We start from the raw sequence: 230,686 nt of genomic DNA, 5'->3' as shown, positions 1-230,686 counted from the left end.
GTGGTTTTCGTAGACGTGCGCGTCGCCGATGAAATAGGTGAACCAACGCGGGGTATAGCCGGTCAGGCGGCCGATCAGGCTCAGCAGCGCGGCGCCCTCGGTGAGGTTGAACGGCGTGCCCAGCCCCAGGTCGTTGGAGCGGATGTAGAGGGTCAGGGAGATTTCCTTGGTCTCTACGTTCGGGTGGAACTGATAGAGCAGATGGCACGGCGGCAGGGCCATCTCATCGAGCTGGGCGCAGTTCCAGCCGTGGAACAGAATGCGCCGGCTGCCCGGGTCCTTGATGATGGTGTCGACGCACTGGCGGACCTGGTCGATGGCTTTGTACAGCACCACGTAGGCCTGGCCGTTCTCTTCGCCTTCGGCGATCTGCCGGTAGCCCTGGGCCAGGGTCTGCTCGATGGCCGCCCGGTTGGTCACCGGGATCTGCTTGTAGGCCGGCCACTTGCGCCATTGCACGCCATAGATCTCGCCCAGGTCGTCTTCGCCCTGGCGGAATGGGTTGGCCAGCCATTGGGCGTTTTCATTGGCGTTCTGGTCCCAGACCTTGCAGCCCAACGCCCGGAATTCGGCAGCATTGTTGACGCCGCGCAGGAACCCGCACATCTCGCCGATGGCCGACTTGAACGCCATCTTGCGAGTGGTGATGGCCGGGAAACCGTCCTTGAGGTCATAGCGCAGCATCGCACCGGGGAAACTGATGGTGTTCACGCCCGTGCGGTTGGCTTGCTTGGTGCCGTTCTTGATGACGTGGGCCACCAGATCGAGATATTGCTTCATGGGTTACCTGTGTCCTTGAACCCGAGGCCGGGCCCCGGGGTTCGAATTTTTTAAGCCTTGGCCGCCGCAGCCGGCGCACGATGATAAGCCAGCCAGATCAGCACCAGGCCACCGACGATCATCGGCAGGCACAGCACCTGGCCCATGGTCAGCCAGTTCCACGCCAGGTAGCCGAGCTGGGCGTCCGGTACACGGACGAACTCGACGATGAAGCGGAAGATCCCGTAGAACAGCGCGAACATGCCCGACACGGCCATGGTCGGCCGCGGCTTGCGCGAGAACAGCCAGAGAATCAGGAACAGCGCCACGCCTTCGAGGGCGAACTGGTACAACTGCGACGGGTGGCGCGGCAACTGCGCCGGGTCGCTGAACGGCGGGAAGACCATCGCCCACGGCACGTCGGTCGGCTTGCCCCACAATTCGGCGTTGATGAAGTTGCCGATGCGCCCGGCGCCCAGGCCGATCGGCACCATCGGCGCGACGAAGTCCATCAGCTCGAAAAACGACTTGTTGTTGCGCTTGCCGAACCACACCGCCGCGAGCATCACGCCGATGAAGCCACCGTGGAACGACATGCCGCCCTTCCAGACCTCGAAGATCAGCGTCGGGTTGGCCAGGTAGGCGCTCAGGTCGTAGAACAGCACGTAGCCCAGGCGCCCGCCGACAATCACCCCCATGGACAGCCAGAACACCAGGTCGGAGAGTTTTTCCTTGTTCCAGGTCGGGTCGAAGCGGTTGAGCCGGCGCGACGCCAACAGCCAGGCGCCGCCGATGCCGACCAGGTACATCAGGCCGTACCAGTGGATTTTCAGCGGGCCGATGGCCAGGGCCACCGGATCGATCTGCGGGTAAGGCAGCATTGATATTCCTCGTAAACGTCAAAAATACCCGGGCGACGCTGCCACCTCGGGATTAAGCCAGGATTGCGTCAGAGCAGGAAACTTGCGCCCACGCAGAACAGCAAAGCGGCGAACAGCCGTTTGAGCAAGCGCGGCGACAGGCGATGGGCCAGTCGCGCGCCGAAGCGGGCGAAGACCATGCTGGTCAGGGCGATGCCCAACAACGCCGGCAAATACACAAAACCGAGACTATGGGCTGGGAGCAGCGGATCGTGCCAGCCCAAAATCATGAAACTTAAAGCACTGGCCAGGGCAATCGGCAGGCCACAGGCCGATGACGTCGCCACCGCCTGCTGCATCGGCACGCTGCGCCAGGTCAGGAACGGTACGGTCAGCGAACCGCCGCCGATGCCGAAAATCGCCGACGCCCAGCCGATCACCGTGCCGGCCAGGGTCAGGCCGGCCTTGCCCGGCACCGTGCGGCTGGCCTTGGGCTTGAAGTCCAGGGCCAGTTGCAGCGCGACGACCATGGCGAACACGCCGATGATCTTTTGCAGGTTCGGGCCGGAAATCGCCTCGGCGGTGACCGCTCCGACGCCAGCCCCGACCAGGATCCCGACGGTCATCCAGGCGAAGATCGGCCAGCGCACCGCGCCCTTGCGCTGGTGCTCGCGCACGGCATTGACCGAGGTGAAGATGATCGACGCCAGGGAGGTGCCCACGGCCAGGTGGGTCAGGACCTGCGGGTCGAAACCCTGCAAGGTGAAACTGAACACCAGGACGGGAACGATGATCATCCCGCCGCCCACGCCGAACAGCCCGGCCAGCACACCGGCGCAGGCGCCGAGCAGCAGATAGAGCACAAATTCCACCAGCGTCTCCCCAGCCATCCCCGAAACAAGAGCGGCATGGTAACGGATCCATGGCCCCGGGCTCCACTGAAGGCGATGGATGCGAGGGCGATGTGTGGGTAGAGTGGGTTCGAACACCGATCGCTTTTGTGGCGAGGGAGCTTGCTCCCGTTGGGCTACGCAGTAGCCCAAAAATCGCCGGGGAGTGCTGCGCCCTCCAGCGGGAGCAAGCTCCCTCGCCACGGGTCTTCGCTAAATCCGTCTAACTGGCTGGGGACTACCTGATGTGCCTGATCGTATTTGCCTGGCGACCTGGCCACGCTTGGCCGTTGATCGTGGCGGCCAACCGCGATGAATTCTACGCCCGGCCGACCTTGCCCCTGGCTCAGTGGCCGGATGCACCCCATGTCCATGCCGGTCGTGATCTGGAGGCCGGTGGCACCTGGCTGGGCATCGGCGCCGACGGTCGCTTCGCCGCCCTGACCAACATCCGCGACCCGGGCCAGGGCCCGGCCTTCAAGTCGCGGGGAGAGCTGGTGGCGCGCTTTTTGGGCGGGAGCCTGTCGATTGCCGATTATTTCAGCGAAGTCGTGCCCCGTGCCGGCGAGTATGGCGGGTTCAACCTGTTGCTTGGCGACGGCGCTGAGCTCTGGCACTTCAACGCTCGCGACGCCCGTCCGCAATGCCTGGCGGAGGGCCTTTACGGGGTGTCGAACGCCGGGCTGAACACGCCCTGGCCCAAGCTTCTCAAGGCCCGGGCCGCGCTCGCCGAGGTGCTGGATGACCCGCATCCCCAGGCCTTGCTGGCACTGCTCAACGACCCGGAGCCGGCCCCGGTGGCCGATTTGCCGGACACCGGCGTGGGCCTGGCGACCGAGCGGCTGTTGTCGAGTGTCTTCATTGCCAGCCCCGCCTACGGGACGCGAGCGAGCACGGCGTTGATCGTCCATGCCGATGGGACACGGCACCTGGTCGAACGCAGCTTCGGGCCCCATGGGGGGCATTTGGGGGAGGTGGAGGTGGAGGTGCGAGCCTGAAGGGGTAGCGTCAACCCGTGGCGAGGGAGCTTGCTCCCGCTGGAGTGCAAGGCACTCCCGATTGCGGGGATATCGATAAGAACAGTGTCAGGGGGAGCTTGCGACTGCTTCGCAGCCGAGCGGGAGCAAGCTCCCTCGCCACAGATGCGGCGACTAGGCTCTGCCCGAAAAGCCTTGATACTCGGTGATGCTGCGTTAAAAACCGCCTCACTTCGTCTCAAGACTTTCAAACAGAACCTAGAGCGTCTTGTTCGAAGCCGGATTGATCATCCGCGCCAACCCGAGGTTCTTCAGCGCCAGTTGCAGGGAGCTGTGGATCACTTGCGGGTTGTCGATGGTCATGACTTCCGCCAGCAGTTCCTGGGCCTTGCTGAGGTTGATCTGGCGCAGCATCCACTTCACTTTCGGCAAGTTGGTGGCGTTCATCGACAGGCTGTCAAAACCCATCGCCATCAACAGGACGGCGGCTGCCGGGTCGCCGGCCATTTCGCCGCAGATGCTCACCGGCTTGCCTTCGGCATGGGCGTCGCGCACCACGGTCTGCAACGCTTGCAGCACGGCGGGGTGCAGATAGTCGTACAGGTCGGCCACCCGTGGGTTGTTGCGGTCCACGGCCAGCAGGTATTGCGTCAGGTCGTTGGAGCCCACCGACAGGAAGTCCACCTGGCGCGCCAGTTCCTTGGTCTGGTACACCGCTGCCGGGATCTCGATCATCACGCCCACCGGCGGCATCGGTACGTCGGTGCCTTCGTCGCGTACTTCGCCCCAGGCCCGGTGAATCAGGTGCAGGGCTTCTTCCAGCTCGTGGGTGCCGGAGATCATCGGCAACAGGATGCGCAGGTTGTTCAGGCCTTCGCTGGCCTTGAGCATGGCGCGTGCCTGGACCAGGAAGATTTCCGGGTGGTCGAGGGTCACGCGGATGCCGCGCCAGCCGAGGAACGGGTTGTCTTCCTTGATCGGGAAGTAAGACAGGGATTTGTCGCCGCCAATGTCCAGGCTGCGCATGGTCACCGGCTGCGGATGGAAGGCGGCCAGTTGTTCACGGTAGATCGCCAGCTGTTCCTTCTCGCTGGGGAAGCGCTGGTTGATCATGAATGGCACTTCGGTGCGGTACAGGCCTACGCCCTCGGCGCCGCGCTTCTGCGCCCGGGCCACGTCGGCCAGCAGGCCGGTGTTGACCCACAGCGGCATGCGATGGCCGTCCAGCGTCACGCAAGGCAGGTCCCGCAGCGCATCCAGGCCCAGGGCCAGTTGTTTTTCTTCTTCCACCACATCGGCGAACTGCTTGCGCAGCACGTCGCTGGGGTTGGTGTAGACCTCGCCGTGGTAGCCGTCGACGATCATCTGGATGCCGTCGACCTTGGAGTACGGCAGGTCCACCAGGCCCATCACCGTCGGGATGCCCATGGCCCGGGCCAGGATCGCCACGTGGGAGTTGCCCGAACCCAGCACCGACACCAGCCCCGCCAGCTTGCCTTCGGGCACTTCGCCGAGCATGGCCGGGGTCAGCTCCTCGCTGACCAGGATGGTGTTGTCGGGGTAGACCAGGGTCTGCTGGCGTTCCTGCTGCAGGTAGGCCAGCAGCCGGCGGCCGAGGTCCTTGACGTCGGAGGCGCGCTCGCGCAGGTAGGCGTCGTCCATCAGTTCGAAACGGTTGACGTGGTCGGTCACCACCTGGCGCAACGCGCCCTGGGCCCACTGGCCAGTCTTGATGACCGTGGTCACTTCGCTGCCCAGGGAGGCGTCGTCGAGCATCATCAGGTAGACGTCGAACAGCGCGCGCTCTTCGGGGCGCAGTTGCGTCGCCAGTTTGGCCGAGAGGGCGCGCATGTCGGCGCGCACGCCTTCGATGGCGGTCTTGAACAGCCCCAGCTCGGCGTCGATGTCGGTGATGGTCTTGTCCGGCACCACGTCGAGGTCGGCCGGCGGCAGCATGACCACCGCGGTACCCACGGCCGCTCCCGGTGAACCCGGCACGCCGACGAACTTGGCTTCCTGGATGCCCTTGCCCTGGCGACCCAGGCCGCTGATCGAGCCGGTGGCCTCGGCGTGGGCGATGACCCCGGCCAGTTGCGCGCTCATCGTCACGAGGAAGGCTTCTTCACCTTCGTCGAACTGGCGGCGCTCCTTTTGCTGGATGACCAGCACGCCGACGACGCGGCGGTGGTGAATGATCGGTGCGCCGAGGAACGAGGCGTAACGCTCTTCGCCGGTTTCGGCGAAGTAGCGGTAGCGCGGGTGGTCCGCGGCGTTCTCGAGGTTCAGGGGTTCTTCGCGCGTGCCGACCAGGCCGACCAGACCTTCATTGGGCGCCATGCTGACCTTGCCGATCGAGCGCTTGTTCAAGCCCTCGGTGGCCATCAGCACGAAACGGTTGGTCTCGGGGTCCAGCAGGTAGACCGAGCAGACCTGGCTGCCCATGGCCTCTTTGACGCGCAATACAATAATCCCCAACGCCGCCTTGAGATCCTTGGCGGAGTTAACTTCCTGGACGATCTTGCGCAGCGTATTGAGCATGGCTCGGGGTCGAACTCCGTCGTCAGTCGCGCGTCAGCAGGCGCGGGGCAAGCTCTTTGAGAGCGCGTCGATACACCTCGCGCTTGAATGTCACCACCTGGCCCAACGGATACCAATAGCTGACCCAGCGCCAGCCATCGAACTCCGGTTTACCGGTCAAATCCATCCGCACCCGCTGCTCGTTGGAGATCAGGCGCAGGAGAAACCATTTCTGTTTCTGGCCGATGCACAGCGGTTGGCTGTGCGTGCGGACCAGGCGTTGCGGCAAACGATAGCGCAACCAGCCGCGGGTGCAGGCGAGTATTTCGACATCTTCTCGCTCAAGCCCCACTTCTTCGTTCAACTCGCGGTACAAGGCCTCTTCCGGCGTCTCCTGGGGGTTGATCCCGCCCTGGGGAAACTGCCAGGCGTCTTGATTGATACGGCGAGCCCATAGCACCTGCCCTGCATCATTCGTCAGAATGATCCCCACATTGGGGCGGAAACCATCGGGGTCGATCACGGCAACAACCTCGCAAACGCATGTCGCCGCATTGTTCCACAAAGGTTGTGAAAGCAGCAACGCGCCGGCCTACCTTATGTGCACTCTTGTGAAAAGTCCGTATTCTGGACGCCTTTCTTCAGATTTTTCAGCGAGTAACTGCAATGCGGCTGGCTTTATTCGACTTGGACAACACCTTGCTGGGCGGCGACAGCGACCACGCGTGGGGCGATTACCTGTGTGAGCGCGGCTTTCTCGACGCCGTCTCCTACAAGGCGCGCAACGACGCGTTCTACCAGGATTACCTGGCCGGCAAGCTGGACAACGCCGAGTACCTGAATTTTTGCCTGGAAATCCTCGGCCGTACCGAGATGGACGTGCTGGCCCAGTGGCATCTGGACTACATGCGCGATTGCATCGAGCCGATCGTGTTGCCCCAGGCCCTCGACCTGTTGAAAAAACACCGCGATGCCGGCGACAAGCTGGTGATCATCACCGCCACCAACCGTTTCGTCACCGCCCCGATTGCCGAGCGCCTGGGGGTCGAGACCCTGATCGCCACCGAATGCGAGATGGTCGACGGGCGCTACAGCGGCCGCAGCACCGACATCCCGTGCTTTCGCGAAGGCAAGGTGACCCGGCTGAACCGCTGGCTGGAAGAAACCGGGCATTCGCTTGAGGACAGCTATTTCTACAGCGACTCGATGAATGACTTGCCGTTGCTGGAGGCGGTGACGCACCCGGTGGCCGTGGACCCGGACCCGAACTTGCGGGCCGAGGCGCAGAAGCGGGGCTGGCCGGTAATCAGCCTGCGCGGCTGAAACCGCTATCGCGAGCAAGCTCGCTCCCACAGAGGTTGTGTGATCGACGCAACCCCCTGTGGGAGCGAGCTTGCTCGCGATGAAGCCAATCCGGTCCCAGATATTAAACCGGCTTGGCCCCCATCAACCCCGCAATGGCGATAAAGCAGACAACACTGAACAGCGCCAAGGCAAAGGTAAACTTCCCGCTACCTCCCGGCGCCTTGCGCATTTTGTTCAGCCGCACCACCAACCAGAACCCCGCCAGCGCCGCCAGGGTGTAGAGCACGCTGGAAGCCAGCAGCCAGGTCTGCCCCAGTGGCCAGCCGACCTGATGCACCATCCACCAGCCGGTAAACGGCAGGCTCGCCAGGGACAGGCCCATCACCAGCCAGACAAACAGTCGAGGGCGTTGCAGCGTGCGCGCCGCAGCCGTGGCATCGCCGTTACGGCGTGTCCGCCAGACCCAGATAGCCAGGCCCAGGACGCCTGCCAGCAGCAGTACCGTGGCAATGACGTGAGCGACTTTCAGGATGGTCAAGGTTTCCATGGTTCGATTTCCTTATGACTTGTCCAGCACAGCTTAGACCCCTCTGTGGCGAGGGAGCTTGCTCCCGCTGGGTCGCGAAGCGGCCCCAAAAAAGCAGTGAGCGCTTCGCACTCAAGCGGGAGCAAGCTCCCTCGCCACAGGTCCACCCAGTCCCCAGTCCAAACCGCGGGATTCACCCCAGAAACAGTTGATACGCCGGGTTATCGCTTTCATCCCAGTACGGGTAACCGATTTCCTCCAGCGCCGCCGGCACCAGATGGCGTTCATCGTGTGGCACCTGTAGCCCCGCGACCACCCGGCCGTCCGCCGCGCCGTGGTTGCGGTAGTGGAACATCGAGATATTCCAGCGCCCGCCCAGCTTGTTGAGGAAGTTGAACAGCGCGCCCGGGCGCTCCGGGAACTCGAAGCGCAGCACCACTTCGTCGATGACATGGGCCGCGTGGCCACCCACCATGTGGCGGATGTGCAACTTGGCCAGTTCGTTGTCGGTCAGGTCCAGCACCGGGAAGCCTTGCGCGGTCAGGCTGGCGATCAGCGCCGTGCGCGGGTCGTTCTCCGGGTGGGTCTGCACGCCAACGAAGATGTGGGCTTCGCTGCCGGTGTTGTAGCGGTAGTTGAATTCGGTGATCTGGCGCTTGCCGATGGCTTCGCAGAAGGCCTTGAAGCTGCCCGGTTTCTCGGGGATGGTCACCGCGATGATCGCTTCGCGACCTTCGCCCAGTTCGGCGCGCTCGGCCACGTGGCGCAAGCGGTCGAAGTTGACGTTGGCGCCGGAGTCGATGGCTACGAGGGTCTGGCCGCTGGTGGCGCGCGTTTCGACGTACTTCTTGATCCCGGCCACGCCCAAGGCGCCGGCAGGTTCGGTGATCGAGCGGGTATCGTCGTAGATATCCTTGATCGCGGCGCAGATCTCGTCGGTGCTGACGGTGATCACCTCATCCACGTAGTGCTTGCAGATATCGAAGGTGTGCTGGCCGATCTGCGCCACGGCGACGCCGTCGGCAAACAGCCCCACCGTTGGCAGCACCACGCGCTCGCCCGCCGCCAGGGCCGCTTGCAGGCAATTGGAGTCGTCCGGCTCGACGCCGATGACCTTGATGTCCGGGCGCAGGTATTTCACGTAGGCGGCGATCCCGGCGATCAGCCCGCCACCGCCCACCGGGACAAATATCGCATCCAGGCGCCCCGGGTGCTGGCGCAGGATTTCCATCGCCACCGTGCCCTGCCCGGCAATGGTATGGGGATCGTCATACGGGTGGATGTAGACGTAGCCCTTTTCGTCGACCAGTTTCAGCGAGTAGGCCAGGGCTTCAGGGAACGAGTCGCCGTGCAGCACCACCTTGCCGCCACGCGAGCGCACGCCCTCGACCTTGATTTCCGGGGTGGTCTTGGGCATCACGATGGTGGCCTTCACGCCCAGCACCTTGGCCGCCAGGGCGAGGCCCTGGGCGTGGTTGCCTGCCGACGCCGTGACCACGCCGCGGGCGCGTTCTTCGTCGCTGAGTTGGGTCAGCTTGTTGTAGGCCCCGCGAATCTTGAACGAGAACACCGGCTGCAAGTCTTCGCGCTTGAGCCAGATGTCGTTGCCCAGCCGTTCGGACAGCTGGCGAGCGGTCTGCAGTGGGGTTTCTACGGCAACGTCGTAAACGCGCGAGGTGAGGATCTTTTTGACGTACTGTTCAAGCATCGGAAAGCATCACTGGGCGGGTTGGGCAGGGCCAAGGAGTCTAACCCGGCTTTTGGCCGGGCGACCATACGAATTAAAGGGTTTCAAGGTACAAGGCCCCCTGTGGCGAGGGCGCTTGCTGTGGCGAGGGAGCTTGCTCCCGCTGGACTGCGAAGCAGGCCCAAGATTCTGCGACGGCTGCGCCATCGAGCGGGAGCAAGCTCCCTCGCCACGGTTTCTACGCCTATAATGCCGGCCTTTCGTTCACTCTCGGCACCTTCGGAGCCCGCATGACCCAGGATCAACTCAAACAGGCCGTGGCCCAGGCCGCCGTCGACCTCATCCTTGCGAAACTGGATGACAAGAGCATCGTCGGGGTCGGCACCGGCTCCACGGCCAATTGCTTCATCGACGCGTTGGCAAAACACAAGGGCGCCTTCGACGGCGCGGTTGCCAGTTCCGAAGCCACCGCTGCGCGGCTCAAGGGGCATGGGATTCCGGTCTACGAGCTCAACACCGTGAGCGACCTGGAGTTCTACATCGACGGCGCCGACGAAAGTGATGCGCACCTGAACCTGATCAAGGGCGGCGGCGCGGCCCTGACGCGCGAGAAAATCGTCGCCGCCGTGGCCAAGACATTCATCTGCATCGCCGATGCCAGCAAACTGGTGCCGGTGCTCGGCGCTTTCCCGCTGCCGGTGGAAGTCATCCCGATGGCTCGCAGCCACGTCGCCCGCCAGTTGGTCAAGCTGGGCGGCGACCCGGTGTACCGCGAAGGCGTGCTGACCGACAACGGCAACATCATCCTGGACGTGCACAACCTGCAGATCACCCACCCGGTAGAGCTGGAACGCCAGATCAACGCCATCGTCGGCGTGGTCACCAATGGCCTGTTCGCGGCGCGTCCGGCGGACGTGCTGTTGCTCGGGACGGCTGAAGGGGTGAAGACCCTCAAGGCTTGATCCGATGTGGTGACTGGCACTCTTGCGGCGAGGGGATTTATCCCCGTTGGGCTGCGAAGCAGCCCTAAAACCTGAGTTGATCGGTGTGCCAGATAGATTGAGTTCGTTGCTTTTGGGGGCTGCTACGCAGCCCAGCGGGGATAAATCCCCTCGCCACAGGATTTTTGATTCTTATCAATCGGGCTGCGGCTTCTTGAACACGTAGAACAGATTCGGCTCACTCACCAGGTAAAGGGTGCCGTCGTCGTCCATGGCGAGGCCTTCGGCCTGGGGTACGGTCTGCTGCAAGCCCTGGCTGCCCTTGCTCAAGGACAGCGTGCTCAGCGGCCGGCCATTGATGTCCAGTTCGATGATCAACCGCGATTCCTCGGACAGCGCCAGCAGATGGCCGCTGCGTTCATCGTATTGCAGGCTCGAAAGGTCGCGCACGAACAGCCCGGCATCACGCTTGGGGTTGTTGATGACATGGACCGCGTAGGACTTTTCTGGATTCTGATGGGGAAACCCATGCACTTCATAAATCAGCATCGGGTCGCGTTCCTTGGCCACGAATAGCCGTTTGCCTACCGAGTCGTAGGCGAGCCCTTCGAACCCCTTGTTGCTGCTCATGTGCACGCCAAGCGTCATCTGCTCGGCGTCGGCGGCGTCGAGGAACCGGGTGTCCTGGTCCAGATGGATCTTGATCAGTCGCTGCTGGCGCTCGTCGGTGATGACGTAAGTGTCTTCGCTGATGAATTCCACCGCTTCCGGGTCGCCGAAGCCCACCAGGGCGATGCGCCGCAGGATCCTGCCTTCGAGTGACAGCTCGACCAGCTCCGGATTCTGGTTGGTGACGGTGAACAGGCTCTTGCGTATCGGATCGAAGGTCAGCGCCGAGACATCGTCGGCCAGGCCATCGATCACCTGCGCTTCGACCGTGACCCGGTACTGGTCCAGCGCAATGGCCTGCTCGTGGGCGGGATTCCAGAAGCTGTTGACGTTGAACCAGGCGCGCTCGAACAGGCGCAGGCGCTGTCCCATTGCGATCGAAGCGATCAGGGCGATGGCCAGCAACATCAGGATCAGAGGTTTGGGACGGGCGAGTCGACGCATGTTGGGGGTGGGCTCGGATAAGAACAGGTGGCTGAAATATCACGACTACCTGAACTGAAGCTTAATGGCCGTGTGCCACACCCTACAGCGAAGGAGGAATAATCCTACAAGGTCAGCGTTGTTTTTCGAAACGATAGAACAGATTCGGTTCGCTGACCATGTACAGGTTGCCGGCCTCGTCGACGGTAACGCCCTCGGCACGCGGTATCGTGTCCTTCAGGCCGTTGAAGCCGCCCAGCAGGGTCATGAAGCTGACCTGCTCGCCTTTTTCGTCCAGCTCCAGCAGCAAGTGGGAGTCGGCCGAAAGCACCAGCATGTGACCGGTACGAGGGTCGACGGCCAACGCCGAGAGGTTGCGCAGGTCCAGCTCATTGCTGACATGGATCTGCTTGTCGCCCTTGAGCAGCTGGCTGCCGTCGCTTTTCCAGGTGTACAGCGCCGGCGGGCGTTCTTCACCCAGCACCAGCTGTTGGTTGCGCGGATCCCAGACGATGCCTTCGAAACCCTTGTTCTGGTTTTTCGATGCGCCAAGGTCATAACGAGGGAAGGCGGCGCTGTTCAGCTCGCGGGTGTTGGCATCCACCTGGATGATCGACAGGCTGTGATCGCGTTCATCGGTAATCGCCAGCAGGCCGTTTTCCATGTAGGTCACGCCCTCCGGATTGCTCCAGCCCACCAGCGGCATCTTGCGCAGCACCTCGCCCTGCAGGGTCAGCTCCACCAGGAACGGGTTTTTGCCCATGACGGCGAACAAGGTTTTGGTCTGCGGGTTGTAGGTCACATCGGAGGCTTCGTCCTTCTCCATGCCCGGCAGCGGCTTGGCGTCGATCACGGCATGGTAGTCCGGCAGCCAGACACTCTCCTGGCGCTGGGCCGGGCTTTGGAAGCGTTCCGATAGCCAGAGCAGACCGCGGTCGTCCCAGTGCATCGCGAACGCCAGGCCATAAGCGGCGGCCACGGCCAGCAGTGACCAGGCATACCAGGGCAGGGCAAAGCGAGAGCGGCGGGCGGACTTGGCAGGGGACAGCGCGTGGGGTTTGGCCATGGGGAGAATGCGTTCCAGGAAATTCGGCTAAGGGAATGGCTGGCTCAGATGCCGCATTCGCCGGAATTATCCGGATGGCATGTGAAAAAAACGATAAATCACGGGATGGACTGCTCCCAAATCCTCTGTAGGAGCGAGCTTGCTCGCTCCTACAGAGGATGATGGCAGCTTTTAGCGAACGCTGCTTTCGAAGCGGCTCGCGCCCGGCAATTCCAGGACCAGTTCATCGCCGGCATTCAGCGGCCCGACGCCGGCCGGGGTGCCAGTGAGGATGACGTCGCCGGCCTGCAGCGAGAAGCAGCCGGCCATGTACTGGATCATCGGCACGATGGGGTTGAGCATCAGGCGGCTGTTGCCGTCCTGGCGCACCTCACCGTTGATGGTCAGGCGCACCGGGATGTCGGCCAGGTCGGTAAACGTGCTGCCTGGCACGAACGGGGCGATGACGGCCGCGCCGTCGAACGACTTGGCCACTTCCCATGGCAGGCCCTTGGCCTTGAGCTCGGCCTGCTTGTCCCGAAGGGTCAGGTCCAGGGCCGGGGCGAAGCCGGAGATGGCGTCCAGGATTTCCTCGGCGCTGGGCCGGGTCGACAGCGGCTTGCCGATCAGCACGGCGATCTCCGCCTCGTAGTGCACCGAGCCGCGCTCGACCGGAATGCTGAACCCGCCCTCCAGCGGCACCACGCAACTGCCCGGCTTGATGAACAACAGCGGTTCGGTGGGCACCGGGTTGTCCAGTTCCTTGGCATGTTCGGCGTAGTTGCGGCCAATGCACACCACTTTGCCCACCGGGAAGTGGATGCGTGTACCGTCGACATACTGGTGCTGATAGCTCATTACCGACTCCTGTTCTGGGATTGGGGTGATTAAAGGGTTCAAACCGCGAAGATCTTGCCCGGGTTCATGATGCCGTTCGGGTCGAAGACCGCCTTCACGGCCTTCATGTATTCGATTTCCACTGGCGAACGACTATAGGCCAGGTAGTCGCGCTTGGTCATGCCCACGCCATGTTCGGCCGATATCGAGCCGTTGTACTTCTCGACGATCTCGAACACCCATTTGTTCACCGTGGCGCACTTGGCGAAGAACTCGTCCTTGCTCAGGTTTTGCGGCTTGAGAATGTTCAGGTGCAGGTTGCCATCGCCGATGTGGCCGTACCAGACGACTTCGAAGTCGGGATAGTGTTTGCCGACGATCGCGTCTATTTCCCTGAGGAAGTCCGGGACTTTGGAGACCGTCACCGAAATGTCGTTCTTGTACGGCGTCCAGTGGGAGATGGTTTCGGAAATGTACTCGCGCAGTTTCCACAGGTTCTGCAACTGGGTTTGATTCTGGCTCATCACGCCGTCCAGCACCCAGCCCTGTTCCACGCAGTGCTCGAAGGTTTCCAGCGCCTGGTTGGCCACGTCTTCGGTGGTGGCTTCGAATTCCAGCAGGGCATAGAACGGGCAATCGGTCTCGAACGGCGCCGGCACGTCACCGCGCCCGAGGATCTTGGCCAGGGCCTTGTCGGAGAAAAATTCGAACGCGGTCAGGTCGAGCTTGCCCTGGAACGCATGCAGCACGGGCATGATCGAGGCGAAGTCCGGCGTGCCGAGCACCATCGCCGTAAGGTTTTTCGGCGCACGGTCCAGGCGCATCGTGGCCTCGACCACGAAGCCGAGCGTGCCTTCGGCGCCGATGAACAACTGGCGCAAATCGTAGCCGGTGGCGTTCTTGATCAGGTCCTTGTTCAGCTCCAGCAGGTCGCCCTTGCCGGTGACGACCTTCATGCCCGCCACCCAGTTGCGGGTCATTCCGTAGCGAATGACCTTGATCCCGCCGGCATTAGTGCCGATGTTGCCACCAATCTGGCTGGAACCGGCCGATGCGAAGTCCACCGGGTAGTACAGCCCGTGTTCCTCGGCCTTGTTCTGCAATTGTTCGGTGATCACGCCCGGCTGGCACACGGCGGTGCGGTCGGTGAGGTTCACGTCGAGGATCTGGTTCATGTAGTCGAACGACACCACCACCTCGCCATGGGCGGCCACGGCGGCGGCGGAAAGCCCGGTGCGCCCGCCCGACGGCACCAGCGCGACCTTGCGGGTATTGGCCCAACGCACGATGGCCTGCACCTGCTCAATGCTCTTGGGAAAGACGATGGCGCTTGGCGCGGGGGCGAAATGACGGGTCCAGTCCTTGCCGTAAGCGTCCAGGGAGTCGGCATCGGTCAGGACCTTGCCCGGCTCGACCAGGGTCTTCAACTCAGCGATCAGTTCAGCAGTAGTCATCGACAGAACTCTCGAACAATTCATGGTCACCCTGAAGACGCTTCACGTCGCAGAATGAGTGTTTGAAGGTCGCATATGCTAGCATACGCCCCCCGCAGAGGCGTTCTAACAGGCCACGCTGCGGGCCGGCGACTACGCCGTGTGGGCAGCCTGACGTTGCCCATTTCCCTGCCATTTTTCTCCGGGACACAGGTTACGCAGATGAGCAAGACTTCTCTCGATAAGAGCAAGATCAAGTTCCTTCTTCTCGAAGGCGTCCACCAATCGGCTGTCGACGTCCTCAAGTCGGCGGGCTACACCAGCATTGAGTACATCACCAGTTCTCTGCCGGAAGCCCAGCTCAAGGAAAAGATCGCCGATGCTCACTTCATCGGCATTCGCTCCCGTACCCAATTGACCGAAGAGATCTTCGACCACGCCAAGAAACTGGTCGCGGTCGGCTGCTTCTGCATCGGCACCAACCAGGTCGACCTCGACGCGGCGCGCGAGCGCGGCATCGCGGTGTTCAACGCACCGTACTCCAACACCCGTTCCGTTGCCGAACTGGTGCTGGCCGAAGCGATCCTGCTGTTGCGCGGTATCCCCGAGAAGAACGCATCCTGCCACCGTGGCGGCTGGATCAAGAGTGCGGCCAACTCCTTTGAAATCCGCGGCAAGAAGCTGGGGATCGTCGGCTACGGCTCGATCGGCACCCAACTGTCGGTCCTGGCCGAGGGCCTGGGCATGCAGGTCTACTTCTACGACACCGTGACCAAGCTGCCACTGGGCAACGCCACCCAGGTCAATGACCTGCACGAGCTGCTGGGCATGTCCGATATCGTGACCCTGCACGTGCCGGAAACCGCTGCCACCCAGTGGATGATCGGCGAGAAGGAAATCCGCGCCATCAAGAAGGGCGGGATCCTGATCAACGCCGCCCGTGGCACCGTGGTCAGGCTCGAAGCCCTGGCCGAAGCGATCAAGGACAAGCACCTGATCGGCGCCGCCATCGACGTTTTCCCGGTGGAGCCGCGCTCCAACGACGACATCTTCGAAAGCCCGCTGCGTGGCCTGGACAACGTGATCCTGACCCCGCACATCGGTGGCTCCACCGCTGAAGCCCAAGCCAACATCGGCCTGGAAGTGGCGGAAAAACTGGTCAAGTACAGCGACAACGGTACTTCGGTATCGTCCGTGAATTTCCCGGAAGTGGCCCTGCCGGCTCACCCTGGCAAGCACCGCCTGTTGCACATCCACGAGAACATCCCGGGTGTGATGAGCGAGATCAACAAGGTCTTCGCCGAAAACGGCATCAACATTTCCGGTCAGTTCCTGCAGACCAACGAGAAGGTCGGCTACGTCGTGATCGACGTCGACGCCGAATACTCGGACCTGGCGCAAGAGAAGCTGCAGCACATCAAGGGCACCATTCGGTCCCGCGTGCTGTTCTAAGCCGCGAGGCTGGCTGGCAATGAAAAACGGGAGCCCGAAAAGGCTCCCGTTTTTTGTGCCTGACATGCTGCTGCACCTGTGGGAGCGGGCTTGCTCCCACAAGGGCCTATGTTCCGTCACCCCAGGCGGTGTTATTTCACGTTTACCGTGATTTTCTTGGAGACAATCGGCGGATCGAACGGCATGTGGCCACTGTCGCCCAGTTCCAGCTGCAAGGTGTGCTTGCCCGGGGCCAGCTTGATGGTGGCCTCGGTCTGCGCCTTGCCGAAGTGCATGTGGTTGGCGTCGGTCGGGATCGGTGCGCCCGCGGCAGGCAATTGGTCGACATCGATCAGCAGATGGTGATGTCCGGTATTCTTGGTCACGTCACCCGCCGGGGCCAGGGCGATACCCTTGACGCCGAACTGGACCTTGAATTCCTGGGCGACAGTGGCTCCGTCGGCCGGGGAAACGATGAATGCTTCTGCGCCCTTGGGTGCAGGGGTTGCGGCGGTTGCCAGCATCGAAGTGCCGAGCAACAGGCCGGCCAACGCGGCACGAGACATAACGCTTTTCATTTTTTTCTCCAGTTTTTTCATGAAATCCGCCCGGTCATGACAACTTCATGACCAATCGTTGTCGAAGCCTGCAACAACCATAGCAAAGCGAGCCTGAAACGAGCGTCGCTTGTATCGATACCAAGGAGTGACCATGCGTTTCCTGCCTGGCCTGATCTGCCTGCTACCCCTTTTGAGCCCTTTGGCCCATGCCGAATTGATCGATGACATCAACGACCGTGGTGAGCTGCGCATCGCCCTGGAGGCCAATACCGCGCCGTTCAACTTCAAGGAAGACGGCAAGCTCACCGGGTTCGAAGTGGAGCTGGGCCAGATGCTCGCCAGTGAACTCGATGTACGCGCCGACTTCGTGGTCACCGATGCTGCGGACCTGCTGACCGGTGTGGAGAGCGGCAAGTACGACGTTGCCATCAACCACATAGCAATGACCCCGGAACTGGCCGAACGTTTCGACACCAGTGCCGCTTACAGTCAACCGGATGCGCAATTGTTGGCGAAAAAGGATGAAACCCAGCAGCGCCCGCTGATGATGGCGCAGTCTTTCCAGCCGGAAGAAAAGAGCGGCCCGGCGCCGCACCTGGTGATCCCCTTCCAGAAAGGCAACCCGGCGTTCAAGGCCAGCCTGGACAACGCCCTGACGCGGATCAAGGATGACGGGCGGCTGGAGCAGTTGTCCCAGAAGTGGTTGGGCAAGCAGCAATAGCGAGGTGGGCGCAGCTTTTGTGGTGAGGATTGCTGGGCTTCAAATCTTGCGCCAGACACTCGCCAACCACGGCTGCTGCTCGCGCGGCCGTCCCGCCGGTCGGTAGTAATGCTCCAGCTCCACGAAGCCGGCGTCGGTGAGCAACGCGCGCCAGGCCGCCAGGTCGTGGTAGGCGCCGAAACGCTGGCCGTTCCAGCCCTCCTGATTCTCGCCCCGGGGGTTGGAGCTGAACAACACGCCGTCAGCCTTGAGGGTGGCGTGCAGTTGCCTGAGCACCCGCGGCAACTCCTGTCGCGGAACGTGAAACAGCACGGCGTTGGCGAAGATCCCGTCGAAGCGTTGCGCCGGCAGGTCGAGTTCCAGGAAGTCCTGTTGCCACACCTCGCAGCCGCTGTCCTGGCGTGCCATGCGGACGAACTCGGCTGAGCCGTCCAGGCCGATCGCGACGTGGCCCAAGGCGGTGAACGCGCGCAAGTCCCGGCCCGGGCCGCAACCCAGGTCCAGGATGTGCAGCGGTGCGCTGGTCCGGATATGGCGCAGCAATGCGTCGATGTTCTGGCTCACATCATGGTCGCGGGTGCCTTCGCGAAAGTCTTCGGCGACGGCGTTGTAGTTGCCCAGGGTGGTGGCGGTGATGGCTTGCAAGTCTTCGGGGGAGTGTTTCATGGTCGTGGGCTTGGGTAGGGAGCGTGGGCGGACTATAGCGCACATCCCCAGCCTGGCCGTTCACTTAAGGACGACACGTGATAAACCTCAAGTGAACAGCATTACCGCAAGGGCCGGCCTGTCAGCGTTTGTTCAGCCCCCGCGCCAGGCGGTCACCGCCGAGCTGAATCACCGCCACTAGCGCCACCAGCAGAACGATCACCGTGAGCATGATCTGGCTGTCGAAACGCTGGTAGCCGTAACGGTAGGCGATGTCGCCCAGGCCACCGGCACCGATGGCCCCGGCCATCGCCGAGGAGTTGATCATGGTCACCAGAGTGATGGTGAAACCGCCGACGATGCCCGGCAGTGCTTCGGGCAGCAGCACGTGCCAGACAATGTGCCAGCGCCGGCAACCCATGGCCTGGGCCGCCTCGATCAACCCATGGTCGACCTCCCGCAGGCTGACCTCGGCGATGCGGGCGAAGAACGGCGTGGCGGCGATGGTCAACGGCACCACCGCCGCCCAGACACCGTACGTGGTGCCGACGATCAGCCGGGTGAACGGGATCAGCGCCACCATCAGGATCAGGAATGGGATCGAGCGGAACAGGTTCACGAACGCGCCCAGGGCCTTGTTCAAGACGGGCGCCTCAAAGATGCCACCCTTGCCGCTGGTCACCAGGATCACCGCCAGCGGTATGCCCGCCAGCAATGCGATCAACGACGACACCCCCACCATCAGGAAGGTGTCGATAAAGCCCTGCAATAACCGATCAAACCACATAGCCCAGCACCTCCACCTGTTGTGCCCAATCGCCCGCCCGTTGCCGCAGTTCCTCGGCGCCCCACGACGAGCCGCTTACCGCCAACAATAATTGCCCCAGCCCGTGGCCCTGGATCCGTTCGATGCCGCCATGGAGCAGCCGCACCCGTCCGCCGAGGGCGCTGAACAAGGCGGCGAGGTCGGGTTCGTCCTGCCCCGTGCCGGTGAACTGCAAGCGCAACACAGTGGCGGCCTCGGCTGAGGCCGGTTGCGCCTGCAAACGGCTCTTCAGTTCGTCGGGCAACGCGTGCTGCAACGGCGCGAGCAGGGTTCGGCTCACCGCGTGTTGCGGGTTGCCGAACACTTCCCAGACCGGTCCCTGCTCGACGATCCGTCCTTGTTCGAGCACCACTACCCGGTCGCAGACTTCGCGAATCACTGCCATTTCGTGGGTGATCAGGACGATGGTCAGGCCCAGGCGCTGGTTGATCTCGCGTAGCAGCCCGAGGATCGACTGGGTCGTCTCCGGGTCCAGGGCCGAGGTGGCTTCGTCGCACAGCAGTATCTGGGGATCATGGACCAGGGCCCGGGCGATCCCGACGCGTTGCTTTTGCCCGCCCGAGAGCTGCGCCGGATAGGCCTGGTGCTTGCCTTGCAGGCCGACCAGCTCAAGCAGCTCACGAACCTTTTGCTCGCGCTGCGCCTTGGGCACGCCGGCCACTTTCAGCGGCAGTTCGACGTTCTGCCACACAGTCTTGGCCGACATCAGGTTGAAGTGCTGGAAGATCATGCCGATCCGTCGGCGCAGCTGCACCAACTGGTCTTCATCGAATGGGCCGATGTCCACCTGGTCGATCAGCACTCGCCCGCTGGTGGGCTGCTCAAGGCGATTGATGGTGCGGATCAGCGACGACTTGCCCGCGCCACTGCGGCCGATGATGCCGAACACCTCGCCGCGCTGGATCGCCAGGTCGATGCCTTGCAGGGCGGCCACCGGGCCTTGGGCGCCAGTGTAGGTCTTGCCCAGGCCGATGAAACGCACGTGTGCGCGGTTCAGGTCCGGGTGCAGTTCGGTCGGGTCGGCGCCCTGGGGCGCGGCGGCTTCCTGTCGGAGCCTGGCGTTGACGGCGTTCATGATCAACCTTCCCAACCGGCCTGGTAGAGCTTGCCGTGGGCCTTGTCGAGGGCGGCACGGACGACGGGCGAATGCTGGTAGATGTCGACGAACTTGATCAGCCGTGGGTCATGCTGGCTCTTGGGCTGGATCACGAACTGAATCACGTATTCCTTGTGGTCCAGGCCGTCGAACAGCAGGGCCGAGCCGGCGTCGAAGGTCTTGGCCAGGCGGATGTAGGCGGGGTAGCCCTGCACCAGGTCGGCGTCATCGTAGGCGCGCACCAGTTGCACGGCCTCGACCTGGAGGATCTTCAGTTTCTTCGGGTTGGCCACGATGTCGTCTTCGGTGGCCTTGTAGCCCACCCCTGGCTTGAGGCTGATCAGCCCGGCCTTGGCCAGCAGTTGCAGGCCGCGACCGCTGTTGATCGGGTCGTTGGCGATGGCGACGCTCGCCCCTTCGGGCAACTCATCGAAGCTTTTGTACTTTTTCGAGTAGAGGCCGACGTTGTTGATGATGCCCGGCGCAAACGGCACCAGGTCAAACCCGGCGGCGGCCTTGGCGTTTTCCAGGAACGGGATGTGCTGGAAGTAGTTCACGTCGATGTCACCGGAGGCCAGGCTGACATTCGGTGCGATCCAGTCGCTGAACTCCACCAGCTCGACCTTCAGGCCTTGCTTGCCAGCCTCTTCGACGGCGGCTTCCAGGGGTATGGCGAAGGCGGCCGTGGTGCCGATCTTCAAGGGAGCATCGGCGGCGAACAGGGCCGAGCTGAACAGGCCGAGGGTCAGGGCCAGGGCTTTGACTGGCGAGGAAAGGGAGTATTTGGTCATAAAGTTCTTCCAGTCATTCATGGTCGGGTGCGTGTTTTTGTGGCGAGGGGATTTATCCCCGCTGGGCTGCGTAGCAGCCCCAAAGCAGTCAACTCCATCAGCCCGGGTGTACCGCGGCGTCAGATTCAAGGACCGCTGCGCGGCCCAACGGGGATAAATCCCCTCGCCACAGGGGTCAGTGTCGGTAGGTCGAACCAGTGTGTTGTTCGGGTAAATGAGCCGCTGCGCGAAACAGCTTTTCGCGCAGGGTGCCCTGGTCGTATTCGGTCTTGTACGCGCCGCGCTTCTGCAGTTCGGGAATCACCAGGTCGATGAAGTCCGCGTAGCTCTGGGGTGTCACGATGCGCGTCAGGTTGAAGCCATCGAGGCCGGTTTCGGCGATCCACGACTCCAACTCGTCGGCCACCTGCTCGGGCGAGCCGACCACGGTGATGTAGCGCCCGCCCAAAGCGTGTTGCTCGAGCAATTTGCGGCGCGTCCAGTCGTTATTCTGCAGGGTCTTGGTCGCAGACTGGATGGCGTTGCTTTTCACGTACTGGATCGGCTCGTCCAAGTCGTACTCGGAAAAATCGATTCCTGTGGACGCGGAAAAGTGCGCCACCCCGGCCTCGGCGCTGGCGTAGCTCAGATACTCGGCATGCTTGGCCCAGGCGGCGGCTTCGGTTTCGCCGACGATCACGTTCAGGCCCATGAACACCTTGATGTCGCCTGGGTTGCGTCCGGCCTCGACAGCGCTGGCGCGGACCTTGTCCACCTGGCGCTTGGTCGCCGGTTTGTTCTGGCCGCTGATGAACACGCATTCGGCATGCCGTCCGGCAAACTGCAGGCCACGCTCCGAACTGCCGGCCTGGAACAGCACCGGTGTGCGCTGGGGCGAAGGTTCGCAGAGGTGATAACCCTCGACCTGGTAGAACTCGCCATGGTGTCGGACCTTGTGCACCTTCTCAGGTTGCGCGTAGATCCGCTGCTCGCGGTCGTTGAGCACTGCATCGTCTTCCCAACTGCCCTCCCACAGTTTGTAGAGCACTTGCAGGTATTCGTCGGCCTGGTCGTAGCGCCGGTCATGTTCGACTTGCGCGCTCAAGCCCATGGCCTTGGCGGCGCTGTCCAGGTAGCCGGTGACGATGTTCCACCCCACCCGGCCGCGACTCAGGTGGTCGAGGGTGCTCATGCGCCGGGCGAACAGGTACGGTGGTTCGTAGGTCAGGTTCGCGGTGAGGCCGAAGCCCAGGTGCCGGGTGACGGCGGCCATCGCCGAGACCAGCAGCAGCGGGTCGTTGACCGGCAACTGGATCGACTCTTTCAGCGTGACGTCCACCGACTGCTGGTAGACGTCATAGACGCCGACGATATCGGCGATGAACAACCCGTCGAAGAGCCCGCGCTCAAGCAACCGCGCCAGGTCGGTCCAGTATTCCAGGGTGTTGTACTGGGTCGAGGTGTCTTGGGGATGGGTCCACAGGCCATGGTTGATGTGCCCGATGCAGTTCATGTTGAACGCATTGAGCAGGATCTTTTTCTTGCCGGCCGCCATCAGATCGTCCCCCGCAATGGCGGCTTCTCGTCGTTGAGATAGAAGTTGCCCACCGCGTGGTACTTCCAGCGCACCGGGTCGTGCAGGGTATGCACGCGGGCATTGCGCCAGTGACGATCGAGGCCGTGTTCGGCGAGTGTCGCCTGGCTGCCGGCCAGTTCGAACAGGGTGCTGCCGGTGGCCAGGGAAATATCGGTGCTGATGGCGCGCGCTTCGGCCACGGCGATCGAGGCAGCGGCGACGGTGTCGGCGTCAGGGGCGGCCTGGGCCTGGTCGAGAAACTCGCCGGCCCGCTCCAGCAGGGCTTCGGCGGCGTGCAGGCGCACGCTCAATTGGCCGAAGCGCTTGAGGGTGAGCGGGTCTTCGGTGGCGACGTCGCTGGTGGCGTCGATCCAGGGCCGGGTCTTGCTGCGGACGAACTGCAGGGCGTCTTCATAGGCCGCGCGAGCAATGCCGGTGTCGATGGCGGCGTGGAGAATCTGCGCCAGCGGCCCCACCGGGGTCGGGCGCTCGAAGGCGCTCTGGAACGGTACGATGTCTTCGGCGCCGACGTAAACGTCTTCGAACACCACCGAGCCGCTGCCGGTGGTGCGCTGGCCGAAGCCGCTCCAGTCGTCGATCACCGTCAGACCCTTGCTGTCGCGAGGCACGAACGCCAGTTGCTGCACACCGTTTTCATCCACCACCGAGGTGGGAATGCGCTGGGCGTAGAGAGCCCCGGTGGCGTAGAACTTGCGGCCGTTGATGCGATACCCCGCGCCGTCACGGCGCAGTTGGGTGGTGCGGTCGTGGGCGGTCTTGGTGCCCAACTCGGCCAGCGCGTTGCCAAAGCGCTGGCCGGCCAGCACCTCGGCGTACAACCGTTGTTTCTGCGCCTCGCTGCCGTTTACCCGCAGCACTTCCAAGGCGTAGTAATGGTTTTGCGGAATCTGTCCGAGAGAGCCGTCGGCCTGGGCGATCAGCGCAATGACCTTGGCCAGGGTGACATTGGAAACCCCGGCGCCGCCGTAGGCCTTCGGTACGCTGATGCCCCACAGGCCGGAACGGGAGAAGGCGTCCAGCTCCGGGTGCGGCAGGCGGCGCTCACGGTCGCGCAGGGCGCTGTCGCGCTTGAAGTCATCGGCCAGGTCGCTGGCCACGATCAGGGCTTGTTCATCGCTGGTGATCACCGCGACGTGTTGGGAAAGCGTCATGTGCTGCTCCAGAAAATCGGCGGGTCAGATCCAGGAATGCCGGGCCGGCAGGGTGCCGTTCAACCGGTAGGCGCCGATGGCGTGGTACTTCCAGCGCACCGGATCGTGCAGGGTATGGACGCGTGCGTTGCGCCAGTGGCGGTCGAGGTTGAACTCGGCCAGGGTGGCGCGGCTGCCGGCCAGTTCGAAGAGTTTTTCGCTGGCTTGCAGGGCGATCTCGGTGGTCAAGGCCTTGGCCTCGGCCACGACGATCGAGGCGTGGGCGGCCGATTGCGCGGTGATGGGGGCGGCCGTGACCTGGTCCAGTACCCGTCCGGCCTTGCGCAGCAGTGCTTCGGCCGCGTGCAATTCGATCTTCAGTTTGCCGATGTCGGCGATCACGTAGAGGTCGTCGCTGGCGCGCTCGACCTTGGCATCGATCCAGGGCCGGGCCCGCTCGCGAACGAAGGCGATGGCATCGTCGATGGCGCCCCGGGCGATTCCCGCATCGATCGCGGCCTGGATCAGCTGCGAAATCGCGCCCTGGACGTTCGGCACGTCGTTGATGCGCCAGTTGTCCAGGACGAGTTCGGCATCGACCCGCACATTGTTCAGCAGTACCGTGCCGCTGGCGGTCGTACGCTGGCCAAAGCCCGACCAGTCGTCGACGATGCGCAGGCCCGGTGTGCCGCGCCGTACGAACGCCAGCACCTGCCGGCCCTGGTCATTCAGCGCCTTGACCGCCACCCAATGGGCAAACAGCGCGCCGGTCGAATAGAACTTCTGGCCATTGATGACGTAGTCGTCGCCGTCGGCGGTGATCCGTGCCTTGAGTTCAAGGGTATTGCGAACGCCACGTTCCGGCCCGGCGTTACCGATGCGCGCGCCCTCGAGCACGCTTTGCAGCAATATCTGTTTTTGCCGTTCGGTGCCCGTGCCGAGAATCAGCTGGAGCACGCCGAACTGGTTTTGTGGAATCTGCCCCAAGGCCGGGTCCGCAGCGGAGATGATCGCGAACACATCGGCGAGGGTGACGAAGGATACCTGTGGGCCGCCGTATGCCCGGGGGATGGCGATGCTGCCCAGCCCACTGCGGGTGAACTGTTCGATTTCCGACCATGGCAGCTTGCGCTGCTGATCGCGGCGCGCGGCCTGCTGGCGGGCGACTTGCGCCAGTTCATGAGCGGCTTTGATCGCTTCGGCATCGTTGCGCAGCACTTGGGCGGGCAGCAACAGCGGGGCGATGTCCAGGTCGCTGTGGACGTTTGCCTGGGCCAGATCCGACATTACAGCCACTCCGTGGCTGCAGGCAGTGCCTTGGCGCACTGCGCTGGGGTGTTTGTGTTCCGTACCATACCCACCTCACCTGTGAAGAAAAAATCAGGAAATGTCCGGTGGTCCGGTGTATATACCCTAAACGCGTATAAATAATTTTCAAACTAACTTTTGGGAATATAAATAGAGAGATTTTTCCAGCGGGCTGTTGTGGCGAGGGGATTCATCCCCGATGGGGCACGGAGCGGCCCTGAAGTTTTGGGGCCGCTTCGCCCGAGACATCGGACCGTCCCAGCGGGAGCAAGCTCCCTCGCCACGGATAGATCCATTACCCGCGTATTTCTCAACGTATTTCGCGGCTGGGCTCGGCAGCCATGAGCGCCTCTCTCGGCGGGGTTTTCAGGTAGGGATTGGCGCAACCGATCTTCAGTGTCCGTGGTGGCGCCCATTGGGAGTTGTTGCCCACTCGGTCGAGGATGCAGTAGCTCACTTCCAGGCGCAGGTCCTCGCCGGCTTCCAGGATGAGCTGCGGCGGCACCCAGACATTGATCGGCTGGCCGACCTCGTTCGGCTTGATCCGCGGCAGGTCCATGCGTACGTCGCCCCAGCGCAGGGTGATCGCGTCGTCGGGGGCCATGTTCAGGTAGGGTTCGATCGTCAACGGCACGCCGCGTTTGATCTGGCTAGGGTTGACGCCCTTGCGGCGGATGGTCTCGGGGATACGCACCGGCGCCAGGCCCTGGTTTTCATCGCCGCTCAGGGCTGACGGCTGGCCGCCGGGGCAGTCGAGCTTCACCTGTATCCGGCGCGTGGCCGACAGCGCCGGCCCGCGCCCGACCTGCATCACCCGGTAGTGCAGGCACGCGGTGCCGTTGACGATGAAACTCTCCGGCACTCGCAGCGTGACGCTGCTTTGCACGTCCTCCGGCGACAGCAGGCGCGAGCCGACGTAGCAGTTGTCCCAGAACAGTTCGATCAGGTCGCCGGCGTCCATGCCGGGGTAGGGGGCTATGGCGACCTCCAGGCGGGCGGCGCTGGTGATATTGATGCCGGCGGGGTGGGCATTGGCCAGGGTCGGTGCGGCCAGCCCGGGAAGATTCGACGTACAGGTCATGGTGTTCTCCTTGATGCTTAAAACGAAGTCCGTTTCGGGAAGATCAAAGGCGCTTGTGTTCGCGACATACTTTTATGGGCGCTGTCATTGAAGTTAATGACGGTTAATCGCCGTGCAGAATTAAAAAAGTGTGCCTCGCCTGTGAGACAGGGCACTAGATAAGGGTTCATCAGTTTCAGTGTCAATAGAGGCACTTGCCTAATAAAACATTCAGTCAGGCTTCAGAATGTTCCTACGAACTGAAGTTAGGAATGCTCGACGGAAAATGCACTTTTCCTCGGTTTGTCGTGTTATGAGGCCTGAATGTCGGGGGCTGCGGGTTTCAATGATTGGCAACGGACCGAAAGGGAATATGTCACTGGGATGGGGCTGAGCGTCGCGGTGAATCCGCGTGAAAGTTGCAAGTTGTATCGGGTTAATACATTCAGAGACGGTGTGTAATTGTGCGGTTGTCACACTTCCTTCCCTGGAAGTGTGGAGAGGATGATTAACTTAGTGGCTGTCGTGTCCGGCGGAGAGGAACTTGCTGAGGAACTGCCGAGTGCGTTCTTCCCGGGGCGCTGCAAACAAGGCCTTGGCTTCGCCTTGCTCGACGATGACGCCCTTGTCGAAAAACACCACGCGGTTCGCTACGTCGCGGGCAAAACCCATTTCGTGGGTCACGATGACCATGGTGCGTTTTTCTTCGGCCAGGCCGCGAATGGTCGCCAGTACCTCACCCACCAGTTCCGGATCGAGGGCCGAGGTCGGCTCGTCGAACAGGATGACCGCAGGCTCCATCGCCAGCGCCCGGGCAATCGCCACGCGCTGCTGCTGGCCGCCAGACAGGCGCCGTGGGTAGGCGTCTTCCTTGCCGGCCAGGCCGACCTTGGCCAAAAGCTTGCGCCCCAGGGCCTCGGCGTCGGCCCGGGGTGTTTTCTTCACCACGATCGGACCTTCGGTGACGTTTTCCAGGGCGGTACGATGGGGGAAGAGGTTGAAGTTCTGGAACACGAAACCCACCTGCTGGCGCAAACGGCGCACCAGGCCCTGCTGCTGGTTCAGCGGGCGGCTGCCATCGATTTTGATGTCGCCGACCTTGATCTGGCCGCTGCTGGGCTCCTCGAGGAAGTTCAGGCAACGCAGGAAGGTGGTCTTGCCCGAGCCGCTGGGGCCGATGATCGCTACCACTTCGCCTTCTTCGATCTTCAGGTCGATGCCGTTGAGCACCACCTGACCCTTGAACTGCTTCGTCAGTTTTTCCACGACAATCATGGGTCAGGACTCCTGGTCATGCCGATTGACCCGGGCTTCCAGGACGTTCTGCAAGTGCGCGAGCACGCTCGCCAGAATCCAGTAGATCAGCGCGGCGGCAAGGTACATGGTGAAGATTTCGAAGGTTCGCGCGGTAATCAACTGCGCCTGGCGGAACAGCTCCGGCACCTGGATGGTCGCCGCCAGCGCGGTGTCCTTGACCAGGGAAATGAAGCTGTTGCCCAGCGGCGGCAGGGCCGTGCGCGCGGCTTGCGGCAGGATGGCCCGGCGCAGGGTCTGCGCGCGGGTCATGCCGATACTTGCCGCGGCTTCCCACTGGCCGCGCTCGATGGAGCTGATGGCGGCCCGCAGGATTTCACACGCATAGGCCGCCATGTTCAGCGAGAAGCCGATCAGGGCCGCCGGCAGTGGGTCCAGCTCGACGCCCAGTTGCGGCAATCCGTAATAGATCACGAACAACTGCACCAGCAACGGCGTGCCGCGAAAGAACGACACGTAGATGCGGGCGATCCAGCTCACCAGTTTGACGTGCGACAGGCGCATGAGCGCCAGGCCGAAGCCCAGCAGCAAACCGAAGAACATGCCGCCCAGGCTGAGGAAGATCGTGTAGTACGCACCCTTGAGCAGGAAGGGCGCGGAATCCAGTGCGAGTTGAAGAGCTGCTTCCATTATTGGGTAACGTCAGCGCTGAAGTATTTCTCCGAGAGCTTCTTCAGCGTACCGTCGGCGCGCAGTTTTTCGATGGCCTTGTTCACGGCCGCCAACAGCTCAGGCTCGCCTTTGCGCAGGGCAATGCCGGACTCCTGGCGCGAAAAGGCCTCGCTGGTGACGGTGGTGTCCTTGGCTTTCTTGGCGTATTCCAGCGCGGCCAGGCGGTCGATCAGGATGGTGTCGATACGGCCGACACGCAGGTCCTGAAACTTGGTGGGGTCGTCATCGTAGGTCTTGACCTGGGCGCCCGGCACCTCTGCCTTGACCCATTGCTCGTAGTTGGTGCCCAGGCCCACGCCGACTTTCTTGCCGTCCAGGTCCGCGGCCTTCTTGATGTTCAACTCGTCGGCTTTCTTGGTCAGTACCAGTGCCTGGATTCCGGAAACGGTGTACGGCTCGGAGAAGTCGTATTTTTTCTTGCGCTCCTCGGAGATGGTCACCTGGTTGACCACGGCGTCCAGACGCTTGGATTCCAGCGCCGCGAGGATACCGGCCCATGGGGTGGTCTGCAGCTTGACCTTCACACCCAGCTCCTTGGCCAGGGCTTCGGAGAACTCCACTTCGAAGCCGGTCAGCTTGCCGCTGTCATCGACGAAGCTGAACGGTGGGTAGGTGCCTTCCAGGCCAATCTTGATTTCACCGGCATCCTTGATTTTCTGCAGTTGCTCACCGGCAACCGCTTGCCCCAACAGGCCGGCGCTCAATGCCAGGCCCAGCGAACCTACCAACAGGTTGCGACGTAGTGCGGAAAAATTCATGACAAGCCCCTGTGTTTTCTTATGAAGACATCGATCTGGATGGGAAAGGCGTAGACGCGATCCGAAAAGATTGCCACATCCTGCCCTAAAAGCAGCCCGGACGTCTCGCGGCAAATACGCCTGCGGCGGGACTATAGGGCGGCCCTGTTAGATTGGAAAATAATATTAAATTAAACAAATATATCTATTTGGAATGAGCTCTTGTGGGAGCAAGCTTGCTCCCACAACGGATCTTCAGTAACCCTAAAATGCCCCGTCATAGGCAAACAACGCCGGGGCGCCGCCGGTGTGCAGGAACAGGATCGGACCTTCGTCGAAGCGGTCGCGACCGATGCCGTCGAGCAGGCCGGCCATGGCCTTGCCCGTGTAGACCGGATCCAGCAGCAGGCCTTCGAGACTCGCCAGCAACTTGACCGCCGCCAGTGTCCCGGCGTTGGGCTCGCCGTAGCGGGGGGCGAAGTACTCGTCCCACAGGTTAACCTTGAAAGCCTGCGCAAGCGCCACGCCCAGCAGTTCGGCGGTGCGCTCGGCCAGGCCCTGGACTTTCGGGAACTGGTCTTCTTCGCTGCGCGAAACCGTTACGCCAATGACCGGCAGCCGGGGCAGTGCCTCGCTCAACGCCAGCGCCAGGCCGCTGTGGGTGCCGGCACTGCCCGAGGCCAGTACGACGGCGGCGAAATCGAGCCCGGTGTCGTTGATCTGCCCGGCCAGCTCCAGGCCTGCACGGACATAGCCCAGCGCGCCCAAGGCGTTCGAACCGCCAATCGGCACCAGGTAAGGTTTTTTCCCGTTGCTGCGCAGGCGAGCGGCGAGGGCCTGCAGTTGCTCATCAGCGTTGTCCAGGTTGGCGACCAGCTCGACCTTGGCGTCGAACAATTCCAGCAACAGCCGGTTGCCGTTGCCCAGGTAATTGCTGTCCTCGGTGCCGATCGGGTTTTCCAGCAACGCCACGCAACCCAGGCCCAGTTTCGCGGCCAGGGCGGCGGTCTGGCGCACGTGGTTGGATTGGATCGCCCCGGCGGTGATCAGGGTGTCGGCGCCTTGGGCGATGGCATCGGCCGCCAGGTATTCGAGCTTGCGCAGTTTGTTGCCACCCAGTGCCAGGGGTGTCAGGTCGTCGCGCTTGATATAGACGTCGCGACCGAGCCAAGCGGAGAGACGCTCGAGTTTTTCCAGCGGTGTGGGGTGGCCGAGTAGTTCAAGGCGGTTAAAGCGGGCCAACTGTTGTTTGATCATTGCGCCGTACTGATTGCAGGAGATGCCTGGACTATAGGCATACCGATATTCAGGGGCAATCGCCAATCTGCCCGGTGTGTTGTTCGGGAGCGCTGAACGAATGTAGGTCAATCAGCGTCATACCCTCCCGTAGGCTAGTGTAGGAAACGTGCCGTCGGGCCGTGCGATTAGTCCTTAGCACCCTATTCATGTTTAACTTGAACGTTCATTCAAGTTAAACCGTCGGTTTGCTGCCCGCTCACAACAGGAGGCTTGCCTTTGCCGAGTCCGTTTTCGACCTTCGCTTTTTCGCCCTGCGGGACGCTCCGCCCATGAGCGCCTCGTCCCCTCCTTCCAGCGGCCTGGTCCGCGTGAACCCGCCGGTTTTTTACTTCGCCGCGACCGTCATCCTGCTGTTCGGCCTGGTGGTGATTACCCTGCCCGAGCAGGCCGGCGCCTGGTTGCTGGCGGCGCAGAACTGGGCGGCCAATACGGTCGGCTGGTACTACATGCTGGCGATGACCCTGTACCTGATCTTCGTGGTGGTGACGGCCTTGTCCGGCTACGGCAAGATCAAGCTCGGTGCCGATCACGACGAGCCGGAGTTCAGCTACCTGTCCTGGGCCGGCATGCTGTTCGCCGCCGGGATCAGCATCACGCTGTTTTTCTTCTGCGTCTCCGAGCCGCTGACCCATCTGGTACAACCGCCCCAAGGGGAGGCGGGCACCGCGGATGCGGCGCGCCAGGCCATGCAGATCCTCTTCCTGCACTGGGGCCTGCACGGCTGGGGCGTGTTCGCCTTCGTCGGCATGGCCCTGGCGTACTTCGCCTACCGACACAACTTGCCGCTGGCCCTGCGCTCAGCGCTGTACCCGCTGATCGGCAAACGCATCAACGGCCCCATCGGCTACGCCGTGGACGGCTTCGGCATCATCGCCACGGTGTTCGGCCTCGGCGCGGACATGGGCTTCGGCGTACTGCACCTCAACTCCGGTCTGGATTACCTGTTCGGCATTGCCCACACCCAGTGGATCCAGGTCGGCCTGATCGTGTTGATGATGGGCGCGGCGATCCTCGTGGCGGTGGCCGGCGTCGACAAGGGCGTGCGGGTCATGTCCGACATCAACATGCTGCTGGCCTGTGCGTTGCTGCTGTTCGTCCTGTTCGCCGGCCCGACCCAGCACCTGCTCAATACCCTCATCCAGAACCTGGGGGACTACCTCGGCGCCTTGCCGATGAAGAGTTTCGACCTCTATGCCTACAACAAACCCAGCGACTGGCTGGGCGGCTGGACGGTGTTCTATTGGGCCTGGTGGATCGCCTGGTCGCCGTTCGTGGGGTTGTTCATCGCGCGGATTTCCCGCGGCCGCACCATTCGCGAATTCGTGTTTGGCGTGCTGCTGATTCCCCTGGGCTTCACCCTGGCGTGGATGTCGATTTTCGGCAACAGCGCCATCGACCAGGTGTTGAACCACGGCATGAGTGCCTTGGGCATGTCTGCTCTGGAAAACCCGTCGATGAGCCTTTACCTGCTGCTGCAAACCTACCCCTGGAGCAAGACGGTGATCGCCGTCACCGTGTTCATCAGCTTCGTGTTCTTCGTCACGTCCGCCGACTCCGGCACCGTGGTGCTGTCGACCTTGTCGGCCAAGGGCGGCAGCCCCGACGAAGACGGGCCGAAATGGCTGCGGGTGTTCTGGGGCGCGATGACGGCGCTGGTGACCAGTGCGTTGCTGTTTTCCGGCAGCATCGATGCCCTGAAGTCGGCGGTGGTGCTCACGTCCTTGCCGTTCTCGATGATCCTGCTGTTGATGATGTGGGGGCTGCATAAGGCGTTCTACCTGGAGTCCCAGAAGCAGATCGCGCAGTTGTATTCCCTGGCGCCGGTGTCGGGTGCACGCCGGGGCAAGGGTGGTTGGCGCCAGCGCTTGAGCCAGGCGGTGCACTTCCCGTCCCGGGACGAGGTGTACCGCTTCCTCGACAGCACGGTGCGCCCGGCCGTCGAGGAAGTGAAGGCGGTGTTCGCCGAAAAAGGCCTGGCGGTCGTGACACAGCCAGACCCGGCCAACGACAGTGTCAGCCTGGAAATCGGCCATGGCGAGCAGCATCCGTTCATCTACCAGGTGCAGATGCGTGGCTACTTCACGCCGTCTTTTGCCCGCGGTGGCATGGGGTCCAAGGAGCTCAACAACCGTCGCTACTACCGCGCCGAGGTGCATTTGAGTGAAGGCAGTCAGGATTACGATCTGGTGGGCTACACCAAGGAGCAGGTGATCAACGACATCCTCGACCAGTACGAGCGGCACATGCAGTTTTTGCATTTGGTGCGTTGATCGTCTTCGTGGGTAGGGTGTATCGGGGGATTGCTGTTTTTGTGGGAGCGGGCTTGCCCGCGAAGGCGGCCTGACAGCCAACCTGACTCTCGCGGTAGCCCCCAAATCCAGCGGGTGATCGCGCCTGCCCGCGAAGGCGGCGGTTCAGACCAGCCCGCCGTTGGCCCGCAGGATCTGCCCATTCACCCAAGCGGCAGCCGGGCTCACCAGGAAGGCGATGATGTGGGCGATGTCCTCCGGCTGGCCGAGGCGTTCCAGGGGCGGCATCTTGGCGAAGTTCTGGATCTGTTCTTCGCTCTTGCCGTGCAGGAACAGTTCGGTCGCGACCGGGCCGGGGGCCACGGCATTGACTGTGATCTGGCGGCCGCGCAGTTCTTTGGCAAACACCTGGGTCAAGGATTCCACCGCAGCCTTGCTGGCGATGTACACCGAGTAGCCGGGCAGGTTCAGGCCCACGGTGCTGCTGGAGAAATTCACGATCCGCCCACCGTCGTTCAGGCGCGTCGCGGCTTCGCGCAGGGTGTTGAAGGTGCCACGGGTGTTGATGGCGAAGGTCTGCTCGAACAGCTCGTCGCTGTGCTCCACGAGGGGCATTACCTTGAGAATGCCGGCGTTGTTGATCAGCACATCGACCTTGCCCAACTGCGCTTCGGCTTCATCGAACATCCGACGCACATCGCTGGCCGAAGACACGTCGGCCTTGATCGCTATGGCTCGGTGACCGGCCTGGCGCAATTGCACCACCAGCTTCGAGGCTTCGGTGGCGCTGCTGGCGAAATTGATCGCCACGGCAAAGCCTTCGCGCGCCAACTGCTTGGCGATTTCGGCGCCGATGCCACGCGAGGCACCGGTGACAATGGCAACTTTGGAGGTTTGGGTCGTCATGGTGAGGTCCTTTGAAGTGGAGGTGCGTTAGGGTGACGCCAGACTCACATGTTTACTCCGGGTGATAAATATTCGAGAGTTGCCTTGGCTGTTCAATAATCACCAACAATCAGGGCGTGTGGAATGGACCAGGTCAAGGCAATGAAAGTGTTCGTGCGCATCTACGAACGCAGCAGCTTCACCCTGGCGGCCGAAGACTTGAACCTGCCGCGTGCAACGTTGACCCACACCCTCAATCAGTTCGAAGCCTGGCTCGGCGTGCGTTTGCTGGAGCGCAGCACCCGCAAGGTGCGGCCGACCCTCGATGGCGAAGCCTACTACCCGCGTTGCGTGCACTTGCTGGCGGAACTCGAAGAGGCCGAGCTGGCGTTTCGCAGCGTAGCGCCCAAGGGACGCCTGCGCGTCGACATGCACGGCACCCTGGCCCGGCACTTCGTGATCCCGGCATTGCCGCAGTTCATGGCGCGCTACCCGGACATCGAACTGTCCATCAGCGAGGCCGACCGCTACGTCGACCTGATCGCCGAGGGCGTCGATTGCGTGGTGCGCGCCGGCACGCTGGGGGACTCCTCGTTGATCGGCCGACGTGTCGCCACCCTGCGGCAGATCACCTGTGCCAGCCCCGCCTACCTGCGCCAGTACGGTGAACCGAAAACCCTCGCCGACCTGCGTCACCACCGGGCGGTGAACTACGTCTCGCGGACCACGGCCAAGCTGTACCCCTTTGAGTTCATGGTCGATGGCGAGCTCGAGGAAGTCGCTATCGAAGGCGCGCTCTCGGTATTTGGCGCCGAAATCTACGCCGCCTCGGCCATCGCCGGCCTTGGCCTGATCCAATGCCCACAGTACCGGATGCAGACGCAGATCCAGCAAGGCCTGATCCAGGAAGTCCTGCCCGCCACCCCACCACCGCCCATGCCGGTCTCGGTGCTCTACCCGCACAACCGCCACCTGTCGCCACGGGTTCGGGTGTTTGTGGATTGGTTGGCGCAGGTGTTCGAGGGCGCGCGTTGAAAGGACGGATGGATGAATGGGCGGATAAGATGTGCGCGAACTTTCCACCTGAACGGCGCGTCTGTGAAGTGTCAGCTTCGCCATCCGCACCCGCCGTTCGCACAAGAGAGCTTTCCATGACCTACACCGCTGCCGAAAACCGCTACGAGTCCATTCCCTACCGCCGCGTCGGTCGCAGCGGGTTGGTGCTGCCGGCGCTGTCGCTGGGGTTGTGGCACAACTTTGGCGACAGTACGCCGATCGACACCCAGCGCTCGCTGCTGCGCACGGCGTTCGACCTGGGCATCAACCACTTCGACCTGGCGAACAACTATGGCCCTCCTTACGGCAGTGCCGAGATCAACTTTGGCCGGTTGTTACGTGAAGACTTCAAGCACTATCGCGACGAGTTGATCATCTCCAGCAAGGCCGGCTGGGACATGTGGCCCGGCCCGTATGGCCAGGGCGGTGGGTCGCGCAAATATGTGCTGGCCAGCCTGGACCAGAGCCTGCAACGCCTGGGGCTGGACTACGTCGACATCTTTTATTCCCACCGTTTCGACGCCGATACGCCCCTGGAAGAGACCGCCAGCGCATTGGCCACCGCGGTGACGCAGGGCAAGGCGTTGTACGTCGGCATTTCTTCGTATTCCGGAGTGAAGACCCGGGAAATGGCGGCGTTGCTCAAGGAGTGGAAGGTGCCGTTGCTGATCCACCAACCGGCCTACAACCTGCTTAACCGCTGGGTGGAAAAAGACCTGCTGGACGCCACCGAGGCACTGGGGACGGGCGTGATCGCGTTTACGCCGCTGGCCCAGGGCCTGTTGACCGACAAGTACCTCAAGGGCATCCCGGCCGATGCGCGGGTCAACCGTCCCGGCGGCGGTTCGTTGCAGGCTTCGCACTTGTCGCCGCAGAACATCGCCCACGTGCGCGCCCTCAATGAGATCGCCCAGCAGCGGGGTCAGAGCCTGGCCCAGATGGCCTTGGCCTGGACCCTGCGTGATCCGCGGGTCACCTCCGCCCTGATCGGCGCCAGCCGTCCCGAGCAGATCATCGAGAACGTCGGAGCGTTGAAGAACCTGGCGTTCAGTGCCGAGGAACTGGCACAAATCGACCAGTTTGCCCTGGAGGGCGGGATCAATCTCTGGGAGAAACCGTCGACGGCGGAGTAACGCCTAGCGGTTACGCAATACCCGTGGCTAGGGCGCTGGCGCCCTAGTCACGGGTGACCTTACTTGAAGAACGGTACGTCCCCCAGCACCGTTGCCCGGTGCATCACCCGCCGCGCAGGGCGGTAGTCGTCTACGGCGAAATGCTGGGTCACGCGGTTGTCCCAGAACGCCACGTCATTGGCCTGCCAGCGCCAGCGCACGGTGAACTCGGGGCGGGTCGCGTGGGCGAACAGCAATTTCAGGATCACCTCGCTTTCGGTTTCCGACAGCTCGTTGATGCGGGTGGTGAAACCTTCATTGACGAACAGCGAGCGCCGCCCGCTCACCGGATGGGTGCGGATCACCGGATGAGACAGCGGCGGGTTTTTCCGGCGTGCCTGTTCCCAGCGCGCCAGGTCTTCGGCGGTGTTGCCGAAGCGCTCCAAGGGGAAGGAACGCGTGAAATCGTGGGTTGCGGTCAGGCCTTCCAGTAGGCGTTTGATGGGCGTCGACAAGGCCTCGTAAGCCGCGATGCCGCTGGCCCACAATGTGTCACCACCGAACGCCGGCAAGGACTTGGCGCTGAGCACCGCGCCCAGGGCCGGCGTTGGCAGGAAGGTCACGTCGGTGTGCCACACGGCGTTGTCGCGAACATCGGTGACGGCCGTGTCGAGCACCAGCACCTCGGGTTGCTCCGGCACGTTGGGGTAGATCGGATGAATATGCAGGTCGCCAAAATACGCGGCGAAACGCGCCTGTTGTTGCGGCTCGATCGGCTGGTCGCGGAAAAACAGCACCTGATGCTCCAGCAGGGCCTGCTCGATGAGCTCGCGGTGTTCCGGGGTCAATGGCTGGCTGATATCGATCCCGTCAATCTGCGCGCCGAGGGCGATGCTCAAGGGAGTAATGGTCGGACGGCTCATCGGTAGATTCTCGAATTCGGGCGCCGAAGGGTCGGCGTGGTCGTTGGTTTCAGCGGGCCTGGCCGTGCCATGGCACCAGTTTGCGTTGCAGGGCGCGCAGGCTCAGCTCCATGGCGAAGGCGATCAGGGCGATGACCAGGATCCCCAGCACCACGACGTCGGTCACCAGAAACTGGGCCGCCGACTGCACCATGAACCCCAGGCCGCTGGTGGCGGCGATCAGTTCGGCAGCCACCAGCGTCGACCAACCCACGCCCAGGCCGATACGAATACCGGTGAGGATGTCCGGCAGGGCACTGGGCACGATGACATGACGAATCAACTGGGCCCGCGTGGCCCCCAGCGACTGTGCGGCCCGCAGTTTGGCCGGGTCGACGGTGCGCACGCCGGTGGCCGTGGCGATGGCAATCGGGGCGAAGATGGCCAGGTAGATCAGCAGCACTTTCGACAACTCGCCGATGCCACACCAGATCACGATCAGCGGCAGATAGGCCAACGGCGGGATCGGCCGGTAGAACTCGATCAACGGGTCCAGCACGCCACGGGCAACGCGGTTGGCACCGATGGCAATGCCCACCGGCACGGCCGTCAACACCGCGAACAACAGGCCCAGGCCGATTCGTCCGAGGCTGGCGCCCAGGTGCTGCCAAAGGGTCGCGTCCATGTAGCCACTGGTTGCCAGCAGCCAGCCTTTTTGCAGCACTGCGGACGGCGAGGGCAGGAACAACGGCTCGATCAGGCCGCTGGCGGTAATGGCCCACCAGGCGGCGAGCAACACGACCAGGGTCAAGCCGCTGATCCATCGGATACTCAGGTTGAACTTAGGGGCGATCGCCGGGCGCCTGGCTTCAGGCGTACGGATCGCCGCCGGCACTTCATAACTGCTCATGGGCGCTCCTGTGTTCGAGTGGCGCTGCGCTGAGAGAACACCCTGGCAAGCACATGCTCGCGGGTTTCGATAAAACGCGGGTCGGACTTGATCGACCGTGCCGACTCCCCGGCCCCGTAGCGCCGGCCGAAGTCCAGGCTGAGGCGTTCGACGACCTGGCCGGGGTCGGGCGCCAACAGAATCAGGTCGGTGGCGAGGAACACCGCCTCCTCGATATCGTGGGTGATCAGGAACACGGGCTTGGCAGTGCGTTGCCAGACTTGCAGCAGCAGCTCCTGCATCTGTTCGCGGGTGAAGGCGTCCAGCGCACCGAAGGGTTCGTCCATCAGCAGTACGCGTGGATCGGCCGCCAGTGCCCGGGCCAGGCCGATACGCTGCTTCTGGCCACCGGAGAGCTGCCAGACGCGGCGTTTCTCGAAACCGGCCAGGTCCACCAGGGCCAGCATTTCCCGGGCACGGGCTTCGCGCTTGTCCTTGGGGACGCCCGCCAGTTCCAGGCCGAAGCCGACGTTCGCCAGCACATCCTGCCAGGGCAGCAGGGCGTCGTCCTGGAACACCACGCCGCGCTCGGCACCCGGCCCCAGGACCGGCACGCCGTCCAGGGTGATCTGCCCGGCACTGGGCTCGACGAACCCGGCGATCAGGTTAAGCAGCGAGGTCTTGCCGCTGCCGGACGGACCGAGGGCAACCAGCAATTGCCGTGGCCCCAGGGTCAGTGAAATATCCGCCAGCACGGGCGCCGGCGCGCCGGGGTACTGTGCGCTGATGCGCTCCAGCTGTAGCAAGGCCATCGCGGGGTCTCCCAAGGTTCTTCAGCGAGTGATGTACTCGGCGCTGACGTAAGGCGCGTAGTCCGGCAGCACGGCGTCGACCTTGCCTTGCTCCTTGAGGAACGCGGCGGTGTCGGTGATGGCTCGGGTGGTCGGCGCGCCGAGGCTCACGACCTGGTCGGCGGCCAGGGGAAAGACGTTGCCTTGCAGCAACAGCGGGATATCGCTGGCCTTGGCGCCGGAGAGTTTTACCAGCTTGTCGATGTTGGAGGCGTCGGCGATCCAGGCTTGTGGGTCCTTGCGGTACTGGGCGTAGGCATCTAGGGTGACCTTGGCGAAGGCCGTGACGATTTCAGGGTGCTTCTGGGCGAAATCCTTGCGCACGATCCAGGCGTCGAAGGTCGGCGCGCCGAACTGGGCGAGCTCCGCGGAGGTGATCAGCACCTTGCCGTTTTCCTTGGCCACGCCCAGGGCCGGGTCCCAGACGTAGGTGGCGTCGATGTCGCCGCGTTTCCAGGCGGCGATAATGGCTGGCGGCGCCAGGTTGAGTACGGTGACTTTCGACGGGTCGATGTTCCAGTGCTTCAACGCGGCCAACAGGCTGTAATGGCCGGTGGAAACGAACGGCACGGCGATTTTCTTGCCGATCAGGTCTTGTGGGGTCTTGATGCCGGAGCCGTCGCGGGCCACCAGCGCCTCGGCGGCACCGATCTGCGTGGCGATGAGGAACGTTTCCACCGGCACCTTGCGGGTGATGGCGGCGGTCAGCGGGCTGGAGCCGAGGTAACCGATCTGCACGTCGCCCGAGGCGATGGCGGTGATGACATCGGCGCCGTTGTCGAATTTGCGCCAGGCGATACTGGCCTGGGTGGCTTTTTCATAAGCGCCGTCAGCCTGGGCCACCTTGGCCGGATCGACAGTGGTCTGGTAGGCGACGGTCAGGTCGGCTGCCTGGGCAAACAGGCTGGTCGCGGCCAGCGTGGCGGCCGCGAGAAGGCGAAGGGAAACACGCAAAGTCATGGGAAAGCTCCTCAACAGGCCGCCGGATGTGTGGCGTGGGAGGAGACTAAATGATCTAAGAATTCAAAAATAAATAACTTTTTCGCATGAGCTTATCAGCGAAATTTTTTGCTCACTGGGTAGCTGGTGGCACCCTGCGCCTTGTGGCGAGGGGATTTCTCCCCGTTGGGTTGCGAAGCGACCCTAACAGATGACTGGCTGCGAAATCAGCTGAACAGGCACAGGGCTGCTTCGCAGCCCAACGGGGATAAATCCCCTCGCCACAACATCATTCCCAGATTAAGGGTGGGAATGATCAGGATGTGATCAGTTGCTGATCGCCAGAATACTCGCCTGATAGGCGCCCACGAACACGTCGAAATCCCCCACTTCGTTCTGCTCCAGATCGGCTTGCTGGACCAGGGACTCGCGCGCGGCCGTTTCGAAGGCGGCCTGTTCCTGGGCAGGCAAAGGCTCGGCACGGAAGTATTGAGCGTGAGCCTTGCTTTGGCGCAGGGAGAACTCGGCGAAGCTTTCCTGATGTTCGGCCATGGCGGCCAGCACCCGGGCTGAAGGGGTCAAGGATGGATCACGGACTTTCGCCCGTTGCGCGTCCAGTGCCTGGCGATGCGCGTCGCCTCCCTGGCTCTGGTCAAGCAGCGCGGCCAGTGGAGCGATTTTTTCCAGCAGCTCCATGGCCCAGGCCTGCATGTCCACCGATTGGCCCCGGCGCTGCAACTGCAGGCCTGGCTTGCGGCCTTCCTTGACCACGGTCAGGAAGTTGCTCGTGGCGTTGCCGCATTCGTTGTTTTCCAGTTGCGGGCTGTCATTGAGGCCGCAATACAGCAGGAATGCATCGAGGAACCGCGCTTCGGTGAGGTCGATGCCCATCGGCAGGAAGGGGTTGATGTCCAGGCAGCGCACTTCGATGTACTGGATACCCCGCGCCATCAATGCCTGGATCGGGCGCTCGCCGGTGTAGGTCACGCGTTTGGGGCGGATGTTGGAGTAGTACTCGTTTTCGATCTGCAGGATGTTGGTGTTGAGTTGCACCCATTCGCCGTTCTGGTGGGTGCCGACTTCGACGTAGGGCGCGTAGGGGGTCGCCACCGCTTTGCGCAGGCTGTCGGTATAGCTTGCCAGGTCGTTGTAACACGGCGTGAGGCCGGCCTGGGCGTTGCTCTGGTAACCCAGATCACTCATGCGCAGGCTGGTGGCGTAGGGCAGGTACAGGGTGTTCGGGTCCAGTTGTTCCAACTGATGCGGGCGGCCGCGCAGGAAGCCTGCGTCCAGGGCCGGCGAGGCGCCGAACAGGTACATCAGCAACCAACTGTAGCGGCGGAAGTTACGGATCAGCGCGATGTAGGCCGAGGACTGGAAGTCGCGGTCGCTCACGTCGGCGGCTTCGGTCTGCCGCAGCAGCGGCCAGAGTTTTTCCGGCAGGGAAAAGTTGTAATGGATCCCGGCAATGCATTGCATGGTCTTGCCGTAGCGCAGGGCCAGGCCCTTGCGGTAGACGTACTTGAGCCGACCGATATTCGAGGTGCCGTAGTAGGCGATCGGGATGTCCTCTTCCGCCGGCAACGGGCACGGCATCGAAGGGCTCCACAGGTACTCGTCGCCGAGCTTGCTGTAGGCGAACCGGTGGATCTTGTCGAGGCTGGCCAGGGTGTCGGCCGGGTTGGCCAATGCCGGGGTGATGAACTCCAGCAGCGACTCGGAATAGTCGGTGGTGATCTGTTCGTTGGTCAGCGCCGACCCCAACGCCTCGGGATGCGGGGTTTGGGCCAGGTGCCCGTTCTCCGTGACGCGCAGGCATTCACGCTCGATGCCATGCAGGCACTGTTCGAGCAGGGAGAGGTTGGCGCGCTCGCCGAGCAGGGCCAGGCGGCGGTTTAAAAGGTCGCTCAAGTTGAATTCCTTCACGCGTCAGTCGCCCCAATATGGGGGTGGGCAAGACGGTCTACAAGGGTGAAGTTAAAACTGGCGTTTTCGCCTGGTTTTTATGCTGTCATGGACTGATCACCGCAATGTCCTGTGGGAGCGAGCTTGCTCGCGATAGGGCAGTGTCAGTCAACACTCAGGTGACTGATCCGTCGCTATCGCGAGCAAGCTCGCTCCCACAAGGGGATTTCGTCGCCGCATTTGCAGCGCCGAAATTAACCCAAATCGATGACAGGGAGCTATAGCACAGCGAAGGTGCCTTGCGCTTTTGCGACCAACTTGTCGCCCTGGGTAACCTCGGCTTCGACCACCAGGGTGCGTCGCCCTGGATGGATGACCCGGGCGGTGCACATCACTTCGCCGTCGGAGACGGCGCGAATGTAGTTGATCTTGCACTCGATGGTCGCGCTCTGCTGGTCAAAGCCGTGAACACTGGAACAGGCCAGGCCCATGGCAATGTCCACCAGGCTGAACAGCGCGCCGCCGTGCAGTTTGCCGCCGCGATTGCGCAACGGCGGCTCAAGGTTCAGGGCGACCTGCGACACGCCGTCCCCGAGGCTGTGCAGACGGCAGCCGAGCAGTTTGAAAAACCCGCTTTCCACCAACCCGGCCGGCACGTCCATCAGCGTTTCTTCAATTGCTTGGCGTTGGCGAACAGCGAGGCCATGGCGTTGTTCGCCGGGGCGGCCGTGGCGGTTTCCTTGCGCGGTGCGGTGTTCTGCGACTGGCGCGGCGCCGAGCCCGGACGCGCGCCACGGGCCCCATCGATTTTCTCGCCCGGGGTGTCGCTCATGCGCATCGACAGGCCGACGCGTTTGCGCGGGATGTCGACTTCCATGACTTTTACTTTTACCACGTCACCGGCTTTCACGGCCTCGCGCGGGTCCTTGATGAACTTCTCGGACAGGGCCGAGATGTGCACCAGGCCGTCCTGGTGCACGCCGATGTCGACGAAGGCGCCGAAGTTGGTGACGTTGGTCACCACGCCTTCGAGGATCATGCCCGGTTGCAGGTCCTTGAGGTCTTCGACGCCTTCCTGGAACTCGGCGGTCTTGAATTCAGGACGTGGGTCGCGGCCGGGTTTCTCCAGTTCCTGGAGGATGTCGGTCACGGTGGGCAGGCCGAAGGTCTCGTCGGTGAACTTCTTTGGATCCAGGCGCTTGAGGAACGCGGCGTCGCCGATCAGCGAGCGGATGTCGCGGTCGGTCTGCGCGGCGATCCGCTGCACCAGTGGATAGGCCTCGGGGTGAACCGCGGACGAGTCCAGCGGATTGTCACCGTTCATGACGCGCAGGAAGCCGGCGGCCTGTTCGAAGGTTTTTTCACCCAGGCGTGGGACTTTCTTCAATGCCGCGCGGGTCTTGAAGGCGCCGTGCTCGTCGCGGTGGGTAACGATGTTCTGCGCCAGGGTCGCGTTGAGCCCCGAGATACGTGCCAACAGCGCCACCGACGCGGTGTTCACGTCCACGCCCACGGCGTTCACGCAGTCTTCCACCACGGCGTCCAGGCCGCGGGCCAGTTTCAGCTGGGACACGTCGTGCTGGTACTGGCCGACACCGATGGATTTCGGATCGATCTTCACCAGTTCCGCCAGCGGGTCCTGCAGGCGCCGGGCAATGGACACCGCGCCACGGATCGACACGTCCAGGTCGGGGAATTCCTTGGAGGCCAGCTCCGATGCCGAGTAAACCGATGCGCCAGCCTCGGAGACCATGACCTTGGTCATTTTCATCGCCGGGTACTTCTTGATCAGTTCGGCGGCCAGCTTGTCGGTCTCGCGGCTGGCGGTGCCGTTGCCGATGGCGATCAAGTCCACCGAATGCTTGGCACACAGCGCGGCCAGCACGGCCAGGGTCTGGTCCCACTTGTTGTGTGGCACGTGGGGGTAGACGGTGGTGTGGTCCAGCAGCTTGCCGGTGGAGTCCACCACGGCCACCTTGCAACCGGTGCGCAGGCCCGGGTCCAGGCCCAGGGTGGCGCGCGGGCCGGCCGGGGCGGCCAGCAGCAGGTCGTGCAGGTTGTGGGCGAATACGTTGATCGCCTCGGTTTCGGCGTTGTCGCGCAGTTCACCCAGCAGGTCGGTTTCCAGGTGGGTGTAGAGCTTGACCTTCCAGGTCCAGCGCACCACTTCGGCCAGCCATTTGTCGGCGGCGCGGTTCTGGTTCTGGATGCCGAACTGCTGGCCGATCATGCCTTCGCACGGGTGCATGGTGCCGGGCAGCTCATCGCTGACTTTCAGCGCGGAGCTGAGGATACCTTCGTTGCGGCCTCGGAAAATCGCCAGGGCACGGTGCGAAGGCACGCTCTTGAGAGGCTCGTCGTGTTCGAAGTAATCGCGGAACTTCGCGCCTTCCTCTTCCTTGCCGGCGATCACGCGGGCGCTGAGGATGGCTTCCTGCTTGAGGAAGTTGCGCAGTTTTTCCAGCAGGTTGGCGTCTTCGGCGAAGCGCTCCATGAGGATGTACTTCGCGCCTTCCAGCGCGGCCTTGACGTCGGCCACGCCTTTTTCGGCGTTGACGAAACGCGCCGCTTCGGTTTCCGGCGCCAGGGTCGGGTCGTTGAACAGGCCATCGGCCAGCTCGCCGAGGCCGGCTTCCAGGGCGATCTGGCCCTTGGTGCGGCGCTTCTGCTTGTAGGGCAGGTACAAGTCTTCGAGGCGGGTCTTGGTGTCGGCCAGCTTGATGTCGCGTTCGAGCTGCGGGGTCAGCTTGCCTTGTTCCTGGATGCTGGCCAGGATGCTGACGCGCCGCTCGTCGAGTTCGCGCAGGTAGCGCAGGCGCTCTTCCAGATGACGTAACTGGGTGTCATCGAGGCTGCCGGTGACTTCTTTTCGGTAACGGGCGATGAAAGGCACCGTGGAGCCCTCATCGAGTAGCGCGACGGCCGCTTCGACCTGTTGCGGGCGGACGCCGAGTTCCTCGGCGATGCGGCTGTTGATGCTGTCCATAAAACCACCTGACAAATGTGTGAAATCAGGCTCGCCACCACAGAGGTCGGGCTTGGCGAGACTGGTTGAGCGGGCGGGTGCGCGCCGCTGCCTGGGTCAAAAGGCTGCCTGTTGACCCGCGAAATTCAAAAAGTGCTGCCTGAGCCAGGGAAAAAATGAGTCGCCGGGGCCATGATCCGGCCTGTCCTGGCACAAAAGGGCCGCGCATTATAACCAGCGTTCCAGGCTTGGGGGTGCGTCATGGTCTGTAGGCTTGTTGCCCGAATTTCTGTAGGCAGAGGAAAAATCTGCTAACAATGCACACGGGTGCGTATAACGGCAGCTAGGCCATAATGCGCGCCGAGATCAAAGGAGCTTCCTATGAGCAGCACCGCACAAACTGCTGAAGGCGAAAAAATTCTGATTGTTGACGACGATCCCGGGCTGAGCAGCCTGCTGGAGCGCTTTTTCGTCAGCAAGGGCTACCGCGCCCGCACCGTACCCAACACCGAGCAGATGGACCGCCTGCTGGCCCGCGAAGTGTTCAACCTGGTGGTGCTGGACCTGATGCTGCCCGGCGAGGATGGCCTGACCGCTTGCCGCCGTCTGCGCAGCGCCAACAACCAGATCCCGATCATCATGCTCACCGCCAAGGGCGACGAGCTGAGCCGCATCAAGGGGCTCGAACTGGGTGCCGACGACTACCTGGCCAAGCCGTTCAACCCGGACGAGCTGATGGCCCGCGTCAAGGCCGTGCTGCGCCGCCAATCGGCGCCAGTGCCAGGCGCGCCGGGCAGCGAAGACGAGAGCGTGACCTTCGGGGACTACGAGCTGTCCCTGGCCACGCGCGAGCTCAAGCGCGGCGAAGAAGTCCACATGCTCACCACCGGCGAGTTCGCCGTGCTCAAGGCGCTGGTGATGAATGCCCGCCAACCGCTGACCCGCGACAAGCTGATGAACCTGGCCCGTGGCCGTGAATGGGACGCGCTGGAGCGTTCCATCGACGTGCAGATTTCCCGTCTGCGCCGGATGATCGAGCCCGACCCTTCCAAGCCGCGTTACATCCAGACCGTCTGGGGTGTGGGTTATGTCTTCGTGCCGGATGGTGCCGCCAGCAAGTGATCGGCGATTTGTAGGAGCGGGTGGCCTGGCGGGTTGAATGTATTCTTCCAGGCGACTCGCGGTCCGTCATTGTGCGAGCATCGCTCGCTCCTGCAAGTGTGTAGCGGTTATTCATGAAAACCCCCGTTTGGTTCCCCCAGAGTTTCTTTTCCCGCACCCTCTGGCTGGTGCTCATCGTCGTGCTCTTCTCCAAGGCGCTGACGCTGGTGTACCTGTTGATGAACGAAGACGTTCTGGTGGACCGGCAGTACAGTCACGGCGTGGCCTTGACCCTGCGGGCCTATTGGGCGGCGGACGAGACCAATCGAACCAAGATCGCTGAAGCGGCGACGCTGATCCGTGTCGTCGGTGCCGGTGTGCCGGAGGGCGAACAGCATTGGCCCTACAGCGAGATCTACCAGCGCCAGATGCAGGCTGAGCTGGGCGCCGATACCGAGGTCCGCTTGCGCATGCACTCGCCTCCGGCGCTGTGGGTGCGCGCTCCGAGCCTGGGGGATGGCTGGCTGAAAGTGCCGCTGTACCCGCATCCGCTACGCGGCCAGAAGATCTGGAACGTTCTTGGCTGGTTCCTGGCCATCGGCCTGCTGTCGACGGCCTCGGCCTGGATTTTCGTCAGCCAGCTCAACCAGCCGTTGAAGCGCCTGGTCTACGCGGCGCGCCAACTGGGCCAGGGTCGCAGCGTACGACTGCCCATCAGCGACACGCCCAGCGAAATGACCGAGGTCTACCGGGCGTTCAACCAGATGGCCGAGGATGTCGAGCAGGCCGGGCGCGAGCGCGAACTGATGCTCGCCGGCGTCTCCCACGACCTGCGCACGCCGTTGACCCGGCTGCGGCTGTCCCTGGAGCTGATGGGCGAGCACACCGACCTGACCGATGAAATGGTCCGCGACATCGAGGACATGGACGCGATTCTCGACCAGTTCCTGGCGTTCATTCGCGACGGTCGGGACGAGTCGGTGGAAGAGGTGGACCTGACCGAGCTGGTGCGCGAAGTCGCCGCTCCCTATAACCAGGCCGATGAGAAGGTGCATCTGCGCCTGGAGCCGATCCAGCCGTTCCCGCTGCGCCGGGTATCGATGAAGCGGCTGCTGAACAACCTGATCGGCAATGCCCTGAACCATGCCGGCACCGGCGTCGAAGTGGCGGCGTATGTCTCTGGCGACACCAATGCGCCTTACGTGGTGCTGAGCGTCATGGACCGTGGCGCCGGCATCGATCCGTCGGAGTTGGAAGCCATTTTCAACCCCTTCACCCGTGGTGACCGCGCCCGCGGTGGCAAGGGCACGGGCCTGGGCCTGGCCATCGTCAAGCGTATCGCCTCGATGCATGGCGGCAACGTCGAGCTGCGCAATCGCGCCGGCGGTGGGTTGGAAGCACGGGTGCGCTTGCCGTTGGGCTTGATGCTGCCTCGGGATGCGGTATAGCCATCTCTCTCAAGTAAGACAGATAGCTTGTGGGAGCGAGCTTGCTCGCGATGACGGTGTTTCAGTCAACATCAACGTGGCTGAGCCGACGCCATCGCGAGCAAGCTCGCTCCCACAGGGTTTTGTGTTGAGTTAACCCTTGCCCTTGGTGCGGGTCATGTTCGGCCCGCCATTCTTTTCCAGATGCTCGATGATGATGCCGGCCACGTTCTTGCCCGTGGTCGTCTCGATCCCTTCCAGGCCCGGCGAGGAATTGACCTCCATCACCAGCGGCCCGTGATTGGAGCGCAGGATGTCCACGCCCGCGACAGCCAGGCCCATGACCTTGGCGGCGCGCAGGGCGGTCATGCGTTCTTCCGGGGTGATCTTGATCAGGCTCGCGCTGCCGCCGCGATGCAGGTTGGAGCGGAACTCCCCGGGCCTGGCCTGGCGCTTCATCGAGGCGATCACCTTGTCGCCGACCACGAAGCAGCGGATGTCCGCGCCGCCGGCTTCCTTGATGTACTCCTGCACCATGATGTTCTGCTTCAGGCCCATGAATGCCTCGATCACCGACTCCGCCGCCGTCGCGGTTTCACACAGCACCACGCCGATGCCCTGGGTGCCTTCCAGCACCTTGATCACCAGCGGCGCACCGTTGACCATCGCGATCAGGTCGGGAATGTCATCGGGGGAGTGTGCAAAGCCGGTCACCGGCAAGCCGATACCGCGCCGCGACAGTAGTTGCAGCGAGCGCAATTTGTCCCGGGACCGGGCGATGGCCACCGATTCATTCAGGGGATACACCCCCATCATTTCGAACTGGCGCAACACCGCGCAGCCATAGAAGGTCACCGAGGCACCGATGCGCGGGATCACCGCATCGAAGCCTTCCAGCGGCTTGCCGCGGTAATGGATCTGCGGCTTGTGGCTGGCGATGTTCATGTAGGCGCGCAGGGTGTCGATCACCACCATTTCATGGCCACGTTCGGTGCCGGCTTCAACCAGGCGGCGAGTGGAATACAGACGCGGATTACGCGACAGCACAGCGATCTTCATGCAACACCTGTGGCAGAGGTAGTGGACACCGGGAATGCCGGCTTGTCTTGAACGTATTTGGTACCTGGATTGACCACCAACTGGCCGTCGATCAAGGCTTTGGAACCCAGCAGCAGGCGATAGCGCATGGATTTGCGGCAGGCCAGGGTGAACTCGACCCGCCAGACCCGATCACCCAGCGCCAACGTGGTGCTGATCACGTAGCGGACCTGGGCGTGGCCGTTGGAACTCTTGATGGTCTTGCGCGCCACCAGCGGGGCTTCGCAGCGGCGATGGCGCAACTGCACCACCGTGCCGAGGTGTGCGGTGAAACGCACCCACTTCTCGCCATCGCGCTCGAACGGTTCGATGTCCGTGGCGTGCAGGCTGGAGGTGCTGGCACCGGTGTCGATTTTTGCCCGAAGGCCCGCGACTCCCAGATCCGGGAGCGCGACCCACTCGCGCAGACCGACGACGGTCAAATGGTCAAAAGTCTTCAATAAAACAACCTGCGGTCAGTACATCGAATCGTGGACTCCGCGAATCGCGGTATTCACGCAGAATAATCACAAAATGGCGACAGTTATCTACCCGCCTGCGCGCTCACCGATTTATACATCCCGTCCGATGGAGCGGTCTGGCAGCATTCTATCCGTCGGGCCGGATTCGTGCGCCCGTCAAAAACGGTAGTACAGTTCTGACCATTGGCAGTGGAGAGGAATTGCAGTGGCACAAAAAAAGGAAGAGGACGACAAGGTCCGTCTCGATAAATGGTTGTGGGCGGCGCGTTTCTACAAGACGCGCGCGCTCGCCAAGGCCGCCATCGAAAGCGGAAAGGTCCATCACCGCGGGGAGCGTTGCAAGCCGGGCAAGGAACCGCGTGTCGGCGATGAATTTGTCATCCGCACCGGGTTCGATGAGAAAACCGTGGTGGTCGAAGCCCTGTCGATCGTGCGTCGCGGGGCACCGGAGGCCCAGGCGCTGTATCACGAAACCGAAGCGAGCATCGCCAAGCGCGAAGCCGCGGCTGCGCAACGCAAGGCGGGGGCCCTGGGTGTCAGCACCGATGGCAAGCCAAGCAAGAAGCAGCGTCGGGACCTGTTCAAGTTTCGGGGCGACAATAGCGAGTAAGCACTGGTGGGGTGCCAATCAGTGATGCGAATGGAGTGCAGATTGTGGCGAGGGGATTTATCCCCGTTGGACTGCGCAGCAGTCCGTTACATTTTTCGTCTGTTTGCCTGTTTGCGCTTGTTCCATTTTTGGGGCTGCTACGCAGCCCAGCGGGGATAAATCCCCTCGCCACAGGAGCGGGAGCAAGCTTCCTCGCCACGATGCTTATCAGCGATTGCGCCGACCTCTTCCCGTCAGCCAGGTCCTCACCTTGCTTGGAACCCACCCTGATTGCCCATAAAATGCCTGTCATCCATTGTCATCACCTCAGATACCAGACTCTATGACTGATTTACCGGACACCGATTACACCCAACGTTTCATCTTCGATGACAGCGACGCCCGCGGCGAGCTGGTGGCGTTGGAGCGTAGCTACGCCGAAGTCCTTGCCAAGCACCCCTATCCAGAGCCGGTCGCGCAACTGCTCGGCGAACTGATGGCAGCGGCGGCGTTGCTGGTCGGCACCCTGAAGTTCGATGGCCTGCTGATTCTCCAGGCCCGTTCCGAAGGCCCTGTGCCGCTGCTGATGATCGAGTGTTCCAGTGAACGCGAGATCCGCGGCCTGGCGCGCTATGACGCCGAGCAGATCGCGCCCGACGCGACCCTGGCCGACCTGATGCCCAATGGCGTGCTGGCCCTCACGGTCGATCCGACCCAGGGCAAGCGCTACCAAGGTATTGTCGATCTCGACGGCGCGACCCTGGCCGAATGCTTCACCAACTACTTCGTCATGTCCCAGCAGACCAACACCCGTTTCTGGTTGTACGCCGACGGGCGGCGTGCCCGCGGCCTGCTGCTGCAACAATTGCCTGCCGACCGCATTCGTGACCCCGAGGAACGCGACGCCAGCTGGCAGCACATCACCGCGCTGGCCAGCACCTTGAGCGCCGATGAACTGCTCGGCCTGGACAACGAAACCGTGCTTCATCGCCTTTACCACGAAGAGGCCGTGCGCCTGTTCGACGGCCAGCCGTTGCGCTTCCAATGCAGTTGCTCCCGTGAACGTTCCGGCAATGCGCTGGTCAGTCTGGGTCTGGAAGATGCGCAGCAGTTGGTGATCGAGCACGGTGGCGCCATCGAAATCGATTGCCAGTTCTGCAACGAGCGCTACCTGTTCGACGCGGCGGACATTGCTCAATTGTTCGCCGGTGCGGGTGTCGACACACCGTCAGATACTCGTCACTAAAACGGTTCAGCGCAGGTAAATCTCCTGGCAAACGCCGGATTTACGCCGTACTGACGGGAGGGCCCTACTCTTTTTGGGCATTTCTGGCATAATCCGGCCCACTTTTTTCGGGTAGTAGTGCGCGACTTCCTACTACAAAACGTTTGGAGCACTCGGCCACGGGCCGACGGGGAATCTCATGACGCAAGCCAATAACGCCGTGTACACCGATCTGAGTGTCGATGAACTGGTCAAAGAAGCCCTGAATCGCGGTGAAGGCGAGCTTGCCGATACCGGCGCACTGGTTGTTCGTACCGGTCATCGTACCGGCCGTTCGCCAGTCGACCGTTTCATTGTTGAAGAGCCAACCACCCAGGACGCCATTGCCTGGGGCCCGATCAACCGCAAGTTCCCGGCCGACAAGTTCGATGCCCTGTGGAACCGTGTCGAGGCCTACCTGGGCGAGCGCGAGCGTTTTGTCTCCCATGTGCATGTAGGTTCCGATCCTGCGCACTACCTGCCGGTCAAGATGACCACCGAGACCGCCTGGCACAACCTGTTCGGCCGCTGCCTGTTCATCAACCCCGAGCAGTACAACGCCGGTGGCAAGGATGAGTGGCAGATCATCAACGCGCCAAACTTTGTCTGCGAGCCTGAGCGTGACGGCACCAACTCCGATGGCACCGTGATCATCAATTTCGCGGCCAAGAAAGTGCTGATCGCCGGCATGCGCTACGCCGGTGAAATGAAAAAAGCCCTGTTCTCCGTACAGAACTTCCTGCTGCCGGCTGCTGACGTGCTGCCGATGCACTGCGCCGCCAACATGGGCGAAGAGGGCGATGTGACCCTGTTCTTCGGCCTGTCGGGCACTGGCAAGACCACCCTTTCCGCCGACGAAAGCCGTTACCTGATCGGCGACGACGAGCACGGCTGGGGCGTGGGCGTGGTCTTCAATATCGAAGGCGGTTGCTATGCCAAGTGCATCGACCTGTCCGAGAAGAACGAGCCGGTGATCTGGAAAGCCATCCAGCACGGCGCCGTACTGGAAAACGTGGTCCTGGACCCGGTCACCAAGAAAGCCGACTACGCCGACGACAGCCTGACCCAGAACAGCCGCGCAGCCTACCCGCGTGAACTGATCGAAAAACGCGCACCGAAGAACCTCGGTGGCGAGCCAAACGCCGTGATCTTCCTGACCTGCGACCTGACCGGCGTACTGCCACCAGTGTCGATCCTCAGCGAAGAGCAAGCCGCCTACCACTTCCTGTCCGGCTACACCGCACTGGTGGGTTCGACCGAAATGGGTTCGGGCAGCGGCATCAAGTCGACCTTCTCCACCTGCTTCGGCGCCCCGTTCTTCCCGCGTCCTGCCGGTGAATACGCTGAACTGCTGATCAAGCGTATCCGTGGTTTCGGCTCCAAGGTCTACCTGGTCAACACCGGCTGGACCGGTGGTGGCTACGGCGTTGGCAAGCGCTTTAACATCCCGACCACCCGTGCGGTGATCGCGGCCATCCAGAGCGGCGCGCTGATCGGTGCTGAAACCGAACACCTGGACATCATCAACCTGGACGTGCCGCTGGCGGTTCCAGGCGTCGAAACTGGCTTGCTGAACCCACGCAACACCTGGGCTGACAAGGCTGCCTACGACGAAGCGGCCAAGGCACTGGCCGGTCTGTTCACCGAGAACTTCAAGAAGTTCGACGTGAGCGACGCCATCAAGGCCGCTGGCCCGCAGCTGTAAGGCTCGGACAGCGTAAAAAAACCGCCCTTCGGGGCGGTTTTTTCATGGGGGTGATTTGTTCGAGAAGTGAAAGGCGGGCGCCATGGTTTCCTGCTCGCGCCTGGACAGTCCCAGGAAACCGCTGCGATAAAGCCTTCACCGACTTTCGAGCATCCTGGAAAAGTTAATCAGACTGTCAGGATGTTGCAGGTCCAGCTACTGGGGTTTCGATAGCCAGAATGGGCGGCTCTTCTGGGATTTCCATGCATCCGCCCAGTAGCAGGGACAGGATCAAGGTGGTGGGTAAGGCGAGTTTGTACGACATGGTCATTCCCTTTTTTCCAAGTTTGCGAGCCGCAGGCGTCTTGCCGTTGGCGGTTTCGGTGCAATGTGTTTGCTAGGTTTTTGTTCAGTCCGTCATGTGTTCAGGCCGGCGTAACGAGGCTGCCTCAAGGTCCATCAACCCTCTGCCATAGGCTTCGCTGTTGGCATAGATACCCGAGCGGTTGGCCGTCGCCAGGAGGTGTTCACGGACTTGTTGCGGGCTGAGTGCTGGATACAGGCTTTGTAGCGCCGCGAGCGCGCCACTGACTAAGGCGGCGGCCGGCGATGTGCCGGCGGTTTGCACGTAGCGACCGTCCTTGCCTACGGTGAGCAGCCCGGCCTCTGCGCCTGTGTCGCCGCCGGGGACCGCGATGCACCAGGCGGCTGCAACGCCGCAATAGTTGGATTTTCCATTGATGGCACTGCCGTCGTTTTTCAATGCAACGACCGCGATCCAACCCTTCTCCAGTTCGGGGAGCGCCCGCGGCAATCCAGGTTCGGCAAGGGGCTCACGCTTGAGTTCGTTACCCGTCGGGAAGATAAATACGGCACCGTCGGATACCAGTTTCCGGGCGACCGCCAAGGCGTCGGGCATCACCTGGTTGTAGCGTGCCTCAGTGATTTCGGTTGCCGGGATGGCATTGGCCCAGGAGTTGTTGAACAGGCGAGCACCTTTGTCGAATCCGCTTTGCCAGGATTGGGCAATGTTGTTATCGAAGAAAAACGGCTCGTTGTCGTCGCCGAAACGAAAGGGTACCAACCGGGCATTGAAGGCGATGCCATGCATGCCTTGGCCATCCTTGTTGGCGGCGAGGATGCCGGCCATTTGCGTGCCGTGGCCGACTCGGTCAAGCGTGCCGGCGCGCCCCTCGACATAGTCGAACCCGGGGTCGGCCAGCCTGCCTTCGAACTCCTTCAGTTGGGTGTTGAGCCCCGAGTCGACCAGCGCCACCACGACGTCCTGGCCGGTGCCGCCGCGGGCGTATAAAGCCGAGGCCTTTACCACTGCCAAGCCTTGTTGGGCGAAATATTCCGGTGTTTCGAACGTGGTCGGCTCAGCGCCAGATCGTTCGGGAGGGGTCAGGCAACCGGCCAACAGCGAGGCCGACGCAAGCATGAGCGCGCGTAATGCGGTAGATGGATGTGGCATGGTTCAGTCCTTGAACAGAGTTCTGGGCGCCAAGCTTCCTGGCCCGACGCAACGTATGTAGACGGCGACCTTAACGCGCAAACGGAACGGGAGCGAAGCATCAAAATGCCCGAACTTGTAACGCCTCATGGCGAGGCGGAAGGCCCCTCACGCGGTATCTCCAGTAGCGTTTCTGCCCCCGACCTATTCTCGAGTCGCCGCTTTGTCCCGCAGGCTGAGGCAGCACGGCCGTCAAATTGCTGTTCATTGCAATAAGGAGGAACGATCCCACAACAGTCTAGGAAGCGTCTGCTAAGCGTTCTCTCGGTTGCTCGGTAAGGTTCGTCACACCCTTTCAAATCCGGGTAGATACGGCCGGGCAAGGACGAACGATGAGTAAAGGAAAACCCGGTGAGCCCCAGGTCTGGGAGCGCCATGGTGGCGACTGGGGCTATAGGAGGCTGCGGGATATGACCCCAGCCGAGCTGGCCAAGCGCGAAGTCGATCAACAACGCCACGACGCCATGCTCGGCAGGCAGGACGCTTACATGAAGGCGCGTCTGGCCCAACTACACCAAGAGCACGCTCCCGCCATACGAGGCTGCGTATTCACCAAATCCTGCAAGTTGCCCGATGCGGTTATCGACTACTGCAATCCAACCGGCTACATCCCTACGGAGCTTGTGAAAGAGTACGGCACGGTGACGCTGCTGGGTGGGCGCCAGGTAGATGAGTCGGGACGCGTACCGCTGAAAAGAATCACCGGTGCGTTGCCGGCCAGCTTCGGAACGTTCGCCTTGGGCGGGACGGCATTGAGCGCAATCGGTACAGGCACCAGTGCCGCTGTCGGCGCGATCTCCGCACCTGTGGCGGCGGGTACGCTGCTGGGCCTGGTGGGCTTGCTGGCGCCTACCAGCCTGGGTGACGGCTCACTCTACACCGAAGATCAATTGCGCTCCTTGGAACAAGCTCGCACCCGTGTGCGCTTGCATATCGAAACCCGAGCCGACGGGACGTTGAAAGGGTATGGCTACAACACCCAGGCGCGGCCCGACTGGGAAATGATTCCGGTGGTGACTTTCCAGGTTCGCGGCGACCTCTATGTCGCGGACTTTGGCGATGGGGTCGAATTGATCTGGACGCCAGCGCAGGATCCTTCGGCGACGCTGGGAATACCGGCCTTGGAGGCCGCTCCCCAGGCCCCACCTATCTGGATCTTTCCACCGACTCCTGCGGCGGACAGCATTATCGTCAATCCGATTTATCCACCGGAGTACAAGGATTTCATTCTTGTGTTTCCAGCGGATTCCGGGGTTTCGCCGCTGTACATAGTTTTTAGTGTTCGGCGTAAAGGGTTGCCGGACGTAGGGCATGATTACCATGTCGCACCCAAGGTGACGGAGATTGCAGGGTTCCCAGACTTAAGAGTTGTTAAAAAGAAGACTCCTCGCCAGGGAGGCGGCGGCTTTCGAGAGCGGTGGGCCGATAAAAAAGGCAGAATAATTTATGAGTGGGATTTCATGCACGGCGAACTTGAGGCATACCGTGCGAGCGATGGAAGTCATTTGGGGGCCTATGATTATTTAACGGGCGAGCAAATTGATGGTCCCAAACCAGATCGTAATATCAAAAAATATTTGTGAGGGAATGATGGGTTTAAAACTCAAATTGGATTGGTACGACAAGGAAACCGAGCTTGGTGAGGGGCGTGAGTACACCAAGGATTTTGGCGATGATCCTTGGGTGATGGATGCTCTCGGTGTTCCGGTCGAGGATAATATAAATGTAGGCGGTTTTAACGTGATTGATGAGTGGGTCGCAATATTGCAACCCCATTTTGAACACGTTCTTGATTTGTCTGGCTACGACTATCAAGTGTCATTTGATTATCGGGATGTTTGGTGAGCATAAATTAAACTCTGTTCAGCTTGCTTGCATCACACGCTGTAAACAAACCAAGTTCACATTAAACCTGGGGCGTCGGGCCATGCTCTACACAGTTGAAGCTTTTTACAATAATACTGGGTTGCTCGCTTTTGAAGAGAGGGTTCCCGAGGGTTATGACGAGGTTCTGAGGGGGATTATGGGCTGGGCTACTGATCAGCAAGGGTGGGAGGGCTATGATTTGACAAGGTATCAGCTTGAAAGCTTAGAAACGATATTGGGGAAAAGTATTTATGATCCTGTTCTTCTTTTTCAAATGAGTTGTAGTTGTCATGCTTAGTAAGCTGCATAGTTGATGTTTTTTAGGGGATTAAGTGTCTGCTGAAAAGCTTTAGCAGATTAGGCGGGTGATGAAAATGGAAGAGAAGTTGGGGAGTGGGGAAAATTTCAGTGTGCTGGGTTTTTTCCAGGTAAGGAGGGTGTAGTATTTGAGCAATGCATCCACTTGTCGGTGGAACAGCTTATGCCTGTGATGCAATGGGGAGTTGCCGAAAATCACGTTGGCGCGGACTTTAAGCTTTCTGCAAAGCAAGTGTTGGAAAGTGAAACGGTTGGGAAGGATAACCTTCTCCAAGGAATTGGATCTTTACTTAACGTCGTATGGTTGACTATCTTCTGGTTATGGTAAAGCGAGGGTATCCATCTGATGAATGCCCGCCATCACACGAATAAATTTCAAAAAAAGTCTCACGCTGACTAAGGTGAAGGCTGTCTTTGGATCGCCAACAAGAGAGCAAAAATGAGCCAGACACCCTTCGATATTCAGCGCGCCGCCGTGGTCGGTGCAGGCACCATGGGGCGGGGCATTGTGATGTGCCTGGCCAATGCCGGAGTGGCGGTGCAGTGGGTCGACAACAATCCACAGATGCTTGAGCAGGCTCTGGTCGCGGTGGCTGAGACCTACGCCCATGGTGTGCGTCAGGGACGTATTGACCAGGGCGAAGCCGATGCCCGGATCGCGCGGGTCACCCGCGCAGACGACTACACGGCAATCCGCGACGTGGACCTGGTGATCGAGGCGGTGTACGAAAACCTTGATCTCAAGCAAAGCATCTTCCGTGAGCTCGATAGCCTGCTCAAACCCGAGGCGATCCTGGCAAGCAACACCTCGGCGCTGGACATCGACGCCATCGCGGCCGTCACCGGCCGCCCCGGCCAAGTCCTGGGGCTGCACTTCTTCAGTCCGGCGCACATCATGAAACTGCTGGAAGTCGTTCGCGGTGCCCAAACGTCCCAGGCCGTGCTGGAGGCGGCGCTGGCGTTGGGCAAGCGCATGGGCAAGGTCAGCGTGGTCTCGGGCAATTGCCACGGTTTCATCGGTAACCGGATGCTCCACCCTTATGTGCTGGAGGCTCGCAAGATGCTGCTGGAGGGCGCATTCCCTCATCAAGTGGATGCGGCCTTGCAAGGCTTCGGCTTTGCCATGGGCCCGTTCCGCATGTATGACGTGGTTGGCATCGACCTGGAATGGCGGGCTCGCGAGTTGGCGGGCAAAGGTCAGGATGCGCCCGAGGTGCAAGTGGACAACCGCTTGTGCGAGCTGGGCCGGTTCGGCCAGAAAAGCGGCAATGGGTACTATCACTATGAACCTGGCAGCCGTCAGGCCGAACAGGATGTCGAGGTCGACGCGCTGGTGCAGGAGGTCAGCGAAGCACTGGGTTTCCAGCGTCGCGAGATCAGCCACGAGGAAATCCTGGAGCGCTGCTTGCTGGCGTTGGTCAACGAAGGGGCGAAGATCCTGCAGGAAGGCATTGCCGCGTCGGCCCACGACATAGACCTGGTTTACCTCAACGGCTATGGCTTTCCCGCAGACAAGGGCGGGCCGATGGCCTGGGCGGACAGCCAAGGGCTTGAAGACATTCATGCTCGCCTGCTGGCGCTCGAGACGAGGCAGGGCGACCATTGGCAGCCTGCACGCCTGATCGGCGAACTGGCCATGCAGGGCAAGGGTTTTGCCCAACGCTAGGCCGCCGCTCCCGTGAACCCTTCGACAATCGCAAAGGACACCTGATGCCGCAACGTAGCGAATACCCGCATCTGCAAGCCATCACCACGCGCTGGCACGACAATGATGTGTACGGTCACGTCAACAACGTCACCTACTACAGCTTCTTCGACACGGCGGTGAACACCTACCTGATCGAAGTGGGCGGCCTGGATATCCATGAAGGGGACGTGGTGGGGTTCGTGGTGAGTTCGGCCTGCGATTACTTTGCGTCGATCGCCTTTCCAGACCGGATCGAAATCGGCTTGCGGGTAGGCAAGCTGGGCAGCAGTTCAGTGCAGTATGAATTGGCGGTCTTCAAGGTGGGCGAGGAGGAGGCCTGTGCGGCGGGGCGCTTTGTCCACGTGTTCGTGGACCGGGTGTCGAATCGCCCCGTGGCCATTCCAGACCGGTTACGCGGGGCGATGGAGCGACTGCTGGTCTGAAACGAAAAATCGCAGCGTGCGATCAGGCGCTGGGGGAGCGCTGCGCAGGCTGCGATTTTTATCGCTGTAGCAATCAGCGATCAGTCGCGGTAGTGGTGGCGATGCTTGCGATGCCCGTAGGCATGGCCGCGGCCGGGGTGACCGTCACGGTAGTAGCGGCGATCGCCACGGCGCCCTTCATAGCGACGATCATCGTCGTCGTCCTTGCCCATGTAGTTACCCAGCGCGCCGCCGGCGCCACCGCCCGCTGCCGCGCCGATCAGGCTGCCGGTGCTGCCGCCGACACTGCGACCAACCACGTTACCGCCGGCTGCGCCCAGTGCGCCGCCGATGGCTGCTTCGCCACGGCTGTGTTTGTCTGCGCCAACTGCACTACCACCCGCGCCGCCCAGGGCTGCGCCGATAGTGGAGCCGGTGTTGCCGCCCAGGGACTGGCCGACGACCGAACCCAAAACCCCGCCCAATGCGCCGCCAACGCCTGCTTCGGCAGTACCGCCAGCAGAAGCGATGCCACTGACCAGGCCAAGGGACAACAAGAGAATGGAGGAGAACTTCATAGAGGAGCCTCAAAGGGATGACGGCGCGATCCTGAGGCTGGCTTCGCTTGGTGACAATCGAAATCCGACGAGTAGCACGACTTGTGCACAATTCTCTAAGTTATTGTTTTTAGGGCGGAACTTAAGGTGTTTTGGCCGGTCTTTAGCTACTTCAGACAGGCCGTTTTCTTAGGAAAACGGCCTTTTTCGTGGGCGCTGGAAAATTCCCGTGGCGAGGTCGCAGGCGTCCTCGCCACCGGTTTGATCAGGCCGACTTGGCCAGGATCAGGCCATTCTCGCTCGCCGCTTCCAGGCGGATCGCCACGAACTTCGACGTCGGCGTGTGGCTTTCGTCACCGGTGCTTTCCAGCGGCACCAGGGGGTTCACTTCCGGGTAATAGGCCGCGGCCTGCCCGGCGGGAATGTCGAACGCGAGCAGGGTGAAGCCTTTGACCCGACGCTCGCGGCCATCATCCCAGAGCGAGACGATATCGGCCTTCTGCCCTGGCTTGAAGCCCAGGCGAATGATGTCCGCCTCGTTGACGAACAACACGTCCCGCTGGCCCTTCACGCCACGATAACGGTCGTCGAGGCCGTAGATGGTGGTGTTGTACTGATCGTGGGAGCGCATCGATTGCATGATCAGGTCGGGCTGTTGGCCGGTGGAGCGAGTGCGTTCATGCACCAGGTCGGCCGGCAGCAGGTTGGGTTTGAAATTGGCCCGGCCCGAGGCAGTGTTCCAGCGACGCGCGCCGGCGCTGTTACCCAGGTAGAAACCACCGGGGTTCTGCAGCTTTTCGTTGAAGTCCTTGAAGCCCGGCACCGTGTCGGCGATCAGCTCGCGAATGCGGTTGTAGTCGGCCGCCAGCCAGTTCCAGTCCACCGGACGGCTGCCCAGCGTGGCGGCGGCGATGCCGGCGATGATCCAGGGTTCGGAGCGCATCTGGTTGGACAATGGCTGCAACTGGCCCTTGGAGGCGTGGACCATGCTGAAGGAGTCTTCGACGGTGACTGCTTGCGCGCCTTCGGTTTGCAGGTCGATGTCGGTGCGGCCCAGGCACGGCAGGATCAGCGCTTCTTTCCCGTGGGCCAGGTGGCTGCGGTTGAGCTTGGTGCTGATCTGCACGGTCAGGTCGCAGTTGGCCAGGGCCTCGAAGGTCCGACGGCTGTCTGGCGTGGCCTGGGCAAAGTTGCCGCCCAGGGCGATGAAGACTTTCGCCTCGCCGTTGGCCATGGCATGGATCGCCTCGACCACGTTGTGGCCATATTCGCGCGGTACCTTGAACTGGAAGCGCCGCTCCAGCGCGTCGAGGAAGGCCGTCGGCGGGCGTTCGTTGATGCCCATGGTGCGGTCGCCCTGGACGTTGCTGTGGCCGCGTACCGGGCACAGGCCAGCGCCTGGCCGGCCGATGTTGCCGCGCAGCATCATCAGGTTGGCGATTTCCTGGATGGTCGCTACCGAATGGCGATGCTGGGTGATCCCCATCGCCCAGCACATGATCACGTTCTTGCTCTTGGCGTACATGCGCGCCGCTTGCTCGATTTCCACCAGGGACAGGCCCGATTGCTCGACGATCTGTTCCCACGGCGTGTCGTCGACCACGGCCAGGTAATCCAGCACGTTGACGCTGTGTTCATTGAGGAACGCGTGGTCGAACACCGCTGGAGCGCCGGCTTTCTGGGCGTCACGCTCCCATTGCAGCAGGAACTTCGCCATGCCGCGCAGGATCGCCATGTCGCCACCCAACGCCGGGCGGAAATAGGCGGTGTTGGTCGGTTTGTCGCCGTTGGTGAGCATTTCGAACGGGTGCTGCGGATGCTGGAAACGCTCCAGGCCGCGCTCCTTGAGCGGGTTGATGCACACCACCTGGGCGCCGCGCTTCACGGCTTCGCGCAGCGGTTCGAGCATCCGTGGGTGGTTGGTGCCGGGGTTCTGGCCCCAGACGAAAATGGCGTCGGCGTGCTCGAAGTCGTCGAAGGTCACCGTGCCCTTGCCCACGCCTACGCTCTGGGACAGCGCCACGCCGCTGGCTTCGTGGCACATGTTCGAGCAGTCGGGGAAGTTGTTGGTGCCGTAGGCGCGGACGAACAATTGATACAGGTAGGCCGCTTCGTTGCTGGCCCGGCCCGAAGTGTAGAACTCGGCCTGGTTCGGGTTGGAAAGCCCTTGCAGGTGCTTGCCGATCAGGGCGAACGCCGCTTCCCAGCCGATGGGCGTGTAGCGATCGGTCTCGGCGTCGTAGCGCATCGGCTCGGTCAGGCGGCCCTGGTATTCGAGCCAGTAGTCACTTTGCTCCAACAGCGAGGTCACGCTGTGCTTGGCGAAGAAGGCCGCATCGACGCGGCGCTTGGTGGCTTCCCAGTTCACCGCCTTGGCACCGTTCTCGCAAAACTTGACCATGCCGCTTTCCGGCGAGTCACCCCATGCGCAGCCCGGGCAGTCGAAACCACCGTTCTGGTTGGTCTTGAGCATCATGCGGATATTTTTCAGCGCGTTATCGCTGGTCAACCAGGCTTGGGCGACGCTGATCAGCGCGCCCCAACCACCGGCCGGGCCCTTGTAGGGCTTGTAGCGCGGAACGGGTTTCTGGTCGGCTTGTTGATGATTGCTCACGCGTGATTCTCCATCGCAGGGCTGTAGACCCGCGGCGCACTTTTTTGCGGCAGGTGGATAAGGTTGAGGTTGTGTTGACGGGCCCATTGCACGGCAAGGCCGGTGGGCGACGACAGGCTGACCAGGGTCTGGATGCCGGCCCGCAGCACTTTCTGGATCAGTTCGAGGCTGCAACGGCTGGTGACGATCGCCACGCCACCGGTGACCTGGATCCGTTGCCGGACCAATGCACCGATCAGCTTGTCGAGGGCGTTGTGCCGGCCAATGTCTTCGCGGCCCAGCAACAGTTCGCCCTGGGCGTTCATGAACAGCGCGGCGTGAACCGCACCGCAGTATTGGCCCAGTGGCTGGAACTGGCCGATGCGCTGACGCAGGCCTTCGAGCCATGGCGCGGGCGGCAACGCGGCACCGGGCAAGACCTTGAGGTTCGGCAGCGCCTGTTCCAGCGCTTCCACGCCGCATAATCCGCAGCCGCTGGTGCCCGCCAACTGCCGGCGTTGCTGCTTGAGGTTCCAGAACGCGCGGTTGGCGATGGTCACCTGGGCAGACTGGGCCGAACCACTGCCGCTCAGTTGCAGGTCGTAGATGTCGGATGCGTCTTCGATGATGCCGCTGCCCAGGCTGAAACCGACGATGAAGTCTTCCAGGTCGGTGGGGGTGACCAGCATCACGGCCTGGCTGATGCCGTTGTAGGCGATCGCCAACGCCACTTCCTCGGCCAGCGCGGCGCTGTCGGCTTGGGAGTGGTCCAGGTTGACGTATTGATAGCTCTGGCTCGCGGTGGGCACGGGTGCTTGCACCGCGGGCACCGGGCAGGCCGGAGGCTTGGTTTTCATGACATCACCGATGTGTGGAATAGTGACAAGACTAAATGCGGCAATCTGCCACGTCTAATCGCTATTACTGATCTATCAATAGATGACGTCGATCAAGAAGCTGTCGCTGATTTCTGATAGAGCGCGAAACAGGCTTCCGCCAGCGCCGAGCGGGGGGCGCCACGCCGCATGATCATCCCCAGCGGCACCAGGGTGTGCGCGCTGTCGATGGGTTGGATGCGCAAGTCTTCGGTGAGGACGTCCAGGCCGCTGTCCAGCGGCATTACCGCGCAGCACAGCCCGCCGTGCACCGCTTGCAACAATTGATGCACGGCGTCGGTTTGCAGCAGCGGTTGCGGCGTGAGGCCCCGGCTGTGGAAGTGGTAGTCGATGGACTGGCGAAAATGCATGCCGCTGGTGAGCATGCCCAACGGCAGTTCAATCAACGCTTGCCAGCTCAGCGCCTGTTCGCCGAAGAAGAAATACCGCTGGTCATACAGCAGGCCCATGCGGGTCTGGCTGAAGGGCAAGGCCTCGAAGCGTTCGTTGTCCAGGCGTTCCAGGTAGGAAATGCCCAGGTCGATGCGGTTGTTCGCCAGTTGTTCGAGAATCTGTTCGGAGCTCAGGGACGACAATTCGAAACGCAGGTTGGGGTGCTCGTCGTGCAGGCGCTGCATCATCGACAGCGGGTCGAAGTCCGACAACGGCACCACGCCCAGGCGCAGCGTACCCGCCAGGTTGCCGCGACAGGCCGCCGCCTCCGCCAGCAGGCCGTCATGGGCGGCCAGCACCGTGCGTGCCCAGGCCAGCACCCGCTCTCCCGGGGCAGTGAAGCCTTCGAAGCGCTGGCCGCGGTTGACCAGTGGCAGGCCGAGTTCTTCCTCGAGGCTGCGCAGGCGCATCGACAGGGTGGGCTGGGTGATGTGGCAGCGGGCGGCGGCTTGGCCGAAATGACGGGTTTCATCCAGGGCGATGAGAAATTTCAGCTGCTTGATGTCCATCTTCGCTCCAGCGCGCGGGAAGATTCGGATTCTAGCGCTTGTGCGTGACGGGGTCATTGGTCGGCTTGGCGTCGGGTTCGCCTGGCTTGGTCTAGTCTTTGGCGTCTGGATACCTAATCAAGGAGCGTGTGCCATGAGTCTTTTTAGCTTTGTGAAGGAAGCAGGTGAAAAGCTGATCGACCTGCTGACGCCTGGCAATGCTGATGCGAGCGAGCAGTTGAAAGAACACATCAACAAGGTCGGTCTCGGTAATCCGAATGTGCATGCCACCATCGAAGGCGATACCGTCACCGTCACCGGTGAAGTGGCAAGCCAGGAAGAGAAGGAAAAAATCCTGTTGGCGGTGGGCAATATCGCCGGTGTCGGCAGTGTCGACGACCAGATCACCGTCACCGGTCCGGTGGCCCAGGCGGCACGTTTCGTCACGGTGAAAAAAGGTGACACCCTCAGTGCGATCGCCAAGGCCGAGTACGGGGATGCGAACAAGTACAACAAGATCTTCGAAGCCAACAAACCGCTGCTGTCGCACCCGGACAAGATCTATCCGGGGCAGGTGTTGCGTATTCCTGAGTAACCGATACCTGTGGCGAGGGCGCTTGTTCCCGCTCGGCTGCGTAGCAGTCGCATTTTTGGAGAGCGCTGCGCACTGGAGCGCCAGCCCGGTCCAGCGGGAGCAAGCGCCCTCGCCACATTGATCGCGTCAGAGCCCTTCGATGAGCGTTCGGTAATCCACCAACGCCGCGAATTCACCCGTGTCCTTCGGCCCTTTGCGGCTGTCCGGTTCGCTGACGGCCAGCAGGTGCGCCACGCCGAAATCCCGGGCGCTTCGCAGCACCGGCAAGGTGTCGTCGATGAACAGGCTGCGGGCCGGGTCGAAGTTGAGGTCGGCTTGCAAGGCGTCCCAGAATTGCCGGTTTTCCTTGGGGAAGCCGTAGTCATGTGAGCTGATCAGGCGCTCGAAGTAGGGCGCCAACTCGATGCGTTCCAGCTTCAGGGACAGCGAATCGCGGTGGGCATTGGTGATCATCACCACCCGCTTGCCCGCCTGCTTGATGGCCGCCAGGAAGGTATCGGCGTCCGGACGCAAGGCTATCAGGTGAGCGGTTTCCAGTTTCAATTCGCGCACCGGCAATTTCAGCTCGGTGCTCCAGAAATCCAGGCAATACCACTGCAACTGGCCAGCGTTGCGCTCGAACAGCGGTTGCAGCTCCATCTCGGCCATCGCCCGGCTCACGCCGTGCAGTTCGGCGTAGCGCTGGGGCAGGTGTTCCATCCAGAAATGGTTGTCGTAATGCAGGTCCAGCAAGGTGCCGTCCATGTCCAGCAGCACCGTGTCGATCTCGTGCCAGGGCAGCAAGGCCATAAAACTTCTCCAGCGGTAATCGGATATCCGACACAAACAATCAGAATAGGCCGGGTATAGTAGCCCGCTATCGCCCAGGGAGCCGTATATGCGCCAGAAACCCACCATACTCGATCGCCGCATCGTCGCCACCAGCCGTCTGTTCTGCGTGGAAGAGCTGAAGCTGCGTTTTTCCAACGGCGTGGAGCGCGCCTACGAACGCCTGGCGAGCAAGGGTGCGGGTTACGGCGCGGTGATGATCGTGGCGATGCTCGACGCCGACCACGCGGTGCTGGTGGAAGAGTATTGCGGTGGCACCGATGCCTATGAGCTGTCCCTGCCCAAGGGCTTGATCGAGCCGGGTGAGGACGTGCTGGCGGCGGCCGAGCGCGAGCTCAAGGAAGAGGCTGGCTTCGGCGCGCGTCAGTTGGAACACCTGACCGAACTGTCGCTGTCGCCGGGCTACATGAGCCAGAAGATCCAGGTGGTGTTGGCGACCGACCTGTACGAAGAACGGCTGGAGGGCGATGAGCCCGAGCCGATGCGCGTGGACAAGGTCAACCTGCATGAACTCTCGGCCCTGGCGCAAAACCCGCAATTCACCGAGGGGCGTGCCCTGGCGGCGCTGTACCTGGCCCGTGACCTGCTGACCCAACGCGGAGCCTTTTTTTCATGAATTTCCCTCATCCCCTGATGGCCCCCGTGGTGGCGCTGGCGCTCAAGGCCGGCGAGGCGATCCTGCCGTTCTGGCGCGCTGACGTGCAAGTCACCCAGAAGGCCGACGAGTCGCCGGTGACCGCCGCCGACATGGCTGCCCACGATGTGATCGTCGCCGGGCTGGCGGCGTTGGCCCCGGACATTGCGATCCTGTCCGAGGAGGACGCCAATATCGCCCAGGACGTGCGCGCCGGTTGGCAGCGCTGGTGGCTGGTGGACCCGCTGGATGGCACCAAGGAATTCATTTCCGGCAGCGAGGAGTTCACCGTCAACATCGCCCTGATTGAACAAGGGCGTGTGGTGTTTGGCGTGGTGTCGATGCCCACCACTGGCCGCTACTACGCAGGTGGCGCGGGCCTCGGGGCCTGGCGCGGCGACAAGGGCGATGACCCCGTGCCTGTCGCGGTGCGCAACTCGCTGGCGCCGGGCGAGGCCTTTACCGTGGTCGCCAGTCGTCGCCATAGCAGTCCGGAGCAGGAGCGCCTGTTGCAAGGCCTGAGTGCCAGCCTGGGTGAGTTGCAATTGACCAGCATCGGCAGTTCGTTGAAGTTCTGCCTGGTGGCCGAAGGCGCGGCGGATTGCTATCCACGCCTGGCGCCGACCTCTCAATGGGACACCGCCGCCGCCCAGGGTGTACTAGAAGGGGCCGGTGGCGAGGTGCTGGACTTGAGTGGCGAGCCGTTTTGCTACCCACCGCGAGAGTCGCTGCTCAATGCGTCGTTCCTGGCGTTGCCGGCGAAGGCGGCCTGGCGGGCGACACTGCTGGAGTTGGCGCGTTCCTAGCCGCTTCCATTCTTTGTGGCGAGGGGATTTATCCCCGTTGGACTGCGCAGCAGTCCCAAAAAGCAGGGCCGCTTCGCGCCCCAACGGGGATAAATCCCCTCACCACAGAGTTGCAGGGTGCCAAAGTCAGCGATGCAACACGTACTGCCCCTCGAACTGCACCGCCGGGTCCTTGCTCGCGGTGTTCAGCACCCGCGTCTGCAAGGCGATGCGCGCCCGGCCATAGCGGCGGTAGGTGGCGAGGAAGCGTTTCCAGGTTTTTTCCTGCGGCGCGTCGCAAATCACGCTCGCATCGCCGGTGACCGGCAGCGGATAGCTGATTTGCCCTTCCTGGATCACGATATGCCCGTCCTCGATGCCTTCCTCGCGCAGGGCCAGGTGCAGCCAGCCCCAGCCGCCGAGCACCGCGCCGCAATACAGGCTGCCGCCGAACATGGTGCTCTTGTGATTGACGTTGGCGTCCAGCGGCAGGAACAACCGCAGTTGCCGGGCCTGCCAATCGACGACCTCCAGGCCCATGTCCCGTGTCAGCGGGATGTCGTGGTGCAGGATCGATTCCAGGTAACGCGTGTCGCGGTTCATCGAGGGGCCTCTGGCGGGACAGGAAGGTGGCGGTAACGCCGATGTCTCAATCGGCTTCGTCGGCGGCGCCGTGGCTAGTGTCACCGAAGCTCAACCCGTGCTTGCGCAGCTTGTCGTGCAAGGTCTTGCGCGGGATGCCCAGGGCTTCGGCGAGGCTGCGGACCGAGCTGTGGGGACGCGCCAGCTCGGCGGCGATCAGGGTTTTCTCGAAGTTTTCCACCTGTTCGCTCAAGCCGCCACTGACCATCGCGACCGGTTCACCGGGGCTGCCGTCCGGCGCGCTGTTGTCCAGGGCCAGTTCCAGGCCCAGGGCAAAGCGTTCGGCGGCGTTCTGCAGTTCGCGCACGTTGCCTGGCCAACTGTGACGCAGCAGCAGCGCCCGCTGCGCCGGCTGCAATTCGTGGGGCGGCAGGCCGTGACGGGCGCTGGCCTCGTTGGCAAAGTGCTGGAACAGCACCAGGGCATCTTCGCCCCGCTCGCGCAGCGGTGGAATGCGCAGCGGCGCGACGTTCAAGCGGTAGTACAGGTCGGCGCGAAAACGTCCCTGGTCAGCGGCCTGACGCAGGTCTTCCTTGGTGGCAGCGATGACACGGATATCCAGCGGGATCTGCTGATTGCCCCCCAACCGTTCCACCATGCGTTCTTGCAGCAGGCGCAGCAGCTTGACCTGGACGTCCAGGCTCATGCTTTCGATTTCGTCGAGAAACAGCGTGCCACCGTTGGCGAATTCGAACTTGCCGATGCGGCGCTTCTGCGCGCCGGTGAACGCGCCGGGCTCGTGGCCGAACAATTCGCTCTCCACCACCGATTCGGCCAGGGCTCCAGCGTTGATCGCCACGAAGGGGCCGTTGCGGCGTGCCGAGAGGTCGTGCAGAGCGCGGGCGACCACTTCCTTGCCGGCGCCGGTTTCACCCAGGATCAGCACGTCGGCGCGGGTGGCCGCCAATGCGCCGATCTGTTCGCGCAGGCGCAATATGGGCGTCGACTGGCCCACCAGCCGGGCGCTGAGCTCGTGCCGATCGCTCAGGGCCAGGCGCAGGCTACGGTTTTCCAGTACCAGCCGACGCAAGGACAGGGCACGGCGCACGCTGTCGAGCAGGTGGTCGCTGGCGAAGGGTTTCTCGAGGAAGTCGTAGGCCCCGGCACGCATCGCCTGCACCGCCAGCGGCACGTCGCCGTGGCCGGTGATCAGCAGCACCGGCAGCTCCGGATCCTGGGCGTGCAGCTCGCTCAGCAGTTCGAGGCCGTCCATGCCCGGCATGCGGATATCGCTGACCACCACGCCAGGCCAATCACGGGGCAATTGCCCGGCCACGCCCTTGGCTTCGGCCAGGGGCAAAATCTTCAGTCCGGCCAGGTCGAGGGTCTGGCTCAAGGCCTGGCGCAGGTGGGGATCGTCGTCGATCAGCACCACCTCAATCCGGTTATCGATGGTCATACACTACGGTCCTCGGACGGTTGCAGGCTCACTCCGGGCGCGCCGGCGCGCAGCTTCAGGGTGATCAAGGCGCCGCCCTCCTTGTGGTTGGCGAACGACAGTTCGCCCCCGAAGGCGCGCATCAAGGTGTCGCAGATTGCCAGCCCCAGGCCAAGGCCCTGGGTCCGGGTCTTGGTGGTATAGAAGGGTTCGCCGGCGCGGCCCAGGGCTTCCATGCAGAAGCCTGGGCCGTTATCGCGGATGTACAGGTTGACGCCGGTTTCGGTGGCCTGTGCACTGAGCCAAAGTTTGCGCGGCGGGCCTTTCTCGGTGAGGGCGTCGAGGGCATTGGCCAGCAGGTTGCCCAGGACTTGGCGCAAGCGGGTTTCCCCGGCCTCGACCCAGAGCGTCGCGGCCGGCAGGTCGCGAATCAACTCCACCTCCATGCTGCGGCGGCGCTTGGCGAGCAGCGCCAGCGCGTCGTCCAGTGCCGGCTGCAAGGCAACGCTTTCCGGGGCGTGGCGGTCGCGGCGGGCGAAGGCGCGCAGGTGCGCGATGATCGAGGCCATGCGCCCGGTCAGCTCGCTGATCAGCTTGAGGTTGCCCCGGGCGTCGTCGGTGCGCTGGTGGTCGAGCAGGATCTCGGCGTTTTCGGCGTAGCTGCGGATCGCCGCCAGCGGCTGGTTGAGTTCGTGGCTGATGCTCGCCGACATGGTGCCCAGGGCCGACAGTTTGCCGGCCTGCACCAGGTCATCCTGGGCCCGCACCAGCTCCTGCTGGGCCTGCTCGCGCTCCAGCACTTCCTGCTTGAGCCGCCGGTTCAGGCCTTCCAGGTCGCTGGTGCGCTCGGCGACCCGACCTTCCAGTTGGTGACGCGCCTTGGCTTCGAAGGCGATCCGGTCCAGATAATGGCGCCGACGCTGCATCATCAGCCCAAGCAGCAGCATCAACACCAGCAGCGCCGCACCGCCGATTGTGAGCACGGTGCGCACCGGTCGGTCGATCAACGTGCGAGGGGCGAGGATGCTCACGCTCCAGCCCGTCTCCTCGATGGACTGGGTCTGGGTCAGCCAGGCGTTGTCATCCAGGTTCAGTGGCTTGGGATCGCGGGTCGGATAGGGCTGCACGGCGCTGATGGCCTTGCGTTCGTCCTCGCTCAAGGGACGCGTCGCGCGAAAGCGCCAGTCTTGCCGCGACGTGAGAATGACCACGCCGTTGTGATCGGTAACCAAGAGTTGTTCCGGGGTTTTGCCCCACAGGCTTTCGGTGTGGTCCAGGTCGACCTTGACCACTAGCACGCCAATGACTTTTTCGCGATCGCGCACCGCGGCAGCGAAGAAGTAACCGCGCTTGGCCGAGGTGGTGCCCAGGCCGAAGAAGCGCCCCAGGCGTCCGGCCATGGCCTCGATGTAGTACGGGCGGAACGCGAAGTTGCGGCCGACGAAGCTGTCGTGCTTATCCCAGTTCGAAGCCGCCAGGGTCTTGCCGTTGGCGTCCATCAGGTACATGACTTCGGCGCCGGTCTGGGTGCTGATGTTTTTCAGCAGCCGGTTGGCATTGCCTTGGGTGACCCCGTCGTCCGGGGCCGACAGCGCGGCGCGCAACGCCGGCAGGTCGGCGAGGATCTGCGGCAGTACCTCGTAGCGGTGCAGGGTGCCCAGCAGGTTGGCGACGTAGAGGTCCAGGGTCTGGCGGTTCTGCCCGGCCAGTTCGCTGCGGTAATAACGCTCGGCCAGATGCTCCAGCGGCCACAACAACGGCGCCAGGCACAGCGCAAGCAAGGCCAGGCTGCGCCAACGGGGTCTGCGGGGAAGGGTGGAGTTCATGAGCATCAGGCGCCTGTGGGGACAAGCGCATTATGCCTACGGTTGTCCAGCAAGACACTGTTGCAACGCGCTACGTCGCGCTCCCCCGGACATTCGCCTGGAGCGGGCGCCAGTCGTGAGGGGCTCTCGGGGCCTGGGAGCGCCGTCGCTTCAAATGCGATAGGGGTTGCTTATCCCCCGACTCAGTGGCGTGATAGGCATCCGATAAAACCACCTAAGGGGTTGTTGTATGCCGCTCGCTACGTTGGTTCACCGTGCCAGTTTGCCAAGCCCACAGATCAGCGCCGCACAAGTGTCGGTGCTGTTGCGCGCAAATTATGGACTCAGCGGTGACCTGCGACCCCTTGGCAGCCAGCAAGACCTCAATTACCGCGTCGACACCGGGCACGGGCGGTTCGTGCTGAAGATCTGCCACGGTGACTACGCGGTGCGGGAGCTTGAGGCCCAACACGCGGCGCTCAGGCATCTGGCTGACCACGGCGCGGTGAAAGTGCCGCGGGTGATTGCCGCCAACAATGGCCAGGACCTCCTGACGCTCGACGTCGAGGGGCAAGGGGTACATGTCCGGTTGCTGGAATACATCGACGGCCAGCCACTGACGCAGTTCAGGCACCTGGAGCCTGGCCTGGTGAAAGGGCTGGGGCGTTTGTGTGCACAGATCGACCAGGCCCTGGCCACGTTCGAGCATGCCGGCCTGGAGCGCACCCTGCAATGGGACGCCCGCCACGCCCACACGCTGATCGAGCATCTGTTGCCGGTGATCCAGGATGACGCGCAGCGCAGCCTGATTGCCGACATCGCGCAACAGGCCGAGCGTCGCTTGCAACCGCTCAAGGCCAGCCTGCCGGTGCAGGCGATCCACATGGACATTACCGATGACAACGTGGTCTGGCAGCGGGATGCCCAGCGCCAGTGGCAATTGCAGGGCGTCATCGACTTTGGCGACCTGGTCCGCACCTGGCGCATCACGGACCTGTCGGTGACCTGTGCGGCCCTGCTGCACCACGCCGATGGCGATCCGTTTTTCATCCTGCCGGCGATCCAGGCTTATCACGCGGTCAACCCGTTGCAGCGCGAAGAACTGTTGGCGCTGTGGCCGTTGATCGTCTCGCGAGCAGCCGTCCTGGTGCTCAGCGGTGAACAGCAGGTCGCCATCGATCCGGGTAACCAATACAGCCGCGACAACCTGGCCCATGAGTGGGAAATTTTCCGCGTCGCCCACTCGGTGCCCCTCGACCTGATGGAGGCGGCGATTCTCAGCGCCGTTGGCCACAACCTGGCGCCCATCGCCAGCGAAGGCTTTGCGCCGTTGCTGCCGACGCTGGTCGGGCGTGAATTCGCGCTGATCGACCTAGGCGTGCTGAGCCCGCATTTCGAGGCGGGCAACTGGGAGCAACCGGGCATCGACCAGCGCCTGTTGAGTGAGGCTGCCGCTGTTCATGGGCTGGCTGCCAGCCGCTACGGCCAGTATCGGTTGTCCCGCACGCGGCCCGACAGCGCCGTCGAGCCGGATACGTATCCGTTGCACGTGGAGCTGAATGTCCCGCAGGGCTCGTCGCTCGAATCACCGTTCGCCGGGGTCGTGCACCTCGGCGCCGACGGCCTCCTGCAATTGGACGGTGCATCGTTGAGCCTGCGGCTGTGGGGCGTGACCTCGCCGCTGCATGCCGGCGCGGCGCTGGTCAAGGGCCAGGTGCTGGGCGAGGTGAGCGGACCGTTGCGGGTGCAGTTGTGCCGGGGCGCCGGGTTGAATCCACCGCTGTTCTGCACGCCCTCCAGGGCGGCGGCCTGGCAGGCGCTGTGTCCTTCGCCGGCGGCGCTGCTGGGGCTGGCTTGCGATGCCGAGCCGGAGATCGATCCCGAAGCACTGCTGGCTCGCCGGGACGCCAGCTTCGCCCGTTCGCAAAAGCATTATTACGTCGACCCACCGCGCATCGAGCGCGGCTGGCGCAACCACTTGATCGACATGCAGGGGCGTTCCTACCTCGACATGCTCAACAACGTCGCGGTGCTGGGGCATGGTCACCCACGCATGGCGGCGGTGGCCGCGCGGCAGTGGTCGCTGCTCAACACCAACTCGCGCTTTCACTATGCGGCGATTGCCGAGTTTTCCGAGCGCCTGCTGGCGTTGGCGCCCTCGAACATGGACCGGGTGTTCCTGGTCAACAGCGGTACCGAGGCCAATGACCTGGCGATCCGCCTGGCTTGGGCCTACAGCGGCGGGCGCGACATGCTCAGCGTGCTGGAGGCCTATCACGGCTGGTCGGTGGCGGCCGATGCGGTGTCGACGTCCATCGCCGACAACCCCCAGGCCTTGAGCAGCCGCCCGGACTGGGTGCACCCGGTCACCGCGCCGAACACCTATCGCGGTGAGTTCCGGGGCCCTGACAGTGCGCCGGACTACGTACGCAGCGTCGAGCACAACCTGGCGAAAATCGCCGAAAGCCGGCGCCAATTGGCCGGTTTCATCTGTGAGCCGGTCTACGGGAACGCCGGCGGCATTGCCCTTCCGCCCGGCTACCTGAAGCGCGTCTACGAGTTGGTGCGCGAGCGCGGCGGGGTGTGCATCGCTGACGAGGTGCAGGTCGGCTACGGGCGCATGGGCGAGTTTTTCTGGGGCTTCGAAGAGCAGGGCGTGGTGCCCGACATCATCACCATGGCCAAGGGCATGGGGAACGGCCAGCCGCTGGGCGCGGTTATCACCCGCCGGGAAATCGCCGAGGCGTTGGAGGCCGAGGGTTATTTCTTCTCATCCGCCGGCGGCAGCCCGGTCAGTTGCCGCATCGGCATGGCCGTCCTGGACGTGATGGAAGAGGAAGACCTCTGGGAAAACGCACGGGTGGTCGGCGGGCATTTCAAGGCGCGCCTCGAAGCCTTGATCGAGCGCTATCCGTTGGTCGGCGCGGTGCATGGCTCGGGGTTCTACCTGGGCGTGGAACTGATCCGCAACCGCGCCACCCTGGAACCGGCCACCGAAGAAACCACGGCGCTGTGCAACCGCCTGCGCGAGTTGGGAATCTTCATGCAACCGACCGGCGACTACTTGAATATCCTCAAGATCAAGCCGCCCATGGTGACCACCCGTCAGAGCGTGGATTTCTTCGTCGACATGCTGGAGAAGGTGCTGGATGAAGGGCTCTAGGCGAGTACGCCGGTAACCCTTGTGGGCGCGAGCCCGCTCGCGAAGGCAGCGCTTTTGCGAGCTGGCTCGCTCCCATGGGGTTTTCAGTTATTTATCGATTTTTGTCGACATTGAGTTGCGTTTATTTTGATATTTTAGATGGCTTACGCTTTTAAAGCCGATTTTTATCGTCTATAAAGTCCCCCATTGCCCTCGATGACTCAGCGGAGTCCTGATTCATGACAACTTTGCACAGCACGCCTCGCGCGGATGGTTTCCACATGCCGGCCGAGTGGGCGACCCAGACCCAGGTCTGGATGATCTGGCCCGAGCGCCCGGACAACTGGCGCCTGGGCGGCAAGCCCGCACAGGCGGCTCACATCGCGGTGGCCAAGGCGATCGCCCGTTTCGAGCCGGTGACCGTGGCGGTGTCCGCGGCCCAGTACGAAAATGCCCGGGCGCGCCTCGACGTGCCGAATATCCGCCTGGTGGAAATGTCCAGCGACGATGCCTGGATTCGCGATACCGGCCCGACGTTCGTCATCAACGACAGCGGTGAAGTGCGCGGCGTCGACTGGGACTTCAACGCCTGGGGCGGCTTCGACGGTGGCCTGTACGCGCCGTGGAACCGTGACGCGCAAGTGGCCAGCAAGGTCCTGGAGATCGAACGCAGCCCGCGCTATCGCACCGAAGGGTTTGTCCTGGAAGGCGGTTCGATCCACGTCGATGGCGAAGGCACGTTGATCACCACCGAGGAATGCCTGCTCAACCGCAATCGCAACCCGCACTTGAGCCGCGAGGAAATCGAGGCGGTGCTCAGTGCGCAACTGGCTGTGGACAAGATCATCTGGCTGCCCGACGGCTTGTTCAACGACGAGACCGACGGCCATGTGGATAACTTCTGCTGCTACGTGCGCCCCGGCGAAGTGTTGCTCGCCTGGACCGACGACCCGCAGGACCCGAACTACAGCCGCTGCCACGCCGCCATGAATGTGCTGCAAGACAGCACGGACGCCAAGGGGCGCCCGTTCATCGTGCACAAGATGCCGATCCCTGGCCCGCTGTATGCCACCGAAGAAGAGTGCGCTGGCGTGGACGCGGCGCAAGGCTCCCAGGAACGCAACCCGACGGTGCGGCTGGCCGGTTCCTACGTGAACTTCCTGATCGTCAACGGCGGCATCATTGCGCCGAGTTTTGACGATCCGCAGGATGCCCCGGCCCGGGAGCTCCTGCAGAAGCTGTTTCCGCAGCACGAAGTTGTCATGGTGCCAGGGCGCGAACTGTTACTGGGGGGCGGGAATATTCATTGCCTTACCCAACAACAGCCCGCTGCGCGGACAAAATGAGTGGCGATGTAACAGCGCGGTGACATCCACCGCGCCGGCTCTAGACCGGCGCTTTTGGATCCATCCCGGCAAGCCCGCGGCCCGATTGGGCGCGCGGGCTTTTTTGTGCCTGTTTATTGGCACTGCGGATACATTGGCATACCTCTTGTATCAGTGCTCTGGCAGTTCTGGGGAGAGAACTGAGTTGTTTTGTCATAAACCTTGGATAAATTGGCCGCTCATCAACCAGGAGAGGGCGCTGGAATGAATATGATAAGCGAGCGCACATGCCATCCCTTGGCCGTCAATGGTGAGTCGCTTCAAGCGTTGGCGCAGTGGTTGAAGTCCAACGGAACGCGTCAGGTCAGGGAACCTGATCCACGCCGAATGATCGTGGAGCGCTACCCGGCCGGGCTTTTCAGCGAGGCCGAGCTGCAAGCGCTGTGGGATGTCATGCAAGGATAGAATTCGAAGGATTGATAAAAAGCGCTGGCCGGGATGGCAGCGCTTTTTTTGTGCCCGCCGTTTTTTACCCAGTCGGCGGCTTCGGCACTGGTCTGCGGTCTGGACGGCTGTTCGCCTTGAGTGGTTCTTAGACATTTTTTGCCTAATGACAGACGATTCACGAAATTGACACGTTATCGAGGGCGCGACTAGGATTCGCCCCACGCCTGTGGCTAACAGCCATGACTCTTAAATAATAAAAAGGCCCGACACGTTGACGCGTGGGCGGGCCTTTTCATTATTTCAGGAGCAAGAGTCCGAAAAAGAGCGCAAAAAGCGCCGTTTCGGCTGCCGGTCGCAGTGCGTATCAACCCATACAAGGAAAATAATCATGTTGAACACGCGCATCGGTTTGATCGCACTGGGGATTTTGAGCAGCACGCAGGCCATGGCCAACGACCAGGCCGAGTCCAAGGGGTTCGTCGAAGACAGCAGCCTGAAAGTGCTGCTGCGCAATGCCTACATCAACCGCGACTATAAGAACGGCAACCAGGACAAGGCCGAATGGGGCCAAGGGGTCATCGGTACGTTCTCGTCCGGTTTCACCCAGGGCACCGTGGGAGTCGGCGTCGATGCATTCGGCCTGTACGCCTTGCGCCTGGACGGCGGCAAGGGGCGCAGCGGCGCACAGGGCATCGACTTCTTCAAGCAGGGCGACAGCGGCAACGCCGCCGATGACCTGTCCAAGTTCGGTGCCGCGGTCAAATTCCGCGTCTCCAACACCGTGCTGGCCTACGGCGACCAGATGCCGGCCCTGCCGGTGCTGAGCTACGACAACGGGCGCCTGCTGCCGGAAAGCTACACCGGTACATTGATCACCTCCAAGGAGATCAAAGGCCTGGAACTCAATGCCGGCCGTTTCACTGCCGAGTCGCGCAAGAGCGCCGAAGGCCGCGACAGTGGCGGCTTGAAGTCGATCAACGTCTTGGGCGGCAGCTATCAGTTCACCGAGCAGTTCAAGGCATCGCTCTACGCCTCGGACGTCGAGGACGTGTTGAAGAAGCAGTACGTGAACGCCAACTACGTGTTCCCGCTGGCCAAGGATCAGTCCCTGACCCTGGACTTCAACGGTTACCGCACCAAGCTGGACAACAGCTACGTGCGTGAAAACAACGTCACGGGCGATGACAACAAGATCTGGAGCCTGGCCGCCACTTTCGCCACTGGCCCGCACAGCTTCACCCTCGCTCACCAGCGCAGCACCGGCGACAGCAACCTCGGCTACGCCTATGGCGGCTACCAGCGCGGCCAGAACCGCGTGGGCGACGGCGGCAATACCATCTACCTGGCGAACTCCTACTGGTCCGACTTCAACGCCGAAGACGAACGCAGCTGGCAGTTGGGCTACGGCCTGGACTTCACCACCTTCGGTGTACCCGGCCTGAGCTACAACGTCGCCTACGTGCGTGGCGACAACATCACCACGTCCACCAGCGAAGGCGGCACCGAGCGCGAGATCTTCAACCAGTTCAAGTACGTGGTCCAAAGCGGCCCGGCCAAGGACCTGAGCGTGCGCTTGCGCAGCTCGGTGCTGCGCGTGTCGCAGAAGTCCAGCGAGTACAACGTCAGCGGCAACGAGCTGCGGGTGTTCGTGGATTACCCGATCAACGTCTTCTGATGGCGTGACAAGGGCCTGATACCTGGGCCCGTAGCGTGGCGAGGGAGCGTGTTCCCGCCGGTTTGCATCACCACCCCGTCTGGGGCGTCGTGCAGGCAGGCGAGAGCACGCTCCCTCGTCATTTTTATGGGTAAGCCCATTGTCGGGTTCGGGTGTTTTTGGGTGGGATCGGGTTAAAAAAACCCTTTAAAAGCGCTTTTTACCCGAGAAAAAGTCCTACTAATTTCATTTCTGCCTTCGTTTCAAGCACGGCTTGAAATGCCTCAAATTCTTTCTCATGGACGTAAATCCTGCACCTACTAGATTAGGCCGCTCAATGCAGTGGAGACCTATGAAAAATGATCGTTCTGAACAGGGAAGTGGGCGAAGCGCTAAGACGTGACAAATACGTCAATGTTCGCGGTGGCGACTTCAACCTCTACGGTCATTTCGGCGATTTTGTCCGGCTGACCAAAAGCTGGGAAAACATGGAGCCCGACAGCTACTACGGCCAGGCCGAGTCAGGCATGCGTTTTCGCCGCTACAGTGACTTTGAATACAACCCCACCACCCGCGAGCTCAAGCAGCTCGAGCACCGGGCTTATATCCAGTCCAAGGCCAACAACAGTTACGTCGGCGGCTTGGAGCGGCATTTCCAGGACTTCTCCAATGAAGTCATCAACTCGCCGGTGATGCGCAGCCTGATCGACACGGACTTCGAGGTGTACAAGAACGTCCTGCCCCCTGAGCTGCACGATGAAATCTGGCAATGCCAGATCCATCAGATCCGTATCGAGATCAAGCCGGGCAAGCAACTGGAAATCACCCCCGAAGGCATCCACTGCGATGGCTATCCGTTCAGCGGCGTGCACTTCTGGGGCCGGAACAATGTAGCGGGTGCCGAAAGCCGTCTGTACACCGCCCAGCAAGAACAACTGGCGGCGACGACCTACGAGGACATCCTCGACACGACGTTCTTCCTCGATCGCGACATGCGCCATTACGTGACCCCGGCCCGTAACGTCCACAGCCATGAAATGGCCTACCGGCAGATCCTGGCGATTTCCTTCTCGCGGCCCGGGACCGCTTTCGACATTGTTCGCTGAATGGCTGGAACCCATGGAGGATCCGGCGCAGCAGGTCCTGTTGCGCCGGGCCATGGTCAGGGATGCCGAACGAATGGAGCGGTTTTTTCGCGGGTTCGATGAAGTGTCGTTCTGCGAATGGCAGGATGCCCGGTTCCTGCGGGGAGTATTGCTGCAGGAAACCACCACCGCGTACCTGGCCGTCGATACGGCCGGCGAGGTCGTGGGCGCGGTGATCGGCGGCATGCTGGGTACCCGTGGCACGATCAATCACCTGGCGGTCAGCCCGTTGCATCGCACCAAGGGCCTGGGCCAGCGCCTGGTGGAAGCGGCTTCGGCCGACATGAAGCGGGTCGGCGTGCTGCGCATGTTCCTTTTTGTCGACGATGCTAATCTGGCCGGCAAGCGTTTCTGGGCGGCCCAGGGTTTTTGCGAACCCCGGGGCGAGATCACCTTCGAGAGGGATTTATGAACAAGACTTCCAGCCAGCCGCTGGCGGTCGAACCACAAGCCTCGCGTACCTTTGCTGAAGCCAGTCCGGTGGTAGCGGGTTATTTTACGGTTTCGTTTGTGTTCGGTCTGATGGCGGTCAACGCCGGCTTACCCTTGTGGCTGCCGGTGGCGATGTGCCTGTTCGTCTACGCTGGCGCGTCGCAATTTGCCGCGTTGGCCCTGATTTCCAGCGGTGCGTCACTCACCACCATCGTGCTCACCACCTTCCTGATCAACGCCCGGCACATGCTGATGTCGGTGTACATGGCCAAGGCGTTGCGTGCGCTGGGGCTGAGCCGTTTCGAGCGCTGGTGCTACGCGGCGGGGCTGACGGACGAATCGTTCGCCTTCCACAGCGTCAAGCTGGGCAGCGGGGCGCCGGTCAGCTTGCGCTACCTGATTGGCTTCAACCTGTTTTGCCACACCTCCTGGGTATTGGGCGGCCTGTTGGGGGCCGTGTGCGCGCAGTACGCGGCGCATCTGATCAAGTACCAGCTCGACTATGCCCTGACCGCGATGATGCTCTACGTCCTGGTCTCGCTGTGCAATACCCGTAACAAGCTGATCGCTGCCCTGGCCGCCGTGGCCTGCATGGGCGCGCTGAGCCTGCTGGGCAGTTCGCCGTTCAATGTCTTCATTGCCACGTTCGTTGGCTGCGGGGTGGGCGTATGCCTGACCAAACGTTCCTGATCCTGGTCGTGGCGCTGATGATGGCCGTGACCTTCCTGCCGCGCGCACTGCCGTTGCAGGTCAATACCGAGCACTGGCCACCGTTCATCGCCCGTGCCCTTGAGTACCTGCCGGTGGCGATCGTCGCTGCCATCAGCCTCACCCCGCTGTTGATCAAGGATCAGCAGATACAACTCGACCGCCCGGAGTTCTACGCCGCGATTCCGACGCTGTTATGTGCGTACTTCAGCCGCAACCTGTTTCTCAGTGTGGCGGTGGGCACGGCGGCGTACATCGCGCTCGGTTCGTTCCTGTAGCGTCAGGTCGACCACGTCATGCAGCGCCTGGCCAGACAACTCGGGATTGTTCACCGCCAGGCGCACCTCGAGGAAATCCTCGAAGTCCGGGAAAATCGCCAGGCCATTGCGCAGCGCCGCTTCCCGGGACACCAGCCCCAGCCCATCCAACTGGGTGATCAACGACAGGGTCAGTGTTTCACTGCAGGAGTAGACCATGCGCTGGCTCGTCCCGTATTCGCCCAGTCCCGCGTCGAGAAAGCGCAGGAAACTGTGGGAATAGGGGCATTCTTCGGCCGGACGCACCTGAAACTTGTCGCCGAGCAAGCCAAGGGAGTCGTCTTCGTCGCCACAATGGGCGCCGACCACCCGCACCTGCACGTCCGGCATGGCGATGGTCGAGAAGCTGCTCTGTTGCGCGCCGATCAGGATCGCCAGGTCAAAATCCTCGTTCTTGAGCTTGCTCAGGTTCTCCATCGACTCCGCGTAGCTGAATTCCAGTTGGTACTGGGGGAACACGGCGATCAACCGGTCGATCATCCGCCGGTTGAATTCCGCCGGCAGTGTGGTATTCAGCGCCACTTTCAGCGTGCGTTGCCGGGGTTTTTTCAGTGCCGCGACCTTTTCCTCCAGCTGGCGCGTGGCCACCAGTACCTGATCCATGAAGGGGGTCAGTTCCGAGCCTTGGCTGGTCAACGTCAGGCCCTTGTTCGAGCGCCGGAACAAGCGGAAGCCAAATTGCTCCTCGACCTTGTTCAACTGCGCCGCCAGGGCCTGCACCGTGAGGCACGAATGTTCGGCCGCTGCCGACAACGAGCCGGTCTGCACGATGCGCATGAGGTTGCGTAGGGTTCTGCTATCCATGAGGTAATGCCCTCTGCTTAAGTGGGCTCGCTATTGTTGTGCACTCGGCCCGGGACAGGCAGTGCCTGCGGCGATCACCGTCTACCTTGCCACGGTTGTCGCGGTTTTGCAGGGCAAGCCTGTGCCAGGCAATGGATAGAAGCTTACGCAGGATTTGGGTTTTTTGCCCGGATGATGGTGGGCTAGGCCAATAAATACGGTGGTGTGCCCTTGGCGCGACGAAACGTCCTGCGCTTGTTTCGTCGCGCTCCCAATGAGCGGGTTGATTGCTCCGATGTCCAACCCTGGGAAACCGGATGAAATGCAGCGATGGCCGCGAACGCTCAGATCTTGAACTGCTGCACCGAAGACTGCATCGACCCCGCGGCGTTGTTCAACTGATCCGCCGTTTGTGTCAGGTTGTGGATCGAACGGGTGTTTTCCCGGGACTGCTCGGCAATCGACTCCACTCGCTGGGCCATCTCGTCGCTGGCTTTGGATTGCTCGGCGATGGTCTGGGAAATCTCTTCCACCACCTCGGCGGCATGCCGGGCGCCGGTGCGGATCTCGCTGATGGACACCCCGGCCTGTTGCGCCAGGTTCACGCCCTCGTCCACGCGGCTCACGCACGCCTGCATGTTCGCCACGGCATCCCGGGCGCTGGACTGGATGCGCTCGATCATCGCCGTGATTTCCTGGGTGGATTGGGTGGTGCGCGCCGCCAGGTTACGCACTTCGTCGGCCACCACCGCAAAGCCGCGCCCGGCCTCGCCGGCCCGGGCGGCTTCGATGGCGGCGTTGAGCGCCAGCAGGTTGGTCTGCTCGGCAATGCTCTTGATCACCTGGATGATGGAGTGAATGTCTTCGGATGAAGCATCCAGCGCGGTGATCTTGCTGGAAGACTGGTTCACCACCTCGGCGATCCGGCTCATGCCTTCCACCACGCCCAGGATCACCTGCCCGCCACTGCTCGCCAGTTGTTCGGACTGCGCCGAAATCGTCCGCGCGCTGTCGGCATGTTGGTGAATCTGGCTGATGTTGGCCATCATCTGCTCCATGCTCGCGGCCATGCTGGTGGCGCTAAGGGCCTGTTGGTCGGCGCTGGAGACGATCTGCCGAGCCGTATCGCCCAAGGTCCGTGACGTGCCGTGCAGCTCGTCGCTCTGGTTGCGGATGGTGGCGATCATCTGCCGCAGGTTGATCTGCATCTGCTCGATCACCCCTTGCAACTGGCCGAGCTCATCCTTGCTTTGCGCGCCCATGGAGCGCTGCAAGTCCCCTTGGGAAATCGCCTGGGTGTTGAGAATGATCTTGTTCAGCGGCGTCAGCACCGACTTCAGCAGGTTCCACGACAGCAGCGCCAGCGCCACGCAGGTGGCCAGCAAGGTCATGATCAGCCAGTAGCCCGAAGACTGAATACTGTCATCCTGACGCTCACGCGCGTTCTGGGCCTGGTTCTCGATCAGCTCGCTGACGGCCTCGTTGCGCTCCTCCAGCACCGAAAACGCGGCGTTGAACTCCGTCCGCAACGCTTGCACATCCTGGGCACCGCCCAGCACCTTGCCGATGATCTGCTTGGCCTTATCGATGTAGGTATCGACTTGGGGTTTCAACTCGACGATCGCCTTGGCGATATCCGCGGGCAAGTTCGCCTCGGCGTTCTCGGCAATCACCTTGCGCATCCGCTGCGAATGCTCGTCAAACCCTTCCAGGACCTCCTTGGCCCCCTGCGCATCCCCCGGCGCCACCAGCAACGCGGCCAGCACATCGGCACGAATGGCGTCATGCATCATGTCCGCCTCCATGTGCTTGCGCATGGCGGAAATACTGGTCTCGTTCTCCCCCAGGGACTCGGTCATGGAGTGATGTCCCCACAAGCCGATACCGCCGAGCAACAACGCAAAAGAGAGACTGACCAACCCCGAACCTATGACCTTGGTGCGGATCTTCATCGCTAACTGCTCCTGGAGCGGGGATTTCTGGGCAAGTGTAGTCGAGCGCCAGCGGCGCCTAGGGCCAGGCTAGGCCGTTATTAAAAGCTATCGGCGGGAGAAACGATTAGATGAGAGGACGCTGCATTGGGGGAGCGCGCTTGGCCAGGCGACGCCCCAATCGGTCCGAAGCCGCCATCGAGAGTGAACATCATCTGCCTGAAGTTAAGGAATTAACTCCAACTTTTTGCACACGGCTGTAAATACTCTTAGCCAGACTAACTTCTACCAATTCCGGTATGAGGCCTATCCCCCCCTGGCTGGAGTGATTATGTACACCATGTTCTTGTTTGGAAACGATACCCCTGCCGACAGTAAGACCCATGTCTGGTTGATGACGATCGGTAACGTCTCCTACTTCATACCTCGTCGATGATCTCAGTCTCCGACGGTCCTCGGGCCGTCGGAGCAACTGACGCTTCTTTGCCTTTCAGGCCACGACAGCGTTTGCCGATATCCGCTCGTCGCCCCTGTCAGCCCTGACAGTGGCGAGACTGTCGCAGATACGCCCACGCTAGCTGAAACGCCTGACCCTATTCATGGAGGGGTGCAACATGGTCATCGATGGTGAAGTGTTCAGAAGCGAATACGCGAACGTGAACGGCATTCGCATGCACTACCTGATCGGCGGCAACGGTGCGAAGCCGGTGCTCCTGGTACATGGCTTTCCGGGGAGCTGGAGGAGTTGGGAGCCCTTGATGGGACGGCTACTGCGTGCGGGGTACACCCCGGTCGTTCCTGACTATCGGGGCGCTGGAGAAACAGATATTGCCGCCACGGGTTATGACAAAAAGAACATGGCGCTGGATTTGCGCGAGCTGCTTAGATATTTGAATTTGAATCGGGTTGATATTGTCGGTCATGACATGGGATTGATCATCGCCTACGCCTACGGTGCGCTTTACCCCTCCGAAACCAAACACATGATTTTGATGGACGGATTCATCCCTGGCATTCCAGGCTGGGAGAGCCCTTATAACGGCAACCCCTCAACCGGAGTTTCGAGCAAGTGGCATTTCCGCTTCTATGGCGCCACCGCTGCAAAAATGATTAAAGACAAAGAAAAAATCTACCTGGATATGTTTTTCGATGAGTTCGTCTACCCAGGCAACCATAAAGTGCCGACAGAAGTACGTGAAGCCCTGGTGAACGACTACTCTCGCTCCGGCCGCATGGACGCAGCGTTCAAGCTCTACTCAGCCTGGATAGAGCAGGACGCCAATGACAACCAGGCCTTCGCTGCAAATAAACTGACTCTCCCGGTGCTCACCATTGGCGGAGACCATTCAAGGGGCAAGACATTGTCCGAGCAGGTGCAGCACATCACTTCACGCCCCCACTCCTTGATCTTGCAAAACACCGGACATTGGGTGCTTGAGGAGAAGATGGAGGCGACTAGCCAGGCTATTTTGGACTTTTTACAGACGTGAGGAGGCAGAGGGGAGGCCGACCTCCGCCGTATACTGCACACTCCTGAATACTGGAAATGCTTCGGAGGTAGCCATTGACCCCAGAGAACAATCTGCTGGACCGTTATATCGGATGCCTACTAGGCCTGGCTTGTGGCGATGCTGTCGGCACCACCCTGGAATTTAGCGACCGCGACACCTTGAGCCCCATCACCGATATGGTCGGCGGCGGACCTTTCGCTTTGGCCCCCGGCCAGTGGACAGATGACACCTCGATGGCACTTTGTCTAGCTGAAAGCCTGCTCTCGAAGAACGGCTTCGATGCCAGAGACCAGATGACGCGGTATCTCAATTGGTGGCATTGGGGTTACTGGAGTGCGACGGGGCAATGCTTCGATATCGGGACGACAGTGAGACAGGCGCTAATGACCTTTCAAGAAACTGGGGAGCCGTTCGCCGGTTCCATTGATCCGGAAACGGCCGGGAACGGTTCGATCATGCGCCTGGCGCCGGTCATCCTTTTCTACTTTCCGGACCAGAGCTCGATGGCATGGGCCACCAAGCAAAGTTCCCGCACAACCCATGGCGCCCCCGAGGCAATCGAGTCGTGTCAGTTGTTGGCAGAGGTGGTTTCAAAAGCATTGGCAGGTCATAAGAAAGACGACGTACTTGCTCTTTCTCCGACACAGTATTGTGAGCCGGCAATCAAAGAACTCGCTTCTGGCAGCTTCAAGCACAAGCACCGTGACCAGATCAGAGGAACCGGGTACTGCATTGCCTCGCTCGAAGCCGCACTCTGGTGCTTCTGGTCCACTGACTCCTTTGAGGCAGCAGTGCTGCAAGCCGCCAACCTGGGTGACGATGCCGACACCACCGCTGCAATCGTTGGCCAAATAGCCGGTGCGTTCTATTCGAAACAGGGTATTCCATCTCGATGGCTGGACAAGTTGCATCAGGTTTCGGACATTGAAGACATCGCCATCGCGCTGTTCAAGTCAGCCCGGTCCAGAATCACGGAAAGCCCGGACAGTCGAAACGAGTGAGCTTCAGTACGAAAAGTGGATATTGCCACCAACGACGAGCAATCGAATGCTGAAAATCTCGGCTCCGTGGCGAGGGAGCTTGCTCCCGCTGGGCTGCAAAGCAGCCCTCCAATCGGTTCAAACCGACACTGGACCGCGAAACTAAGCCAGCTGGCTCCCTGGTGCTTCCAACACCTTCACCACATCATCGATGACGGCTTTACTCATGTCCTGCAAATAACACGATGCCCAGGCATAACGATCCGTGCCGCGAATCATCGCCGCGTCCTCGGCCAGCAGTTTGGCAACGTGGAGCAGATCGGAAGCGTGGGACAAGGCCTCACTGATGGATACACCGCTGGTAACGCGAAAGAGCGGGCGATCGGAGTGGAAGGAGAAGGGGGTTAGGCCGGGGGTTTTTAAGTCTTGTGGGTTGGGCATGTCTGGCTCCTTGACTGTCCCTCCGTCGAGAATAGGTAGGAATCCGCCAAAAGCTGCCGTGGCGACAGGCAGCAGACGGCCAAAAGCGGACACTCTTGAATGACCGAAAGCAAGTCGTCATCGCTAGGTTATTTCGAAACGTGCTGCTCGCGTGCTACGGCTTGCGAACGATCCAAAATCCGACCCCAATTACTTTGTTCCCCATTAGCCTTTTCGTATGATGAGCGAACATGCTATTTGGAATATCTCGCGTGAATACACCACCTAACATCGGTTCATCACGCCAGGCAGTGCAAATGGGGGGCAGATCGGATTTCAGTGATGCTGTGGCCCAGCTCTCATGGGACGACTTGCGCATTATCAAAGCGCTTAGTGAATGCGCCAATCGCACTGATGCTGCCAAAAAACTGGGGATCAACATATCCACGGTATCGCGCCGAGTGGCCCAGCTTGAGAAAACACTTGGAGTTGCACTCTTCGATCACCGCCGCTCGGGATACATGCTCACAGCGGAAGGCGTAGAGCTGCGAGAGCTCGCCGAGCGAGTCGAACTGGATATCGTTAGTGTTGCACGGCGTGTGTCACGGGCGGGTCAGGGGCCACTCGGAAAACTGCGCATCACCACCAGCGATTCGCTGCTGTTGTACTTCCTCACACCTATCATTGCGCAATTCAAAGCTCTGAATGAAGGGATAGCGATTGAAGTACTTGTAGGCAATCAGACATTGAGTCTTGCCCGCGATGAGTCGGATATTGCGGTGAGGGCGACCAATAAACCAGCTGAAAGTCTGGTTGGGCGCAAACTCGCGACAATTGCCTGGGCGCCATACGGCAGTGATAAAAACGCACCGACCTCGACACCTTTCGAGGAAGGCCAGCCGTGGGTATCTTACTCGGCAGCTTTATGCGGCCTCAAAGCAACGAGCTACGTTGATAGCAGAGTTCACCCCGATTGCATTTCGTATCGTACCGACTCCGTCGCCGCTGCAAGCGCTGCGATTGTAGCGGGACTTGGTTTTGGGTTCCTTCCCTGCATGCTGGGTGACATCACGCCGGGATTGGTGCGTGTCGGCCCGGTTGTGCCTGAACTTCAGGATGGGCTTTGGCTGCTGACTCACCAGGACATTCGAAAGTCATGGCGAGTCAAGGCGTTCATGACGTTTTGCGCAGCGGCGGTTGCCGAACTCAAGCCGTTGGTCGAAGGCCAGCGAGCTCTCCCGGTTTCGTAGACGAAACCGGGAGCACGTCTTAACGGGTGCCGGAGCCAATGACCGCCTTGCAGACAATTTCGATCAACTGCGACCGCTGTGCGAGCCTCGATACGCCGATTATGTTGCTCGCGCACTGGGGCCGCTCGGTACCAAACGCAGCCTTGCGAACATTGCCTACCACGGCAAACGCCGCGTCCATGTCCAGCACATAAAGCGTCTCTTCGACCACGTCTTCAAGCGTTGCACCATACAGTGCAAGCAACTTGGAGATGTTGTCGTATGAAGCGCGCATTTGCTCTCCCATCGAAGAGAAATCACTGGGCTTGCCTTCGCTATCGAGTGGGGCAGGAGCTACCAGGTTGCCTTCTTCATCATGGTTGAATTGGCCGGATATATAGATGTCGTTCCCGACTTGTCTGGCCTGCGGGTAGCCATAGCTTTCTTCCCATGCGACCCCCCAGTAAGCGGTTTTCTTTCCGAACGGTTGCGAAGCTGACATTGCATTCTCCTGGCGTAGAACAGACTGCTCGCACAGCGGCAGTCCAAGTTGTGGGAAGCCAGAGACTAGCACCGCAAATGATTTTATAAGGGCGCATTAATGCGCCTCTGGAGACGCATTAATACGCCCCTAAAATCGTGAGCGATCGGTTACCTTGAACTCGAAATCGGTGCCGCACCTACCGCCAAAAACCTTCCGTGATTTTCAGCGGACAAAAGATTGGCCGGCCCGCAAAGAGATTAAAAGACCATCATTTCACTAAAGGGAACCACCATGAACAATCCAAAAACCGAAGTCCTGACCCCTCAAAACAGCCAACTGATTTTCATTGATCAGCAGCCGCAGATGGCCTTCGGTGTGCAAAGCATCGACCGCCAGACGCTGAAGAACAACACGGTCGCTTTGGCGAAGGCCGCAAAAATTTTCAACGTGCCAACCACTATCACCACCGTCGAAACCAATAGCTTCTCCGGCCACACATATCCCGAATTACTTGCTGTGTTTCCTGACGCGCCTCTGCTGGAGCGCACCTCGATGAACTCGTGGGACGACCAGAAAGTACGTGACGCGCTGAAAGCCAATGGCCGCAATAAAATCATCGTCTCTGGCCTTTGGACTGAAGTGTGCAATACCACATTTGCACTTTCCGCCATGCACGATGCCGGCTACGAGATCTACATGGTCGCCGATGCTTCCGGTGGCACAACGAAGGAGGCTCACGATTACGCCATGCAGCGCATGATTCAGGCTGGCGTGGTGCCGGTCACCTGGCAGCAGGTGCTGCTGGAGTGGCAGCGTGACTGGAACAACCGCGACACCTACGACGCCGTCATGAATCTGGTGAAGGAGCACTCCGGTGCTTACGGCATGGGCGTGGACTATGCCTACACCATGGTGCACAAGGCTCCCGAGCGTGTAGACCACGGCCCGACCCTGGCACCTGTGGCCGCCTCTGTCTGAGCCTCACTGGCCCTCATCAAATGGGGGCCAGTCCCTGAGGGATGCTGAAAAAGAGGACGAATTTATTTTCTTGACCCAAAAAAGATGACTCGTGCTCGGAAATGCTACGTTTCAATACAGCATCCACTTAGCCAGCAGTGTTCGTATCAACCCGAACCCCACCCCAAGGAGTCCCCTCCTGTAATGGACCTACACAACGAATTCGAAAACAGCAAATTCTTCCACCGCTCACGCATTGATCGGCGCGCCGCCGATGCCTTGGTGGGGCTGGCGGCTGGGATTACGGCGGACGGTGTCGTGAACACCGGCGAAGCGATTTTTCTTAAGCGATGGTTGGAGAGCAACCTCGTCCATCTGAATGACCCGGTGATCAATCTGCTGTATTCGCGTTTGGCATCCATGCTTCAGGACGATGCCCTGGACCCGGACGAGGCTCTTGAGCTGCTTAATATCCTGCGTAGTTTTTCTGGCGTGGATGTTGAGAACTCGAAGGTCGGCGGGAATGTTGTCGTTGCGCCAACGGACCTGCCCTTCAATTCACCGGCGCCCGATTTGGTGTGGGATGGTCGGATGTTTGTCTTTACGGGCGTTATGGCCTTTGGGCCGCGTAAAGATTGCCAGGCATTGGTGGAGAAACGTGGTGGTTTGATTGGGGGCGGGGTGAGTAAGAAGGTGCATTACCTGGTGGTTGGCAGCGTGGGTAATGAACAGTGGCGCCACAGTACCTATGGAACGAAGATCATGAAGGCCGTGGAGTTGCGGGAGGCCGGGGCTTGCATTGCCATTGTGGGTGAGGATCACTGGCAGAAGATGATTTTCGGTTGAGGTTGCTTCATGGGTTGTGAGGTAGAAAGGGGCTGCGCTGTTTTGACTGGCAGATCGTCGGTGGAATTGGCGGTCTGATCGCGAGTAAGCTCGCTTCTACAGGTTTTTCAGGGAGTGGGTACCCCGGAAAAAACAAAGCCTCCGCATTTCTGCGGGGGCTTTGTTTTGTATGGTGCGGCACCAGGAGTCGAAAAACGAAATATTTTTCATATTTATCAATAGGATAAATGGTTGATATTTTAACTGTTACCTCTATTGCTACCCTTTTGCTTTCTCACACAGCTCGACGCCGTTACCTCTCAGTCCTGGACTCTCGCAGGTCAAATCGATAAATGGCAAAAGGCTATGCTTAGGCTATATTGAAGCCATTCGATCTTTCGAAGCAGGCTCAAGGCAGATTTAAAATAATATGTGAATAAAAATTTCGCGGGGAAGGTATTCTTGAAATTTATGTTTCAAAGACATATTAACCTCCAAGTGTTTGAAAGTGCGTAATCTTTGCTCTAAATGGATATAAGAGACCTACATGAAGATCACTAAAATCTCAGCTGTAAATTTTCGGGCTTTGCAGGATGTGACGTTAGATTTGCGGGATAGTTTATCTTTGCTTATTGGTAGAAATAATAGTGGTAAAACATCCTTGCTTGTGCTTTTTGAAAAATTCTACGAGTCAGGTGTTGCCTTTAATTACCATGATTTTCCTTTGGCGATTCGTAAGGATCTAGTTGCGATAGATCACGGAACTGACGTTGTTCCTCTATCGATAAGTATGAGGATTGAAATTGAGTACGATGACGAAGACAATTTGCGACACCTATCAGAATTTATGTTGGATCTTGATAGTAAAGTAAACAAAGTAAATATTTTATTCGAGTGCGTTATAAACAAGGATTTATTGCTGAGAGATATAGAGCAATTCGATGGTGAAAGGGAGAGGTTTCTTCGAAAAAACCTTGATCGGTACTTACAGGTACATGTCTATGCATATGCGAATGATGAAGATCTACTTCTGGAAAACCGGACTAGGCTTGTAAAGAAAGACATCACTTCGGTCAGGGATCTGATTAATTTCCAAATAATTCATGCTAAGCGAGATGTTGCTAGCAGCGAAGGCGGCAAGAAAATGCTTTCGAAGCTGACAACGCAATATTTCAATAAGGCTAATAAGGATGTCACGGACTTCGATCCGATTAATAACTTGCTCCTGCAAATTGATGAGAGTCTTGAAAACAGCTATAAGGATTTTTTTGAGCCATTCTTAAAGACGTCTAAAGCCTTTTTGGGGATTGAAGATATCAAGGTTGTATCCAATCTTGAATCAAATGAGGTTTTGGAGAATAGCTCGCAAGTGGTGTATGGAGACCGCGCCGAATTTCTCCCCGAGACGTTCAATGGTCTCGGTCATATGAATATACTTTATTTGCTTTTGAGTGTTGAGATCAAGAAAGAGTCGTTTGCCAAAACCGGAAAAAATATAAATCTCCTTTTTATCGAGGAGCCAGAGGCGCATACGCATCCACAGATGCAATATATTTTTGCCAATCAAATAAAAAGTATCTTGAATGAGATTGACAATATTCAGGCCGTAATTACTACGCATTCATCTCATATTGTTTCGCAGTGTGATTTTAAAGACATAAGGTATTTGCAAAACTCAGAAGGTAAGACAAAAATAAAAAATTTCCATGCTGAGCTGAAAGCTAAGTATGGCGACGATGAAGATTCATTTAAGTTTCTAGAGCAGTACCTAACTCTCAATTCGTGCGAGCTGTTTTTTGCAAGCAAGGTGATATTTATTGAGGGTGTTACTGAACGAATGCTCTGGCCTTACTTTGTAGAGCTATTTGATAAGTCAAAGCTCCACAGTAAAGACCATATTTCATTGTTTTCCCAAAATGTTACAATTTTAGAAGTCGGTGCTAATGCCAAGGCGTTTAGGCATTTTCTAGAGTTCTTGGAAATCAAAACTCTTGTCATCACGGATATAGATACAACCAAAAAGACCCTTGATTTAAGCAAAGATAAGCCCAAAACAACTTATCTCTCCTCCAAGGTTGTTGACGCAGATCACATTAGCAATGCCACGTTAAAACATTACTATGATGCTCCCGACTTCTCTGATGAAGCTAAGTTCGCCAGTTGGTTCGCTAGATTAGTTTCGCATGATCTAAAGCATGCTTACTCTAATATATATATTGCTTATCAGAAGGAGGAAGAGAAATATCATGCGAGGAGTTTTGAGGATGCTTTTTTGCATGTCAATAAGGAGTTGATTAAAAAGAAAATTGATAGCATAAATGGATTGAAGAACGTGCATGAGTTTGATGCAGGGCTAGATGCCTACGATTTGATTGATAAAGTATTGGATAAAAAATCTGCGTTCGCGTCCTCTCTGTTGTACTTGGCACTAACTGATGACCAAGTTACTTGGCGTATTCCCACCTATATTGAGGAGGCGTTGGAATGGATATCCGAATGACTCCGTTTGATCAGGTTTTGTCCTGCCTAGCGCGGGGGAAGAGTTTCCTACTCCAGGGGGGAGCAGGAAGTGGGAAGACCGAAACCTTGAAGAAGTTGTTAGACCACATTTCAAAAAATATGCCAGATAAGAGGGTGGCATGTATTACCCATACGAATTTGGCTGCTGATGAGATCAAGATGCGAGCAGGTGATCTGCATACCATCAGCACAATTCATTCGTTTATGAATGGAATCGTAAAAACCTTCCGGCTCGATCTGCATAAGGTCATACACGAAATTTTCCTTCTGCCTGAATTCACGCGAGGGGAGGCCTTGGATGATGAGAAGGAATATAAGAAACGCGAGCATGCTCGCTATAAAAGGGCATACGAGAAATATGCCGAAAAGGCATATTTTATACTTAGAACAAAAGAGGAAAAAGTACTAGGTAAGCCTGTTTATGATAGAGATCCTGCCGCGGCAAACAAAGTTTTAAACGATAAGATTAAATATTTAAATTCCCATATATTGAAGCATATTGAAGGGGTTCCCGCTCATAAAGTTTCTTATAATGAAACCGTGTTTAATAGTCTTCGCGATCTAAGTTTCGGCCATGATGGGCTCATTAAGCTAGCGGTTTCTCTATTGGTGAAGCGCGCGAAATTGCGGAAAATTTTGTCTGACAAGTATGATTATATATTTGTTGACGAGTATCAAGATACTTCTCCTGATGTGGTTAGAGCGTTTCTTAACTATGTTGCAATTGATCAAAATATAATATTCGGTTTTTTCGGCGATTCGATGCAAGGTATATATGAGGAGGGGGTTGGGGATGTTGAGTCATATGTACAATCTGGTGCGTTAGAGAAAATTGAAAAGGAGGATAACTATAGATGCTCGGAGCAGGTTGTAAGGCTTATAAATAACTTGAGGAACGACGGATTAAAACAAAATGTTGCCTTGAGGGTTTTTGATGGCGGTCTTTTAGAAACTTTGGTCGAGCGCCAAGGTAAAGTGAAACTGGTTTATGCGATTTGCGAAGAGAAGCCTAATCAGCAAAGCTCTCGTGAGGCAAAGGATTTATATGTCGAAAAACTTTATAAGTTGATTGAAAGAGCTCAGGGTTTTGATAACTACAAAATGCTAATGCTGACAAACAAAGCTGTAGCGTTAGAAGCAGGGTTTGGTCGTTTGTACGAGATTTTCAACTCTCGATTTGGTCAGTCCACGAATGAAAACCTAGAGAAAGTACTAACTACGTGCCATTTTGATGATTTGTATGAACTATATCAAGATGTTTCGTCTCGTAGACATTCTAACGTTATCCGCACTGTAAAAAAATCTGGGTTTGTATTAGATTCAGTTCGTCAAAAGGATGAGTTGCTAGCTGCATTCAAGCAGGTTTTCGAATTGAACTGCTCTGGGCACAAGGCGATACTCGAATCTTTTCAGCTGAAGTTGATAAAAAGTTCGGAGTCCTACGAACGCTTCATAAAAAGAAGAGATCACTTCATTGAGCAGATGAATGGGGACGCCAGGTACACTGATTTTAAGAAGCTTTACATATCAGGTATTGACAGTTGTAGTAAATTAAATAAATCAGGATTCGATATTGATGATTATGAATTTGGAGATTTGGAGCGAGATGTAAAACGGGATTTGTTTTATACCGAGTTTTTTGGCGAAAAAATAACCTTGGGCGAGGTGTTTAATTACTACGATTATTTGTCGGAGAAAACAAATTTTATAACCATGCACAAGACGAAAGGCTCAGGGATAAGAAACGTATTAGTTGTAGTGGATGAGTTCTTTTGGCGAGACTATAAGTTTACTAATATATTCTCAGCAGGCCCTGTGTCGGCTGAAAATCAGAAGATTATGTATGTTGCGTGCTCACGAGCTATTGAAAATTTGACCTGTGTACGGCTTATGGGTGAAGAGGAAGCTTCATCTATTGGGGACTATTTTGATGAGGTTGAAGTTGTAAAATTAGATTGATAGGTAGCAGGGGAGGTGATTAATTCTCTCCCCAATAAAATACCTAATGGGTCATGAGATCCAACGGGGGGGGTTAAAATTTCCAAGTCTTTGCTCTTCGCGAGGCTATCAGGCGTACTGTTAATAAATAATAGTATTGAGTTGATTTGGAATGTTTTTCTAGGCCGTGGGTCAGAAACCAAGCTAAATGTTTACGCCTCCAAGACCACGGATTATTACGATGCCATCGTTCATATATCGCTCTTTGGATTTCGTTAGCTTGGCGGATGTGGCGGTTGCGTGTCGCGGGTGCGCCATTCAGAACTCAAGATAGAAAAAGCTCCATATTATACTCGCCTCTCATACTGCACTTCCTATATAAGCCGAAGCCACGTCGATTCGACCGTGTCCTAGTTCATAGCTGAGTTGTAAACGAGCCCGTCTGTCAATGTTTCTATGGGGACGACCGCAGATGACGCCAAATACTGGTGCGAGGTGGCCGGTGATTTTCTCATAGCGCTCACATGCGTACGCCGCCCGCAACTCATGAAATCCTTTGAGATTGTGCAATTTTAGAATTTGTCGGGATGGTCTTATAGTGTCCCGCTGGAAACTGATATAAGTCTCGGTTGATGCAATTAAGTTTCGGCTACCGTACGGAGTGACCTGTTTAGCGTAGCGAAGTGCTTCGAGAATATGTTCATCTACTTCGATCCAGCGAGACGCCGTAGCACCCCTGCGGCCGCCTTTGGTACCTTCTTGGATATTTATCCTGCCAAGCTGATTGGCCTCACGGTTCAGCCGTATGAGATCCGCTAGCACTGCCTCGCGCAAACGCATCCCGGTAGCACGTGCTAGGAGTAGTATGGCTGCAGCGCGGGGATGTATTTCGCGGAGTATCCCGGCTATACATTTAACTCGCTGACGATCCTGACCTTGTGGAGCAGTCGTACGAACGGTGGTGCGCTGCATTCCTAGTGCCTTGCTCGGGCTTGGCAGCTTCACGTGCTGATCACCGCGAAGCGCTGCCATGGTCCGGTTTACGCTGGATAGGCAATTCTGTGCGGTAGCAACGGCCAGCTCGCCGACCTCGACCAAATTACGCAGATGCAACGCATAGTCAGCAAGTGTCTGCCGATTTATTTGTCGTGCATCATTAACGCCCGGCCCATCCTCCGATCTGCACCAGCGCACGAATGCTTGCCACCGGTCGCTGTGCGTTTTGACCGTGCTGTAGTGACCACCACCATATATGTCCCGTAATGCCTGCGGCCCGGCATAGCTCAGTTGCCGACCCCACCCAAAATTGCGCCCATCCCTTTTCCCGACCAATGCCATGATCAAACTCCTCTCGAAGCTGAGCCTCAAAACCTTCCCCACGTCATCCCGCCAAGAATGTTGAGTGTTATCAGGGATCAAGGCCCCTGCGACCTGTGAGGGTTGTCCACTAACGCGGGACTGGCGGCTCCTTACGACCGGGAGCTTGGGCATCTCATGATCTGGCCTCCTGAGCACTTCCGAAGAAGTGGGCGGGTGGAGGCTGCACTGGCTGACGAGACCAGCGCCGCGAGATCCTGAGTCGGGTTAAGGCAGTGAAGCGATGACCGGGGCATGCCTGACTGTCAGTCAGGTGAAGTCCATTCCGTGGATTGCGGCACCATCATCTGCATCGCTGTTGCTGGTGACTTCGGTATTTGTCACGCCGATTGTCACGAAGGAAAATGCCGCAATGCCTTGTACGAGTTGGGCTGCAGCAGCGGTAGGAGCGCCCGTCTCTTTCCGGAAGAAAGAGACGGGCGCAGGTTGGCGCAATGAATGGCCAAAGGGATAGGTTGCTGCAGGGCAGCTATGAAAGGGGGTGAGTTGCCGCAGTGGGCACACTGGTAAAAGTAGGCATCCATCACATCGCTGTGACCGTGCGAGCCGCCGGACGCTAATCGCACTTTGGGAGAACCACCACCGTGTGGCGTAGCCTTAAAGGTTCTGGCTACCTGGGTTGCTGTCAACGACAGCGCTTTGCCCGATCTTTTCTACGCCTGTGGATAATTCGGGTCAAGGCTCGAATTTTCGGGAGTTTTGCGGCTGTGGATGAAATTATCCACCGGTGGAAATCAGTGGTTTTCCACAGACAGTTACGTGGGCTTTAGATTTTTTAAGTGAGGTCCATCCAAGCAGGGCGGCTTTGCAGCCCTGTTTGGATGGACCCGCGTGGACAAGCGGACCACTGATATATGTAGACCGAGCACTTACTCAGTTGCGCCACGTTTTGCTTTTAGGCGAGTGACGTTCGCTCCGGTCTGGTTCGCGAATTCGTGTGGAGTGAGATGCTCCTGCCGGTTGGTCTCCAGATACCGGCTCCACCAATTCATGATTAGCCTGCGCTCCTCAATGAACTCGGCCTTGTGGATGTAAGCGGCGCGGACGTTGTTGCGTTCCTTGTGGCTCATCTGCCTTTCAATGGCTGTCTCCGACCACAATCCTGACTCGATCAGTGCGCTGCAGGCCATCGAACGAAACCCATGCCCGCAGATATCGGTTTTGGTGTCGTATCCCATAGTCCGTAGCGCGTTGTTCACGGTATTTTCGGACATGGGCTTCCAGGGTTTGGCATCACCTGCGAAGACCAATGCGAATTTGCCTGTGAGTGCATGGATTTTTTCGAGTAGCGCCACTGCTTGCGGCGATAAGGGTACTAAATGGATATCCCCTGCCATCTTCGTACCCCTTGTGGAAAAGGGTACGCCTTCCAACGCGGGTCGAGTGTCCGGTATCTCCCAGGTGCCGCGCTTGAGGTCGAACTCGCTCCAGCGTGCGAAACGCAGCTCGCTGGATCGTACAAACACATGCAGCGACAGCATCACCGTCAGACGGGTAAGTGCCCGGCCTTTATAGGTGTCGATCCGCTCCTGTAGTTCCGGCAGTCGCGATAAGGGTAGAGCGGGGCGATGTACCACCCGCGGGGCTTTGATCAAGCCTTCGAGGTCGTATGCAGGGTTGGCGGTGATAAGCCGGAGGCGTTTTGCCTCGCGCATGATGCTCTGCAGGTAGTTTTGTACCCTTAAAGCTACGTCTATTGTTCCGCGCTTCTTGATCGCTTCCAAGGGCTGCATGAGGTCATGGGTGTCGAGGTCGACAATGGCGCGAGCGCCGATCAGCGGGAACACGTGGGTTTTGAGGCGACTCATCACAGTCTTGGAATGGCCTGGTGCCCACTTGGCCGACATTTCCGTATGCCAGTCGAGCGCAACGCTTTCAAAGGTTCTGCCTTTGATTACGGCTTCCGCCTTGGCTTGGTGCTTGGTCTCTATAGGATCAACGCCATCTGCCAGCATTCGCTTGACTTCCAAGCGCTTGCGGCGCGCATCGGCGAGGCCAATGACGGGGTAGTTGCCGAACGAGGTCAGTCCTTCCCGTCCGTCAGGTTTGACGTAACGGAGCCGCCAGCCTTTGCGGCCATTGGGTTGGACTAGGAGATAGAGGCCATCGCCGTCGAAAAGCTTGTAGGCGCGGTCTGTAGGTTTTGCCAAGCGGCAAGCTGCGTCGGAGAGCGGAGCTGTGGTGCGCGACATAAGGGTACTCCCTTTTATCGAAGTGACCTGTATCCCAAACTCTACCCTTAAAACGGTTGGAATCCACCGGTTTCTGACGGAAACCGATGGAATGCCAAAACGAAAAAACCCGCCAGAAGGCGGGTTTTTCGGGGGTTCCAGAGATTTTGAAAGCCTTCTATGGAACCTTGGATGGTGCCGGCACCAGGAATCGAACCCGGGACCTACTGATTACAAGTCAGTTGCTCTACCAACTGAGCTATACCGGCGTGTGGGCGACGATTATAGCGGTTGGGCGCGTTCTGTAAACCCCTGAATTCTGAATATTTTTGCGCGAGGTTGGCTCAGGTGCGGTGCAGCACGTTGCGCAGTTTCTGCAAGGCGCGCCAGGTACGGCTGTTTTGGATGGCGTGGAGTTGGGCCTCGGCCTGTTCGGCGCGTTGCAGGGCGGCGGTCAGTTGGGCGTCGGTGTCGTCCAGGGGGTGGCTGAAGGGGTGGCCTTTGCGCAGTTGGAAGCCGTCGAGGTTGCAGGGTGGGATGTCGAAGGCCGGCTTGAGGGCCAGGTGTTCTTCGGCGAGGTAGTAGGTGTTGATGCCGTCGAACAGGATGGACTGGTAGCCGGCGCCGGTCACCAGGGCTTCCCAGGCCTGGTCGCGGGCCCATGGGGTTTCGATGAGGATGATCCAGGGGCGCCAGCGGCTGAAGTCCATGCCGCGCAGCACGGTTTCTTCGTGGCCTTCCACGTCGATTTTCAAGAAGTGGATGGGGCGGTCCTGCACATGCTCTTCGCAGATCGAGGCCAGGGTGCGGGATTGGACGGTTTGGGTGCGCACGTCCATGCCGGCGTCGCGGTGCTGTTGGGCGACGTTGGGTTCGACGGTGGACAGCCCGGTGTCGGCGATGGTGTAGAAGGTCAGGCTGTCGGCGTTGTCGCCGGCCACGCATTGCAGGTTGATGTCTCGGGGACGCTCCTGGCAGAGCGCGGCGTAGTAGGCCTGCACCGGTTCGATGTTGATACCCTGCCAGCCGTGGTCGTAGAAAGCCCGGGTAACGGAATCATCGGTCGGATGGTTGGCGCCGACGTCGAGGTAAAAGCCGTTCTCCACCTGTTGAAGGGCGCGCCACAGGCGTATGTCTTCGAAGTTTTGTGCGTAGGAAATGAACGTCACGACCAATCCTTGAATGTGTCGGCGGGGTGTCAATCAGGATACGTTCGGTTGTTGTATAGCACCGCCAGGCCGGGTGCAATGAGTGCTGTAAGGCAGCACTGAATTCGGCGGTTATGTCGTTTTGCTTAGATGCTTATGCACAACGGGATGGATGCAGCCGCTTGAACCTTGCCATTTTGTGAACACGTTCTCATTGGGTCGCAAATAGCTGTTTTCATGGTTTTTTATCCATGTGAACAAAAAATGAACACAGTGAATTCGGTCAACAAATCGCGGTTCCGTTGGATCCAGGCAGATTCCATCAACAGAGTTATCCACAGGCTGCGAGGGATTTAATGACGCTCTGCCAGCAGCATCAGGTTTCGCGGCGTCAGGGGTGTTTCGCAGAAGGTGCCGAGGCGCACGGTGTAGCCTTTGTGGCTGAGGAAAAGTGCCCGGTCCAGTACCAGCCAAAGCTCCAGCGGGCGTCGGAAAAGACCACGCACCAGTTCCAGGTTGCGCACTTCGGCCAGGCGTTGCTGGCCCGCGGCTTCCAGTGCGGCCCAATCGGGCCTGCCGACTGTGGATAGGTCTTTGAGGGCCGCCAGATCGATGCAGTACTGGGCGAAGGATTTTTCCAGCCAGGCGCTGGGCAAGGACGGGGTTGGCAGGTAGTCGTCGCACCCTCGGATTTGCCGTTGCAGCAGGTCGAAGCCCAGGCGGCGGGCCATGGACTGGTCTCGTTGCCTTCGCACCCGGGCGCCAGCGGTCACGGTTTCGGTCAGCGGCAGGCCGAGATCGTCGAGAGAAAGCTGTAGGGCGGAACTCTTGGCCGCGTCGGACAGCGGCTGATAGTGCTCGGCGCTGATGCGGTTGTAGCAACACGGGGCGATGGCCAGCTGCGCACACCCGGCCGCGCTGGCCAAGTGGAGCAAGCGCACATGCAGGTCGCCGCAGGCATGCAGGGCCACCGGTGTGTGTTCAGGGGCGATTGCCTGGGCGGCGTCTGCCGCTAGCACGTCTTGGCGCAGGTGCATGGCAGGCAAGTGGTGACGCTGGCTCAACTGCTGGCCGCTATCGACCAGCGTGGGGTCGTATTCCAGGCAGGTCAGGCGTTGCTCGCCGTGCAGCAGGCGGCGGCCGAGATGGCCTTTGCCGGCGCACCAGTCCAGCCAATGGATGGGTTCGCTGGCAAAGCGCAGGCGGCTGGCGAAGGCTTCGATCTGCTGCCATTTACGCCCGGGCACCTCGACATTGAGGCGATGGGTCGGTGCGTCCAGCGTTCGTGCGGGCAGGGGTGCAACTGAACTCAAGGTGCGGGAAGCGGCCGCCAGTTCCGCAAAGGGGGCTGGCGCGTGCTCGATCAGCCAAGGCTGGTGATGGTCGTGTTCGGCGGCTTCCAAGGGGCGCTGGCGGAGCCAATGGGCCATCTCTGGGTAAGACGTTTCCCAGGGGAGCTGCAGATGGGTGAACGGCCGCGGTTTCCACAAGGCCTGGTGTGCGGTGAGAAACCCATCCAGCGCCGTGAAACGGGCGAGCAGCGCTTCGCCCGTCAGCACGCCGCCGTCAGCGTCCTTGGCAGGCATCGACGCGTAACCAGCGCTCCAGCTGCTTGAAGCCTTGCACCAGCAGGAACGCCATCAACAGGTAGAACATGCCGGCCGCGAAGAAGATCTCCACCGGCAGGTAAGTCCGGGCAATGATGGTACGGGCCATGCCGGTGAGTTCCAGCAGGGTCACGGTGCTGGCCAGGGCGCTGGCCTTGAGCATCAGGATCACTTCGTTGCTGTAGGCCGGCAGGCCGATGCGCGCGGCACGGGGCAGCATGATGTAGAACAGCGCCTTGGGCCGCGACATGCCCAGGGCCCGTGCGGCTTCGATCTCGCCACGGGGGATGGCCTGGATCGCACCGCGCAGGATCTCGGCAATGTAGGCGGCGGTGTGCAGGGTCATGGTGACCGTGGCGCACCAGAACGGGTCCCGCAGGTACGGCCAGAGCGCGCTGCTGCGCACGGCATCGAACTGCGCCAGGCCGTAATACACCAGGAACAACTGGACCAATAACGGAGTGCCACGGAAAAAGAAGATGTAGGCGTAGGGCAACGCCCGCACGTACCACAGGCGTGAAGAGCGGGCGATACCCAGTGGGATGGCCAGCAACAGCCCGGCGATCACGGCGATGGCCACCAGTTCCAGGGTCAGCGTCGCGCCCTGGGCCAGTTTTGGCAGCCACTTGATGATGACTTCCCAGTTCATTGGGTGCTCCTGATAAAGCCGCACGCGGCGCGTCGTTCCAGCAGGTGCATGCCGGCCATGGCGAATACGGTCAGGCCCAGGTACATGAACGCGGCCACCATGTAGAAGGTGAATGGCTGCTTGGACACGGTCACGCCGATCTGTGCGTGGCGCATGATTTCTTCCAGCCCGATCACCGAGACCAGCGCGGTGTCCTTCATCAGGATCATGAACAGGTTGCCCAGGCCCGGCAGGGCGATGCGCCACATCTGCGGCATGATCAACCGGGTGAAGATCCGCCATTTCGACAGGCCCAGGGCGACGCCGGCTTCACGGTGCCCTTTGGGAATCGCCAGGATCGCCCCGCGAAACACTTCCGTCGCATAGGCGCCAAAGCACAGGCCCAGGGCGATGACGCCGGCGGCGAAGGCGTCGAGGGCCAGGTCGGGATTGCCCAGGTACTCGCCCAGTGCACGCATCAGGTTGACGGTGCCGAAGTAGATCAGCAGCACCCAGAGCAATTCCGGAATACCGCGGACCAGTGTCGAGTAAGTGCCGCCAAGCCATTGCAGCGGCTTGTACGGTGAGGTCTTGGCCAAGGCGCCGAGCAGGCCCAGCACCAGCCCCAGGCACAAGGCCGAGAGTGCCAGTTTGACGGTCATCAGCGCGCCGGCGGCGAGCGCCGGGCCGAATCCGTAGAGGTCGATCATCATGGGTGTGTGTTCATATCGCGGCAGGCTTTGCAAAGGGCCGGCGCTGCGGTGCAGCAGCGTCGGCCACGCACGTCAGCATCAATAGATGTTGAACGGGAAGTACTTGTCGTTGATTTTCTTGTAGGTGCCGTCGGCGACGATTTCCTTGAGCGCGGCGTTCAGCTTGTTGCGCAGCTCGTCGTCACCCTTGCGCACGGCGATGCCGATCTTGTCGCTTTCCACCACCGGGTCGCCCTTGAATTCGTAGGCGCGGCCGGCGTCGGTTTTCAGCCAGTCATAGTTGACGTACTTGTCTGCCAGGATCGCATCGACGCGTCCGGAGGTCAGGTCCAGGTAGGCGTTTTCCTGGGTGTCGTAGAGCTTGGCGGTGATGTCGCTGCCCAGTTCGTCTTCCAGCCAGGTGCCGGCCAGGGTCGCCCGTTGTGCACCGATGACCTTGCCTTTGAGCGAGTCCTTATCGGTTTTGAAGTCGACGTTTTTCGGCGCGATGAACTGCAGCTTGTTGGAGTAGTACGGGTCGGTGAAGTCCACCGCCTGCTTGCGTTCCTCGGTGATCGACAGCGAGGAGATCAGGAAGTCGAACTTCTTGGCGTTCAAGGCCGGGATGATGCCGTCCCAATCGGAGGTGACCACTTCGCACTCGACTTTCATCTTGGCGCACAGGGCGTCGCCGATGTCCTTGTCGAAGCCCACGACCTGGCCGCTGGCGTCCTTGTTGTTGAACGGCGGGTAGGCCGCTTCGATGCCCATCTTCAGCTTTTCGGCCGCCATGGCATTGGCCGAGAGCACCAGGCTGGCGGCAGCGGCCAAAAGGAATTTCTTGTAGATCTGCATATGTACTGCTCCGTTAGCGGTTGCTGGACATGAATTGTTTGCAGCGCGCCGAAAGCGGGTTTTCGAAGACCTGCTGTGGCGATCCTTGCTCCTCGACCAGGCCCTGATGAAGGAACACCACTTCGCTGGAGACCTGGCGGGCGAAACCCATTTCGTGGGTCACCAGCAGCATGGTGCGGCCTTCTTCGGCCAGGGCGCGGATCACACTAAGTACTTCCTGGACCATTTCCGGGTCAAGGGCGGAGGTCGGCTCGTCGAACAGAATCACCTTGGGTTGCATCGCCAGCGTGCGGGCGATGGCGGCGCGCTGTTGCTGGCCGCCGGAGAGTTCGGCGGGGTAGGCGTGGCGCTTGTCGGCAATGCCGACCTTGGCCAACAAGGCTTCGGCGACTTCGATGGCCTCGGCCTTGCTCTGGCCGAGCACCCGGCGTGGGGCTTCGATGATGTTGTCGAGGATGCTCATGTGCGGCCAGAGATTAAAGTTTTGAAACACAAAACCAATCTCACTGCGCATGCGGTTGATCTGTTTGCCGTCGGCGGCCACCAACTCGCCGTTTTTCGCGGCCTTGAGCTTGAGCGCTTCGCCGGCCACCAGGATTTCACCCTGGTTGGGGTTTTCCAGCAGGTTGATGCAACGCAGGAATGTCGACTTGCCGGAACCGGAGGAACCCAGGATCGAGATCACATCGCCGTCGCGGGCGGTCAGCGAGACGCCTTTGAGCACCTCCAACTGTCCGTAGCGTTTATGCAGGTTGCGGATTTCAAGCGCGGGCGTGGCCTGGGCCATGTGCGGTCCTCATGGTGTGTGCTCCCTTGCTGTTGGCTGCCTTCCGTGGCGAGGCGGCCAAGCTAGCATGCGTCCGAATGGTCGCCAACAGCGCTACGGGGGGTAAATCGGTGATGTGCGGCAGGTTGTCGCATCGCCGCAGCAGACTGTCGCGCCATCAACAACCGAACGGCCGTTTGAACCGTGTCTACCGCTAAAAATCCCGGGGGAGTCGCGTAAAAAAAGGCGCGATGGTGCCAGCTTTGGACAGGGGTTGGAAGGGTTAATCGGATGAGCGTTACCGCAATCAGAAGTAACTTCGGGTTATTCGGGAGCGTCCTCAAGATCCCACAATATTTTGAGGACCTCTCTGAAGCTGGCGCGTGCTGTTTCGAAATCCGCCTGTACTTCAGGGCTGTGAAGCCAATGTTCCGCTGTTTCCTGAACAGGAGTTTTGATGGAGCTTTTTAACTTCAGGCAACCGAAGTTACATCCCTGTCCAATCCTCGATGCGCAGTCCGGGGACTCTTTCGAATTCTTTCAGATTATTGGTGACTACGATCAACCCGAGGGAGCGGGCATGGCCGGCAATCATCTGGTCGTAGGGGCCGATTGGCCTGCCAATCTTTGCCAGCTCTGCCCGGATCATGCCGGTATGGGCTGCGGCGTCATAACCGAAAGGTAAAACCTCAAGTCGGGCACAGAACCCTTCGATGACGCCGAGATTTTTCTCTGGGGCGGATGACTTTTCTGCGCCGTAGATCAACTCCATCAGTGTGACGGCGCTGATGCAGAGCTGGCCGTGATGACGATTGAAAGCTTCTCTGACGATCTGGGGCTTGTTCTTGATGGTGAAAATACAGACGTTGGTATCGAGCATGAACTTGATCATCAGAAAGACTCACGCTCCTGATCGGCAGGCTGTTCACGCTCTGCCATGAAGTCTGCCGTGGCGTTATCGCCATCGAACCAGCTATCCCAGGCTTCGCCAGCCGGCGTGATAATGCGCGTTCTGCCTATGGCGATCACGTCTACACGCTTTACGTCGCTTGGCATCGCCACTGCCTTGGGTAGCCGGACCGCTTGGCTGCGGTTGCTCATGAAAAGGGTGGTTTGTTCCATGTGCCGTCCTCCATTGGATGCAGTTGAAGCATAGGATAATGGAGGGATATGTCAATGGGATATACCACGGTGACGAATAGCCGGCCGGTTTATTCGCTGGCGGGTTCTTCCATCGACTGGCGATACCGATCCAGCGCCTCGCTGAAGTCCTTGATGAACTCCGGGGTGCTGAGCCAGCGTTGCGCCGCTTCACGGTCCATGTCGTCGGCCCACATGCGGTAGTCCACCAGCATGTCGGCGGCCAGGTTGGTGGCCGCCATGCTTTCGTTTTCGGCATTTTTCAGGTCGAGCAGGCCTGGACGTTCGCTGATCATCCCGCTCAGGGAGGAAAGCAGCGTGTCGAGCAGTTCGGCACGGCTGACGGCCTCGGCTTCGCGCAGCTTGGCGAACAGCTCCAGCACATACACCGGCGGTTGAGCGGTGGCGTAGGCGGGGTCGCCATACATCGGGATGGATTTACGCCCGCTCATGCGGATCTGCTTGGCTTTGTCCTTGGCGCGCTTGGCGCGTTTTTGCTGCTTGTTCAGTGAGGCCATTGGGCTTTCGGTTTCCAATTAGTCAGGGGATATGCCCGGCTCAGTCGATTTTTGGCACGGTAAAGGTGAACTCGCTGCCTTTGCCTGGCTGGCTTTCGGCGTGCAGTTTACCGCCATGGGCCTGGACAATCCCCCTGGAGATGTACAGCCCCAAGCCGGTGCCGTTCGGGTTGCCCTCCTTGATTGTCCAGTAGCGGTCGAACACGTGAGGCAACTGCTCTGCGGTAATGCCTTCGCCGGTGTCGCGAACACTGAACACGATCTCATTGCCTACCGACATCGCGCTGATGCCCACGCGGCCTTTCTGCGGCGTGAACTTGATGGCGTTGCCGATCAGGTTCGACAGCACCTGGAACAGGCGCTCGGGATCGGCGTTGATCTTCAGGTCGGGTTCGGCCTGGAAGGACATGTCGATGGCCTTGGCGATAGCCAGCGGCGACAACAGCGAGAAGGCGTCTTCGAAGATCTGGCTGACGGCGATCGGCTGGGGATTGATGGTGTAGCGTCCGGCGTCGATCTTCGAGGTGTCGAGCAAGTCTTCCAGCAGCGCGTTCATACGGCTGGTGGCTTGTTGCATGGTGTCGATGGCCGAGGAAATGCGCTTGGAGCTGTGGGAGCCATCGGAGCTGAAGGCCTTTTGCATCATGCCGCAGAGCATGGAAATGACCGTCATGGGGCTGCGCAGGTCATGGGAGACCACCGCCACCAGCTCGTCGCGAGCCTGCACGGCCAGGCGCTCCTTGTGGACTTGGCGGGCCAGGTCGTTCTCCAGGGCCGAGCGCCGCAGGTCATTGGCCGCGAACAGGTCGCCATGGGTCCATTTGGTGCTGATGCCGGCCATTTCGACTTTCCAGATTTCGAAAGACGTCCGGGGCCGCAGGCGCAAGCCGGTCTCGCTGTTCTCCAGGTCCAGGGGCTTTTGCGGATCGCCGCTCCACTGGAGGGTTTGTTTCACCTCGGGGCGGAACCACAGCACGCCATTTTCCACCGGCTTGGGCAGGTGGATCGCCAGTACGCCGCTGGCCACCTCCTGGTAAGCCTGGGCCGGCGAGAAAATGCTGCCCAGGTTGTGGTGGGCGAACACCGGCTGGCCGGTTTCCAGGATCCATTTGTGCAATTCGCGGATCTGCTCCGGCTCCGGGCATTGGCCGTGGCGGTGCAGCTTGTTGTCCTCCAGAATCGCCACGCCGCAGGCGTCGGCCAGGTCCATCAGCCGTTGCGGCTCGTGGGACAAGCCGTCAAACACGTTATGGGTGGACTCGGCCATGGCGGCGGCGAGCACCTTCAGGTTCGCAAGCTTGGCGTCCCGTTGGCGCGTCAGTTCCAGGGCTTCCATGGCACTGATCTGCAACGACAGCACTTGGCCGATGGTCTGGCAGGCCATGCGCATTTCATGGGGGACCAGCAGCGGCTCGCGGTTGCCGCAACTGATCAGCCCCCACAAGCGCTCGCCTTCCATCAGCGAGATGCTCATGGACGACAGCACACCCATGTTCTTCATGTATTGGCGGTGGATCGGCGAGACGCTGCGCAGCGTGGCGAAGCTCAGGTCCAGGGGCGCCCCGGTATCGGGTCGTAACTCGGGGACCAAAGGAACCGGCGCATAGTCGGCGTGGGGGATGATGCGCAACCAGTTGGTGCGGTACAGCTCGCGAGCCTGCTCGGGAATGTCCGAGGCCGGGAAGAACAGGCCTTTGTAGAGCTCCATCGACGGCGCGCTGGCTTCGGCGATCACCTGGCCGTGGCCTTCTTCTTCGAAGCGATAGATCAATACGCGGTCGTAACCGGTCATCGCCTGGATTTCCCGCACGCTGATTTCGTACAGGGCCTGAAGGGTCTTCGCACTTTGCAGGCGTTGCAGCATGCGGCCCATGTTGGCCTCGCCGCTGACGCCTTCGGGGCGGTAGTCGCTCAGGTGCTGTTCCAGCTCGACGATCAGGGCGCCTTGATGGCGATGCACCAGGGCGTCGAAGCGCAACTGGTTCACGACGATAGCCACGGGCACGTTGTCGCTTTCAGGAGCGGCACGGCAGGCGACAAGAATGGCTTCGGCCTGCTCCAGCCCGAACAGGGCGTCCAGGGTCTTGCCCAGCAGCCGGTCGGGGTCGTGGCCCATCAGTTGCAGCACGTTGGCGCTGACCTGGCGGATCACAAAGTCAGGCTCAGACAGCATCAGCAGAACGCCATGAGGCTGGATGGCCCCGGGGAAGCGAATCGGTTCGTCTGCGCAATTGGCCAGCAGTTCTTCGAAGGCTTCTTGGTTATCCGGGTTCATAACAGGACCTCCTGGCTGTCCAGCCAGTGTTCAAAATAGGTAAACGTCGCCTTGGCAGCGTTTGTGACTTCGAGCGTTTGGGCTTGGTCAAGGTTCCTGTCGTCCAGGTATTGGAGGAAGTCCTTCCAGCGTCGGCCGGTGAACTCACCATAAACGTCGAGAAACGCCGCGCCGCTGGAAGCATCGAGCCCCAACTGCTCAGCCACCCGGCGCCGCAGGATCTGCCCGCCAAGGGTCGCGCCTTCCAGCACATAGGAAACACCCAGCGCCGCGGCGCGCGAGTCGATCCGGGGAAGCGCCTGGCAAGTCGGCAGGGCGTCGATTGCGGCGTCATCCAGGCCCAGCGCCGTGAGGTCCGCCCGCAGCACCGGGAGCTTGACACGCAGGGATTGGTCCAGCCCGGTCGGTATCAGCGCAAGCACGTGAAGCCGTTGTTCCAGCGGCTGGTAAAAACCGTAGTAGGCCGCCATCAAGCGCCGATACAGCGCGAGATCCAGGCGCTCGGAGAAAAACGGCAGGCGTTTCTCCAAGGCAATGTGCAGGGTGGCGGTTTCGGTCCGCAATGCCTGGATCAGGGAAGGGTGGGGTGCGGCCGATGACATGCAGGAAAGAGCTCTTTGGTGGCGTGTTACGGAAAAAAATCCGCGTCAATGGTACACAGGATTTCTGAAAGGGTTATCCGCTTTTATCGCCCGTCTGGCGGTTGGCTTCTTCAAGCCGCGCCCGCTCGCGATCCAGGGCCTGGCGCAATTCTTCTTCCGATGGAAGGACGAGCTGATACTGGCTGGCAAACAGCTGTTCGTTGCCGTGCAAGACGGAGTAGCGCACCACGGATTCGTCCTTCTGGGCGCAGAGGATGATGCCGACGGTGGGTTTGTCGCCGGGCCCGCGCTTCAGCTCGTCATAGAGGCGCACGTACATGTCCATTTGCCCGATGTCCTGATGGCTCAGCTCACCGCGCTTGAGGTCGACAATCACGAAGCACTTGAGCAGGTAGTTGTAGAACACCAGGTCCAGGTAGAAGTCCTTGCTTTCGGTGCTGATGCGCTGTTGGCGCGCAACGAAGGCGAAGCCCTTGCCCAGCTCAAGGAGAAAGCCTTGTAGTTGGTCGATCAAGGCCTGTTCCAGGTTGGTTTCCAACAAGGTGCCGGCATTCGGCAGCCCTAGGAACTCCAGGACGACAGGGTCTCTGACAATGTCCCTGGGGCCCAGGTCAATCTCCTTGAGCTTGGCCGCCGCTTCCTCTTTCACCGCAGGCTGGTCACGGCTTGCCAGCAGGCGTTCGTAGTAGAAGGTACCGATCTGACGCTCCAGGGCCCGGGTTGACCAGCCTTGTGTGGTGGCTTCGTGCATGTACCACTGGCGAGCTGCGTCGTTTTCTACGCGCAGGAGCGTGCGGTAGTGGGTCCAGCTTAATTCGGTACGCACTGCGTTCCAAATTTGGAATGTCTGATAAAAGTCGCGCATGTGCCGCAAATTTCTTTCATCAAACCCTTTTCCGAACTTCGTCGTAAGCTCGATGGCCAATGTCGGCAGCAATCGCGCGCCATAAGCAGCCCGCTCGGCACCGCCCTGTTCGAACTCGACGATATGCCGGCCGATCTGCCAGCAGGTTTGCACTTGAAGGGTATCAACGGCGCGCAGCACCTTCTGTCGTGCCTGCCGGATCAGGTCACCCAGCTCGCTGATGAGTGGGGCCAGTGTCGGGTCATCCTGGGGGAGAAGGGAGCTCATCGAATGTCTGCCAAAGGAGTGGGCGGACCGAAAGGATGCGCCACGCGGCGTTTCGATGATGCCGGACGAAGCTGATTGATCGGGAGGAAAAGAGTGGGAGTCACGCCAGACCGATTTGAGGACTGGCTAGGCCACGTGTCGCCGACATGTAGGACCTATCCGAGAAAGCTGTAGGCACACCAATAGAGGCGAATACGTGACGAAGAGGCTGCCCACCCGGCGTGAACAGCCTCTCATTGACCAGGCGCGAAATTAATCCGGATGCTGCGTCAGCGCCTGGGAGGCGGCGACATAGTCAGCCTGGAATTGCGGGCTTTCGACCCAGTCCAGGGCCGCTTGCTCATCGACACCGGTGGTCAGGCGCCGGTATTCGATCAGCGCGGTAAAGATGAAGTCAGTGGCTTCTTCCTCGCCCTCCTGCTCCAGGACGAGGGCCAGCAACGGATGCGCCAGGAAGACCGAGCACATGGCCTGCTGGCTGACCTTTTCGGCGGCGCGCATGGATTCGAACAGTTCCGACAGGTCTACCGTCTCCAGGTCGATGCGCTCATCGTTCGGGTCCAGAAAGTCGTTTGGTGCCGCGGCACGCTGGATGCGGTTCTTCTTGGCTTTCGCCTTGGCGCGCTGAGTGCGCTTTTGCTGCTTGTTCACCGATGCCATGGGCCGGGCTCCTGACGTAAAAATAAGGCTGCCCATGCTACAGCTTCGAGGCGCTCGCTTCGAATCAATCCACCACGAACAGCGTGGCACCTTGGGCGGTGGAAGAACGATGCGGTTCGGCCTGATCGGCCACCTGGTAGCTCATGCCGGGCTTGAGCACAAATTGCCGGCCGTCCTCCAGTTCGGTGCTCAGCTCGCCTTTCAGGCAAAACAGGATGTGGCCCTTGGTGCACCAGTGATCAGCCAGGTAGCCCGCCGTGTACTCCACCATCCTGACCCGGATGTTCCCGAACTGCCGGGTGCGCCAATACGCCGTTCCGGTAACGCCGTTGTGTACGGTGGGTTCGATGGTTGACCAATCGGTGGTGCCAAAGGGGATGCCGGTGATGTCCATGTCGACTCGTTTGTTGGGGGAGGTGGAGTGACGAGGGTCGAATGTAGCGGAGTCGGTTGGGTGGGGGGAAGAAACCCCAGGCAATAAAAAACCCCGATCAATCACTTGATCGGGGTTTTCGGTATTTGGTGCCCAGAGACGGAATCGAACCGCCGACACGGGGATTTTCAATCCCCTGCTCTACCGACTGAGCTATCTGGGCAACGGGGCGCATTAAACGGGTTTTTCAGGGGGGCGTCAAGCACGTTATCAAAAAATATTTAATTATTACCGTCGCTTACGATTCGCCCCCGGTCGCTACAGCTTATTCGGACGGCGGTACGTAGCCTTCGGCCTTGGCGTAATCTTCGCCGGAAAAGAACTTGTCCATTTCGCCCTGAAGGTACTTGCGGTCTTCAGCGTTCATCATGTTCAGGCGTTTTTCGTTGATCAGCAGGGTCTGGTGTTTTTGCCAGTCGCCCCAGGCCTTGGCCGAGACGTGGTCGTAGATGTCCTGCCCCTTGGCGCCCGGGAACGGCGCACGTTCCAGGCCTTCGAGTTCTTCTTTGTACTTGCGGCACATGATGGTGCGGGTCATTGCAACTCTCCTGCGTTCAATACGGCGGCCGCGCGTTCGAGCAAGGTCTTGACCGGAGCGGCGAGGCCCAGGCGCGGCGGGGTGGCGAGGTTATACCAGAGCCAGTCGGCCTCGGCCACGTGATGGCCGGTTTCCCGGACCTGGACCAGCCAGGGCTCGATGGCCAGCTGGAAATGGCTGAAAGTGTGCACCAGGCTCGGCAATTGCTGCTGGTTGCCCAGCTCCAGCGCGTGTTGCAGGGCCAAATGCTGCAAATCATCGAGGTCGTCGAGTTCCGGCAGGCTCCACAGGCCGCCCCACAGGCCGGTGGAAGGACGACGGTAAAGCAGGATCGCGCCTTCATGGTTGGCCAGCATCGGCATCAAGGTGCGTTTCTTGGGCACCTCTTTGCGTGGCTTGGGTATCGGGTAGCGAGTTTCCAGGCCCAGCATGTGCGCTTCGCAGCCCTTTTTCAGTGGGCAGAGCAGGCAACTGGGCTTGCTGCGAGTACAGAGGGTGGCTCCCAGGTCCATCATCGCCTGGGTGTAGGCGTTGACCCGGTCCTGCGGCGTGAAGCGCTCGGCGGTGGCCCAGAGCTGTTTCGCCACCTTGGGTTCGCCTGGGTAACCTTCCTGGGCGGTGAAGCGCGCCAGCACCCGCTTGACGTTGCCATCGAGGATCGGCGCGCGCAGGCCCATGCTGATACTGGCGATGGCGCCAGCAGTGGACAGGCCGATGCCTGGCAACTCGGTCAGTTTCTCCACATCCCGGGGGAACTCGCCGCCATACTGGTCGACGACGATCTTCGCGGTTTTCTGCAGGTTGCGCGCACGGGTGTAGTAGCCCAGCCCGGTCCACAGGTGCAGGACTTCATCTTCCGGCGCGGCGGCCAGGGCCTGGACCGTGGGCAGCGAGGCCATGAAGCGATCGAAGTAACCGAGTACGGTGCTGACCTGGGTCTGCTGCAGCATGATCTCCGACACCCACACCCGATACGGCGTGATGCCCTGTTGCCAGGGCAGGTCGTGGCGTCCGTGGCGGTCGAACCAGTCCAGCACGGCGCTGGAAAATTGCTCGGCGGTCATCGCTTGAACAGCCCCTTGAGCGCGTTTTTCACCTCGGGGCTGACTTTGTCGCCCAGCTTTTCGTCGATCTTGTCTTCGAGGCGGTCACCGGCCAGTTTCGCCGCGACCTTGCCCATCCCTTCGCTGTCCAGGCGGCATGCCTTGGCGCCCAGTTCCAGCGGGCCACGGCAGCGCAACGGCCATTCGATGTCGACATAGCGCTCGTTGACCTGGCAGGCCGGGTCGGGCATGTCGCTCTTGTCGCCTTCGACGATGATCCCGACGCGATAGTCCATGCCCAGCACTCGCAGGTCGATATCGCCGTTGCCGTTGACCGTCATGCCGGGGATGCGCACCTTCAGGTCGGGGTTGCTGGCCACGCCATTGAGGAACGTCAGGTTGCCGTTGAGCTGCTGGAACGGCGTGTCCTTGCCCCGGGGCTCGCCGCTGAGCGCCTTGCGATTGAGGGTGGCGATGCCCTTGCACAGCTGCTGTTCGAGATTGGCATTGAGCAGCACGCCATCGTTGATGACGAATCCGGCGTTGCCGTTGAGGCTCTCGATCAGGGCTTTCTGGCTGTTGCCGCTGGCGGTCACCGCGCTGTTGAGCGTCACCAGCCCCTTGACGGGCGCAGCCTTGCCCTGGCTTTCGATGATCTTCTCGGCCGGCACCCGGTTGATGCGGGTTTGCAGGTTCAATTGTGGCGTCGGCTGGCGCACGTCCAGGGTGCCCTTGGCCTCGAAGCTGCCGTTGTACAGATCGCCACGCAGGTTCTCCAAGGTCAGCAGCCCGCCCAGGCCTGTGGCCTTGAGTGCGGCGTTCTGGATCGGCAGTTTGTCGAGGGTCAGTTGGCCGAAGGTCAGGTCGGCGTCGAGGTCCAGCTTGCCCAGGCGTTCCACCGGAAACAGCCGGTCGTTGCTCCAGGCGCCCTGGGTCGGTGCATTCGGCAGCGGAGTGGTGCCGGCGCCCGCCATGGCACTGGCCTCGGTGCTGCTGACTTCGGCTTCGCGGGCGGCCTTGGAGCTGTCGGCCTCGGCGGATTTGGGCGGCAGGTAGCGGTCGACGTTGAACGTGTCGGCCTTGAGCTGTGCACGCAGGGATTGCTTGGCGAAATCCTCCACGGCAATGCGGCCGCTGAAGCTGCTGTCGTCGACTTTCAGGTTGATATTGTTGAACTCGACACTGGTCGGCGTGCCGGCGACACGGCTGACCAGTTCGACCTTGCTCAAGCTGCCTTCGGCCATGGCTGGCAGTTTCTGCCCGACGCTGTCGACGAACTTCGCCAGGTCGAACTGGGCAATCGACAGGCCGCCGTTAAGCTGCGGGGTCTTGTCGAGGTCGTTGACCTTCAGTTCGCCCAAGGCGCGCAGTTGGTTGAGCGACAGCTTGATGCCGGTCCACTCGGCAACGTTCGCCGCCTTGTCGAGGAACAGTTGGCCTTGGGCGGCAAAATTCAGGGTCTTGCCCTGCAAGGGGTCGCCTGTGACTTCGCCGGACAGTTTCAGGTCTTCGAACTTGTAGCGCTGCAGGGCGCGTTCGAAACGCAGCTCGCCGGTGACCTCGGTGCGCACGCGCACGGCCGGCTGGTTGCTGGACAGGAACGCGGTGAGAGTGACCGGGATGTTGGTCGAGTCGTGGACCGCGCCGGTGCTCAGCTGGATGCTTTCGGCAGTGAATTGCTTGCCGGTCTGCTCATCGGTGTACTCGACCCGGGCGTTGTTCACGGTCAGGCTGTCGATGTCCAGGCGGGTCGGCTGGGCCGGTTTTTCGGGCGTGGTGCTGGCCGGCGTCGACGGCTGTTCGGTCGGTGCCGGAGTCGGCGCGCTCGCTGTCGTCGTGGCAGGCGCCTTGCCGATGTCTTCCCAGTTGCCGTGGCCGTTCTTGTCGCGGTTCAGGCGCAGGTTCAGGCCTTCGACCCGCACGTCGCTCATCTGCACTTCGCGGCGCAGCAGCGGCATCACCCGCACCGACAGGCCAAGCATCTGCAGGTCGGCGAACGGTTGTGTCGGGTTGGCCAGGGTCGCCACGCTGGCCTCGTGCAGTTCCAGACCCAGCCATGGAAACAGACTCCAGCCGATGTCGCCATTGAGGGTCAGCTCAATGTGGGCTTTGTCGCGGGCTATCTGGCGGATTTCTTCTTTGTAGTCGTTGGGATCGAAGAGGTGGGTCAGGGCGAAGCCCAGGGCCACAATGATCAGCAACAGCCCGAGAAGTACCAGACCCAGGATTTTGCCGAACGCTTTCATGGGCGAATCCTTATAGGTTGAGTTCAAAATTTAGCCTGGGAGTATAACGCCGTGAGTGACGGCGCGTTGGCCGATCATGGGTGACGCCCGGCGCCCCAGCCCCTCAAGAAGGGGCGTGAAAAAAATAAATGGTTAGCCCCCTACAGAAACCTGGCATCGGCGCGATAAGACAGATGACATGAAAAAGGTGATATCACTTTGGTTTTTCTGTCACCTGCAAGTGGTAACCTTTCGTCCGTTCGCCGTCCTTCTGCGACTTGATGTCGCACTACTATGGAGCTTCACCAGAAAATACAGCCATGCCTGCGTGCAATGAAGGCTGAGGGTGATGCGTGGCTGGTGAACCATTCTAATAATTGGGGGATACACAATGAGCACGAGCATCACGGCCGGCGGCGTTGCCGACCAGCCTGCGTTCCTCTCCAAGGAGCGCATCATCGCCAAGCCCGGTTTCAACCGTTGGCTGGTTCCACCGGCCGCGCTGGCCATCCACCTGTGCATCGGCATGGCCTATGGCTTCTCGGTGTTCTGGTTGCCACTGTCCAAGGCCCTGGGGATCACCAAACCGGTGGCCTGTGCGCCGGACATGAGCTTCATCTCGCAAGTCTTCTCGTCCCAATGCGACTGGCCGATCTCGATGCTCGGCTGGATCTACACCCTGTTCTTCATCTTCCTGGGTTGCTCGGCAGCCATCTGGGGTGGCTGGCTGGAACACGCCGGGCCACGCAAGGCCGGCGTCGTGTCGGCATTGTGCTGGTGCGGTGGCTTGCTGATTTCCGCGTTGGGTATCTATACCCATCAGATCTGGCTGATGTGGGTCGGTTCCGGGGTAATCGGTGGTATCGGCCTGGGCCTGGGCTACATTTCCCCCGTGTCCACGCTGATCAAGTGGTTCCCGGACAAGCGCGGCATGGCGACCGGCATGGCGATCATGGGCTTTGGTGGCGGTGCGATGGTGGGTGCACCACTGGCCGCGGCGCTGATGAACCATTTCGCTTCGCCAACCGGCGTGGGCGTGTGGCAGAGCTTCCTGGTCATGGCCGCGATCTACTTCGTGTTCATGATCGGTGGCGCCTTGTCGTACCGCGTGCCGCCGACCGGCTGGAAGCCTGAAGGCTGGACCCCGGCACCGAAGAAAGCCGCGAACGCGATGATCACCCATCGTCACGTGCACGTGAACGTGGCCTGGAAAACCCCTCAGTTCCGTCTGGTATGGCTGGTGCTGTGCCTGAACGTCTCCGCCGGTATCGGCATCCTGGGCATGGCGTCGCCCCTGTTGCAGGAAGTGTTCGGCGGCAAGCTGCTCGGCAACGACCTGCCGTTTGGCCAACTGGACGCTGGCCAACTGGCCCAGATCGCGGCCATCGCCGCCGGTTTCACCGGTCTGTTGAGCCTGTTCAATATCGGCGGCCGGTTCTTCTGGGCATCGTTCTCGGACTACCTGGGTCGCAAGAACACCTATTTCGTGTTCTTCGCCCTGGGCTTTGCCTTGTACGCGCTGATCCCGAACCTGGGCCACCTGGGCAACGTCGCGCTGTTCGTGGCGGCGTTCTGCATCATCCTGTCGATGTACGGCGGTGGTTTCGCTACCGTGCCGGCCTACCTGGCGGACCTGTTCGGTACGCAAATGGTCGGCGCGATCCATGGTCGCCTGTTGACCGCCTGGGCCGCTGCCGGCGTGCTGGGCCCGGTGCTGGTGAACTACCTGCGTGAGTATCAGTTGAGCATCGGCGTTGAACGTGCCGCGGCCTACGACATCACCCTGTACATCCTCGCCGGCCTGCTGGTGCTGGGCTTCCTGTGCAACCTGATGGTTCGCCCGGTCGCCGACAAGTACTTCATGACCGACGCCGAGCTGGCCGCCGAACAGGCGCTGGGCCATGACAAGGGCGCCGACAGCACCACTTCGCTGGAATGGAAAGCTGCACCAGGCACCAAGCTGCTGGCGCTCGCCGCCTGGCTGGTGGTGGGCATTCCGTTGGCGTGGGGCGTGTGGGTGACCCTGCAGAAGACGGCGGTGTTGTTCCACTAAGAGGGTTGTCTGAACCTTCAAGGTAAAGTCGATCTTTGTGGGAGCGGGCTTGCCCGCAAAGGCGGTGGGTCAGAAGCATTTATGTTTACTGACACACCCTCTTCGCGGGCAAGCCCGCTCCCACATTTGTGTCTGGGTGATGGCAAACATTTGCGTCCATGGCTTGTATGGACATGTCTAACCCCGACAGGACGGGCAACAACCCGTCAGCGATATCACCTCCCGTGTTTCTGTTTGCCGCTCGCGCCCCTATAATGGCTGCCTTTTTCGCCCAATGATTTTGCGGAGCTGGTGATGGCCGAACGTAAGGCGTCTGTCGAGCGCGACACTCTGGAAACCCAGATCAAAGCCTCGATCAACCTGGATGGCACCGGAAAGGCCCGGTTTGATATCGGCGTGCCTTTTCTTGAGCACATGCTGGACCAGATCGCCCGTCACGGGCTGATCGACCTGGACATCGTCAGCAAGGGCGACCTGCATATCGACGACCACCACACGGTGGAAGACGTCGGTATCACCCTGGGGCAAGCGTTCACCCAAGCCATCGGCGACAAAAAAGGCATCCGTCGCTACGGCCACGCCTATGTCCCGCTCGATGAAGCGCTGTCGCGAGTGGTCATCGACTTCTCCGGCCGTCCTGGCCTACAGATGCACGTGCCGTATACCCGTGCCACCGTCGGCGGCTTCGACGTCGACCTGTTCCAGGAGTTTTTCCAGGGTTTCGTCAACCACGCCAACGTGACGCTGCACATCGACAACCTGCGCGGGCACAACACCCACCACCAGATCGAGACCGTGTTCAAGGCGTTCGGCCGCGCGCTGCGCATGGCCGTGGAGCTCGATGATCGCATGGCCGGGCAGATGCCTTCGACCAAGGGCGTCCTGTAATGCAGACGGTCGCGGTTATCGATTACGGCATGGGCAACCTGCACTCGGTGGCCAAGGCCCTCGAACACGTGGGTGCCGGCAAGGTGCTGATCACCAGTGACGCCGATGTGATTCGCGAAGCCGACCGGGTGGTCTTCCCTGGCGTGGGCGCGATTCGCGATTGCATGGCCGAGATCCGTCGCCTGGGCTTCGACAAGCTGGTGCACGAAGTCAGCCAGGACCGTCCGTTCCTCGGTATCTGCGTGGGCATGCAGGCCTTGCTCGAACGCAGCGAAGAGAACGACGGCGTCGATTGCATCTCCCTGTTCCCGGGCCAGGTGAAGTTCTTTGGCAAGGGCCTGCATGAAGACGGCGAGCACCTGAAGGTCCCGCACATGGGCTGGAACGAAGTGAAGCAGACGGTGGACCACCCGCTGTGGCACAACATCCCGGACCTGGCGCGCTTCTATTTCGTGCACAGCTACTACATCGCGGCCGGCAATGCCCGGCAGGTGGTGGGCAGCGGTCACTATGGCGTCGACTTCGCCGCGGCGCTGGCCGACGGCTCGCGATTCGCCGTGCAGTTTCACCCCGAAAAGAGCCATACCCACGGCCTGCAACTGTTGCAGAACTTCGCGGCGTGGGACGGCCGTTGGTAATGGCGCGCAAGAAACCGCCGATCCTCACCCTCACGCCTGAACAGGAGAGTGAGGCGAACCGCAAGATCCAGCGGTTCATGGAGGAGCGTTTCGAACTGGACCTGGGTTCGTTCGAGGCGGCGGAAATTCTTGAGCTGTTTACCCGCGAAATTGCTCCGCACTATTACAACAGGGCGATTTTCGATGTGCAGGCGCACCTTAAAGAAAGGTTCGAAAGCATTGAAAGCGACTTGTGGGCGCTCGAGAAAAACTGATTTTCGAGCCAAGCTGAATATTCGTATTTGAAGGTTTGCCAGATGCTGATTATCCCCGCTATCGATCTCAAGGACGGCGCTTGCGTACGTCTGCGCCAGGGCCGGATGGAAGATTCCACGGTGTTCTCCGATGACCCGGTGAGCATGGCCGCCAAGTGGGTGGAGGGCGGCTGCCGGCGCCTGCATCTGGTGGACCTGAACGGCGCCTTCGAAGGCCAACCGGTCAACGGCGAAGTGGTGACCGCCATTGCCAAGCGCTATCCGAACCTGCCGATCCAGATCGGCGGCGGCATTCGCTCCCTGGAAACCATCGAGCACTACGTCAAGGCCGGCGTGAGCTACGTGATCATCGGCACCAAGGCCGTGAAGGAGCCCGAATTCGTCGCCGAAGCCTGCCGCGCGTTCCCGGGCAAGGTCATCGTGGGCCTGGATGCCAAGGACGGTTTTGTCGCCACCGACGGTTGGGCTGAAGTCAGCACCGTGCAGGTGATCGACCTGGCCAAGCGTTTCGAAGCCGACGGCGTGTCGGCCATCGTCTACACCGACATCGCCAAGGACGGCATGATGCAGGGCTGCAACGTGCCGTTCACGGCGGCCCTGGCGGCGGCCACGAAAATCCCGGTCATCGCCTCCGGCGGTATCCACAACCTGGGCGACATCAAGACACTGCTCGACGCCAAGGCGCCGGGCATCATCGGGGCGATCACCGGTCGCGCGATCTACGAAGGCACCCTGGATGTCGCCGAGGCCCAGGCCTTCTGCGACGCCTACAAAGGCTGAGGACTGACCATGGCGCTGGCCAAACGCATCATCCCTTGCCTGGACGTGGACAACGGCCGAGTGGTCAAGGGCGTCAAGTTCGAGAACATCCGTGATGCCGGCGACCCGGTGGAAATCGCCCGTCGCTACGACGAACAGGGTGCGGACGAGATCACCTTCCTCGACATCACCGCCAGCGTCGACGGCCGCGACACCACCTTGCATACCGTCGAGCGCATGGCCAGCCAGGTGTTCATCCCGCTGACCGTGGGCGGTGGCGTGCGCACCGTGCAGGATATCCGCAACCTGCTCAACGCCGGGGCGGACAAGGTGTCCATCAACACGGCGGCGGTGTTCAACCCGGAGTTCGTCGGCGAAGCGGCCCAGCATTTCGGCTCGCAGTGCATCGTCGTCGCCATCGACGCGAAGAAGGTGTCCGGTCCGGGCGAAACCCCGCGCTGGGAAATCTTCACCCACGGCGGCCGCAAGCCCACCGGCCTGGATGCCGTTGAGTGGGCCAGGAAGATGGAGGGCCTTGGTGCCGGTGAGATCCTGCTGACCAGCATGGACCAGGACGGCATGAAGAACGGCTTCGACCTGGGCGTGACCCGTGCCATCAGCGATGCCCTGGGCATTCCGGTGATCGCCTCCGGCGGTGTCGGCAACCTGCAACACCTGGCCGATGGCATCCTGGAAGGCCACGCCAGCGCGGTGCTGGCGGCGAGCATCTTCCACTTTGGCGAATACACGGTGCCGGAGGCCAAGGCCTACATGGCACAGCGCGGTATCTGCATTCGCTGACCGCTGGACACCATGGCGGGCCCAAGGCACTCTTGGGCACACCATGGATTGCGGTAGCTAGTGGCCTGTACGGTTAATTCGGGTGCTCAAGTTCGAGTGCCAGGACTTGCCAGGCAAGGCGCCATGACGAGTCGTAGCCCAGCTACGGCGAGGAATGGCAACGCAGCTTGGCGAGCACTGGCGCCGAACTTGAGTGCACGAATTAGCCACACAGGCCACTATACATGCTCAAACGCCTTGTTCTTGCCTTTGCCGGCGCCACTATGCTGCTTGCAGGCACGGCCCGCGCCGCCGACACCTCGCTGGTGCTGCTGACGGAAAACTTCCCACCGTACAACATGGCCAAGAACGGCAAGAACTTCGCCCAGGACGAGAACATCCAGGGCATTGCCGTGGACATCGTCCGCGAGATTTTCAAGCGCGCCGACATCACCTACAGCCTGACGCTGCGTTTCCCCTGGGAGCGGATCTATAAGCTCGCCCTGGAGAATCCCGGCTACGGCGTCTTCGTCATGGCGCGGCTGCCGGAACGTGAAAAGCTGTTCAAATGGGTCGGCCCCATCGGCCCGGACGACTGGATCATGCTCGCCAAGGCGGACAGCACGATTGCCCTCGACTCCTTGGAGCAGGCGCGCAAATACCGGATCGGCGCCTACAAGGGCGACGCCATTGCCGAAACCCTGGGCAAGCAGGGGCTGAATCCCATTGTGGTGCTGCGTGACCAGGACAACGCGAGGAAGCTGGTCAACGGTCAGATCGACCTGTGGGCCACCGGCGACCCGGCCGGACGCTACCTGGCCCGCCAGGAAGGTGTGAGCGACCTCAAGACGGTGCTGCGTTTCAACAGCGCCGAGCTGTACCTGGCGTTGAACAAGAACGTGCCTGACGAGGTGGTCGCGCGGCTACAGAAAGCCCTGGATGAGTTGCGCCGGGAAGGAGCGGTCGACGCGATCATGGCACGGTATCTCTGACCGCTGGAACAAACCTGTGGGAGCGGGCTTGCTCGCGAAAGCGGTGGGTCAGCTTGTAGAGATGTTGAATGTGTCGCCGTCATCGCGAGCAAGCTCGCTCCCACAGGGGGTCTGCTGTGAACGCCAATCTTGTGCCCGATGCAGAACCGTTGTGGGAGCGAGCTTGCTCGCGATGGCGGCGTCGCGGCTACCGCTATCGGTAGAGCCCATCCTTCCCATGCCCGGCCATCGCCCGGTTGCTGCGCAGGCTGATCATCGACTTGATGTCGATCCATTCGATGCCTTGGCCTTTGAGCCGTGGCAGTTCGCGTTCGAGCACGGCCAGGGTCTGCGGGTAGGGATGGCCGATCATCACCGCCGAGCCCTGGCGTCGGGCCAGGTCGATGGCGGTCTGGAGCTGGTGGGCGATGGCAGTTTCCGTGCGCTCGTCATCGAGGAATACATCCCGTGACACACTGGCCAGGCCGATCTTCTGCGCCTCGGCGGCCGCGACGGTCTGGGCGCTGGTGCGGCTGTCGACGAAAAACTTGTGCCGCTGCTGCAGATTCGCCATCAGCCACGCCATGGCCTGGGGTTGGGCGGTCATGCGGCTGCCCATGTGGTTGTTGATCCCGCTGGTGTAGGGCACGGCCGCGAAAGCGGCGTCGAGGCGTTTGCCGAGCTCTTCGATGGGCAGGTCCGGATGCCAGGCGAACGGCCCGGTGGCGGGGTCCATGGGCATGTGCAACATCACGAGCTTGCCGGCGCGATGGGCTTCGCGGGCGAATTCGGCGGCATGGGGCGTGTCGGGCATGATCGCGGCGGTGACAGGGCCGGGGAGGGCCAGTACCTGGCGATCCCGGGGCAGGTTCTGCCCCAGATCGTCGATGATCAGGCTCAGGTAGGCCTTGTGCGGTGAAGCGGCGGGCGCGGCAAAGGCAACGCTCGCCAGGCAGCACACCAGGCCGAGGATCAAGCGCCGGCGCATCTCAGCGGCCGGAGGTGATGTTCAGTCCTTTGAGCAGGCTCAGGGCCTGGGCCAACTGATAATCGTCATCCTGCGGCATCGGCTTGGCCTTGGCACCGGAGCCGGTCGGCTTGTCGGCGCCACCGTTGCCATTGCCCAGGTGACCTTGCAGGTCGGCTTCCTTGAAGTATTCGCTGTCCTGTTCGTTGGTGATCTTGGCCTTGCGCACCTCGATGTCCGGAACGATGCCCTGGGCCTGGATGGAGCGGCCGTTGGGGGTGAAGTACAGCGCGGTGGTGATCTTCAGGGCGCGATCATTGTTCAGTGGCAGCACGGTCTGCACCGAGCCCTTGCCGAAACTGGTGGTGCCCATGACCACGCCGCGTTTCTGGTCCTGCAGGGCACCGGCGACGATCTCCGACGCCGAGGCGCTGCCGCCGTTGATCAACACCACCAGTGGCACGGCGTCGCTCAGGTCGTTGCCGGTGGCCGAGAAGCGCAGCTCGGAGTTGGCGATGCGGCCCTTGGTGTAGACGATCAGGCCCTTGGTGATGAAGTGATCCACCACTTCCACCGCCGATTGCAGCACGCCGCCGGGGTTGTTGCGCAGGTCCAGGACCAGGCCGTTGAGTTTCTTGCCGTTGTCCTTGCGCAGCTTGGCCAGGGCCTTGGCGACTTCTTCGCCGGTCTTGACCTGGAACTGGGTGATACGGATATAGCCGTAGCCCGACTCCAGCAACTGGCTCTTCACGCTCTTGACCTGGATGACCGCCCGCGTGAGGGTCACGTCGAACGGCGTGCCGCCGTCGCGCACCAGGGTCAGGGTGATCTTCTGGCCGATCTTGCCGCGCATTTTGTCCACGGCTTCGGTCATGCTCTGGCCGCGGGTCGGCTGGCCGTTGATCTTGACGATGAAGTCGCCCGCTTGGATGCCGGCCTTGGAGGCGGGCGTGTCGTCGATCGGCGAGACCACTTTGACGAAGCCGTCTTCGCTGCCGACCTCGATGCCCAGGCCGCCGAACTCGCCGCTGGTGCTTTCCTGCAGCTCGGCAAAATCTTCCGGCCCCAGGTAGGCCGAGTGCGGGTCAAGGTTGCTGAGCATGCCCTTGATGGCGTTCTCCAGCAGCATCTTGTCGTCCACCGGCTCGACATAGGCGGCCTTGATCCGGTCCATGACTTCGGCAAACGTGCGCAGCTCGTCCAGCGGCAACGGCGCCTTGGTGGTCGCCGCCGTGGTGGCGGGGGCCGAGGGGGCCGGTTCAGCGGCGAAAGCCAGGGGCGCGCCGATCACGAGGGCGATCGTCAGGGCCAGCGAGGTGAGACGGGACAAATGCAGCATGTCGAACGAACTCCTTAAGTGGATGGGTGCGCTTATCCTTGCGCACGACACCATTGGGCCGGGTCACTGGGGCGACCCTGCTGACGAATAGCGAAATACAGGGCTGGCGTATCCTGCCCACCACTGTTGCCGACCGTGGAGATGGACTCGCCGGCCTTGACCACATCCCCCGCCGACTTGAGCAGCGTCTGGTTGTGGCCATACAGACTCAGGTAACCGTTGCCGTGATCCAGGATCACCAGCAGGCCGGCGCCGCGCAGCCAATCGGCGAACACCACGCGCCCGCCATGCACGGCGTGCACCTGGCTGCCGGCGGAAGCGCTGATCATCACGCCATCCCACTTGGTGCGGGTGTCGTCGCCACGGGTTTCACCAAAGCGTGCCAGTAATCGACCATTGACCGGCCATGGAAGTTTGCCGCGCGCCGAAGCAAATGCGCCGCCGAAGGTTTCACCGTCACTGGAAACCAGAGCGCCGGGGCTGGATTTGGTCGCCTTGCGGGGCGCCTCGTCCGAGTCCGCCTCGGCCTCACGCAAGCGCTTTTTTTCGGCTTCCTGCTGGGCGATCAGCGCTTGCTGCCGCGCTTGCTCTGCCTCTCGCGCCTGGCGGGCCAGGGTTTCCTCGATGGTCTTGAGTACGTTTGCCAGCTCGGCCTGGTCTTGTTCACGGGCCTTGAGCTTGCTGTCGCGGGCCTTCACATCGTCATTGAGCTTGGCCAGTGCCACCTGGCGTTCCTTGCGAACCTTGTCGAGTTCATCGCGCTGGCTGTCGAGGCTGCTTTTCTGTACCAGCAACTGGGCCTGCTGCAATTCGATGTCCTTCTCGACGTTGGCGAGCTGGCGCAGGGTTTCGTTGAAGTTTTTCAGTTGCTCCAGGCGGGCCTGGCTCAGGTAATCGTAATAGGTGAGCGTGCGGGCGAATTTCTCGGGGTTCTGCTGGTTGAGCAGCAGCTTGAGGTACTCCTGGCGGCCGTTCTGGTAGGCGGCGCGGGCCTGGATGGCGATCAGGTGTTGCTGTTCAGTGCGCGCGCTCTGGAGTTTTTTTTTCTCACCATCGAGTCGCTGCAGCTCGGATTCGCTTTTCTTCAGCTCTTTCTGCAGGGCGTCCACCTGCTTCTCCAGCTTGCCCATCTCGGTCTCGGTGCCGCGCAGGTCTTTCTGGACGCTGGATTTCTCTTCCTGCAACTTGCCCAGCAGTTTCTTCAGCTCGGCAATGTCCTGGCGCGTGGCCTCCAACTGTTGTTGGGTTTGCGCGCGCTCGTCGGCAAAGGCCGGTTGGAGCAGGCAGGTCAGAACGAGGGCTATCAGGACGCGAAGCATAGAGGCGGGTGATACCAGGGAAAGGGACGGCCTAGTATGCCCGCCCCACGCGGCAAAAAAAACGCCCATTTGGGGCTGTGTGATAACTGGCCGGCAAAACACTGAAAGCCGCCAGCCTGCTGTGGCGAGGGAGCTTGCTCCCGCTGGGCTGCGAAGCAGCCCCTCGACAGTTGAGCAAGCCAGGGCCCCTGCGATGGCTGCGCCATCGGGCGGGAGCAAGCTCCCTCGCCACAACAAGCCAATGCTCCGTGACTACGTGTCGTCACACCAGGATCGAAGTCCCGGTCATCTCCGCCGGTTTTTCCATGCCCAGCAGCATCAGCATGGTCGGTGCCACGTCAGCCAGCACGCCGCCTTCGCGGACCTTGAGGTCACGCTTGCCGACATAGATGAACGGCACCGGCTCAGTGGTGTGGGCCGTGTGGGCCTGGCCGGTGGATTCGTCGGACATCTGCTCGACGTTGCCGTGGTCGGCGGTGATCAGTGCTTCGCCGCCGACCTTCTCCAAGGCCTCGACGATGCGACCCACGCAGGTGTCCAGGCATTCCACGGCCTTGACCGCCGCCTCGAACACGCCGCTGTGGCCGACCATGTCGCCGTTGGCGTAGTTGACCACGATCACGTCGTAACGCTGGTTTTCAATGGCATCGACGATGCGGTCGGTCACTTCGGGGGCGCTCATCTCCGGCTGCAGGTCGTAGGTGGCGACTTTCGGCGAGGGGATCAGGATGCGTTCTTCGCCCGGGAAGGGCTCTTCGCGCCCGCCCGAGAAAAAGAACGTCACGTGGGCGTACTTCTCGGTTTCGGCGATGCGCAGTTGGGTCTTGCCGTTTTTCGCCAGGTAGTCGCCGAGCACGTTTTCCAGGCTGCCGGCGGCGAAGGCCGACGGGGCCGGGATGCTGGCGGCATATTGGGTCAGCATCACGAAGCCGGCCAGTTTTGGCTGGCGGGCGCGTTCGAATTCCTTGAAGTCGTCTTCGACAAACACGCGGGTCAGCTCGCGAGCCCGGTCGGCACGGAAGTTCATGAACACCACGGCATCGCCGTCTTCGACCTTGACCGGTTCACCGATGGTGGTGGCCTTGACGAACTCGTCGCTTTCGCCGCGCTCGTAGGCGGCGTTCAGGCCTTCCTGGGCGGTGGCGGCGCTGAACTCGGCCTGGCCGTCGACGATCAGGTTGTAGGCCTGGGAGACGCGGTCCCAACGGTTGTCGCGGTCCATGGCGTAGTAGCGGCCGACGAGGCTGGCGATGCGGCCTTTGCCCAGGGCCTGGAAGGTGGCGTCCAGCAATTCGATCGAGGAGGCGGCGCTTTTCGGCGGGGTGTCGCGGCCATCGAGGAATGCGTGCAGGTAGATCTTCTCGGCGCCGCGCTTGAAGGCCAGTTCGGCCATGGCAACCAGGTGGTCCTGGTGGCTGTGCACGCCACCGTCCGACAGCAGGCCCATGAGGTGTACGGCCTTGCCGGCGGCCACGGCTTTATCCACGGCCGCGCAGATGGTCGGGTTCTCGAAGAACTCGCCGTCGCGAATCGACTTGGTCACGCGGGTGAAGTCCTGATACACCACGCGGCCTGCGCCGAGGTTCATGTGGCCGACTTCGGAGTTGCCCATCTGCCCGTCCGGCAGGCCGACGTCCATGCCGCTGCCGGAAATCAGGCCGTTCGGCACGGTGGCCCACAGACGGTCCAGGACAGGCTTTTTGGCCGAATACACGGCGTTGGATTCGTGGCTGTCACTGTGACCGAAGCCGTCGAGAATCATCAGGACCAAAGGTTTAGGCGTGGTAGTCATGGAATCCACTCGTGGCGGTTAAAAGAAGACGATGCAAAAGGGACGAGCAGTTTAAAGGTAAGTTCCGGTGGCGTCACCGCCGGGCGGGGTTTGGCCGGCCTTGCGTGCTGTGTATACTGGCCGACATTTTAACGCCCTGGAACCTCCTTCGATGGTTGCTCACCTGATTGAATTTGCCACTAACCACTACATTCTCGTCGGTATCTTCGTCGTACTGCTGGCATTGCTGGTGGCCCACACGATGCAGGGCGGCGGGCGCAGCCTGAGCACTGGCGAGCTGACCGCGCTGGTCAACAAGGATGCCGGCGTGGTGGTGGATATCCGTCCGAGCAAGGAATACGCCACCGGTCACATTGTCGGGGCGGTGAACATCCCCCAGGACAAACTGATCGCACGTATCGGCGAGCTGGAAAAACACAAGGCCAAGACCATCATCCTGGTCGATGCCCAGGGCCAGCACGCCGGCACCCATGCCCGTGAACTGATGAAGTCCGGCTTCACCGCGGCCAAGCTCTCCGGCGGCGTGGCCAGTTGGAAAGCCGACAACCTGCCCCTGGTGAAGTGAGATGACCCACGTCGTTGTCTATTCCAGCGATTACTGCCCTTATTGCTCGCGAGCCAAGTTCCTGCTCCAGAACAAAGGGGTGGCGTTCGAAGAGATCAAGGTCGACGGCAAGCCGCAACTGCGCGCCGAAATGTCCCGGAAGGCTGGGCGTACGTCCGTCCCGCAGATCTGGATCGGCAGCACCCACGTGGGCGGTTGTGATGATCTGTTCGCCCTGGAGCGCGCCGGCAAGCTCGACGCGATGCTCAAGGCCTGAATTCCCTACTCAAGAACCTGAAAGTAAGAAGGATCTGCGATGACTGACCAACAAAACACAGCTGCCAGCGAAGAAGAAGCCGCACCGCAATTCTCCTTGCAGCGCATTTATGTCCGCGACCTGTCCTTTGAAGCCCCGAAAAGCCCGGCGATCTTTCGCCAGCAGTGGGAACCGAGCGTCGGCCTGGACCTGAACACCCGTCAGAAAGCCCTGGAAGACGACTTCCATGAAGTGGTGCTGACCCTGTCGGTGACCGTGAAGAACGGTGAAGAAGTGGCGTTCATCGCCGAGGTGCAACAGGCCGGGATCTTCCTGATCAAGAACCTCGATGCAGCGTCCATGAGCCACACCCTGGGCGCGTTCTGCCCGAACATTCTGTTCCCGTACGCCCGTGAAACCCTGGACAGCCTGGTGACTCGCGGTTCGTTCCCGGCCCTGATGCTGGCACCGGTGAACTTCGATGCCCTGTACGCGCAAGAACTGCAGCGCATGCAGCAAGAAGGCGCGACCGTTCAGTAAGTCGGTCGACGCAAGTCCAATGTGGGAGCGGGCTTGCTCGCGAAAGCAGTGTGTCAGTTGACATCAATGTTGCCTGACACTCCGCTTTCGCGAGCAAGCCCGCTCCCACATTTGTTATGGGGGCTATTGAAAGCCATTCTGCCGCCAAGCCTCATAGACCGCCACCGCCACGGTGTTGGACAGGTTCAGGCTGCGACAGCCTTCGCGCATCGGCAGGCGCAGGCGTTGGTCCGATGGCAGGGCGTCGAGCACGTCGGCGGGCAGGCCACGGCTTTCGGGCCCGAACAGGAAGGCATCGCCGGCCACGAACCGGGCGTCATGGAAGGGCCGCGACCCCTTGGTGGTGAAGGCGAACAGGCGTGGATGCCCCAGGCTTTCCAGACAACTGGCAAGGTCGGCGTGGCGCTGCAAGGTGGCATACTCGTGGTAGTCGAGGCCGGCGCGGCGCAGGCGCTTGTCGTCCATTTCGAAGCCCAGCGGTTCGATCAGATGCAGGTGGCAGCCACTGTTGGCGCACAGCCTGATGACATTGCCGGTATTCGGCGGAATTTCCGGTTGAAAAAGGATGACGTGAAACATGCACGGCTCCGCAGATAAAGATGAGCAGCATTCTACGCCGCAAACCGATCGACGTTCGAAGCTAATGCCTCGGGTGATGGGTTCCCTGGCGATTTTCGGCATGATGGTCGGGCTGATGATCGGGCGCCTGACCACGCCCGAGCCGAATGTGCTGCAACGAATCGAGGTGAGCGAGGGGGCGTTGGTGGCCTGGTTCGACAGTGAGCCGAAACTGCACGGCGAAGTCATCGACGGTTCGGTAGCGCTGCTGTTCGAAGCCGAGGGAAGGTCGCAGAATGGCCAGCTCAAGCTCAATGGCAAGGATGTGAACTGGCGGGTGCGCTTGAGCGACAAGGGCTTGTTGCTGACGTTGGTGGCGGCGCGACCGTTGCGCGGGGAGTGGGCCGGCGGCGAAGTGGATGATCGCTGGCGGCTGGAGGTCCGTCTCCAGGAGCAATAAAAGAGGGAATCCCCGGCCTGCCTGTACCAGGGTCCCCAAAACGGGAGGGCGACTGCAAGCGTCAGCCCAGGGTGTAAAGAAGGGAAACCTTGACCTGCCTGTATCAAGGCCCCCAAAACGGTGGGCTCATCGAGCCCGGTAGAAAATGGGGAATCCCCGGCCTGCCTGTACCAAGGTCCCCGAAACTGGGTAGTGATGAAGTTATTGCAGGGCGCGTGCCAGCTTTAATGGTTTGTCACAAAAAAACTGCTGATGAGACGCAAAGCCCCGTATTCCGGGGCTTTTGCTTTTTTATGGCGGGTTTTTTCGAGGTGAATCGATCGGCCTGGGCTGGTATGACGCGCGCAGTTGCGGTTCGTGGTGCATTGGTGTGGTGCACGCAACTGAAGGATTTCAACCGGCGAGCTCATGCGACAGGCGCTGCAGCGTGACTTGTGGGAGCGGGCTTGCCCGCGAAGGCGGCATGTCAGCCAGCATTTAATTGGCTGATATACCGCTTTCGCGAGCAAGCCCGCTCCCACATGGGTTTTAAGCTGGGTTAAGGCTGCTCAGCCCTCATCTCCTTCATCATCATCCCCGCCATCAACCTTCATCCCCAGTTCCTTGATCTTGCGGGTCAGGGTGTTGCGGCCCCAGCCCAGCAGTACCGCGGCGTCGCGGCGGCGGCCGGCGGTGTGCTTGAGGGCGGTTTCGATCATGATGCGTTCGAAACTCGGGACGGCGCTGTCCAGCAGGTTGGACTGACCGCGGGCCAGGGCCTGGTCTGCCCATTGGCGCAAGGCCTGTTCCCAGTTGGTCACCGGGGCCGAATCTTGTGGCAGGCTCAACAGTTCCGGTGGCAGGTCGCTGATATGCACTTCGCGACCGGACGCCATGACCGTGATCCAGCGGCAGGTGTTTTCCAGCTGGCGCACGTTGCCGGGCCACGGCAGGTTCTTGAGGTATTCCTCGGTTTCGCTCTTGAGCAGCTTGGGCTCCACCGCCAGCTCCTGGGCGGCGCGGCTGAGGAAGTGCCGGGCCAGTGTCGGGATGTCTTCGCGACGGTCCGCCAGGCGCGGGATATGGATGCGAATCACATTCAGGCGGTGGAACAGGTCTTCGCGGAACTTGCCGGCGTGGACCAGGGTTTCCAGGTTCTGGTGGGTCGCGGCGATGATGCGCACGTCCACCTTGACCGGCGTATGCCCGCCCACCCGATAGAACTCGCCGTCGGCCAGCACCCGCAGCAGGCGAGTCTGGGTGTCGGCCGGCATGTCGCCGATTTCATCGAGGAACAAGGTGCCGCCGTCGGCCTGCTCGAAGCGCCCGCGCCGCAGGTTGGCCGCGCCGGTGAACGCGCCTTTCTCGTGGCCGAACAGCTCCGATTCCATCAGGTCCTTGGGAATCGCCGCCATGTTCAAGGCAATGAACGGCGACGCGGCCCGTGGGCTGTGGCGGTGCAATGCGTGGGCCACCAGTTCTTTACCGGTGCCGGATTCGCCGTTGATCAACACGGTGATGTTGGAGTGGCTCAGGCGCCCGATGGCGCGAAACACTTCCTGCATCGCCGGTGCTTCGCCGATGATTTCCGGGGTGCGGGCCAGGGCCGGCACTTCTTCCAGGCCTTGCTGCTCCTGGGCGTGCTGGTTGGCGCGCTTGACCAGCGAGACGGCTTCATCGACGTCGAACGGTTTGGGCAGGTATTCGAAGGCGCCGCCCTGGTAGGACGCCACTGCGCTGTCCAGGTCCGAGTGGGCGGTCATGATGATCACCGGCAGCCGTGGGTGTTGTTCGCGGATGCGCGCCAACAGGTCGAGGCCACTGGCGCCCGGCATGCGGATGTCGGAGATGATGACGTCCGGTTGCTGACGCGCCAGGCGACTCATCACCCCGTCGGCGCTGTCGAAGCTCTGGGTGGTCATGCCTTCCTGTTGCAAGGCTTTTTCCAGGACCCAACGGATAGAACGGTCGTCATCGACGATCCACACGGTTTCACTACGGCTCATGTCGATGTGGCTCCTTGTTCCAGTGGCAGGAAGATCGAGAAGGTGGTGTGGCCGGGGTGGCTCTCACACTCGATCAAGCCCTGATGCTGACTGATGATGTTCTGGGTAATGGCCAGGCCCAGTCCGGTACCGTCCGGGCGGCCGCTGACCATGGGAAAGAAGATGGTTTCCTGCAGTTCTGCAGGGATGCCCGGGCCGTTGTCGATGATTTCGATCTTGGTCACCAGGCGGTGGCGCACATGGCCGATGGTGAACTGGCGCATGGCGCGGGTGCGCAGGGTGATGCGGCCCAGGCGCAGTTCGTTCTGGCTGCCGATGGCCTGCATCGCGTTGCGCACGATGTTCAGTACCGCCTGGATCATCTGCTCGCGGTCGATCAGGACGTCGGGAATGCTCGGGTCGTAGTCGCGCACCAAAGTGATGCAGCCCTGGGCTTCGGCTTCCACCAGGCTGCTGACGCGCTCCAGCACTTCGTGGACGTTGCACATCGCCAGGGACGGCAGCTTGTTCGAGCCGAGCATGCGGTCTACCAGATTTCGCAGGCGGTCGGCTTCCTCGATGATGACGTTGGTGTAGTCCTTGAGGCTTTCTTCCGGCAGTTCCCGGGCCAGCAATTGTGCGGCGCCACGAATGCCGCCGAGAGGGTTCTTGATCTCGTGGGCGAGGCCGCGCACCAGCATCTTGCTGGTTTCCTGCTTGGATAACTGGGCCTCTTCCTTGGTGATGCGCAGCAGGCGATCACGGGGATGGACTTCCAGCAGCAACAGGGTGGCGCCGTTATTCAGGATCGGGGTGACCGCGTAGTCCACGGTCAAGGTCTGGCCGGTCAGTGCGGTCAGCATTGCCTCGCGCTTGGTGAACGGGTGTGCCTGCTCCACCGCCTGGCGCAGGGAATTGAGCGCTTCGGCCGATTCGGTGAACAACTCGCTGATGAACTGCCCATGGCTGCGCTGGCCGCTGACAGCCAGCAGCATTTCCGCCGCCGGGTTCATGTACTCGAGGCGCAATTCGGCGTCGAGCAGGATGGTCGCGGTGGTGAGGTTGTCGAGTAGCAAGCGGTGTAGTGCATCGCTGATGGTCATCGGGACCTCTTTTGGAGCGTAGCAGGCACGCGTATGACGCGCCGGTACGAGGAAAATGCAAAAACCAAACCAAGGCTCTGAAAAGAAGCGTTTAGAGCCCTAAAGAGGCCTTTTTGCGCCCTCTTGCGTGGCGTTCTGCCAGCTTCTACGGGTACTTTCGAACCAAAATGGGCTGGAATCCGGGAAGCGGGCAGATTGACGCACCAATATAGTGCGCCAACCTGAACGAGGTTAGAAGAACGGCAGGATGCTGCTTTCTTCTTCGGGTTTTTCGGCGAGCGGGCATTCCGGGCGTTGACCGTAGTCGGCCATGACGCACGGCTTGATGCGGCGCTTTTGCGCCAGGGACATGCGCTGCATGTGGAAAGGCTGGTTGGCCGTGCGTTCGAGGATGCGGTCTTGCTCGTCGAGGATCTCCACCGCCAGGTGATGGGTGCCGCGATCGACATTGTCCAGGGCGAACACCGGGCTCGTACCCGCGGCCCCGGTGGGCTGGCCGTCGAGCAGCAGGCGGTAGCGATGGCCTTTCTTCAAGCCGGGTTCGCTGGTGACGCTGACGATCAGCGCACCTTCAGTGCTGCGTATCGTGGCGTCCGGCTCGGGGATCAGCAGGCGGAGCATTTCGTAATGAAACAGCGGCTCGGGCGAGGCTTCTTTGGCGGGCATCGCGGGCGTGCCCTTGGGTGGCGTGGGCATTCGGTTGCCGGGCGAGAGTTCGACTTTCCGGGCATTGCCGGGGCGGGGCTGGTCAGTGAAGACACGATTGCCTTGGGCGTCGACGTAGGTATAGACCTGCGCCATCCCCGGCAACGCGACCAGCGCCAGGCCCAACGCGAGCCACCCGCGAATCATGGCTGGTGAACCCGCTGCACAGTGAAGGTGACGGTGTCGCTCTGCTGTACGAGGTTGTCCCCGTCGATGACTTGCACCGCCAGGCTGTGCTCGCCCCGGTCGATGTTCACCACTTGCAGGCGTGGCACGTTGGTGGGCTGGCCATAGGGTTGGCCGTCCACCAGCAGTCGAAACAGATGCGGGCTTTGCAACCTTGGCTGCGCCCGCACGCCCACGGTAAAGGTGCCGTTGTTGGCGCGCAGGGCTTCCTCGCTGGGGATGTCCGTCAGTTCAAGCATCTCGTAGGCATTGCGTGACTCATTCCTCTGCGCTGGGACTGGCGGTGTGTCCGGGCTGGCGGCGGGCTGGCGCTCGATGCTGTTGAGCGGCGGCAGTTCCACCGTCTGGGCCGGTACGCCTTGGGGCGGCTGGTTGCTGTAGGCGGTGTTGCCCTCGGCGTCGGTGTATTTATAGATCTGCCCGACCGCCGGCAGTGTCAGCAGCCACAACAGCATTCCTGAAAAAACGCGCCCCATAAAACCAACCGAGATTGAAGATGTCGGTTAGCAGCATAGGTCAGGGAGGGCGAATGGCCCAAGTTGTTGTAGAACCCTTGTGGGAGCGGGCTTGCTCGCGAAGGTGCAGTGTCAGGCAACGTGGATGTCAACTGACACACTGCTTTCGCGAGCAAGCCCGCTCCCACAGGGTAAGGGGTGTGTTTCAGGCTTTTGGGGCTGTACACAGCTCCCCGGTCGCCCGGATCAGGGCGAGTCGGTGCACTGGGTGCTGTTTGTCATTGTGGGTGGCGCAGGCCAGCCATTGCGGGCACTGCGGGTCGGTGCGGTAGGGGGCGAAGTCAGCCAGTTGTTGCAGCAGGCGCTTTTGCAGTCGATCGAGTTGCGGGCGGATCTCTCCCACCAGGTCGGGGCGCGGCAGGTCCGGTGCCTTGCCTGCCAGGGCCCAGTCGGACAGGTCGATGTATTGCACCATTTTGTTGGCTTCTATCTGGGCACTGAAGAACGCTTCCACGGTGTCGGCCGTGAGCTTGTAGGCCGGTGCCTGGGCGACGGCGGCGGCAATGACCTCGCGCTCGCGCTGGCGGTCTTCCACGGGTTTATGAGTGTCCCATTTGCTCAGCGCTACCTGATCGGCGATGGCGATGCGTTCGCCTATGGCATTGAGCAGCGGTGTAAGAGCATCCGGGGCGGGAGCGGCTTGGGCGGTGCTGGCCAGCACCACGGCGCAAAGGGCAAGGCCAAGCGTGAAGCGCAGCGTCATGGGCAGTCTCGTCTTGGAGGAGGGAGGTCAGCCATCATGCCCGTAATCTGCGCCCATAAAAAAGGCCTCCCGGAAGGAGGCCTCTTTTTATTTCACGCCGCGTGGGGCGACGCTACCGGATCAGCAGCTGTAGTACAGCTCGTATTCCAGTGGGTGTACAAAGGTGCGAACCTTGATTTCTTCTTCGCTTTTCAGTGCGATGTAAGCGTCGATGAAGTCGTCGCTGAATACGCCGCCCTTGGTCAGGAACGCACGGCCCTTGTCCAGCTCTTCCAGGGCTTCTTTCAGGCTGCCACACACCTGTGGGATTTCCTTGGCCTCTTCAGGCGGCAGGTCATACAGGTTCTTGTCGGCGGCATCGCCAGGGTGGATCTTGTTCTGGATACCGTCCAGGCCGGCCATCATCAGTGCAGCGAAGGCCAGGTATGGGTTGGCAGCCGGATCCGGGAAGCGGGCTTCGATGCGGCGGGCTTTAGGGCTGTTCACGTATGGGATACGGATCGAGGCGGAACGGTTGCGAGCCGAGTAGGCCAGCATGACCGGTGCTTCGAAGCCTGGGACCAGACGCTTGTAGGAGTTGGTCGACGGGTTGGTGAAGCCGTTCAGAGCCTTACCGTGCTTGATGATACCGCCGATGAAGTACAGGGCGGTGTCCGACAGGCCGGCATAGCCTTCGCCAGCGAAGGTGTTCTTGCCGTCTTTGGAGATCGACACGTGGACGTGCATGCCCGAACCGTTGTCGCCGTACAGAGGCTTGGGCATGAAGGTCGCGGTGCGGCCGTAGGCGTCGGCTACGTTGTGGACGACATACTTGAGGGTCTGGACTTCGTCAGCCTTCTTGACCAGCGTGTTGAATTTCACGCCGATTTCGTTCTGGCCGGCAGTCGCCACTTCGTGGTGGTGAACTTCGACGGTCTGGCCCATTTCTTCCAGTGCGTTGCACATGGAGGTACGGATCTCGTGGTCGAAGTCGAACGGTGGTACTGGGAAGTAGCCGCCTTTCACGCCTGGACGGTGGCCTTTGTTGCCGCCTTCCACGTCCTGGTCGGACATCCACGAACCTTGTTCGGAGAAGATCTTGAACATGGAACCGGAGATGTCGGACTTGAATTTGACCGAGTCGAAAATGAAGAACTCAGGCTCCGGACCGAAGAAAGCGGTGTCGCCGATACCGGTGGACTTCAGGTATTCCTCGGCGCGGTGGGCGATGGCGCGAGGGTCGCGGTCATAGCCTTGCATGGTCGAAGGCTCGATGATGTCGCAAACCAGGATCAGGGTCGGCTCTTCGGTGAATGGATCCAGGACGGCGGTTTCGTCGTCCGGCATCAGGATCATGTCGGAGGCTTCGATGCCTTTCCAGCCGGAGATGGAGGAACCGTCGAACATCTTGCCGATTTCGAAGAAATCGTCGTCCAGGGCATCACGGGCCGGCATGGTCACGTGATGTTGAGTGCCTTTGGTGTCAGTGAAGCGCAGATCAATCCACTTGACGTCATGATCTTTGATGAGTTGAACCGACTTCGACATATGTCCTCCGGGTGGCTTCGGGCGGGTAATGGTGTGCCCTAAGATATGGGTGATGCCGGCGCGAATACTCTGCCAAGGCAACCTGCCTCACAAGGGAGCAATTTGCATGCCAGTGCCCCAGCAATGGGTTTTTTGCACCAAATCCACGCTTTTCCAGCCAGAAACCGCAGATTGTCCGACAATGATGCACCGCAAAGTGGCGTTTTAAGGAGGGCTTGACCTGTTTTGGTGCATGCAAAACCATCTTCACATTAACTGGTTAAACCTTGAGCAATTTCCGCTATAATCCGCGCCCCCCTTTTTCGGCTGGCCGTTCGCGCGCTGTTTTCATGAAACTAATCGTAAAAGTCTTCCCCGAAATCACCATCAAGAGCCGCCCGGTCCGGATGCGTTTCATCCGCCAGTTGGCCAAGAACATCCGTGCCGTGCTCCGTGACCTGGATCCGGCTGTGGTGGTGAATGGCGTGTGGGACAACCTCGAGCTGGAAACCCGTGTCAGCGAACCCAAGATCCTGAAGGAGATGACCGAGCGTCTGAGCTGCATGCCGGGCATCGCGCATTTCCTGCAGGTGGACGAATACCCGCTGGGGGATTTCGACGACATCCTCGCCAAGTGCAAGCTCCATTACGGTGATGCGCTGGCCGGCAAGATTTTCTCGGTGCGTTGCAAGCGTGCCGGCAAGCACCCGTTCAGTTCGATGGACGTGGAGAAGTACGTGGGCAGCCAGTTGCGCCAGCAGTGCGGCGCCGCCGGTATTTCATTGAAGGACCCGCAGGTCGAAGTGCGCATCGAGATTCGCGACCAGCGGCTGTTCGTCATCCACAGCCAGCACGACAGCATTGGCGGTTACCCGCTGGGTTCGCTGGAGCAGACCCTGGTGCTGATGTCCGGCGGTTTCGACTCCACGGTCGCCGCCTACCAGATCATGCGTCGCGGCTTGATGGGGCATTTCTGCTTCTTCAACCTGGGCGGACGTGCCCATGAGCTGGGCGTGATGGAAGTGGCGCACTTCATCTGGAAGAAGTACGGCAGCTCCCAGCGTGTGCTATTTGTGAGCGTGCCATTCGAAGAAGTGCTGGGCGAGATTCTCGGTAAAGTCGACAACAGTCATATGGGCGTCATTTTGAAGCGTATGATGTTGCGTGCCGCGTCGAGCATCGCCGACCGCCTGCACATCGATGCGCTGGTCACGGGCGAGGCGATCTCCCAGGTCTCCAGCCAGACGCTGCCGAACCTGTCGGTGATCGACTGCGTCACCGAAAAACTCGTGCTGCGCCCGCTGATCGCCAGCCACAAGCAGGACATCATCGACACGGCCATCGAGATCGGCACCGCCGATTTCGCCCGGCACATGCCGGAGTACTGCGGGGTCATCTCGGTCAACCCGAAGACGGCGGCCAAGCGCGGGCGGGTGGAGCATGAAGAGAAAGAATTCGACATGGCGATTCTCGAGCGTGCGCTCGAAAATGCCAGGCTGGTGCCGATCGATCGCGTGATCGATGAACTGGGCCAGGACATTCAGGTTGAAGAAGTCGGCGAAGCGCTGGCCGGTCAGATCATCATCGACATCCGTCACCCGGATGACGCTGAAGACGACCCGCTGGAGATCGCCGGCATCGAGGTACAAACGATGCCGTTCTATGCAGTGAACGCGCGTTTCAAGGAACTGGACCCTACTCGCCAGTACCTGCTGTATTGCGACAAAGGCGTGATGAGTCGCCTGCATGCCCACCATTTGCTCAGTGAGGGGCATGCCAATGTGCGCGTTTATCGACCGAGCTAAGTGCCCGGGGCTGTTTGCCTGTGGCCTGCGTCACCGGCCCCCCGACGCCGCCGGCAAGCTGTAACGGCTTTGTCGGACTCAACGTAAATCGCTGTCACGTCCTGTCAGCACACCGAATCCTCTGATCGAGATACACAAGTGATCGAAAATCTACGCAACATCGCCATCATTGCCCACGTTGACCATGGTAAGACCACCCTGGTAGACAAACTCTTGCGTCAATCCGGCACCCTGGAGCGCAACGAGCTCAACGACGAGCGCGTGATGGACTCCAACGACCAGGAAAAAGAGCGCGGTATTACCATCCTGGCGAAAAACACCGCCATCAACTGGAATGGCTACCACATCAACATCGTGGACACCCCGGGCCACGCCGACTTCGGCGGTGAAGTAGAGCGCGTGATGTCGATGGTCGACTCCGTACTGCTGCTGGTCGATGCCCAGGACGGCCCGATGCCGCAAACCCGCTTCGTGACCAAGAAGGCGTTCGAAGCCGGTCTGAAGCCAATCGTCGTGATCAACAAGGTCGACCGTCCGGGCGCGCGTCCTGACTGGGTCCTGGACCAGATCTTCGACCTGTTCGACAACCTCGGTGCCACCGACGAACAACTGGACTTCCAGGTCGTCTACGCCTCGGCCCTGAACGGCATTGCCGGTCTGGACCACACCGCCATGGCTGAAGACATGACCCCGCTGTACCAGTCGATCGTCGACAACGTACCGGCCCCTGCCGTTGACCGTGACGGTCCGTTCCAGATGCAGATCTCTGCCCTGGACTACAACAGCTTCCTGGGTGTGATCGGTGTTGGCCGTATCGCCCGCGGTCGTATCAAGCCGAACACCCCGGTCGTCGCCATCGACACCGAAGGCAAGAAGCGCAACGGCCGTATCCTGAAGCTGATGGGCCACCACGGCCTGCACCGTGTGGACGTCGAAGAAGCAGCCGCCGGCGACATCGTCTGCATCAGCGGCTTCGAAGAGCTGTTCATCTCCGACACCCTGTGCGACCCGACCGCTGTCGAAGCGATGAAGCCGCTGACCGTCGACGAGCCAACCGTTTCCATGACCTTCCAGGTCAACGACTCGCCATTCTGCGGTAAGGAAGGCAAGTTCGTGACCAGCCGTAACATCAAGGAGCGTCTGGACAAGGAGCTGCTCTACAACGTGGCACTGCGCGTTGAAGAAGGCGACTCGGCCGACAAGTTCAAGGTTTCCGGTCGTGGTGAGCTGCACCTGTCGGTACTGATCGAAACCATGCGTCGCGAAGGCTTCGAAATGGCCGTGGGCCGTCCTGAAGTGATCATCCGCGAAGTCAACGGCACCAAGCAGGAACCGTTCGAGAACGTCACCATCGACATCCCTGAAGAATCCCAGGGCAAGGTCATGGAAGAAATGGGCCTGCGTAAGGGCGACCTGACCAACATGTCCCCGGATGGCAAGGGCCGTGTACGCCTGGAATACAACATCCCTGCTCGTGGCCTGATCGGTTTCCGTAACCAGTTCCTGACCCTGACCAACGGTGCTGGCATCCTGACCTCGATCTTCGACCGCTACGACACCATGAAGTCCGGCCACATGTCCGGCCGTCAGAACGGTGTACTGGTCTCGGTAGAAACCGGCAAGGCGCTGACCTACTCCCTGGAAACCCTCCAGGCGCGTGGCAAGCTGTTCGTCGAACACGGCCAGGAAATCTACAACGGCCAGATCGTTGGCCTGAACAGCCGTGACAACGACCTGGGCGTCAACCCTACCAAGGGCAAGAAGCTCGACAACATGCGTGCTTCGGGTAAAGACGAAACCATCGCCCTGGTTCCACCTGTTCGCTTCACCCTGGAACAGGCCCTGGAATTCATCCAGGACGACGAGCTGTGCGAAGTGACGCCGAAGTCGATTCGCCTGCGCAAGAAGATCCTGGACGAAGGCGAGCGTACCCGCGCTGCCAAGAAAGCCAAGAACTGATCTTTTAGCCTCGGCTGAATGAAAAACGCCCCCGGTCGTGAGATCGGGGGCGTTTTTTTATGCCTGTGATTTTTTAGCGCCTATTCGGCCTCATCGCGAGCAAGCTCGCTCCCACAGGGTTCAGCGCTGTCCAGGTGGGAGCGAGCTTGCTCGCGATAGCGTCAGCCCAGGCACCGCTGAAACATCAGCGGATCAAAACCGATCCAGCGTCCGCGGATTACGCTCGCGCTCCACTTCCTTGGGCTTGTACGCGCAGTAACCTGGCCGTGGCCCGATCCGCGGATGGTTGCGGCAAGTGTCCGGGCGCTTGTCATAAATGGTGCACAGGCGGCTCTTGCGGTCCAGATAAAGGCAATCGTTGTTGCTCATGCGCTGGAGCGTGAAGATTTCCGATTTCTGGTTGTAGCGCTCGACGATCCCTTCCTTTTGCAGGCGTTTGGCGATGTTCTTCGGCGGATCGCCGAGCTCGAACTCGTCGACGATGCCAATCCGGATCAGGTCCTTGATCTTGACCTCCACCGGCAGCGTGCAGCAGCTCGATACGCAGGAACCGCACATCGGGGCGGAATACTTGGCCCAGGTATCGAGTCGGTCGATCTCCGCGGCGGCGATCAGGTTGGGCTTCATCATGAGGGTGTACCGGCGTGTATCAGGGCGCGCGATCATACCGGGACTGGTGAAATTTTGAACGACCATCTGCCGGTTTTTTTTCATTCGAGACGAGGCGCCCCAGACCGGCACGGCCCCTGCATTCATTCGTCCATCCGGCAATTCTCTGGCGGCGATTCTCCGGCACGGGAGGAAAAACCACCGAACCTGCGCCTGTGCCGTCTGTCAGACCGACTAGGCTCAGACAATTCCCTGCTCGTTCGAGGTCTTCATCAATGACTCAAGAACCACTTGTTCGCGAAGCCGAAGTGGCTGCATTTCGCGATGCCGTATTGACCAAACTCACTTACGCCGTCGGCAAGGACCCGGATCACGCGTTTGATCATGACTGGTTCGAAGCCATTGCCCTTGCCGCCCGCGACCACATGGTCGACCACTGGATGGACCATACGCGACAGATCTATCGCAAGGGCCAGAAGCGGGTCTATTACCTCTCCCTGGAATTCCTCATCGGCCGCTTGCTCTACGACAGCCTGAGCAACCTTGGTCTGCTGGACACCGCGCGTGAGGCCCTGACCGAGCTGGGCGTGGATCTGGAGCGCATCCGCCTGCTGGAGCCCGATGCGGCGCTGGGCAACGGTGGCCTGGGGCGCTTGGCGGCGTGCTTCATGGAAAGCATGTCGACCCTGGGCATCGCCGGCCATGGCTACGGTATTCGTTATGAGCACGGCCTGTTCCGCCAGGCGATGGTGGATGGCTGGCAGCAGGAACAGACGGAACATTGGCTGGATTTCGGCAACCCGTGGGAGTTCGAACGGCCTGAGGTGGTCTATCCGATCGGTTTTGGCGGCAGCGTCGAGACCGTGACCGACGACACCGGCAAGACCCGGCAAGTCTGGTCCCCGGCCGAAACCGTGCGGGCCATTGCCTATGACACGCCGGTGGTCGGCTGGCGTGGCGCCAGCGTCAACACCCTGCGCCTGTGGCGGGCCCGCGCCATGGAAGACCTGCACCTGGAGCGCTTCAACGCCGGCGACCACCTGGGCGCGGTGGCGGAAGTGGCTCGGGCCGAAAGTATCTCCCGCGTGCTGTACCCCGCCGACAGCACCGAGGCCGGCCAGGAACTGCGCCTGCGCCAGGAATATTTTTTTGTCGCGGCATCGTTGCAGGATTTGCTGCGCCGTCATCGCAACATGCACACCTCGGTGCTGACCCTGGGCGACCACGCGGCGATCCAGCTCAACGACACCCACCCGTCGATCGCCGTGGCCGAGCTGATGCGCCAATTGGTGGACGTCTACGACGTGGCGTGGGACGCGGCCTGGCAGGTCACCCAGGACACGCTGTCCTACACCAACCACACACTGCTGCCCGAAGCCCTGGAAACCTGGCCGGTCGGGTTGATGGAGCGCATGCTGCCCCGGCACATGCAGATCATCTACCTGATCAATGCCCAGCACATCGATTCGCTGCGGGCCAAGGGCGTGCACGACTTCGATGTGCTGCGCTCGGTGTCGCTGATCGAAGAGGACAATGGTCGGCGGGTGCGCATGGGCAACCTGGCGTTCCTCGGTTCCCACAGCGTCAACGGGGTGTCCGGCTTGCACACCCAACTGATGCGCAGCACGGTGTTCTCCGAGCTGCACAAGCTCTACCCCGAACGGATCAATAACAAGACCAACGGCATCACCTTCCGCCGCTGGCTGTTCCAGGCCAACGCCGAATTGACCTCGATGATGGTCGATGCCCTTGGGCCGAGTGTGCTCGACAACCCCGAGGAACGCTTGATCGAACTGGAGCCGTTTGCCGATAAGCCGGCGTTCCGCAAGCAGTTCGCCGAGCAGCGCCTGCACAGCAAGAAGGCTCTGGCTTACCTGATCCACGAGCGACTGGGTATCGCTGTGAACCCGGCGGCGATGTTCGACGTGCAGGTCAAGCGCATCCACGAGTACAAGCGCCAGTTGCTCAACCTGCTGCACACCGTGGCGCTGTACCAGGCCATCCGCGCCGAGCCGGAAGTGGATTGGGTACCTCGGGTGAAGATCTTCGCCGGCAAGGCCGCTGCCAGTTACCACCAGGCCAAGCTGATCATCAAGCTCACCAACGACATCGCCCGGGTGGTGAACAACGATCCGACCGTGCGCGGCCTGCTCAAGGTGGTGTTCTTGCCCAACTACAACGTCAGCCTGGCCGAAAGCATCATTCCGGCGGCGGATTTGTCGGAGCAGATCTCCACCGCCGGTTTCGAGGCGTCGGGCACCAGTAACATGAAGTTCGGCCTCAACGGGGCGTTGACCATCGGCACCATGGACGGCGCCAATGTGGAGATGCATGAGCGGGTGGGGGGTGAGCACATGTTCATCTTCGGCCTGACGGCCGAGCAGGTGGAAGCGCGCAAGCGCAATGGCGAATTCAGCGCCGCGCCGGACATCGCCGCGTCCCATCGCCTCAACGATGTGCTGCAGGCGATTCGTGGCGGGGTGTTCTCACCGGACGATCCGATGCGCTACACCGGGCTGGTGGATTCGCTGATCGACTACGACCGCTTCCTGGTCTGCGCCGATTTCGATGCCTATTGGGATGCCCAGGCCAAGGTCGAAGAGCGCTGGCACGACTCCAAACAGTGGTGGCGCTCGGCGGTGCTCAACACCGCGCGCATGGGCTGGTTCTCCTCGGACCGGACCATCCGTGAGTACGCCACTGACATCTGGAAAGCCCTGGAGTAGCGTTTGCTGTAAGAAATGTGAGCGAAGCCCAACGGCGACTGGGCTTCGTCGATATACTAGGCGCCAGTTTCGCCGGGCTGTGTGACTGGGCTCATCTATTGCATTGTCACCCATCCAATGTGGGAGCGGGCTTGCTCGCGAAGGCGGTATGCCAGGCAACATCGTCATTGCCTGACACACCCCCCTCGCGAGCAAGCCCGCTCCCACATGAGATGGTGTGGTTTTCACTGGACTGAGCCAGGCACCGCATCGCCCCGGTTATGCCCGCAACGGGCCGCTTAGGGATATCGACCATGCAATGGATCTTGACGCTGTTAGGCCTGGCACTTGGCTGGGTGGTGGATGAGTCGTTCGCCGACGCGCTGATAGGCGCGCTGCTGGGGCTCGGCATTGCTCAGGGGTTTCGCCTGAGCCGCCTGGCAGCCCAGGCGGCCGAACAGCAGAACCTGCTGCGCAAGACCCAGCAGGCCCTCGACACGCTGGAGCAGCGCCTGGCCCTGTTCGAGCACAATCGCGCCCCGGTGCCGAGCGAACCGGCCGCGGCGCCGGCGCGGGAAATCATCGTGGCCCGGGTGCCGGAGCCCGAGGTTAAGGCCGAACCGGAGCTGGTCTGGGAACTGCCTGCTGATCTCGAACCCATTTCCGCTCCCGCGATGGCTGCCGAGGCCAGCCAGCCGTTGCCCGACGATGTCTGGACGCCTGCGCCCGTCAGTCGGCGGCAAGACCGCCCAGTGGCGTCCGAGCCCGTGGAGCCGGTCATCGCGCAACCGGCGGCGCCCCGTGGGCCGAACCTCATCGAGCGGGCCTTGGCGGGCGCGCGCAACTGGCTGTTCGGCGGCAACACGGTGCTGCGGGTTGGCGTGGTGCTGTTGTTCCTCGGCCTGGCGTTCCTGCTGCGCTATGCCACCGAAGGCATGGTGGTGCCCATCGAGCTGCGGTATGCCGGCGTTGCCGCCAGTGCCCTGGGCCTGCTGGGCCTGGGCTGGTGGTTGCGCCAACGCAACAATGGCTATGCGTTGATGCTGCAAGGCACCGGGATCGCGGTGCTCTACCTCACGGTGTTCGCCGCCATGCGCTTGCACCCGCTGCTCGACGCCAAGGCGGCCCTGGGCCTGTTGGTGGCGGTCACGGTGTTCTCGGCGATCCTGGCGGTGACCCAGAACGCCTTGGGCCTGGCGGCCGCCGCCGCGCTGGGCGGGTTTGCCGCACCGATCCTGACATCTACCGGCAGTGGCAATCACGTCGCACTGTTCAGTTATTTCATCCTGCTCAATGCCGGCATCCTGGCGATCGCCTGGTTCAAGGCCTGGCGCCTGCTCAACCTGATCGGTTTTGTCGGCACGTTCGGCATCGGCATCGCCTGGGGGCTGCGCTCCTATACACCGGAACTGCTCTTGAGCACCGAGCCGTTCCTGGTTGTCTTCTTCCTCATGTACCTGGCGATCGGCTTGCTGTTCACCCGGCGCAAACTCCTGGAGATGAGCGACGCCCCCGCGGACGGCAGCCGTGAAGCCTTGCTGCGCTGGTCGGCGCACAAGGGCGATTACGTCGATGGGACGATGCTGTTCGGGCCGCCGCTGGTGGGCTTCGGCCTGCAATTCGTGCTGGTCCAGCACCTGGAGTTCGCCGCTGCTTTCAGTGCCCTGGCCCTGGGCATGATCTACATGAGCCTGGCGCGTGTCCTGATGGGCGGCCGTGCCTTGTTGCTGGCCGAGACGTGTCTGGCCCTGGGGGTGATCTTTGCCAGCCTGGCCATTCCCCTGGGCCTCGATGCCCGTTGGACATCGGCGGCCTGGGCGGTGGAGGGCGCGGGGATCTTCTGGTTGGGCCTGCGTCAGCAACGACCCGTCGCCCGTGCCTTCGCCCTGTTGTTGCAACTGGGCGCGGCGCTGGCGTTCGTCAGCGAACTGCGCGGCGGCACAAGCAGCCTGCTCGACGGCGCGCCGTTGGGCGCCCTGATGTTGGGCGCTGCCTTGCTGTTTACCTTCTACCAATTGCGCCAGGCCGAACCACAGCAGGCCTCGCCCTGGGAGCGTCAAGGCTTGCCGGTGCTGGCCGTTTTGGGGCTGGCTTTCCTTTATCTGTTAGCGCCGCTGTTTTTCTTTGCCCACGGCACGGCCATCGCCTGGGCCCTGGCGGGGCTGGCAACGTTGTTCGTGGGCTTGCGCCTGCACTCGCGCAGCTTCCTGTTCACCGCGTTTGCCGTGCAACTGCTGGGCGGTGCGCTGTTCCTGATGCGCCTGCAAGGCGCCGAGGGTGATTCAACGGCGGTGTTCAGTGCCGGCTGGAGTGGTTTGCTCAGCGCCTCGCTGATCGGCCTGGCCTTGATTGGCGGCATGTTGCTGGCGGCGCGTGACGACATGGTGCGCAACGATGTACGCCTGCTGCGTGGGTTGTCGGTGGTGTTGTTGGCAGGGTTGGTGTTGATCAACCTCGCCGTGCTGTTCGTCCTGCCGTGGCAAACGGCGAGCGGTGTGTGGGCCGCCAGCGGCCTGTTGATCATCTGGCTGAGCCTGTACCTGAAGCAGCGCGCCAGCTTTGTCTTCGGCCTGTTGTTGCAATTGCTCGGTGGCGCGGCGTTTCTCACGGCGGGGCCGGCATTGCTCGGGCCGCTCGACGCCGAGGGCCTGCGTCCCCTGGCCCATGGCGGGTTCTGGACGCCGCTGGTATTAGGGTTGGCGGCGCTGGTCGGCGCCTGGCGCTTGCAGCGAGGGCAAGCGGCGACGGTGTTCGAGGCCTTGAGCCTGCGGCGTTTGTCCGAGCTGCTGCTGGTCTGGGGCGCCGGTTGGTGGGCGTTGGCTTGGGTCAGCGAAGTGCTGCGGTTCGCCCCGGCGCACCTGTCGGGCAACCTGCTGCTGGTGGTCGCGGCTGCCAGTGTCGCGGTGTGGGCCTTGTTGTCGCTGCGCTTGAAGTGGCCGGCGCTGGGCGTGCTCTGCACTTTGCTGGTTCCGGCGGCGGGCTGTGTGCTGGTGGCGAGCTGGCACAACCGCTATCACCCTGCCGCGGAGTTTGGCTGGCTGGCCTGGCTGGCGGTGTTCGCCGTGCATTTCCTGTCTCTCAAGCGCCTGGCGCCGACGCTGCCAGCCCAGGTTCGCAGCACCGCCCATGTGCTCGGCGCCTGGTTGCTGATCGGCGTGCTGGCGCTGGAGTTGCGCTACGGCCTGCTGTTGCTCTCCGAAGCGTACAACGCGTGGCGCTGGCTGGGCTGGGCGATCCTGCCGAGCCTGTATCTGGTGCTGATGGCCTCGCCGCGGGCCTGGCCATGGCCGGTGGCGGCCCAGCCCCGTGAATATCGTCTCTACGCGGCGGCGCCCCTGGCACTGTTGATGCTCGGTTGGTTCTGGCTGGCGAACACCTTCAGCGATGGTACGGCGCAGCCCTTGCCTTATGTGCCGCTGCTCAATCCGCTGGAACTGGGCCTGCTGTTTGCCTTGTTCGGGGTCTACGTGTGGGCGCGCAGCGCGGTGGCGCAATTGACGCTTCGTTGGGCCCATGCCGAGCATGTCGCCCAGTTGCTCGCCGGGCTGTCGCTGTTCGCGTTCTTCACCGCCGTGGTGATGCGCAGCGCTCACCACTGGATCGGCGTGCCGTTCGAACTGGACGCCCTGCTCGACTCCATGTTCGTGCAGGCCGGGCTGTCCATCGTCTGGACTCTGATTGCCCTGGGTCTGATGATCGGCGGGCACCTGCGGCATCGTCGCGAGGTCTGGCTGGTCGGCGCGGCGTTGATCGCGGTGGTGGTCGCCAAGTTGTTCTTTGTCGAGTTGAGTAACCGCGGCGGTCTGGCGCGGATCGTGTCGTTCATCGGTGTGGGCGTGTTGCTGTTGGTGGTCGGCTACTTCGCGCCGCTGCCACCCAAACGCTCGGAAGCGGTCGAATCGACCGAACCGCCAATACCTGTCAGTGAGGGAGTGTCATCTTGAGTCGCACGTTGAATCGGATCGGGCTGGGTGTGGTGGGGTTGTGGGTGGCCTTGTCGGCCACCGCCCAGGAGCAACCGGCGGATTTTGCCCACCAGGTGCCCTTGGCCTTGAGCGGTGAGGGGCCGTGGTATCGCCTGTCATTGCCCTTGGACGTGCAACTGCAGGCGCGGCAGGCCGACTTGAGCGACTTGCGGGTGTTCAACGCCGCCGGGCAGCCCCAGGCTTATGCCTTGGTGCGCGAGTCGGCCCAAAGCCGGGAAAACCGCACCCTCACCGACGTAAAGTGGTTCCCCCTGTACAACGCCGCCGATGACAACGAGCGCGCCCCCAGCGTGCGGGTGCAATCGAATGCCAATGGCACGCTGGTAGAAGTCCAGCCATCCAGCCGCCTTGAAGCCGGTGAGGAAGAACTGCGTGGCTGGCTGTTGGACGCCAGTGCGATCAAGGCACCGTTGCAGCAGTTGATCCTCGACTGGACCAGCGAGCGCGACGGTTTCCAGCGCTTCACCATCGAGGCCAGCGACGACTTGCAGCACTGGCAGTCCTGGGGTGATGGCCAGGTGGCGCGCCTGACCTTTGCCGATGAGCGGGTCGAACAGCATGAGGTCAACCTGCCGGGGCAACCGGCGCGTTACCTGCGCCTGTTGTGGGATTCACCGTCCTCCGCACCGGTGCTGACGTCGGCCCAGTTGCAGAGCACCCGCCACGAGAGCCTGCCGTTGCCATTGGTCTGGTCGCAGCCTTTGGCCGGCACCACCCTCAAGGCCGGTGAATACACCTGGCAACTGCCCATGGGGTTGGAGATCGAGGAGGTGCAGGTCGAGCTGAGCCAGGCCAACAGCCTGGCGCCGGTGACCCTGGCGGGGCGGCGTGAAAGCAGCCAGCCGTGGCAACCGATGGGCAGTGGCCTGCTGTATCGCCTGACCCAGAACGGCCAGGATGTGCAGCAGAACCAGTTGCAGTTCTCTGGCCAGACCGTGCAGCAATTGAAGCTGACGGTGGACGAGCGGGGCGGAGGCCTCGGCACCGAAGCGCCGGCCCTGCGTTTTGCCGTGCGCCCGACCCAGGTGGTGTTCCTGGCGCGTGGCGAGGGGCCCTACAGCCTGGCTCTGGGCAGTGCGACGGTGAAGGCCGCGAGCCTGCCGCTGACCACCCTGGTGCCGGATTATCGCCCCGCGCGCTTGGCCGCCCTGGGTTCGGCGACCATGAGCGCAGTGACCACCTCCACCACGGTGGCCGCACCGGCCGCCGCGCCTGCGCCAGTCGACCCCTCCTGGAAGAAAATCGGCTTGTGGGCGGTGTTGCTGCTCAGTGTGTTGTTCCTCGGGGCGATGGCGTTCAGCTTGCTGCGCAAGCCGCCGGTCAAGTCCTGAAGATGGGCATGACTGAGCACCGAGTCGCCTGATTCGCGAGCGAGCCCGCCCCACATTTGGCCCTGTTCGACAGGACAATTGGGTCGCCTGTGGGAGCGGGCTTGCTCGCGAAGGTGCTCGCCCCGGCAGGCAGGCGATCTGCAAGCCATCGTCACCCTGTGAACTCAATCCTCCTTATCCCGTCTCATAGGAGGAATTAAGTCCCGACTCGCGCTAAACTGCGCTGGTTTTTCCGCCCCCTATTCTTCGGAGCCGTCCATGTCCCGCGTTACCTTGAGTCGCTATTTGATTGAGCAGACCCGCAGCAACAATACCCCTGCCGATCTGCGCTTTTTGATCGAAGTGGTGGCGCGTGCGTGCAAGGAGATCAGCCACGCCGTCTCCAAAGGCGCCCTGGGTGGTGTCCTGGGCAGCATGGGCACCGAAAACGTGCAGGGTGAAGTGCAGAAGAAGCTCGACGTGCTCTCCAACGAGATCCTGCTCGAAGCCAACGAATGGGGCGGTCACCTGGCCGGCATGGCGTCCGAGGAAATGGACAACGCCTACCAGATCCCGGGCAAATACCCCAAGGGTGCCTACCTGCTGGTGTTCGACCCACTGGACGGTTCCTCCAACATCGACATCAACGCGCCGGTCGGCACCATCTTCTCGGTACTGCGTTGCCCGAACGAATACCTGAGCCAGAACGAAGCCCTGAATGAAAAGGCGTTCCTGCAACCCGGCACCCAGCAGGTCGCTGCCGGCTATGCCATCTACGGGCCGCAGACCATGCTGGTGCTGACCCTGGGCGACGGCGTCAAGGGTTTCACCCTGGATCGCGAAATGGGCAGCTTCGTACTGACCCACGAAGACATCACCATTCCTGAATCCACCCAGGAATTCGCTATCAACATGTCCAACCAGCGCCACTGGGAAGCCCCGGTGCAACGCTACGTCAGCGAATTGCTGGCTGGCGAGGAAGGTCCGCTGAAAAAGAACTACAACATGCGCTGGGTCGCCGCGATGGTCGCCGACGTCCACCGTATCCTGACCCGCGGTGGCCTGTTCATGTACCCGCGCGACAGCCGCGAGCCGTCCAAGCCAGGCAAACTGCGCCTGATGTACGAAGCCAACCCGATGTCGTTCCTGGTGGAGCAGGCCGGCGGCGCTTCCACCGACGGCCACCAGCGGATCCTCGACATCAAGCCTGAAGGCCTGCACCAGCGCGTAGCGGTGTTCCTCGGTTCGAAGGAAGAAGTCGCCCGCGCAACGGCGTACCACAAGGAGTAAATCATGGCCGAGCCTTGGCAGCCGTTACTCGATTGGTGGTTTGGTTCAGCCGACACACCGGACGAAATAGCGGCTGACAAGGGCAAGCTGTGGTTTGGCAAAGGCCATGATCGCCAGGCGCAAGAGCGCTTCGGCGATCAGGTCGAGCAGGCACTGGCCGGCGGATTGGTCGACTGGGCGCAACGCCCGGAAGGTTGGCTGGCCCTGGTGCTGCTACTGGATCAACTCCCGCGGATGATCTATCGCGACACCCCTAAAAGCTTTTCCGGCGACCTGCGTGCCCAAGCACTGGTAGCCCAAGGCCTGGCGGCGGGGTTCGACCGACAACTCAAGTCGATCCAGCGCGTATTCATCTATCTCGTACTCGAACACTGCGAAAACCTCGCGGTGCAGAACGAAGCCGTGTCACGGTTTATCGACCTGGTTCGAGAACAGCCTGAAGCGCAGCGGGCGGTGTTTGAAGACAACCTGGATTATGCCGAGCGGCACCAGAGGATCATTGCCCGGTTTGGACGGTTTCCCCATCGCAATGGGGTGTTGGGAAGAGAATCTACGGCTGAGGAAGTGGCGTTTCTGAAAGAGCCGGGGTCAAAATTCTGATTTTGCGGTGAGGCGGATGCCGCCTTCGCGAGCAAGCCCGCTCCTACAACTGATTGCGTTTCCTCTGACGGAACACGGTCAACTGTGGGAGCGGGCTTGCTCGCGAAAGGGCCCGCAAGAGCGCTAGATCCGGAAACTGCCCACCAACTGCTTGAGCCGCGCCGCCTGCTGTTCGAGGTCGGTGCAGGCCCGCAACGTGGCTTGCAGGTTTTCCACGCCTTCCTGGTTCAGCGTATTGATCTCGGAAATGTCGACGTTGATCGACTCCACCACCGCGGTCTGTTCTTCGGTGGCGGTGGCGACGGACTGGTTCATGCCGTCGATTTCACCGATACGCTGGGTCACGCTGCCCAGGCGTTCGCCGGCCTGGTTGGCGATGCCGACGCTGCTTTCGCTCTGGCGCTGGCTGTCGGTCATGGTCAGCACCGCCTCGCGCGCGCCGACTTGCAGTTCTTCGATCATCTTCTGGACTTGCTGCGCCGAGTCCTGGGTGCGGTGAGCCAGGTTGCGCACTTCGTCGGCCACCACTGCAAAGCCTCGACCGGCTTCTCCGGCCCGGGCGGCCTCGATGGCGGCGTTCAGGGCCAGCAGGTTGGTTTGCTGGGAAATGCTGGTGATCACCTCGAGGATCTGGCCGATGTTCACCGTGTTGCTGTTCAGGGTCTCGATGTTGCCGCACGAATCGCTGATCTTGGCGGACAACTGCTGCATGGCGGTGATGGTCTTGTCCACCACATGCTGGCCTTCTTCAGCCAGGTTGCGCGCGTCGCTGGAATGCTGCGAAGCGAGCGCGGCGTTCTGGGCGATTTCCTGGGCGGCGGCGCCGAGCTGGTTGATGGCCGCGGCGACGCTGCTGGTGCGCGAAGCCTGCTGGTCGGAGTTGAACATCGAGGAATTGGACGCACTGACCACGCGCAGGGCAACTTCGTTGACCTGGCCGGTGGCCGACGCCACTTCGCGGATCGAGGTATGGATGCGCTCGACGAAACGGTTGAACGACACGCCCAGTGCACCGAATTCGTCGTGGCCGTGGATGGTCAGGCGCCGGGTCAGGTCGCCTTCGCCTTCGGCGATGTCATGCATGGCGCGGCCCATGGTCAGCAGCGGTTGCATCAACACGCGGATCAGCATGCCCAGCAGGGCGATGATGAACACCACGGCAATCGCCATGGCGATCAGCGCCGAGGTGCGGAACTCACTGAGCATCGCCAGGGCGGTGTCCTTGTCCAGTACCAGCGCCACGTACCAGTCTGCGCCCGGCACGCCATTGACGCGGGTGAAGGAGATGAACTGGGTCTTGCCGTCGAGTTCGACCTCCTTCATGCCGGGGCTGACTTGCGGCGCACCGTTAGGGTAGGCCTCGGCCAGGGTCTTGAGTACACGCTTGCTGTCCGGGTGGATCAGGATCTTGCCTTCGGCGCTGACGATGAACGCATGACCGTGGCCGCCGAAGTTCAGCGAGTTGATGATGGCGCTGACGCTGGACAGGTCGATGTCCGCCCCGGCCACGCCGATCATCTGGTTCTGGCGCTGCACCGGAGTGGCGACGGTGATCACCAGCTTGCCCGACGAGGCGGCGATGTAGGGTTCGGTGACGATGGTCTGCTGGGCGCTGTTGGCGGCCTTGTACCAGCCACGGGCGCGAGGGTCGTAGTCGGCGGGACGGTTGCCGGCCGGGACCGAGAACATCACGCCGTCGGTGCCGCCGAAATAGCTGAGCTGGAAGTTGCCCGTGTAGGCCGGCAGGTCGACGGCGCGCTTGAGGCTGGCGGCGCTGTTGCCGTCGATGGCGATCTGCTGGGCCAGCGATTGCAGCAACTGGATGCGTCCTTCGACCCAGGTCTGGATGTTGCGACTGGTCAGGCTGCCGAGTTCCTGCATGGTGGTTTCGGTGCTGCTGTTCAGGCTCTGGCGCTGACGGTAGTCGTTGAACAGGATGAAACAGGCGAATGCAACGGCTACCACGAGGGCGGCAGCCAGCAGGATTTTGTGGCTGAATTTCATGTTTCTGGTCATTAAGAGCGCTACCGCAGAGGAGCTGGTCAGGAAGGGAGGCAATTTGCCATAACGCAGGGCTTTGCGCTGCTCTTTTTATCGGCCGGCGGGCGCCAAGGATCAGCGCTCGGTGCCGCGATCCCGACGAAATGGCCAACACCGTCACAAACTGATTGATTTACCGACGAAACGGCGCATCCGAGGCCAATAAATACTAGGGTTGTCGGGGAACCAGAAGAGGGTTTTCTCTTCTAAGGTTCTGGTTGGCACCCTAGCCACCCCCTTCCGTTCCAGGAGTTACACCATGTCACTGCGCTCTATCGCCCTGTTGTTCGTGTGCGTCGTATTGACGGCATGCAGCAAGGTCAACCAGGAAAACTATTCGAAGCTGTCAGCCGGCATGCCCAAGGCCGAAGTCGAAGCGTTGCTGGGGAAACCGACCGATTGCTCGGGCGCGCTTGGCATGTCCAGTTGCACCTGGGGCGACCAGAAAAGCTTTATCAGCGTGCAGTACGCCGGTGACAAAGTGTTGATGTTTTCCGGCCAAGGCCTGAAGTAAACCGGGGCTAGTGGCCTGTGTCGGCCGCTAGGTGCCTGCGGGAGAAAAATAATGCGGTTATTGTTAGTACTTTTAGCCGGCCTGGTTTTGGCTGGCTGTGCCACTTCTGGCGAAGACCCGTTGGCGCCCAAGACTGTCCACAGCGTCAACCTCAAGCGTTACCAAGGGACCTGGTACGAGTTGGCCCGCCTGCCGATGTATTTCCAGCGCAACTGTGCGCAATCCGAAGCCCATTACACCCTCAAGCCTGACGGCAATGTGGGCGTGCTCAATCGCTGCCTGACCTCGGACTGGCAGTGGGAAGAAGCCCGTGGCACCGCCACGCCGCAGGTGCCGGGCAAGACCGACAAGCTCTGGGTCCAATTCGACAACTGGTTCTCGCGGATCGTGCCGGGCGTGGCGAAAGGGCAGTATTGGGTGTTGTACGTCAGCGACGACTACAAGACCGCCATCGTCGGCGACCCGAGCCGCCGCTACATGTGGTTGCTGTCCCGCACACCCACCGTCAACAGCGTCGTGCGCGAAGAGCTGCTGAGCAAGGCGCGCCAGCAGGGCTATGACACGACACGGTTGATCTGGCGAGCGTCGGATCGGCAGATGGCCAAGACGTCGGATTAACTGCTTCCGAATAGCCAATGTGGGAGCGGGCTTGCTCGCGAAGGCGGTGTATCAGTCAACGGTTATGTCGACTGATACACCGCCTTCGCGAGCAAGCCCGCTCCCACATGTTTATCCGTGTCAGCCCAACAGCTCGCGCAACACCTGGGTAAACGCCTGGGCGCTGTCCTCTTGGGCGGCGTGACGACCGTCGCGCACCACCCATTTCCCGCCCACCATTACATCGCGAACCTGGCGATCCCCGCCGGCAAACAGCCACCGATTGAGGATCCCGTCGCCCTGCGCGGTGGCGAGATACGGGTCCTGGCCATCGAGCACCAGCCAGTCGGCACGCTTGCCGACTTCGAGGGCGCCGATCGGTTGCCCCAGCGCCTCGGCGCCGCCTTCCAGCGCGGCATCGAACAAAGTCCGCCCGACCATCGGCTGATCCGTCCGATACAAGCGGTTGCGCCGTTGATCCCGCAGGCGCTGGCCATATTCCAGCCAACGCAGTTCTTCCACCACGCTCAATGACACATGGCTGTCGGAACCGATGCCCAGCCGGCCGCCCTGGGCGAGGAAGTCCACGGCCGGAAAAATCCCGTCGCCCAGGTTGGCCTCGGTGGTCAGGCACAGGCCGGCAATCGCCTGGCTCTTGGCCATGAGGCTGACCTCGTGGGTGTTGGCATGGGTGGCATGGACAAGGCACCAACGCCGGTCCACCTCGACGTTTTCGTACAGCCATTGCAATGGCCGAGCGCCGCTCCAGCTCAAGCAGTCGTCGACTTCCTTCTGCTGCTCGGCGATATGGATATGCACCGGGCACTGGCGATCGCTCGCCGCCAGCACGTCGCGGATCTGCTCAGGTGTCACCGCACGCAGGGAGTGGAAGCACAAACCCAGGGCCTGGGTGGGTTGCCCGGCCAGGATCGGCTGCAAGCGTGACTGGAGTTTGAGGTAGTTCTCGGTACTGTTGATGAAGCGCCGCTGCCCGTCATTGGGCGCCTGGCCGCCGAAACCGGAATGGCTGTAGAGCACCGGCAACAACGTCAGGCCGATCCCGGCATCGCTGGCGGCCTGGCTGATGCGCAAGGCCAGTTCCGCCGGGTCGGCGTAAGGCGTGCCGTCGGTATCGTGGTGCACATAATGGAATTCGGCGACCGAGGTGTAGCCGGCCTTGAGCATTTCGATATACAGCTGCCGGGCGATGATGCCGAGCTGGTCGGGGCTGATTTTTCCGACGAGCCGGTACATCAGGTCGCGCCATGTCCAGAAACTGTCGTTGGGGTTGCCCGCCACTTCCGCCAGGCCGGCCATGGCGCGCTGGAACGCATGGGAGTGCAGGTTCGGCATGCCCGGCAGCAGCGGCCCCGCCAGGCGTTCGGCGCCGTCTGCGTGGGAATCGGCCTGGATATGGGTCAGCACGCCTGCCGCGTTGACCTCAAGGCGTACATCGTTGGCCCATCCACTAGGCAGCAGCGCGCGTTCGGCAAAGAAGGCGGACATGGTTCAACCTCATCGTGCGTAATTTGTATATACATATACAGACGTTTGCCTGGCCGGTAAACTCCGGCAAGCTAGCCTTCTTATTTGCAGAACAGGGAACCGCCGTGCCGACTCCGCCTGCCAAACCGCCGCTGGCCGCAACCATGGGTGACAGCCCGGCGCCCTTGTATGCCCGCGTGAAACAGATGATCACCCAGCAGATCGACAGTGGAAACTGGCCGCCGCACTACCGCGTGCCGTCGGAAAGCGAGCTGGTCAGCCAGTTGGGTTTCAGCCGCATGACCATCAACCGGGCCTTGCGGGAGATGACCGCCGACGGCCTGTTGGTGCGCATGCAGGGCGTCGGCACGTTCGTGGCCGAACCCAAGAGCCAGTCTGCCTTGTTCGAAGTGCACAACATCGCCGACGAGATCGCCTCCCGTGGGCATCGCCACACCTGCAAGGTCATCACCCTGGAAGAAGAGGCCGCCGGTTCCGAGCGGGCCCTGGCGCTGGACATGCGTGAAGGCCAGAAGGTGTTCCATTCGTTGATCGTGCATTTCGAAAACGATATTCCCGTGCAAATCGAGGACCGTTTCGTCAACGCGCTGGTGGCGCCGGAATACCTCAAGCAGGACTTCACCCTGCAAACGCCCTACGCCTACCTGAACCAGGTCGCGCCGCTGACTGAAGGCGAGCACGTGGTCGAGGCGATTCTCGCCGAGCCGAATGAGTGCAAGTTGCTGCAGATCGAAAAGGGCGAGCCGTGCCTGTTGATCCGCCGTCGTACCTGGTCGGGGCGTCAGCCGGTGACCGCGGCACGGCTGATTCATCCCGGTTCCCGTCACAGTCTGGAAGGGCGGTTTCATAAGTGAGCGACTTGAAGATCCTGCGCGCGGCGGATTATCCGCGCATGCCGTGGAAGAACGGCGGTGGCAGCACCGAGGAAATCACCCGCGATGCCGGCACCGGCCTGGAAGGTTTCGGCTGGCGCCTCTCGATTGCCGATATTGGCGAGTCCGGTGGTTTTTCCACGTTCGCCGGTTACGAGCGGATTATCAGTGTCTTGCAGGGTGACGGCATGACGCTGAGCGTCGATGGCCAGGCCACGCGGCCACTGCGGCCGCTGGATCCCTTTGCGTTCAGTGGCGAGAGCCATGTGCATTGCACCTTGCTCGGCGGGCCGATTCGCGACTTCAACCTGATCTACGCGCCACAGCGTTACCGCGCACGGCTGCAATGGCTGGGCGGCCAGCAACGGTTTTTCAGCGAGGCGCAGACGCTGCTGATATTCAGTGCGGCCCCGGGGCTGACGCTCAAAGTGGGTGAAACCACTGCGGGCCTGGGTCTTTACGACTGTTTGCAACTGAGCGGTAACACTGGGCTGGTGGATGTCACTGTCCACGGCCAATGCTGCGTGATTGAGCTGACAGCTCACTGACACATCTTGCGACAGGGCTTTGGTGGCGAGGGAGCTTGCTCCCGCTGGGGCGCGTAGCGGCCCTGTTTTTTTTGGGTCTGCTGCGCAGCCCAGCGGGAGCAAGCTCCCTCGCCACAAAAAGCGTGTCTTCTGTGTGCACCAACTTGTTACCGAATGCCCCAGCGTGGCGCAATACCATGCCTGAATACCCACTGCTTTCCCGCCTGAAAACGCCCGGCCGAAAATTTAATCTGCCTTGGCAGCCCTTCAAATTCGCGCTTCCCAGCCATTTCTCAAAAGATTCCTGAACAGGGCCTGGATAAGTTGGCCGCTTGATTGCATATGCTTGTACATACAAGTAAAGACGTATGCGTATGAGTGACGACATTCAACGCGACGTTCGCAAAATCGCTGCCCGCTGCCGGGCTGGTCTGGATTGATCGCTGAGGAGTTTTTGCTGTGACCGACGCTACCCGCAAACCTGAAAAATACCGTGACGTTGAAATTCGCGCCCCTCGCGGTAACACGCTGACCGCCAAGAGCTGGCTGACCGAAGCGCCGCTGCGCATGCTGATGAACAACCTCGACCCGCAAGTGGCCGAGAACCCCAAGGAACTGGTGGTCTACGGTGGCATCGGCCGCGCGGCACGCAACTGGGAGTGCTACGACAAGATCGTCGAAAGCCTCACCCATCTGAATGACGACGAAACCCTGCTGGTGCAATCTGGCAAGCCAGTGGGCGTGTTCAAGACCCACAGCAATGCCCCACGCGTACTGATCGCCAACTCCAACCTCGTGCCGCACTGGGCCACCTGGGAACATTTCAACGAACTCGACGCCAAGGGTCTGGCCATGTACGGCCAGATGACCGCCGGCAGCTGGATCTACATCGGCAGCCAGGGCATCGTGCAAGGCACCTATGAAACTTTCGTCGAGGCCGGTCGTCAGCATTACGACGCCAACCTCAAGGGCCGCTGGGTCCTGACCGCCGGCCTGGGCGGCATGGGCGGCGCGCAGCCGTTGGCCGCGACCTTGGCCGGTGCCTGCTCGCTGAACATCGAGTGCCAGCAGGTGAGTATCGATTTCCGTCTCAAGACCCGCTACGTCGACGAGCAGGCCACCGACCTCGACGACGCCCTGGCCCGTATCGAGAAATACACCGCCGAAGGCAAGGCGATTTCCATTGCGCTGTGTGGGAACGCGGCTGAAATCCTGCCGGAATTGGTCCGTCGCGGAGTGCGCCCCGACATGGTCACCGACCAGACCAGCGCCCACGACCCGCTCAACGGTTACCTGCCGGCCGGCTGGACCTGGGACGAATACCGCGCCCGTGCCAAGACCGAACCTGCCGCCGTGGTGAAAGCCGCCAAGCAATCGATGGCCGTCCACGTCAAAGCCATGCTGGCCTTCCAGAAAATGGGCGTGCCGACCTTCGACTACGGCAACAACATCCGTCAGATGGCCCAGGAAGAAGGCGTCGAGAATGCCTTCGATTTCCCCGGTTTCGTCCCGGCCTATATCCGTCCGCTGTTCTGCCGCGGCATCGGCCCGTTCCGTTGGGCGGCGCTGTCGGGTGACCCGCAAGACATCTACAAGACCGACGCCAAGGTCAAGGAACTGATCCCCGACGATGCCCACCTGCACAACTGGCTGGACATGGCGCGCGAGCGCATCAGCTTCCAGGGCCTGCCAGCGCGTATCTGCTGGGTCGGCCTGGGTCAGCGCGCCAAGTTGGGCCTGGCGTTCAACGAAATGGTGCGCAGCGGCGAGTTGTCCGCGCCGATCGTGATTGGCCGTGACCACCTGGACTCCGGTTCCGTGTCCAGCCCCAACCGCGAAACCGAATCCATGCAGGACGGCTCCGACGCTGTCTCCGACTGGCCGCTGCTCAATGCGTTGCTCAACACCGCCAGCGGCGCGACCTGGGTATCCCTGCACCACGGTGGCGGCGTGGGCATGGGCTTCTCCCAGCATTCGGGCATGGTGATTGTCTGCGACGGCACCGATGAAGCCGCCGCGCGGATCGCCCGCGTGCTGCACAACGACCCGGGCACCGGCGTGATGCGTCATGCCGACGCCGGTTACCAGATCGCGATCGATTGCGCCAAGGAGCAGGGGCTGAATCTGCCGATGATTACCGGCAAGTAACGCAGGCTCCCTGTGGGAGCGGGCTTGCTCGCGAAGGCGTCATCAGATTCGACACCGGCATCGGCTGATACACCGCTATCGCGAGCAAGCTCGCTCCCACAGGAAGCAGGCTCCACAGGATCTCAGAACAATCCACAGAGGTTGAACCATGGCCACCAGCAGCACAGGTGCAAGCAGCAAGCCGTTGATCGAGAAACGCTCGATCGACTACATCCCGGAAGCGGAGAGGCATGGTCGATTGTTGAGCCAGTTCACCCTCTGGATGGGGGCCAACCTGCAAATCACGGCGATTGTCACCGGTGCCTTGGCGGTGGTGCTGGGCGGTGATGTGTTCTGGTCGTTGATCGGGCTGCTGATCGGCCAACTGCTGGGCGGTGGCGTCATGGCGTTGCATGCCGCGCAAGGTCCCAGGCTCGGCCTGCCGCAGATGATCTCCAGCCGGGTGCAGTTCGGCGTCTATGGCGCTGCCATCCCGATCGTGCTGGTGTGCCTGATGTACCTGGGTTTCACCGCAACCGGAACCGTGCTGTCCGGCCAGGCGCTGGGCCAGTTGTTTGGCGTCAGCGACAGTGTCGGCATCCTCATTTTCGCCAGTGTCATCGTGCTGGTCACGGTGCTGGGCTATCGGGTGATCCATTTCATCGGCCGTGTCGCCAGCGTGATTGGCGTGATTGCCTTTGTGTACCTGTTCGCTCGCCTGATCAGCCAGGTGGACGTGGGTGCACTCTTGCAAATCCGTCATTTCAGCTGGAGCAGCTTCCTGCTGGCGGTGTCGCTCGCGGCGTCCTGGCAGATCGCCTTCGGCCCCTACGTGGCCGACTATTCGCGCTACCTGCCGAGCAAGACGTCCTCGGTGAAAACCTTTTTCGCCGCGGGCGCCGGCTCGGTCATCGGCGCGCAGGTGGCGATGATCCTCGGCGTGTTTGCCGCCGCTTCGGCCAACGGGCAGTTCGCGGGTCACGAAGTGGCCTACATCGTGGGCCTGGGCGGTGCTGGCGCCACGGCTGCGCTGCTGTACTTCAGCATCGCGTTCGGCAAGGTCACCATTTCCACGCTGAACTCCTACGGCAGCTTCATGTGCATCGCGACCATCATCAGCGGCTTTCGTGGCCACCTGAACGTAACGCGCTTGCAGCGCCTGGTTTTCGTGCTGGTCATCGTCGGCGCCGCGACCCTGATCGCGTTGCTCGGCCAGCACTCGTTTCTGGGTGCCTTCAAGTCGTTCATCCTGTTCTTGCTGGCGTTCTTCACGCCTTGGAGCGCGATCAACCTGGTGGACTACTACTGCATCACGCGCGAGCGCTATGACGTGCCGGCGCTGGCTGATCCAAACGGTCGCTACGGTCGCTGGAACGCCTTGGGTATCAGCGTCTATGCCTTGGGTGTACTGGTCCAGTTGCCGTTCATTTCTACCAAGTTCTTTACCGGCCCGCTGGTGGCCGCGATGGGGGGCGTGGACATCTCGTGGATCATCGGCCTGGTGGTCCCGGCGGCGCTGTACTACGTCCTCGCCAAGCGGTGGCACAGCGCAGTACCCGATCAATTGATCCTGCCGGTCGAGCAGGACGCGGTTGACGCACAACCGAGCAGGGCGGGCCGCGTTCACGCGGCCTGATGGGACGTTGACAGGGCTGGATGCCTCTTGACTGCCGTAAGCCAACTCAAATGATTAGGAGCGTCACACAATGAAATCGAACAAGACCCTGCTGACCACGTTGCTTTCCATGGGCCTGCTGGCCAGTGCCGGCGCCACGCAAGCGGCGGGTTGGTGCGAGTCGGGCAAACCGGTGAAGTTCGCCGGCCTGAACTGGGAAAGCGGCATGCTGCTGACCGACGTCCTGCAAGTGGTGTTGGAAAAAGGCTACGGCTGCAAGACCGACAGCCTGCCGGGTAACTCCATCACCATGGAAAACGCCCTGAGCAGCAACGACATCCAGGTGTTTGCCGAAGAGTGGGTCGGCCGCAGCGAGGTCTGGAACAAGGCCGAGAAGGCCGGCAAGGTGGTCGGCGTCGGGGCGCCGGTGGTGGGCGCCATCGAGGGTTGGTACGTGCCGCGCTACGTGGTGGAAGGCGATGCCAAGCGCAAGCTCGAAGCCAAGGCACCGGGCCTGAAGAACATTGCCGACCTGGGCCAGTACGCCGCCGTGTTCAAGGACCCGGAAGAACCGTCCAAGGGCCGCTTCTACAATTGCCCGGCCGGTTGGACCTGCGAGCTGGACAACAGCGAAATGCTGAAAAGCTATGGCCTGGAAAACACCTATACCAACTTCCGCCCTGGTACCGGCCCGGCGCTGGATGCCGCCGTGCTGTCGAGCTACAAGCGTGGCGAGCCGATCCTGTTCTACTACTGGTCGCCCACGCCGCTGATGGGCCAGGTGGACCTGGTAAAACTGGAAGAAAAACCGGGCGTGGACAAGAGCGTGAGCATCAAGGTCGGCCTGTCCAAGACGTTCCACGACGAGGCACCGGACCTGGTCGCGGTACTGGAAAAGGTCAACCTGCCCATCGATATCCTGAACCAGAACCTGGGGCGCATGGCCAAAGAGCGGATCGAGTCGCCAAAACTGGCGAAGATCTTCCTGAAGGAACATCCTGAAGTCTGGCACGCCTGGGTCAGTGAAGACGCTGCCAAGAAAATCGACGCGGCTCTGTAGGTCGAATTCTTCCCGGCCAACCACAGGGCTGGCCGGGACGTTCACCGCATCCCTTTGATCGAGAGTCTCTTATGTTTCCCGAAAGCTTTACCTTTTCCATCGCCGACTGGGTCAACGGTTGGGTCGATTCGCTGGTGACCAACTATGGCGATGTGTTCCGGCACATCTCCGACACGTTGCTGTGGGCCATCGTCAACCTCGAAGGCCTGCTGCGCCTGGCGCCGTGGTGGTTGATGCTGGCCATCGTCGGTGGCATTGCCTGGCACGCCACGCGCAAGGTCGTGGCCACGGCGGTGATCGTCGGCCTGTTGTTCCTGGTGGGCGCGGTGGGCCTGTGGGACAAACTGATGCAGACCCTCGCGTTGATGCTGGTCGCGACGCTGATCTCGGTGTTGATCGGCATTCCGCTGGGCATCCTCTCGGCGCGCAGCAACCGCCTGCGCTCGGTGCTGATGCCGTTGCTGGACATCATGCAGACCATGCCCAGCTTCGTGTACCTGATTCCGGTGCTGATGTTGTTCGGCCTGGGCAAGGTCCCGGCGATCTTCGCCACGGTGATCTATGCCGCGCCGCCCCTGATTCGCCTGACCGACCTGGGCATCCGCCAGGTGGACGGCGAAGTGATGGAAGCCATCAATGCCTTCGGCGCCAACCGCTGGCAACAGCTGTTCGGCGTGCAACTGCCCCTGGCCCTGCCGAGCATCATGGCCGGGATCAACCAGACCACCATGATGGCCCTGTCGATGGTGGTCATCGCCTCGATGATCGGTGCCCGTGGCTTGGGCGAAGACGTGCTGGTGGGCATCCAGACCCTCAACGTCGGACGCGGCTTGGAAGCCGGCCTCGCCATCGTGATTCTCGCCGTGGTCATCGACCGCATTACCCAGGCCTATGGTCGCCCTCGGCATGAGGTGAGCAAATGAACAACACCGCCATCAGCAAAATCGAAGTCAAGAACGTCTTCAAGATCTTCGGCAATCGCCCCAAGGACGCCCTGGACCTGATCCGCCAGAACAAGACCAAGGACCAGGTGCTGGCCGAAACCGGTTGCGTGGTCGGGGTCAACGACCTGTCGCTGAGCATCGGCACCGGCGAAATCTTCGTGATCATGGGCCTGTCCGGCTCGGGCAAGTCCACCCTGGTGCGCCATTTCAACCGGCTGATCGACCCCACCAGCGGCGCGATCCTGGTGGACGGCGAGGACATCCTGCAACTGGACATGGACGCCCTGCGCGAATTTCGCCGGCACAAGATCAGCATGGTGTTCCAGAGCTTCGGCCTGCTGCCCCACAAGAGCGTGCTGGACAACGTCGCCTACGGCTTGAAGGTGCGCGGCGAAAGCAAGCAAGTCTGTACCGAGCGGGCGCTGCACTGGATCAACACCGTGGGCCTGAAGGGCTACGAGAACAAATACCCGCACCAGCTCTCCGGTGGCATGCGCCAGCGCGTGGGCCTGGCCCGAGCGTTGGCGGCGGACACCGACATTATCCTGATGGACGAGGCCTTCAGCGCCCTCGACCCGCTGATCCGCGCGGAAATGCAGGACCAGTTGCTGGAGCTGCAAAAGACCCTGCACAAGACCATCGTGTTCATCACCCACGACCTCGACGAAGCCGTGCGCATCGGCAACCGCATCGCGATCCTCAAGGACGGCAAGCTGATCCAGGTCGGCACGCCGCGAGAGATCCTGCACTCGCCGGCGGATGAGTATGTCGATCGGTTCGTGCAGCGCCGGGCGGCGGTGGTTTAGGTCCATGTGCGATTGTGGCGGGTGCGCTGTTGTGGCGAGGGAGCTTGCTCCCGCTGGGCTGCGCAGCAGACCCGAAGAGGCGGCCGCTTCGCGCCCGAGCGGGAGCAAGCTCCCTCGCCACAACAGCGCCCCACCCTGGAATGCGTACTCTGTGGGAGCGAGCTTGCTCGCGAAGGCGTCGGCAAAGGTGCATCAATATTCAAGTTGTACAGATGAGGTTGAAGATGTCCCAGGCTGAAAAAATCATCATCGCCGATGTCCCCCTGCGTTGGCAGGACGTGGTCGCCGTCGCCCGTTTCGGCGCTCCGCTTGAGCTGTCGGCCCAGGCCTGGGCGCGGATCGACAATGCCCAGGCCATCGTGCAGCGCATCGTCGAAAGCGGCGAGCGCGCCTATGGCGTCAACACCGGCCTGGGGGCCTTATGCAATGTCTCGCTCAAGGACGAACAACTCAGCCAGCTGTCGCGCAACACCTTGCTCAGCCATGCCTGTGGCGTCGGCGCGCCGCTGGCCGATGAGCAGGCGCGGGCGATTCTCTGCGCCGCCATCCTCAACTACAGCCAGGGCAAGTCCGGTATTCATCGCCGGGTGGTCGAAGCGCTGCTGGCGTTGCTCAATCGCGGCATCACCCCGCAAGTGCCGTCCCAGGGGTCGGTGGGTTACCTGACCCACATGGCCCACATCAGCATTGCCCTGCTGGGTGTTGGGCAGGTCAGCTACCGCGGGCAAATCGTTCCGGCGCAACAGGCCCTGGCTGCCGAAGGCCTGCAACCGGTGCAACTGGGGGCCAAGGACGGTTTGTGCCTGGTCAACGGCACGCCATGCATGACCGGCTTGAGTTGCCTGGCCCTGGCCGATGCGACGCGCCTGGTGCAATGGGCCGATGTCGTCGGCGCCATGAGCTTCGAGGCCCAGCGCGGACAGATTGCCGCGTTCGACGCCGAGATCATCGCCCTCAAGCCGCACCCCGGCATGCAGCAGGTCGGGGCCAATTTGCGCGCCTTGCTCGACGGCAGCGAAGTGATTGCCTCGAGCCTGGGCATTCGCACCCAGGATGCCTTGAGCATCCGCTCGATCCCCCAGGTGCACGGGGCCGCTCGCGACCAGTTGGCGCATGCCCGGCAGCAGATCGAAACCGAACTCAACGCGGTCACCGATAACCCGCTGTTGCTGGGTACGCCGGAAAACTTCCGGGTCATGTCCCAGGCCAACCCCCACGGCCAATCGGTGGCCTTGGCGGCGGACCTGCTGGCGATTGCCATGGCGGAAATCGGCTCCATCGCCGAGCGCCGCCTCGACCGCTTGATCAACCCGCACGTCAGCGGCCTGCCGGCGTTCCTGGTGGCCAACCCCGGCGTGAACTCGGGGATGATGATCGTGCAGTACGTCGCCGCCTCTTTGTGTGCGCAGAACCGTCAGTTGGCGCAACCGGCGGTGCTCGATAACTACGTGACCTCGGGTCTGCAGGAAGATCACCTGAGCATGGGCACCAACGCGGCCTTGAAGCTGCACGGCGTATTGGAAAACTGCACGCAGATCCTTGCCATCGAGTACCTGCTGGCGGCCCAGGCCTTCGAATTTCTCAAGGGCCAACGCTTCGGCGCCGGCACCGGCGTTGCCTGGCAACTGCTGCGTGAACGGGTTCCGCCCTACGACCAGGACCGCTGGTTGGCGCCCGACATCGCCAGTGCCGCCGCGTTGCTGAAGGACCCCTACGTGCTGCATGACGCGTTACCGAATATGAATTGAACACAACCGCCAGCGTGCCAAGGCACCTCTTGCCCACAAGGCATCGCCCACAAAGCGAAGGTGACGGATAACGGAACATTCCGGAGCGACTGGCGGATACATAAAAACTCTCAAAAGGAGCAGGAAATGACAGCGTTGAACTTGATCCCCGGCCAACTGAGCCTGGCTCAATTGCGTGACATCTATCAGCAGCCGGTGACACTGAGCCTCGACGCCAGTGCATCGGCGCAAATCGAAGCCAGCGTGGCGTGCGTGGAGCAGATCCTCGCCGAGAACCGCACCGCCTACGGTATCAACACCGGTTTCGGCCTGCTGGCCTCGACCCGCATTGCCAGCGAAGATCTGGAAAACCTGCAGCGCTCGCTCGTGCTGTCCCATGCCGCCGGTGTGGGCGAGCCGATCAGTGATGCGCTGGTGCGGTTGATCATGGTGCTCAAGGTCAACAGCCTGAGCCGGGGTTTTTCCGGCATTCGCCGGCAGGTGATCGATGCGCTGATCGCGCTGGTCAATGCCCAGGTGTATCCGCACATCCCGCTCAAGGGTTCGGTCGGGGCTTCCGGTGACCTGGCGCCGCTGGCTCACATGTCCTTGGTGCTGCTGGGCGAAGGTAAGGCCCGTTATAAAGGCGAATGGCTGCCGGCCGTCGAGGCCTTGAAAGTTGCCGGTCTCGCACCGCTGACCCTGGCCGCGAAAGAAGGCCTGGCGCTGCTCAATGGCACTCAGGTGTCCACCGCGTTCGCCCTGCGTGGCCTGTTCGAAGGCGAAGACCTGTTCGCCGGCGCCCTGGCCCTGGGCAGCCTGACCGTGGAAGCGGTGCTCGGCTCGCGCTCGCCGTTCGATGCCCGCATTCATGCCGCCCGTGGCCAGAAAGGCCAGATCGACGCCGCCGCGGCGTACCGCGACTTGCTGGGCGAGCGCAGCGAAATCTCCGCCTCGCACCAGAACTGCGACAAGGTCCAGGACCCATATTCCCTGCGCTGCCAACCGCAAGTGATGGGCGCGTGCCTGACCCAGTTCCGCCAGGCCGCCGAGGTGCTGGTGATCGAAGCCAACGCCGTGTCGGACAACCCGCTGGTGTTCGCCGCCGAAGGTGACGTGATTTCCGGCGGCAACTTCCACGCCGAACCGGTGGCCATGGCCGCCGACAACATGGCCCTGGCGATCGCGGAAATCGGCTCGCTCAGCGAGCGCCGCATTTCGCTGATGATGGACAAGCACATGTCGCAGTTGCCGCCGTTCCTGGTGGGCAATGGCGGGGTCAACTCCGGCTTCATGATTGCCCAGGTCACCGCGGCGGCCCTGGCGAGCGAGAACAAGGCGCTGTCCCATCCTCATTCGGTGGACAGCCTGCCGACCTCGGCCAACCAGGAAGACCACGTTTCCATGGCCCCGGCCGCTGGCAAGCGTCTGTGGGAGATGGCTGAGAACACCCGCGGGATTCTCGCGGTGGAATGGCTGGCGGCGTGCCAGGGCCTGGACCTGCGCGGCGGCCTGAAGACCTCGCCGAAGCTGGAGCAGGCCCGTGGCCTGCTGCGTGCAGAAGTGCCGTTTTATGAGAAGGACCGCTTCTTTGCGCCGGACATCAATGCCGCCAGTGAGCTGTTGGCGAGTCGGTGCCTGAACGAGTTGGTCACGGCGCAGTTGTTGCCGAGCCTGTAAGGACACCATCGCGAGCAAGCACACATGATGTTGATCCTATTCGATACCTGTGGGAGCGGGCTTGCTCGCGAAAGCGCAGGATCAGCTTGCATCAATGTCGAATGTGCCGCCGTCTTCGCGAGCAAGCCCGCTCCCACAGGTTCTGTGCAGTCCTTGTGGGAGCGAGCCTGCTCGCGAATCGATCTTGAATAATTCGAGGAAACCGGGATGAAAACCCTCTGGCAAAACTGCCACGCCGCGACCATGGCCCAGGGCGTCTACGCGATCATCGAAGACGCCGCCATCGTCACCCAGGGCGAACACATTCATTGGATCGGCCCGCGCGCAGAACTGCCGGCCGGCGACTATCCGGCGGTCAACGACCTCAAGGGCGCCTGGGTCACGCCGGGACTGATCGACTGCCACACCCACACGGTGTTCGGCGGCAACCGCAGCGGTGAGTTCGAGCAGCGCCTGCAAGGGGTCAGCTACGCCGACATCGCCGCGGCCGGTGGTGGCATCGCCAGCACCGTGCGCGCGACCCGCGCCGCCAGCGAAGAGGAACTGTTCGCCAGCGCCGCCAAGCGCCTGAAGAGCCTGCTGCGCGACGGCGTGACCACGGTGGAAATCAAGTCCGGTTACGGCCTGGACCTGGCCAGCGAGCGCAAGATCCTGCGGGTCATTCGTCGTCTGGGCGCCGAGTTGCCGGTGAGCGTGCGCAGCACCTGCCTGGCGGCCCATGCCTTGCCACCGGAATACAAAGATCGCGCCGATGACTACATCGAGCACATCTGCGCCGTCATGCTCCCGGCCCTGGCGGCCGAGGGGCTGGTGGATGCGGTGGATGCCTTTTGCGAGTACCTGGCGTTTTCCCCGGCGCAGGTAGAGCGGGTGTTCATTACCGCGCAACAACTGGGGCTGCCGGTGAAGCTGCATGCCGAGCAGTTGTCGTCGTTGCACGGTTCGAGCCTGGCGGCCCGTTACCAGGCGCTGTCGGCCGATCACCTGGAGTTCATGACCGAGGACGACGCCATCGCCATGGCCGAATCCGGCACGGTAGCGGTGTTGTTGCCGGGGGCGTTCTATTTCCTGCGTGAAACCCAACTGCCGCCGATGGATGCCCTGCGCCGGCACGGCGTGAAGATCGCCGTGGCCAGCGATCTCAACCCTGGCACCTCGCCGGCGCTGTCGGTGCGCCTGATGTTGAACATGGCCTGCACCTGCTTTCGGATGACCCCGGAAGAAGCCCTGGCCGGCGTGACGATTCACGCCGCCCAGGCCTTGGGCATGGCCCGGACCCACGGTTCGCTGGAAGCCGGCAAGGTGGCCGACTTCGTCGCCTGGCACATCGATCGCCCGGCCGACCTGTCGTACTGGCTCGGGGGCGAACTGGAAAAACGCGTCGTGCGTCACGGCGTTGAAATCGATTGAGGAGAACGCTTGTGGAAAAGGTCCTGAATTTCACCCAGGGGCGCGTGCCGCTGTTGATCAGCATGCCCCACGCGGGCTTGCGCCTGACGCCGGCGGTGGAGGCCGGGTTGATCGCCGAGGCCCGGAGCCTGCCGGACACCGACTGGCACATCCCCAGGCTCTACGACTTTGCCGCCGAACTGGGCGCCAGCACCCTGGCTGGCGAGTATTCGCGTTTTGTCGTCGACCTGAACCGTCCCGCCGACGACAAGCCGATGTACGTGGGCGCCACCACGGGGCTGTACCCGGCGACGCTGTTCGATGGCGTGCCGTTGTTCCGTGAAGGGCAGGAACCGTCCGCCGAGGAGCGGGCCCGGTACCTGGAGCAGGTCTGGATGCCTTATCACCAGGCCTTGCAACAGGAGCTGGCGCGGCTCAAGGCCGAGTTCGGCTACGCATTGCTGTTCGACGCCCACTCGATCCGCTCGGTGATCCCGCACCTGTTCGACGGCAAGCTGCCGGACTTCAACCTCGGCACCTTCAACGGCGCCAGCTGCGACCCGAGGCTGGCCAGCCAGCTCGAAGCCATCTGCGCTCGTCATGACGCGTTCACCCACGTGCTCAACGGGCGCTTCAAGGGCGGGCACATCACCCGGCACTACGGTAACCCGGCCGAAAACATCCACGCCGTGCAACTGGAACTGTGCCAGAGCACCTACATGGAAGAGTTCGAGCCGTTCAGCTATCGGGCCGACCTCGCGGCGCCGACCCGGGTGGTCATCCGGGAGTTGCTCGAGGGCCTACTGGCTTGGGGGCGGGAGACTTATAAAAAATAAAGGTTATCGCGCTGCCTGTGTGGCGAGGGGATTCATCCCCGTTGGACTGCGCAGCAGTCCCAAATGGTGGGTGCGGCTCGTGCATTGTCGGGGCCGCTTCGCGACCCAGCGGGGATGAATCCCCTCGCCACAAGGTTCTCTATTGTTTGGGGCAGGGGGCATGCTCATTAAGGTCATTCGGGTTTATGATGCCGGACGGCAGACTAAATAGAAGTCCCCACAGGGATGACTCGACCCCTTACGGAGCGCGCAATGCAGACTTTGTACCCGCAGATCAAACCCCATGCCCGGCACGATCTGGCTGTCGATGAAACCCACACGCTCTATGTCGATGAAAGCGGCTCTGCCGAAGGCCTGCCGGTGGTGTTCATTCACGGTGGCCCGGGTGCCGGCTGCGATGCCCAGAGTCGTCGCTATTTCGACCCGAACCTGTACCGCATCGTCACCTTCGACCAGCGTGGCTGCGGGCGCTCCACGCCCCATGCCAGCCTGGAAAACAACACCACCTGGGACCTGGTCGAAGACCTCGAGCGCATTCGCAAGCACCTGGGCATCGAGAAGTGGGTGCTGTTCGGCGGCTCCTGGGGCTCGACCCTGGCCCTGGCCTACGCCCAGACGCATCCGGAGCGGGTCCATGGCCTGATCCTGCGTGGGATCTTCCTGTGCCGCCCGCAGGAAATCGAGTGGTTCTACCAGGCCGGTGCCAGTCGCCTGTTCCCCGACTACTGGCAGGACTACATCGCGCCGATCCCGCTGGACGAGCGCGACGACCTGCTGGGCGCCTTCCACAAGCGCCTGACCGGTAACGACCAGATCGCCCAGATGCACGCCGCCAAGGCCTGGTCCATCTGGGAGGGTCGTACCGCGACCCTGCGCCCGAACCCGTTGGTGGTCGATCGATTCTCCGAGCCGCAACGCGCGCTGTCGATCGCCCGGATCGAATGCCACTACTTCACCAACAACGCCTTCCTGGAACCCAACCAGTTGATCCGCGACATGGGCAAGATCGCGCATTTGCCGGGCGTGATCGTGCACGGTCGCTACGACGTCATCTGCCCGCTGGACAACGCCTGGGAGCTGCACCAGAACTGGCCTAACAGCGAACTGCAGGTGATCCGCGATGCCGGGCACGCCGCTTCGGAGCCGGGCATTACCGATGCGCTGGTGCGCGCCGCCGGGCAGATGGCCCGGCGCCTGCTCGACCTGCCGCCCGAAGAAGCATGAAGGGGCTGTTGCAACGGGTTCGCGGCGCTCGGGTCGAAGTCGCCGGCGAGGTGGTCGGTGCCGTGGACCAAGGCTTGCTCGTGCTGGTGGCGGTCGAGCCTGAAGATACCCAGGCCAGTGCCGACAAACTGCTGCATAAGCTGCTTAACTATCGGGTGTTCAGTGACGCCGACGGCAAGATGAACCTGTCCCTGGCCGACGTGGGGGGCGGTTTGCTGCTGGTGTCGCAGTTCACGCTGGCGGCGGACACCAAGAGCGGTTTGCGCCCGAGCTTCTCGACGGCCGCGCCTCCCGCCCAGGGGGAAGCACTGTTCAAGTATCTGGTCACGCAGGCGAAACAGGTGCATGGCACTGTGGCATCAGGTAGATTCGGCGCCGACATGCAGGTCCATCTGGTCAACGATGGTCCGGTAACGTTCCTGTTACAGGTCTGAAAGCGTTTGAAACATCTTTTCAGGCCTTTTTCCAGGAAAAACTAGGAGTTTTCTCGATAAATACTTTGTTGCCCCTGATGCGTTGTCACGCGGCCTACTAGATAATCGCGCGCTACGGGGGACCGGCATTCGCTGGTCCATTTGACTTAGGTAGAGACTTGTCCTGGACCGTTTGGGGAATCATTTTCTTCCATCGGAGTCGGAACAATGCTCGCCAACTTGGCAGGAGTGGTCCGCGAGGTCGGTTTTTTCAAAGCCGATACCCAGCAGATACTTTATCTGGCCGTTGGTTTTTTGATCTGTTTTCGGCGAGGGTTGCTCGTGATTGTTAGTCCCTGTAATGCACCAAAAATGTCTGCCAAACGGTTTAGAAACGCTCTGGTAGCGGGCTCGGCCCTGTTGTGCCTGTTCGGCGCGGGCCAACTGTGGGCATTCAGCCTGGATGATGTATCGGCGAAGGCTCAAGAACTGGCCGGGCAAAAATATGAAGCCCCGCGCAGCAATCTGCCGAACGAATTCCGCGAAATGAAATTCGCTGACTATCAAAAAATCCGTTTCCGCACCGAAAAAGCCGAATGGGCCGACCAGAAGACGCCGTTCCGGCTGTCGTTCTATCACCAGGGCATGCATTTCGACACGCCGGTGAAAATCAACGAAATCACCGCCACGAACGTCGAAGAGATCAAATACGATCCTTCGCGCTTCGATTTCGGCGATGTCAAATTCGATCCAAAGGCCACCGAGCAGTTGGGCTATGCGGGTTTCCGCGTGCTGTACCCGATCAACAAGGCCGACAAGCAAGACGAAATCATGACCATGCTGGGCGCGAGCTACTTCCGCGTCATCGGCAAGGGCCAGGTCTATGGCTTGTCCGCCCGTGGCATGGCCATCGACACGGCACTGCCTTCTGGCGAAGAATTCCCGCGTTTTCGCGAGTTCTGGATCCAGCGCCCGAAACCGACCGACAAGCACCTGGTGATCTTTGCCCTGCTGGATTCGCCACGGGCCACGGGCGCCTACCGCCTGACCCTGCGTCCGGGCACCGACACCGTGGTCGACGTGAAGTCGCGCATGTTCCTGCGTGATCGCGTGACCAAGCTGGGCGTTGCCCCGTTGACCAGCATGTACCTGTTCGGCGCCAACCAGCCGTCCAAGGTGCTCAACTACCGTCGCGAGCTGCACGACTCCAGCGGCCTGTCGATCCATGCCGGCAACGGCGAGTGGATCTGGCGTCCGCTGAACAACCCGAAACACCTGGCCGTGAGCAATTTCTCGGTGGAGAACCCACGCGGTTTCGGCCTGTTGCAACGTGGCCGCGATTTCAGCCACTACGAAGACCTGGATGACCGCTACGACAAGCGTCCAAGTGCCTGGATCGAGCCGAAAGGCGATTGGGGCAAGGGCACCGTCGACCTGGTGGAAATCCCGACCGCCGACGAAACCAACGACAACATCGTTGCGTTCTGGAGCCCGGAAAAACTGCCTGAGCCCGGCCAGCCGCTGGACTTCAGCTACCGCCTGCACTGGACCCTCGACGAAGCCAGCCTGCATTCGCCGGACAGCGCCTGGGTCAAGCAGACCCTGCGTTCCACCGGTGACGTGAAGCAATCCAACCTGATCCGCCAGCCGGATGGCAGCGTGGCCTACCTGGTGGATTTCGAAGGTCCTTCGTTGCAGGCCCTGCCGGAAGACGCCGAGGTGCGTAGCCAGGTCAGCGTCGGCGACAACGCCGAGATCGTCGAGAACAGCGTGCGTTACAACCCGGAAACCAAGGGCTGGCGCCTGACCCTGCGCATGAAGATCAAGGACGCCAAGCAGGCCACCGAGATGCGCGCAGCGCTGGTACGTCCGTTGACGCCTGTCGAGGCGCCGGCCGCGGCGCACACCGTCACCACGACGCTGGCCAAGGCTGACAAGGTCGCCAGGCAGCAGAGCGAAAAAGAAACCGCCAAGGAAAAAGGGCAGGAGGAAGCCAAGGCCGTCAAGTCTGCTTCCGCTGCCGTTGAAGCGACCCCAACCCCGCAGGAACCGGAAGCGACTGAACAAGTCCTGACCGAGACCTGGAGCTATCAGTTGCCAGCCGATGAGTAATACGCCAGTCAAGCCAGAGTCACTCAGCGAGTACCTGGCTCATTTGCCCATGACCGACGAGCAGCGCGCCGAACTGGCGGGCTGCAGGTCCTTCAGCGAACTGCACGAGCGCCTTTCGTCGTCGACGTTCGACGCCCCTGAAGAGGCGGCGCAGGCTTCGGTGGGTCGTCGCTTGACCCTGAGCACCGCCGAGGAGCTTGCCGACGCCGAAATGCTGGGGCTCGACGCCAGCGGCCGGGTGTGCCTCAAGGCGACGCCGCCGATTCGTCGGACCAAGGTCGTGCCGGAACCCTGGCGCACCAACATCCTGGTGCGCGGCTGGCGGCGCCTGACCGGCCGGACCAACCCGCCGAAGCCGCCCAAGGACGAGCGTGTGCTGCCACACGCCCGTTGGCGTACGGTGGGTTCGATCCGTCGTTATATCCTGCTGATCCTGATGCTCGGCCAGACCATCGTCGCCGGCTGGTACATGAAAGGCATCATGCCGTACCAGGGCTGGTCGTTGGTGGACCTGGACGAAGTCCTGCATCAACCGCTGTCCCAGACCGCTACGCAGGTGCTGCCGTATGCCCTGCAAACCAGCATCCTGATCCTGTTCGGGATCCTGTTCTGCTGGGTGTCGGCGGGTTTCTGGACCGCATTGATGGGCTTTCTTGAGCTGCTCACCGGCCACGACAAGTACCGTATCTCCGGTGCCAGTGCCGGCAACGAGCCGATTCCCAAGGACGCCCGCACCGCCCTGGTGATGCCGATCTGCAACGAAGACGTGCCGCGGGTTTTCGCCGGCTTGCGCGCGACCTTCGAGTCGGTGGCCGCCACCGGCGACCTGGACCGCTTCGACTTCTTCGTGCTCAGCGACAGTAACGAAACCGATATCTGTGTCGCCGAGCAGCAGGCCTGGCTGGACGTCTGCCGTGAAGCCGGGGGCTTCGGCAAGATTTTCTACCGTCGCCGTCGCCGTCGCGTGAAGCGCAAGAGCGGTAACCTCGACGACTTCTGCCGTCGCTGGGGCAGTGACTACAAGTACATGGTCGTGCTCGACGCCGACAGCGTCATGAGCGGCGAGTGCCTGACCAGCCTTGTGCGCCTGATGGAAGCGACGCCGGACGCCGGCATCATCCAGACCGCGCCGAAGGCCTCGGGCATGGACACGCTGTATGCGCGCATGCAGCAGTTCGCCACCCGGGTGTACGGTCCGCTGTTCACGGCCGGCCTGCACTTCTGGCAGCTGGGCGAATCCCACTACTGGGGCCATAATGCGATCATCCGCATGAAGCCGTTCATCGAGCACTGCGCCCTGGCGCCACTGCCCGGTAAAGGCGCGTTCGCCGGGGCGATCCTGTCCCACGACTTCGTCGAAGCCGCGTTGATGCGTCGTGCCGGCTGGGGCGTCTGGATTGCCTATGACCTGCCAGGCAGCTACGAAGAGTTGCCGCCGAACCTGCTGGACGAACTCAAGCGTGACCGTCGCTGGTGCCACGGCAACCTGATGAACTTCCGGCTGTTCCTGGTCAAGGGCATGCACCCGGTGCACCGTGCGGTGTTCCTGACCGGCGTGATGTCGTACCTGTCGGCGCCGCTGTGGTTCTTCTTCCTGGTGCTGTCCACCGCGCTGCTGGCGGTGAACACGCTGATGGAGCCGCAGTACTTCCTCGAACCGCGCCAGCTCTATCCGCTGTGGCCGCAGTGGCATCCGGACAAGGCCATCGCCCTGTTCTCGACCACCATCGTGCTGTTGTTCCTGCCCAAGCTGCTGAGCATCGTGCTGATCTGGGCCAAGGGCGCGAAAGAGTTCGGTGGCAAGTTCAAGGTGACCTTGTCGATGCTGCTGGAGATGCTGTTCTCCATGCTGCTGGCGCCGGTGCGGATGATCTTCCACACCCGTTTCGTGCTCGCCGCGTTCCTTGGCTGGGCCGCGACCTGGAACTCGCCCAAGCGTGACGACGATTCCACGCCGTGGAGCGAAGCGGTCAAGCGCCACGGCCCGCAAACCCTGCTGGGCTTCTTCTGGGCCTTGCTGGTGATCTGGCTGAACCCGAGCTTCCTGTGGTGGCTGGTGCCGATCGTCGGTTCGCTGATGCTGTCGATCCCGGTGTCGGTGATCTCCAGCCGCGTCGGCCTGGGCCTGAAGTCCCGTGACGAAAACCTGTTCCTGATCCCTGAGGAATACGCGCCGCCACAGGAACTGGTGTCGACTGACCAGTACACCCATGAAAACCGTTGGCACGCGCTGAACGACGGCTTCATCCGGGCGGTGGTCGATCCACAACAGAACGCCCTGGCCTATGCGCTGGCCACCTCGCGGCACGGCAAGGCCGAGCCGATCGAGTGGCTGCGGGTCGAACGCGTGCGCCATGCCCTCAAGGTCGGCCCGTCGGGGCTGAACAACGGCGAGCGCCTGGCACTGTTGAGCGACCCGGTGGCCCTGTCGCGCCTGCATCAGCAGGTCTGGAGCGAGGCTCATCCGGAGTGGCTGGCGGCGTGGCGTGCATCGGTGAAGGCCGATCCTCATGCGCCGTTGCTACCGCTTCAGCCGTTGAGCACGCAGCCTCAATTGGCCTGATCCGCAAAAAGCCCCGCTTCTGCAAAGATTCGGGGCTTTTTGTTGGGCGCGGTTTCTGAGTTTTGGGAGCTTGCTCTCGGTTTGTTGGTCTGGGTATTCGGGGTATATCCGTTGCTGCGGTTACGGCGGCTTGGGGTTCCGCCCTTACGGCGGGTCACTTTTGGATAAGGCGCCAAAAGTAACCAAAAGCGCCTTGCCCCACCACTGGGCACCTCGCCAAGGCTCGGTGTTCCCTCACTCCGGCATTGCTCCGTGGGCCCGCCGCGAAGGGCCATCCATGGCCCAGCGCGGCTAACCCGGCATCCATGCCGGGTTGCCCACTACGCAATGCCTGCGTTCGGCCCTTGTGGTTAATGGGGCGCTCAAGATCAAGATCCAAAGCCAAAGCCAAAGCCAAAGCCAACGGCAACGGCAACGGCAACGGCAACGGCAACGGCTTTGGTATGGAAGCAGGCTGCTCGTGGCAAGGGAGCTTGCTCCCGCTGGGTGGCGCAGCCGCCCTCTTTATTGACGTCCACTGCGCGGTCGAGCGGGAGCAAGCTGCTTCGCCACGTTTTAGGTGCGCTCAAGGTTGTGTATTGAGTTCGTCCAGCATTCGATTCGTCAACAAACCGCCCAGCTCAATCAGTTGCTGAATGCCTAGGGCAAAATGACGTCGCGAACCATCCAGGTCGAATGCAAGGTTGTTGATCATGGTATTCGCTGAAGCCAGGGTTTCGCTGAGGTTGGCCAGCAGCGTTTCACTGTCCAAATCCTCCACGACGGTGAATAGCTGGCCGGGTAGTGGTTTTTTCTTGGGTTGGGGTTGGGGGTTCGGGTCGAGGTAATGGTCGAGGACGCGTTCGGTGACTTCGTCGATTTTCTTCGAATCGGAGCCGGCGTCGGCTGAGGTGGGGTCGGTTTCTGGAGGATTGGGAGTAGCTTTGAACATAGGTGGCATTCCGTTTACTGGGGTTGGAGCTGCCACGTTCGTTTCCAAGCGAGGGGGTGGCAGCCGTACGCAGGTTGGAAAACCAGGGTAAACGAGCCCGGCAGACCCCGAAGGTCTCCCGCGCACAGCTGCCATAACGAATCGTGCGAAAACGGACGCAAGCTTACGTTATGAGGAGCGCATTTGCGCTGTTTACTGGTCAGGTTTCCAAGCCCGGTCGCTGAATTGGCAGCGACAACCCGAGGTTAACGAGAGCCCTTCCCACCCGGCAACCGCCAGAACTCGTCGGAAAAATCTGCCTGAATCAAAAGCGTGTCCGACCATTCCCACACATTTTGGTTGGCTGCCAGACCGCGATCGCGAGCAAGCTCGCTCCCACAATTGGATCGGGGGTACAACCGCAAGCATCAGGCCGGCCGCTAGGCCGCCTCGCTTTGCTTTTGCTTTTGCTTTTGATCTTAGACGCCCCATTAACCACAAGGGCCGAACGCAGGCATTGCGCAGTGGGCATCCCGGCATGGATGCCGGGATAGCCGCGCTGGGCCATGGATGGCCCTTCGCGGCGGGCCCACGGAGCAATGCCGGAGTGAGGGAACACCTCGCCTAAGCGAGGTGCCCAGTGGTGGGGCAAGGCGCTTTTGGTTACTTTTGGCGCCTTATCCAAAAGTGACCCGCCGTAAGGGCGGAACCGCCAGCGGCCGTAACCGCAGCAACGGATATACACACAACCCAGAGAGCACCACCCAGAGAGCACCACCAACAAGACCAAGCTAAACCCTGAACCGCCCCACCAACGTCTGCAAATGCACCCCCAACCGCGCCAGTTCAGCACTCGAAGCCGCAGTCTCTTCACTGGCCGCAGAAGTCTGCTCCGACACATCCCGCACATTCAGCACGCTGCGGTTGATCTCCTCGGCCGTGGCGCTCTGCTGCTCGGCGGCCGCGGCGATCTGTTGGTTCATCGACTGGATCGCCGAGACGGTGCGGGTGATGTTTTCCAGCGAGCCACCGGCCCGGCGAGTCAGTTCGACGCTGCTGTCGGTCAGGCCGCGGCTGTTGTCCATGATCGTGGCGACCTGCTGGGTGCCGTTCTGCAGGCCCAGGATCAGCTCTTCGATCTCTTCGGTGGACTTCTGGGTGCGCTGGGCCAGGCTGCGGACTTCGTCGGCGACCACGGCGAAGCCACGTCCGGCCTCACCGGCGCGGGCGGCTTCGATGGCGGCGTTGAGGGCCAGCAGGTTGGTTTGCTGGGCCACGGACTTGATCACGTCGAGCACGCTGCCGATCTTGTCGCTTTCACGCTTGAGGTCGCCCATGGCGGTGGTGGAGTGTCCGACCTCCTCGGCCAGGCGTTCGATCTGTGCAATGGCTTCGCCCACCACCCGCTCACCTTCACGGGCCTGCTGGTCGGCGGCGACGGCGGCTTCGGACGCTTCCTCGGCATTACGTGCCACTTCCTGCACCGTGGCAGTCATTTCGTGCATGGCGGTGGCGACCTGATCGGTTTCCACTTTCTGGTTGTTGACCCCGGCGCTGGTCTGTTCGGTGACGGCGGAGAGTTGTTCGGCGGCGCTGGCGATCTGCGTGACGCCTTCGCCGATGCCGCCGATCAGTTGCCGCAGGCTGACCACCATCCGTTGCAGGCTGCTTTGCAACTGCCCCATCTCATCGCGGCGACGAACCTCGAGGTTCTGGCTCAGGTCGCCGGAGGCCACCCGTTCCAGTGCCACCAGGGTCTGTTGCAGCGGCACGACGATCTGCCGGGTGATGAGCCAGGCGGCCAGCAGGCCAAACGCCAGCGCCAGTACGGTGACGATGATCAGCGTGCTTTTTGCGCTGGCCGTTTCTTCATTGCGTTTCTCGGTCTGCGAGGTCGTCAACTGATTGCTCAGGTCATTCAGGCGGGTCTCCTCTTGTGTCATTTTCTTCAGAGCCGAGGCGGTGGCGACCTGGGAATCGCGGAACTGGCTGACCGCCGCGCGATAGGCTTTCATCGATTCGGTGGCCTGTTGCAGGTTGGCGGTGTGTTGCTCCGGCAGTTTGCCTGGCAAGCCTTCCAGGTTTTTCAGGACGTTGTCGATGGCGTCCAACGCCGGCTGTTCGGCATCGGCCTTGCCGCTGTAGGTGTAGCCGCGGACCTGGTAGCGGGCCTGCTGGATCAGCTTGCTCAACTCGACCACGTCGTTGAACGGGGCAATGCTATCGCCTTGGCGCAAGGCGTTCTCGACTTCAGTAACCTTGGCCACGGCATTGTCGGCGTTGGCGCCCAACTTGGATCGGGCCGACTCGCGATCCTGCGTCGCCTGGGTCATGTCGGCAAAAGCGCGCTTGTATTCGTCGAGGTTGGCCAACTGTTGGTTGAGCAGGTCGCGGTCCGCTGGTCGCACGAATCGATCGAGGGCCGCCTGGAGGCTCCCTTGAAGCTTGGCCAGGTAGTCGCTCACGGCTGCCGGCCCTTGTTCGCCGCGACGCATCTCGTAGTCGAGGCGGGCGACTCGAAGGTCCTTGGCCAACTCGTTGAGGCTGGAGATGGAGGCCTGCTTGTCTGCGCGGCTGATCACGCTGCTCAGGCTGTTCCAGCCGGCGAGGGTGCTCAGGAGGGTCATGAACAGCACCAGGCCAAAACCGACGCCCAGTTTGCGATTGACGCTTACATTTCCCAGCTTCTCGGTCAGCCAACTGAACATGTTGATACTCCCTCGAACCGTTTTATAGGCCTTATGAGGAGAGTATCGACCATAGACGGGCGATCTGTAGGAAATAGGCCGGCGTATTTCCAGGGCGAAGCAATCCGTGCCCCGCCCTGGCTGTTGCCGGTGCTAGACCTTGAACCGACCCACCAACGTCTGCAAGTGAACGCCCAGGCGGGCCAGCTCGGCGCTGGAGGTGGCGGTTTCTTCGCTGGCGGCCGAGGTTTGTTCGGAGACGTCGCGCACATTGAGCACGCTGCGGTTGATCTCTTCGGCCGTGGCGCTCTGCTGTTCGGCGGCCGCGGCGATCTGTTGGTTCATCGACTGGATCGCCGAGACGGTGCGGGTGATGTTTTCCAGGGAACCGCCGGCGCGGCGCGTCAGTTCGACGCTGCTGTCGGTCAGGCCGCGGCTGTTGTCCATGATCGTGGCGACCTGTTGGGTGCCGTTCTGCAGGCCCAGGATCAGCTCTTCGATCTCTTCGGTGGACTTCTGGGTGCGCTGGGCCAGGCTGCGGACTTCATCGGCCACCACGGCGAAGCCACGGCCCGCTTCACCAGCACGGGCGGCCTCGATGGCGGCGTTGAGGGCCAGCAGGTTGGTTTGCTGGGCCACGGACTTGATCACGTCGAGCACGCTGCCGATCTTGTCGCTTTCGCGCTTGAGGTCGCCCATCGCCGCGGTGGAGTTACCCACTTCGAGTGCCAGGTGTTCGATTTGGGAGATGGCTTCGCCCACCACCCGCTCACCTTCGCGGGCCTGCTGGTCGGCGGCGACGGCGGCTTCGGACGCTTCCTCGGCATTACGTGCCACTTCCTGCACCGTGGCGGTCATTTCATGCATGGCGGTGGCGACCTGGTCGGTTTCCACCTTCTGGCTGTTGACCCCGGCACTGGTCTGTTCGGTGACGGCGGAGAGTTGTTCGGCGGCGCTGGCGATCTGCGTGACGCCTTCGCCGATGCCACCGATCAACTGGCGCAGGCCCACGGTCATGCTGTGCATGGCGCGTTGCAGTTGGCCCAGTTCGTCGCGGCGTTCGGAGGTCAGGTCGTGAGTCAGGTTGCCTGCGGCCACGGCCTCGGCAATCCTCAGGGTCTGGCCCAGGGGGACGACGATCTGCCGGGTGATGGCCCAGGCTGAAATGATGCCGAACAACAGGGCCAGGGCCGCTGCCACGACCAGCAGGCTCTTGGCCTCGGCGGCATCATGGTCGCGCACGGCGGTCTGGGACACGGTCAGCTTCTGGCTGGCGTCGAGCAACACGTCGCCTTGCTCGGTCATGCGCTTGAGCGCGGCGGCTGTATCGAGTTGGGAGTCGCGGAACTGGCTGACCGCGGCGCGATAGGCGTTGATCGATTCGTTGGCTTGCGCCAGGTTGGCGGCGTGCTCCTCGGGCAACTGCTCTGGCAGGCGCGCGAGCAGCTTGAGGGCATTGTCGATGGCGTCAAGGGCCGGCTGCTGGGCTTCGCTCTTGCCGCTGTAGGTGTAGCCGCGCACTTGATAGCGGGCCTGCTGGACGGCTTTGCTCAGGGCCACCACGCTGTTGAACTGGGTCACGCTGTCGCCTTGCAGCAGCGAGTTTTCCACTTCGTTGACGCGGGCCACGGCGTTGTCGGCGCTGGCGCCGAGCTTGCTGCGGGCGTCTTCACGGCTGACGGTGGCGCGGGTCATCTGGGCGAAAGCGCTTTTGTATTCGGCGACGGCGGCCAGTTGCTTGTCGATCAGCGCGACGTCGTCCGGTTGTTCGATCAACTGGCGGGCAGTCTTCAGCCCGGCGTCCAGCTTGCCGAGCAGATCGTTGACTTCCTGCGGACCGTTTTCGCCACGGGAGCTGTAGTAGTCCATGCGCGCCAGGCGCAAGTCTTTGGTCAAGCTGCTGAGTTCGGAAATGAACCCCAGTTTGTCGCCGCGGCTGATTACATTCCCCAGGCCACTCCAGCCAGTGAACGCGATCATCAAGGTCAGGAACAGCACAAGACCGAAGCCTGCGCCGAGTTTGCGATTGACGCTTACATTTCCCAGACTCTGGGCGAACCACTGGAACATGCTGTTACTCCCTTGCAGCGCTGATTTTGTTTTATCGGCGCTGTATCGGCCTGCCGGGAGGGATCTGTAGGGATGAACTGAAGATCATGCGCCCGTGGGCGGTGTGGCGAGGGGCGTCGATCAGCCGGCGAGGATCAGAACAGCCGAGCAAGCAGCGCCGTGACGGCGGTCTCGACCCGCAGGATCCGTTCGCCCAGCTGCACCGGCTGCAGGCCGGCCTTGGCCAGCAGGTCGATCTCGTAGGGGATCCAGCCACCCTCCGGGCCGATGGCCAGTGTCACCGCCTCCGTCAGCGCCCGAGGGCAGGGCGGATGGTTGCCCGGGTGGCCCACCAGGCCCAGGGTGCCTTGGGTGATGGCCGGCAGGCGGTCTTCGACGAAGGGCTTGAAGCGTTTTTCGATGATGATCTCGGGCAGCACGCTGTCCCGGGCCTGCTCCAGGCCGAGGATCAATTGCTCGCGAATGGCTTCGGGCTCGAGGAACGGCGTTTGCCAGAAGCTCTTCTCCACCCGGTAGCTGTTGACCAGCACCACTCGCGGTACGCCCATGGTGGCGACGGTCTGGAACACCCGCCGGAGCATCTTGGGGCGAGGCAGGGCCAGCACCAGCGTCAACGGCAGCTTGGCCGGTGGCGGCTGGTCGAGGCTCACCTGCAGCTCGGCCTCGCGGGCTTCCAGGCGCAGTACCTGAGCCGTGCCCATCAAGCCGCCGAGGCGCCCGACCCGCAGGCTGTCGCCGACGGCGCTGCGGTGGACTTCCTGCATATGGGTCAGCCGGCGATCGCCCAGGATCACCCGGTCCGGCCCGATGAAGTCGGCCTCTTCGAGCAGCAACAGGTTCACGCTTGGGTCGCAGGCGGTTGGTCGTTGTGGTCGTCAACCGTCTCGTCTTCCGGGTGTTCGCTGCGCTTGCGCACCAGGCCGCCGAACAGCACGCCGATCTCGAACAGCAACCACATCGGCACGGCCAGCAGGGTCTGGGAGAAGATGTCCGGTGGGGTCAGGATCATGCCGACCACGAAGCAGCCGATGATCACGTACGGACGGATCTTCTTCAGGTACTCGACGTCGACCACGCCGATCCACACCAGCAGCACCACCGCCACGGGGATTTCGAACGCCACGCCGAAGGCGAAGAACAGCGTCATGACGAAATCCAGGTAGCTGGTGATGTCGGTCATCATCTCCACGCCTGCCGGGGTGGCGGCGGCGAAGAACTTGAAGATCAGCGGGAACACCAGGAAATAGGCGAAAGCCATGCCGGTGTAGAACAGCAGGATGCTGGACACCAGCAGCGGCACGGCGATGCGTTTTTCGTGCTTGTACAGGCCGGGCGCAATGAAGCCCCAGATCTGGTGCAGGATCACCGGGATCGCCAGGAACAGCGAGACCATCATCGTCAGCTTCAGGGGCGTCAGGAACGGTGACGACACGTCGGTGGCGATCATCGTCGCGCCGGCCGGCAGGTACTGGCGCAGCGGCGTGGAGACGAAGGTGTAGATCTGCTGGGTGAAGGCGAACAGCCCGGCAAAGATAATGAAGACCGCCGCGACGCAACGCAGCAGGCGCGTGCGCAGCTCGGTGAGGTGCGATACCAGCGGCATCGGCTGGTCATGCTCTGGGATATTGCTCATGGGGCTCGCGGCGGCAATGTAGGGTCGTTGGGAGCGGCTGGGGGCGTGGCCGTCGGGGCCGGCTCCACTGGTTTGGCTGGTTCGGCCGGTGCCTGCAACGCATCGGTCGCCGGCGCTTGCGGGGCAATCGTCGGCTCGACCGCAGGGGCGACCGGCGTCGGCTCCTGCTGGGTCGGCGTGAGGATTTTGCGCGCTTCCTGCTCCAGGGACAGGATGTGTTCGTTGTGCAGTTGCCGACGGATGTCGTCGGCACCGATTTCACGTTCAACTTCCTGTTTGATCGCGTTGAAGCTGCGCTTCAGGCGCCCGATCCACAGACCGGCGGTGCGCGCAGCACCCGGCAGGCGCTCGGGGCCCAGGACCAGCAGGGCAACGAGGCCGACGAGCAGCAGTTCAGTGAAGCTGATCCCAAACATTAGTCAGTGCTCACGAGTCTTTGCGGGTCGGCTCTTCGACTTTCTGGGCCTGCACGTCGATGGTGTGCGGCGCACTCACAGGCTGGGTCGCCTGGGGATGGACAGGTTGGGCCGGTGCCGCGCTCGGGTCGGCGGGTTTTTCGTCATCGTTCATGGCCTTGCGAAAGCCCTTGATCGACTCGCCGACATCGGTGCCGAGGTTCTTCAGTTTCTTGGTGCCGAACACCAGCACCACGACGACCAGGATGACGATCCAGTGTTTCCAGTCAAAAATACCCATGTGGCTATTCCTCTCAAGAGTTGATCAGGCGGACGGACGCGAGGCTTTCTCGACATGCCCGGACAGACCGAAGCGACGGTCCAGTTCATCCAGTACGGCCTGTGGATGCTGCCCCAGTTGGGCCAGCATGACCAGGCTGTGGAACCACAGGTCGGCGGTCTCGTAGATCACGTCGCTGCAGTCACCGCTGATGGCGGCGTCCTTGGCGGCGATGATGGTCTCGACCGACTCTTCGCCGACTTTTTCCAGAATCTTGTTCAAACCCTTGTGGTACAGGCTGGCGACATAGGAGCTGTCGGCCGCGGCGCCCTTGCGCTCTTCCAGCACCTGGGCCAGGCGGGTCAGGGTGTCACTCATGGGGATGTCCTGAATAAATGGCATGCGGGTCCTTGAGCACCGGGTCGACGGTTTTCCAGTCGCCGTTCTCGAAGACGCGATAGAAGCAGCTTTGACGGCCGGTGTGGCAGGCGATCTCGCCGACCTGTTCGACCATCAGGATGATGACGTCGCCGTCGCAGTCCAGGCGCATCTCATGCAGGTGCTGGACATGTCCGGACTCTTCACCCTTGCGCCACAGCTTGCCACGCGAACGTGACCAATAGATGGCGCGGTTCTCGGCGGCGGTCAGGGCCAGTGCCTCGCGGTTCATCCAGGCCATCATCAATACGCGCCCGGTCTTGTGATCCTGGGCGATGGCCGGCACCAGGCCGTCAGCGTCCCACTTGATCTCGTCCTGCCAGTTTTTCATCTTCGACTCCGACAATGGGCCGCGCACTTGGCGTCGGCGGGCCCAGCGTTGAAACAGTGTGCCAGTGCGAACCGGTGCTGGCTATCGGCGAACGACCAGATACAGACCCACCACTACCATGACACCGGCCGGCCAGTGGCCCAGTTCGCTCAACGGCCCGCCGCTGGCCAGCACCGCGCCACCGCCCAGGTGGGCCGCGCCGAGCAGGCGCAGGAACCAGTCGTCCTTGCGCTTGTGCCAGGGCGGTGGCGGATCCTGGGCATGGGGCTGGGACATACGTTCCAGCAGGTCGCGGGTCATGTTGGCCAGGTGCGGGATCTGCTCGAACTGGCTCTGCACGTTGCCCAGCAAGGTGCGCGGGCTGACGCGCTCGCGCATCCAGCGTTCGAGGAAGGGCTGGGCGGTGTTCCACAGGTCCAGGTCCGGGTACAGCTGGCGACCGAGGCCTTCGATGTTCAGCAGGGTCTTTTGCAGCAGCACCAGTTGCGGCTGGACTTCCATGTTGAAGCGGCGTGCGGTCTGGAACAGGCGCATCAGCACCTGGCCGAAAGAAATATCCTTTAACGGTTTTTCGAAGATCGGTTCGCACACGGTGCGGATCGCCGCTTCGAATTCGTTGAGCTTGGTCTCGGCCGGCACCCAGCCAGAGTCGATGTGCAACTGGGCCACTCGGCGGTAGTCGCGCTTGAAGAAGGCGAACAGGTTGCGGGCCAGGTAGTCCTGGTCTTCCGGGGTGAGGCTGCCGACGATGCCGCAGTCGATGGCAATGTACTGTGGGCTCCACGGCTGCACCGTGCTGACGAAGATGTTGCCCGGGTGCATGTCGGCGTGGAAGAAACTGTCGCGGAACACCTGGGTGAAGAAAATTTCCACGCCGCGTTCGGCGAGCATCTTCATGTCGGTGCGCTGGTCGGCCAGGGTCGCCAGGTCGGTGACCTGAATGCCGTAGATGCGCTCCATCACCAGCACTTTCGGCCGGCACCAGTCCCAGTAGACTTGCGGCACGTAGAGCAGTGGCGAGCCTTCGAAGTTGCGGCGCAACTGGCTGGCGTTGGCCGCCTCGCGCAGCAGGTCGAGTTCGTCGTAGATGGTTTTCTCGTAGTCCTGGACCACGTCCACCGGGTGCAGCAGGCGTGCATCGGCCGACAGCCGCTCGGCGGCGCGGGCGAGGATGAACAGCCATGCCAGGTCCTGGGCGATGATCGGCTTGAGGCCCGGGCGGATCACCTTGACCACCACTTCTTCGCCGCTCTTGAGTTGTGCGGCGTGCACCTGGGCCACGGAGGCCGAGGCCAGGGGCTCGACGTCGAAGCGGCTGAAGACTTCGCTGATTTTCTTGCCCAACTGCCCTTCGATCAGTGCCACCGACACCTTGGAGTCGAACGGCGGCACGCGGTCTTGCAGCAGCATCAGCTCATCGGCGATGTCTTCGGGCAACAGGTCGCGACGGGTCGAGAGGATCTGCCCGAACTTGATGAAGATCGGCCCCAGGTCCTGCAAGGCCAGGCGCAGGCGTGCGCCGCGACTCAGGTCCAGGGTGCGCCGGGGCAGCCAGCGCCACGGCAGCACGAAGCGCAGCGCCAGGAGAAACCAGGGCAACGGCAGGGCGAACAGCAGGTCATCGAGGCGGTAGCGAATCACGACGCGCTGGATGCGCAACAAACGGCGGACGGCAAGCAGCTTCATGCGTTATCGCTTGGTTTCAAGGGATCGGGAAAGGCGCTCGAAACGCGCCTCGAGTCGTTCCAGGTCAAGCTTGACCTGGTCCAGTTCATTAAAGCGGGCCTGGGCTTCGCGTTGGCCGACGAGCGTACGCGATTCCTCGGCCAGGTACTCGCTCAGGTTCTGTCCCAGGCTGGCGAACCCCTGGCGGTACCAGCGGGCGCGGCTGCGCAGGTGGCCGCCGAGCAGTGGGGTAGCCACCGGGCCGAGCCATCGGGACACTTCATACTCCCAGTCCAGCTCCAGGTCCTGGAGGACCGCCGCCAGCTCCAGCAGCACGCCGCTGTCGCCGTCGAGCTCGACGTCGGGGCGGTGCAGGACCGCGGTCTTGTCCTTGCTCAAGGCCAGGCTCAACAGGCTCGACGCCGGGGCCCGCAGCGTACAGTCCGCCTCGGCTTCCCAGCGTGCGGCGAGCATCAGGCCTTCGTCGCTGGGCAGGAGGAACAGTTGCAGCGCCGGGCTGCGGCAGTCGACGGCAATCACCTTGCCGCTCAAGGGCGCCAGGCGCGCGAGCGCCGTGCTGTCCAGGCGCAGGACGCGGTTGATACCGAGTTCGACGCTGGCGAGCAGGCCGGTGAGCAGCATCAGGGCTTGATACCGCGGTGCAGGGCGACGATGCCGGCCGTCATGTTGTGGTAGGTCACGCGGTCGAAGCCGGCGTCCACCATCATCGACTTCAGGGTTTCCTGGTTGGGGTGCATGCGGATCGATTCGGCCAGGTAGCGATAGCTTTCCGAGTCGTTGGTGATCAGCTTGCCCATCAGCGGCATGAAGGCGAACGAGTAGGCGTCGTAGGCCTTGGACATCAGCGCGTTGGTCGGCTTGGAGAACTCCAGCACCAGCAGGCGTCCGCCGGGCTTGAGCACCCGCAGCATCGAGCGCAGGGCGTCTTCCTTGTGGGTGACGTTGCGCAGGCCGAAGGCGATGGTCACGCAGTCGAAGTGGTTGTCCGGGAATGGCAGCTTCTCGGCGTCGGCCTGGACGAACTCGACATTGCCGGCCACCCCCAGGTCCAGCAGGCGGTCACGGCCGACCTTGAGCATGGATTCGTTGATGTCGGCGAGCACCACCTGGCCGGTCGGCCCGACGATATGAGAGAACTTCTTCGTCAGGTCGCCGGTGCCGCCCGCGATGTCCAGCACGCGGTTGCCGCTGCGCACGCCCGACAGTTCGATCGCAAAGCGCTTCCACAGGCGGTGCATGCCGCCCGAGAGCAGGTCGTTCATCAAGTCATACTTGGCGGCCACCGAGTGGAAAACCTCAGCGACTTTTTCCGCCTTCTGGCTTTCCGGCACGTTCTTGAAGCCGAAGTGAGTGGTGGGTTCGGCATCGCTGCCTTTGCGCGGGTCAGTCATATCGCTGTCACCAAAAAAGAATGCGGGACATTCTAATCCCGGTGGAGGGCTTTGTCTTGGCAAGGCTGAAGGTAAGATGAGCCACCGCCAGGACGTTTTGACGCAGCCAGGGTCTGAAACGTTCAGGCAAGTCCCGATAAAACAGGAGTCACCCGATGGCCCGTATTACTGTTGAACGTGCCCATGACCTGGGCAAGGAAGCGGCCCGTGCCAAGGCCGACAAGTTGGCGCAGAAGTTGTCCGAGAGCTACGGCCTGGAGCCGCAATGGGTCGGTGACACGCTCAAACTCAAGCGCTCCGGGGTCAAGGGCGAAGTGCTGGTCGGTGAGGACTCGATCCGTATCGACGTGGAACTGGGCATGTTGATGTCGGCGATGAGCGGGACGATCAAGACTGAGATTGAAAAGGCGCTGGATAAAGCGTTGGCCTGATTGATCGCAAGGAGGATACCGCCTCAAGTTCACCACCAAACGCTGTGGGAGCGGGCTTGCTCGCGAATGCGGTATGACATTCAGTATTGATGTTGACTGATCCACCGCATTCGCGAGCAAGCCCGCTCCCACCCGTGGTCAATCATCGCCCACTCTGTGTCAGTTGTTAGGGTGCCCTTTCTAATTATTGTCACTACTTTGTGCCTGAGCCCGTCCGTGTGCGGGCAGTTCCTCAAACCCATCTGCGAGTGAGGTGCACCATGGCCAAAGTTGTCCTGAAGAAAAAAACCGACGTTGAATCTTCCACGCTAAGCGACGTGAAAACGTACGCGCGCAAGATCTGGCTGGCTGGCCTGGGCGCCTACGCGAAGGTTGGACAGGAAGGCAGCGAATACTTCCAGGAATTGATCAAGGCTGGCGAAGTTGTTGAAACCAAAGGCAAAAAGAGCGTTGCCGGAAAACTTGAAGCCGCCAACAGTGAGTTGATGGAAGTCAAGTCCGACGTTAATACGTTCAAGGCCAGGGTTGAAGTTCAGCTCGATAAAGTAGAAAAGGTATTTGATGCTCGTGTTGCAAGTGCCTTGAATCGTATCGGCATTCCGTCTAAACATGACGTTGAGGCACTCTCTGTCAAGCTCGATGAGCTGACGGCATTGCTCGAGCGTGTTGCGCGTAAACATTAAGGAGAACGGGATGGCTGGTAAAAAAAGCACAGAAAAAGAAGGCAGCTCGTGGGCCGGGACGATTGAAAAGTACTCCCGCAAAATCTGGCTGGCTGGTTTAGGCGTGTACTCGAAGATCGACTCTGACGGCAGCAAACTCTTCGAGTCCCTGGTAAAGGACGGCGAGAAGGCCGAAAAACTCACCAAGACGGCGGTCAGCAAGCAGGTCGATGCCGCCAAGGGCTCTGCCGAGTCCGCCAAGTCGCGCATCGGCGGCGTGAAGGATCGGGCACTGGGCAAGTGGGACGAACTGGAAGGGGCTTTCGACAAGCGCCTGAACAGCGCGATCTCCCGTCTGGGTGTACCAAGCCGCAATGAAGTGAAGGCGTTGCACAGCAAGGTCGACACCCTGACCAAGCAGATCGAAAAACTCACCGGTGCCAAGGTGACCCCGGTGGCAGCCAAGCCTGCGGCGAGCAAGACTGCTGCGGCCAAGCCGGCCAGCAAGACAGCGGCCAAGCCTCTGGTCAAGGCCGCGGCCAAAACCGCTGCCAAGCCGGCGGCCAAACCAGCGGCGAAAACCGCGGCGGCCAAGCCTGCTGCCAAGGCTGCGGCTAAACCGGTAGCGGCCAAGACCACCGCGGCAAAGGCTCCAGCCAAGCCAGCGGCCAAGCCGGCGGCGAAAACCGCAGCGGCCAAACCTGCTGCCACCAAGACAGCCGCGAAGCCGGCCGCCAAGCCTGCGACCAAACCCGCGGCGGCGAAGAAACCTGCCGTGAAAAAACCAGCCGCACCAAAAGCCGCAGCCCCCAAGGCACCGACGGCGGCCGCCAAGCCAGCCCCTGTGGCGAGCACGGCGAACTCCGCCTCGGCACCGGCTCCGGTGGCCAACCCGACGCCAGCGCCGGCTCCAACGACGCCTACCAGTCAGTCCTGATTTACAGGGCAAATCAAAACGCCCGGCCTGTGAAGGTCGGGCGTTTTTGTTTGCGTTGCCACCCATCCAATGTGGGAGCGGGCTTGCCCGCGAATTCGATGGATCAGCCAGCATCGATGCTGAATGCCGCACCGCATTCGCGAGCAAGCCCGCTCCCACAGGTTGCTAATCGTGGTCTTCCAGGTATTGGAGCGCCAACTGTTCGGTGGCGGCTTTCACCTGCGGCAGCAAGTGCGCCGCCACCAGCATCATGATCTGGTAGACCACCAGCCGGACCTCGCCCTCGCGAGCGAGAATGCGTTGGTAATCCAGCGAGAACAGCAAGGTCATGGTGATCTGCTCCACCAGTTGCCCCAGGGCCTGGGTATCGCTGACCAGCAGTCCCTGGGCCTTCAGTTGCGCCAGCAGCGACGCGAGGGTGCGCTTGAGGGCGTTGAGCAACTGGCGGATGCCCTTGGCCAGTTTCGGCAGGCGCCCGGCCAGGTTCGACAGGTCCTGGAACAGGAACCGGTACTGGGCCAGGCGCTCGACGATCAGGTGCAGGAACAGCCAGTAGTCCTCCGGTGCCAACCGCACTTGTGCCGGTGGGTCCAGCAGCGGCGCCAGTTCACCCTGGAATCGCTCGAACAGGCCGAGGACCAGTGGCTCCTTGCCGTGGAAGTGGTAGTAGAGGTTGCCGGGGCTGATGCCCATTTCATTGGCCACTTCCAGGGTGGAAACGTTCGGCTCGCCCTTTTCGTTGAACAATTGCAGGGCGCATTCAAGGATGCGGTCGCGGGTTTTCATCCGGTCTTCTTAATTGATCAAGTCGTGCCACGGCCATTGGTCGGCCGTGGCGTTGGGGCCTCAGCGCACGCGGACATAGGTACCGGGGGCCGCCTCCAGGGGCGGATAGTTCGCGTTGCCCAGGGTCATCAGGGTTTCGCGCTGGGCGCCGGAGCGTTCCTGGATCCAGCCCAGCCATTGCGTCCACCAGCTGCCTTCGACGTGCTGGGCGTCGTAGTACCAGGCCCGGGGATCGCTGCTCAGTTTCGGGCTCTCGATGTAGTTGGCCTTGGGGTTACCCGGTGGGTTGAGGATGCTCTGGACGTGGCCGCTGTTGGACAGCACGAAGCGTCGGTCGCCCCCCAGCAGCAGGGTCGAGCGGTACACCGCATCCCATGGCGTGATGTGGTCGTTTATTCCGCCGACGCTGAAGCTGTCCACCGTCACTTTCTGCAGGTCGATGGGCGTGCCGCACACCTCCAGGCCGCCGGGATGGGTCAGCGGGTTGTGCTTGAAGAAGTCCAGCAGGTCGCCGTGGTAGGCCGCCGGCAGCCGGGTGTGGTCGTTGTTCCAGTAGAGGATGTCGAACGCCGGCGGCTCCTTGCCCAGCAGGTAGTTGTTGATGAAATAGCTCCAGATCAGGTCGTTGGGGCGCATCCAGGCGAACACCCGGGCCATGTCACGACCGTCGAGGATGCCCCTCTGGTAGGAGCGGCGCTTCGCGGCTTCGAGGGTTTGCTCGTCGATGAACAGCGCGGCCGGGCTGTCCATCTGGCTATCCAGCAGGCTCACCAGGTAGGTGGCACTGGCGACCCGGCGCAGCTGGCGCTTGGCTTGCAGGTGGCCTTGCAGGGCGGCGATGGTCATGCCGCCGGCGCAGGCACCCATCAGGTTGACCTCGCGGGCGCCGGTGATGGCCCGGCAGACGTTCATGGCTTCTTCCGTGGCCTCGACGTAGCTGGACAGCCCCCATTCCCGGTGGCGGACGTCGGGGTTGCGCCAACTGATGATGAACACCTGCAAGCCGTTCTTCAGGGCGTACTGGACGAAGCTGTTGGAGGGGCTCAGGTCGAAGATGTAGAACTTGTTGATCTGCGGCGGCACGATCAGCAACGGCTTGGCGTACTGTTTTTCGCTCATGGGCCGGTACTGGATCAGTTCCAGCAGGTCGTTGCGAAACACCACCGAGCCGGGCGTGGTGGCCAGGGTCTTGCCGACCTCGAAGGCGTGGGGCGTGCTTTGCCGTGGCAAACCGTCGTTGTGCAGCAGGTCGTCCACCAGGTGGCTGATCCCGCGGACCAGGCTGCTGCCGCCGGAGTTGAACAGTTCCTTGACCGCCAGCGGGTTGAGCAAGGTATTGGACGGCGACACGGCGTCGTTGAGCAGGGCGAAGGCGAAGTGGGCGCGAGCCTGGTCATCCGGGTCCATGGTGCTCTCGTCGATCCAGCTCTTGACCTGTTTTTGCCAGCTCAGGTACGCCTGCAGGCTGCGCCGATAGAACGGATTGAGCTGCCAGGTGGGATCGGCGAAGCGCGGGTCGTTGGGGTTGGCGGCGTGCAGGGTTTCACCCAGCAACACGCGTCCCAGCTGGCCGCCCAGCCGCAACGCATGCCGGGCGCTGTGCACCGGGTTGCGCAGACCGTGGGCGGCCACGCTGCGCAAGGTGGACAGCAAGTCCCTGCCACGCAAGCCGGTGACCGCGCTCTGGGCGTTGATGAAGCTGGCAGGGGCGGGCATGGAATCCTTTGCCGGCTTGTCGCGCATGAGTCAACTCCTTCGTCATCAGGCTAAAAACAAACGCACCGAACCAGACAACATAGTCGCTGTTTCGGGTAGTTGCGCGATCCGGCGTCCTGCCAGGCGCTAATGGGCTGCGTCAGCCGCCGCCCAGCGGCGACGGATGCGGATGCATCACCGCGCGCTGACGTTCCTCCTGCAGGAACTTCATGATGATCGGCGCCACCGCCTCGGCCCGGGTGATCAGGAACAGATGGCCGTCATCGATGATGTGCAACTGGGCGTTGGGGATGCGCCAGGCCAGCATGCGCATGTTGATCAGTGGGATCAGCGGGTCGTCGTCGCCGGCCAGCACCAGGGTCGGCTGGTGGATCTTGTGCAGCCAGTGGATGCTGGTCCAGCCGAGGCCGGCGAACAGTTGCCAGTAGTACCCCAGCTTGCCGGCCGAGCGCACCTTGGCCGCGTGGCTGGCCGCCAGCCCCGGGTCGCGACGGAACGAGCCACCATAGATCAGCGGGGCAATGCGCATCACATGGGAGGGCTGCACGTAGCGTCGCGGGCTGGCCATCATCCACAGCACTTTCGGTTTGCCCGGCACCATCACCGCGCCGGCCGCCGTGGCCGCCAGCACCAGTTTCTTGCACCGCTCGGGGTAGTCGTAGGCGAACTGCTGGGCCAGTGCGCCCCCCCAGGACACGCCAATCGCGTTGACCTGGCCGTAGTCGAGGTAATCGAGCATCCGCGCGGTGAGCTTCGCCAGGCCCGGAAAACGATACGGCCGGCTGGGCGTCGATGAGCCGCCGACACCCGGCACATCGAAGGCGATGACTTCCAGGTCCGGGTCCAGGGCCTGGATGAACGGGAACACCAGCTCAAGGTTGGCGCCGATGCCATTGAAGATCAGCAGGGGCGTCAAGTGAGGCTTGCCGGGACGTACCGCGGTGCGCAAGGTCTGGCCATCCAGATCGACGGTACGGAAGATGTACGGTTGCGGCATGCTTCAAGCCCTGTGGGTTATGTCGCGATCTTTCATTTTTCCCGATTCCCTGTGGGAGCGAGCTTGCTCGCGATGACGGCGGCACATCCAACAGCCATGTAGGCTGACACACCGTCATCGCGAGCAAGCTCGCTCCCACATGGGATCCGCTGTGAACATGAGCTTTATGTTCGCCGGCGGTGCGGGCCTTGCATTAATGTCGGCTGGCGGGATGTATTCGTGAGCAGGTCCACTTCCGCGTCAGACGAGTTGCATCCATTACCGCTCATGCACATAAGTGCCGGGCGCCGCTTCGCCGGCCACATAGGTCTTGTTGCCCAGCACCGTGGGCGCCTTTTTCAGTTTGCCCGAGCGTTCGGCCTGCCAGGCTTGCCAGTGCAGCCACCAGGAGTCGGTGTGCTTGGTGGAGTTCTCCTGCCAGTCCTCGGCCTTGGCGGGCAGGTCATCGCCGGTCATGTAGCGCGCCTTCGGGTTGCCCGGTGGGTTGAGGATGCTCTGGATGTGGCCGCTGCTCGACAGCACGAACTCCACCTTGCCGCCAAACAACTGGGCCGACTTGTAGCAGGACTTCCACGGGGTAATGTGGTCGTTGGTGCCGGCCAGGGCGAAGATGTCGGCCGTGACCCGCTTGAGGTCGATGGGGGTGCCGCACACTTCCAGCGCGTTGGGCCGGGTCAGCGGGTTGCTCTTGAACATCTCGATCAGGTCGCCGTGGAACGCCGCCGGCAAGCGCGTGGTGTCATTGTTCCAGAACAGGATGTCGAACACGGGCGGTTCGTTGCCCAGCAGGTAGTTGTTGACCCAGTAGTTCCAGATCAGGTCGTTGGGGCGCATCCAGGCGAAGACCTTGGCCATGTCGCGGCCTTCGAGCACGCCGGCCTGGTAGGAATGGCGCTTGGCCGTTTCCAGGGTCTGCTCGTCGACGAACAGCGCCACGTCGGTGTCCAGGGTGGTGTCGAGCACGCTCACCAGCAGGGTCATGGCGTTGACCTTCTTCTCGCCGAGGGCCGCGTAGTGGCCCAGCAGCGCGGTGCAGGTGATGCCGCCCGAGCAGGCGCCGAGCATGTTCACGTCCTTGCTGCCGGTGATGGCCGTGACCACGTCCACCGCTTCCTTGAGCGCCTCGATGTAGGTTGAAAGGCCCCACTCGCGCTGTTCCTTGGTGGGGTTGCGCCAACTGATGATGAAGGTCTGCACGTTGCTGCGCAGGCAGAAGCGCGCCAGGCTCTTGTCCGGGCTCAGGTCGAATACGTAGAACTTGTTGATCTGCGGCGGTACCACCAGCAGCGGCCGCTCATGGACCTGCTCGGTGATGGGGCGGTACTGGATCAGCTCCAGCACGTCGTTGCGAAACACCACCGCGCCTTCGGTCACGCCTAGGCTCTTGCCGACCTCGAACGCGCCCATGTTGACCTGGCTCGGCATCCCGCCGTTATGCACCAGGTCCTTGGCCAGGTGGGACAGGCCGTCCAGCAGGCTCTTGCCGCCGGTTTCGAAGAAGCGCTTGACCGCGGCGGGGTTGGCCGCCGAGTTGGTCGGCGACATGGCTTCGGTCATCAGGTTGATCACGAAATGCCCGCGGCTGATGTCCTGGGGCGCGAGGTTGCTGTCGTCGATCCAGGCGTGCAATTCCTTGCGCCAGGCCAGGTAGGTTTGCATGTAGCGTTTGTAGAGAGGATTCTGGCTCCAGGCCGGATCGTTGAAGCGACGGTCGTCGCTGGCCGGTTGCAACTCGGATTTGCCGAACAGGACGTTCTTGAGCTCGGCACCGAAGTGGGCGACGTGCTTGGCGCTGTGCAACGGTTGCTTGAGGGTCTGGGTCAGCACCATTCGAGCAGAGGCCAGCAGGTCTTTCCTGCGCAGGCCGACGACAGGATTCAACCCCAGGGTATTTTCCGAGGCCTGGTACTTCAGGTCATCGTTGTTCTTGTTGCTCATCTACGACGCTCCATTGTCAGACGAGTACCGGCGCCGTGCCGCAAGCCACAGCCAATACCAGTACGCTGCTCGGGTGACCGTTAATTCCGCATCGTGACCAATGAGGAAACATGTGCAAGGGAACTCGCCCGTTCCTTTGCAGGGAACTTGCCAGCTCCATTGGTTACCCGAGTTTAATTTTTTTCGCAAGCAGGCCAGTCATTGACCTCGCCGGGCGGACATTCAAGCAGATGAGTCTAGAAAATTCGCCCTAAAGCGCCAGCCCTTGAGCTAGAGCATCAGCTTGACGACGCAAGTGTTCGGGTCGCGGGTTTTTCCGGCGGCCTTGAGTTCGCCAAGATAATCGTTCCACAGGTCTTCCTGGCGCACCGCCAACTGGTAGAGGTAGTCCCAGGTGAACAGTCCGCTGTCATGGCCGTCGTCGAAGGTCAGTTTTAGTGCGTACTGGCCGGCCGGCTCGATCTTGGTCAGGCCGACGCCGAGCTTGCCGTATTGCAGGATGGGCTTGCCGTGGCCCTGGACCTCGGCGGAAGGCGAGTGCACCCGCAGGAACTCGGCGCTCAGGTGGTACTCCTCATCCGGCGCGTATTTCAGCGTCAGGGTCTTGGAGGCTTTGTGCAGGTTGATGGCGGTGGGGAGTTTGGTCATACAAGCAGCTTACAAGCTACAAGCTACAAGCTACAAGCTACAAGCTGGAGGTGACCTGCTTGCAGCTCGCAGCTTGAGGCTCGAAGCTCTAGAGGATATACCGCGACAGGTCTTCGTTCTGCGCCAGTTCGCCCAGGTGGCTGTTGACGTACTCGGCATCGATCAGGATCGGCGCTTCGTCGTGGGTGCTGGCCAGGTCGCCGGCGCTGAACGACACTTCCTCGAGCAAGCGCTCGAGCAGGGTGTGCAGGCGACGGGCACCGATGTTCTCGGTCTTCTCGTTGACCTGCCAGGCAATCTGCGCCAGGCGCTTGATGCCTTCGGGCGTGAACTCGATGTTCAGGCCTTCGGTCTTGAGCAGCGCGCAATACTGTTCCGTCAGGGACGCATGAGGCTCGCTGAGGATGCGTTCGAAGTCTTCCGGCGACAGTGCCTTGAGCTCGACACGAATCGGCAGGCGGCCTTGCAGTTCAGGCACCAGGTCGCTTGGCTTGCTCAGGTGGAACGCACCGGAGGCAATGAACAGGATGTGGTCGGTCTTGACCATGCCCAGCTTGGTGTTGACCGTGCAGCCCTCGATCAGCGGCAGCAGGTCGCGCTGCACACCTTCGCGGGACACATCGGCGCCGCCGACGTTGCCGCGCTTGGCCACCTTGTCGATCTCGTCGATGAACACGATACCGTGCTGCTCGACGGCCTCCAGGGCCTTGGCCTTCAACTCTTCTTCGTTGACCAGGCGGCTGGCCTCTTCCTCGCGCACCAGCTTGAGCGCTTCCTTGACCTTGAGCTTGCGGCTTTTCTTCTTGCCCTTGCCCATGTTGGCGAACAGGCTCTGCAACTGGTTGGTCATCTCTTCCATGCCCGGCGGCGCGGAAATGTCGACGCCGACCATTTCGGCCACTTCGATCTCGATTTCCTTGTCGTCCAACTGGCCCTCACGCAGGCGCTTGCGGAACAGTTGGCGGGTATTGGAATCCTGGGTCGCGGCGGAATCGGCATTGAAGCCCATGCGCGCCGGCGGCAGCAGCGCGTCGAGGATGCGCTCTTCGGCGGCGTCTTCGGCGCGGTGGCGGACCTTGGTGATCTCCTGTTCGCGCAAAAGCTTGATCGCGGCGTCGGCCAGGTCGCGGATGATCGATTCGACATCGCGGCCGACGTAGCCGACTTCAGTGAACTTGGTCGCCTCGACCTTGATGAACGGTGCATTGGCGAGCTTGGCCAGGCGGCGGGCGATTTCGGTTTTACCGACGCCGGTCGGGCCGATCATCAGGATGTTCTTGGGCGTCACTTCGACACGCAGCTCTTCAGGCAGCTGCATGCGGCGCCAGCGGTTGCGCAGGGCGATGGCGACGGCGCGCTTGGCATCGTCCTGGCCGATGATATGGCGGTTGAGTTCGTGGACGATTTCGCGGGGAGTCATGGACATAGTAATTGGCGGTCCTCAAGCAGAAATGAGCCGTGGCACGGGGCCGGGACAGGCTTATTCCGCGAGATCCTGCTCCTCAATGGTTTGGGTGTGGTTGGTGAAGACACAGATGTCGCCGGCAATGCCCAGGGCAGTCTCGACGATTTCGCGCGCCGACAGGTCGGTTTTTTTCAACAGGGCGCTGGCTGCCGCCTGGGCGTAGGCCCCACCGGAACCCATGGCGATGAGGCCGTCCTCGGGCTCGACGACGTCGCCGTTGCCGGTGATGATCAGCGAAGCGTCCTTGTTGGCGACCGCGAGCATGGCTTCGAGGCGGCTCAGGGAACGGTCGGTGCGCCATTCCTTGGCCAGTTCCACGGCGGCGCGGATCAGGTGGCCCTGGTGTTTTTCCAGTTGGCCTTCGAAACGTTCGAACAGGGTGAAGGCGTCGGCGGTGGCCCCGGCGAAGCCGGCGATGACCTGACCGTGATAGAGGCGGCGGACTTTCTTCGCGTTGCCTTTCATCACGGTGTTGCCCAGTGAAACCTGGCCGTCGCCGCCCATGACGACTTTGCCATGACGGCGGACTGAAACGATGGTGGTCAAGGGAAGAGTCTCCACGCAGCGGGGCGAAAATGCCCGGATGGAACTCATATGGGGGTGAGGTGGGGTTTTTCAACTGCGGGGTGAGGCAATGGACGAGTGGTGCGGTGGATGCTCAGCGCTCCTGTGGCGAGGGGATTTATCCCCGTTGGGCCGCGCAGCGGCCCCAAAGCTTGTCATCGGAGTGTCAGGCTAATTGCTTCAAGCTTTTGGGGCTGCTGCGCGGCCCAGCGGGGATAAATCCCCTCGCCACAGAGGTTGGTGTCGCCTGGTTCAGCGGCTCTGGCGTTGTTGTAACAACAGGTTGCTAAACCCGCTGCCAGCCAGTTGCTTCTGGGCCTTGGTCAGCTCTTCCCGGTTGCTGTACGGGCCTACCAATACCCGGTACCAGGTCTCGTCCTTCACGGTCCCCGATTCCACCGACACGGACTGGCCCAGCAGGATGATCTGCGCCCGGACCTTGTCGGCGTCGGCTTCCTTGCGGAACGAGCCGGCCTGCAGGAAGAACTTGGTCACCGGCGCGGCTTTCTGCACGGGCGGGGCCGGCGGTGGCGTGATGCCGGCCAGTGCCGCCTGGGCGCGAGCGGTGTCGATCTTTGCCGCTTCGGCCGGGGTCACCGGCGTCGTCGGCACTTGCGGCGTCGGCAGGGTTTTTTCCGGCACGGCGTCTGGCGGCACGATGACTTCCGATTCCGGCAGCAAGGTGTAGAAGTCGTATTTCGGCTTCACCGGTTGCGTCGGGCTCGGCGGGGTCTTGTTGGCCTCGGCGATGCGCGTGGCTTTCTGCTGCTCCTGGCGGACGCGCTTGACGTCATCGCCCTGGCCCGGCTCCAGCTTCATCAGGAACACAATGAACGCGCCGACGCTCAGGCCGATGGCCATCCACAACCAGCCTGGAATCGGCTTCTTGGCAGGAGGCTGGTAACGACTGGCGCCGCGTTTGGGTGCAGGTTTTTTCTTGGCGGCCAACTTACATGCGCTCCAGGGTTTCCAGGCCCAGCAATTCCAGGCCTTGCTTGAGCGTACGCCCGGTCAGCGCGGCGAGGCGCAGGCGGCTCTGCATTTGCTCCGGGGTCTGTGCGCTGAGGATCGGACAGTTCTCGTAGAAGCTGGAGAACAACCCGGCCACATCGTACAGGTAGGCGCACAGGGTGTGGGGCGTGCCCTTGTCGGCGACGTTGTTCAGCACTTCGCCGAACTGCGCCAGTTTCGCCGCCAGCTCCTGTTCGTGGGCGGCTTCAAGCACGATGCGGCCGTCCACTTCCTCGAAGCGTTTGCCCAGTTTGCGGAACACGCCGGCCACGCGGGTATAGGCGTAAAGCAGGTACGGCGCGGTGTTGCCTTCGAAGTTGAGCATCAGGTCGAAGTTGAAGCTGTAGTCGCTGGTGCGGTGCTTGGACAGGTCGGCGTATTTCACCGCATCGATGCCCACGACCTTGGCGATCTTGCGCAGCTCGTCTTCGGCCAGGTCCGGGTTCTTGCCCTTGACCAGTGTGTAGGCACGGTCCTGGGCTTCGGTCAGCAGGTCGATCAGCTTCACCGTGCCGCCATCGCGGGTCTTGAATGGGCGGCCGTCGGCGCCGTTCATGGTGCCGAAGCCCATGTGCTCCATCTCCATCGGGCGGGTCACGAAGCCGGCCTGGCGCGCCACTTCGAACACCTGCTGGAAGTGCAGTGCCTGGCGTTGGTCGACGAAGTACAGGACCCGATCGGCCTCGAGCACGCGGTTGCGATAGCGCACGGCGGCGAGGTCAGTGGTGGCGTAGAGATAGCCGCCGTCGGCCTTGACGATGATCACCGGCAGCGGTTCGCCGTCGGCGGTCTTGAACTGGTCGAGGAACACGCACTGGGCGCCGTTGCTTTCCACCAGCATGCCCTTGGCCCGCAGGTCGTTGACCACGTTGATCAGGTCATCGTTGTAGGCGCTTTCGCCCATCACGTCGGCCATGGTCAGTTTGACGTTCAGCAGTTCGTAGATTTTCTGACAGTGGGACAGGGAAATGTCCTTGAACCGGGTCCACAGCGCCAGGCACTCGGCATCGCCGGCCTGCAATTTGACCACCAGGCCACGGGCGCGGTCGGCGAATTCCGGCGACTCATCGAAGCGTTGCTTGGCGGCGCGGTAGAAGTTTTCCAAGTCCGACAGCTCATCGCTGGTGATGGGGTTTTCCTGCAGGTAGGCCATCAGCATGCCGAACTGGGTGCCCCAGTCGCCGACGTGGTTCTGGCGGATCACCGTGTCGCCGAGAAACTCCAGGACCCGGGCCACGCCGTCGCCAATGATGGTCGAGCGCAGGTGGCCGACGTGCATTTCCTTGGCGAGGTTGGGGGCCGACAGGTCGACCACGGTGCGCTGCAGCGGGCCGGCCTTGCGCACGCCGATGCGTTCGTCGGCCAGGGCGGCGTCCAGGCGCGAGGCCAGGGCCTGGGTGTTCTGGAAGAAGTTGATGAAGCCGGGGCCGGCAATGTCGGCCTTGCTGACGTTTTCATCGGCCGGCAGTGCGGCGATGATTTTCTCCGCCAGGTCCCGCGGTTTCATGCCGGCCGGCTTGGCCAGCATCATCGCGATGTTGCTGGCGAAATCGCCATGGGTCTTGTCGCGGGTGTTTTCGACCTGAATCGCCGGCGACAGGCCTTCTGGCAACACACCTTCAGTGACGAGTCGGGCGATGGCTTGCTGGATGAGCTGGCGAATGGTGTCTTTCATGGTCTTCTCTATCAACCGCAGGCGCGGCGGCGCTTCGAGGCGCAGGTGGAAAAACTGGGCATTATCCGTGGCCCAGGCGAGCTTGCCAACTGTAGCGGGTCGGTTGGGGCTGTGTGGTGACTATTCTTGCTGGCCTGGATGTATGCGATCTCCTGTGGGAGCGAGCTTGCTCGCGATAGCGGTGGGTCAGTGACGCTAGTGTCGACTGTACCGTCGCAATCGCGAGCAAGCTCGCTCCCACAGGGGCAGGCTTGTGGTCTATTCAATACAAATCCACCGGGTCCACATCCAATGACCAGCGCACCGCGCGCCCGCTGGGCATCTGCTCCAGCGCCAGCAACCAGGCACTCAACAGACGGTGCAGCGGCGCCCGGGCGTTGGCCTGCAAAAGGAGCTGGGCCCGGTAGCGCCCGGCCCGCCGTTCCATCGGAGCGGGCACCGGGCCCAATAGTTCGATCCCGGTGAGATTCTGCTGCGCCAGCAGGTGCTCCGCCTCGCTGCAGGCTTCGTCGAGGAAGCCTTCGGCCTGCCCGGGCTTGTGGGCTTCGGCGCGCAACAGCGCGAGGTGGGCGAACGGCGGCAGGCCGGCACTGCGCCGTTCGCTCAAGGCTTGTTCAGCGAAGGCGAAGTAGCCTTGTTCGGTCAGTTGGATCAGCAGCGGATGGTCCGCCAGGTGCGTCTGGATGATGACCTTGCCTGGCTCTTCCGCCCGCCCGGCGCGCCCGGCGACCTGGACAATCAACTGCGCCATGCGCTCGCTGGCGCGAAAATCACCGGAGAATAGCCCGCCGTCGGCATCGAGGATCGACACCAGGGTCACCCGTGGAAAGTGGTGGCCTTTGGCAAGCATCTGCGTGCCTACCAAAATGCACGGCTGGCCCTTCTGGATCGTGGCGAACAATTGATTCATCGCGTCCTTGCGCGACGTGCTGTCGCGATCCACCCGCAGTACGGGGTAATCGGGAAACAGGATGCCCAGGCGTTCCTCGGCGCGTTCGGTGCCGGCGCCCACCGGACGCAAGTCCACCCGGCCGCACTGCGGGCAATGCCGGGGCACCCGTTCGCAGTGGCCGCAATGATGACAACGCAGTTCGCCAGAGCGCTGGTGCACGGTCATTCGCGCGTCGCAGCGCTCACAGCCGGACATCCAGCCGCAGTCGTGGCACAGCAGCGTCGGGGCGAACCCGCGGCGGTTGAGGAACACCAAAACCTGCTGGCCGGCGGCAAGCGTTTGGCCGATGGCTTGCTGCATGGGGCCGGAAATACCGCTGTCCAGCGGACGGCTTTTCACGTCCAGGCGCAGGAAACGCGGCTGTTTGGCGCCGCCGGCCCGTTCGTTCAGGCGCAGCAGGCCGTAGCGGCCGGTGTAGGCGTTGTGCAGGCTTTCCAGGGACGGCGTCGCGGAACCGAGGACAATCGGGATGTTTTCCTGGCGGGCGCGTACCAGCGCCAGGTCGCGGGCGTGGTAGCGCAGGCCTTCCTGCTGTTTATAGGAGCCGTCGTGTTCTTCGTCGATGATGATCAGGCCGGGGTTTTTCATCGGCGTGAACAGGGCCGAGCGGGTGCCGATGATGATGTCGGCCTCGCCATCCCGGGCGGCGAGCCACGCGTCCAGGCGTTCGCGGTCATTGACCGCCGAGTGCACCAGGGCGATCCGGGCGTTGAAGCGTTGCTCGAAGCGCGCCAGGGTTTGCGGGCCGAGATTGATTTCCGGAATCAGCACCAGGGCCTGCTTGCCGGCTTCAAGGGCCTGGCGGATCAGTTGCAGATAGACCTCGGTCTTGCCGCTGCCGGTGACGCCCGCCAGGAGAAAGGCATGGTAGCTGTCGAAGCCTGCGCGGATCGCCTCGCAAGCGGCCCGTTGCTCGGTGTTGAGCGGCAGTTCCGGCTGGGCTAGCCAGTGCTCATGGCGCAGGCCCGGGGCATGCCGGCGAACGTCTACCTGGACCAGGTCCTTGGCCAGCAACAGGTCGAGGCTGTCCTTGCTGAGCATCAGTTTGCTCAGCAATTGATGCGCCACGCCGTGGGGGTGCTGGGCCAGGGTCGCCAAGGCCTCGCGCTGGCGCGGCGCGCGGGCGATGCGTGGATCGTCCAGGCTCGCGCCCGGCGCCACCGACCAGAACCGCTCCTGGCGCGCCTCGGCCGGCTCACCCTGGCGCAACAGCACCGGCAATGCCCAGCTCAAGGTATCGCCGAGGCTGTGCTGGTAATACTGGGCAGTCCACAGGCACAGCTTGAACAGCGAGGCCGGCAGCGGCGGCGTGGCGTCGAGCAGCGCCAGGGCCGGCTTGAGCTTGTCGGCCGGTACTTCGCTGTGGTCGGTGACCTCCACCAGGATCCCGATCATCTCCCGTCGGCCGAACGGCACCCGCAGGCGCATGCCCGGCTGCAACTGGGCGCGCGGGACCCCGGCCGGAGCGCGGTAGTCGAACAGGCGGCGCAGGGGCGAAGGCAGGGCAAGGCGCAGAATGGCGTTGGGCACGCGGGGATCTCAATGACAGGCATGTTCAAAAGGCTGGGCGCAATTCCTGTGGGAGCGGGCTTGCCCGCGAAAGCGGTGGCACAGTCGGCATTACCGCAAACTGATTCACCGCCTTCGCGGGCAAGCCCGCTCCCACATTGGTATCGTGCATGAGGCCGGGAGCCTAGCAGACGGTTGGTACAAGGCATAGCTTGCGTGATTGGCGATGTCTGGTAGAATCCGCGGCCTAATTACGTGCGGTATTCAACAATAGTGTTGGGTGGCGGCACGCTAGCCTGAGGAAACACCATGAAAACCGATATCCATCCGGAATACCCAGAAATTGCCGTGACTTGCAGCTGCGGCAACAAGTTCGAAACCCGTTCGACCTACGGCAAAGCCCTGGCGATCGACGTTTGCAACGAATGCCACCCGTTCTACACCGGTAAGCAAAAGACTCTGGATACCGGCGGCCGCGTTCAGAAGTTCGCCGATCGTTTCGGCGCTTTCGGCGCTACCAAAAAGGCCTGAGGCTGATCATTTTGGAGGTTCGTCTCGACGGCTCCAGACTGATGAAAAAGGCGTCCCTTGCGGGCGCCTTTTTTGTGTCCGCGATTTGGCTGGGGCAAGCCCAGGCGTTCTGTCCGGCACCGGCGGGCCTTGCCCAGGCGACGGTCCAGCGCGTGGTGGACGGCGACACCCTGCGCCTGAGCGATGGCCGCCATGTACGCATGATCGGCCTCAACAGCCCGGAGCTGGGGCGGCAGGGGCGTTCCGACGAGCCCTTTGCCGTGGCGGCCCGGCGTCGGCTCGAAGCCCTGGTGGCCGCCAGCGATGGGCGCGTGGCCTTGCAGCCCGGCAAGGAAGGCAAGGACCGCTACGGCCGTACCCTGGCCCATGTCTACGGGGCCGATGGCCAGAACCTTGAAGCGCAGTTGCTCGCCGAAGGCTTGGGGTTCTACGTGGCGGTGGCGCCGAATGTGGACCTTGTGGCCTGTCAGCGTGCGGCCGAACGCCAGGCGCGTGAGGCAGGACTTGGTCTGTGGAAGCGCTCGCCGGTGCTCAAGCCGCAGCAAATCCAGGCGCCGGGCTTCGCCGTACTGAGCGGACGGGTGAGTGATGTCAGGCGCAATCGCGGCGGGATTTGGATCGAATTGCAGGATTCGGTTGTGCTGCGCGTTGCGCCCAATCTGCTGGGGCAATTCGACACGGCGAGCCTTGAACGGCTCAAGGGCCGGCAGGTCGAGGCGCGGGGCTGGGTGGTCGACCGTTCACGACGGGGCGGGCGCGAGCCCGGACAAGCCCGTTGGATGCTGCCGCTGACCGACCCGGCCATGCTGAACGTGACGACCGAATAAAAATTGTAGACATTTTTCGCGCTGATTGTATGCAGCTAGCCCTTATGTTTCGCGGCTCTTGGCCCAAAGTCGTAGGGCAGGGCGCTTGACAGGGGTGACCGGTCAGTCTTGTAGGGACTTTGCGAGGCGCGTATCCTCGGCGGTCCGTCTGTCCAACACAGTAAAAAGCGGAATGCCCACATGTCTGATCTGAAAACTGCCGCTCTCGAATATCACGCTAATCCTCGTCCAGGGAAGCTGAGTGTCGAGCTCACCAAGGCCACCGCTACTGCCCGCGACCTGTCGCTGGCCTACAGCCCCGGCGTAGCCGAACCAGTGCGCGAAATTGCCCGCGACCCTGAACTGGCCTACAAGTACACCGGCAAGGGCAACCTGGTTGCAGTCATTTCCGATGGCACCGCGATTCTCGGCCTGGGTGACCTGGGGCCACTGGCTTCCAAGCCGGTCATGGAAGGCAAGGGCGTGCTGTTCAAGCGCTTCGCCGGTATCGACGTGTTCGACATCGAAGTCGACTCCGAGAGCCCGCAAGCCTTCATCGACACCGTCAAGCGCATCTCCATCACCTTCGGCGGCATCAACCTGGAAGACATCAAGGCGCCAGAGTGCTTTGAGATCGAACGCACCCTGATCGAACAGTGCGACATTCCAGTGTTCCACGACGACCAGCACGGCACCGCCATCGTGACCGCGGCCGGCATGATCAATGCCCTGGAAATCGCCGGCAAGACCCTGCCGGAAGCCAAGATCGTCTGCCTGGGCGCTGGCGCTGCCGCCATCTCCTGCATGAAGTTGTTGGTGAGCATGGGCGCGAAGATCGAAAACATCTTCATGGTCGACCGTACCGGCGTGATCCACTCCGGCCGCGACGACCTGAACCAGTACAAGGCTGTGTTCGCCCACGCCACCGACAAGCGCACCCTGGCTGAAGCGCTGGACGGTGCCGACGTTTTCGTCGGTCTGTCCGGTCCTAACCTGCTGAGCCCGGAAAACCTGCTGCGCATGGCGCCGAACCCGATCGTGTTCGCCTGCTCCAACCCGGATCCGGAAATCTCCCCGGAGCTGGCCCACGCGACTCGTAGCGACGTAATCATGGCCACCGGCCGTTCGGACTACCCAAACCAGGTCAACAACGTATTGGGCTTCCCGTTCATTTTCCGCGGTGCCCTGGACGTTCGCGCCAAGCGCATCAACGAAGAGATGAAAGTCGCGGCGGCCAACGCCCTGCGCGAACTGGCCAAGCTGCCCGTACCTCAGGAAGTGTGCGACGCCTACGGCGGCATCAAGCTGGAATTCGGTCGTGAGTACATCATTCCGAAACCTATGGATGCTCGCCTGATTACCCTGATCTCCGACGCCGTGGCCAAGGCTGCGATCGAGACGGGCGTGGCGACCCTGCCGTATCCGAAGAACTACCCGCTCAAGAGCGTGGATGACGTGTTCAACGGTTAACAGCAGTCGCTCATAAAAAAACCTGGCCTCGGCCAGGTTTTTTTATGAGCTTCGAGCGGCAAGCTTCAAGCTGCAAGTAGAGGCGAAGCCTACCGTGCTTGCTTTGGCTTTACTTGAAGCTTGCGGCTCGCCGCTGCTTTCCTAGAACAGATCGATAGGCGCCGCTTCGTCCGCCGGCAGCGGGCTGCCCGGTGCAACGCCATTGCCCAGTTCGTTGACCGACGGCGGGGTGTCTTCGCTCTTGAACAGCTCGAAGTAGGCCCCCGGGGTGCCCGGGGTGGCGGCACGGCCGCTGACCGGGTCGACGCGCAGGCTGAGGATGCCTTCGGGTTCCGGTTGGGTGTGGGGCGGCTTGTCCTTCAGGGCGGCGCCCATGTAGCTCATCCAGATCGGCAACGCCACGGTGCCGCCGAACTCGCGGCGACCGAGGCTTTCCGGCTGGTCGAAACCAGTCCAGACGGTGGTCACGTAATCGGCGTTGTAGCCGGAGAACCAGGCGTCCTTGGACTCGTTGGTGGTGCCGGTCTTGCCCGCCAGGTCGGTACGCCCCAAGGCCAAGGCGCGACGGCCAGTGCCGAGCTTAATCACGTCCTGCAGCATGCTGTTGAGGATGTAGGTGGTGCGTCCGTCGACGATGCGCTCGGCGACGGCCGGTGCTTGCGGCACCCCTGGGGCGGTCGTGGCTTCGCCCGGCAGGGCGTTGACCGTGAACGTCTCGGTGGACGGAGCGGCCAGTCCATCACTGGCCTGCTCGCCCGTGGGCACGCGTGGCGGGTTAGCCACGAACAGCGTCTCGCCGTTGCGGCTCTCGATCTTGTCGATGATGTACGGCGTGATCTTGTACCCGCCGTTGGCGAAGGTGCTCCAGCCCGTGGCGATTTCCATCGGGGTCAGGGTCGCGGTGCCCAGGGCCAGGGACAGGTTGCGTGGCAGGTCCTGCTTGTTGAAGCCGAACTTGCTGATGTAGTCGATGGTGCGGTCCACGCCGAGCGCTTGCAGCAAGCGGATCGACACCAGGTTGCGCGACTTGTACAGCGCTTCGCGCAGGCGGATCGGCCCGAGGAACGTGTTGGTGTCGTTCTTCGGCCGCCAGACCTTGTCCAGGTACTCGTCGACGAACACGATCGGCGCATCGTTCACCAGGCTGGCGGCGGTGTAGCCGTTATCCAGGGCAGCGCTGTAGACGAACGGCTTGAAGCTCGAACCCGGCTGGCGCTTGGCCTGCAATGCGCGGTTGTAATTGCTCTGCTCGAACGCGAAGCCCCCCACCAGCGAACGGATGGCACCGTCCTGTGGGTCGAGGGACACCAGCGCGCCCTGGGCGGCCGGGATCTGGCTGAACTTGAGGGTATTGTCCGCCTGGCGCTGCACCCGGATCAGGTCGCCGACCTGGGCCACGTCCGACGGCTGGCGAGGGTTGGCGCCCATGCTGTTGGTGTTCAGGAACGGCCGGGCCCATTTCATGCTGTCCCAGCCGACATGCTCTTGCTGCTCGCCGTTGCGGGTCAGGACTTTGAGCCCGTCCTTGTCCACCGAGGTGACGATGGCCGGCTCCAGGCCGCTGATGGTGCGTTGCTTGGTCAGCTCCAGGGCCCAGGCTTCCTGGGTCTTGCCGGGCAAGCGCGATTCCGGGCCGCGGTAGCCGTGGCGCTGATCGTAGGTCATCAGGCCTTCGTGCAGGGCGGTGTTGGCCATTTCCTGCAAGTTGCTGGGCACCGTGGTGGTGACGCGGAAGCCTTCAGTATAGGCGTCGCTGCCATAGCGGCCGACCATTTCGGCACGGGCCATCTCGGCGATGTAGGGCGCGTTCACCTCGGGGGTCGGCACGTGATAGCTGGCGTTCAAGGGCTCGTTGATCGCGGCGGTGTAGTCGCTTTCGCTGATCTTGCCGAGCTTGTACATGCGCCCCAGGATCCAGTCGCGCCGCTCCTTGCTGCGTGCCGGGTTGGCCAGTGGGTTGAAGCGCGACGGGGCCTTGGGCAGGCCGGCGATCATCGCCATCTGCGCCAGGCTCACATCGCGGATCGACTTGCCGTAGTACACCTGCGCCGCCGCCTCGATGCCGTAGGCGCGGTTACCCAGGTAGATCTTGTTCACGTACAGCTCGAGGATCTCGTCCTTGGTCAACTGCCGCTCGATCTGCAAGGCCAGGAGGATCTCGGTGGTCTTGCGCGAGAAGCTGCGCTCGCTGGTCAGGAAGAAGTTCTTGGCCACCTGCATGGTGATGGTGCTGCCGCCGGACTGGATGTGTCCGCTCTTGACCAGTTGGCTGGCGGCGCGCATCAGGCTGCCGGGATCGACGCCGTAGTGGTTGGCGAAATTGTCGTCTTCAGCACTTAGTAACGCATTGATGAAATTGGGGGGAATGTCGGCGAAACGGATCGGTGTGCGGCGCATTTCGCCAAATTCGGCGATCAACTTGTTGTCGCTGCTGTAGACCCGCAGGGGAATCTGCAACTGAATACTTCTCAGAGCCTCCACGGACGGCAAACCCGGACTAAGGTAAAGAAACGCACCGCTCAGACCCAGGAGCAGTCCGCAGAAAACGGCGATGATGGACCATCCGAAAAATTTCAGCAGACGAATCAAGGCTTTTGGATATCCAGGCAAAGAATGAAAAAGGCGCCAGGTGCAGGGAAGGCCCCGTGCTTGCAACAAAGCGAAAAAAACGCTGGGCATTATAAGCATTTTTTTTCGCCAGGAATGCCATCCGGACGTCCGTCGGACCGGAGTGATTGAACGCAACGCATATTAGAGAGTCCGTAACTCACGGATAGTCATAGGGAATTGGTAGTGCTACGACTCTTCAATAAAAAAACCCATGCACTTCTGGGGATCGACATCAGTTCAACGTCGGTGAAGCTGCTGGAGTTGAGCCGCCAGGGCGAGCGCTACCGCGTCGAGTCCTACGCGGTGGAACCGCTGCCGGCCAATGCCGTGGTCGAGAAGAACATCGCCGAACTCGAAGGCGTAGGCCTGGCGTTGTCACGGGTTCTGGTCAAGGCCCGGACGCCCGTGCGCAGCGTGGCGGTGGCCGTGGCGGGGTCGGCGGTGATCACCAAGACCATCGAGATGGACGCCGGCCTGTCCGACGACGACATGGAAAACCAGCTCAAGATCGAGGCCGACCAATACATTCCCTATCCGCTGGATGAAGTGGCCATCGACTTCGAGGTCCAGGGCGTGTCGCCGCGCAGTGACGAGCGGGTCGAAGTGCTGCTGGCGGCCTGTCGCAAGGAAAACGTCGAGGTCCGCGAGGCCGCGCTGGCGCTGGCCGGGCTGACGGCCCGGGTGGTGGACGTGGAGGCCTATGCGCTGGAACGTTCGTTCGGCCTGCTCGCCACGCAACTGGCCGCCTCCCAGGAGCGCCTGACCGTGGCGGTGGTCGACATCGGCGCGACCATGACCACCCTCAGCGTCCTGCACAACGGGCGCATCATCTATACCCGCGAACAATTGTTCGGTGGCCGCCAACTCACCGAGGAAATCCAGCGCCGCTATGGCCTGACGCCCGAGCAAGCCGGCCTGGCGAAGAAGCAGGGCGGCCTGCCCGACGATTATGTCGGCGAGGTGCTGCAACCCTTTCGCGAGGCGCTGGTGCAGCAGGTGTCGCGTTCCTTGCAGTTTTTCTTCGCCTCGGGCCAGTACAGCGCGGTGGACCATATCCTGCTGGCCGGCGGCACGGCCTCGGTCACCGGTCTGGACCGACTGATCGAACAGCGCCTGGGCACGCCGACCCAGGTGGCCAACCCGTTCACCAACATGGCCCTGAGCAGCAAGGTCAATGCCGGTGCGCTGGCCAGTGACGCGCCGGCACTCATGATCGCGTGCGGGCTGGCCCTCAGGAGTTTCGACTGATGGCGCGGATCAACCTCCTTCCCTGGCGCGAGGAACTGCGCGAGGAACGGCGCAAGCGTTTCCTGCTGGCGTTGGTCGGTGCGCTGGTCGGCGCGGTCGGCGTGACGCTGATTGCCGTGCAATACATCGACAGCGCCATCGACCATCAGGTGGCCCGCAACACCCATCTTTCGGAACAGATCGCCGTGCTGGACGAGCGCATCAAACAGATCGGCGACCTCAAGGCCCGTCGCCAGCAGTTGCTGGAACGCATGCGCATCATCCAGGACCTGCAAGGCAACCGGCCCGTCAGCGGGCGCATCTTCGACCAATTGACCAGGACCCTGCCGGACGGGGTTTACTTCACCGAAGTGAAGATGGAAGACGGCACGCTTTCCATCAAGGGGGCCGCCGAGTCCAACAACCGGGTCTCGGACCTGATGCGCAACCTGGATTCATCGGACCTGTTCGATACCCCCAGCCTGACCGAGGTCAAGGCCACCACGGCCGGTCAGCTTGACCAGGCCAACGTTTTCCAGCTGACGGTCCGCCAGACCCGTCCAGTCGATGCGGAGGACGCCCAATGAAGCCGGGGGAATGGCTGGAGGCCCTGCGCAAAGTCGATTTGCGCGAGCTCGACACCAATAACGTCGGTTCCTGGCCGGCACCGATCAAATGGCTGGCGGGCATCCTGCTGGTGGCCATGGTGCTGGGGTTGGGCTACAACTTTGCCTTGAGTGACCTGGAGAACCAGCTGCAGCAGGTGCGCGAGGAAGAAAACACCCTCAAGGAACAATTCGCGGGCAAGGCCCACATGGCGGCGAACCTTGAGCGTTACACCGAGCAGATGAAGCAGATGGAAGCGTCTTTCGGCGTGCTGTTGCGGCAGTTGCCCAGCGACACCGAAGTGCCGGGCCTGCTGGAAGACATCACTCGCACCGGCCTGGGCAGCGGCCTGGAGTTCGAGGAAATCAAGCTGCTGCCGGAAGTCACCCAGCCGTTCTACATTGAGTTGCCGATCCAGATCACCGTCACCGGCGGCTACCATGACCTGGCGACATTCGTCAGCGGCGTGGCCGGGTTGCCCCGGATCGTCACGCTGCACGATTTCGAGATCGCGCCCATGGAGCCCGAGGCGGGCGCCAAGCTGCGCATGAGCATCCAGGCCAAGACCTACCGCTATAACGAGCAGGAGGCGCAGCCATGAGCACGGCGTCTCGCGTTTGCCTGCTGGCGGGCCTGCTGGCATTGACGGGCTGCAACAACGACGACGGTTTCAGCGACCTGGATGCCTACATGAACGAAGTGCGCCTGCGTCCGCCCGGAAAGATCGAGCCGACGCCGACGTTCAAGCCTGCGCAAACCTTCACCTACAGCGCCGCCAACCTGCGCAGCCCGTTTTCCCGACAGATCCGGGTGGACCAGGCGGGTCGCCAGCAGGGCTCGCGCAACGTCCGGCCCGATCCCAACCGGGTCAAGCAGTACCTGGAAGGCTTCAATATCGAGCAATTCGAAATGGTCGGCACGATCTCCAATGCCAGCGGTTCCTTCGCGCTGCTGCGCGGCGCCAGCGGGGTGCATCGGCTAAAGGTTGGTGACTACCTGGGGCGCAACGACGGACGGATCGTCGCCATTACCGCCACTGAGGTCGATGTGATCGAAATCGTTCCCGATGGCGAGGGCGCCTGGCTGGAGCGACCACGGACCATTCCCTTGAAAGAGCACTCATTAGTGGAAACCCAACAATGAACAGGATTTTTTCAGCCTTTGGTGTTTCGCTAGGGATAGCGCTCTTATCACCGATGGTTCATGGGGCCGGCCTGAAGACCCTGGACGTGGCGGCGCTGCCGGGCGACCGCGTCGAATTGAAACTCTCCTTCGACGGGCCGCCGCCGACGCCGCGGGGCTACACCACCGAACAGCCGGCGCGGATCGCCCTGGACCTGCCGGGCGTCACCAATCAACTGGCGAGCAAGAGCCATGACCTGGGCGGCGGCAATGCCCGCAGCGCCACCGTGGTCGAAGCAGGGGATCGCACCCGGCTGATCATAGGGCTGACTCAGTTGGCGCCGTATAACACCCGTATCGAGGGTAACAACCTGTTCGTGGTGGTGGGCAAGGGCGCGGTTCCTGCGATAACCCCTGCGACAGCCCCCGCGCCGGCCGCCGCGGCGCCGCGCCCGGCGCTGGCCAGTGCGGCCCCGGTGAAGGCCCGCGCGCCGGCGGGCAAGGCGATTCGCGGGGTGGACTTCCAGCGCGGCACCCAGGGCGAGGGCAATGTCGTGATCGACTTGTCCGACCCCGCCATCGCGCCGGATATCCAGGAGCGTGAAGGCAAGATCATCCTCAATTTCGCCCGCACACAGCTGCCCGAACCCCTGCGGGTGCGCCTGGATGTGAAGGATTTCGCCACCCCGGTGCAGTTCGTCAATGCCAGTGCCGGCACCGACCGGGCGACGATCAGCATCGAGCCCAGTGGCACCTTCGATTATTCGACCTACCAGACCGACAACAAGCTCACCGTCAGCGTCCGGCCCATGACTGTCGAGGACTTGCAGAAACGCAATGCCGATCGCGCCGCCTACAGTGGTGAAAAGCTTTCCCTCAACTTCCAGGACATCGAGGTGCGCTCGGTCCTGCAACTGATTGCCGATTTCACCAACCTGAACCTGGTGGCGAGCGACACGGTGCAGGGTGGCATCACCCTGCGGTTGCAGAATGTGCCGTGGGACCAGGCGCTGGACCTGGTGCTCAAGACCAAGGGCCTGGACAAGCGCAAGGTCGGCAACGTGCTGCTGGTGGCGCCGGCCGACGAGATTGCGGCGCGTGAGCGCCAGGAGCTCGAATCCCAGAAGCAGATTGCCGACCTGGCGCCGCTGCGCCGGGAGCTGCTGCAGGTCAACTACGCCAAGGCCGCGGACATCGCCAAGCTGTTCCAGTCGGTGACCAGCGCCGAGGCCAAAGCCGATGAGCGTGGCACGATCACCGTCGATGAGCGCACCAACAACATCATTGCCTACCAGACCCAGGACCGGCTCGACGAGCTGCGTCGGATCGTCGCGCAGTTGGATATCCCGGTGCGCCAGGTAATGATTGAGGCCCGGATCGTGGAGGCCAACGTCGACTACGACAAGAACCTGGGCGTTCGCTGGGGCGGTTCGATACAGAACCAGGGCAACTGGAACTCTTCCGGGGTCACGTCCGGGACTTCCACGACCATCGGTACGCCGGGGAGTACGGGCACCAACCAGCCGTTCGTCGACATGGGTGTGTCAGGCAACACCTCGGGGATCGGCATTGCGTTCATCACCGACAACGTCCTGCTGGACCTGGAATTGACGGCGATGGAGAAAACCGGCAACGGCGAAATCGTTTCCCAGCCCAAGGTCGTGACCTCCGACAAGGAGACGGCGAAGATCCTCAAGGGCACGGAAATTCCCTACCAGGAAGCCAGCTCCAGTGGTGCTACCTCGGTGTCGTTCAAGGAGGCCTCGCTGTCGCTGGAAGTCACGCCGCAGATCACGCCGGACAACCGCATCATCATGGAGGTCAAGGTCACCAAGGATGAGCCCGACTACCTGAACAAGGTGCAGGATGTACCGCCGATCAAGAAAAACGAGGTCAATGCCAAGGTGCTGGTCAACGACGGCGAGACCATTGTGATTGGCGGGGTTTTCTCGAATACTCAGAGCAAGGTTGTAGATAAGGTGCCATTTCTTGGCGATGTGCCGTATCTTGGCCGCCTTTTCCGGCGTGATGTGGTCTCGGAGAAAAAATCCGAGCTGCTGGTGTTCCTCACTCCGCGTATCATGAACAACCAGGCGATTGCTGTGAGTCGTTGATTCTGTGCGAAATTTGATTCTTGTAGGGCCGATGGGGGCTGGAAAAAGCACCATCGGCCGTTTGCTGGCCAAAGAGCTGCGCCTGCCGTTCAAAGATTCCGACAAGGAAATTGAATTGCGCACGGGCGCCAATATCCCATGGATCTTCGACAAGGAAGGCGAACCGGGCTTTCGTGACCGTGAGCAGGCGATGATCGCCGAGCTGTGCGCGTTCGAGGGCGTGGTGCTGGCCACCGGTGGCGGCGCGGTCATGCGCGAAGCCAATCGTCGGGCGCTGCATGCCGGCGGACGGGTGGTCTACCTGCACGCGTCGGTCGAACAGCAGGTCGGTCGCACGGCACGCGACCGAAACCGGCCGTTGTTGCGCACCGCCGATCCGGCCAAGACCCTGCGCGACCTGCTGGAGTTGCGTGATCCGCTGTACCGGGAGATCGCCGACCTGGTGGTGGAAACCGATGAGCGGCCGCCGCGGATGGTGGTGCTGGACATCCTTGAGCGCTTGCAGCAACTGCCTCCCCGTTAATGCGCCTGGCGAAATGCGCTATCCTCGACGTCCCGTCGTGGCCCGCTCGGGGCGTGGCGTATGGCCATCGGACGGCGTCGTATCACCGTGGACTTTCGTTAATTGCAGGCAGGACGCTCTGATTCCATCTTCACTGTGGGGACACATGCAGACACTTAAGGTCGACCTGGGCGAGCGCAGCTACCCGATTCACATTGGCGAAGGTTTGCTGGACCAGCCTGAACTGCTGGCGCCGCATATCGCCGGGCGACAAGTGGCGATCATCTCCAACGAAACCGTCGCCCCCCTGTACCTGGAACGCCTGGCTCGCACCTTGTCGGCCTATTCGGTCATTTCCGTGGTAATGCCCGACGGCGAAGCGTTCAAGAACTGGGAAACCCTGCAACTGATCTTCGATGGCCTGCTGAGCGCGCGGCACGACCGCCGCACCACGGTCGTGGCCTTGGGGGGCGGTGTGATCGGCGACATGGCCGGCTTTGCCGCCGCCTGCTACCAGCGCGGCGTCGATTTCATCCAGATCCCTACCACGCTGCTGTCCCAGGTCGACTCCTCGGTGGGCGGCAAGACCGGCATCAACCATCCGCTGGGCAAGAACATGGTCGGTGCGTTCTATCAGCCCAACGTGGTGCTGATCGACACGGCCACCCTCAACACCCTGTCGGCCCGCGAGCTGTCCGCCGGGTTGGCGGAAGTCATCAAGTACGGGCTGATCTGCGACGAGCCGTTCCTGGGCTGGCTCGAAGAGAATGTCGACCGCCTGCGAGCCCTGGATCAGACGGCCCTGACCTACGCCATCGAGCGCTCCTGCGCCGCCAAGGCCGCGGTGGTCGGTGCCGACGAACGGGAGTCGGGCGTGCGTGCCACGCTCAACCTGGGTCACACGTTCGGCCACGCCATCGAAACCCACATGGGCTATGGTGTCTGGCTGCATGGCGAGGCCGTGGCGGCGGGGACGGTCATGGCCCTGGAGATGTCCGCGCGGCTGGGCTGGATCAGCGAGCAGGAGCGTGATCGCGGCATTCGCCTGTTCCAGCGTGCCGGGCTGCCGGTGATCCCGCCCGAGGAAATGACCGAGGCGGATTTCCTCGAACACATGGCAATCGACAAGAAAGTGATCGACGGTCGTCTGCGTCTGGTGCTGCTGCGCCGCATGGGCGAAGCGGTAGTGACCGACGATTATCCGAAAGAGGTTCTACAGGCCACGCTGGGAGCGGACTACCGCGCCCTGGCTCAGCTTAAAGGTTAATAAGATTCCGATGACTAGTTTGCATGCCGACGAGGCGTTCCTCGGCCATTTCCAGTTGAGTCACGACCCTTTTGCGCCACGGGTCCCGGGCTTCAAGTTCTTCCCTGCCCAGCGCAAGCCGGTGCTGGGCCAGTTGCATCACCTGGCGCGCTACAGCCAGTTGCTGCTGGTGGTTACCGGTCCCCAGGGCAGCGGCAAGACCTTGCTGCGCCAGGCCCTGGTGGCCAGCACCAACAAGCAGTCCGTGCAGAGCGTGGTGGTGTCTGCCCGCGGCGCCGGCGATGCCGCGGGTGTGTTGCGCCAGATGGCCGAGGCGCTGAATGTGGCCCAGGCCGAAATCGGTGCGATTCTCGACCAGATCGTGCAACTGGCGCTGACCGGGCAGGAAGTCTACCTGCTGGTGGACGACGCCGAGCAGCTTGACGAGTCGGCCCTCGAAGCCCTGCTGGCCCTGGCGGCCGGCGCGCCGGAAGGCCGTCCCCATGTGTTCCTGTTCGGTGAGTCGTCGCTGATCGCCGAACTGGATCAACTGAGCCTCGAGGAAGAGCGCTTCCACGTCATCGAACTGGCGCCCTACACCGAGGAAGAGACCCGTGAATATCTGGCCCAGCGTCTTGAGGGGGCTGGCCGGGGTATCGAACTTTTTACCGCCGATCAGATCTCTGAGATTCACCAAAGCGCCGACGGCTGGCCTGGCAACATCAACCAGGTTGCCCGCGATGCTCTGATCGAAGTCATGATCGCCAGCCGCTCCGCGGTGAAGCGTCCAAGTATGGGGTTCAACATGCCGAAGAAACACGTATTGGCGATTTCCGCCGTGGTCGTGGTCGCGGTCGCTGCCGCCTGGCTGATGCCAGGGCGCAACAAGGCGCCTACCACGGGCACACCTGCCAACGAACAGGCACAACTGCCCCTCGGCCAGGGCACGCCACAACCTAACGGCGGCGCACCGGCGGTGGAATTTGCCGGCAACACCCAGCCAATGCCGCTGCCGCTGGTCGGCCAGTCGCAACCGGTCATGCGTGGGCCCCTGGCCGAAGCCGCCGGCGGAATCACCGAGGGTGACGATGGCGCGGCACCGCCGATCGACGACAGCAGCGACACGCCGCCGACCGTGACCACCACCGCGCCGCCAGCCGGCGTGCCGGCCGGTCCGGCCCCGACGCCAGCACCGACCCCGGCCGCCAAGCCAACCCCGACCCCGACCCAGGTGGCCACCGCCAAGCCTGCGCCGACGCCGGCCCCGGCCACCAAGCCCGCCGCGCCGGCGGCCAAGCCTGCGGCACCGGCCAAGGCCGCTGGCGGCAACTGGTACGCCGGCCAGGCACCGAGCAACTACGTGGTGCAGATCCTCGGCACCAGCTCGGAAGCCACCGCCCAGAACTTCGTCAAGGAGCAGGGCGGCGAGTACCGCTATTTCAAGAAAGTGCTCAACGGCAAGCCGCTGTATGTCATCACCTATGGCAGCTTTGCCAACCGTGATGCGGCTGTTTCCGCCATCAAGGCCTTGCCAGCGAAGGTCCAGGCTGGTAAACCTTGGCCTCGCACTGTCGCCAGTGTCCAACAGGAACTGGCTGCAACTCGCTGAAGATTCGGCGGCCTTACCCAGGCCGCCTCTCCCGGCAACCTCAACATTTCCACAAGGGCGAGCGGCCTTTCGGGCCGCGCGCCTTGTGGTGTCTGCGTCACAGTAGCGTTTGAGTCGTCGCGGTCGGAACCCAAAAAAGTTTTGACTAGCACAGCATATAGCTTTAAACCTTTCACAAATGCGACATGAATTTGCGACAGTTCGTCGTCAAATTTGTGGGGCTTCGTGTCGGTGTGTACAATGACCTCCCTTTTGCCCCCGCAAAGCTGGCGTACGTTCGGCGCGGCATGCAACTGGTTGAATTGAAAAGAAATTTGCCTCGATTAGAGGCAGCCTGGTGAGAAAGTGTCTATGAAAGCAGGTCTGTACCAACCAGATGAATTCAAGGATAACTGTGGTTTCGGCCTGATAGCCCATATGCAGGGCGAGCCCAGCCATACCCTTTTGCAAACGGCCATTGAGGCCCTGACCTGCATGACCCACCGCGGTGGGATCAACGCCGACGGCAAGACCGGTGACGGTTGCGGCTTGCTGATTCAAAAGCCTGATGAGTTCCTGCGTGCCATTGCCCAGGAAACGTTTGGCGTGACCCTGCCCAAGCAATACGCCGTGGGCATGGTGTTCTTCAACCAGGACCCGGTGAAGGCACAGGCTGCTCGCGAGAACATGAACCGCGAGATCCTGGCCGCCGGCCTGCAACTGGTTGGCTGGCGCAAAGTGCCGATCGACACCAGCGTCCTCGGCCGCCTGGCCCTGGAGCGCCTGCCGCAGATCGAACAAGTGTTCATCGCCGGCGATGGCCTGAGCGACCAGGAAATGTCGATCAAGCTGTTCAGCTCCCGTCGTCGTTCGTCCGTGGCCAATGCCGCCGACACCGATCACTACATCTGTAGCTTTTCCCACAAGACCATCATCTACAAAGGCCTGATGATGCCGGCGGACCTTACCGCCTTCTATCCGGACCTGAGCGACGAGCGCCTGAAAACCGCGATCTGCGTGTTCCACCAGCGCTTCTCCACCAACACCTTGCCGAAATGGCCGCTGGCCCAGCCATTCCGCTTCCTCGCCCACAACGGCGAGATCAACACCATCACCGGCAACCGCAACTGGGCCCTGGCCCGTCGCACCAAGTTCGCCAACGACCTGATGCCGGACCTCGAAGAGCTCGGCCCGCTGGTCAACCGCGTCGGTTCCGACTCCTCCAGCATGGACAACATGCTGGAGCTGATGGTGACCGGTGGCATCGACCTGTTCCGCGGCGTGCGCATGCTGGTGCCGCCGGCGTGGCAGAACGTCGAGACCATGGACCCGGACCTGCGGGCCTTCTACGAATACAACTCCATGCACATGGAACCGTGGGACGGCCCGGCCGGGATCGTCATGACCGACGGTCGCTACGCCGTGTGCCTGTTGGACCGTAACGGCCTGCGCCCGGCGCGCTGGGTCACCACCACCAACGGTTTCATCACCCTGGCATCGGAAATCGGCGTCTGGAACTACCAGCCGGCGGACGTTATCGCCAAGGGCCGCGTGGGCCCGGGCCAGATCTTCGCCGTGGACACCGAGACCGGCCAGATCCTCGACACCGACGCCATCGACAACCGGCTCAAGTCCCGTCATCCGTACAAGCAATGGCTGCGCAAGAATGCCCTGCGCATCCAGGCGACCATGGAAGACAACGACCATGGTTCGGCGTTCTACGACGTCGACCAGCTCAAGCAATACATGAAGATGTACCAGGTGACGTTCGAAGAGCGTGACCAGGTGCTGCGTCCGCTGGGCGAGCAAGGCTATGAAGCGGTCGGTTCCATGGGTGACGACACGCCGATGGCCGTGCTGTCGCAGCGCGTGCGGACGCCGTACGACTATTTCCGCCAGCAGTTCGCCCAGGTCACCAACCCGCCGATCGACCCGCTGCGTGAAGCGATCGTGATGTCGTTGGAAATCTGCCTGGGCGCCGAGCGCAACATCTTCCAGGAATCGCCGGAGCACGCATCGCGCGTGATCCTCAGCTCGCCGGTCATTTCCCCGGCCAAATGGCGCTCGCTGACCAACCTCGACCGTCCGGGCTTCGAGCGTCAGGTCATCGACCTGAACTACGACGAAAGCATCGGCCTCGAAGCGGCGATCCGCAATGTGGCCGACCAGGCTGAAGAAGCCGCGCGTGCCGGGCGCACCCAGATCGTGCTGAGCGACCGTCACATCGCTCCGGGCAAATTGCCGATCCACGCCTCGCTGGCGACCGGCGCGGTGCACCATCGCCTGACCGAAAAAGGCCTGCGCTGCGACTCCAACATCCTGGTGGAAACCGCCACCGCCCGCGACCCGCATCACTTCGCGGTGCTGATCGGCTTCGGTGCCTCGGCGGTGTACCCGTTCCTGGCCTACGAAGTGCTGGGCGACCTGATCCGGACCGGTGAAGTACTGGGCGACCTCTACGAGGTGTTCAAGAACTACCGCCGCGGCATCACCAAGGGCCTGCTCAAGATCCTCTCGAAGATGGGCATCTCGACCATCGCGTCGTACCGTGGCGCGCAATTGTTCGAAGCCATCGGCCTGTCCGAAGAAGTCTGCGAACTGAGCTTCCGTGGCGTACCAAGCCGCATCAAGGGCGCACGCTTCGTCGACATCGAGGCCGAACAGAAAGCCCTTGCGGCCGAAGCCTGGAGCCCGCGCAAGCCGATCCAGCAGGGCGGCCTGCTGAAGTTCGTCCACGGCGGCGAATACCACGCCTACAACCCGGACGTGGTTAACACCTTGCAAGCGGCCGTGCAACAGGGCGACTACAGCAAGTTCAAGGAATACACCGCGCTGGTGGACAACCGTCCGGTGTCGATGATCCGCGACCTGCTCAAGGTCAAGACGCTCGAGGCGCCGCTGGACGTCAGCGAAGTGGAGCCACTGGAATCGGTGCTCAAGCGCTTCGACTCCGCCGGTATTTCCCTGGGCGCCCTGTCTCCGGAAGCGCACGAAGCCCTGGCTGAAGCCATGAACCGCCTCGGTGCGCGTTCCAACTCCGGCGAAGGCGGCGAAGACCCGGCGCGCTACGGCACCCTTAAGAGTTCGAAAATCAAGCAGGTCGCCACCGGCCGTTTCGGTGTGACACCCGAATACCTGGTCAACGCCGAAGTGCTGCAGATCAAGGTGGCCCAGGGCGCCAAGCCCGGCGAAGGCGGCCAGCTGCCCGGCGGCAAGGTCAACGGCCTGATCGCCAAGCTGCGCTACGCGGTGCCTGGCGTGACCCTGATCTCGCCGCCACCGCACCACGACATCTACTCGATCGAAGACCTGTCGCAACTGATCTTCGACCTCAAGCAGGTGAACCCGCAGGCGCTGGTTTCGGTGAAACTGGTGGCGGAAGCCGGCGTGGGCACCATCGCCGCTGGCGTGGCCAAGGCCTATGCCGACCTGATCACCATCTCCGGCTACGATGGCGGCACCGGCGCATCGCCGCTGACCTCGATCAAGTACGCTGGCGCGCCATGGGAGCTGGGCCTGGCCGAAACTCACCAGACCCTGCGCGGCAACGACTTGCGCGGCAAGGTCCGGGTGCAGACCGATGGCGGCCTGAAAACCGGCCTGGACGTGATCAAGGCCGCGATCCTCGGCGCCGAGAGCTTCGGCTTCGGCACCGCGCCGATGATCGCCCTGGGTTGCAAATACCTGCGCATCTGCCACCTGAACAACTGCGCCACCGGCGTGGCGACCCAGAACGACAAGCTGCGCAAGGACCACTACATCGGCACCGTCGACATGGTGGTGAACTTCTTCACCTACGTGGCCGAAGAAACCCGTGAGTGGCTGGCGAAGCTGGGCGTGCGCTCGCTTGAGGAACTGATCGGTCGTACCGACCTGCTGGAAGTGATCGAAGGCCAGACCGCCAAGCAGCATCACCTGGACCTGAGCCCGTTGCTGGGCAGCGACCTCATCCCGGCGGACAAGCCTCAGTTCTGCCAGGTCGATCGCAACCCGCCGTTCGACAAGGGTGAGTTGGCCGAGAAAATGGTCGAGATGGCCGCTTCGGCGATCAACGACCTGAGCGGTGCCGAATTCGCCTTGGATATCTGCAACTGCGACCGTTCCATCGGCGCGCGGATCTCCGGCGAAATTGCCCGCAAGCACGGCAACCAGGGCATGGCCAAGGCACCGGTGACCTTCCGCTTCAAGGGCACCGCCGGCCAGAGTTTCGGCGTCTGGAACGCCGGCGGCCTGAACATGTACCTCGAAGGCGACGCCAACGACTACGTGGGCAAGGGCATGACCGGCGGCAAGCTGGTCATCGTTCCGCCCAAGGGCAGCGTCTACCGGACCCAGGACAGTGCCATCATCGGCAACACCTGCCTGTACGGCGCCACGGGCGGCAAGCTGTTCGCCGCCGGCACCGCGGGCGAGCGCTTCGCCGTGCGTAACTCCGGTGCCCACACCGTGGTGGAGGGCACCGGGGATCACTGCTGCGAGTACATGACCGGCGGTTTCGTCTGCGTACTGGGCAAGACTGGTTACAACTTCGGCTCTGGCATGACCGGTGGTTTCGCCTACGTGCTCGACCAGGACAACACCTTCGTTGACCGGGTCAACCACGAACTGGTGGAAATCCAGCGGATCAGCGGCGAGGCGATGGAAGCCTACCGCAGCCACCTGCAACGCGTACTGGACGAGTACGTCGAGGAAACCGACAGCGAGTGGGGTCGTGAACTCGCCGAGAACCTCGATGACTACGTGCGCCGCTTCTGGCTGGTCAAGCCGAAGGCTGCCAACCTGAAGTCGTTGCTTTCCAGCACCCGTGCCAACCCGCAGTGATATGCGCCTGAAGAGTTTGATGAGGTTTTAACAATGGCTGAACGTCTGAATAACGACTTCCAGTTCATCGATGTCGGGCGCAAGGATCCGAAGAAGAAACTGTTGCGTCAACGCAAGAAAGAGTTCGTGGAAATCTACGAGCCTTTCAAACCCCAGCAGTCGGCCGACCAGGCCCACCGCTGCCTGGGTTGCGGTAACCCGTACTGCGAATGGAAGTGCCCGGTGCACAACTTCATTCCCAACTGGCTGAAGCTGGTGGCCGAGGGCAACATCCTCCAGGCCGCCGAGCTGTCGCACCAGACCAACACCCTGCCGGAGGTCTGCGGCCGGGTGTGCCCGCAGGACCGCCTGTGCGAGGGGGCCTGCACCCTGAACGACGGGTTTGGCGCGGTGACCATCGGTTCGGTGGAGAAGTACATCACCGACACTGCGTTCGCCATGGGCTGGCGCCCGGACATGTCCAAGGTCAAGCCAACCGGCAAGCGCGTGGCCATCATCGGCGCGGGCCCGGCGGGCCTGGGCTGTGCCGACGTGCTGGTGCGCGGCGGGGTGACCCCCGTGGTGTTCGACAAGAACCCGGAAATCGGCGGCCTGCTGACCTTCGGCATTCCCGAGTTCAAGCTGGAAAAGACCGTGCTGAGCAATCGTCGCGAAGTCTTCACCGGCATGGGCATCGAGTTCCGCCTGAACACCGAGGTGGGCAAGGACGTGACCATGGAGCAACTGCTGGCCGAGTACGATGCGGTCTTCATGGGCATGGGCACCTACACCTACATGAAGGGCGGCTTTGCCGGCGAGGACCTGCCGGGCGTGTACGACGCGCTGGATTTCCTGATCGCCAACGTCAACCGCAACCTGGGCTTTGAAAAGTCGCCGGAAGACTTCGTCGACATGAAGGGCAAGAAGGTCGTGGTACTGGGTGGCGGCGACACGGCGATGGACTGTAACCGCACGTCGATTCGTCAAGGCGCCAAGTCGGTGACCTGCGCCTACCGTCGTGACGAGGCCAACATGCCCGGCTCGCGCAAAGAGGTGAAGAACGCCAAGGAAGAAGGCGTGAAATTCCTCTATAACCGCCAGCCGATTGCGATTGTCGGCGAAGACAAGGTCGAAGGCGTGAAGGTGGTCGAGACCCGTCTCGGCGAACCCGACGCCCGCGGTCGCCGCAGCCCCGAGCCGATCCCCGGATCCGAAGAAATCATCCCGGCCGACGCCGTGGTCATCGCCTTCGGCTTCCGTCCGAGCCCGGCGCCGTGGTTCGAGCAGTTCAGCATCCAGACCGACAGCCAGGGCCGGGTCGTGGCGCCGGAGCAAGGCCAGTACAAGCACCAGACCAGCAACCCGAAGATCTTCGCCGGTGGCGACATGGTCCGTGGTTCCGACCTGGTGGTGACGGCGATCTTCGAAGGCCGTAATGCGGCTGAAGGGATCCTGGATTACCTGGGCGTCTAAGCCGGGATCCTGAGCCAAACGCAATAACCCTGTGGGAGCGAGCTTGCTCGCGAAAGCGGACTATCAGACAACAGCAATGTTGGATGTGCCGGCCCTTTCGCGAGCAAGCTCGCTCCCACAGTCGTTTCTCAGTGTTGCTATCAGCGCATTTGCAGCGCGACAAATTGACCCGATAGACAAAAGGCTGACCTGCATCCGTGCCTTTTGCGTCGCGCTCTGAGAAAATGCCCGCACTTTTTTTCCGGATGCCGACATGACTGCCCTGAAGAACGACCGTTTCCTTCGCGCCCTGCTCAAGCAACCCGTAGACGTCACCCCGGTGTGGATGATGCGCCAGGCGGGTCGCTACCTGCCGGAGTACCGCGCCAGTCGCGCCAAGGCCGGCGACTTCATGAGCCTGTGCATGAACCCGCAGTTCGCCTGCGAAGTCACGTTGCAACCGCTGGACCGTTACCCGCAGCTGGACGCGGCGATCCTGTTCTCCGACATCCTCACCATTCCCGATGCCATGGGCCAGGGCCTGTACTTCGAGACCGGCGAAGGCCCGCGCTTCAAGAAAGTCGTCAGCACCCTGGCCGACATCGAAGCGCTGCCGATTCCCGACCCGCAGAAAGACCTGGGCTACGTCATGGACGCGGTCAGCACCATTCGCCGTGAACTCAACGGCCGTGTGCCGCTGATCGGTTTCTCCGGCAGCCCGTGGACCCTGGCCACCTACATGGTCGAAGGCGGTTCGTCGAAGGACTTCCGCAAGACCAAGGCCATGCTCTACGACAACCCGCAAGCCATGCACCTGCTGCTGGATAAACTGGCGCAGTCGGTGACGTCCTACCTCAATGGCCAGATCCTGGCCGGTGCGCAAGCGGTGCAGATCTTCGACACCTGGGGCGGCAACCTGTCGGCGGCGGCTTACCAGGAGTTCTCCCTGGCCTACATGCGCAAGATCGTCAGCGGCCTGATCCGCGAGCACGAGGGCCGCAAGGTCCCGGTGATCCTGTTTACCAAGAACGGCGGCCTGTGGCTGGAAAGCATCGCCGATGTTGGCGCCGATGCCCTTGGCCTGGACTGGACCTGCGACATCGGCAACGCCCGTGAGCGCGTCGGTCACAAGGTCGCCCTGCAAGGCAACATGGACCCGACCGTGCTGTATGCCAAGCCCGAGGCCATCCGTGCCGAAGTCGCACGTATCCTCGCCAGCTACGGCAGCGGCAGTGGCCACGTGTTCAACCTCGGCCATGGCATCACCCCGGAAGTCGATCCGGAACACGCCGGTGCCTTCCTGAGGGCGGTGCACGAGTTGTCGGCGCAATACCACCCGTAACAGTTGCAACGTTGACCCCAGCCTGTCCGGACCCGTGCCGGACAGGCTTTTTATTGCCCGTTGTTTATCCACTCAACATCAAACTCATTCACGTCTGATGTTTCTGTTTGTTTATGTTGGGTGGCTGTTTCTATGGGTAAGAGATTTCTTTTGTCATGTAAGGGGAAATCGATTCAGAGATCATTCCTTCCCCCTTGGGAGATTTGCCCTACATAGCGAGGTTTCGATTTTCTATAAGGTTTCGGCGCTTGCGAGGTGCGGCGCCAAACGATCCGGCGTGCCTTTCAAGATGACGGTTATACGTCTTTAAATCTCGATGACTAGTCTGGAACTTATATGAAAAACAATTTCAAAACGCGCAGCACATTAACGGGGTGTGCGTCGTCATTGGTTCTATTGTCGGCACTGGCCGCGTCCCAGGGCGTACTTGCCCACGGTTTTCTTGAAGTACCGCCTTCGCGTGCATTTTTGTGCCAGAAAGGTGAAAACAATCATTGTGGTGGCGCGCAATACGAACCTCACAGCACCGGTGAGACGTTCAAGGGTTTCCCGAATGGCGCAGGCGGTGGTCCGCTGCAAGGCCCCATCGACGGCAAGATCGCCAGCGGCGGCAATTCGCTGTTTTCCGCCCTGGATGCGCAGTCTGCTTCTCGCTGGCAACTGACCGAAATCAGGGATCGGGAGATCGACTTCCAATGGCAATACTCCGCCCCGCACCCGGCGACCAAACACGAATATTTCATCACTCGCGACGGCTGGAACCCGAACGAGCCGCTCAAGCGTGCGTCGTTCGACAGCGCTCCGTTCTGCACGGTCGATGGCGCTCATCAGGTTCCAGTGAGTGGCACCAAGCACCACTGCGTGATTCCCGACAGCAAGTCGGGGCATCACGTCATCCTCGCGGTGTGGACGGTGGGCGATACCGACAACGCGTTCTACAACCCGGCGGATGTGAACATCCTCGCCGAAGCGGCATTGCCGGGCGGCTGGTCGCCGGTGGGCAGCATCGCGCCGTCGACCTCGCTGCTGGCGGGTGACAAGGTCAAGGCCCGAGCCTTTTCCGCGACAGGCGAAAACCCGCAGTACAGCGTCGAGATCAGCATCGACAACGCTGAAGAAGGCAAGCCTGAGAACTGGTCGTTCAAACTGGCCGAAGCCATCAACCAGGCCCATGCCCAGATTCGTGCCGGTATCCGCGATGAGGACGGCAACATCACGCCAGTCCAGGGCACCAACAAGCTGTACGCCCAGAAAGAAAGCGGCGTGAGCCGTTATGAAGTGCAACTGGACATGAAGGAAGACGCCAGCGCGAGCATGGCCATCGCGGGCTTGCAGCCGGAGTACGTCCTCGACAAAGGGCGGGTCGGCATGACGTTCGCTGCGCAGACCAACCGCAGGATGAACGTCGAAGCCACGTTGTTCGACGAGAACAACAAGCAGGTCGGTGTCGTGAGCCAGACCGTTGGCGAAGGCAACACCGAGCTGCGTATCGACGTGCGCAGCGCGCCGGGCGCCCACACCCTGACGCTGGTGGGCACCACCGAAGACGGCCGGACCACTCGCCAGCAGACCCAGCCTGTCACCCTCGGCGGTGAAGGCGCGGGCATCGAGTACGACTTCGTCTTCCCGGAAGGCCTCAGTGACTACGCCGCCGGCACGAAAGTGCTGCAGCCGAAAACCGATGAAGTCTTCGAATGCAAGCCGTTCCCGGCCTCCGGCTACTGCAAGCAGTACACGCCGACGGCCAACGGTTTCGAGCCGGGTGTCGGCGCTTCCTGGCAAAGCGCCTGGGACAAGCTGTAAGTCCCGACAGGCATGGCCCCAGGCAATCCGGATGGGCTGCCTGGGGCCTTCAAGCGAGAACGCGATGATGCATTCCTCTCATTACTGTGCGCGGCGGGTGCTGCTGCACTGGCTGTCCGCGGTCATCATTTTATGGGCGTTGGTGTCGGGCTTTTACGTGGCGTATTACCCGGTGTCGGCGGCCACCGAACATTGGGTCGGCTCGCTGAATGTGTCGCTGACTACGTTGTTCATCCCGTTGTTTGCCTGGCGCCTCTGGCTGTTTGTCGGCGCGCTGCAAACCCGGGAACCGACGCCTTCGGTGATCCACCGGCTCGCCCTCGCGGTGCATGCCTCGATCTACCTGGTCATCGGCGTCGTGCTGGTGACCGGGGTACTGATGATGAAAAGCGCCATCAGTGTGTTCGGGCTTTTCCAGCTCCCTCAGCCGCTGGACGATCCGGCGCTGATCGACTGGGCGAACGCGGCCCATGTCGTGTCCTGCGCGGTGTTGTCGCTGCTCATCGTGCTGCATCTTTGCGCCGTGGCCTGGCATGAATTTTCCGGGCGTCGGGTGGTGCGGCGCATGTCCTTTGCACGGCAGCCGGACGCGCCCGTGCAGCGGTCGCCGCGGTGAGCCTTGCCCGTTGGGCCGGCAGCCGTTCAGCGACGGCCTTGCTGGTGCTCGTGCCGCTGCTGTACGCAGGTTGGCTGGTGGAACGTGAGTGGCGTTTTCGCCAGGCGCTGGGTCGGGATATGCCGGTGGTGGCTGCCGCGCCGGCCACGGCCACTCGCGGCTTGCCCAACGTGCAGGCGGTGGCGACCGTGCTTGGCCTGGCCCCCGAAGGTGCCCACGCAGCCAGCGCGGAACCGATGACGTTGCAGGCCAGCTTCGTGGTCGACCAGGGCCTGTCGCGGGCGTTGCTGGCGGATGCGGCGGGGCCGCGCATCTACCAGGTGGGCGAACGCTTGCCCGGTGGCAGCGTGTTGCGCCGGGTCGAACCCGGCCACGTGATGTTGTGGCGCAACGGGCGCGAAGAACGCCTGGCCCTGCAACCGGCGACCCCGCCGCTGTTGCGCCAGGTGGCTGCCGAACCGCCGCGCCAGGCCACGCTGCCTTCCTCGCAATACCTACGCCCGGTCGCCGGGCAAACAGAGTGATCGAATTGATGAACAGTTTTATCCGGGGCCCCGTATCGCGCGTCCTGTTCTGCCTTGCCGTGTGCGGCCCGCTGGCCTTTGCCGGCTCATTGCGGGCCGAGGAAACCCATTGGCAACTGGCGATGAACAATGCCGAATTGCGTGACGTGGTCGAGGAAATCTCGGCAATCCTGGGCAAGACCGTGGTGCTTGATCCCAGAGTGTCCGGGCGCATTACCGTCATGTCGCGCCAGGCACTGGACCGCGAAGGCGTGCGCCGGTTGTTCTATTCGGTGCTCGATGCACACAACTTCACGGTGATCGATGAAGGTGAACGGATCCTGATCACCCCGGTCGCCGAGGCCAAGACCCGGGCCGGCGCCAGCGACGCCAACAGCGCCACGCCATCGCAATTCGTGACCCGGGTCCTGGACTTGCATTCGAGCATTGCCGCCGATGTCGCCGGGTTGGTCCGTCCGCTGGTGTCGGTCAATGGCTACGTCGGGCCTTCGGTTTCCTCCAACGCGCTGGTGGTCACCGACACCGCCGCCAACGTCCAGCGCATTGCCGGGGTCGTGGCGCAGTTGGACGCCGGGCGTAACCGCAATCACGTGGTGCTGCCCCTGCGCCATGCCCAGGCCGTGGACATCGCGCCGGTAATGGAAGCCGCCACCGGCAAGCGCGACGGCGACACGGCGGGCCTGGTGATTGCCGACGCGCGCAGCAATCGCCTGGTGATCATCGGCGCGCCGGCGGTGCGCCAGCGCCTGGCGGACCTGGCCCGGACCCTCGACGTGCCAGCGGCCGCCTCCCAGGGCAACGCGCGGGTCATCCGCCTGCGCCACAGCGATGCCAAGCAACTGGCCCAGGTGCTGGAAGCGGTCGGCCAGGACCGGAAAAACACGCCCGCTCTGGCCGGCCAGCGGGAAAACGCCGCCAATGGTGGCTTCATGATCAAGGCCGACGAAAGCCAGAACGCCTTGGTGCTGCTCGCCGAGCCGGCCCAGGTGCGCACGGTGGAAAACATCGTCCGGGAACTGGATCAACCGCGCGCCCAGGTGCTCATCCACGCGGCCATCGTCGAGATCACCGGGGACATCGCCGAGGCCCTGGGGGTGCAATGGGGCCTCAAGAGCGGCAGTGCCACAGGCTTCATCAATTTTCCCGGCACCAAGGTGCCGATCTTCGGCGGGCTGGATGCCGATGCACTGAAAAGCGCGCCAGAAGGCGCGGTCCTGCAGTTGGGGAGTGATCGCTTCGGTGCACTGGTCTCGGCATTGGCGAGCAATACCCACAGCAACCTGCTGTCCACGCCCAGCCTGTTGACCCTGGATAACCAGGAGGCGGAAATCATCGTCGGCCAGAACGTCCCCTTCAAGACGGGTTCCTACGCTACTAGCGGCAACGGCGCCGACAACCCGTTCACCACCGTGGAGCGCAAGGACGTCGGCATCAGCCTCAAGGTCAAGCCGTACATCAACGAAGGTTCCACCCTGCGCCTGGAGGTCCAGCAGGAAGTCTCGGACATCGCCCCCTCGGTCACCGGCGTGGACTCATCCGACCTGATCACCAACAAGCGCGCCTTGAAGAGCACGATCCTGGCGGACGACGGCGAGATCATCGTCATTGGCGGGCTGATCCGCGACAGCGTACGTACCGAGGAAAGCGGCGTGCCGTTGCTGCGCAGCATTCCGTACCTGGGCGCGCTGTTTCGCTGGACCCGCGACACCCAGACCAAAAGCAACCTGATGGTCTTCCTGCGTCCCACCATCGTGCGTAACAACGAAGACCTGGCCGATGTCAGCCGGCAGCGCTACGACGCGTTGCGTGAGCTGAGCAAGCCCGGCTCGCGGCAGAACAATTCGCTGTTGCTGCCCCGGGACGCGCGCCAGTTGTTCGAGGCGTCGGAGACGTCCGCGGGCACCGCGCAGGCGGGTGACTTGTGAGTGACCCGCAGGCCGTGTTGCCCTTTGGTTTTGCCAGGCGCTTCGGCGTGCTGCTGGAAGGCGCGGGGCCGACCTTGAGCCTGGTGATGCGCCGCGATGCGGCGCTGACCGCGATTGCCGAAGTGCGACGCCTGTGTGGTCGGGAATTGCCGATCCAGGTGCTTGAGCCGGCACTGTTCGCGGTGCGCCTGGCCAGTGTCTACCGCCAGGGCCAGAGCGCCGCCGAGCAGGTTGCCCAAGGCCTGGACGAAGAACTGGACCTGCTCAGCCTGGCCGACCAGGTGCCACAGACCACCGACCTGCTGGAGCAACAGGGTGATGCGCCGATCATTCGGCTGATCAACGCCTTGCTCAGCGAGGCGGTTCGCGAGCACGCCTCGGACGTGCACCTGGAGACGTTCGAGCAATACCTGTCGGTGCGCATGCGCATCGACGGTCAGTTGCAGGAAATGCTGCGCCCGCGCCGGGAGCTGGCGAGCCTGCTGGTGTCGCGAATCAAGGTCATGGCCCGGTTGGACATCGCCGAGAAACGCGTGCCCCAGGACGGACGCATCGCCTTGCGCCTGGCCGGGCACGAAGTCGATGTGCGGGTCTCGACCCTGCCCTCGGCCCACGGCGAGCGCGTGGTGCTGCGCCTGCTCGACAAGCAGGCCGGACGCCTGGACGTGCTGCGCCTGGGCCTGCCCGACGACACCCTGGCGAGCCTGCGGCAATTGCTCGGCAAGCCCCATGGCATCGTGTTGGTCACCGGCCCCACCGGGTCGGGGAAAACCACCAGCCTGTACGCCGCGTTGAGCAGCCTCAACGACCAGAGCCGCAATATCCTCACCGTCGAAGACCCGATCGAATATCACCTGCCGGGCATCGGCCAGATGCCGGTCAACCCGAAGGTCGACATGACCTTCGCCCGTGGCTTGCGGGCGATCCTGCGCCAGGACCCGGACGTGGTGATGGTTGGCGAAATACGCGACCGCGAGACCGCCGAAATTGCCGTCCAGGCGTCCCTGACCGGGCACCTGGTGCTCTCCACGCTGCACACCAATACCGCCGTCGGTGCGGTCACGCGGCTGGTGGACATGGGGGTGGACGCCTACCTGCTGGCATCGTCCCTGGCCGGCATCGTCGCCCAGCGCTTGCTGCGCAGGTTATGCCCGTCCTGCAAGGTGCCCTACGTGGCCGATGCCGCCACCTGCCAGCGCCTGGGGCTGGCTGCAACGGCCGCGCCCCGGCTGTTCAAGGCCCGGGGCTGCGAGCAATGCCAGAAAGGCTATCGCGGCCGTTTCGGTATCTATGAGCTGGTGACGGTGAGCAGCCCGTTTTCGCAACTGATTCATCAGGGCGCCACCGAGCAAGCGCTGGCGAGCGAGGCGCGCAAGACCTCCCGCAGCTTGTTCCAGGACGGCCGCCAACGGGTCCTGGAAGGCCTGACCAGCGTCGATGAACTGTTGCGCGTCACCCAGGAGGATTAGCCCGATGCCGACCTTCGATTATCGGGCCGAAGATGCCCAGGGCCGACGCTGCAAGGGCCGAGTGGAGGCTGACAGCGCCCGTCAGGCCCGGCAGTTGTTGCGCGAACGCGGCTTGCTGCCCTGGGAACTGCACGAAGGCGGGGAACGGCGAACCTTGCGCAGCCGTTATGCCGGATCGCGCTTGAGCCCGGCCGAGCTGGCCTTGCTGACATTGCAACTGTCCACCTTGATTCAGGCCGGCCTGCCCCTTGAAGAATCGCTGGCGGCGGTGGCGCAACAGAACCAGAAACGTCGTGTTGTCCAACTGCTGTCGGCGGTGCGTGGCCGGGTGATGGAAGGGCATGCGCTGGCGACGGCCCTGCGGGCGTTTCCCCAGGCGTTTCCCGAGCTGTTCTGCGCCACGGTGGCGGCGGGCGAGCAGTCCGGTCATCTCGGCCAGGTGCTGGAGCAACTGGCGAGCTACACCCAGGCGCGCCAGGCGTCGCGCCAGCGCATTCAACTGGCGTTGGTGTACCCGCTGATCCTGCTGCTGGCCTGCGTCGCGATCGTCGCCTTCCTGCTGGGCTACGTGGTGCCGGACGTGGTGAAGATCTTCATCGACAGCGGCCAGCCGCTGCCCTGGCTGACCCAGGCGCTGATCGCCGTGAGCGATGGCTTGCGCCGCCACGGCCTGTGGCTGTTCGCGGCGTTGCTCGGGCTCGTGGCGGTGTGGCGCTGGAGCTTGCGTCAACCGGCGTGGCGCCTGCGCTGGCATCGGTTGCTGTTGCGGCTGCCGTTGTTGGGCGAGGTGTTGCGGGCGATGGAAGCGGCGCGGTTCGCCAGCACCCTGGCGATCCTCAGTAAGAGCGCGGTGCCCCTGGTTGACGCCTTGCACATTGCCGCGCAGGTCATCGGCAACCTGACGATTCGCGCGCGCATTGCCGACGTCGCCCGCTCGGTCCGCGAGGGTGGGACGCTGACCCGCGGCCTGGAACGCGGCGGCGATATCCCGCCGCTGATGCTGCACATGATCGCCAGCGGCGAGCGGGCCGGTGAGCTCGACAGCATGCTGGCCCGCGCCGCCGAGCAACAGGAAGCCAGCCTCGCGGCGCGGATTGCCCTGGTGGTGAGCCTTTTCGAACCGGCCATGTTGGTGTTGATGGGCGGCGTCGTGCTGCTGATCGTCATGGCCATCCTCCTGCCTATCTTGAGCCTCAACCAATTGGTGAATTGACCCATGCACTCTCCAGACAACCGAGCGGTACCTCTTCAACGTGGCTTCACCCTGATTGAAATCATGGTGGTGGTGGTCATCATCGGCGTGCTCGGCGCCATCGTGGTGCCGCAGTTCATGAGCCGCCCCGACCAGGCCAAGGCCACGGCGGCGCGGACCGACATCCAGGCCATCGCCACGGCGCTGGAAATGTACCGGCTCGACAACTTCCAGTACCCCTCGACCCAACAGGGCCTCGAAGCGCTGAGCAAGCGTCCGGGAGGCACGCCCGCGCCGCGGAACTGGAACCCCCAGGGGTATCTGAAGAGCCTGCCGATCGATCCGTGGGGCACGCCTTACCAGTACCTCAGTCCGGGCCTCAGGTCGTTGGACGGCAGCTATGACCTGTATTCGCTGGGCGCCGATGGCGCACCGGGTGGCGATGGGCTGGCGGCCGACATCGGCAACTGGACCGAATGAACATGCGCGCCCGTTACCGGGGTTTTACCCTGCTGGAACTGATGGTGGTCGTCGTCCTGATCGCGATCGCGGCCGGCATGGTCAGCCTCGCCGTGGGCCCGAACCCGGCCAGGGAAGCGCGGCAGCAAGCCGGGGCGTTCATCCGGGTGGTGCAGCAGTTGCGCGAGCGGGCGGTGCTGGAGAGCGAGGAATATGGACTGCGCATCCACAAGCACGGTTATCAGGCGCTGCGCCTCGACGCCCAGGGCTGGACCGCGGTGGCGACCTTGCAACGCTTGCCGCAGCCACTGTCCCTTGGCCTGGAGCAGGACGGCCACGCCGTGGTCCTCGATGACACGTCGGGCGCGCCGCAGTTGCTGATGCTCAGCAGCGATGAAATCAGCCCGTTTCGCCTGTCTGTCCAGGTCGCCGGCCAGCGCTTGTCCGCGGTGTCGAGCGATGGCCTGTCGGAGCCCTCGATCGATGAGTAAGGCGAGCAGGCTGGCGGTCGATAGCCGCGGCTTCACCCTGCTGGAAGTCATGATCGCCTTGGCGATTTTTGCCATGGTGTCGGCAGCGGTGCTTTCGGCCAGCCAGTTCGTGCTCAAGCAGGGCGCCGGGCTGGAGGAGCGGCTGTTCGGCGCGTGGCTGGCGGACAATCAGTTGAGCGAGCTGCGCCTGCACCCGACCCCGGCGCCTGGGCAGCAACGGCTGGACCTGCGCCTGGGGCGTCGCGACTGGACGCTGCAACAGCGTATCGCCGCGGCCCATGATCCGCGCCTGCTCCAGGTCGAGATCCAGGTCAGCCGAGCCGGCAGTCCGGCGGTTGTGCACCGCACCCTGGGGTGGATCCGCCAGCGTGATGAATAGACAGTCGGGTTTCACCTTGTTGGAACTGGTCATCGCCATTGCCATTTTCGCCTTGCTCGGCCTGGCCAGTTGGCGGCTGTTCGACGGCGTCGTGCGAGCCCAGCAAGGCGCCGGTCATCACGAGCGAGACATCCGCGCCTTGCAACGGGCCGTGGGGGTGATCGAGCGCGATGCCTGGCAGGCCGTCCTTGGCTCGGTCGTGCTCGCGCCGACGGGCCTGCAATTGCAGCGCAGCCATTGGCGCAACCCACAGGATCTGCCGCGCAGCGAGCGGCAGGCGGTGGCTTATCGACTCGAAGACCGCGTGCTGTGGCGCGACAGTCGCGCAGAAGGCAGCACCGTTGTGCAGCAGCAGAAATTGCTCGACGAGGTGCGCGGCCTGAGCTGGCGGGTGTTCGATCCGCAGCGCGGCTGGCGCAGCGAAACCGTGCGTGAGGTCGCGCCGCTGGCACTGGAACTGGTGGTGTCGACCGGGCGTTTCGAACAGGTCCGTCGGGTGCTGCTGTTGCCGGGAGCGTTGCCGTGAGTCGACAGCGAGGGGTAGCGCTGATCAGCGTGCTGCTGGTGCTGAGCCTGGCGTTGCTGGTGATCGGTGGCATGTTGCATAGCCATCGCCTGTTGTTGCACAGCAGCGCCCAGCCGCTGCAACAGGTCCAGCTGCGCCAGCTTGGGCTGGCCGGGGAAGCCTGGGCGCAAGCGGTGCTGCAAGAGAGCGTGGCCGCGCCGTCCGGGGTTGTTGACCTGAGCCAGGACTGGGCGCGGCGCGAACCGGCCTGGGCGCTGGACGACGCCCAGGTCCACGTCGCGATCGAGGATTTGTCTGCGCGGCTGAACCTCACCCCGTTGTTGGCCCAGGGGCAAGTCGACCAGGTGACCTTGGGTCGATGGAGCCGATTGCTTGCCTTGCTGGATCTGCCATCGATGTCGTTGCCTCAGGTCGGGGTGGTGCACGAGTTGAGTCAACTGCGCCTGTTGCCTGGCATCGATGGCTCGATGCTGCGGCGCCTGGCGCCTTGGGTGGTGCTGCTGCCCAAGGAGGCCCGGTTGAACGTCAACACCGCGCCGCCGCTGTTGCTAATGACCCTCGACGGCATGGAGGGCGAGCCGGCCAGGGCGTTGGCCCAGCGGCGCTGGCAAACGCCCTACGCCAGTGTGCAGGCGTTTACCAATGATCCGCTGGTGACCGGCCTGGGCCTCAGCAGCCATGGCCTGGGCGTGACCAGTCGCTGGTTCCGCATCACCGTGAGCGTGACCCGCGCCGGCAACCGTCTGCGCCTGGCTTCGGACCTCGAGCGTGATGCCACGACCGGACGCTGGACCGTGCGCCAGCGTCGTTTCTTACCCTTCAGCCCTGGTGAGCTCCCCTGATGAAAACCTGGCTTTACCTGACCGCCGAAGGCCTGGGCGCGCCCTCTGCCAACTGGCCCTGCTGCATATGGTCGCCGACGGGCGGGCGACGCTGCTTGCCCCTGCACGAAGCGGCCCGTGAACTGCTCGGGCGTGAGGTCGTCGTGCTGTTGCCGATGGAACTGTGCAGTTGGGTGCGCAGCGACCCCTGGCCCTCTCGCCGCCCGCCGCGACCCCAGGCGCTGGCATTCGCCATCGAAGAGCAACTGAGTGAAAACCTGGAAGTGCTGCACATCGCCGTCGGCGCCCGGGACCGGCAGCACCGTTACCCGCTGCTGGTGACGCAACGGGACCGGTTCCGGGCGTTACTGGCCTTGCTCGACGAACAGGGCGTCGCCGTGCGGGCGGTGCACGTCGATGCCGACCTGTTGGCCGGTGACCAGGCGTTTGGCGTGCGCTGGTTTGGCCGCTGGTTGCTGGGCGGCGCGCTGGCGGCACGGGTGGCATTGTCGGGCCCGGCCCTGACGGTGCTCAAGCCGAGTCTTGGCGAGGACATCCACTGGCTAGACGAGGCCCGCGACCGTCCGGGCATCGATGAGTGGTTGCTGAGCGCGGGCGGACACCCCGTTGACTTGTTGCAAGGCGAGTTCCGGCGCCGCCGCCAGCGCTTGCCATGGCGCGGTGCGATGGCCGCGGCGCTGGGTGTATTGGTGCTGAGCTGGGTGTTCAGCGAAGCCCGCGTGCGCTTTCTGGAAGGCGAAACGCGACGGCTGTACAGCCAGAGCGAGCAGCGGTTCCGGGCGCTGTACCCCGGACAAAGCCGCATCGTCGACCTGGCCGCGCAGTTCCAGGCCATGCAGGGGCGCGGCGGACAGGACCAGGACACCCAGGTGGCGCGCCTGGTTCATCTGGTGGAGCGTGTCGTCGG

General features: G+C 61.9%; 202 protein-coding genes, 2 tRNA genes and 2 pseudogenes (2 of these 206 running past the window's edge). 101 read left to right on the top strand and 105 right to left on the bottom strand.

The annotated features are described in order from the left end of the window. From thyA to VM99_06920, 3 genes are all read right to left on the bottom strand, one after another. Positions 1-780, bottom strand: the 5' portion of a protein-coding gene (thyA, locus tag VM99_06930; GenBank protein AKJ97807.1) for a thymidylate synthase. 192 nt of this gene lie to the left of the window's left edge; the window shows 780 of its 972 coding nt (coding positions 1-780); the start codon lies at positions 778-780; its stop codon lies beyond the left edge, outside the window. 50 nt (positions 781-830) lie between these two features. After that, complete coding sequence (locus VM99_06925; protein AKJ97806.1) at positions 831-1,640, bottom strand: prolipoprotein diacylglyceryl transferase; 810 nt, start codon at positions 1,638-1,640, stop codon at positions 831-833. A gap of 68 nt (positions 1,641-1,708) precedes the next feature. After that, positions 1,709-2,491, bottom strand: coding sequence for a membrane protein (locus tag VM99_06920; protein ID AKK01708.1), 783 nt, complete (start codon positions 2,489-2,491; stop codon positions 1,709-1,711). A gap of 263 nt (positions 2,492-2,754) precedes the next feature. Here VM99_06920 and VM99_06915 point away from each other — a divergent pair, with 263 nt between their 5' ends. After that, positions 2,755-3,507, top strand: a complete 753-nt coding sequence (locus VM99_06915; protein ID AKJ97805.1) for a signal peptide protein — start codon at positions 2,755-2,757, stop codon at positions 3,505-3,507. A gap of 237 nt (positions 3,508-3,744) precedes the next feature. Here VM99_06915 and VM99_06910 read toward each other — a convergent pair whose 3' ends face one another. Both VM99_06910 and VM99_06905 read right to left on the bottom strand, forming a co-directional pair. Beyond that, positions 3,745-6,024: a phosphoenolpyruvate-protein phosphotransferase gene (locus tag VM99_06910; GenBank protein AKJ97804.1), complete on the bottom strand. Its 2,280-nt coding sequence runs from the start codon at positions 6,022-6,024 to the stop codon at positions 3,745-3,747. Between the two features lie 22 nt (positions 6,025-6,046). Then, on the bottom strand, positions 6,047-6,526 hold the full coding sequence (locus VM99_06905; GenBank protein ID AKJ97803.1) for an RNA pyrophosphohydrolase: 480 nt from the start codon (positions 6,524-6,526) through the stop codon (positions 6,047-6,049). 143 nt (positions 6,527-6,669) lie between these two features. Between VM99_06905 and VM99_06900 the strand changes: the two genes are divergently transcribed. Then, positions 6,670-7,326, top strand: coding sequence for a phosphoserine phosphatase (locus VM99_06900; protein AKJ97802.1), 657 nt, complete (start codon positions 6,670-6,672; stop codon positions 7,324-7,326). A 103-nt stretch (positions 7,327-7,429) separates the two neighbouring features. Here VM99_06900 and VM99_06895 read toward each other — a convergent pair whose 3' ends face one another. Continuing rightward, positions 7,430-7,855, bottom strand: a complete 426-nt coding sequence (locus VM99_06895; protein AKJ97801.1) for a membrane protein — start codon at positions 7,853-7,855, stop codon at positions 7,430-7,432. Between the two features lie 172 nt (positions 7,856-8,027). Further along, a complete protein-coding gene (locus VM99_06890; protein ID AKJ97800.1) occupies positions 8,028-9,542 on the bottom strand; it encodes a threonine dehydratase in 1,515 nt (504 codons plus the stop codon). 269 nt (positions 9,543-9,811) lie between these two features. Here VM99_06890 and VM99_06885 point away from each other — a divergent pair, with 269 nt between their 5' ends. Further along, complete coding sequence (locus VM99_06885) at positions 9,812-10,483, top strand: ribose 5-phosphate isomerase (protein ID AKJ97799.1); 672 nt, start codon at positions 9,812-9,814, stop codon at positions 10,481-10,483. 174 nt (positions 10,484-10,657) lie between these two features. Here the strand turns inward: VM99_06885 and VM99_06880 are convergent, their stop codons facing one another. The 4 genes from VM99_06880 to VM99_06865 form a co-directional block, all read right to left on the bottom strand. Beyond that, on the bottom strand, positions 10,658-11,575 hold the full coding sequence (locus tag VM99_06880; GenBank protein ID AKJ97798.1) for a DNA-binding protein: 918 nt from the start codon (positions 11,573-11,575) through the stop codon (positions 10,658-10,660). A gap of 112 nt (positions 11,576-11,687) precedes the next feature. Continuing rightward, positions 11,688-12,620, bottom strand: a complete 933-nt coding sequence (locus VM99_06875; GenBank protein ID AKJ97797.1) for a DNA-binding protein — start codon at positions 12,618-12,620, stop codon at positions 11,688-11,690. Between the two features lie 171 nt (positions 12,621-12,791). Further along, the gene (locus VM99_06870) at positions 12,792-13,457 is read right to left on the bottom strand and encodes a hypothetical protein (protein AKJ97796.1); all 666 of its coding nucleotides are present in this window, start codon (positions 13,455-13,457) and stop codon (positions 12,792-12,794) included. Between the two features lie 38 nt (positions 13,458-13,495). Further along, the gene (locus VM99_06865; GenBank protein ID AKJ97795.1) at positions 13,496-14,890 is read right to left on the bottom strand and encodes an FAD-linked oxidase; all 1,395 of its coding nucleotides are present in this window, start codon (positions 14,888-14,890) and stop codon (positions 13,496-13,498) included. A 201-nt stretch (positions 14,891-15,091) separates the two neighbouring features. Between VM99_06865 and VM99_06860 the strand changes: the two genes are divergently transcribed. Then, complete coding sequence (locus VM99_06860; protein AKJ97794.1) at positions 15,092-16,321, top strand: 3-phosphoglycerate dehydrogenase; 1,230 nt, start codon at positions 15,092-15,094, stop codon at positions 16,319-16,321. A gap of 131 nt (positions 16,322-16,452) precedes the next feature. Here VM99_06860 and VM99_06855 read toward each other — a convergent pair whose 3' ends face one another. Then, a complete protein-coding gene (locus VM99_06855; GenBank protein ID AKJ97793.1) occupies positions 16,453-16,878 on the bottom strand; it encodes an ATPase in 426 nt (141 codons plus the stop codon). A gap of 133 nt (positions 16,879-17,011) precedes the next feature. On the opposite strand from VM99_06855, the gene VM99_06850 reads away from it, so the two are divergent. Further along, a complete protein-coding gene (locus tag VM99_06850) occupies positions 17,012-17,581 on the top strand; it encodes an ABC transporter substrate-binding protein (GenBank protein ID AKJ97792.1) in 570 nt (189 codons plus the stop codon). A gap of 39 nt (positions 17,582-17,620) precedes the next feature. On the opposite strand, the gene VM99_06845 is transcribed toward VM99_06850, so the two are convergent. The 12 genes from VM99_06845 to VM99_06790 form a co-directional block, all read right to left on the bottom strand. Next, positions 17,621-18,247, bottom strand: a complete 627-nt coding sequence (locus tag VM99_06845) for a methyltransferase (GenBank protein ID AKJ97791.1) — start codon at positions 18,245-18,247, stop codon at positions 17,621-17,623. A gap of 121 nt (positions 18,248-18,368) precedes the next feature. Further along, positions 18,369-19,013, bottom strand: coding sequence for an ABC transporter permease (locus VM99_06840; protein ID AKJ97790.1), 645 nt, complete (start codon positions 19,011-19,013; stop codon positions 18,369-18,371). Beyond that, positions 19,003-20,127, bottom strand: a complete 1,125-nt coding sequence (locus VM99_06835) for an ABC transporter (GenBank protein AKJ97789.1) — start codon at positions 20,125-20,127, stop codon at positions 19,003-19,005. The genes VM99_06840 and VM99_06835 overlap by 11 nt, the downstream gene beginning before the upstream one ends. Positions 20,128-20,129: 2 nt before the next feature. Then, on the bottom strand, positions 20,130-20,939 hold the full coding sequence (locus tag VM99_06830; protein ID AKJ97788.1) for a methionine ABC transporter substrate-binding protein: 810 nt from the start codon (positions 20,937-20,939) through the stop codon (positions 20,130-20,132). Positions 20,940-21,114: 175 nt separating this feature from the next. Then, positions 21,115-22,473: a N5,N10-methylene tetrahydromethanopterin reductase gene (locus VM99_06825; GenBank protein AKJ97787.1), complete on the bottom strand. Its 1,359-nt coding sequence runs from the start codon at positions 22,471-22,473 to the stop codon at positions 21,115-21,117. After that, complete coding sequence (locus VM99_06820) at positions 22,473-23,666, bottom strand: acyl-CoA dehydrogenase (protein ID AKJ97786.1); 1,194 nt, start codon at positions 23,664-23,666, stop codon at positions 22,473-22,475. Before VM99_06820 ends, VM99_06825 begins: the two co-directional genes overlap by 1 nt. A gap of 24 nt (positions 23,667-23,690) precedes the next feature. Further along, positions 23,691-24,932: a monooxygenase gene (locus tag VM99_06815; protein ID AKJ97785.1), complete on the bottom strand. Its 1,242-nt coding sequence runs from the start codon at positions 24,930-24,932 to the stop codon at positions 23,691-23,693. A 331-nt stretch (positions 24,933-25,263) separates the two neighbouring features. Next, positions 25,264-26,034 (bottom strand): hypothetical protein, encoded by a 771-nt coding sequence (locus VM99_06810; protein AKJ97784.1) that lies wholly within the window; start codon positions 26,032-26,034, stop codon positions 25,264-25,266. A gap of 492 nt (positions 26,035-26,526) precedes the next feature. After that, positions 26,527-27,288, bottom strand: a complete 762-nt coding sequence (locus VM99_06805; protein ID AKJ97783.1) for an amino acid ABC transporter ATP-binding protein — start codon at positions 27,286-27,288, stop codon at positions 26,527-26,529. Positions 27,289-27,291: 3 nt separating this feature from the next. Next, complete coding sequence (locus tag VM99_06800) at positions 27,292-27,957, bottom strand: amino acid ABC transporter permease (GenBank protein ID AKJ97782.1); 666 nt, start codon at positions 27,955-27,957, stop codon at positions 27,292-27,294. After that, positions 27,957-28,757 (bottom strand): cystine transporter subunit, encoded by an 801-nt coding sequence (locus VM99_06795; protein AKJ97781.1) that lies wholly within the window; start codon positions 28,755-28,757, stop codon positions 27,957-27,959. The genes VM99_06800 and VM99_06795 overlap by 1 nt, the downstream gene beginning before the upstream one ends. Positions 28,758-29,000: 243 nt before the next feature. Further along, positions 29,001-29,993 (bottom strand): cysteine desulfhydrase, encoded by a 993-nt coding sequence (locus VM99_06790; GenBank protein ID AKJ97780.1) that lies wholly within the window; start codon positions 29,991-29,993, stop codon positions 29,001-29,003. A 311-nt stretch (positions 29,994-30,304) separates the two neighbouring features. Between VM99_06790 and VM99_06785 the strand changes: the two genes are divergently transcribed. After that, entirely contained in the window at positions 30,305-32,305 is a 2,001-nt protein-coding gene (locus VM99_06785; protein ID AKJ97779.1) for a choline transporter, read from the top strand. Between the two features lie 144 nt (positions 32,306-32,449). On the opposite strand, the gene VM99_06780 is transcribed toward VM99_06785, so the two are convergent. Next, entirely contained in the window at positions 32,450-33,190 is a 741-nt protein-coding gene (locus VM99_06780) for a 3-ketoacyl-ACP reductase (protein AKJ97778.1), read from the bottom strand. 123 nt (positions 33,191-33,313) lie between these two features. Here VM99_06780 and VM99_06775 point away from each other — a divergent pair, with 123 nt between their 5' ends. Next, positions 33,314-34,204 (top strand): transcriptional regulator, encoded by an 891-nt coding sequence (locus VM99_06775; protein AKJ97777.1) that lies wholly within the window; start codon positions 33,314-33,316, stop codon positions 34,202-34,204. Positions 34,205-34,320: 116 nt separating this feature from the next. After that, positions 34,321-35,358, top strand: coding sequence for an L-glyceraldehyde 3-phosphate reductase (locus VM99_06770; GenBank protein ID AKJ97776.1), 1,038 nt, complete (start codon positions 34,321-34,323; stop codon positions 35,356-35,358). A 59-nt stretch (positions 35,359-35,417) separates the two neighbouring features. Here VM99_06770 and VM99_06765 read toward each other — a convergent pair whose 3' ends face one another. From VM99_06765 to VM99_06735, 7 genes are all read right to left on the bottom strand, one after another. Further along, positions 35,418-36,260 carry a taurine dioxygenase gene (locus VM99_06765; protein ID AKJ97775.1) on the bottom strand — a complete coding sequence of 281 codons (843 nt, stop codon included), beginning with the start codon at positions 36,258-36,260 and terminating at the stop codon, positions 35,418-35,420. A gap of 49 nt (positions 36,261-36,309) precedes the next feature. Then, entirely contained in the window at positions 36,310-37,149 is an 840-nt protein-coding gene (locus VM99_06760) for a taurine ABC transporter permease (GenBank protein ID AKJ97774.1), read from the bottom strand. Further along, a complete protein-coding gene (gene tauB, locus VM99_06755) occupies positions 37,146-37,940 on the bottom strand; it encodes a taurine transporter ATP-binding subunit (GenBank protein ID AKJ97773.1) in 795 nt (264 codons plus the stop codon). Before tauB ends, VM99_06760 begins: the two co-directional genes overlap by 4 nt. 21 nt (positions 37,941-37,961) lie before the next feature. After that, positions 37,962-38,939: a taurine ABC transporter substrate-binding protein gene (gene tauA, locus VM99_06750; GenBank protein ID AKJ97772.1), complete on the bottom strand. Its 978-nt coding sequence runs from the start codon at positions 38,937-38,939 to the stop codon at positions 37,962-37,964. Between the two features lie 306 nt (positions 38,940-39,245). Next, positions 39,246-40,829 carry a glutamate--cysteine ligase gene (locus tag VM99_06745; GenBank protein ID AKJ97771.1) on the bottom strand — a complete coding sequence of 528 codons (1,584 nt, stop codon included), beginning with the start codon at positions 40,827-40,829 and terminating at the stop codon, positions 39,246-39,248. Positions 40,830-41,101: 272 nt separating this feature from the next. Continuing rightward, positions 41,102-41,485 carry a hypothetical protein gene (locus VM99_06740; GenBank protein ID AKJ97770.1) on the bottom strand — a complete coding sequence of 128 codons (384 nt, stop codon included), beginning with the start codon at positions 41,483-41,485 and terminating at the stop codon, positions 41,102-41,104. Next, the gene (locus tag VM99_06735) at positions 41,485-43,809 is read right to left on the bottom strand and encodes a transcription accessory protein (GenBank protein ID AKJ97769.1); all 2,325 of its coding nucleotides are present in this window, start codon (positions 43,807-43,809) and stop codon (positions 41,485-41,487) included. The genes VM99_06740 and VM99_06735 overlap by 1 nt, the downstream gene beginning before the upstream one ends. 360 nt (positions 43,810-44,169) lie before the next feature. On the opposite strand from VM99_06735, the gene VM99_06730 reads away from it, so the two are divergent. Then, positions 44,170-44,910, top strand: coding sequence for a chemotaxis protein CheY (locus VM99_06730; protein ID AKJ97768.1), 741 nt, complete (start codon positions 44,170-44,172; stop codon positions 44,908-44,910). Positions 44,911-45,023: 113 nt separating this feature from the next. Then, positions 45,024-46,337, top strand: a complete 1,314-nt coding sequence (locus VM99_06725; GenBank protein ID AKJ97767.1) for an ATPase — start codon at positions 45,024-45,026, stop codon at positions 46,335-46,337. 132 nt (positions 46,338-46,469) lie between these two features. Here the strand turns inward: VM99_06725 and VM99_06720 are convergent, their stop codons facing one another. After that, positions 46,470-47,375 carry a ribosomal protein S6 modification protein gene (locus VM99_06720; GenBank protein ID AKJ97766.1) on the bottom strand — a complete coding sequence of 302 codons (906 nt, stop codon included), beginning with the start codon at positions 47,373-47,375 and terminating at the stop codon, positions 46,470-46,472. Continuing rightward, positions 47,372-47,854: a ribosomal protein S6 modification protein gene (locus tag VM99_06715; protein ID AKJ97765.1), complete on the bottom strand. Its 483-nt coding sequence runs from the start codon at positions 47,852-47,854 to the stop codon at positions 47,372-47,374. Before VM99_06715 ends, VM99_06720 begins: the two co-directional genes overlap by 4 nt. Positions 47,855-48,080: 226 nt before the next feature. Between VM99_06715 and VM99_06710 the strand changes: the two genes are divergently transcribed. From VM99_06710 to VM99_06700, 3 genes are all read left to right on the top strand, one after another. Then, positions 48,081-48,485: an RNA-binding protein S4 gene (locus VM99_06710; protein ID AKJ97764.1), complete on the top strand. Its 405-nt coding sequence runs from the start codon at positions 48,081-48,083 to the stop codon at positions 48,483-48,485. 322 nt (positions 48,486-48,807) lie between these two features. Next, positions 48,808-49,710: a molecular chaperone Hsp33 gene (locus VM99_06705; protein AKJ97763.1), complete on the top strand. Its 903-nt coding sequence runs from the start codon at positions 48,808-48,810 to the stop codon at positions 49,708-49,710. Positions 49,711-49,888: 178 nt separating this feature from the next. Then, on the top strand, positions 49,889-51,433 hold the full coding sequence (locus VM99_06700) for a phosphoenolpyruvate carboxykinase [ATP] (protein ID AKJ97762.1): 1,545 nt from the start codon (positions 49,889-49,891) through the stop codon (positions 51,431-51,433). 388 nt (positions 51,434-51,821) lie between these two features. Here the strand turns inward: VM99_06700 and VM99_06695 are convergent, their stop codons facing one another. After that, positions 51,822-52,886: a serine protease gene (locus tag VM99_06695; protein AKJ97761.1), complete on the bottom strand. Its 1,065-nt coding sequence runs from the start codon at positions 52,884-52,886 to the stop codon at positions 51,822-51,824. Positions 52,887-53,257: 371 nt separating this feature from the next. Between VM99_06695 and VM99_06690 the strand changes: the two genes are divergently transcribed. After that, positions 53,258-54,508: a toxin gene (locus VM99_06690; protein AKJ97760.1), complete on the top strand. Its 1,251-nt coding sequence runs from the start codon at positions 53,258-53,260 to the stop codon at positions 54,506-54,508. A 13-nt stretch (positions 54,509-54,521) separates the two neighbouring features. Here VM99_06690 and VM99_06685 read toward each other — a convergent pair whose 3' ends face one another. Then, positions 54,522-54,701, bottom strand: a complete 180-nt coding sequence (locus VM99_06685; protein ID AKJ97759.1) for a hypothetical protein — start codon at positions 54,699-54,701, stop codon at positions 54,522-54,524. 151 nt (positions 54,702-54,852) lie between these two features. On the opposite strand from VM99_06685, the gene VM99_06680 reads away from it, so the two are divergent. The 3 genes from VM99_06680 (at position 54,853) to VM99_06670 (ending at position 57,239) form a co-directional block, all read left to right on the top strand. Beyond that, a complete protein-coding gene (locus VM99_06680; protein ID AKK01707.1) occupies positions 54,853-55,089 on the top strand; it encodes a hypothetical protein in 237 nt (78 codons plus the stop codon). Between the two features lie 459 nt (positions 55,090-55,548). Continuing rightward, positions 55,549-56,775 carry a 3-hydroxyacyl-CoA dehydrogenase gene (locus VM99_06675; protein AKJ97758.1) on the top strand — a complete coding sequence of 409 codons (1,227 nt, stop codon included), beginning with the start codon at positions 55,549-55,551 and terminating at the stop codon, positions 56,773-56,775. A gap of 44 nt (positions 56,776-56,819) precedes the next feature. Continuing rightward, positions 56,820-57,239, top strand: a complete 420-nt coding sequence (locus VM99_06670) for a thioesterase (GenBank protein ID AKJ97757.1) — start codon at positions 56,820-56,822, stop codon at positions 57,237-57,239. An 80-nt stretch (positions 57,240-57,319) separates the two neighbouring features. Here the strand turns inward: VM99_06670 and VM99_06665 are convergent, their stop codons facing one another. The 4 genes from VM99_06665 to VM99_06650 form a co-directional block, all read right to left on the bottom strand. After that, on the bottom strand, positions 57,320-57,796 hold the full coding sequence (locus VM99_06665; protein ID AKJ97756.1) for a surface antigen: 477 nt from the start codon (positions 57,794-57,796) through the stop codon (positions 57,320-57,322). 244 nt (positions 57,797-58,040) lie between these two features. Further along, positions 58,041-60,389, bottom strand: coding sequence for a CbbBc protein (locus tag VM99_06660; protein ID AKJ97755.1), 2,349 nt, complete (start codon positions 60,387-60,389; stop codon positions 58,041-58,043). Further along, positions 60,386-61,225 (bottom strand): iron ABC transporter substrate-binding protein, encoded by an 840-nt coding sequence (locus VM99_06655; GenBank protein ID AKJ97754.1) that lies wholly within the window; start codon positions 61,223-61,225, stop codon positions 60,386-60,388. Before VM99_06655 ends, VM99_06660 begins: the two co-directional genes overlap by 4 nt. A 92-nt stretch (positions 61,226-61,317) precedes the next feature. Continuing rightward, on the bottom strand, positions 61,318-62,205 hold the full coding sequence (locus VM99_06650; protein AKJ97753.1) for a LysR family transcriptional regulator: 888 nt from the start codon (positions 62,203-62,205) through the stop codon (positions 61,318-61,320). Between the two features lie 133 nt (positions 62,206-62,338). Here VM99_06650 and VM99_06645 point away from each other — a divergent pair, with 133 nt between their 5' ends. Further along, complete coding sequence (locus VM99_06645; GenBank protein AKJ97752.1) at positions 62,339-62,779, top strand: peptidoglycan-binding protein LysM; 441 nt, start codon at positions 62,339-62,341, stop codon at positions 62,777-62,779. Between the two features lie 126 nt (positions 62,780-62,905). On the opposite strand, the gene VM99_06640 is transcribed toward VM99_06645, so the two are convergent. After that, positions 62,906-63,568 (bottom strand): haloacid dehalogenase, encoded by a 663-nt coding sequence (locus VM99_06640; protein ID AKJ97751.1) that lies wholly within the window; start codon positions 63,566-63,568, stop codon positions 62,906-62,908. Between the two features lie 88 nt (positions 63,569-63,656). Between VM99_06640 and VM99_06635 the strand changes: the two genes are divergently transcribed. After that, positions 63,657-64,223, top strand: coding sequence for an ADP-ribose diphosphatase (locus tag VM99_06635; protein ID AKJ97750.1), 567 nt, complete (start codon positions 63,657-63,659; stop codon positions 64,221-64,223). Next, positions 64,220-65,047 (top strand): adenosine-3'(2'),5'-bisphosphate nucleotidase, encoded by an 828-nt coding sequence (locus VM99_06630; GenBank protein ID AKJ97749.1) that lies wholly within the window; start codon positions 64,220-64,222, stop codon positions 65,045-65,047. Before VM99_06635 ends, VM99_06630 begins: the two co-directional genes overlap by 4 nt. Before the next feature lie 126 nt (positions 65,048-65,173). On the opposite strand, the gene VM99_06625 is transcribed toward VM99_06630, so the two are convergent. The 3 genes from VM99_06625 to VM99_06615 are packed head-to-tail and all read right to left on the bottom strand — an operon-like array spanning position 65,174 to position 68,872. Beyond that, the gene (locus VM99_06625; protein ID AKJ97748.1) at positions 65,174-65,629 is read right to left on the bottom strand and encodes a thioesterase; all 456 of its coding nucleotides are present in this window, start codon (positions 65,627-65,629) and stop codon (positions 65,174-65,176) included. Positions 65,630-65,675: 46 nt separating this feature from the next. Further along, on the bottom strand, positions 65,676-67,067 hold the full coding sequence (locus VM99_06620; protein AKJ97747.1) for a Fis family transcriptional regulator: 1,392 nt from the start codon (positions 67,065-67,067) through the stop codon (positions 65,676-65,678). Then, on the bottom strand, positions 67,064-68,872 hold the full coding sequence (locus VM99_06615) for an ATPase (GenBank protein ID AKK01706.1): 1,809 nt from the start codon (positions 68,870-68,872) through the stop codon (positions 67,064-67,066). Before VM99_06615 ends, VM99_06620 begins: the two co-directional genes overlap by 4 nt. 229 nt (positions 68,873-69,101) lie before the next feature. Between VM99_06615 and VM99_06610 the strand changes: the two genes are divergently transcribed. The 8 genes from VM99_06610 (at position 69,102) to VM99_06575 (ending at position 77,982) form a co-directional block, all read left to right on the top strand. After that, positions 69,102-72,014 (top strand): hypothetical protein, encoded by a 2,913-nt coding sequence (locus tag VM99_06610; GenBank protein AKJ97746.1) that lies wholly within the window; start codon positions 69,102-69,104, stop codon positions 72,012-72,014. Between the two features lie 218 nt (positions 72,015-72,232). Beyond that, positions 72,233-73,339: an agmatine deiminase gene (locus VM99_06605; protein AKJ97745.1), complete on the top strand. Its 1,107-nt coding sequence runs from the start codon at positions 72,233-72,235 to the stop codon at positions 73,337-73,339. 243 nt (positions 73,340-73,582) lie between these two features. Further along, the gene (locus VM99_06600) at positions 73,583-73,783 is read left to right on the top strand and encodes a hypothetical protein (protein ID AKJ97744.1); all 201 of its coding nucleotides are present in this window, start codon (positions 73,583-73,585) and stop codon (positions 73,781-73,783) included. A gap of 370 nt (positions 73,784-74,153) precedes the next feature. Then, the gene (locus VM99_06595) at positions 74,154-75,440 is read left to right on the top strand and encodes a membrane protein (GenBank protein AKJ97743.1); all 1,287 of its coding nucleotides are present in this window, start codon (positions 74,154-74,156) and stop codon (positions 75,438-75,440) included. Positions 75,441-75,778: 338 nt separating this feature from the next. Further along, on the top strand, positions 75,779-76,525 hold the full coding sequence (locus VM99_06590; GenBank protein AKJ97742.1) for a protein BsmA: 747 nt from the start codon (positions 75,779-75,781) through the stop codon (positions 76,523-76,525). A gap of 73 nt (positions 76,526-76,598) precedes the next feature. Continuing rightward, the gene (locus VM99_06585; GenBank protein ID AKK01705.1) at positions 76,599-76,976 is read left to right on the top strand and encodes a GCN5 family acetyltransferase; all 378 of its coding nucleotides are present in this window, start codon (positions 76,599-76,601) and stop codon (positions 76,974-76,976) included. Then, entirely contained in the window at positions 76,973-77,686 is a 714-nt protein-coding gene (locus VM99_06580) for a branched-chain amino acid permease (azaleucine resistance) (GenBank protein AKJ97741.1), read from the top strand. Before VM99_06585 ends, VM99_06580 begins: the two co-directional genes overlap by 4 nt. After that, a complete protein-coding gene (locus VM99_06575; protein ID AKJ97740.1) occupies positions 77,665-77,982 on the top strand; it encodes a membrane protein in 318 nt (105 codons plus the stop codon). The genes VM99_06580 and VM99_06575 overlap by 22 nt, the downstream gene beginning before the upstream one ends. Here the strand turns inward: VM99_06575 and VM99_06570 are convergent. Together VM99_06570 and VM99_06565 are read right to left on the bottom strand one after the other, a co-directional pair. Continuing rightward, complete coding sequence (locus VM99_06570) at positions 77,899-78,825, bottom strand: LysR family transcriptional regulator (GenBank protein ID AKJ97739.1); 927 nt, start codon at positions 78,823-78,825, stop codon at positions 77,899-77,901. The two genes, VM99_06575 and VM99_06570, sit on opposite strands and share 84 nt — an antisense overlap. Before the next feature lie 323 nt (positions 78,826-79,148). Continuing rightward, positions 79,149-80,756, bottom strand: a complete 1,608-nt coding sequence (locus tag VM99_06565; GenBank protein ID AKJ97738.1) for a chemotaxis protein — start codon at positions 80,754-80,756, stop codon at positions 79,149-79,151. 226 nt (positions 80,757-80,982) lie between these two features. Here VM99_06565 and VM99_06560 point away from each other — a divergent pair, with 226 nt between their 5' ends. From VM99_06560 to VM99_06550, 3 genes are all read left to right on the top strand, one after another. Next, positions 80,983-81,171 carry a hypothetical protein gene (locus tag VM99_06560; protein AKJ97737.1) on the top strand — a complete coding sequence of 63 codons (189 nt, stop codon included), beginning with the start codon at positions 80,983-80,985 and terminating at the stop codon, positions 81,169-81,171. Positions 81,172-81,313: 142 nt separating this feature from the next. After that, positions 81,314-82,225, top strand: coding sequence for a hydrolase (locus tag VM99_06555; protein ID AKJ97736.1), 912 nt, complete (start codon positions 81,314-81,316; stop codon positions 82,223-82,225). A gap of 74 nt (positions 82,226-82,299) precedes the next feature. Beyond that, positions 82,300-83,247: an ADP-ribosylglycohydrolase gene (locus VM99_06550; protein AKJ97735.1), complete on the top strand. Its 948-nt coding sequence runs from the start codon at positions 82,300-82,302 to the stop codon at positions 83,245-83,247. A gap of 141 nt (positions 83,248-83,388) precedes the next feature. Here the strand turns inward: VM99_06550 and VM99_06545 are convergent, their stop codons facing one another. Further along, complete coding sequence (locus VM99_06545; GenBank protein ID AKJ97734.1) at positions 83,389-83,667, bottom strand: hypothetical protein; 279 nt, start codon at positions 83,665-83,667, stop codon at positions 83,389-83,391. A gap of 296 nt (positions 83,668-83,963) precedes the next feature. On the opposite strand from VM99_06545, the gene VM99_06540 reads away from it, so the two are divergent. Beyond that, positions 83,964-84,896 carry a LysR family transcriptional regulator gene (locus tag VM99_06540; protein AKJ97733.1) on the top strand — a complete coding sequence of 311 codons (933 nt, stop codon included), beginning with the start codon at positions 83,964-83,966 and terminating at the stop codon, positions 84,894-84,896. A 19-nt stretch (positions 84,897-84,915) separates the two neighbouring features. Here the strand turns inward: VM99_06540 and VM99_06535 are convergent, their stop codons facing one another. Beyond that, positions 84,916-85,377 carry an endoribonuclease L-PSP gene (locus tag VM99_06535; GenBank protein ID AKJ97732.1) on the bottom strand — a complete coding sequence of 154 codons (462 nt, stop codon included), beginning with the start codon at positions 85,375-85,377 and terminating at the stop codon, positions 84,916-84,918. A 273-nt stretch (positions 85,378-85,650) separates the two neighbouring features. On the opposite strand from VM99_06535, the gene VM99_06530 reads away from it, so the two are divergent. The 4 genes from VM99_06530 (at position 85,651) to VM99_06515 (ending at position 91,620) form a co-directional block, all read left to right on the top strand. Beyond that, on the top strand, positions 85,651-86,337 hold the full coding sequence (locus VM99_06530) for a chloroperoxidase (GenBank protein ID AKJ97731.1): 687 nt from the start codon (positions 85,651-85,653) through the stop codon (positions 86,335-86,337). Between the two features lie 183 nt (positions 86,338-86,520). Then, positions 86,521-87,162 (top strand): NAD-dependent DNA ligase, encoded by a 642-nt coding sequence (locus VM99_06525; protein AKJ97730.1) that lies wholly within the window; start codon positions 86,521-86,523, stop codon positions 87,160-87,162. A 526-nt stretch (positions 87,163-87,688) separates the two neighbouring features. Then, positions 87,689-89,641, top strand: coding sequence for a hypothetical protein (locus tag VM99_06520; protein ID AKJ97729.1), 1,953 nt, complete (start codon positions 87,689-87,691; stop codon positions 89,639-89,641). Continuing rightward, the gene (locus tag VM99_06515; GenBank protein AKJ97728.1) at positions 89,626-91,620 is read left to right on the top strand and encodes a hypothetical protein; all 1,995 of its coding nucleotides are present in this window, start codon (positions 89,626-89,628) and stop codon (positions 91,618-91,620) included. Before VM99_06520 ends, VM99_06515 begins: the two co-directional genes overlap by 16 nt. Positions 91,621-93,845: 2,225 nt before the next feature. Here the strand turns inward: VM99_06515 and VM99_06510 are convergent. From VM99_06510 to VM99_06475, 8 genes are all read right to left on the bottom strand, one after another. After that, entirely contained in the window at positions 93,846-95,168 is a 1,323-nt protein-coding gene (locus VM99_06510) for an integrase (GenBank protein AKJ97727.1), read from the bottom strand. A gap of 172 nt (positions 95,169-95,340) precedes the next feature. Continuing rightward, positions 95,341-95,416, bottom strand: a tRNA-Thr gene (locus VM99_06505). Between the two features lie 75 nt (positions 95,417-95,491). Continuing rightward, positions 95,492-96,316, bottom strand: coding sequence for a methyltransferase (locus VM99_06500; GenBank protein AKJ97726.1), 825 nt, complete (start codon positions 96,314-96,316; stop codon positions 95,492-95,494). A 332-nt stretch (positions 96,317-96,648) separates the two neighbouring features. Further along, the gene (locus VM99_06495; GenBank protein ID AKJ97725.1) at positions 96,649-97,881 is read right to left on the bottom strand and encodes an SAM-dependent methyltransferase; all 1,233 of its coding nucleotides are present in this window, start codon (positions 97,879-97,881) and stop codon (positions 96,649-96,651) included. Beyond that, entirely contained in the window at positions 97,862-98,551 is a 690-nt protein-coding gene (locus tag VM99_06490; GenBank protein AKJ97724.1) for an ABC transporter permease, read from the bottom strand. Before VM99_06490 ends, VM99_06495 begins: the two co-directional genes overlap by 20 nt. Next, the gene (locus tag VM99_06485) at positions 98,548-99,243 is read right to left on the bottom strand and encodes an ABC transporter permease (GenBank protein AKJ97723.1); all 696 of its coding nucleotides are present in this window, start codon (positions 99,241-99,243) and stop codon (positions 98,548-98,550) included. The genes VM99_06490 and VM99_06485 overlap by 4 nt, the downstream gene beginning before the upstream one ends. 78 nt (positions 99,244-99,321) lie before the next feature. Then, positions 99,322-100,077, bottom strand: a complete 756-nt coding sequence (locus tag VM99_06480) for an amino acid ABC transporter (GenBank protein AKJ97722.1) — start codon at positions 100,075-100,077, stop codon at positions 99,322-99,324. 13 nt (positions 100,078-100,090) lie between these two features. Next, positions 100,091-100,864: an amino acid transporter gene (locus tag VM99_06475; protein ID AKJ97721.1), complete on the bottom strand. Its 774-nt coding sequence runs from the start codon at positions 100,862-100,864 to the stop codon at positions 100,091-100,093. A gap of 270 nt (positions 100,865-101,134) precedes the next feature. Between VM99_06475 and VM99_06470 the strand changes: the two genes are divergently transcribed. Then, positions 101,135-101,314, top strand: coding sequence for a hypothetical protein (locus VM99_06470; protein ID AKJ97720.1), 180 nt, complete (start codon positions 101,135-101,137; stop codon positions 101,312-101,314). A gap of 16 nt (positions 101,315-101,330) precedes the next feature. On the opposite strand, the gene VM99_06465 is transcribed toward VM99_06470, so the two are convergent. From VM99_06465 to VM99_06410, 12 genes are all read right to left on the bottom strand, one after another. Next, the gene (locus VM99_06465; protein AKJ97719.1) at positions 101,331-101,735 is read right to left on the bottom strand and encodes a plasmid maintenance protein; all 405 of its coding nucleotides are present in this window, start codon (positions 101,733-101,735) and stop codon (positions 101,331-101,333) included. Beyond that, on the bottom strand, positions 101,735-101,965 hold the full coding sequence (locus VM99_06460) for an antitoxin (protein AKJ97718.1): 231 nt from the start codon (positions 101,963-101,965) through the stop codon (positions 101,735-101,737). The genes VM99_06465 and VM99_06460 overlap by 1 nt, the downstream gene beginning before the upstream one ends. Before the next feature lie 89 nt (positions 101,966-102,054). Next, on the bottom strand, positions 102,055-102,501 hold the full coding sequence (locus VM99_06455; protein ID AKJ97717.1) for a hypothetical protein: 447 nt from the start codon (positions 102,499-102,501) through the stop codon (positions 102,055-102,057). 40 nt (positions 102,502-102,541) lie between these two features. Continuing rightward, a complete protein-coding gene (locus tag VM99_06450; protein AKJ97716.1) occupies positions 102,542-104,776 on the bottom strand; it encodes a histidine kinase in 2,235 nt (744 codons plus the stop codon). Further along, entirely contained in the window at positions 104,773-105,378 is a 606-nt protein-coding gene (locus VM99_06445) for a heme oxygenase (GenBank protein ID AKJ97715.1), read from the bottom strand. The genes VM99_06450 and VM99_06445 overlap by 4 nt, the downstream gene beginning before the upstream one ends. 73 nt (positions 105,379-105,451) lie before the next feature. After that, the gene (locus tag VM99_06440; protein AKJ97714.1) at positions 105,452-106,510 is read right to left on the bottom strand and encodes a 50S ribosomal protein L31; all 1,059 of its coding nucleotides are present in this window, start codon (positions 106,508-106,510) and stop codon (positions 105,452-105,454) included. Between the two features lie 252 nt (positions 106,511-106,762). Then, positions 106,763-107,170 carry a hypothetical protein gene (locus VM99_06435; protein AKJ97713.1) on the bottom strand — a complete coding sequence of 136 codons (408 nt, stop codon included), beginning with the start codon at positions 107,168-107,170 and terminating at the stop codon, positions 106,763-106,765. A 64-nt stretch (positions 107,171-107,234) separates the two neighbouring features. After that, positions 107,235-107,564 (bottom strand): hypothetical protein, encoded by a 330-nt coding sequence (locus VM99_06430; GenBank protein ID AKJ97712.1) that lies wholly within the window; start codon positions 107,562-107,564, stop codon positions 107,235-107,237. A gap of 126 nt (positions 107,565-107,690) precedes the next feature. Next, positions 107,691-107,766, bottom strand: a tRNA-Phe gene (locus VM99_06425). 102 nt (positions 107,767-107,868) lie between these two features. Continuing rightward, a complete protein-coding gene (locus VM99_06420; GenBank protein AKJ97711.1) occupies positions 107,869-108,141 on the bottom strand; it encodes an iron transporter in 273 nt (90 codons plus the stop codon). Next, entirely contained in the window at positions 108,138-109,205 is a 1,068-nt protein-coding gene (locus VM99_06415; protein AKJ97710.1) for an adenine glycosylase, read from the bottom strand. The genes VM99_06420 and VM99_06415 overlap by 4 nt, the downstream gene beginning before the upstream one ends. Further along, positions 109,202-111,430: a cell envelope biogenesis protein AsmA gene (locus VM99_06410; GenBank protein ID AKJ97709.1), complete on the bottom strand. Its 2,229-nt coding sequence runs from the start codon at positions 111,428-111,430 to the stop codon at positions 109,202-109,204. Before VM99_06410 ends, VM99_06415 begins: the two co-directional genes overlap by 4 nt. Before the next feature lie 370 nt (positions 111,431-111,800). Between VM99_06410 and VM99_06405 the strand changes: the two genes are divergently transcribed. The 7 genes from VM99_06405 (at position 111,801) to VM99_06375 (ending at position 117,773) form a co-directional block, all read left to right on the top strand. Then, positions 111,801-113,462, top strand: coding sequence for an MFS transporter (locus VM99_06405; GenBank protein ID AKJ97708.1), 1,662 nt, complete (start codon positions 111,801-111,803; stop codon positions 113,460-113,462). 294 nt (positions 113,463-113,756) lie between these two features. Next, on the top strand, positions 113,757-114,350 hold the full coding sequence (locus VM99_06400; GenBank protein AKJ97707.1) for an imidazoleglycerol-phosphate dehydratase: 594 nt from the start codon (positions 113,757-113,759) through the stop codon (positions 114,348-114,350). Continuing rightward, entirely contained in the window at positions 114,350-114,988 is a 639-nt protein-coding gene (gene hisH / locus VM99_06395; GenBank protein AKJ97706.1) for an imidazole glycerol phosphate synthase, read from the top strand. Before VM99_06400 ends, hisH begins: the two co-directional genes overlap by 1 nt. Continuing rightward, positions 114,988-115,242, top strand: a complete 255-nt coding sequence (locus VM99_06390) for a 1-(5-phosphoribosyl)-5-[(5-phosphoribosylamino)methylideneamino] imidazole-4-carboxamide isomerase (protein AKJ97705.1) — start codon at positions 114,988-114,990, stop codon at positions 115,240-115,242. The genes hisH and VM99_06390 overlap by 1 nt, the downstream gene beginning before the upstream one ends. Positions 115,243-115,284: 42 nt before the next feature. Further along, positions 115,285-116,022 carry a 1-(5-phosphoribosyl)-5-[(5-phosphoribosylamino)methylideneamino] imidazole-4-carboxamide isomerase gene (locus VM99_06385; GenBank protein AKJ97704.1) on the top strand — a complete coding sequence of 246 codons (738 nt, stop codon included), beginning with the start codon at positions 115,285-115,287 and terminating at the stop codon, positions 116,020-116,022. Between the two features lie 9 nt (positions 116,023-116,031). Then, complete coding sequence (locus VM99_06380; protein ID AKJ97703.1) at positions 116,032-116,802, top strand: imidazole glycerol phosphate synthase; 771 nt, start codon at positions 116,032-116,034, stop codon at positions 116,800-116,802. Between the two features lie 224 nt (positions 116,803-117,026). After that, on the top strand, positions 117,027-117,773 hold the full coding sequence (locus VM99_06375; GenBank protein ID AKJ97702.1) for an amino acid ABC transporter substrate-binding protein: 747 nt from the start codon (positions 117,027-117,029) through the stop codon (positions 117,771-117,773). A gap of 193 nt (positions 117,774-117,966) precedes the next feature. Here VM99_06375 and VM99_06370 read toward each other — a convergent pair whose 3' ends face one another. The 4 genes from VM99_06370 to VM99_06355 form a co-directional block, all read right to left on the bottom strand. Next, on the bottom strand, positions 117,967-118,740 hold the full coding sequence (locus VM99_06370; GenBank protein AKJ97701.1) for a polysaccharide deacetylase: 774 nt from the start codon (positions 118,738-118,740) through the stop codon (positions 117,967-117,969). A gap of 1 nt (position 118,741) precedes the next feature. After that, a complete protein-coding gene (locus VM99_06365) occupies positions 118,742-120,058 on the bottom strand; it encodes a peptidase S41 (GenBank protein ID AKJ97700.1) in 1,317 nt (438 codons plus the stop codon). 32 nt (positions 120,059-120,090) lie between these two features. After that, the gene (locus VM99_06360) at positions 120,091-121,377 is read right to left on the bottom strand and encodes a peptidase M23 (GenBank protein AKJ97699.1); all 1,287 of its coding nucleotides are present in this window, start codon (positions 121,375-121,377) and stop codon (positions 120,091-120,093) included. A 262-nt stretch (positions 121,378-121,639) separates the two neighbouring features. Further along, positions 121,640-123,169: a phosphoglycerate mutase gene (locus tag VM99_06355; GenBank protein ID AKJ97698.1), complete on the bottom strand. Its 1,530-nt coding sequence runs from the start codon at positions 123,167-123,169 to the stop codon at positions 121,640-121,642. 151 nt (positions 123,170-123,320) lie between these two features. Here VM99_06355 and VM99_06350 point away from each other — a divergent pair, with 151 nt between their 5' ends. Genes VM99_06350 through VM99_06340 form a run of 3 tightly spaced genes read left to right on the top strand, consistent with a single transcriptional unit; the run spans position 123,321 to position 124,509 of the window. After that, positions 123,321-123,734 carry a sulfurtransferase gene (locus VM99_06350; protein ID AKJ97697.1) on the top strand — a complete coding sequence of 138 codons (414 nt, stop codon included), beginning with the start codon at positions 123,321-123,323 and terminating at the stop codon, positions 123,732-123,734. A gap of 1 nt (position 123,735) precedes the next feature. Then, the gene (locus tag VM99_06345; protein ID AKJ97696.1) at positions 123,736-123,990 is read left to right on the top strand and encodes a glutaredoxin; all 255 of its coding nucleotides are present in this window, start codon (positions 123,736-123,738) and stop codon (positions 123,988-123,990) included. A gap of 39 nt (positions 123,991-124,029) precedes the next feature. Then, complete coding sequence (locus VM99_06340; GenBank protein ID AKJ97695.1) at positions 124,030-124,509, top strand: preprotein translocase subunit SecB; 480 nt, start codon at positions 124,030-124,032, stop codon at positions 124,507-124,509. Positions 124,510-124,632: 123 nt separating this feature from the next. Here VM99_06340 and VM99_06335 read toward each other — a convergent pair whose 3' ends face one another. Then, positions 124,633-125,088 carry an rRNA methylase gene (locus tag VM99_06335; GenBank protein ID AKJ97694.1) on the bottom strand — a complete coding sequence of 152 codons (456 nt, stop codon included), beginning with the start codon at positions 125,086-125,088 and terminating at the stop codon, positions 124,633-124,635. A gap of 76 nt (positions 125,089-125,164) precedes the next feature. Between VM99_06335 and VM99_06330 the strand changes: the two genes are divergently transcribed. Further along, positions 125,165-125,527, top strand: a complete 363-nt coding sequence (locus VM99_06330; protein AKJ97693.1) for a hypothetical protein — start codon at positions 125,165-125,167, stop codon at positions 125,525-125,527. A 548-nt stretch (positions 125,528-126,075) separates the two neighbouring features. Here the strand turns inward: VM99_06330 and glnG are convergent. From glnG to glnA, 6 genes are all read right to left on the bottom strand, one after another. Then, positions 126,076-127,512: a nitrogen regulation protein NR(I) gene (gene glnG, locus VM99_06325; GenBank protein ID AKJ97692.1), complete on the bottom strand. Its 1,437-nt coding sequence runs from the start codon at positions 127,510-127,512 to the stop codon at positions 126,076-126,078. Continuing rightward, complete coding sequence (locus tag VM99_06320; GenBank protein AKJ97691.1) at positions 127,509-128,594, bottom strand: histidine kinase; 1,086 nt, start codon at positions 128,592-128,594, stop codon at positions 127,509-127,511. The genes glnG and VM99_06320 overlap by 4 nt, the downstream gene beginning before the upstream one ends. A gap of 231 nt (positions 128,595-128,825) precedes the next feature. Continuing rightward, a complete protein-coding gene (locus tag VM99_06315; protein ID AKJ97690.1) occupies positions 128,826-129,446 on the bottom strand; it encodes a penicillin-binding protein in 621 nt (206 codons plus the stop codon). After that, a complete protein-coding gene (locus tag VM99_06310; GenBank protein AKJ97689.1) occupies positions 129,443-129,961 on the bottom strand; it encodes a hypothetical protein in 519 nt (172 codons plus the stop codon). The genes VM99_06315 and VM99_06310 overlap by 4 nt, the downstream gene beginning before the upstream one ends. Before the next feature lie 184 nt (positions 129,962-130,145). Further along, positions 130,146-130,703 (bottom strand): chorismate mutase, encoded by a 558-nt coding sequence (locus VM99_06305; protein AKJ97688.1) that lies wholly within the window; start codon positions 130,701-130,703, stop codon positions 130,146-130,148. 120 nt (positions 130,704-130,823) lie between these two features. Further along, positions 130,824-132,230, bottom strand: coding sequence for a glutamine synthetase (gene glnA / locus VM99_06300; GenBank protein ID AKJ97687.1), 1,407 nt, complete (start codon positions 132,228-132,230; stop codon positions 130,824-130,826). Between the two features lie 329 nt (positions 132,231-132,559). Here glnA and VM99_06295 point away from each other — a divergent pair, with 329 nt between their 5' ends. Beyond that, positions 132,560-134,014 (top strand): tRNA s(4)U8 sulfurtransferase, encoded by a 1,455-nt coding sequence (locus tag VM99_06295; GenBank protein AKJ97686.1) that lies wholly within the window; start codon positions 132,560-132,562, stop codon positions 134,012-134,014. 138 nt (positions 134,015-134,152) lie between these two features. After that, positions 134,153-135,973, top strand: coding sequence for a GTP-binding protein TypA (locus tag VM99_06290; protein ID AKJ97685.1), 1,821 nt, complete (start codon positions 134,153-134,155; stop codon positions 135,971-135,973). A gap of 192 nt (positions 135,974-136,165) precedes the next feature. On the opposite strand, the gene VM99_06285 is transcribed toward VM99_06290, so the two are convergent. Next, positions 136,166-136,603, bottom strand: a complete 438-nt coding sequence (locus VM99_06285) for a Fe-S-oxidoreductase (GenBank protein ID AKK01704.1) — start codon at positions 136,601-136,603, stop codon at positions 136,166-136,168. Positions 136,604-136,857: 254 nt separating this feature from the next. Between VM99_06285 and VM99_06280 the strand changes: the two genes are divergently transcribed. The 5 genes from VM99_06280 (at position 136,858) to VM99_06260 (ending at position 146,473) form a co-directional block, all read left to right on the top strand. Next, positions 136,858-139,308 (top strand): maltodextrin phosphorylase, encoded by a 2,451-nt coding sequence (locus VM99_06280; GenBank protein AKJ97684.1) that lies wholly within the window; start codon positions 136,858-136,860, stop codon positions 139,306-139,308. A gap of 293 nt (positions 139,309-139,601) precedes the next feature. Further along, the gene (locus VM99_06275) at positions 139,602-143,231 is read left to right on the top strand and encodes a membrane protein (GenBank protein ID AKJ97683.1); all 3,630 of its coding nucleotides are present in this window, start codon (positions 139,602-139,604) and stop codon (positions 143,229-143,231) included. Next, positions 143,228-144,604, top strand: coding sequence for a membrane protein (locus VM99_06270; protein AKJ97682.1), 1,377 nt, complete (start codon positions 143,228-143,230; stop codon positions 144,602-144,604). The genes VM99_06275 and VM99_06270 overlap by 4 nt, the downstream gene beginning before the upstream one ends. A gap of 258 nt (positions 144,605-144,862) precedes the next feature. Continuing rightward, the gene (locus tag VM99_06265) at positions 144,863-145,873 is read left to right on the top strand and encodes a fructose 1,6-bisphosphatase (protein ID AKJ97681.1); all 1,011 of its coding nucleotides are present in this window, start codon (positions 144,863-144,865) and stop codon (positions 145,871-145,873) included. 3 nt (positions 145,874-145,876) lie between these two features. Then, complete coding sequence (locus VM99_06260) at positions 145,877-146,473, top strand: transmembrane protein (GenBank protein ID AKJ97680.1); 597 nt, start codon at positions 145,877-145,879, stop codon at positions 146,471-146,473. Positions 146,474-146,596: 123 nt separating this feature from the next. On the opposite strand, the gene VM99_06255 is transcribed toward VM99_06260, so the two are convergent. Continuing rightward, positions 146,597-148,477: a chemotaxis protein gene (locus VM99_06255; protein ID AKJ97679.1), complete on the bottom strand. Its 1,881-nt coding sequence runs from the start codon at positions 148,475-148,477 to the stop codon at positions 146,597-146,599. Between the two features lie 295 nt (positions 148,478-148,772). On the opposite strand from VM99_06255, the gene VM99_06250 reads away from it, so the two are divergent. Then, positions 148,773-149,027, top strand: coding sequence for a lipoprotein (locus tag VM99_06250; protein ID AKJ97678.1), 255 nt, complete (start codon positions 148,773-148,775; stop codon positions 149,025-149,027). 48 nt (positions 149,028-149,075) lie between these two features. Then, positions 149,076-149,645 carry a lipocalin gene (locus VM99_06245; GenBank protein AKJ97677.1) on the top strand — a complete coding sequence of 190 codons (570 nt, stop codon included), beginning with the start codon at positions 149,076-149,078 and terminating at the stop codon, positions 149,643-149,645. 120 nt (positions 149,646-149,765) lie between these two features. Here the strand turns inward: VM99_06245 and VM99_06240 are convergent, their stop codons facing one another. Next, positions 149,766-151,130 carry an N-formimino-L-glutamate deiminase gene (locus VM99_06240; protein ID AKJ97676.1) on the bottom strand — a complete coding sequence of 455 codons (1,365 nt, stop codon included), beginning with the start codon at positions 151,128-151,130 and terminating at the stop codon, positions 149,766-149,768. A gap of 104 nt (positions 151,131-151,234) precedes the next feature. Here VM99_06240 and VM99_06235 point away from each other — a divergent pair, with 104 nt between their 5' ends. The 15 genes and pseudogenes from VM99_06235 to VM99_06165 all read left to right on the top strand — a co-directional run bounded on the left by VM99_06235 (position 151,235) and on the right by VM99_06165 (position 171,025). Further along, a complete protein-coding gene (locus VM99_06235; protein AKJ97675.1) occupies positions 151,235-151,984 on the top strand; it encodes a histidine utilization repressor in 750 nt (249 codons plus the stop codon). Then, the gene (locus VM99_06230; GenBank protein AKJ97674.1) at positions 151,981-152,550 is read left to right on the top strand and encodes a hypothetical protein; all 570 of its coding nucleotides are present in this window, start codon (positions 151,981-151,983) and stop codon (positions 152,548-152,550) included. Before VM99_06235 ends, VM99_06230 begins: the two co-directional genes overlap by 4 nt. Before the next feature lie 438 nt (positions 152,551-152,988). Then, on the top strand, positions 152,989-154,677 hold the full coding sequence (locus tag VM99_06225) for a urocanate hydratase (GenBank protein AKJ97673.1): 1,689 nt from the start codon (positions 152,989-152,991) through the stop codon (positions 154,675-154,677). Between the two features lie 148 nt (positions 154,678-154,825). After that, a complete protein-coding gene (locus tag VM99_06220) occupies positions 154,826-156,292 on the top strand; it encodes a sulfonate ABC transporter substrate-binding protein (GenBank protein AKJ97672.1) in 1,467 nt (488 codons plus the stop codon). Between the two features lie 70 nt (positions 156,293-156,362). After that, positions 156,363-157,331 carry a histidine ABC transporter substrate-binding protein gene (locus VM99_06215; protein ID AKJ97671.1) on the top strand — a complete coding sequence of 323 codons (969 nt, stop codon included), beginning with the start codon at positions 156,363-156,365 and terminating at the stop codon, positions 157,329-157,331. A 71-nt stretch (positions 157,332-157,402) separates the two neighbouring features. Next, positions 157,403-158,254, top strand: a complete 852-nt coding sequence (locus VM99_06210) for an ABC transporter permease (GenBank protein AKJ97670.1) — start codon at positions 157,403-157,405, stop codon at positions 158,252-158,254. 11 nt (positions 158,255-158,265) lie between these two features. Continuing rightward, positions 158,266-159,078: pseudogene (locus VM99_06205) on the top strand (hypothetical protein). Between the two features lie 227 nt (positions 159,079-159,305). After that, complete coding sequence (locus VM99_06200; GenBank protein ID AKJ97669.1) at positions 159,306-160,829, top strand: histidine ammonia-lyase; 1,524 nt, start codon at positions 159,306-159,308, stop codon at positions 160,827-160,829. Between the two features lie 126 nt (positions 160,830-160,955). Beyond that, positions 160,956-162,488 (top strand): histidine ammonia-lyase, encoded by a 1,533-nt coding sequence (locus tag VM99_06195; GenBank protein AKJ97668.1) that lies wholly within the window; start codon positions 160,956-160,958, stop codon positions 162,486-162,488. Between the two features lie 207 nt (positions 162,489-162,695). Further along, on the top strand, positions 162,696-163,898 hold the full coding sequence (locus VM99_06190; GenBank protein ID AKJ97667.1) for an imidazolonepropionase: 1,203 nt from the start codon (positions 162,696-162,698) through the stop codon (positions 163,896-163,898). Positions 163,899-163,909: 11 nt separating this feature from the next. Next, a complete protein-coding gene (locus VM99_06185) occupies positions 163,910-164,713 on the top strand; it encodes an N-formylglutamate amidohydrolase (GenBank protein AKJ97666.1) in 804 nt (267 codons plus the stop codon). A gap of 252 nt (positions 164,714-164,965) precedes the next feature. Beyond that, a complete protein-coding gene (locus VM99_06180; GenBank protein ID AKJ97665.1) occupies positions 164,966-165,937 on the top strand; it encodes a proline iminopeptidase in 972 nt (323 codons plus the stop codon). Continuing rightward, complete coding sequence (locus tag VM99_06175) at positions 165,934-166,371, top strand: D-tyrosyl-tRNA(Tyr) deacylase (GenBank protein ID AKJ97664.1); 438 nt, start codon at positions 165,934-165,936, stop codon at positions 166,369-166,371. The genes VM99_06180 and VM99_06175 overlap by 4 nt, the downstream gene beginning before the upstream one ends. A gap of 321 nt (positions 166,372-166,692) precedes the next feature. Further along, complete coding sequence (locus VM99_06170; GenBank protein AKK01703.1) at positions 166,693-168,462, top strand: glucan biosynthesis protein G; 1,770 nt, start codon at positions 166,693-166,695, stop codon at positions 168,460-168,462. Then, positions 168,455-171,025, top strand: a complete 2,571-nt coding sequence (locus VM99_06165) for a glucosyltransferase MdoH (protein ID AKJ97663.1) — start codon at positions 168,455-168,457, stop codon at positions 171,023-171,025. Before VM99_06170 ends, VM99_06165 begins: the two co-directional genes overlap by 8 nt. 565 nt (positions 171,026-171,590) lie before the next feature. Here VM99_06165 and VM99_06160 read toward each other — a convergent pair. The 12 genes and pseudogenes from VM99_06160 to ubiE form a co-directional block, all read right to left on the bottom strand. Beyond that, positions 171,591-171,956: a hypothetical protein gene (locus VM99_06160; protein AKJ97662.1), complete on the bottom strand. Its 366-nt coding sequence runs from the start codon at positions 171,954-171,956 to the stop codon at positions 171,591-171,593. A 770-nt stretch (positions 171,957-172,726) separates the two neighbouring features. After that, positions 172,727-174,643, bottom strand: a complete 1,917-nt coding sequence (locus VM99_06155) for a chemotaxis protein (protein ID AKJ97661.1) — start codon at positions 174,641-174,643, stop codon at positions 172,727-172,729. 132 nt (positions 174,644-174,775) lie between these two features. Further along, a complete protein-coding gene (locus VM99_06150; protein AKJ97660.1) occupies positions 174,776-176,692 on the bottom strand; it encodes a chemotaxis protein in 1,917 nt (638 codons plus the stop codon). Between the two features lie 134 nt (positions 176,693-176,826). After that, entirely contained in the window at positions 176,827-177,534 is a 708-nt protein-coding gene (locus tag VM99_06145) for a 16S rRNA methyltransferase (protein ID AKJ97659.1), read from the bottom strand. After that, complete coding sequence (locus tag VM99_06140) at positions 177,531-178,325, bottom strand: twin-arginine protein translocation system subunit TatC (GenBank protein ID AKJ97658.1); 795 nt, start codon at positions 178,323-178,325, stop codon at positions 177,531-177,533. Before VM99_06140 ends, VM99_06145 begins: the two co-directional genes overlap by 4 nt. Then, entirely contained in the window at positions 178,322-178,741 is a 420-nt protein-coding gene (gene tatB, locus VM99_06135; protein AKJ97657.1) for a preprotein translocase, read from the bottom strand. Before tatB ends, VM99_06140 begins: the two co-directional genes overlap by 4 nt. Before the next feature lie 10 nt (positions 178,742-178,751). Beyond that, on the bottom strand, positions 178,752-179,021 hold the full coding sequence (tatA, locus tag VM99_06130; protein ID AKJ97656.1) for a preprotein translocase subunit SecA: 270 nt from the start codon (positions 179,019-179,021) through the stop codon (positions 178,752-178,754). A gap of 24 nt (positions 179,022-179,045) precedes the next feature. Then, the gene (locus VM99_06125) at positions 179,046-179,378 is read right to left on the bottom strand and encodes a phosphoribosyl-ATP pyrophosphatase (protein AKJ97655.1); all 333 of its coding nucleotides are present in this window, start codon (positions 179,376-179,378) and stop codon (positions 179,046-179,048) included. Beyond that, positions 179,371-179,769, bottom strand: coding sequence for a phosphoribosyl-AMP cyclohydrolase (hisI, locus tag VM99_06120; GenBank protein ID AKJ97654.1), 399 nt, complete (start codon positions 179,767-179,769; stop codon positions 179,371-179,373). Before hisI ends, VM99_06125 begins: the two co-directional genes overlap by 8 nt. Positions 179,770-179,850: 81 nt before the next feature. Beyond that, a complete protein-coding gene (locus tag VM99_06115; GenBank protein AKJ97653.1) occupies positions 179,851-181,455 on the bottom strand; it encodes a ubiquinone biosynthesis protein UbiB in 1,605 nt (534 codons plus the stop codon). Further along, a pseudogene (locus VM99_06110) lies at positions 181,452-182,076 on the bottom strand (sterol-binding protein). Before VM99_06110 ends, VM99_06115 begins: the two are co-directional and overlap by 4 nt. Continuing rightward, positions 182,076-182,846 carry a ubiquinone biosynthesis methyltransferase UbiE gene (ubiE, locus tag VM99_06105; GenBank protein ID AKJ97652.1) on the bottom strand — a complete coding sequence of 257 codons (771 nt, stop codon included), beginning with the start codon at positions 182,844-182,846 and terminating at the stop codon, positions 182,076-182,078. Before ubiE ends, VM99_06110 begins: the two are co-directional and overlap by 1 nt. Before the next feature lie 155 nt (positions 182,847-183,001). Between ubiE and VM99_06100 the strand changes: the two genes are divergently transcribed. From VM99_06100 to VM99_06090, 3 genes are all read left to right on the top strand, one after another. Beyond that, positions 183,002-183,277, top strand: coding sequence for a polyhydroxyalkanoic acid system protein (locus VM99_06100; protein AKJ97651.1), 276 nt, complete (start codon positions 183,002-183,004; stop codon positions 183,275-183,277). Between the two features lie 260 nt (positions 183,278-183,537). Further along, positions 183,538-183,960 (top strand): poly(3-hydroxyalkanoate) granule-associated protein PhaI, encoded by a 423-nt coding sequence (locus tag VM99_06095; protein ID AKJ97650.1) that lies wholly within the window; start codon positions 183,538-183,540, stop codon positions 183,958-183,960. Positions 183,961-183,970: 10 nt separating this feature from the next. Continuing rightward, positions 183,971-184,876 carry a poly(3-hydroxyalkanoate) granule-associated protein PhaF gene (locus tag VM99_06090; protein AKJ97649.1) on the top strand — a complete coding sequence of 302 codons (906 nt, stop codon included), beginning with the start codon at positions 183,971-183,973 and terminating at the stop codon, positions 184,874-184,876. A gap of 165 nt (positions 184,877-185,041) precedes the next feature. Here the strand turns inward: VM99_06090 and VM99_06085 are convergent, their stop codons facing one another. The 10 genes from VM99_06085 to VM99_06040 form a co-directional block, all read right to left on the bottom strand. Continuing rightward, entirely contained in the window at positions 185,042-185,662 is a 621-nt protein-coding gene (locus tag VM99_06085; protein AKJ97648.1) for a TetR family transcriptional regulator, read from the bottom strand. Positions 185,663-185,722: 60 nt separating this feature from the next. Further along, positions 185,723-187,405 (bottom strand): poly(R)-hydroxyalkanoic acid synthase, encoded by a 1,683-nt coding sequence (locus VM99_06080; GenBank protein AKJ97647.1) that lies wholly within the window; start codon positions 187,403-187,405, stop codon positions 185,723-185,725. A gap of 112 nt (positions 187,406-187,517) precedes the next feature. After that, the gene (locus tag VM99_06075) at positions 187,518-188,375 is read right to left on the bottom strand and encodes a poly(3-hydroxyalkanoate) depolymerase (protein ID AKJ97646.1); all 858 of its coding nucleotides are present in this window, start codon (positions 188,373-188,375) and stop codon (positions 187,518-187,520) included. 258 nt (positions 188,376-188,633) lie between these two features. After that, positions 188,634-190,313, bottom strand: coding sequence for a poly(R)-hydroxyalkanoic acid synthase (locus tag VM99_06070; protein ID AKJ97645.1), 1,680 nt, complete (start codon positions 190,311-190,313; stop codon positions 188,634-188,636). A gap of 270 nt (positions 190,314-190,583) precedes the next feature. Beyond that, positions 190,584-190,961, bottom strand: coding sequence for a 1-(5-phosphoribosyl)-5-[(5-phosphoribosylamino)methylideneamino] imidazole-4-carboxamide isomerase (locus VM99_06065; protein AKJ97644.1), 378 nt, complete (start codon positions 190,959-190,961; stop codon positions 190,584-190,586). Between the two features lie 88 nt (positions 190,962-191,049). After that, positions 191,050-192,387 (bottom strand): ATP-dependent protease ATP-binding subunit HslU, encoded by a 1,338-nt coding sequence (hslU, locus tag VM99_06060; GenBank protein AKJ97643.1) that lies wholly within the window; start codon positions 192,385-192,387, stop codon positions 191,050-191,052. 54 nt (positions 192,388-192,441) lie between these two features. Further along, positions 192,442-192,972 (bottom strand): ATP-dependent protease subunit HslV, encoded by a 531-nt coding sequence (locus tag VM99_06055; GenBank protein AKJ97642.1) that lies wholly within the window; start codon positions 192,970-192,972, stop codon positions 192,442-192,444. 270 nt (positions 192,973-193,242) lie between these two features. After that, the gene (locus tag VM99_06050) at positions 193,243-193,938 is read right to left on the bottom strand and encodes a cell division protein (GenBank protein ID AKJ97641.1); all 696 of its coding nucleotides are present in this window, start codon (positions 193,936-193,938) and stop codon (positions 193,243-193,245) included. 1 nt (position 193,939) lies between these two features. Beyond that, positions 193,940-195,676: an arginyl-tRNA synthetase gene (locus tag VM99_06045; GenBank protein AKJ97640.1), complete on the bottom strand. Its 1,737-nt coding sequence runs from the start codon at positions 195,674-195,676 to the stop codon at positions 193,940-193,942. A gap of 262 nt (positions 195,677-195,938) precedes the next feature. After that, the gene (locus VM99_06040; GenBank protein AKJ97639.1) at positions 195,939-198,158 is read right to left on the bottom strand and encodes a primosomal protein N'; all 2,220 of its coding nucleotides are present in this window, start codon (positions 198,156-198,158) and stop codon (positions 195,939-195,941) included. A gap of 288 nt (positions 198,159-198,446) precedes the next feature. Between VM99_06040 and rpmE the strand changes: the two genes are divergently transcribed. The 3 genes from rpmE (at position 198,447) to VM99_06025 (ending at position 200,944) form a co-directional block, all read left to right on the top strand. Further along, complete coding sequence (gene rpmE / locus VM99_06035; GenBank protein ID AKJ97638.1) at positions 198,447-198,668, top strand: 50S ribosomal protein L31; 222 nt, start codon at positions 198,447-198,449, stop codon at positions 198,666-198,668. A 41-nt stretch (positions 198,669-198,709) separates the two neighbouring features. Then, entirely contained in the window at positions 198,710-199,495 is a 786-nt protein-coding gene (locus VM99_06030) for a nuclease (protein ID AKJ97637.1), read from the top strand. A 180-nt stretch (positions 199,496-199,675) separates the two neighbouring features. Beyond that, positions 199,676-200,944, top strand: a complete 1,269-nt coding sequence (locus VM99_06025) for a malate dehydrogenase (GenBank protein AKJ97636.1) — start codon at positions 199,676-199,678, stop codon at positions 200,942-200,944. A gap of 141 nt (positions 200,945-201,085) precedes the next feature. Here VM99_06025 and VM99_06020 read toward each other — a convergent pair whose 3' ends face one another. Further along, a complete protein-coding gene (locus tag VM99_06020; GenBank protein AKJ97635.1) occupies positions 201,086-203,533 on the bottom strand; it encodes a peptidase in 2,448 nt (815 codons plus the stop codon). Positions 203,534-203,737: 204 nt separating this feature from the next. Between VM99_06020 and VM99_06015 the strand changes: the two genes are divergently transcribed. The 23 genes from VM99_06015 to VM99_05905 form a co-directional block, all read left to right on the top strand. Next, positions 203,738-204,802: a pilus assembly protein PilM gene (locus VM99_06015; GenBank protein AKJ97634.1), complete on the top strand. Its 1,065-nt coding sequence runs from the start codon at positions 203,738-203,740 to the stop codon at positions 204,800-204,802. Next, entirely contained in the window at positions 204,802-205,368 is a 567-nt protein-coding gene (locus tag VM99_06010; protein ID AKJ97633.1) for a pilus assembly protein PilN, read from the top strand. Before VM99_06015 ends, VM99_06010 begins: the two co-directional genes overlap by 1 nt. Continuing rightward, the gene (locus VM99_06005; GenBank protein AKJ97632.1) at positions 205,365-205,988 is read left to right on the top strand and encodes a pilus assembly protein PilP; all 624 of its coding nucleotides are present in this window, start codon (positions 205,365-205,367) and stop codon (positions 205,986-205,988) included. Before VM99_06010 ends, VM99_06005 begins: the two co-directional genes overlap by 4 nt. Then, complete coding sequence (locus VM99_06000) at positions 205,985-206,530, top strand: pilus assembly protein PilP (GenBank protein AKJ97631.1); 546 nt, start codon at positions 205,985-205,987, stop codon at positions 206,528-206,530. The genes VM99_06005 and VM99_06000 overlap by 4 nt, the downstream gene beginning before the upstream one ends. Then, complete coding sequence (locus tag VM99_05995) at positions 206,527-208,623, top strand: fimbrial protein (protein ID AKJ97630.1); 2,097 nt, start codon at positions 206,527-206,529, stop codon at positions 208,621-208,623. Before VM99_06000 ends, VM99_05995 begins: the two co-directional genes overlap by 4 nt. A 4-nt stretch (positions 208,624-208,627) precedes the next feature. Beyond that, the gene (locus VM99_05990) at positions 208,628-209,146 is read left to right on the top strand and encodes a shikimate kinase (protein AKJ97629.1); all 519 of its coding nucleotides are present in this window, start codon (positions 208,628-208,630) and stop codon (positions 209,144-209,146) included. A 145-nt stretch (positions 209,147-209,291) separates the two neighbouring features. Beyond that, positions 209,292-210,392 carry a 3-dehydroquinate synthase gene (locus tag VM99_05985; GenBank protein AKJ97628.1) on the top strand — a complete coding sequence of 367 codons (1,101 nt, stop codon included), beginning with the start codon at positions 209,292-209,294 and terminating at the stop codon, positions 210,390-210,392. A gap of 10 nt (positions 210,393-210,402) precedes the next feature. After that, entirely contained in the window at positions 210,403-211,980 is a 1,578-nt protein-coding gene (locus VM99_05980) for a cell division protein (protein ID AKJ97627.1), read from the top strand. Between the two features lie 351 nt (positions 211,981-212,331). Further along, positions 212,332-216,780: a glutamate synthase gene (gltB, locus tag VM99_05975; GenBank protein AKJ97626.1), complete on the top strand. Its 4,449-nt coding sequence runs from the start codon at positions 212,332-212,334 to the stop codon at positions 216,778-216,780. Between the two features lie 33 nt (positions 216,781-216,813). Further along, positions 216,814-218,232 carry a glutamate synthase gene (locus VM99_05970; protein ID AKJ97625.1) on the top strand — a complete coding sequence of 473 codons (1,419 nt, stop codon included), beginning with the start codon at positions 216,814-216,816 and terminating at the stop codon, positions 218,230-218,232. A 253-nt stretch (positions 218,233-218,485) separates the two neighbouring features. Beyond that, a complete protein-coding gene (gene hemE, locus VM99_05965) occupies positions 218,486-219,553 on the top strand; it encodes a uroporphyrinogen decarboxylase (GenBank protein ID AKJ97624.1) in 1,068 nt (355 codons plus the stop codon). Between the two features lie 336 nt (positions 219,554-219,889). Beyond that, on the top strand, positions 219,890-221,356 hold the full coding sequence (locus VM99_05960; protein ID AKJ97623.1) for a multidrug transporter: 1,467 nt from the start codon (positions 219,890-219,892) through the stop codon (positions 221,354-221,356). Positions 221,357-221,423: 67 nt separating this feature from the next. Next, positions 221,424-221,972, top strand: a complete 549-nt coding sequence (locus VM99_05955; GenBank protein ID AKK01702.1) for a cytochrome B561 — start codon at positions 221,424-221,426, stop codon at positions 221,970-221,972. Continuing rightward, complete coding sequence (locus VM99_05950) at positions 221,969-222,496, top strand: hypothetical protein (GenBank protein ID AKJ97622.1); 528 nt, start codon at positions 221,969-221,971, stop codon at positions 222,494-222,496. Before VM99_05955 ends, VM99_05950 begins: the two co-directional genes overlap by 4 nt. A gap of 8 nt (positions 222,497-222,504) precedes the next feature. Beyond that, positions 222,505-224,421, top strand: a complete 1,917-nt coding sequence (locus tag VM99_05945; GenBank protein ID AKK01701.1) for a general secretion pathway protein GspD — start codon at positions 222,505-222,507, stop codon at positions 224,419-224,421. Further along, complete coding sequence (locus VM99_05940) at positions 224,418-225,890, top strand: general secretion pathway protein GspE (GenBank protein ID AKJ97621.1); 1,473 nt, start codon at positions 224,418-224,420, stop codon at positions 225,888-225,890. The genes VM99_05945 and VM99_05940 overlap by 4 nt, the downstream gene beginning before the upstream one ends. A gap of 4 nt (positions 225,891-225,894) precedes the next feature. Next, entirely contained in the window at positions 225,895-227,103 is a 1,209-nt protein-coding gene (locus VM99_05935) for a general secretion pathway protein GspF (GenBank protein ID AKJ97620.1), read from the top strand. Between the two features lie 3 nt (positions 227,104-227,106). Then, positions 227,107-227,562 carry a secretion system protein G gene (locus VM99_05930; GenBank protein AKJ97619.1) on the top strand — a complete coding sequence of 152 codons (456 nt, stop codon included), beginning with the start codon at positions 227,107-227,109 and terminating at the stop codon, positions 227,560-227,562. A 2-nt stretch (positions 227,563-227,564) separates the two neighbouring features. Beyond that, the gene (locus tag VM99_05925; GenBank protein ID AKJ97618.1) at positions 227,565-228,032 is read left to right on the top strand and encodes a general secretion pathway protein GspH; all 468 of its coding nucleotides are present in this window, start codon (positions 227,565-227,567) and stop codon (positions 228,030-228,032) included. Then, a complete protein-coding gene (locus tag VM99_05920) occupies positions 228,025-228,411 on the top strand; it encodes a general secretion pathway protein GspI (protein AKJ97617.1) in 387 nt (128 codons plus the stop codon). The genes VM99_05925 and VM99_05920 overlap by 8 nt, the downstream gene beginning before the upstream one ends. Beyond that, the gene (locus VM99_05915) at positions 228,404-228,937 is read left to right on the top strand and encodes an N-terminal cleavage protein (protein ID AKJ97616.1); all 534 of its coding nucleotides are present in this window, start codon (positions 228,404-228,406) and stop codon (positions 228,935-228,937) included. Before VM99_05920 ends, VM99_05915 begins: the two co-directional genes overlap by 8 nt. Then, positions 228,934-229,779: a type II secretory protein PulK gene (locus VM99_05910; protein ID AKJ97615.1), complete on the top strand. Its 846-nt coding sequence runs from the start codon at positions 228,934-228,936 to the stop codon at positions 229,777-229,779. The genes VM99_05915 and VM99_05910 overlap by 4 nt, the downstream gene beginning before the upstream one ends. Beyond that, on the top strand, positions 229,779-230,686 hold the 5' portion of the coding sequence (locus VM99_05905; GenBank protein ID AKJ97614.1) for a type II secretory protein pull. 199 nt of this gene lie beyond the right edge of the window; 908 of the gene's 1,107 nt are visible here — the first part of the coding sequence; its start codon is at positions 229,779-229,781; its stop codon lies off the right edge, out of view. The genes VM99_05910 and VM99_05905 overlap by 1 nt, the downstream gene beginning before the upstream one ends.

Source organism: Pseudomonas chlororaphis (genome assembly GCA_001023535.1).
Taxonomy (GTDB): Bacteria; Pseudomonadota; Gammaproteobacteria; order Pseudomonadales; family Pseudomonadaceae; genus Aquipseudomonas; species Aquipseudomonas chlororaphis_E.
The sequence above is the reverse complement of the archived record's forward strand: the minus strand, read 5'-3'. Positions and strand labels throughout refer to the sequence as shown.

Coding starts and splice junctions, on each gene's coding strand:
- VM99_06275 (AKJ97683.1), top strand. CDS start 139,602: ATGCAATGGATCTTGACGCTGTTAGGCCTGGCACTTGGCTGGGTGGTG.
- VM99_06360 (AKJ97699.1), bottom strand. CDS start 121,377: ATGCTTCGCGTCCTGATAGCCCTCGTTCTGACCTGCCTGCTCCAACCG.
- VM99_06260 (AKJ97680.1), top strand. CDS start 145,877: ATGGCCGAGCCTTGGCAGCCGTTACTCGATTGGTGGTTTGGTTCAGCC.
- VM99_06525 (AKJ97730.1), top strand. CDS start 86,521: ATGGACCTACACAACGAATTCGAAAACAGCAAATTCTTCCACCGCTCA.
- VM99_05930 (AKJ97619.1), top strand. CDS start 227,107: ATGCACTCTCCAGACAACCGAGCGGTACCTCTTCAACGTGGCTTCACC.
- VM99_06450 (AKJ97716.1), bottom strand. CDS start 104,776: ATGAACCCGGATAACCAAGAAGCCTTCGAAGAACTGCTGGCCAATTGC.
- VM99_06250 (AKJ97678.1), top strand. CDS start 148,773: ATGTCACTGCGCTCTATCGCCCTGTTGTTCGTGTGCGTCGTATTGACG.
- VM99_06520 (AKJ97729.1), top strand. CDS start 87,689: ATGAAGATCACTAAAATCTCAGCTGTAAATTTTCGGGCTTTGCAGGAT.
- VM99_05915 (AKJ97616.1), top strand. CDS start 228,404: ATGAATAGACAGTCGGGTTTCACCTTGTTGGAACTGGTCATCGCCATT.
- VM99_06320 (AKJ97691.1), bottom strand. CDS start 128,594: ATGACCATCAGCGATGCACTACACCGCTTGCTACTCGACAACCTCACC.
- VM99_06045 (AKJ97640.1), bottom strand. CDS start 195,676: ATGAAAGACACCATTCGCCAGCTCATCCAGCAAGCCATCGCCCGACTC.
- VM99_06570 (AKJ97739.1), bottom strand. CDS start 78,825: ATGGATAGCAGAACCCTACGCAACCTCATGCGCATCGTGCAGACCGGC.
- VM99_06330 (AKJ97693.1), top strand. CDS start 125,165: ATGGGTTCCCTGGCGATTTTCGGCATGATGGTCGGGCTGATGATCGGG.
- VM99_06090 (AKJ97649.1), top strand. CDS start 183,971: ATGGCTGGTAAAAAAAGCACAGAAAAAGAAGGCAGCTCGTGGGCCGGG.
- VM99_06460 (AKJ97718.1), bottom strand. CDS start 101,965: ATGGAACAAACCACCCTTTTCATGAGCAACCGCAGCCAAGCGGTCCGG.
- VM99_05995 (AKJ97630.1), top strand. CDS start 206,527: ATGAACAGGATTTTTTCAGCCTTTGGTGTTTCGCTAGGGATAGCGCTC.
- VM99_06190 (AKJ97667.1), top strand. CDS start 162,696: ATGAAAACCCTCTGGCAAAACTGCCACGCCGCGACCATGGCCCAGGGC.
- VM99_05945 (AKK01701.1), top strand. CDS start 222,505: ATGAACAGTTTTATCCGGGGCCCCGTATCGCGCGTCCTGTTCTGCCTT.
- VM99_06420 (AKJ97711.1), bottom strand. CDS start 108,141: ATGACCCGCACCATCATGTGCCGCAAGTACAAAGAAGAACTCGAAGGC.
- VM99_06435 (AKJ97713.1), bottom strand. CDS start 107,170: ATGGCATCGGTGAACAAGCAGCAAAAGCGCACTCAGCGCGCCAAGGCG.
- VM99_06400 (AKJ97707.1), top strand. CDS start 113,757: ATGGCCGAACGTAAGGCGTCTGTCGAGCGCGACACTCTGGAAACCCAG.
- VM99_06215 (AKJ97671.1), top strand. CDS start 156,363: ATGAAATCGAACAAGACCCTGCTGACCACGTTGCTTTCCATGGGCCTG.
- VM99_06680 (AKK01707.1), top strand. CDS start 54,853: ATGCTCTACACAGTTGAAGCTTTTTACAATAATACTGGGTTGCTCGCT.
- rpmE (AKJ97638.1), top strand. CDS start 198,447: ATGAAAACCGATATCCATCCGGAATACCCAGAAATTGCCGTGACTTGC.
- VM99_06890 (AKJ97800.1), bottom strand. CDS start 9,542: ATGCTTGAACAGTACGTCAAAAAGATCCTCACCTCGCGCGTTTACGAC.
- VM99_06415 (AKJ97710.1), bottom strand. CDS start 109,205: ATGACCGCCGAGCAATTTTCCAGCGCCGTGCTGGACTGGTTCGACCGC.
- VM99_06610 (AKJ97746.1), top strand. CDS start 69,102: ATGCCGCTCGCTACGTTGGTTCACCGTGCCAGTTTGCCAAGCCCACAG.
- VM99_06195 (AKJ97668.1), top strand. CDS start 160,956: ATGACAGCGTTGAACTTGATCCCCGGCCAACTGAGCCTGGCTCAATTG.
- VM99_05920 (AKJ97617.1), top strand. CDS start 228,025: ATGAGTAAGGCGAGCAGGCTGGCGGTCGATAGCCGCGGCTTCACCCTG.
- VM99_06780 (AKJ97778.1), bottom strand. CDS start 33,190: ATGACGACCCAAACCTCCAAAGTTGCCATTGTCACCGGTGCCTCGCGT.
- VM99_06835 (AKJ97789.1), bottom strand. CDS start 20,127: ATGAACGCCGTCAACGCCAGGCTCCGACAGGAAGCCGCCGCGCCCCAG.
- VM99_06915 (AKJ97805.1), top strand. CDS start 2,755: ATGTGCCTGATCGTATTTGCCTGGCGACCTGGCCACGCTTGGCCGTTG.
- VM99_06485 (AKJ97723.1), bottom strand. CDS start 99,243: ATGATGATCGACCTCTACGGATTCGGCCCGGCGCTCGCCGCCGGCGCG.
- VM99_06810 (AKJ97784.1), bottom strand. CDS start 26,034: ATGACCTGTACGTCGAATCTTCCCGGGCTGGCCGCACCGACCCTGGCC.
- tauA (AKJ97772.1), bottom strand. CDS start 38,939: ATGACTTTGCGTGTTTCCCTTCGCCTTCTCGCGGCCGCCACGCTGGCC.
- VM99_06375 (AKJ97702.1), top strand. CDS start 117,027: ATGCTCAAACGCCTTGTTCTTGCCTTTGCCGGCGCCACTATGCTGCTT.
- VM99_06430 (AKJ97712.1), bottom strand. CDS start 107,564: ATGGACATCACCGGCATCCCCTTTGGCACCACCGATTGGTCAACCATC.
- VM99_06530 (AKJ97731.1), top strand. CDS start 85,651: ATGAACAATCCAAAAACCGAAGTCCTGACCCCTCAAAACAGCCAACTG.
- glnG (AKJ97692.1), bottom strand. CDS start 127,512: ATGAGCCGTAGTGAAACCGTGTGGATCGTCGATGACGACCGTTCTATC.
- VM99_06355 (AKJ97698.1), bottom strand. CDS start 123,169: ATGACTACCACGCCTAAACCTTTGGTCCTGATGATTCTCGACGGCTTC.
- VM99_06630 (AKJ97749.1), top strand. CDS start 64,220: ATGAATTTCCCTCATCCCCTGATGGCCCCCGTGGTGGCGCTGGCGCTC.
- VM99_06730 (AKJ97768.1), top strand. CDS start 44,170: ATGAGCAGCACCGCACAAACTGCTGAAGGCGAAAAAATTCTGATTGTT.
- VM99_06165 (AKJ97663.1), top strand. CDS start 168,455: ATGAGTAATACGCCAGTCAAGCCAGAGTCACTCAGCGAGTACCTGGCT.
- VM99_06800 (AKJ97782.1), bottom strand. CDS start 27,957: ATGGAAGCAGCTCTTCAACTCGCACTGGATTCCGCGCCCTTCCTGCTC.
- VM99_06380 (AKJ97703.1), top strand. CDS start 116,032: ATGGCGCTGGCCAAACGCATCATCCCTTGCCTGGACGTGGACAACGGC.
- VM99_06305 (AKJ97688.1), bottom strand. CDS start 130,703: ATGACGCTGCGCTTCACGCTTGGCCTTGCCCTTTGCGCCGTGGTGCTG.
- VM99_06925 (AKJ97806.1), bottom strand. CDS start 1,640: ATGCTGCCTTACCCGCAGATCGATCCGGTGGCCCTGGCCATCGGCCCG.
- VM99_06880 (AKJ97798.1), bottom strand. CDS start 11,575: ATGCGTCGACTCGCCCGTCCCAAACCTCTGATCCTGATGTTGCTGGCC.
- VM99_06795 (AKJ97781.1), bottom strand. CDS start 28,757: ATGAATTTTTCCGCACTACGTCGCAACCTGTTGGTAGGTTCGCTGGGC.
- VM99_06665 (AKJ97756.1), bottom strand. CDS start 57,796: ATGAAGTTCTCCTCCATTCTCTTGTTGTCCCTTGGCCTGGTCAGTGGC.
- VM99_06495 (AKJ97725.1), bottom strand. CDS start 97,881: ATGCCTGCCAAGGACGCTGACGGCGGCGTGCTGACGGGCGAAGCGCTG.
- VM99_06565 (AKJ97738.1), bottom strand. CDS start 80,756: ATGAAGATCCGCACCAAGGTCATAGGTTCGGGGTTGGTCAGTCTCTCT.
- VM99_06540 (AKJ97733.1), top strand. CDS start 83,964: ATGGGGGGCAGATCGGATTTCAGTGATGCTGTGGCCCAGCTCTCATGG.
- VM99_06155 (AKJ97661.1), bottom strand. CDS start 174,643: ATGTTCAGTTGGCTGACCGAGAAGCTGGGAAATGTAAGCGTCAATCGC.
- VM99_06575 (AKJ97740.1), top strand. CDS start 77,665: ATGCCTGACCAAACGTTCCTGATCCTGGTCGTGGCGCTGATGATGGCC.
- tauB (AKJ97773.1), bottom strand. CDS start 37,940: ATGGCCTTGCTACAGCTGGAGCGCATCAGCGCACAGTACCCCGGCGCG.
- VM99_06605 (AKJ97745.1), top strand. CDS start 72,233: ATGACAACTTTGCACAGCACGCCTCGCGCGGATGGTTTCCACATGCCG.
- hemE (AKJ97624.1), top strand. CDS start 218,486: ATGACTGCCCTGAAGAACGACCGTTTCCTTCGCGCCCTGCTCAAGCAA.
- VM99_06820 (AKJ97786.1), bottom strand. CDS start 23,666: ATGACGCTTTCCCAACACGTCGCGGTGATCACCAGCGATGAACAAGCC.
- VM99_06545 (AKJ97734.1), bottom strand. CDS start 83,667: ATGCCCAACCCACAAGACTTAAAAACCCCCGGCCTAACCCCCTTCTCC.
- VM99_06025 (AKJ97636.1), top strand. CDS start 199,676: ATGTCTGATCTGAAAACTGCCGCTCTCGAATATCACGCTAATCCTCGT.
- tatA (AKJ97656.1), bottom strand. CDS start 179,021: ATGGGTATTTTTGACTGGAAACACTGGATCGTCATCCTGGTCGTCGTG.
- VM99_06740 (AKJ97770.1), bottom strand. CDS start 41,485: ATGGACGTGCCGGCCGGGTTGGTGGAAAGCGGGTTTTTCAAACTGCTC.
- ubiE (AKJ97652.1), bottom strand. CDS start 182,846: ATGACTGACCCGCGCAAAGGCAGCGATGCCGAACCCACCACTCACTTC.
- VM99_06720 (AKJ97766.1), bottom strand. CDS start 47,375: ATGAAGATCGCTGTGCTGTCGCGTAATCCGCGTCTGTATTCCACTCGC.
- VM99_06645 (AKJ97752.1), top strand. CDS start 62,339: ATGAGTCTTTTTAGCTTTGTGAAGGAAGCAGGTGAAAAGCTGATCGAC.
- VM99_06510 (AKJ97727.1), bottom strand. CDS start 95,168: ATGTCGCGCACCACAGCTCCGCTCTCCGACGCAGCTTGCCGCTTGGCA.
- VM99_06650 (AKJ97753.1), bottom strand. CDS start 62,205: ATGGACATCAAGCAGCTGAAATTTCTCATCGCCCTGGATGAAACCCGT.
- VM99_06870 (AKJ97796.1), bottom strand. CDS start 13,457: ATGAGCTATCAGCACCAGTATGTCGACGGTACACGCATCCACTTCCCG.
- hslU (AKJ97643.1), bottom strand. CDS start 192,387: ATGTCCATGACTCCCCGCGAAATCGTCCACGAACTCAACCGCCATATC.
- VM99_05925 (AKJ97618.1), top strand. CDS start 227,565: ATGCGCGCCCGTTACCGGGGTTTTACCCTGCTGGAACTGATGGTGGTC.
- VM99_06125 (AKJ97655.1), bottom strand. CDS start 179,378: ATGAGTGACACCCTGACCCGCCTGGCCCAGGTGCTGGAAGAGCGCAAG.
- VM99_05960 (AKJ97623.1), top strand. CDS start 219,890: ATGAAAAACAATTTCAAAACGCGCAGCACATTAACGGGGTGTGCGTCG.
- VM99_06310 (AKJ97689.1), bottom strand. CDS start 129,961: ATGGGGCGCGTTTTTTCAGGAATGCTGTTGTGGCTGCTGACACTGCCG.
- VM99_06855 (AKJ97793.1), bottom strand. CDS start 16,878: ATGAAAAGCGTTATGTCTCGTGCCGCGTTGGCCGGCCTGTTGCTCGGC.
- VM99_06840 (AKJ97790.1), bottom strand. CDS start 19,013: ATGTGGTTTGATCGGTTATTGCAGGGCTTTATCGACACCTTCCTGATG.
- VM99_06455 (AKJ97717.1), bottom strand. CDS start 102,501: ATGGCCTCACTGAACAAGCAGCAAAAACGCGCCAAGCGCGCCAAGGAC.
- VM99_05970 (AKJ97625.1), top strand. CDS start 216,814: ATGGCTGAACGTCTGAATAACGACTTCCAGTTCATCGATGTCGGGCGC.
- VM99_06670 (AKJ97757.1), top strand. CDS start 56,820: ATGCCGCAACGTAGCGAATACCCGCATCTGCAAGCCATCACCACGCGC.
- VM99_06140 (AKJ97658.1), bottom strand. CDS start 178,325: ATGAGCAATATCCCAGAGCATGACCAGCCGATGCCGCTGGTATCGCAC.
- VM99_06825 (AKJ97787.1), bottom strand. CDS start 22,473: ATGGCGGCCGGCAAGAAAAAGATCCTGCTCAATGCGTTCAACATGAAC.
- VM99_06150 (AKJ97660.1), bottom strand. CDS start 176,692: ATGTTCCAGTGGTTCGCCCAGAGTCTGGGAAATGTAAGCGTCAATCGC.
- VM99_06885 (AKJ97799.1), top strand. CDS start 9,812: ATGACCCAGGATCAACTCAAACAGGCCGTGGCCCAGGCCGCCGTCGAC.
- VM99_06760 (AKJ97774.1), bottom strand. CDS start 37,149: ATGAGCAGTTATGAAGTGCCGGCGGCGATCCGTACGCCTGAAGCCAGG.
- VM99_06625 (AKJ97748.1), bottom strand. CDS start 65,629: ATGAACCGCGACACGCGTTACCTGGAATCGATCCTGCACCACGACATC.
- VM99_06700 (AKJ97762.1), top strand. CDS start 49,889: ATGACGCAAGCCAATAACGCCGTGTACACCGATCTGAGTGTCGATGAA.
- VM99_06445 (AKJ97715.1), bottom strand. CDS start 105,378: ATGTCATCGGCCGCACCCCACCCTTCCCTGATCCAGGCATTGCGGACC.
- VM99_06585 (AKK01705.1), top strand. CDS start 76,599: ATGGAGCGGTTTTTTCGCGGGTTCGATGAAGTGTCGTTCTGCGAATGG.
- VM99_06295 (AKJ97686.1), top strand. CDS start 132,560: ATGAAACTAATCGTAAAAGTCTTCCCCGAAATCACCATCAAGAGCCGC.
- VM99_06895 (AKJ97801.1), bottom strand. CDS start 7,855: ATGGAAACCTTGACCATCCTGAAAGTCGCTCACGTCATTGCCACGGTA.
- VM99_06340 (AKJ97695.1), top strand. CDS start 124,030: ATGACTGACCAACAAAACACAGCTGCCAGCGAAGAAGAAGCCGCACCG.
- gltB (AKJ97626.1), top strand. CDS start 212,332: ATGAAAGCAGGTCTGTACCAACCAGATGAATTCAAGGATAACTGTGGT.
- VM99_06180 (AKJ97665.1), top strand. CDS start 164,966: ATGCAGACTTTGTACCCGCAGATCAAACCCCATGCCCGGCACGATCTG.
- VM99_06790 (AKJ97780.1), bottom strand. CDS start 29,993: ATGATCAAACAACAGTTGGCCCGCTTTAACCGCCTTGAACTACTCGGC.
- VM99_06175 (AKJ97664.1), top strand. CDS start 165,934: ATGAAGGGGCTGTTGCAACGGGTTCGCGGCGCTCGGGTCGAAGTCGCC.
- VM99_06735 (AKJ97769.1), bottom strand. CDS start 43,809: ATGGACAGCATCAACAGCCGCATCGCCGAGGAACTCGGCGTCCGCCCG.
- VM99_06635 (AKJ97750.1), top strand. CDS start 63,657: ATGCGCCAGAAACCCACCATACTCGATCGCCGCATCGTCGCCACCAGC.
- tatB (AKJ97657.1), bottom strand. CDS start 178,741: ATGTTTGGGATCAGCTTCACTGAACTGCTGCTCGTCGGCCTCGTTGCC.
- VM99_06365 (AKJ97700.1), bottom strand. CDS start 120,058: ATGCTGCATTTGTCCCGTCTCACCTCGCTGGCCCTGACGATCGCCCTC.
- VM99_06405 (AKJ97708.1), top strand. CDS start 111,801: ATGAGCACGAGCATCACGGCCGGCGGCGTTGCCGACCAGCCTGCGTTC.
- VM99_06370 (AKJ97701.1), bottom strand. CDS start 118,740: ATGCGCCGGCGCTTGATCCTCGGCCTGGTGTGCTGCCTGGCGAGCGTT.
- VM99_06200 (AKJ97669.1), top strand. CDS start 159,306: ATGTCCCAGGCTGAAAAAATCATCATCGCCGATGTCCCCCTGCGTTGG.
- VM99_06655 (AKJ97754.1), bottom strand. CDS start 61,225: ATGAAAACCAAGCCTCCGGCCTGCCCGGTGCCCGCGGTGCAAGCACCC.
- VM99_06490 (AKJ97724.1), bottom strand. CDS start 98,551: ATGAACTGGGAAGTCATCATCAAGTGGCTGCCAAAACTGGCCCAGGGC.
- VM99_06535 (AKJ97732.1), bottom strand. CDS start 85,377: ATGTCAGCTTCGCAACCGTTCGGAAAGAAAACCGCTTACTGGGGGGTC.
- VM99_06005 (AKJ97632.1), top strand. CDS start 205,365: ATGAAGCCGGGGGAATGGCTGGAGGCCCTGCGCAAAGTCGATTTGCGC.
- VM99_06210 (AKJ97670.1), top strand. CDS start 157,403: ATGTTTCCCGAAAGCTTTACCTTTTCCATCGCCGACTGGGTCAACGGT.
- VM99_06775 (AKJ97777.1), top strand. CDS start 33,314: ATGGACCAGGTCAAGGCAATGAAAGTGTTCGTGCGCATCTACGAACGC.
- VM99_06860 (AKJ97794.1), top strand. CDS start 15,092: ATGAGCAAGACTTCTCTCGATAAGAGCAAGATCAAGTTCCTTCTTCTC.
- hisH (AKJ97706.1), top strand. CDS start 114,350: ATGCAGACGGTCGCGGTTATCGATTACGGCATGGGCAACCTGCACTCG.
- hisI (AKJ97654.1), bottom strand. CDS start 179,769: ATGAAAAACTGGCAGGACGAGATCAAGTGGGACGCTGACGGCCTGGTG.
- VM99_06695 (AKJ97761.1), bottom strand. CDS start 52,886: ATGCCACATCCATCTACCGCATTACGCGCGCTCATGCTTGCGTCGGCC.
- VM99_06285 (AKK01704.1), bottom strand. CDS start 136,603: ATGATGAAGCCCAACCTGATCGCCGCCGCGGAGATCGACCGACTCGAT.
- VM99_06160 (AKJ97662.1), bottom strand. CDS start 171,956: ATGTTCAAAGCTACTCCCAATCCTCCAGAAACCGACCCCACCTCAGCC.
- VM99_06590 (AKJ97742.1), top strand. CDS start 75,779: ATGATCGTTCTGAACAGGGAAGTGGGCGAAGCGCTAAGACGTGACAAA.
- VM99_06095 (AKJ97650.1), top strand. CDS start 183,538: ATGGCCAAAGTTGTCCTGAAGAAAAAAACCGACGTTGAATCTTCCACG.
- VM99_06805 (AKJ97783.1), bottom strand. CDS start 27,288: ATGATTGTCGTGGAAAAACTGACGAAGCAGTTCAAGGGTCAGGTGGTG.
- VM99_06875 (AKJ97797.1), bottom strand. CDS start 12,620: ATGGCCAAACCCCACGCGCTGTCCCCTGCCAAGTCCGCCCGCCGCTCT.
- VM99_06600 (AKJ97744.1), top strand. CDS start 73,583: ATGAATATGATAAGCGAGCGCACATGCCATCCCTTGGCCGTCAATGGT.
- VM99_06335 (AKJ97694.1), bottom strand. CDS start 125,088: ATGTTTCACGTCATCCTTTTTCAACCGGAAATTCCGCCGAATACCGGC.
- VM99_06725 (AKJ97767.1), top strand. CDS start 45,024: ATGAAAACCCCCGTTTGGTTCCCCCAGAGTTTCTTTTCCCGCACCCTC.
- VM99_05980 (AKJ97627.1), top strand. CDS start 210,403: ATGACTAGTTTGCATGCCGACGAGGCGTTCCTCGGCCATTTCCAGTTG.
- VM99_06770 (AKJ97776.1), top strand. CDS start 34,321: ATGACCTACACCGCTGCCGAAAACCGCTACGAGTCCATTCCCTACCGC.
- VM99_06080 (AKJ97647.1), bottom strand. CDS start 187,405: ATGCGCGACAAGCCGGCAAAGGATTCCATGCCCGCCCCTGCCAGCTTC.
- VM99_06580 (AKJ97741.1), top strand. CDS start 76,973: ATGAACAAGACTTCCAGCCAGCCGCTGGCGGTCGAACCACAAGCCTCG.
- VM99_06690 (AKJ97760.1), top strand. CDS start 53,258: ATGAGTAAAGGAAAACCCGGTGAGCCCCAGGTCTGGGAGCGCCATGGT.
- VM99_06465 (AKJ97719.1), bottom strand. CDS start 101,735: ATGATCAAGTTCATGCTCGATACCAACGTCTGTATTTTCACCATCAAG.
- VM99_06315 (AKJ97690.1), bottom strand. CDS start 129,446: ATGATTCGCGGGTGGCTCGCGTTGGGCCTGGCGCTGGTCGCGTTGCCG.
- VM99_06065 (AKJ97644.1), bottom strand. CDS start 190,961: ATGACCAAACTCCCCACCGCCATCAACCTGCACAAAGCCTCCAAGACC.
- VM99_06440 (AKJ97714.1), bottom strand. CDS start 106,510: ATGAGCTCCCTTCTCCCCCAGGATGACCCGACACTGGCCCCACTCATC.
- VM99_06475 (AKJ97721.1), bottom strand. CDS start 100,864: ATGGCCCAGGCCACGCCCGCGCTTGAAATCCGCAACCTGCATAAACGC.
- VM99_06255 (AKJ97679.1), bottom strand. CDS start 148,477: ATGAAATTCAGCCACAAAATCCTGCTGGCTGCCGCCCTCGTGGTAGCC.
- VM99_06675 (AKJ97758.1), top strand. CDS start 55,549: ATGAGCCAGACACCCTTCGATATTCAGCGCGCCGCCGTGGTCGGTGCA.
- VM99_06010 (AKJ97633.1), top strand. CDS start 204,802: ATGGCGCGGATCAACCTCCTTCCCTGGCGCGAGGAACTGCGCGAGGAA.
- VM99_06480 (AKJ97722.1), bottom strand. CDS start 100,077: ATGCAGATCTACAAGAAATTCCTTTTGGCCGCTGCCGCCAGCCTGGTG.
- VM99_06910 (AKJ97804.1), bottom strand. CDS start 6,024: ATGCTCAATACGCTGCGCAAGATCGTCCAGGAAGTTAACTCCGCCAAG.
- VM99_06100 (AKJ97651.1), top strand. CDS start 183,002: ATGGCCCGTATTACTGTTGAACGTGCCCATGACCTGGGCAAGGAAGCG.
- VM99_06900 (AKJ97802.1), top strand. CDS start 6,670: ATGCGGCTGGCTTTATTCGACTTGGACAACACCTTGCTGGGCGGCGAC.
- VM99_06685 (AKJ97759.1), bottom strand. CDS start 54,701: ATGGGGTTGCAATATTGCGACCCACTCATCAATCACGTTAAAACCGCC.
- VM99_06390 (AKJ97705.1), top strand. CDS start 114,988: ATGGCGCGCAAGAAACCGCCGATCCTCACCCTCACGCCTGAACAGGAG.
- VM99_06085 (AKJ97648.1), bottom strand. CDS start 185,662: ATGAAAACCCGCGACCGCATCCTTGAATGCGCCCTGCAATTGTTCAAC.
- VM99_06265 (AKJ97681.1), top strand. CDS start 144,863: ATGTCCCGCGTTACCTTGAGTCGCTATTTGATTGAGCAGACCCGCAGC.
- VM99_05955 (AKK01702.1), top strand. CDS start 221,424: ATGCATTCCTCTCATTACTGTGCGCGGCGGGTGCTGCTGCACTGGCTG.
- VM99_06615 (AKK01706.1), bottom strand. CDS start 68,872: ATGAACTCCACCCTTCCCCGCAGACCCCGTTGGCGCAGCCTGGCCTTG.
- VM99_06030 (AKJ97637.1), top strand. CDS start 198,710: ATGAAAAAGGCGTCCCTTGCGGGCGCCTTTTTTGTGTCCGCGATTTGG.
- VM99_06845 (AKJ97791.1), bottom strand. CDS start 18,247: ATGAAACACTCCCCCGAAGACTTGCAAGCCATCACCGCCACCACCCTG.
- VM99_06385 (AKJ97704.1), top strand. CDS start 115,285: ATGCTGATTATCCCCGCTATCGATCTCAAGGACGGCGCTTGCGTACGT.
- VM99_06280 (AKJ97684.1), top strand. CDS start 136,858: ATGACTCAAGAACCACTTGTTCGCGAAGCCGAAGTGGCTGCATTTCGC.
- VM99_06865 (AKJ97795.1), bottom strand. CDS start 14,890: ATGACTACTGCTGAACTGATCGCTGAGTTGAAGACCCTGGTCGAGCCG.
- VM99_06515 (AKJ97728.1), top strand. CDS start 89,626: ATGGATATCCGAATGACTCCGTTTGATCAGGTTTTGTCCTGCCTAGCG.
- glnA (AKJ97687.1), bottom strand. CDS start 132,230: ATGTCGAAGTCGGTTCAACTCATCAAAGATCATGACGTCAAGTGGATT.
- VM99_06595 (AKJ97743.1), top strand. CDS start 74,154: ATGTTGAACACGCGCATCGGTTTGATCGCACTGGGGATTTTGAGCAGC.
- VM99_06350 (AKJ97697.1), top strand. CDS start 123,321: ATGGTTGCTCACCTGATTGAATTTGCCACTAACCACTACATTCTCGTC.
- VM99_06345 (AKJ97696.1), top strand. CDS start 123,736: ATGACCCACGTCGTTGTCTATTCCAGCGATTACTGCCCTTATTGCTCG.
- VM99_06765 (AKJ97775.1), bottom strand. CDS start 36,260: ATGAGCCGTCCGACCATTACTCCCTTGAGCATCGCCCTCGGCGCGCAG.
- VM99_06470 (AKJ97720.1), top strand. CDS start 101,135: ATGAGCGTTACCGCAATCAGAAGTAACTTCGGGTTATTCGGGAGCGTC.
- VM99_06240 (AKJ97676.1), bottom strand. CDS start 151,130: ATGTCCGCCTTCTTTGCCGAACGCGCGCTGCTGCCTAGTGGATGGGCC.
- VM99_06830 (AKJ97788.1), bottom strand. CDS start 20,939: ATGACCAAATACTCCCTTTCCTCGCCAGTCAAAGCCCTGGCCCTGACC.
- VM99_06000 (AKJ97631.1), top strand. CDS start 205,985: ATGAGCACGGCGTCTCGCGTTTGCCTGCTGGCGGGCCTGCTGGCATTG.
- VM99_05985 (AKJ97628.1), top strand. CDS start 209,292: ATGCAGACACTTAAGGTCGACCTGGGCGAGCGCAGCTACCCGATTCAC.
- VM99_06850 (AKJ97792.1), top strand. CDS start 17,012: ATGCGTTTCCTGCCTGGCCTGATCTGCCTGCTACCCCTTTTGAGCCCT.
- VM99_06410 (AKJ97709.1), bottom strand. CDS start 111,430: ATGAAAGCGTTCGGCAAAATCCTGGGTCTGGTACTTCTCGGGCTGTTG.
- VM99_06620 (AKJ97747.1), bottom strand. CDS start 67,067: ATGACCATCGATAACCGGATTGAGGTGGTGCTGATCGACGACGATCCC.
- VM99_06220 (AKJ97672.1), top strand. CDS start 154,826: ATGGCCACCAGCAGCACAGGTGCAAGCAGCAAGCCGTTGATCGAGAAA.
- VM99_06640 (AKJ97751.1), bottom strand. CDS start 63,568: ATGGCCTTGCTGCCCTGGCACGAGATCGACACGGTGCTGCTGGACATG.
- VM99_06070 (AKJ97645.1), bottom strand. CDS start 190,313: ATGAGCAACAAGAACAACGATGACCTGAAGTACCAGGCCTCGGAAAAT.
- VM99_05935 (AKJ97620.1), top strand. CDS start 225,895: ATGCCGACCTTCGATTATCGGGCCGAAGATGCCCAGGGCCGACGCTGC.
- VM99_06815 (AKJ97785.1), bottom strand. CDS start 24,932: ATGTCGGATCTGGCCCAGGCAAACGTCCACAGCGACCTGGACATCGCC.
- VM99_06075 (AKJ97646.1), bottom strand. CDS start 188,375: ATGCCGCAACCGTACATCTTCCGTACCGTCGATCTGGATGGCCAGACC.
- VM99_06705 (AKJ97763.1), top strand. CDS start 48,808: ATGACTGATTTACCGGACACCGATTACACCCAACGTTTCATCTTCGAT.
- VM99_06115 (AKJ97653.1), bottom strand. CDS start 181,455: ATGAAGCTGCTTGCCGTCCGCCGTTTGTTGCGCATCCAGCGCGTCGTG.
- VM99_06785 (AKJ97779.1), top strand. CDS start 30,305: ATGAGCGCCTCGTCCCCTCCTTCCAGCGGCCTGGTCCGCGTGAACCCG.